This window comes from Kribbella sp. NPDC051936 (assembly GCF_040680955.1).
Classification (GTDB): Bacteria; Actinomycetota; Actinomycetes; order Propionibacteriales; family Kribbellaceae; genus Kribbella.
In genome coordinates, this window is the sequence record NZ_JBFAXS010000010.1 from 110,626 (window position 1) to 327,085 (window position 216,460).

Consider the following 216,460-nt stretch of genomic DNA (forward strand, 5'->3'; position numbering starts at 1 on the left):
CCCCACCACCGGAGCCGAGCAGCGTCACCCCGACAACGAGCGCCGTCAGATCCCGCTCCCGCACGACCGTGCTCATGCGCCGATCCTGCCACCGGCGGACCTGCAGCACTCAGCAAACGCGCGAAATCGGCCCTGCGGATCACCGACTGAGCGTGCCGGGCCGATGGACCGCGAGGTTGGTGAGTGCGGGACGTCCGGTGGAACCCCGGCCCGCCGCGGAGGGGTCAGCACGGCGGGCCGAGGGTCAGAGGACGAGCGCCTCCGCGCGGCGCTCGACAGGGCTGAACGTGACGTCCAGCCCGAAGCAGGACGGCCCGAACACGGCCAGCGCCTCGGGGGTGCGCATCAACTCCGGCGTGGAGATGCCGACCACGGTGACGCGCTGGCCGTAGCGCAGGCCTTCGGTGGTGATCGGCTCCGCGGTGTCCGCCTCCAGCACGCAGACCAGGTCCGGCACCGTGCACACCACCTCGCCGTCGACGTCGGCAACCAGATTCTCGTTCTGGAAGCGCAGCTCGAGCCGCGACGCTCCGTCGTACGAGGTGAAGCGGGCCCGTCCGCGCGCGAAGCCCTCGACGGTACGGCGCTCGACGTCGACGACCTTCCCGCGGAACAGCACCCGCAGGTGGTTGTAGAGCGTCGGGGCAAGTGCTGCTCTCACAGCCTCGATCGGGTCTTCGTGCGCCGCCCGCGCCTCCCGGACCGCCCGGCCGATCGACAGCCCGAGCGAAAGCGTCCGCGGTACGGCGGTCCGCTTCACCTCGGCGCCCGTCATCGAGTACTCCGCGATGTGCGCGACGCCGCCGAGCCGGATGGTGATGCCGCGCGCCAGCCACTCCATCTGCCGGTTGTCATGGCCGGTGTCGATCACCACGGTCTCGTCGTGCTCCCCGGCGATCGCCATCGGCGAGCCCGGGACGCCGTACACCGAGAACGTCTCCATCTGCAGCTCGGGGAACGCGCGCCCCATCCCGTCCGCGTCGACCACCGGCAACCCGGTGCGGGCGGCGACCAGCAACGGGATCATCGAGTTGATGCCGCCGCACTCGATCGGCATCGTCGCGTCGGCGCGCCGGCCCAGGTGCTTCTCCAGCGCGCGCAGCGCACCGACCGGTTCGCTGCCGCGCGGGATCTTCTCGACGATGACGGTCGGCGCGCCCATCTGCGCGGTCGGGATCACGAACGCGTCGTCGGCCAGCTCGTCCGGGTCGAGAACGGTGATCGGGCCGTGCTCGCGGATCGCCTGCTCGACGAGCAGCCGCCCGATCAGCGGGTCGCCGCCACCGCCGGTCCCGAGGATCGCCGCCCCACGGGCGAGATCCCGCAGGTGCTCGACACCCAGCTGCCAGCTCATACCGCCTCCAGCGCGCGGATCGGGTCGAGGTCGTAGCCGAAGTACCGCGGACCGACCAGCTCGATGCCCTCCGGGGAGTGCCAGCGTTCGTCGGCCGGGGCCGCGAGCACGCTGACCCGGTGGCCGTAGCGCAGCGCCTCGGTGGTGATCGGCTCGCCGGACTCGGTGTCCAGCACGATGATCAGGTCCGGCGTCGTCGCCATCGCCGTACCGTCGAGCTCCGCGACCAGGTGCTCGTTCTGGAAGCGCAGCACCAGCAGCCGGCCGTGCGAGGCGTCCAGTCCGTCGACGGCCGCGTCACCGCGCGCGAAGCCGGTCGTCGTACGGCGTTGCACGTCGACGACCTTGCCCACGTGCAGGAGCCGGCCGCCCAGCTCGTCCACCACCGCCGCGACCGGATCGGTGTGGGCCCGCTGTGCCTGCTCGATCGCGCGCCCGATCGTCACGCACTTGCTCAGCGTGCCGGCGACGAACGAACCACGGACGTCCGCGCCGGTCATCGCGTACAGCGACACGATCGCGGAGCAGCCCATGTCGACGGTCGCCGAGCGGGCCAGCCGTTCGGCCCACTCGTTGCTGATCGTGTCGAAGACGCCGCGGTTGCCTTTCTCGTCCACGATCGACATCGGCGTCGCCTCGATACCGGCCAGCGTCGGCAGCACCATCTGCAGCTCGGGGAATGCGCGGCCCATCCCGTCGCCGTCGACCAGCGGCAGCCCGAGCTGCGCGGCCGCGATCACCGGGACGGTCGAGTTGACCCCGCCGGCCTCGATACAGGCCAGGTGGGTCGGCGTCTTCCCGACGTACTTCGCCAGGGTCTGCACGGCGACCGAGATCTGGTCCGCCGACGGCAGCTTCTCCACCATCACCGTCGGCGCGCCCATCATCGCCACCGGCAGCACGCAGGCGTCGTCGGGAAGGTCGCCGACGGCAACGATCTCCACAGGCCCGTGCTCCCGCAACGCCTGCTGTGCCAGCAACCGCCCGATGTGCGGATCCCCGCCCCCGCCGGTGCCGAGCACGGCAGCGCCCCGGGCCAACGCGCCCAGATCCTCGGCCCGCAGCTTCATCGCCACCACTCCACTCCGGATCCCAGGCCCGTCACAATCACGGATCCGGCCGCGCGTCCCGCGGGAGTGCTCGGGCACCGCTCGATGGTGATGGCCTGCAGATCCGCCCTCATCGGGTCTCCCCCAGACGGAGGTCGCCGACCGCCTTGCAGCGGATGCGGGTGGCGTTGCCGGGCAGGTACGGGATCGGGACCTCGTCGAAGTCGACGATCCGCACCGCTGCCGGGTCGGCGCCCGCCGCGATCGCGCGGTCGACCGCCTCCTGCCGCGCCTCGTCCACCACGGCGTCCCGGCGGCCCGGGTCGATCGCGTACACCCGGTCGACCTCGCCGCCGACCTGCGCGATCGCGGCGCCGATCGCGTTCGCGACCGCGAAGTTGTCCGGCCGGTGCACGGCGAGGCTGCCCGGCAGGTCGTCCGGGAGCAGGATCGAGCCGCCGCCGACCGCCACCACCGGCAACGGGTCCGGCGACGTCCGCATCCGCTCGACCGCGTCCGCGATGTCCGCCGCGACCCGGGCGAGCGCGGCCTTCACCAGCGTCGGGTCGAGATCGGCGACCGCGCTCGGATCCCCGACCTCGGCGCGCCCGGCCGCCACCGCGATGTCCGTCGCGGTCACCGTCCGGCCGCCGAAGACCAGCGCCTCCTCGGTCAGCCGGTACCCGACCGATCGCGGTCCGACCGTCACCTGGTCGCCGCCGTCGGCCACCAAGCTGCCGCCGCCGATCCCGATGCTGAGCACGTCGGGCATCCGGAAGTTGGTCCGGACGCCGGCCACGTCGACCTCGGTCGTCGCCTCCCGCGGGAAGCCGTGCGTCAGGACACCCACGTCACTCGTCGTACCGCCGACGTCGACGACCGCGCACGTGTCGAGACCGGACAGCAGCGCGGCGCCGCGCATCGAGTTGGTCGGCCCGGACGCGAACGTGGCCACCGGGTACCGGCGGGCGAAGTCGACGTCCATCAGCGTGCCGTCGTTCTGGCTCAGGTACAGCGGTGCGGAGATGCCGTGACCCGCGACGGCGCTGGCCAGTCCATCGACGATCGAAGCGGCCAGCTCGCGCAGCGCCGCGTTGATGATGGTCGCGTTCTCCCGCTCCAGCAGCCCGATCCGGCCGATCTCGTGCGACAGCGAGATCGCCACGTCGTCGCCGAGCTCGGACCGCAGGATCTCGGCCGCGCGCAGCTCGAACTCGTTGCTGACCGGCGAGAACACCGACGAGATCGCCACCGACCGGACGCCGTGGTTCACCATGTCGCCCGCGTGCCGGCGCAGCTCGTCCGCGTCCAGCTCGGCGATGTGCCGGCCGTCGAACTCGTGACCGCCGTGCGCCAGGTAGCTGCGGCCGCTGATCGCCTCGACCAGCCGCTCGGGCCAGTCGACCAGCGGCGGCAGCGATGCGGTGGCGGGCAGCCCGAGCCGCAGCGCCGCGGTCGGCGCCAGCCGCCTGGCTTCGACCAGCGCGTTGATGAAGTGGGTCGTGCCGATCATCACGGCCTGCACCTGTGCGGGGTCGAAGGATCGCTCCGCCTGCAGCCGGTCCAGCGTGTCGATGATGCCGGCGGTCACGTCCGCACTCGTCGCGGACTTGTTGGCCGCCAGCACGGTGGTGCCGTCCAGCAGCACGGCGTCGGTGTTGGTGCCACCGACATCGATACCGATGCGCATCTGCGATTCCTCTCAGCTTGTCGCGGGTACGGCGGTGGCGGTGGCGGGCTCGCTGTCCATCGTGCGGCTGGTGCCGACGCCGCGGATCAGGCCGAGCTTGCCGGCGACGACGTACGCCAGGAAGCCGACCACGAGCGAGTTGATGCTCGGCAGGCCCCACGCGACGTATTTGCCGATCAGCGCGGCGCCGATCCAGATCACGATCGTGGCCGGCACCCAGGTCGGCGCGGTCGCGGGCAGCGCGCCGCTCGCCCGGGACGCGTCCAGGTCGGGGCGCCAGCGCTTCACCACGAAGTACTCCGCGACCATGATCCCGGCGATCGGCGGGAACGCGACGCCGAGCAGGATCAGGAAGTCGGTGAACTTGTCCAGGATCCCGCCGGCCGCGAGTACGCTGCCGAGCACGCCGACCACCAGCGTGACGGCGGCCCGGTTGACGTGCCGGCCGAAGACGGTGCCGATGAAGTTCACGACACCGAGGCCGGAGCTGTAGAGGTTCCAGTCGTTGATCTTGATCGTGCCGAGGATGATCACCAGCGTGCCGACCCAGCCGACCGACGAGGTGACGATGGTGACCACGTTCGCCGAGCCGATCGCGTGCGCCAGCAGGACGCCGACCAGACCGATCACGTACTCGCCGAGGGTGATGCCGAGCACGGTCTGCTTCACCACGTCGCCGACCGTCCGGTTGTAGCGGGTCATGTCCGGCGTGATCACCGCTCCGACGATGAATCCGCCGGCGACCAGCGTCGTACCCTCCAGCAGACTCAGGTGCGGACCGGCCGGTGCGGCGTTGACCAGCGAGCCGAGGCTGTGGTCGGACAGTTCGCTGATGATCGACCAGCCGACCAGCAGCAGGAAGGCCGGGACGGTCACGTACGCGACCCAGGCCATCGAGTGGAAGCCCCGCAGCACGACGAGCGTCACCGCGAGACCGAACACGAGCGACCAGCCCCACGTCGGCAGGACGCCGATCAGCTGGCTCAGCCCGGCCGCGGACACCGCGGACTGGATCCCGAACCAGCCGATCAGGCTGATCCCGATCGCCAGCCCGATCAGCGACGAGCCGGCCTGGCCGAAGCCGGTCCAGCGCGCGATCACCGACGTCTGCAGGCCCTCGCGGGTGCCGATCACGCCGATCAGGATCGCCACCAGCTCGAGGATCACCGCGCCGAGCGTGAGCGCCCAGAACGCGTCCCAGAAACTCATGCCGAACCCGAGCGTCGCGCCGAGCAGGAACTGGCTGAGCGCCGAGATCTGCCCGAAGCGCTGGGTCGCGACCGACCACCAGGAGTACCGCGCATGCTCGGGGACCCGGGCGAGCGCGTAGTCGTCCGCACCTACAGATGTACCGCCCATCGAAACCTCCAGCCCTGGGATTTCACCGAACGTACGACGGGCATCCCTGGTACTCACCGTGGAGAATGCACACCCCGTGGGCGCTGACTGTGCAACCGGCCCACCTCGCTACCCTTGTCGCGATGGCCGGTCGCATGCTGCGGTTGCTCGGCGTACTCACAGTAGTCGCCGGCGTCTTCGCCATGCACGGCTTGACCTCTCACCACGACCCGATGACGGCGATACCCGGGCCGGCCATGACGCACACCGCATCGCCGGTGCTGGACGCTGACCTGGTTGCGGTCCACGTCTCTCCGGCAGACGAGGAGCATGGCATGGGCGGGGCCTGCATGGCTGTGCTCACCGGGCTGGTGCTGCTGCTCGCGCTGCTGCTGGGTCTGCGGAGCCTGCTGGCCTGGCGGGTGATTCGCACGCCCTTCGCGGTGGCGCGGCACGTGGTGGGTGAACGGTTCTCGCTCCGGCTGACGCCGTCGTCGTTGGGTGTACTGCGCATATAGGCCGACGTGCGCCTACTTCCGCCGTACCCACTCTGTCTCGACGAACCAAGGAATGTGATGACGCACGTCTACCGCACCACCGCGGCCTCGGCCGCCCTCCTCACCGCAGTCTTCGGCCTGGCCGGCTGCGGCGAGCCGATCCCGGCGACCAGCCCGAGCAGCGCCCCGGCGACCGCGTTCAACGACGCGGATGTCGCGTTCGCGACGCAGATGATCCCGCACCACCAGCAGGCCGTGTCGATGGCCGACCTGGCGTTGCGGAAGGCCACGACCGCGGAGGTCAAGACCCTCGCGACCGCGATCAAGGCCGCCCAGTCACCGGAGATCGAGCAACTGTCCGGGTGGCTGAAGGGCTGGGGCAAGCCGGTGCCGACGCCGGGCGAGCATGCAGGTCACACGATGACCGGCATGATGAGCCCTCAGGAGATGGACGACCTCGACCGAGCGACCGGCAGCAGGTTCGACCGTCTGTGGGTCGACATGATGATCAAGCACCACCAAGGCGCGATCACGATGGCCGAGACCGAACAGACCACCGGCCAGGACGGCGCGTCGATCGCCCTCGCCAAGAAGATCCAAACCACCCAGACCACGGAAATCGCCACCATGCAGCGGCTACTGGGACGGCTCCCCGCCGCCTGACGCACCGGCCCGGCTGGTTGGACTGAGACAGGGGGCCCGGGTCGCCGAGCGTGGTCCGGCCCCTTGATCAGGTCGGTTGCCAGTTGACCTGCAGGCCGTCCCGGTGGGCGATCTGCTCGATGCGGTGTGCCACGCGGGCGCTCTGCTGCTCGAGGTCGGCGGGGTCGTCGGCGTGCAGGAGCAGGACGAGTTGGCCGGGCGTGGAGCGGATCGTCCAGGTTGCGGTGCCGAGGTCGATGACGAGCTCGGTCGCCGCCGCGGACAGCACCGTCAGCCCGCCCGGGCCGTGCGACAGGTGACTGGTCAGCTGGGTCAGGTACCGCTCGGCGCGCTCGGTGTCGAGGTGTGCTTCGAGGGCAGGCATCGGCAGCTCCTTTTTCGAGACAGTGTGTCTCGATGATAGGCAGGTCGTCCGGATAGAATCACGGCATGCCGAAGTTGTGGAACGACAGCATCGCCAGCCATCGGGAGGCGGTGCGGACGGCGGTGCTCGATGCGACCGCCGCCCTGGTCGCCGAGCGCGGGCTGACCGGGGTGACGATGGCCGAGGTCGCCCAGCGGTCCGCGATCGGGCGCGCGACGCTCTACAAGTACTTCGCGGACGTCGACGCGATCCTGACCGCCTGGCACCAGCGCCAGGTTGCGGACCATCTCCGGCAACTGGACGAGACCTGGGAGCGGACCCACCGCATCGAGGACGTACTGGAGGCGTATGCGTTCATCTGCCACGAGCACCCGCCGTCCGAGCCCGCCGCCTCGCTCCACCGTTCGGCGCACGTCAATCACGCGCGCGAGCACCTCGTCAGCTTCATCGCCGAGCGGCTCGGTGCCGTGCGCGACGACGTACCGCCGAAGGAGCTGGCGACGTACTGCGTTCATGCACTGCAAGCAGCAGGCGCCGTACCGTCGAAAGCGGCGGTACGACGCCTGGTGCGTGTCACCGTGGACGGGCTACGCGGCCAGCTTCGTGGGTGAGAGGTCGAGGCGGCGGAGCAACTGCGCGTTGAGGGCGACGACGATGGTGGAGATCGACATCAGCAGCGCACCGGCGGCCGGCGACACGACGACTCCCGCGAAGGCGAGCACGCCCGCGGCGAGCGGCACGGTGATCACGTTGTAGCCGGTGGCCCAGACCAGGTTCTGCCACATCTTGCGGTAGCTGGCCCGCGACAGCTCGATCACCGAAAGCACCGCCCGCGGGTCGTCGGCGGCGAGCACGACACCGGCGGACTCGATCGCGACATCGGTACCGGCGCCGATCGCGATCCCGACCTCGGCGCGCGCCAGGGCCGGGGCGTCGTTCACCCCGTCACCGACCATCGCCACCTTCAGCCCACGCGCCTGCAGCTCGGCGACCTTGGCGTCCTTGTCCTGCGGCAGGACCTCGGCGAACACCTCGTCGATGCCGAGCTCCTTCGCGACCGCCTCGGCGACCTGGTGCGCGTCGCCGGTGATCATCGCGACCTTCACACCGCGCCGGTGCAGCGCGGCGACCGCCTGCCGGGACTCCTCCCGGACCTCGTCCTCGAGCGCGATCGCGCCGAGCACCTCGCCGTCGCGGACCACGTGCAGCACCGCGGCCCCGCGGTCCTTCCAGCCCGCGACCTCGGACTCCAGCCCGTCCGGCTCGGCCAGGCCGTTCTCCCGCAGGTACGCCGGTCCGCCGACGGCGACCTCGGATCCGTCCACCACGGCCTGGACGCCGCGCCCGGTCAGCGACCGGAAGTCCGTGGCAACGAGCTTTCCGTTGTCTCCGGAAACTCCTGCGGCTCCCCCACCGGCTCGCGCGCCGGCGGCCTGGGCCGCGTGCGCCCTGACGATCGCCTTGGCCAGCGGGTGCTCGCTGTCGGCCTCGACCGCGGCGGCCAGCGCCAGCAACTCGTCCTGCGAGACCGTCTCGACGGTGGCCACGCCGGTGACGGCCGGCTCGCCCTTCGTCAACGTGCCGGTCTTGTCGAACAGCACCGCGTCGATCGTCCGCATCCGCTCCAGCGCCAACCGGTTCTTCACCAGGACGCCGGCCTTCGCGGCACGCTCCGTCGAGATCGCGATCACCAGCGGGATGGCCAGCCCGAGGGCGTGCGGGCAGGCGATCACCAGCACGGTCACGGTTCGGGTGACGGCCTCGTTGAGCTCGCCCAGCAACGTCCAGACCAGGAACGTGATCACACCGGCGATCGACGCGAAGTAGAAGAGGAACGCCGCGGCACGGTCGGCGAGAGCCTGCGCGCGCGACGACGAGGCCTGCGCCTCGGCGACCAGCCGCTGGATGCCGGCCAGCGCGGTGTCGTCGCCGACCGCGGTGATCTCGACCCGCAGAGCGTTGTCGGTGGCAACGGTTCCGGCGACGACCGCGTCACCGACGGCGCGCGACACCGGCCGCGACTCCCCGGTGATCATCGACTCGTCGACCTCGGCCTGACCCTCGACCACGGTTCCGTCCGCCGGTACGCGTCCACCGGAGCGCACCAGGACGACGTCGCCGGCCTGCAGCTCGTGCAGCGACACTTCGACGACCCCGTCGTCGGTCACCTTCTCGGCCGAGTCCGGGAGCAGCGCGGCCAACGCGTCCAGCGCACCGGAGGCCGCGCCGAGAGCACGCATCTCCAGCCAGTGCCCGAGCAGCATGATCACGATCAGCAGCGCGAGCTCCCACCAGAAGTCCAGGTCGAAGCCGCCGAGCTTCAGCGTGGTCACCCAGGAGGCGACGAACGCGACCGTGATCGCCATCGAGATCAGCAGCATCATCCCGGGCTGCCGCGACCTCAGCTCGCTCCAGCCGCCGGTGAGGAACGGGCGCCCGCCGTACACGAAGATCACCGTGCCGAGCACCGGCGCGATCAGCCCCGACCCGGGGAAGTCCGGCGGCATGTAGCCGAGCAGGTCGGCGAACATCTCGCTGAAGAACACCACCGGCACAGCCAGCGCGAGACTGATCCAGAACCGGTCCTTGAACTGCGCCGCATGATCCCCGTGCCCTGCATGACCCCCGTGCCCGCCGTGCGCCGCCTGCCCGCCGTGCATCTCGTGCCCAGCGTGCTCATCGTGCTCATCGTGCTCATCGTGCCCAGCGTGCTCATCGTGCTCTGTGTGAGCTGTGTGAGCGGTGTGCTCGGCGTGCCCGGTGTGGTCGTGGTGCTCGTTCATCGTGCCCTCTCCGTCCTCGATGCCGACCAACATACCCCCATGGGGTATCAGACAGCAACCGGGCACCCGCATGCGCTATTCCCGCCGGCGCACAAGAAGTTCGCCCCGCCACCCACCGAAGCCGGGTGACGGGGCGAGGACGGGACTCCTACAGCGGATCGATGTCGGTCAGGCTCTCGGGCGTCAGCTCGACCCACCGGGTGATCCCGATCTCCCGCAGGAAGGGCACATCGTGGCTCGCGATGACCAACGCTCCGTTGTACGACGCCAGCGCATCTCGCAGCTGCCCCACGCTGGACAGGTCCAGGTTGTTCGTCGGCTCGTCCAGCATCAGCAACTGCGGCGGCGGCTCCGCCAGCAACAACGCCGCCAGCGTCGCCCGGAACCGCTCACCACCGGACAACGTCCGGACCAACTGATCCGCCGCCCGGCCACGGAACAGGAACCGCGCCAGCCGCGCCCGCCGCGCCTGGTTCTCCGTGCTCGGCGCCAGCAGCGCGAGGTTGTCCACGATCGACAGGTCGTCGCGGAGCAGATCGAGCCGCTGCGGCAGGTACCGGAACGGAACCGCCGGCAACTCCCCCGTCACGATCGACTGCAGCAGCGTCGTCTTCCCGGCGCCGTTCGGCCCGGTCAGCGCGATCCGCTCCGGACCGCGGATCTCCAGGTCGACGTGCGCCCCGGTCCGCAGGACGTGGTCCTCCAGCCGCAGCACGACACGGCCCGCGGGCACGGCGGTCTTCGGCAGGTCGACCCGGATGGTGTCGTCGTCGTGGACCTTCTCCTCCGCGTCGGCCAGTGCCTCCTGCGCCGACTCGAGCCGCTCGGACTGCTTCCCGAGATGCTTGCCGGCCGACACCTGCGCAGCCCGCTTCAGCCCACCGGCGACGATCTTCGGGATGCCGCCCTGCTCGAAGGCGCGTTGCCCCCGGGCGCGGCGCTGGTCCATCTTCATCCGCGCCTCGACCAGATCCTTCTTCTGCTTCCGTACGTCGGCCTCCGCCGCGCGCAGCATCCGCTCGGCGGCTTCCTGCTCGACGGCGACGGCCTCCTCGTAGGCGGTCAGGTTCCCGCCGTACCAGGTGACCTCGCCCTTCCGCAGGTCGCCGATCTGGTCGACGCGGTCCAGCAACTCCCGGTCGTGGCTGACGATCAGCAACGCTCCGCGGAACTGGTCGACGGCGTCGTACAGGTGCCGCCGCGCCCGCAGGTCGAGGTTGTTGGTCGGCTCGTCCAGCAGCAGGACGTCGGGACGCCGCAGCAACTCGGCCGCGAGCCCGAGCAGGATGGTCTCGCCGCCGGACAACTCGCCGACGCTGCGGTCGAGGCCGATCGCACCGAGGCCGAGCTTGCCGAGCAGCGCCTCCGCGCGCTCGTCGACGTCCCACTCGTCGCCGACGGCCGCGAAGTTCTCCTCGGAGGCGTCACCCGACTCGATCGCGGTGATCGCGCGCCGGACGGCGTCGATGCCGAGGGCCTGGTCGACCCGCAACGACGTGTCGAGGGTCAGGTCCTGCGGCAGGTACCCGAGCTCGCCGCTGACGCGGATCGCCCCGCGCTGCGGGGTGAGCCGGCCGGCGATCAGCCGGAGCAGCGTCGACTTGCCGGCGCCGTTGCGGCCGACCAGGCCGGAACGGACCGGCCCGGCGACGAACGTCAGGCCGTCGAACAGCACCTCGCCGTCGGGCCAGGCGAAGAAAAGATCGGTACAGGACAGGGAAAAACTCATGAGCGTTGCACTCCCAACGAGGTCTCGGACGAGACCGCGCACCGGAACAGGTGGCGATCGATCGACTGAAGAAAGACCTCGGAGTTACAACGCGGACCCCTGACGCCGGGAATGGGACGCCTGCCAGGATACGGGCGGCCGGCCGCCGCGATCAACCGTTTTCGTGAAGCTTGCGCCGGGCAACGATCAGCAGGTCGACGGCGGCGACCACCGCGAGCGCGGCGAACGCGACCACCCACCCGGTCGGCAGCTCGAAGACGGCGGCGAGGACGGTCGCCGCGAGCCACAGGCACAGGCCGAAGGCCGCCAGCACGATGCGCAGCGTCAACGCGCTGCGCGGCGGCGGCGGCGGCTCGCCGGTCATGGCGCCTTGCGCAACCAGGTCTCGACGCCAGCGATGTGGGCGGTCATCCAGGCGCGGGCGGCCTCGGCGTCGCGGATCTCGATCGCGTCCAGGATCGCGGCGTGTTCGGCCAGCGTGCGTTCGACCGCGCCGGCCTGGGTGACGCCGCGCCAGATCCGGGCCCGCTGGGTCGCGCCGGAGATGCCGTCCAGCAGCGAGCAGACCACCTGGTTGCCGGTCGCCTCGGCGATCCCACGATGGAACTGCAGGTCGTTCGCCACCAGTTCCTCGACCGAGGCGTCCGGCGCCAGATCGCTGGTCAGCAGTCGCAGCTCGGTGACCTGCTCCGCGGTGATCCGGGTCGCGGCCAGCGCGGCGACACCGGGCTCGAGCAACCGCCGTACCTCGAAGAACTGCAGCACCGAGTCGTCGCGGTGCAGGTCGACCATGAAGTTCAGCGCGTCCAGCAGGTGCGCCGAGTCGAGACTCGTCACGTACGTGCCGTCGCCGTGCCGGACGTCCAGCACGTTGACGAGCGTCAGTGCCTTCACCGCTTCCCGCAGCGAGTTCCGCGACAGCCCCAGCCGGGCGGCGAGATCCGCCTCCTTCGGCAGCCGGTCGCCGGGTCCCAGTTCCCCCGAGGTGATCATCCCCTTGATCTTGACGATCGCCTCATCCGTCAACGCCATTTCGTCAGTATGCCCTCGCAGGGGGCGGTTCACCCGGTTCCGGCGGCCGGCCTGGCTACCATCCCGGCATGAGCGCGACGCCCGGTTACTCCGGCAAGCCGCTGGCTGCCAAGCTCGGGATCAAGGCGGAGCACCTGGTCCTGCTCGACAACGCGCCGGCCGGTTTCGTCCTCGACGGGCTCCCGGCCGGTACGTCGGTCGCGCGCCGGCCCACCCGGACGTCGTACGACGTCGTGCTGATGTTCTGCCCCGACCGGGCCCGGCTCACCCGGCGCCTCCCAGTGCTGCTCGAGCGGACCGTGACCGCGGGGATGATCTGGGCGGCGTGGCCGAAGCGCTCGTCCGGCGTTCCCACCGACCTGGACGAGAACGGGATCCGCGAGCTCGCACTCCCGCTCGGCGTCGTCGACGTGAAGGTCTGCGCGATCGACAGCACCTGGTCCGGGCTGAAGCTGGTCCGGCGGCTCGCGAACCGATGAAGGCCAATCATCCCCAACTGGACTGATTTCGCACGTGACGTTGACCACACTTCTGCGCGGTCCTGATCGTCACGGGTCGCGAGTGGACAACCGCATACAGTGGCCGGCCACGCTCAGCCCACCCTACCCGGGACAGCTCGGACGAACGCCGGAAAGCCACCTCTGCAAGGCGTCCCGCAACCGCGGCCGTCACTCTCCGCTCCGGCCGGACGTGAGCGGACGGCGTGTGGCCTGAAACACCTTTGTCAGCAGTGTTTCAGGCGTCGGCAGATCCGCTCGCCGGGGCCCGACCACTCGACACACTGGTCCGGTGGTCCCCGGCTGTGGAAGTGGTCCGGGTGCTATTAGCCTTTGCTTGGGGCACCACCCATAACATCAGCATGACCAACCCGTGGTACCGGACCCGAAATCGGAAGAGGCGAACTGCCAAGTGGCCACCGAGCCATCAGACACCAATCCCCTAGCAGCCTTCGGTGCGAACGAATGGCTGGTCGACGAGTTGTACGAGAAGTACCTGCAGGACCCGAAGTCGGTGGATCCGGCGTGGTTGGACTTCTTCAAGACGTACAAGCCAGGTGACGCGACGCCGGTGACGACCACCCCGGCCGACGCTCCCCGGCCGGACGCGGTGTCCGACAACAAGACCCCTGAGGCGCCGAGCCGCGGCACCGCTGCCGCAGCGCCCGCCTCGAGCGCTCCCGCCGCGACGACCGCCGCGAAGCAGCCCTCCGCGCCGACGCCGGCCGCTGCCCAGGCCGCACCCCAGCAGCAGCCCGCGGCCAAGCAAGCTCCGGCCCAGTCCGGCGCCCCGACCGGAGGCAAGGTGAACCAGCCGCCCAAGGCCCAGCCCAAGCCCGCTCCCGCGACCAGCTCGGACGCCGAGCGGCTGATCCTGCGCGGAGCCCCGGCGCGGACCGCTCAGAACATGGAGACCAGCCTCACGGTCCCCACGGCGACGAGCGTGCGGCAGGTGCCGGTCAAGCTGCTGATCGACAACCGCATCGTCATCAACAACCACCTCAAGCGCGCCCGCGGCGGCAAGGTGTCCTTCACGCACCTGATCGGCTGGGCGCTGGTCAAGGCCCTGAAGACGCTGCCGGACATGAACGCGTCGTACGACGAGACCGACGGCAAGCCGACCCTGGTGCACCCGGCGCACATCAACCTCGGCCTGGCCATCGACATGCAGAAGCCGGACGGCACCCGGCAGCTGCTGGTGCCGTCGATCAAGGCCGCCGAGGAGATGACCTTCGCGGACTTCTGGATGGCCTACGAGGACATCGTCCGCCGGGCCCGGGACAACAAGCTCGCGCTGCCGGACTTCCAGGGCACCACGATCAGCCTGACCAACCCGGGCACGATCGGCACCCAGCACTCGGTGCCGCGGCTGATGACCGGCCAGGGCTGCATCATCGGCGTCGGCGCGATGGAGTACCCGCCGGAGTACCAGGGCGCCGCCGACGAGACGATGGCCAAGCTCGCGGTCAGCAAGGTGATGACGCTGACCTCGACGTACGACCACCGGATCATCCAGGGCGCCCAGTCGGGTGAGTTCCTGCGCCGGCTGCACCAGCTGCTGCTCGGCGGCGAGGGCTTCTACGACGAGATCTTCCAGTCGCTGCGGATCCCCTACGAGCCGATCCGCTGGGCCGCCGACCTCCCGCACAGCCACGAGGAGGACATCAGCAAGCAGGCCCGGATCCTCGAGCTGATCCACGCGTTCCGGGTGCGCGGCCACATCATGGCCGACACCGACCCGCTGGAGTACAAGCAGCGCAGCCACCCGGACCTGGACGTCGCCACCCACGGCCTGACGCTGTGGGACCTGGACCGCGAGTTCGCCACCGGCTCGTTCGGCGGCGGCGACCGGCGGTTCATGAAGCTGCGCGAGATCCTCGGCATCCTCCGCGACTCGTACTGCCGGACCACCGGTATCGAGTACATGCACATCCAGGACCCCGAGCAGCGCAAGTGGATCCAGGAGCGGGTCGAGCGCCCGCACACCAAGCCGCCGCGCGAGGAGCAGCTGCGGATCCTGGCCAAGCTGAACGAGGCCGAGGCGTTCGAGACCTTCCTGCAGACCAAGTACGTCGGTCAGCGCCGGTTCTCGCTCGAGGGCGCGGAGACCACGATCCCGCTGCTCGACGAGCTCTGCGAGGAGGCGGCCGGCGCCGGGCTGGACGAGGTCGCGATCGGGATGGCGCACCGCGGCCGGCTGAACGTGCTGGCGAACATCGTCGGCAAGTCGTACGGCCAGATCTTCCGCGAGTTCGAGGGCAACATCGACCCGCGGACCGTGCAGGGCTCCGGCGACGTCAAGTACCACCTGGGCGCGGAGGGCGAGTTCGTCTCCGAGTTCGGCGACAAGATCAAGGTCTCGGTGGCGGCGAACCCGTCGCACCTGGAGACCGTCGACCCGGTGCTCGAGGGCATCGTCCGGGCCAAGCAGGACATCCTGGACCGCGGCGCCGCGTTCCCGGTACTGCCGGTGCTCGTCCACGGTGACGCGGCCTTCGCCGGCCAGGGCGTGGTGGCGGAGACGCTGAACCTGTCCCAGCTGCGCGGCTACCGCACCGGCGGCACGATCCACGTGATCGTGAACAACCAGGTCGGCTTCACCACCTCGCCGGCCTCGTCCCGCTCCTCGATGTACTCCACCGACGTCGCGCGGATGGTGCAGGCGCCGATCTTCCACGTCAACGGCGACGACCCCGAGGCCTGCATCCGGGTCGCGGACCTGGCCTTCGAGTACCGCCAGGCGTTCAACAAGGACGTCGTCATCGACCTGGTCTGCTACCGCCGCCGCGGTCACAACGAGGGTGACGACCCGAGCTTCACCCAGCCGCTGATGTACGACCTGATCGAGCAGAAGCGCTCGGTCCGCAAGCTCTACACCGAGGCCCTGATCGGTCGTGGCGACATCACGATCGAAGAGGCCGAGCAGGCGATGCAGGACTTCCAGCAGCGCTTGGAGCGGGTGTTCGCCGAGGTCCGGGACGCGAAGAACGAGCCCGACACGCCGGCGCCGTACGTCACCGTCCCGGTGTACCCGGACAAGCCGGAGGGCCCGGACGCGACCGCGATCAGCATCGAGACGCTGAAGAAGATCGCTGACGCGTACACCACGCTGCCGGAAGGCTTCACCGTGCACCCGAAGGTGCAGCCGCAGCTGCAGCGCCGGGCGCACGCGATCACCGAGGGCCCGCTCGACTGGGCCAGCGCGGAGATCACCGCTTTCGGCTCGCTGCTGCTCGACGGGCGCCCAGTCCGGCTGGCCGGTCAGGACAGCCGCCGCGGCACGTTCGTGCAGCGGTTCGCCGCCGTCATCGACCGGGTCAACGGGCAGGACCACGTCCCGCTGCAGCACCTGGACGAGGAGAACCAGGGCAACTTCTACGTCTACGACTCGCTGCTCAGCGAGTACGCCGCGCTCGGCTTCGAGTACGGGTACTCCGTGGCGCGGCCGGAGGCACTGGTGCTCTGGGAGGCGCAGTTCGGCGACTTCGTGAACGGCGCCCAGTCGGTCATCGACGAGTACATCTCGTCCGGTGAGGCGAAGTGGGGCCAGAAGTCCGGCGTCGTACTGCTGCTGCCGCACGGCTACGAGGGCCAGGGCCCGGACCACACCTCGGCCCGGATCGAGCGGTTCCTGCAGCTGTGCGCCGAGGACGCGATGACCGTCGCGCAGCCGTCGACCCCGGCGTCGTACTTCCACCTGCTCCGCCGGCACACGCTCGGCGAGGAGCACGTCCCGATGATCGTCTTCACGCCGAAGCAGCTGCTGCGGCGCAAGGAGGCGGTGTCGCGGCCGGAGGAGCTGACCCACGGCACCTTCCGGCCGGTCATCGGCGACGCCGAGGCCGAGGCGAACGCGGGTGCCGTCGAGCGGGTCATCCTGGCCTCGGGCCGGATCGTGTACGACCTGCTCGCCGAGCGGAAGAAGGTCGAGCCGGACAAGATCAGCACCGCGATCCTCCGGGTCGAGCAGCTCTACCCGCTGCCCGCGGAGGAGGTCGTCGCCGAGCTCGCGAAGTACCCGAACGCGACCGAGATCCGCTGGGTGCAGGACGAGCCGGCGAACCAGGGTCCGTGGCCGTTCATGGCGCTGAACCTGACCGAGCACCTGGGCGGCAAGCCGTTCTACCGGGTGTCCCGGCCGGCCATGTCCGCCCCGGCGGTCGGCTCGCACGGTGTCCACGGCACCGAGCAGGCGACGCTGCTGAAGCAGGCGTTCAGCTGACGTGTACTTCACCGACCGCGGGATCGAGGAGCTCGAGAAGCGCCGGGGCGAGGAAGAGGTCTCCCTCGCCTTCGTCGCCGAGCGACTGCGTGAGTTCGTCGACCTGAACCCGGAGTTCGAGACACCGATCGAGCGCTTCGCCACCTGGCTCGCCCGCCTGGACGACGAGGACGACTAGGACAGGGCCTAACCTGAGTGGATGCCCTTCGCCACGCACCCCGTACGCCGGGTCGCGGCGGCGGAGGGCATTCGCGCGTCCGGCCGCTGGCCGCACACCATTCCGGCCGTCCGCCAGCTACTGACCGACGGCTTGGACCTCGACCCCGGCGTCACGTTCCTGGTCGGCGAGAACGGCGCCGGCAAGTCCACGCTGGTCGAGGCCATCGCCGTCGCCTTCGGCCTGTCACCCGAGGGCGGCTCCACCGGCGCCCGCCTCAGCACCCGCGCCACGGAGTCGTCCCTCGCCGACGACCTCCAGGTCACCCGCGGCGTCGGCGCCAGGCGGGCGGGTTTCTTCCTGCGCGCCGAGACGATGCACGGCTTCTACACGTACCTGGAGCAGAACCCGAAGACCTCCGGCCCACCGGACCCGGTCTTCCATGAGCTGAGCCACGGCGAGAGCTTCCTGACCCTCATCAACGACCGCTTCACCCGGCAGGGCTTCTACTGCCTCGACGAGCCCGAGTCCGCCCTCTCGTTCTCCAGCAGCCTGGCCGTGGTCGGCGTACTGCAACGCCTGGCCGAGTCCGGCTCGCAAGTGTTGTGCGCGACGCATTCACCCGTGATCGCAGCCTTGCCGGGCGCCACCATCCTCGAGGTGGGCGAGTGGGGCATCCGGCGTACGACGTGGTCCGACCTGGAGCTCGTACAGAACTGGAAGGCGTACCTGCAAGCGCCGGAGCGCTACCTGCGGCACGTGCTTTAGGCGATGGATAACCAGACAGGGCCTAGTCCGTGTGCGGCGGCCGGGTGCGACGTGGTGGGTCGGGGGCCAGGGTGCCGTCGGGGGCGATGTGTTCGAAGATCTGGTCGACCAGGTTCAGGACGTGCGGGTCGTCGACGGTGTAGATGTGCCGACGGCCCTCGCGGCGGGCGGTGATGATGCCCGCCAGGCGGAGCTTGCCGAGGTGCTGGCTGGCGGTGGCGATACTGACGCCGACCCGGTCCGCCAGGGTGCCGACGTCGTACTCCCCTTGGGCGGCCAGCGACACCAGGTGCAGCCGGACCGGAGCGGAGAGCATGGCGAAGGTGCCCGCGGCGGATTCGAGCTGCGCCTTCGTCGGTTCAGGGTTCGTCATCGCGCTGTCATTGTGACCGCTGGAGCGGTCTGCGGGCAGTCCGGCGTGCCGTGGTGACGACGGTCTCATACTTTCGCAATTGCGAAAGTATCGAAACTACGGCAAGCTGGAACCATGTTCCGAGCCGTCCGCCCTGTGCTGTTGCTGCTCGCGGTGGCGATCCCCGCGGTCGTCCTGCGGCTCACCGGCACCCATCCCCCGGCATTGGCCTCGATGCTGATCTTCGGTCTCGCCGTGGTCGCCGCCTCGTTCGTGCTGGCCTGGGCCGCAGAGGCGGCGGAGATGGACATCTCGGGCGGTCTGGCGATCGCTCTGCTCGCGGTCATCGCGGTCCTCCCGGAGTACGCGGTGGACCTGTACTTCGCGCACACCGCGGGCACCAACCCGGACTACGTGCAGTACGCCGCCGCCAACATGACCGGGTCGAACCGGTTGCTGCTCGGCCTCGGCTGGTCCAGCGTCGTCCTGATCAGCCTGTACGTCGCTTCGCGGCGCAGCGGGCGCTCGGTCAAGGCTCTCGTCCTCGAGACCGGGTACCGGCGTGAGCTGGGCTTCCTCGCGGTCGCCGGTGTGGTCGCGTTCGTGATCCCGGTGACCGGTGAGATCCATCTGGTGCTCGGGCTGCTGCTGCTCGCTTTCTTCGCCTACTACCTGTTCCGGGCGGCGACGTCGGAGCACGACGACGAGCCGGACCTGATCGGGCCGGCGGCGACGATCGGCGCGCTGCCCACGACCACGCGACGGATCGTGGTGGCGAGCATGTTCGTGGTGTCGGCCGGGATGATCCTCGCCGCGGCCGAGCCGTTCGCGGATTCGCTGGTCGCGGGCGGGCAGGCGCTCGGCATCGACCAGTTCCTGCTGGTCCAGTGGCTGGCGCCGCTGGCGTCCGAGGCGCCGGAGTTCATCGTCGCGCTGCTGTTCGCGTGGCGCGGCAAGGGCGCCGCGGCGCTGGGGCTGCTGATCTCCGCCAAGGTGAACCAGTGGACGCTGCTGATCGGGAGCCTGCCGATCGCGTACGGACTCGGTGGCGGCGGCGTCGCGCTGCACCTCGACGGGCGGCAGATCGAGGAGTTCCTGCTGACCGCCACGCAGACCCTGCTCGGCATCGCGATCCTGCTGAGCCTGCGCTTCCCCCGCTGGGCGGCGTGGACGTTGCTCGGGCTGTTCGCGGTCCAGTTCGCCGTACCCGGTCAGAGCGGGCGCTACGTGATCAGCGCGGTCTACCTGGTGCTCGCGATCGGCGCGGCCGTCCACAACCGGGATCACCTGGTGCGGACGATCATGGCCCCGTTCCGCAGCACCGAAGAGCTCGCCGCGGCCGAGCGCGCCGACGAACTCGTCAAGGTCTGAGCCTGCTTTGTTAGCGTGCACCGGTGGAACCACTGGAGCACGTGCCCTGGCCGCCTGAGCCGATCAAGACCGAGCGGCTCGTGCTTCGTGAGGCCGAAACGCGCGACCGTACGGCGTTCATCGAGCTGCTCGCCTCACCCGAGGTCAACGCGTACGTCGGCGGTCCTCGGCCGCGTGACGAGCTCGAGCGCGAGCTGCCTGAGACACCCGGGCGGTGGCCCGGGAGCTTCGTGGCCGAGCTCGACGGGGCGATGATCGGTCAGGTTCTGCTCAGGAGAGCAACCGGGCATCGCCGGCCGTCGGCCATCGACAAGGCGGATCTCGGCTACCTGTTCCTGCCGCGGGCCTGGGGATTCGGGTACGCCGCCGAGGCCTGCGCGGCTGCGCTCGGCTGGTTCGACGGCGTCCTTCCCGGTGAGCAGGTCGTGCTCACCACCCAGAGCGCGAACGTCAGCTCCCTGCGCCTCGCCGCGAAGCTCGGGTTCGCCGAGCTGGAGCGGTTCGAGGCGTGGGGCGCCGAGCAGTGGCTCGGCCTACGCGTCAGTGCCGTCGCAAGAAGCTGAGCCTGCTCTTGACGCCGTCCCGTGGCCCGGGCCATCTGAGGGGTCAACCCCTCCGTTGGTCGGTTGACGCCTCGCATTCCGGGAGGACAACCGGCCAGCTCAGGGGTCAACCCCTCAATTGGTCCGGCCCAGCTCATGCGCGGGTCGACGCGTCGGGAACCGATCGCTATCTGGAGCCGCAGGACGGCTGTCGTCGATGTGGATCACGGGGGCTCGATGCTTCGGGGACTACGTGGTGGCCGTGGTTATCGGCCGCTGTCCATCATGCGGATCGTCCGGAGGAGCGATGCTTATTCAGCGGGTGCTGTCGGCTGCCACGCAGTTGGAGCCATGGATGGTTCTAGGCGATGACGGCCCGGCGGTACCGGTCGAGCGGTGTCTGGCGTATCTGACCGATATCGAACGATCCTCGAACACGGTGAAGACCTAGTTCCCGGACATCGGCAGGCCGCGCGGATCGCGGTATGGCTGGGGTGCTCTTCTCGGTGCGCCGTAGGACGACCGCAAACCGCAGATTGGTGGACGCCCCGGCGATGAGGACCAGGCACGGAGTGCGTTCTCGCCTTCCTCAGCTGTCAATGCCAGCGCCATCGACGACTGGGACGAAGCCGTCGGGCCAGACCTGATAGGCGACCGGGAAGTCGCGCCGCCAGCCCACGTTGTCGGTGAACGTGACCTCGGTGAAGTCGTTGCCGGTGATCACGTTGCGCCTCCCTTGGCCCCGGGAGTCTTCCTTCAGACCAGTCCCGCCCCACACGCAGCCGTTCATGCGTCCGACGAACCTGCAGTCGATGAGGTCGGCGTCATAGCCGAAGTGGCCCTCCCATCGGCAGTTGACGAACGTGCAGTTCTCGAAGTGGCCTGCACCGGTGTCGAAACCGCCGAGGATCTTGAACCGGACGCGTTCGAAGGTGCAGTCCCGGTAGACGGCCGGTCTGTTCGCGAACGAGCCTTGGGCCGCAACGCCGTACTCGTTCAACACGGGCCGGACGCGCTGTCGGAAGTGGCAGTTGTCAAACTCGGACCACTCGACCACAAGACTGATGTCATTGAGCCACAGTTCGACCCCTGAAACGGCCGCCTGGAAGAAGTGCACGCCGCGAAGCCCACCACGGGGTGCGATCGCGTCCAGATCGATCGACGTCACCGGTCCCGAGACAAGCATGTCGGCCGGCGCGACGTCCCGGGCCTGACCGGGCGGTGACTGTCCGCGCCACCACCCTGGGTTGCTGTTCATGGAGACATCATCTCGGCATCTCATCGACAGCGCGCCATCTCTTGGCGCTCCCGTCCGCCCTGCCCCGGAGATCCTGTCGCCGTGATCGCGTGGTGTGCCGTGGCAGACCACCTGGCCGAAGCCCTCGACGTCCAGGGTCACGAGATGTGGGAGGTCGGCCAGCAGCGCGACGTACTCGGATGGCAGTTGCTGTGCGAAGGCTGGTAGTGGCGGCTGGAGAGAGACGTTGTAACCTTGCGCGCAGCTTTGAGCTGGGTCTGCCGGTCCGAGTCCGACGGGGCCCATCAATGTGGATCCTCTACTGCTGGTGTGGGGCGCTATCTGGGGAGGCTCGGGTGCCTGAGCGGTTTGTGGGTCGGTTGGCTACGGCCGGAGTCCTGTGTGTCGCGCTGGTTGCCTGTTCCGGTGAGGAGCGGGCAGAGCCGACGCCAACGCCGCAGTCGACTGTTTCTGGCTCGGCTGCGGACAAAGCCGCTGTGGCGCAGGCGTTCTCCTCCTATCGTCAGGCCCTGCTGGCGAAGGACGGCAAGATGGTGGCGGCTTCGCTGACGGCGGAGAGCCTCGAGTATTTCGCAGCGATCAGGAAGCTGGCCTTGACCGCACCAGAGACGTATCTCAGGCGAGCCAGGATGAGCGACCAACTGGCCGTGATCTTCCTGCGGACGACGGTCCCGAATGAGAGTATCCGGAGTTGGTCGACGACTCAGTTGGCTACTCATGCGGTGCGGCGAGGGCAACTCGATGCCGCGGCCGTGGAGCGTTTGTCCGCGGGTACGATCGAGGTCTCCGGCGACATCGGCACAATATCTATGAAGCTGGACGGCAAGGAGAGCCCGCTCTCCTTCACCTTCTACCGAGAAGGCGGACGGTGGAAATTCCGCTTGATACCGCTGCTGGAGGCAGCCGAAAGCGCCCTCCGGGCTCGCGTTCAGGAGCAACACATCACCGAACGCCGCATGGTTGACGAGTCCCTGGCTGCGACCCTGTCCCCCGAAGATATCCGCGCCGCATGGCTCCCGGTCGGCTGACACCTTCGAACGCCGTACTGACTATTGGTCCGGCCAGGACTGTGGCAGTGGCAGACCGCGGTAGCCGTTGGGCAGCGCCTGGGTTGCCCGGCCCAGCCGTTGCTGGGCCCACACCGCGACGGCCAGTGGCCCTGAGGGGTTGACCCCTCAGATGGCCGGTTGGCGCCTCGCATGCCGGGATGACAACCGGCCAGCTCAGGGGTCAACCCCTCAATTGGTCCGGCTCAGCTCATGCCCGGGGCGACGCGTCAGGAACCGATCGTTTCGGGAGAGGCGCTAGCTGGCCTGTTGCTCGGTGATGATCGTGGGGCGGCTGCGGCGTTCCTGAGGGCCGGGGCGGCCGCGGCGGCGGCCGGAGAGGAACTTCTCGCCGGCGGCGGTGCCGGTGAACTTCGTCCGGCGGGCCCATTCCCGGCATTCGTCGATCACCGGGCACGACGTCAGGCAGAGCGCCTGCGCCTTGCGCTGCTCCCACTGGCTGGCGTTCTCGTCGTACGACGGCGCCTGTCCGACACACGCGGCCTTCGTCATCCAGTTGTCGGCCGGGTCAACGATCACCGTCAAAGTAGGCCTCATGGGCTCCCCTGCTCCTCATCGATCGGGCGGATCGGTAGGAACAGATTGACCCCGGCGCATTGCCTCGGTGCGACGCGAATGTTTCAGCCGTGAAACGTCATCCGCTTTTGGTGTCACAACGGTGCCGGTGGCACTAACGGCGTACCAGCCGGATCTCGTGAAGGTCGAAGTAGGGGTCGTGTTTGCCGGTGCCGTCCGGCTCGAAGCCGTGGCGCTGGTAGAACGTGCGGGCCTGCTGGTTGCCCTCGAAGACCCAGAGGAACGCCGGCTGCTTGCCCACGGCAACGTCGAGCAGCCGGCCGCCGAGGCCGGTCCGCCAGTACGCCCGGCGGGTGTAGATCGCCTCCAGCTCGAACGGCACCGGCGCGTCGTCGTCGCGCCCCGGACCGGTACCGATGAAACCGACCACGCGCTCCTCGACCGGCGCGGCAGGATCCGGGTTGAGGGCGATCCAGCGATCGGCGCCGTCAGCCAGTCTCGTCGACCAGCGCTCGATCCGGCGTTCGATGTCCGAGGTGCGCTCGAGCAGCAGATCGGCCGGCACGAGACCGGCGTACGCCTCCCGCCAGCACAACAGATGGCACCACGCGCCGGCCTCGGCGTCGTCGACCGTGGCCGGCCTGATCTCGGGTTGCACTCAGACAGTAAAGACGATCTTGCCGAACACGTCGCCCGCGTTCATCTTCTCGAAGCCGGTGCGCGCCTCGGCGAGCGGCAGGACCGAGTCGATGTGCGGGGCGATCCCGGCGTTCGCCATGAACTGCACCAGCTCGGCCAGCTCGGTCCGGGTCCCCATCGTCGAGCCCTGCACCCGCAGTTGCAGGAAGAAGATCCGGTTCAGCTCGGCCGACTTCGGCGCCTGACCGCTCGTCGCGCCCGAGATCACCAGCGTGCCGCCCTGCTTCAGCGACTTCAGCGAGTGCGACCAGGTGGCCTGCCCGACCGTCTCCATCACGGCGTCGACCCGCTCCGGCAGCCGCGCCCCGGACTCGAACGCGTCGTGCGCGCCGATCTCCAGCGCCTTCGCCCGCTTGGCCTCGTCCCGGCTGGTCGCCCAGACCCGGATCCCCGCGGCTCGCGCCAGCGTGATCAGCGCGGTCGCGACACCACCGCCGGCGCCCTGCACGAGCGCCGTGTCGCCGGGCTTCAGACCCGACTGCGTGAACAGCATCCGGTACGCCGTCAGCCACGCCGTCGGCAGGCACGCGGCCTGCTCGAAACTCATCCCGGCCGGCTTGGGTACGACGTTGCGCGCAGGTACGGCGACCTTCTGCGCGAGGGTTCCCTGGTACCGCTCACTCAGCAGCGACCGCTTCGGGTCGAGCGTCTCGTCGCCCTTCCACGCCGGGTCCGAGACCACCGCGTGGACGACAACCTCGTTCCCGTCCGGGTCCACCCCCGCCGCGTCACATCCCAGGATCATCGGCAGACTCTGCTCAGCCAGCCCGACCCCCTTCAGCGACCACAGGTCGTGATGGTTGAGCGCGGTCGCCCGTACGTCGATCGTCACCCACCCCTCAGGCACGGTCGGCTCAGGCCGCTCCCCCACCTCCAAGGCGGCAACGGGATTCTCGGCATCGAACTTGGCGGCATAAGCAGCAAGCATGCGAACCACCTTAGGCGCTGGTCCCCCCACCGTCAGTGTCCGACCTCACCACCCCGCCCCCACCGCATTTGCCTGGCTGGCCAGGGAGCTTGGGGGTTTGTCACCCATAACCAGGGTGACAAACCCCCAACGGCGCTGGTGGACCAGGGAAATTGGGTCAGGCCGGGCGGGCTACGCCGTCGGTGTGGGCGGCGGAGGCGACTGCTGCGGCTACGGCGGGGGCTACTCGGGGGTCGAAGGGGGACGGGATGATGTAGTCGGGGCGTACGTCTTCCGGGGAGATCAGGGCCGCCAGGGCGTCGGCGGCGGCGAGTTTCATGCCTTCGGTGATGCGGGACGCGTTGGCGTCGAAGGCGCCGCGGAAGATGCCGGGGAAGGCCAGGACGTTGTTGATCTGGTTGGGGAAGTCGGAGCGGCCGGTGGCGACGACGGCGGCGTGCCGGTGGGCGATGTCGGGGTGGACCTCGGGGTTCGGGTTCGCCAGGGCGAAGATCATCGCGTCGTCGGCCATTTGAGCGACGGCCTCCTCGGGGACCGTGCCGCCGGACACGCCGAGGAAGAGGTCCGCGCCGACGAGCGCGTCGACCAGCCGGCCGGACAGGCCGCCGGTGTTGGTGTCCCGGGCGAGCGACAGCTTCACCGGGTTCAGGTCGGCACGGTCCTCGTGCAGGACACCCTTGCTGTCCACGACCGCGAGATCGCCGACGCCCGCCTGCAGCAGGATCCGCGCACACGCGACCCCGGCCGCACCCGCACCCGAGATCACCACCCGGATGTCCGAGATCGACTTCCCCGTGACCCGCAAGGCGTTGCGCAGCGCCGCGAGGACGACGACCGCCGTACCGTGCTGGTCGTCGTGGAAGACCGGGATGTCGAGCCGCTCCTTCAGCCGGCGCTCGATCTCGAAGCAGCGCGGCGCGGAGATGTCCTCGAGGTTGATCCCGCCGAACGTCGGCGCCATCCGCGCGACCGTCTCGACGAACTCGTCCACGTCGGTGCAGTCCAGCGCGATCGGCACCGAGTCGACGCCGCCGAACTCCTTGAACAGCAGGGCCTTGCCCTCCATCACCGGCAGCGACGCGGCCGGGCCGATGTCGCCGAGGCCGAGGACGGCGGTGCCGTCGGTGACGACCGCGACGACGTTGGACTTCCAGGTGTACCGCCGGACCAGCGACGGGTCTTCGGCGATCGCGGTGCAGACCCGGGCGACGCCGGGGGTGTACGCCTTCGAGAGGTCGTCGGCGTCGCGGACGTGGACCGAGGACGTGACTTCGATCTTTCCGCCGCGATGCAGTTCGAAGACCGCGTCCGCGGCGAACTGGTCGTGGGGAACGGACGGCTCAACAGGTTGGGCGACCATGCGGGGACCCTTCAAGGAATCTCGAGCGGAACTTGTGATGGTGGGCGTTCGATGAGGGTGCGTCGAACGGCGCCGTTGCCAGGGGGTCACCCGTCGGCAACGAGTAAACCACACGCCTCACTGGTCTGCTGTGAGAGGCCCCACATCCTCCCGACGTGTGCCAGGATGCGGGGATTCACAACCCCTGTCGAGGAGATTTCGCGATGAACATCGTCCCCACTCTCCGCAAGCGCCGGGCGCAGGCCGTCGCCTCGGTCGCCGTGCTCGCGCTCACACTGGCCGCCTGTGGCGGCGGCTCGGACGGCGGCGGAGGTTCCGAGGACAAGGCCAAGGCGGCCGGCATCACGCTGGTCAAGCCCGGCAAGCTGACCGTCTGCACGCACCTGCCGTACAAGCCCTTCCAGTACAAGGACGGCACCAAGGTCGTCGGCTTCGACGTGGACCTGCTCGACCTGGTCGCCAAGGACTTGGGCCTGGAGCAGGACGTCGTCAACATCGAGTGGGCCCAGGTCACCTCGGGCGCCGCGTTCCAGGCGAAGAAGTGCGACATGGGCATGGGCGCGATGACGATCACCAAGGAGCGCCAGGCCGCGATCAGCATCACCGAGCCGTACATGGACGCCACCCAGGTGCTGATGACCAAGAAGGACTCCGGCATCAAGTCGCTGGCGGACCTGCGGGGCAAGAAGCTCGGGGCACAGGCCGACACCACCGGGAAGAAGTACGCCGACGACAACGCGGCGGCCAACGGGTACACGGTGATCCCGTTCAACGACCTCGCGCTGCAGGAGAACAACGTGAAGTCCGGCCGGGTCGACGCCGCGATCAACGACAACGGCGTGCTGTACGACTTCGTCAAGGAGAACCCGGACATGGCGGTCGTCGCCGAGTTCAACACCGGCGAGCAGTACGGGTTCGGCGCGCTCAAGGACGGCAGCGGCCCGAAGCTGGTGACCAAGTTCAACGAACTGCTGACCAAGGCCAAGTCGGACGGCAAGTACAACGAGATCTACAAGAAGTGGTTCGGGGTTGAGCCGACGAAGTGAGCACATCGACGCAAGACGTTGAGCGGAAGGGGCTGAGCCCGCGGCAGCGGGCCCAGCGCTCCCGCTGGATCCAGTACGCCGTGCTCGTCGTCCTGGTCCTGGTCGCCGCGTTCAGCGCGAACTGGGGCCAGATCGTCAGCGTGTTCTTCAAGCCCGAGTTCATCAAGTCGACGTTCCAGGACGGCGTCCTCCAGGCGCTGGTGAAGACGCTCGAGTACACTGCCGGCGCGTTCGTGATCGGGCTCGCGGGCGGCACGCTGCTGGCGCTGATGAAGCTCAGTCAGGTCGGCCCGTACCGATGGATCGCGACGGCGTACATCGAGTTCTTCCGCGGGCTGCCGGCGATCGTGGTGTTCATCGCGTTCAGCCTGCTGCCACTGGCGTTCCCGGGGATGACGATCCCCTGGGACCCGTACGGCGTGGTGTGGCTGGCGCTCGGCATCGTGGCCTCGGCGTACATGGCCGAGGTGATCCGGGCCGGCATCCAGGCGGTCCCCAAGGGACAGGTCGAGGCGGCCCGGTCGCTCGGCATGCCGGCCGGGCTGGCGATGCGCAAGATCGTGCTGCCGCAGGCATTCCGGATCGTGCTCCCGCCGCTGACCAACGACCTGATCCTGCTGGTCAAGGACTCCTCGCTGGTGTTCATGATCGGCGTCGCCGCGGACGGGTACGAGCTGACCGGCTTCGGGCGCGACCTGGCCAACACGTACTCGAACCTGACGCCGATCGTGGTCTGCGGGTTCTGCTACCTGCTCATCACCCTGCCGCTGGGCATCCTGGCCCGCCGGCTCGAGGCACGGACGGCGAGGACGCGCTAAATGGCACTGGTAGAGATCAAGAACCTCCACAAGTCCTTCGGCAGCAACCACGTCCTGCGCGGGATCGACTTCACCGTCGAGCAGGGCGAGGTGGTGTGCGTGATCGGCCCGTCCGGGTCCGGCAAGTCCACGCTGCTGCGCTGCGTGAACCTGCTGGAGACCCCGCAGGAAGGGCAGGTGATCGTCCGCGGCGAGGACATCACCGATCCGGACTGTCACCTGGACGCGGCCCGGCAGCAGATCGGCATGGTGTTCCAGCAGTTCAACCTGTTCCCGCACCTGTCCGCGCTGGACAACTGCACCGTTGCCCAGCGCACCGTTCTGAAGCGGTCCGCGGAGGAGGCCGGCAAGGTCGCCCGCGCGAACCTGGAGCGGGTCGGGCTGAGCGAGAAGATCGACGCGTACCCGGCGCAGCTGTCCGGCGGCCAGCAGCAGCGGGTCGCGATCGCCCGCGCGCTGTCGATGGACCCGGCGCTGATGCTGTTCGACGAGCCGACGTCGGCGCTCGACCCCGAGCTCGTCGGCGACGTGCTCACGGTGATGCGCAAACTCGCGCTCGACGGGATGACGATGCTCGTCGTCACCCACGAGATGGCGTTCGCGCGCGAGGTGGCGGACCGGGTCGTGTTCATGGACGGCGGCGTGATCGTCGAGCAGGGCCCGCCCGCCGACGTGATCGGCGACCCCAAGGAGGAGCGGACCCGCACGTTCCTGCGCCGGGTGCTCGACCCGACGCACGTCGAGCCGACCCAGTAGCCGCCGTACCGCTGCAGTACAACCGCCGTACGTCGTGACGCTGTGTGTCCGGGTGGTCGACGGACCGCAGCGGAACGACGGTGCCCAAGCTACGAATAGGTCTCTGTTCGGGGTTCCTCCGTGCGCTGTCCGCAGGTCGCTGTGTCAAGATGCGGACACATGGCACCGGGCCGACCGGTGCCCGGTTTTGGAGGACTAGATGTCTGTCCTGCGGAGGGCGCTGGTGCTGTCCGGCGTCCTGGTTCTCGCGGCCGCCGGGTGCGGCTCGAACTCTCTCGGAGGTGGCTCGTCCACCTCTCCCACGACGAGCGCCCCCTCCAGCGCCCCGTCGAGCGGTGGACCGGACCTCAGCGGCTCGTTGCCGGCCAAGATCAAGTCGGCCGGCAAGATCGTCGTCGGCGTCGACGCCAGCTACCCGCCGAACGAGTTCCTGCAGGGCGGCAAGACCGTGGTCGGGATGGACGTCGACCTGTTCAACGCCGTCGCGCAGAAGTTCGGCGTCACGGTCGAGTGGCAGCCCGCCGGGTTCGACACCATCATCACCGGTGTCCAGGGCGGCAAGTACGACGTCGGCGTCTCGTCGTTCACGATCAACGACAAGCGCAAGCAGCAGGTCAACATGGTCAGCTACTTCAACGCCGGCACCCTGTGGGCGACCGCGAAGGGCAACCCGAAGGGCATCAAGGCCGACGACGCGTGCGGCAAGACCGTCGCGGTGCAGAAGGGTACGACGCAGCTCGAGGACGACATGCCGAAGCGGCAGGCCGCGTGCAAGGCGGCCGGCAAGCCCGAGATCAAGCTGGTCGTCCGCGAGAAGCAGGACCAGGCGACCGCGGACCTGGTGGCCGGCAAGGCGGACGCGATGCTCGCCGACTCCCCGGTCGTGCTGTACGCGATCAAGCAGACCAACGGCCAGCTCGAGCAGCTCGGCGACATCTACGACGCCGCGCCGTACGGCTATGTGGTCCCGAAGAGCGAGACCGCGTTCGCGCAGGCCATCACCGAGGCGCTGAAGTCGCTCGACAGCGAGGGCACGTACAAGAGCACGCTGCAGAAGTGGAACAACGACTCGGGCGCGATCACCGACTTCGCCGTCAACCCGTGAGCTGACCGTCATGAGTACCGAAACTGAAGCCCGGCCGCAGGATGCTCCCGAGCGGCCGGGCGCGATCGACGCGGTACCGGTCCGGCATCCGGGCCGCTGGGTCGCGATCGCGGTGATCGCGGTGCTGGTCGCGATGCTGGTGCACCTGCTGGTCACCAACAAGGCGTTCGACTGGAGTTTCGTCTTCGAGGCGATGAACCAGCAGCCGGTGATCAACGGGTTCCTCAAGGGCACCCTGCTGGTCACCGCGCTGTCGATGATCGTCGGGGTCGGCGGCGGTGTGGTGCTGGCCGTGATGCGGCTGAGCGACAACCCGATCCTGTCCGGCGTGGCCTGGGTGTTCACCTGGTTCTTCCGGAGCATCCCGCGGTACATCCTGCTGTTCACGATGGGCACGCTGGGGATCTTGTTCCCGCAGGGCATCCAGTTCGGGATCCCGTTCGACTGGAAGATCATCGACTGGCTCGGGATGTCCGGCGACTGGCGGTTCTTCAGCCTGGACGCCAACCAGGTGTTCACCGGGATCGTTGCCGGTGTCATCGGTCTCGGGTTGTCCGAGGCGGCCTACATGGCCGAGATCGCCCGGGCCGGCATCCTCAGCGTCGACAGGGGCCAGGCCGAGGCCGCGGAGGCGCTCGGGATGAGCAACGGCAAGGTGATGCGCCGGGTGGTGCTGCCGCAGGCGATGCGGGTGATCGTGCCGCCGACGGGCAACGAGACCATCGCGATGCTGAAGGACACCTCGCTGCTGCTCGCGGTCCCGGTGATCGGCGAGCTGTTCTACCAGCTGCAGTCGATCGGCAGCACGTTCTACAAGACATTCCCGATCGCGGTCGCCGCGACGCTGTTCTACCTGGCCGCGACCAGCGTGCTGATGGTCGGGCAGTATTTCCTCGAGCGGCACTTCGGTCGCGGATTCGGGACCGGCAAGGCACCGCGAGCCGCGCGGCCGGCCGGGGCAGGAGGCGCCTGATGCCACTGGTGCACGCGGTCAACGTGACCAAGTCCTTCCACCACAACGAGGTCCTGAAAGGCATCGATCTGGATGTCGATCGCGGGCAGGTGGTGTGTCTGCTCGGCCCGTCCGGCTCCGGCAAGACGACCTTCCTGCGCTGCATCAACCAGCTCGAGACGATCGACGGCGGCCGGATCTGGGTCGACGACGAGCTGATGGGGTACACCGACCGCGACGGGAAGCTGTACCGCCTGAAGAACAAGGAGATCGCGGCCCAGCGGCGGGAGATCGGGATGGTCTTCCAGCGGTTCAACCTGTTCCCGCACAAGACCGCGCTGCAGAACATCGTCGAGGCGCCCACGCAGGTCAAGGGCGAATCGAAGAAGACGGCCCGCGAGCGGGCGATGAAACTGCTCGACCGGGTCGGTCTCGCGGACCGGTGCGACGCCTACCCGTCCCAGCTGTCGGGCGGCCAGCAGCAGCGGGTCGCGATCGCCCGGGCGCTGGCGATGCAGCCGAAGCTGATGCTGTTCGACGAGCCGACGTCGGCGCTCGACCCCGAGCTGGTCGGTGAGGTGCTCGCGGTGATGCGGGAGCTCGCCCTGGACGGGATGACGATGATCGTGGTGACCCACGAGATGTCGTTCGCCCGCGACGTCGCCGACACGGTCGTGTTCATGGACGGCGGCGTCGTGGTCGAGGCCGGCCCGCCCAAGGACGTGATCGGGAACCCGCAGCACTCCCGCACGCAGGCCTTCCTGTCCCGGCTGCGGTCGGAGCACGACCACCCGTAGCAGAATTTTCTCGCCCCGGTCGGCCCCGCCCGCCGTGCATCGAACGCGTTGAGGTTGGATGATGTACGGCGTGGGAGGTCGATCCGAGGGAGACGATGTGAGCAGCACGGGACGAGCCGCCGAGGTCCGCCTGAGTATCCCGGCGGACGGCGCCTACATCGCGGTGCCCCGGTCGGTGGTCGGCAACCTCGCGGCCCGCAACGACTTCACGCTGGACGCGATCGACGACCTGCGGATCGCCGTCGACGAGGCCTGCTCGCTGCTGCTGCCGCAGTCGGCCGACGGGGTGCTGGAGTGCGTGTTCGAGATCGCGCCGCCGCAGCTGACGGTGCGGACCAGCGCCGTCGTACCGAACGGCTGGCACCCGGACACCACCTCGTTCGGCTGGACCGTGCTGACCGCCCTGGTGGAGTCGGCCGCCGCCGAGACCGTCGAGGGCCGGCTGACCATCACCGTGACGGCCACCGCGACCGCGACGGAGACCGCGTGACAGACGAGCACCTGGGCGAGTCCCAGGACTCCCCTGATCTGCGTACCCGGACCGCCGCACTGTTCCAGCAGATGGCGTCCGGCCGTCGCGATCCGGCGTCCGCAGCAGCCCGCGAGGGTCTGGTCGCGCTGCACATGCCGCTGGTGGAGCACCTGGCGCGCCGGTTCCGCAACCGCGGCGAGCCGTACGACGACCTCGTCCAGGTGGCCACGATCGGCCTGATCAAGGCGATCGACCGGTTCGACTCCGACCGCGGCGTCGAGTTCTCGACGTACGCGACGCCGACGATCCTGGGCGAGATCAAGCGCTACTTCCGGGACAAGGGCTGGGCGATCCGGGTGCCGCGGCGGCTGCAGGAGCTGCGGCTGTCGCTGACCGCGGCGACCGCCGAGCTGACGCAGGAGCTCGGCCGGGCCCCGACGGTGGCGGAGTTGTCGGAGCGCCTGGGGCTGTCGCCGGATCTGGTGATCGAGGGCCTGGAGTCCGCGAACGCTTACAACACGCTGTCCCTGGACGCTCCCGATCAGAACGAGACCGACGCGACGACGGTCCTGGACGGCCTCGGCGGCGAGGACGAGGCGCTGGAGAGCGTGGAGTACCGGGAGTCGCTGAAGCCGCTGCTGGCACAGTTGGACACCCGGGAGAAGCGGATCCTCACGCTGCGGTTCTTCCGCGGGATGACGCAGTCGCAGATCGCCGAGGAGATCGGGATCTCGCAGATGCACGTCTCCCGGCTGCTCGCCCGGACCCTCACCGAACTCCGCACCGGCCTGCTGAGGGAATAGTCAGAGGACCGGGTGGTCGTTGGACCCGCCACCGGTCAGGGCGTCGGTGGAGACCTTCTGGAAAACGCAGACCAGGACCGTGAGGGCCAGGACGGCGAGCGCGCCGGCGATCGCCTTGGCGCCGCCGTTCCAGACGCTGTACGCGATCAGGAGCTGGATCAGCTGCGTGAACACCGTCGGCCCGCGGCTCCACCGTGCCGCCCGCCAGAGACCGCGCACGGCGACCAGAACGAGCGCCACGCCGTACACCAGGAAGAAGCCGGCAGTGGTCAGTCCGAGCACCAGCCGGGAGCTGTGAATCGTCAAGGCTTCGGCAATTCCGAGAACGATGAGCACGAGCCCTTCCACAGCGACCACTGCCGCGGCTAATTTGAGCGGTCTCGGGACTGCGGCAGCTGGGGAGTCGGTCGGCACTTCGCCAGCTTAGTGCCCGGTGTCCGGGTGGGTCCGTGAACCTCGGCCCTACAGGGATTTGAGGTTGTGCGTAACCAAAAGAAGGTTGCAGCGGTTACTTGCAGTGAACGGGTGCTTGCGGAAGGGCCGCTCCGTCCGATTACCGGATGGAGAGAACCGCCGTGTGCCAGTTCGAAGTGTTAAGGAAGCGTTGTGATCGGATCGACAACTCCATAACCCTTGTTTCGATCCCCCAAGATTGGGAACATGGTCTCGTTCGTGAAAGCGTTCACAACAAGACGCGGCACCGACCCCCGTGCGTCACGAACCGACGAGTACAGCACCGCTGATTGGGCACAGACCTACCCGTCAGCCTACGTCAACTACTGAGAGAGATGGGATCCGCCATGGATTGGCGCCACCGGGCCGTATGCCTCGACGAGGACCCGGAACTGTTCTTCCCCATCGGCAACACCGGGCCCGCGATCATGCAGATCGAGGAGGCCAAGCAGGTGTGCCGACGCTGCGACGTGCGTGAGCAGTGCCTCGCATGGGCGCTGGAAGCCGGCCAGGACCACGGTGTCTGGGGCGGCCTGAGCGAGGACGAGCGCCGCGCGCTGAAGCGCCGCAACGCCCGTCAACGCATCCGGACCGCCTGAGCAAAGTCCTCCTTCGAGGCCCCGCGGAAAGTACCGCGGGGCCTTTGTGTTTCCCGGCCGTCAGTCCTTCACCGGGATGTCCAGGGTGACCTGGGTGCCGGGACGGCCGTCGTGGCGGTTGCCGAACTCCAGGGTGCCGTCGAGTTCACCGAGAACCAGCGTGCGGACGATGGACAGGCCCAGATTGCCGGACAGTTCGGAGTCGAAGTTCGTCGGCAGGCCCTTGCCGTCGTCGATCACGTCGATGTGCAGCCGGCCGACCGAGCGCTCGGCGGTGAGCTCGATCGTCCCGCTCGTCTCGGCTCCGTCGCGGGCGCCGAAGGCGTGCTCGACCGAGTTCTGCATCAGTTCGGTCAGCACCATCGCCAGCGGGGTCGCGATCTCCGAGTCGAGGACGCCGAACGATCCGCTGCGCCGGGTCTCCACGGCGGTCGCGACCGTCGACACGTCCGCGACCATCGCGCCGACCCGGTCGGCGACGTCGTCGAAGTCCACGTGCTCGTCGAACGACTCCGACAGCGTCTCGTGCACGATCGCGATCGACCCGACCCGCCGGACCGCCTCGGCGAGCGCGGCCTGCCCTTCCGGGACGGTGATCCTCCGGGCCTGCATCCGGAGTAACGCCGCGACCGTCTGCAAGTTGTTCTTGACGCGATGATGAATCTCCCGGATGGTCGCCTCCTTGGTGACCAGCTCCCGCTCCCGGCTCCGCAGCTCCGTGACGTCGCGGAGCAGGATCAGCGCCCCGACGTGCTGTCCGTCGGCCCGCAGCGGGATCGCGCGCAGGAACAGCGTGGCGTCGGAGTTCTCGATCTCGATCTCCTTGGCCGCGCGCCCGGTGACCACCGACGCGAGCACGTCGTCGACCTTGTGCCCGGACTGCAGCAGCTCGGCGGTCACGTCCTTGAGCCGCGAGCCGACCAGGTCGGTGACGAGTCCCATCCGGCGGTACGCGGACAACGCATTGGGGCTCGCGAACGTCACCATCGCGTGCCGATCGACCCGGATGCAGCCGTCACCGACGCGTGGCGTGGTGGACAGCAGCCGTTCCCCGCCGTACGGGAAGATGCCGTCGGTGATCATCCGGGCCAGGTCCGTCGCGCTCTGCAGGTACGCGATCTCCAGCCGGGACGGCGTCCGGACACCGAGCAGGTTGGTGTTCCGCGCGATCACCGCGATCACCCGGGAGCCGCGGCGGACCGGGATCGTCTCGACCCGGACCGGTACGTCGTCGCGCCATTCCGGATCGCCCTCGCGGCAGATCCGGCCGCCGTCGTACGCCTGGTCCAGCAGGTGCCGGCGGCCGCGCGGGATGAAGCTGCCGACGATGTCGTCGAGGTACGCCGTGGGGCCGGTCGTCGGCCGCATTTGCGCCCCGGCCCAGAACCCCAGCCCTTCGGTGTCGGGCAACCAGAGCACCAGGTCGGCGAACGACAGGTCGGCCAGCATCTGCCAGTCCGAGACGAGCAGCTGCAGGCGGTCCAGGTCGGCCTGGTCGAGCGTGGTGTGGTTGCGCGCCACATCGGTCAAAGACGGCACGTTCCGATGCTACCGAGGGCTTGTACCAGCTCCCGGGGTGGTCCGCTCGACAAGTGGGCGTGTGCGGGTGTTGATTGATCAGCTACAGATGAAAGGATGCTCGGGTGGAGTCGACGTACTGGCAGGACGTGATGGCCGCGGACTACGCGGTACCGCACGACCGTACGCTGACCGAACTCACCGAGGAGCTCGTCCGCGGGCTGGCCAGCACCAACCCGCAGGTCCGGGACGCGCTCGCCTACCCGACGCTCGCCACCTGGCTCGAGCGCGGGGTGTACGACGACCTGCTGCCGGGCTTCGGTGACGGCCTCTGCGCCGGACTGAACTACGGCCTGGGTGAGGACGGCACCGACACGGTCTTCCGGCGCTCGTTCACCGCGCTGACGCTGGCGGAGGTGATCCACCGCGACAACGCCGAGTTCCTGGTGCACGACGAGGTGGTGATGCGCTGGGGCGACCGGCTGGCGACCTGGCTGCTGCGCGAGCGCGACCTGCGCGGGTACGTCGAGGACTGCGGCTGGGCGCACGCCGTCGCGCACGGCGCCGACGCGATCGGCGCGCTGGCCAGGTCCCGGCACTGCGACACCGGCGTCCTGCGGGCGCTGCTCGACGTCCTCGCGGACCGGATCGTCAAGGACACGCCGTACCGCTGGGTGCACGAGGAGCACGACCGGGTCGCGCATGCGGTGATGACGGTCCTGCACCGGAACATGCTGACCAGCGACGAGCTCGAGCGCTGGCTGAAGCCGATCGCGGCGACCGCGGCCCAGCAGCCGTTGATGCACGAGACGCTGCCCGAGTGGCCGACGCCGAACGTGTTCAACGCCCGCGGCGTCCTGCACGTCCTGCTCAGCCAACTCGCGATCGGGGTGAAGGGCTTCCCGATCCCGGGCGACGACGAGCTGTTCGGCCGCCCGATCGAGGCCAGGGCGGATCTGCTGCTGATGCTGACCGAGGCGGTGCAGGCCTCCCAGCCGTACATCTACCGCCCGGCTACGAATCCGTCCTAGCCCGCTACCGTGGCCGTCGCGACCACCGCCCGGTGGTCGGTCCCCTGGATCGGGTACGTCGAGAACTGGCCGGGCTGGAACTGTCGCGACACCACGACGTGGTCGATCTGCGTCCGCAGCAGCGCGGGCTGGTCGGCCGGCCAGGTGCCGCGCAAACCGCCGCCGACGGTCGGCCCGACGCTGCGGCAGTAGCCGCCCAGCGCCTGCCGGAAGTCCGCGTGGTCGAGGGTCGCGTTGAAGTCGCCCGCGACGACCGTCGGCGGGTCCTGCGCGCACCACCGGCGGACGGTCTGCAGATCCTTCTTCCAGGTCGTCACCGCGTCCGGCAACGGCGGGTACCCGTGGTAGGCGATCAGCCGGATCGGGCCGAGGTCGCCGCCGGTGACGACGACGTTGCCGAAAGTGGTGGCGCCCTCCGACCCGAACGTGACGGCGCCGAGTGACGACGCCACCAGCACGCTCGTCGCGCTCTCGACCGCGCTGCTCGGCTGGGCCGTGAACCCCTTGTACTGCTGGTCCTGCAGCTGCGCCCGGATCTCCTCCCGGACATCGACCTGCGCCTCCGGCAACGACACCAGGTCCGGCTTGTGGTCCCGGATCAGCTGCGCCACGTCCGCCGCGCGGGCCCCGCCGCCGAGCACGTTGGCGACCATGATCGTCAGCACCCGGGCCCCGGCCGGCGCCGGACGCGCGTCCGACAGGCGGCGCGGCGCGGTCAGCCCGGCACCGACCAGCGCCAGGACGGCGACCAGGGCGGCGGCGATCCGCCACCCCCGCCGTACGAGCATCAGCAGCGACAGCACCAGCACGACGACGAGGCCTTGCGGACGGAACGCGGCGAGCTGGGCGAACGGCGTCACCTCGTCGAGCCCGAACAGCTCCGGATACAGCGGCACGGCAACGACGACGAGGAACAGTACGGACAGCACGACGCGCCGTACGAACCATGCCTTTTCGTTATCCATGCACCAACCTGATGGTCTAGTGGCCGGTCCGGCCGAACGGTAGCGTGCTCGGTTGCGCCTGTCGTGTCCCGAGGAGGTTGCAGTGTCCCGATTGTCCGCGGTCAGACCCGCGTACTGGATCTCCGGCGTACTTCTGGCGGCAGCGGTCGTCCTACCGCTGCTCGTACCGACGTACGCCAAGCCCGACCCGCACCTGTGGGGTTTCCCCTTCTTCTACTGGTACCAGCTGATGTGGGTGTTCCTGTCCGCGATCCTGGTCAGCATCAGCTACCGGCTGATCCGCACCGAGGAGCGCAAGCGGCGGGCGGCCCAGGGGCTTGGTGACCCTGAGACCGCGGACGGCGCCGGCGCGAAGGAGGGGGACCAGTGAACACCGATGTCAACTGGGTGCAGCTGATCATCGTCATCCTGATCTTCGGCGCCGTCACGGTGATGGGCTTCATGGCGTCCCGGTGGCGCAGCGCCGGCCACCTCGACAATCTCGACGAGTGGGGGCTGGGCGGGCGCGGCTTCGGCACGTTCATCACCTGGTTCCTGCTCGGTGGCGACCTCTACACGGCGTACACGTTCATCGCCGTGCCCGCCGCCATGTACGCGACCGGCGCGATCAGCGGCTTCTTCGCGGTGCCGTACACGATCGTGGCTTACCCGATCGTGTTCGTCTTCATGGCCCGGCTGTGGTCGGTCTCGCACCGGCACGGGTTCGTCACCCCGGCCGACTTCGTCGGCGGCCGCTACGGCAGCAAGGCGCTGTCGCTGGCCGTGGCCGTCACGGGCATCCTGGCCACAATGCCGTACATCGCGCTGCAGCTGGTCGGTATGCAGGCGGTGTTCGAGACGATGGGCCTCGGCGGCAACAACACGCTCGCCAAGGACCTGCCGCTGCTGATCGCCTTCGCGGTGCTGGCGGCGTACACGTACTCCTCCGGTCTGCGGGCGCCGGCGATGATCGCGTTCGTCAAGGACATCCTGATCTATCTGGTGATCCTGGTCGCGATCTTCTACCTGCCGCACGTGCTCGGCGGCTGGGACTCGATCTTCGGTGCGGCGCAGGAGAAGCTGGCCAAGCCGAACCCGACGACCGGCAAGCCGACCGGGGTGTTCATCCCGGGTGATGCGGGCTACGTGTCCTACTGGACGCTGGCGCTCGGCTCCGCGATGGCGCTGTTCATGTACCCGCACTCGGTGACGGCGGTGCTGTCGACCAAGACCCGCAACGTCGTACGGCGTAACGCCACGCTGCTCCCGGCGTACTCGCTGCTGCTGGGCCTGCTCGCCCTGCTCGGCTTCATGGCGATCAAGGCGAACGTGAACATCAAGGGCCTGGACGGCCTGGCGAACCCGCAGCTGGCGATCCCGCGGCTGTTCGACCAGGAGTTCCCGGCCTGGTTCGCGGGGATCGCGTTCGCGGCGATCGCGGTCGGCGCGTTGGTGCCGGCGGCAATCATGTCGATCGCGGCGGCCAACCTGTTCACCCGCAACATCTACCGCGACTTCATCAAGCCGTCGGCGACCCCCGCGCAGGAGGCGAAGGTCTCCAAGCTGGCGTCGCTGCTGGTGAAGGTCGGCGCGCTGGTGTTCGTGCTCGGGATGGACAAGACGGTCGCGCTGAACCTGCAGCTGCTCGGCGGTATCTGGATCCTGCAGACGTTCCCCGCGATCGTGGTCGGTCTGTACACCCGCTGGTTCCACCGATACGCGCTGCTGGCCGGTTGGGCGGTCGCGATGCTGTACGGCACGATCACGGCGTACAACGTGGTGAACCCGGCGACGAAGAAGCACTTCGGCGGTTCGCTGGCGAACATCCCGGGCACCACCACCCCGGCGTACATCGCGCTGATCGCGTTCGTGCTGAACGTGGTCGTCGTGGTCGTGCTGACGGTCATCTTCCGGGCCGTGAAGGTGCCGGACGGCAAGGACAGCACACACTCGAGCGACTTCACCGCGGACCGCGGCGACCCGGGGGTGCACGACCTGCCGGACATCATCGACGAGGGCGGAGCGGCCACCGCGAAGTCCTGAGTCCCTCTGAAATCTGCTGAGGGCGGCCCGGGTTTCCGGGCCGCCCTCACCGTTTGCAGTTAAGTCGACACGCTGCGGGGTCAGCTTGCCCGGTTTCGGGCCGCTGATTCGGCAGAATCGCACCGTGCTGCTGGTCCTCCTCGTCATGGTGCTCGCTGCCGGGGCGGCGCTCGCGACCGGCGGACGGTTCGGCCGGCTGGCCGCGAACACGTTGACCGGTGTGCACTGGCTGGCCGCGGCGGCGATCGGCCAGCTGCTCGGATCCCTGTTCGGCGGGACGGCGTACCCGGTCGGACTGCTCGGGTCCGCGGTCTGTATCGCGGTCTTCCTGCGGATGAACCTGCGGCATCCGGGCGTCGGCCTGCTGGCGCTGGGATTCTTCGGCAACGCGGTCGTCGTCGCGCTGAACGGCGCGATGCCGGTGTCGCTGGCCGCGTTGGCGCGCGCCGGCGTCGGCGACGCGGTGCTGACCGATCCGCGGCACGAGGTGTCCGACGCCGCGACCCGGCTGCCCTGGCTCGGCGACGTCGTACCTGTCGCGCTTCCCGGTCTGGGTCAGGCGGTCAGCCCTGGCGACGTCCTGATCGCGGCCGGCGCCGGCCTGCTGCTGTACGCCGGGATGGGCGCCTCGGGCCGGGTCCCCGCCACGACCGCGCCGGTCTGGGACGACCTGGAGCCGTGTGCCGGCACACCCGCGCTGCTGCGCCTGTCGCCTCGGGCGAGTCAGGAGCTCTCAGAACCGGCTGTGCTCTCAGAACCGGAAGCCACGCCCGACGATCCGGCGCAGTGACTCGACCACCACCGGGTCGTACTCCGCGCCGATGCCCAGCCCGATCGACTCCATCGCCTTGTCCGGCGACTGCCCCGAGCCCTCGCCGACGAGCTGTTCGTAGGCCAGGGCAACATTCACGATCCCGCTCTCGACCGGGATCCCCGGGTTGTTCGCCCGCCCGTGCCGGTACGGATCGTTGGAGTGCCGGACGATCTCCGCGACATGATCCAGCACGCCGGACCGCTCGATCACCGACGCCCCGATCTCCGCCGCCCGCTGCCGCTCCTCCCGCGTCCGCAGCAACGAAGCCCCACCCGGACTCGGATCCGCCAGCGCCAACTGCCCCACCCCCGACAGCAAGGCGGCGTACTCCAACGCTTCCATCCGCGCCGGCGTCAACCCGAGATCATTCCCGATCGCCACCGCCAACGCCGCCGTCCGCGCATTCTGCCCCGGACTGCTGAACCCGGCGATCTCCGTACTCCGAGCCATCGACCGCACCGTCGTCCGGTAGGTCCGCTGCGCGGAAGCAAACCGCCGAAAGGCAAACTGCGTCAACAAGAGCGGCACCACGACCAGCGGCACCGCCCACAGCCCGATCAACGACGTGCCGGCGGCGAGCAACATGCCGCTGATTCCCATCGCCAGCCCGATCCGCGTCATGACGATCAACTCGTCGCGCAGCGCCGCGGGAAACGGCCGGTTGAACTTCTCCGTGTCCTGGCCGGCACCGACCAGAGCATCCAGCACGCCGGCCGACAGCACGCTCAGCAGCATCGCTCCGGTCAGCGCGATCGCATGGGTCCAGGACCCGTTCCACGCCAGGTCGTCCGGAATGACCAGGGTGAAGGTGATCGCCGCACAGGCGACCGAGAGCACTCGCCGACTCGAGATCACCAGGTCCCACGGCAGCCCGGCCACGGCCCGCGGGAACAACCCGGCCAGTGTGGCGACGCCGGTGACGGCGACGATCTGAGCCACCTCCGGGGGAACGCCGAGCGCCGGGCCGCGCAACATGACGTAGCCGAGCGCGGCGCTGGTCGCAATCGGTGCGCGGTTGCGGATGCTGTCGACCCGGAACTGCACCATCTCACCGATGGCGATCAGCAGACCGAAGACGATTGCGAACGGCCACTCGCTCAGCCCGCGCCGCGCCGTGAGGAACAGCGCGACCAGACCGACCACGCACCCCGCGAAGACCAGCACCATCCCACTGCCCATGCGACGCTGGGCATCGAGTTCTCCCGGCTCGATGATCATGCCGGTCCGGCCGCGGAGCCGGTGGCGCCACCGCTGCTGCCCAGGCTCAGGTCGTCGTGGTCGATGGCCTGGACAGTGCCGTCCGGTGCCGGCTGGTCGGCTGCCGCTGCCTTCCAGCCCTGACTCCGGATCACCGCGACGAAGGCGTCGACCAGGTCCGGATCGAAATGCGTCGTCTTGTCCTGGACGAGGATCGCCAGCGTCTCGTCGATGCTGCGCGCCGGCCGGTACGACCGGGTCGACGTCAGGCAGTCGAACGCGTCGACGATCCCGATTATCCGTGCGAAGTACGGAATATTGGCACCGCTCAGTCCGGCCGGGTAGCCCGTGCCGTCGTACTTCTCGTGATGATGCAGGACCGCTGACTTGACCTCTTCGAGGAACGGGATGTTCCCGATCAGCTCGACACCGCGCGCCGGATGCAACCGGATCGCGTCCATCTCGGCGTCGTCGAGCTTGCCGGGCTTACGGATGATGCTCGTCGGGACGCCCACCTTCCCGACGTCGTGCAGCAGACCGGCATGCTCGAGCGCCTGCTGGCGGTCTTCCGGCAGCCGCAGATACCGGCCGAGCATGCCCACGCCGGTACTGACCCGCTCGGAGTGGCCGCGGGTGTAGAGATCCTTCGTCTCGATGACCTGGATGAAGGCACGCATGGCCGCAGCTTGCGCAGCACGCTCCGCCTGGTACTGCGACATCGCCCAGCGGACGACGATCAGCGGCCCGAGGACGAGCAAACAGGCCACGATGTTGAGGCCCCCGATCCAGGTCACGGCGAGAAGCACACCGAGGGCGCTGTAGCCGAGCATCGGCAAGAACGTGGGGAGAATCACCGATCGCAGGAAGTGCAGGACCGGGACCTGGCCCTCGAGCCAGAGGATCAGGCTCACCAGCAGTGCGTTGGTCACCTGGTGGCCGATCGTCCCGACAACGGCAGCCAGGACGGTCGCAGGGATGTGTTCCAGAACCTCGGATCCGACCGGACCGCCGACCGCCGCGTAGGCGAGGCCGCCGCCGGCCGCGGACAGCACTCGATGCGACGGATTGAAGATTCGCTTCACCAGCGGCGATGGCTGTCGCAGCTGAGCAGCATAAGCAAACACCGAAACAGCGACCGCGTACCACGGCCCGGCGATCACGTAGACCGCCACGAGCGTGACAGAGTCAAGCGTGGCAGGATGATTGGGAAGAATTCTGAACCGAAGCGCTCCGCCGATCAGCATCAGCAGGCACAGTGCAAGCGTCGGGAAGCCGAAGGAGATCTTCGTGAGGGCTGTCACCAGCACCGCCAAGGCGCAAACGGCGACTGCGGCGACCGTCGCCCGTAGCAGTGAAGGTCTCACTAGGCCACCTCAAGCCTTCCACTACGCCATAGCTCACCAGTCCCAGGTGTCGCCGGTCATCATACGTCACCTCCGATCAGCGGCTAGCGTCTTACGCCCCCGGGGGATCCGGGCAGCGTAGGGGGGCAGACAGCACTTCGCTGACTCTCTCAATTTTGCTCATCAGGCCTGCGCCGAAACACTGTAAGCCCAAACGTGACCCGCCGGACGAAGTGAGGATCCCGGCGTGATATGAGAGACTGTGACTCTTTGCAGTTGTTTCAAGGAGGCTTAGGAAATGGGAAAGACCGGCCGGAAGCGTCGCGCACGCAAGAAGAAGGGCGCGAACCACGGCAAGCGCCCGAACGCCTGACCCCAGGCGGCTACAGACAGCGAGGACCTCGGAGAAATCCGGGGTCTTTGCGATTTGGTCACAGCTCTACAGCAGACCACCTATAACAGAGGTTTGTATTCGGAGAGTTCCCGACCGCATACTGAATGCTATTTTTCAAACGATCGTTCGACATTCGAGCGCCCGCCGCCAAGGGCTGTGGACAACGGCCGACGGCCGTCGGCGGATCCCTCTAGAGTTGGCTCCGGAAGTTTCCGGTACTGACCGATATCGGGCCTGGATCCGAAGGAGGGTGGGGAGATGAGCGAGTCGGCGGCGCCGACGCTGAGCGAGCTCCTCCGTACTTTCCGTACCCGGACCGGCCTCACCCAGGCCGCCCTCGCCGAGAAGGCGGGCCTCAGCGAACAAGCCATCAGCGTCCTTGAGCGCGGCACCCGCACCCGCCCCCGCACGGACACCGTCCGCGCCCTGACCACGGCCCTCGCCCTCACACCCGCTGAAGCCGACCAGTTCCTCTCCGTTGCCCGCGGCAAGAGCAAGGAACGTCCACCGGCAACGAAAACGGATCCGTCGGCCGAGCTTCCGCAGACACCGTGGCAACTCCCCCCGAGCGCGCCCGACTTCACCGGCCGGAGCGCCCAAGTCGACGCCATCCTGTCGGCATTGCGCGATCCGATCGGGACCGGTGCCACAACAGTCGGACTCGTCGCAGTCACCGGTATGGGCGGGATCGGCAAAACGACGCTGGCCGTCCATGCCGCGCACAAACTGGCTGACAACTATCCGGACGGCCACCTCTACCTGAATCTCCGCGGCTACGGCCCTGGTTCGCCGATGACCGCTTCCGACGCGCAGCGTCACCTACTGCGCTCGCTCGGTTCCGACGCCCGCTCGGTCCCTGACAACGTGGACGAAGCGGCTGCACTGTTGCGCTCCCGGCTGGCCGGCCGGCGCGTGCTCCTCCTGCTCGACAACGCTGCTGATGTCGCCCAGATCCTGCCGCTGCTGCCCGGCAGCGCAGGCTCGGCGGCAATCGTCACCAGCCGGGGTTCGATGGTGCATCTGCCCGGGGCACGCCAGATCCTCCTCGATGCGTTGTCACACTCCGAATCGGTCGAGCTGCTGGCTGAAGTCATCGGTCAGGCCAGGGTTGCCGCTGAGCCGGAGGCAACCCAGTTCCTGGCCATCTGTTCGGGCCGCTTGCCGCTGGCGATTCGACTGATCGGCGGGCGGCTCGCGACCCGTCCCGGCTGGCCGATCCAGCACTTCGTCGATCTGTTGCAGGACGAGGAACGACGGCTGGACAGTCTCGGTTCGGACGAGACCGGCGTACGGGCCAGCATCGCCAGTTCCGTGCGCTTCCTCGAGGAGAGCGACCGCGACCTCGACCGCCAGGCCGCCACCGCCCTGCCGCTGTTGACGATTCCCGACGGATCCGACCTGCTGACCCCTGTGGCGGCTGCCCTGCTGGAGGTTCCGCTGCGGCGAGCGAGCGCGATCGTCGAGCGTCTCGTCGACCTGAATCTGCTCGAGTCCGTCAGTCCGTCCAGCTACCGATTCCATGATCTGATCCGCGCCTACGGCCGAGAGGTCGCCGAACAGACACTCACGGCCGCTGAGCGCGATGCTGCCCTGGTCCGCATTCTCCACTTCTACACGGAACTCGGCTGGGTTGCTCATCGCTTCACCCACCCGACCAGCCCGCGGCTGGCGCTGGCGACCGTTCCGACCAGCGCCCACGTTCCGTCGCTCCGCGACCGGGAGCAAGCCTTGCGCTGGATCGACGCCGAGCAACGGAACTTGATGGATCGCGTCCGCCAGGCCAGACATTCGCCCTTGGCGGATTCGGTGCTGCTGCCCGAGCTCGCGCTCGCCCTGTTCGGTTATCTCGAGTCACGCAGACGATGGCAGGAGATGCGCGAACTGCACACGGACGCGGTCAGACTCGCACAAGGACACGGGCGACCGGAGACAGCCGCCTGGCTTCAGCACGACAGCGCCATTCCGGACGCGGAGAACGGTGCGATCGATCGTGCGATCGACCCAATTCTCGCGGCGCTGGAGATGTTCCGCGCACTCGACGCGCCCTCCGGCCAGGCACGATGCTGCTCGTCTCTCGCCTACCTGCTCGGCACCGAGGGAAGGATCGAGGAGGCGCTGGAGTACGGCGAGGCGGCGCTCGCCTTGAGCCGCACCATCCAGGACCAGACGCTCGAGGGCGTTTCGCTGACCGCTGTGGGCGGACTCTACGATCGCCTCGGCGACTTCGAGCGTGCGGACCGAGCCTTTGCCGACGCGATCTCACTGGCCCAAGCGGCGAACGACACTCGGGCTGTCTTCAAGCGCTACCTCAACGCGGCCTTCACGCACCTGCAGGTCGAGCGCTACCAGGACGCGGTTCCGTTGGCCCTGAACAGTCTCGCGATCGTGCAGCGGACCGGCGACTCGACCTTCCAAGGCGAAAGTCGGCATCTGCTCGCGATTGCCTACGCGGCGATCGGAGATTACGCCGAAGGCGCCCGGCAAATCGAAGCCGGATTGCTCGTTGCGCGCGCATCGCAGGATGCCGAACGGGAAGGGCGGCTGTACCTCGAGCTGGCACGAATCAATGCCGCGCGCGGTGATCACGCCGCCGCCGACCAGCAGCTGAACACTGCCCTGACGTTGCTGCGTAATGCGCCCGAGGTCTACCGGAGCTACGCCCGCGAGCTGCTCGACAAGCTCCACCGCGGGGAAATCAACAAATACGAATTCGCCGCCTACTCGATCTGACCGGATCAATCCGTCGTGGTGATCGTTGTTTCGACCTGGATTTGGGTCAGGCGGAGGAGGATTTTCTGGCGGAGGGCGTCGGGGGCGTGGTCGGAGCCGCAGGAGCGGTGGACCAGTTTCTTGACGCAGCGTTCCAGGTCGTACTCGTCGAGGCAGGGGGCGCACTCTTCGAGGTGCTGGCGGATCTCGTCGGAACTGGCGTCCTCGAGTTCGTTGTCGATGAAGACGTAAACCCGTTGCAGGATCTCTCCGCAGTCGACGTCGTGGGGCTCGCCGCAGCTCACGACTCCTCCTTCTCCGCAGCTCGGTCGGTGCTCGCGCCGGCCGCGTCCGTGCCGGTTTCCGCCGGGATCAGACCGCGGTCCCGGGCGTAGTCGCCGAGCAGGTCACGCAGCTGGCGCCGGCCGCGGTGCAGCCGCGACATGACGGTGCCGACCGGTGTGCCCATGATCTCGGCGATCTCCTTGTAGGCAAAGCCCTCGACATCGGCCAGGTACACGGCCAGCCGGAAGTCCTCCGGGATGGCCTGCAGAGCCGACTTGATGTCGGAGTCGGGCAGGTGCTCGAGCGCGACGGCCTCGGCCGACTTCAGGCCGCCGGGAGTGTGCGACTCGGCGGCGGTGAGCTGCCAGTCCTCGATCTCCTCGGTCGGCGACTGGGTCGGCTGGCGCTGCCGCTTCCGGTAACCGTTGATGAACGTGTTCGTCAGGATCCGGTACAGCCACGCCTTCAGGTTGGTGCCCGGCGTGAACTGGTGGAACGAGCTGTACGCCTTCGCGAAAGTGTCCTGCACCAGGTCTTCGGCGTCCGACGGATTACGGGTCATCCGCATCGCCGCGGCGTACATCTGGTCCAGGAAGGGCAGCGCTTCACGCTCGAACCGCGCGGTGCGCTGCTCGGGCGTCTCGGTCGTGGTGGGAGTCGGCATCGGGATCGAGAATACCGGGGTCTTCCCAGTACTCCGCGCGGGAGCCTCTCTCGTCGCCATCATGTCCACCACAACACGCCCGGCCGCGGGGGCATTCCCGGCGTCGGACCGGCTCAGCCGGAGACCTCGCGGATCACCCATTCGAACACGGCTTCGACCAGCACGTCGTACGCCTCCTGCTGGTCCAGCTCGGCCCGTTTCGGCACCTTGAACGAGTGGTCGGCGTCCGGGACCACGGCCATCTCGGTCAGCGGCGGGAACTCCTCCGGGGTGCCGAACGGGTCCCGCTCCCCCTGCACGACGAGCGTCGGCAGCCCGGCGGACTGGAGCTCGGCGACCCGCGACTTCTCCGGTTTCCCCGGCGCGTGCAGCGGAAAGGCCAGTGCGAGGACGCCGGAGGCGCCGAGGTTGCCGGCGGTCCGGCAGGCGACCCGCGCGCCGGCGCTCCGGCCGCCGATCACCAGCGGCGTCCGGACCCGCAGCTGGCCGATGATCGCGATCCAGGCCTCGTCGAGGAGCTTCGGCGCCGGTGCCAGCTTGCGGCCCGCGCGGCGCCAGGGCTGCTCGATCAGGAACACGTTGATGTCCTGCTTAGGCAGCCGGGCGGCCAGCGCGACCAGGTCCCCCGACTCGATCCCGGCCCCGGCGCCGTGACCCAGAGCCAGCGTCGCCACCGGCCGCCGGGCGCGGTGCGCCACGATCCGGGCCTCACCGTGCGGCGTCCCCACAATCCGTTCGTCGGTCACCCGCCCCATCCTGTCACCCGGAGCGGGGAACCACTGGGCGCGAAACCCGGAAGAAGGGCTCAGAAGAGCGTGGTCGGGCTGTCCTGCGGGTCCTCACCGTCGGGCGGCAGCGGGTCGAGGAGGTGGCGGCCGTTGTTCTTCACCGAGCCGACGGCCTTCGAGACGGCGTACGCCTCCAGCCGGCCGGGGGCCGCCGGGACAAGCAGCTTCAGCAGGTCGTCGGTGTCCGAGGACAGCGGGTCGAGCCACGCGTCGTACCGCTCGCGCTCGACCAGGAGCGGCATCCGGTCGTGGATCCGGCCGAGGTCGTCGGTCGCCGAGGTGGTGAGCACCGTGCAGGTCCACAGCCACGCGTCGTCGGACTCCGGGTCCTCGACCGACTTGTCGCGCCAGATCTCGTACAGCCCGGCCATCGAGAGGACGCTGCCGTCCGGCGGGTGGATGAAGTACGGCTGCTTGACCGGCTTGCCGTTCACTTTCTCCTCGGCGGTGTACCACTCGTAGTACCCGTCGGCGGGCAGGATGCAGCGGCGGGTGGCGAACGCCTTCTTGAAGGCCGGCTTCTCCGCGACGGTCTCCATCCGGGCGTTGATCAGCCGGTTCCCGATCGAGGTGTCCTTGGCCCAGGACGGCACCAGTCCCCACTTGACCGTGGTCAGCTTGCGGACTGTCTCGTGGGGCTGATCGCGGTTCTTCCGCTCGACCACCGCGATCACCTGGTTGGTCGGCGCGACGTTGTAGTTCTCGCCGAGCTCCTCGACCGACTCCCGGACGTTCCCCGCCTGGATCTCGAACTCCTCGACGAGGTCCGACGGGGCCCGGCTGGACGCATACCTACCGCACATGCCCCCAGACTAGCGATGTCGCCGGGCCGTTCTCAGTCTGGCGACAGCGTTGCCCCGTGCCGACTGAGACGATGCGTGGACAGTGCGTGACGGCGGCAGGGTGTAATGAAACGCTCGGCCGAGACATATGAAGGTGTGAAGCAGATGGCGGAGGTTGATCGAACAGCGTTCGAAGACCTGTACAGGGACCATTACTGGGCCCTCCTAAGGTTTGCCGTTCGCCGTACTCCTGACGAGGAGCGTGCCCGCGACCTCGTCGCTGAGACCTTCGCCATCGCTTGGCGGCGCCGGGACTCGCTGCCGCCGTCCCATGCGCTGCCGTGGCTGTACAAGATCGCCGGCAACGTATTGGCCAACGAACGACGCCGCGACCAACGGACGGCAGCGGCGTACCGCACACTAGGCGGCTATTCCTTAACCGACTATCAGGCCGACACGGCCGAGCGAACCGAGTGGACGCACGCTCTCGAAGAGGTCCTGCAGGCACTCCGCAGACTCAGCGGCGACGACCAGCGCGTGCTGACGCTGCACGCGTGGGAAGGACTGATCGGGCGCGATCTCGGCATCGCCTTGGGCTGCTCGGCGGCGACCGCATCCGTCCGTCTGCACCGCGCACGCCGCAGGCTGGACGCTGCAGTGCGCGGTCGAGGATCGAGAAGCGACCAGACATCGGCTCTCAGAGGTGCTACGGGAGAACAGTCATGAACTCGACAAACAAGATCGACCTACTCCGTCGGGCTGATCCGGCATCCAACGTGACGGATCGCCAGTTGGACGAGCGAGCCCGCCAAGACCTCGAGCAGATCCTGCGCAATGCCCCGGCCGAGGCACTTCCCAGCCGTCAGCGCGTCGGCCGCCGGACGCTCCTCGTGGGCGTTGCCGCAGCAACTGCAGGCGCCATGGCCCTTGTCGTCACTGATCCGTTCAGTGCGACTCAGCCTGCCGTTGCGGCGACGCCACCGATGCTCGACCGGGTCCTCGGACCTGGCCAACCGGCAACAGCCATGCTGAAGCGCTTGGCTATCAGGGCAGTGTCAAGCGCTGACTCTTCAGGCGATGGATCTGGGCCGCATATTGTTCGATCCGAGTCATGGGAACTCTCAACCCGGATCGATGGCAAGCAGGTCCGCTCGGCGGTGGTGCCCGAACTCACTGAGCTGAACTGGAACGCGGACCGCTCAGGTCACCTCACGGTTCGAACCGGCCAGCCCTACTTTCCAAACGCAGACTACCGATCCGCCTGGAAATCTGAGGGCTCGCCCGGCAAGCAAGGAACTATCGTCAGCGAGGAAATCTGGCCCGCCGGAGGGTATACTCCGATGTTCCCGAACCTGCCACTACCGACCGACGAACGCCGGTTATTGTCGATCCTCAAGACGGGCCACCCAATCGATCAGCTCGGCGCCGGCGAGCTCGTCGTTGCGATCAACGACGTTTACAACGAGAGTCAGCCCGGTGCTGCGGTGCGCGCGAGCCTGCTTAGACTACTTGCCGCCAGCTCGGAGGTCATCTACCTGGGCCGAGCTACCGACAGGGCAGGAAGGCCTGCGGAATGCTTCGCAGTCGACAGCACTCACACCGGCCTTCCGCAGCGGCAAGTGGCGATGTTCAGCCCGACAACGGGATCCCTCTTGGCGAGCGAGCAGATTCTCACCAAGGACGCGGGTCAACTCGGCATCACGACACCGTCAGTAATCGGTTACCGGCTCAATCTCGCCGTCAGCTGAATGCTGATTTATTCAAGAGTCGTTGCGGTACTTACGGACTGCAATGCCATTGGCTCATTCGGTCGTTATAGGAGTTGCCTACGTATGAACTGACAGAGCCCTCAGGCTCGTACCACATATTAGGAACCCCTCCATTGACGGCGTCATAGGCAAAAACCGTGCAGTCAGTGTCTGTATTTACCCAGCTCGAGGTTTGATTGTCGAATCCCCAGTTGGCCGCATTTCCAACTGACGTCGCTCCAGTGAATTGCAGTCTCCTTCCGCCCCAATTGATGTCAGTGTAGAAGCAATAATAGTCCTTGACAGTGATGCCGGACGGACAGCCGTGCACGTCAAGAGTGCTGTAGTCACCAAGCGGCTCGACTCCGGCATGGCGTGCGGCATCGCGCCGCACGTTGCTCCCTAAGCCTTTCGGCGCCGTGCGCTCTCCTGGGCTGGGCCAGACGACGACGGTGCCAGTCGCCTCCCAGACCATGGCGTTGTCACTGACCTGTACGCCCCCAGGCTGAAGTTTCAGCAACTGGCGCATCTCACCAGCCAACGGCCCTGAAGGACCATCGGGTGCGGCGCTCGCCGAGAGTGGCACTGCTGCTCCAGCTAGAAGCATCCCCACGGCACCGAAGAGCGCGATCTTCGCGCGCGCCATGTGTAGTTTCCTCATTTGTATCCCCTAGCGAGTGAATGGGCGGTTCCCGCTACTCCCCCGAGGCGAGTGACTACGTAACGTACCGGTCAAACAATTTCACCTCAACGGCCTGGACCGGAAAAGAATTGCAACTTGCTGCAACAAGCTGCTCTGGACCCAAAGGTCACGTGTCGCGGACAATCCGAGCAAGATGATGCGAGGATGACCGTCAGATCGCAGCACCAGGCTTGAATCAGGAGTCCGCGACGCGCTCCACACATCCGTGCGCGACAGCAGGCGTTCCAGGCCTGGGCGGGTCAGTGTCGCCTCGTTCGACGTCGCCTTAGGTGACCGCGCTGGTCCTCGTGGCGAGCGCGACCGTGGCTTGGCTGGCGCTCTGACGACCGACCGGGTCGCCCTGCAATGGCCCAAAGTCTCGTCCACTCACACAGCCAGGCCGCTCCAGCCTGATCATGCGCACGGCCGGCGGACGACGGCAACCGCCGGAATTCGGGGAGGTCGCGTTCAACTCAAGCAGAACTGATTCGGTAAAGCCCCGACTTGACCGTGGTCAGTTTGCGGATGGTCTCGTCGGGCTGCCCTCAGCCTAGGCCGCACGACCGACATTGAGCTGGGTCGCCACGGCCGAGGAGCCGTCGACGGCGACCTGCCCGTCCGCGACCGCGTCCGCCCACGCGAGACGGCCCGCGAGCAGCTCGTCGGCGACCTTCTGTGACACGGTGACCACCGCCTCGGGAGCCTCGTCCGGTACGACGGTTGCGCGCCAGGACTCGAACCGCAGCCGGCAGTTGCTGCCCTCGACATGCAGCTCGACCACACCGTCGACCCCGCCGGCCGCCCGGCGCAGGATCTCGGCCAGCGGCAGCAGGTACCAGTGGTGGCGCACAGCGTCGGTCGAAAGGTGCTCGGCCAGCAGCGGACTCCCCCATGCGGCCAGCGCCATCACCACCGGTACGAGTTCCCTGCCGCGGTCGGTCAGGTCGTAGACCCGGACAGGCGCCGACGGCGCGAACGTCCGCCGCTCCACGACTCCGTCCGCCTCCAGCTCCTTCAACCGCGCCGCGAGGACGTCGGTGCTGATCCCCGGGAGGTCGGCGTGCAGATCGGTGTACCGCCGTGGACCGAAGGCGAGCTCGCGGACGATCAGCAGCGTCCACCGCTCGCCGACCACGTCCAGGGACCGGGCAGCGGCGTCGTACTGCGCATAGCTTCGGCGAGGCATGTGGACAGCCTAGCTTGGACCCGCCAAGTATGTACTTGGAAGAACCAAGTAGCATGCCGTCGGCAGACGACGAAGGGTGGGGCGATGGAGTTTCGGCAGTCCAGCAAGCTGACCGGCGTGTGTTACGAGATCCGCGGGCCGGTGGTCGAGCAGGCCGACGCCCTGGAGGCCGCCGGGCACAGCATCCTGCGGCTGAACATCGGCAACCCGGCGCCGTTCGGCTTCGCGGCCCCCGAGGCGGTGCTCGCCGACCTGGTCGCGCGGCTCCCGACCGCGCACGGGTACACCGATGCCCGCGGCATCGTGTCCGCGCGGCAGGCGCTGGCGACGTACTACTCCCAGCGCGGCTACACCGACGTCGACGAGCAGGCGGTCTACCTCGGCAACGGGGTCTCCGAGCTGGCCGGGATGGCGATCCAGGCGCTGGTCGACACCGGCGACGAGGTGCTCATCCCCAGCCCGGACTACCCGCTGTGGACCGCCGTGACGCGGTTCGCGGGCGGGACGCCGGTGCACTATGTGTGCGACGAGTCCGCCGAGTGGCAGCCCGATCTCGCCGATCTGGAGGCGAAGATCACCGACCGCACCAAGGCGATCGTGGTGATCAACCCGAACAACCCGACCGGCGCGGTCTACTCGCCCGAGGTTCTCGCCGGGATCGCCGAACTGGCCCGCCGGCACTCGCTGATGGTGTTCAGCGACGAGATCTACGACCGGATCGTGTACGACGGCGCCACCCACCACCACTTCGGCGCGCTCGCACCGGACGTCCTGACCCTGACCTTCGGCGGCCTGTCGAAGAGCCACCGGATCGCCGGCTTCCGGGCCGGCTGGCTGGTCGTCTCCGGTCCACGCGCGGCGGCCCGCAACTACCTCGAGGGCCTGACCATGCTGGCCGGGATGCGGCTGTGCCCGAACGCGCTCGCCCAGCACGTCATCGAGGCCGCGCTGACCGACCACACGCTGGACGAGCTGATCCGCCCCGGCGGCCGGCTCGAGGCCCAGCGCACGACGGCCTGGGAGACGCTGAACGAACTTCCCGGGGTGTCCTGCGTCAAACCGAAGGGCGGGCTGTACGCCTTCCCGCGGATCGACCCGCAGGTGCACCCGATCCACGACGACGAGAAGTTCGTGCTCGACCTGTTGCTGCGGGAGAAGATCCACATCGTCCAGGGCACCGGCTTCAACTGGCCGCGGCCGGACCACGTCCGGATCGTCACGCTTCCCGAGGCGGGCGACCTGGAGGTGGCGATCCGCCGGATCGGCCGGTTCCTGGACAGCTACCAGCAGTAACGAAGGAGGAGGCAACGTGCGAGTCGCGGTGCTGTGTGGCGGCGAGAGTTCGGAACGGGACGTCTCGCGGTCGTCCGGCTGGGCAGTGGCTCAGGCGCTCGCCGGTCGCGGTCATGACGTGGTGCTGATCGATCCGGCCGCGGAGCAGCCGATCCTGGCCGACCCCGTGCCGGCCGGCGATTCCGTCGTACCGGTGCCCAAGGAGCCTCCGGCGCCGGCGGACCGCGCTGTGCTGCGACGCCGGATGTACGCCGCACTCACGGGTGGACCGGAGCAACTGCGCAGCGCCGACAAGGTGTTCATCGCTTTGCACGGCGGCTGGGGTGAGGACGGGCACGTGCAGGCGTTGCTGGAGCTGGCGGGCATCCCGTTCACGGGTGCGGGTCACGACGTCTGTGCCGTTGCCTGGCACAAGGGTCGTTGTCAGGCGGTGCTCGAGGCCGCCGGGATCCCGGTCCCGGCGCGGGTGCTGTACAACGCGTCGGAGCAGCGCGAGCCGCCGGTCGGAGTCAAACAGCTGCTGGCGAGCGGACCGGTCGTGGTCAAGCCAGTTGCCGACGGCTCCAGTGTGGCCGTGCGCAAGGTCGACACGCTGGATGCCGTGCGGGCCGACGGCGAGCTGATCGTCGAGCCGTTCCTCGGAGGCCGGGAGTTCACCGTCGCCGTGATCGGTGGGACAGCGCTGCCCGTGGTGGAGATCGAGCTGACCACGGAGGTCTTCGACTACGCGGCGAAGTACCAGCCGGGCGCCGTGCGCGAGGTCTGTCCTGCGGAGATCGCGGTGGACTTCGCCGAGCAGCTGCAGGACCTCGCGGTCCGTGCGCATCAGGCCCTCGGGTTCGGTACGACGTACTCCCGGGTCGACTTCCGCTGCGACGACGCCGGTACGCCGTACTGCCTCGAGGTGAACGCGCTGCCCGGCCTCACCCGGGGCAGCCTGGTCCCGGTCGCCGCGAAGGGCGCCGGACTGACCTACGGCGAGCTCGTGGAAAGGTTGCTCAAGGCATGAGGCGGCGGATCGCCCACCCCGTGTCAGGCGATCCGCCGCCGGATTGATGCGCCCGGCCGCCCCCCTGTAGGCGTCCGGACGCAGGTCTCAGGTTCTGGCCAGCTCGTCGAGCACTCTCCCGGCCATCGCGTCGCTACCCGGCAGGCCCTCGATCCAGATCCGGGCCAGCTGGGGTACTTCGGTGTCCAGCCGCCACTGCGTGATCAGGGCTCGTACCGTCGCGACCTGGTCCGGCAGGTTCGGCTCGCGGCCGACGAGCGCCGCCGCGCGGTGTGAGCCGACGCGGCCCAGTACGTCACCGCCGCAGAACACGATCCGCAGGCATTCCGCGACGTCGACGAGGCGGAGTTCGCGGTCGAACGGCGTCGTGCCCGGCGGATTGAGCGGTTCGACAACCACCAGTGCGTGGGTTTGCGGTACGGAAGTTCCACGGAATTCCGCCTCTCGGTAGAGCTCGCCGAGCCGGGACCGCAGGTGCGCCAGGCTGGACAGCCCGGTCAGCGGGTCCTCGCACGACAGCGAGTGCAGGTAGACAAGGGAGGCCTCGGCCCAGCTGGAACTGAGTGCGCGTACCGCGGCGAAAGCCGGCTCGCCCCCGGCGATCGAGCGGTACAACGCACTCAGCCCATCAAGTGCCTCCACCAGCGAGACTCCATCGGCCGCGAGGCGGCGTCCGGTCTCGTCCGATGCAGGCACGACATCGGCACCGTCGTGCAGCGCCTCGGCGATCGCGAGATAGGCGCTGTAATCGGTACCAGCTGTGCCGTGCGGTTCCCTCCGCCCGCACGGTGCTTCCCCCGAACTTGTGGTGGACGACGCTTCCGGCTCGGTCCGGGCGGGCGACCCCGCCAGGTTCAGGGACTTGGCCGGACGCAGGTCGAACCGTCTGCGGATGTCCGCGAACAGCGACATGGCCCTCCTCGAAAAACAGCCCCGTCAGTCTCCCGACCGGTCGGCCGGAAGCGTCGTACGCCGATGAGACAGCGCCGGTCGCGGTTCATGACGCGGATTTCCAGAACTTTTTTCGGCGTAACTTCCGGGCCGGTGATCTCGTCAGGAAAGAGGCACCGTTCCGCGTCAGAGATGATGCGTTCCGCCGTCACACGTGGGAGCCTTGTCCTCGGCAACCAAAAGTGACGCACGGTCACGTTGCCGAACAGAGAGTCGTCGGAGAACCCACGGGGGAGCTGAATGGAGACGCCGGACGCACCGAGCGACGCCGAGCTGATCGCGCGCGTCCGCAACGGCGACCTGGAAGCGTACGGCGAGCTGTATGCGCGGCACCACCACGCCGCCGAGCGAATGGCCCGCCAGCTGGTCCCGGCCAACGACGCCGACGACCTCGCCAGTGACGCGTTCGCGAAGGTCCTGGACGCGCTGCGCGGCGGCGGCGGGCCGGACGTCTCGTTCCGCGCGTACCTGCTGACGACGGTCCGGCGGGTGCACGTCGACCGGATCCGCTCCGGCAAGAAGGTGCAGACCACCGACGACATCGCGTCGTACGAGCGGGAGCCGGAGACCTTCGACGACCCGACCGTCACCGGGTTCGAGAGCGGCGCGGCGGCCAAGGCGTTCGCCAGCCTCCCGGAGCGCTGGCAGGCGGTGCTGTGGCACACCGAGGTCGAGGGTGAGAAGCCGGCCGCGATCGCTCCCCTGCTCGGCCTGACCGCGAACGGCGTGTCCGCGCTGGCCTACCGGGCCCGGGAAGGCCTGCGGCAGGCGTACCTGCAGCAGCACCTGGCCGACGTCGGCGGGGACCGTTGCCGCTGGACGACCGAGCGCCTCGGCGCGTACGTCCGCGGCGGCCTGACCAAGCGCGAGAACCGGAACGTCCGCGAGCACCTCGACGAGTGTGCGAAGTGCACCGCGGTGTACCTCGAGCTGGTCGAGGTCAACAGCGCGCTGCCGGCGCTGCTCGCCCCGGCCCTGCTGGGCGCTGCGGGCCTCGGCTACCTGGCCGCCGCCTCGGGCGCCAAGGTCGGGCTGGTCGGCTTCTTCGTCACCGGCTGGAAGAAGGCCACCGAGAACAGCACCCGGACCGCGGTCGGCGCCGGCGCCGTGGTGGTCGTCGCCGTCGCGGCCGCACTCGCGGCGATGGCGCTGACCGGCAACGACACTCCCCCGGCCGCCATCAACCAGCCGGCCCCGACCCAGGCGACCCAGCCACCCGGCCAGAACCCGACGATCCCGCCGAAGCCGACGGCGAAACCACCGTCGGCCAAGCCGCCGGCGTCCAGGCCGACGCAGGCTCCCACGAGCGCGCCGACGACGGCCCCGACCACGACACCGACCACCGCGCCGACCCAGCCCAGCGCGACTCCGACCGCGACTACGCCGGTCCCGACGCCGCCTCCGACCACTCCCACGCCGCCGAAGCCGACACCCACCACTCCGGTGCTCGACGAAGGACTGGTGACGATCAGCATCCCGCAGGGCGGCGGCAGCCCGGTGCTGCAGGAAACCCCGGCGGCGACCCCGCGGTCGGCGCGCGCCGACGCGTCCGGGATCCGGTTCGTGATCACGATCAAGACGCCGGCCGGAAACGCCGATCCGGTGGTGGTCGGCCTCGAGTACGGCGCCGAGCTCGAGTGGCCGCTGGGCGCCAACCCGCCGGGCTGGGTCTGCAACCAGGCGTCCGGCTCGTGCACGGCGAACGACCCCGCCGCTCCGAAGCCGCTGGCGGTCACGTTCGACGCGCCGACCGGTGGTTCGAACGCGGACCGGACGTTCACCGTCTCGGCGAAGACCGGCCGGCTGTACGACGACGACTCGGCGACGGTGCAGGCCAAGCCCAGCACCGACGAGAACCTGCTGAAGATCCTCGACGGCCGCGCCGACCCGGACGTCCACCACCGGATCCTGACCGTTGCCCCGCGCACCGGCCGGTCGAAGGTGACGCTGAAGCTGAGCTACGGCAGCGCCCTCGAATGGCCGATCGCCGAGAAGCCGGCCGGCTGGACCTGCTCGCAGAAGACCGCGACGTGTACGGCGCTGAACCCGGCGCGACCCGCTGCGCTGCCGGCGGACTTCGACGTACCGGACAAGTCGTCCGACGCGGCACGGACGTTCACGGTGGCCGCGACGGCCGATCTGGTCAGCGACACCGACTCCGAGGTGCTGCCCGCGCTGCAACAGGACGAGTCGCTGCTGCAGATCCTGACGCCGACGCCGCACGAGGACCCGAACCCGTTCGTCTACAACCGGTTCCTGAAGGTGAACGGCGCGCAGGGCCGCAAGGTGACCCTCGACATCGCGTGGGGACGCAACCTGACCTTCCTGCCGTCGTTCGACCTCGGCTGGACCTGTGAGCGGACCAGTGACATCCGTCGCGCCACCTGTACGACGAACAGTTACAAGAAGCCGCTGAACTCCGAGTGGAACGCGTGGCTGCCCGGCAACGGCTCCAGCAACGCCTTCATCGTCCACGCTCGCGTCGGCGGTCGCGAGGACACCGACACGGCTCAGATCCCGCCGTCGACGACACGGCGGTGAAATCCGGTTGCCGGGTCGCATATCCTGGTCCTGTTCGCGTCGAGGGAACCGAGTAGCGCCGTACCCCACGTCCGAGAGAGTCGCCGGTAGCTGTGAAGGCGATGCGTGGAGCGGTGGCGAAGACACTCCTGAGCGACTGTTGTGCAAGAGGCCGGGCCGTTGTCACCTGACAGGGCTCGGTGAAGGTGTGGTGGCACCGCGAGATTCCCCTTCGCCCACACCTCCGGGGTTCGGATGAAGACCTGGAGGTGAAAACAGCGATGCGAATTCTCAGCCATGAGATCCCCTCAGCAGTGGGCCAGACCGTCACGGTGGCCGGCTGGGTGCACCGAAGACGACGGCTCGCCGCCGTCAGTTTCCTGATCCTGCGCGACCGGTCCGGCCTCAGCCAGATCGTCGTCAGGTCCGAGGAAACCCAGACACAGCTGGACGAGCTCGGTGAGGAGACCGTGGTCCAGGTGACCGGTACGGTCGCCGCCAACCCGCAGGCTCCCGGCGGTGCGGAGATCGTCGACCCGGTGATCGAGCCGCTGACCGAGCCGGCCGCGACACCGCCGATCGAGCTGTGGCGTCCGGCGGTCGGGGCAGGGCTGCCCGTCGTCCTCGACAACGCACCGGTCGCGCTGCGGCATCCGGCGGTGCGGGCCGGGTGGGAAGTGGCGGCCGCCGCGATCCACGGGTTCCGCTCCGCGCTGGACGGGCAGGGCTTCACGGAGATCCAGACGCCGAAGATCGTCGGCGCGGCCACCGAGTCGGGCGCGAACGTGTTCGAGCTGGACTACTTCGGCCGGCCGGCGTACCTGGCGCAGTCGCCGCAGTTCTACAAGCAGACGATGGTCGGCGTGTTCGAGCGGGTCTTCGAGGTCGGTCCGGTGTTCCGGGCCGAGCCGCACGACACCGTCCGGCACCTCGCCGAATACGTCTCGCTGGACGCGGAGTTCGGGTTCGTTACCGACCACCGCGACGTCCTCGCCGTCCTGCGTTCCGTGATCTCGGAGATGTTGTCGGCGGTGGGTTCGCGGGCGGGCGGCGCGCTGGAGCGGCTCGGCGTGACGGTGCCGGAGATCCCGGTCGACGTACCGGTCGTGCACTTCAGCGAGGCGCTGAAGATCGCCGGCGCGGACCCGGACGAGCCGGACCTGGCACCCGCGGACGAGCGTGCGGTCGGCGAGTGGGCGTTGCGCGAACACGGCAGCGACTTCGTCGCGGTCGAGGGCTACCCGATGGTGAAGCGCCCGTTCTACACGCATCCGCAGCCGTCGGACCCGCGCTGGTCGAACTCGTTCGACCTGCTGTTCCGCGGGGTCGAGTTGGTCACCGGAGGCCAGCGTCTGCACCGGTACTCCGACTACGTGGCGGCCCTGGCAGCGCAGGGTGAGTCGGCGGACGCCCCGGCGTACAGCTCGTACCTGCAGGCGTTCAAGCACGGGATGCCGCCGCACGGCGGGTTCGCGATCGGGCTGGAGCGGTTCGTGGCCCGGCTGACCGGGGCGGAGAACGTCCGTGAGGTCACGCTGTTCCCGCGCGACCTGCACCGGTTGACCCCCTGATGGACACCACCGCGTCAGTTGTCGCCGAGCTGAATGTTGCCCTGGGCACCAGTTATCGGGTCGTGCGGCAACTCACCGGTGGGCTGCAGTCGACGGCGTACGAGCTGACCGACGGCGTCGTACTCAAGTGGACCGGCAATCCGGCCTGGGCACCCCGGGTACAGAAAGCCGCCGAGCTCGTCCGCCGGGCACGTGCCGTCGGCTATCCCACGCCCGCGTGGCTGGCCGTCGGCACGACCGCGGCCGGATCGCCGTACCAGTTGCAGGAGTTCGTGCCGGGCACGGCGCCGACGCTGGATGCTGCCCTCGCGCAGCAGGTGATCGAGATCTGCGAACTCCAGCGCAACCTGCTCCCCGAGGACCACGAGGTCACCTGGTCAGGCTGGTCCCACGGCGTCGTCTTCGACGGCTGGGACGGGGTGTGGGAACGCGTGGCCGAGTACGACGACGAGGCCACGGAGTTGCTGCGACGCTACGGCGCGTTGTGCGCGCCGTACCGGGACGAGGAGTTGGCGCACCACGACTTCGTGCACGGCGACCTGAACATGGGCAACCTCCTGGCGGCCGACGGCCGGATCACCGGCATCATCGACATCGAGGCCGCCGGCGGCGGAGCACGCGCCTACGACCTGGTATCCCTGGCCTCCTCCGCCGCCCGCGACGGCGCCGCGGACGGCGTCGACGAGCTGTTCCTGGAAGCAGCACTACGAGCCAACGGCCGCGCCACGACCGCCGTCTGCGCAGCCGCAGCGTTCGCCAGCGTCGCAGAGTTCGTCCACGACCGCCCGACGTACGCCTAGGAGATGGTCAACCACGGCGGCCGCCGAGTCCTGGAACTACTTGGCGCCTAGGCATCTGCAGCTGGACAGTACGTATACACGTACTACACCGGGCCGGGAGCGTGGCGACCGGCCAGATCTCGCGGCAGTGGCCACATACGTACTGTCGAGCTGCAGAGGACAGGTCTAGTTGACGACCGTCACCGGGGTAGAACCGCTGGGCTGACTGACGTTGCTGACATTGTCGGTGCTAACAGCAACAACCCGGTAGGCACCATTCGCCGGCTGACCGGTCCAGGTCACCTGGTAGTTGGCGGCTGTCGTGGAGCCGATAAGGGTCCAGTTGGCGCTCGTGCATGTTCCGGAGTAGCCGGCGCAGTAGTAGTACGCCACAGACTTCACGCCGGATCCACCAACGTCGGTGGGATTGCTGGAGAGCGTCGCGCCACTGCTGACGGCGACGGTGACGTTGAAACTTGTGGACGGTGCGGTCGAGGTGAGACCAGACGACGATGCGGTGAGTGTGATGCCGAGTGCGGCCGGGTTGATGACCACCGCGTTGAAGGTGGCCTTGCCGGTGGCGTCAGTGTTCGCGGACGCACCGGAGATCTCTCCCACCGACGGTGCGAGCGTGATGGTTACCCCCGAAGCGGCCACGGGATTGCCGACCTGGTCCTGGACCTGGACGGTGATCGCGGGTGTCAGCGGCGTACCGACGTACCCGCTGGACGGCCCTTGGACGAAGGCGAGCTTGCTCGCAGCACCTGATGTGAGGGTGATCGCAGAGCTCGGAGAGTCCGGGGTGGTGTCACTCGAGGTCGAGACCTTGAAGGTGCTGGCCTGGTACGTGCCCACGGGGGCGTTGGTGAGGCCCGCCAGCTTGACCGAACCGCTGGCGCCCTTCGCGAGAGAGCAGCCGCTGCCCAGGGTGACCGTGATGACATCGGAGCCGCTGGGCGGGCCGTCGGCGGCAGAGCTCGATGCTGTACAGCCGGCGCCGAAGGTGCTGCCCAGCGTCACTGCAGGGGCGCCCGGCTCGCTGAAGGCTCCGGGGAAGGTGACCGTGATCGTGCTGCCGCTGGTCAGCGCGCCGCTGCCGTTGCTGGCCTTGAACCCGATCGTCCAGTCAGCGGTCGCTCCACCGACGAGAGACTGGCTGGTGAAACTGACAGTGCTGACGCTTGACGCTGCGAAGGCGGCAGGACCGGCCAGCAGGCCGACACCGACCAGCAGTGCTACGCAACCCGCTGTCCACAGACGTTTGATGCTCATCAGGAGAGTCCGTTCACTGTCGGTCGGGAGACGGTCGGCGGGGTGGTGTCCACGGTGAGCGCTGTTGCGGTGCTCGAAGCGCCGGCGTTGCCGGCGGCGTCCGTGGCGACGGCGACGACGCGGTAGGTTCCGTCGGCCGCGAACGGCGCGCTCTTGGTGACGGCGAAGTTGGTGGCCGCCGAGGCGGACGATCCGAGCGCGGTCCAGTTCGTCGCGGTGCAACTCCCGGTCGCGCCGGTGCAGCGGTAGTACGCGACCGAGGCGACGCCGGAGAAGTCATCGGTGGCCGAGTCCGTCAGGGTGACGGCCGTGTTGCCGACGAAGTTTCCGAACGATCCGGCTGCCGTGGCGACGGGCGCGGACGCCGTCGGTGCCATGGCGTCGTACGCCACCGTGTTGTCCGTGCCGGTCGATGCCGTGTTGCCTGCGCCTCCGGAGTCGTACGCGCTGTTGGCCGCGATCGACACCGTCACCAAGCTGCTGCTGGTCAATCCGCTGACGGCCAGGTTGTACGTCGGACCGTTGCCGCTCACCACGACCGTCGCGGTCGCGGGGCTGACGGTGACGTCCGCGCTGGTGAAGTCGGTGACCGCCTCGCTGAAGACCGCGGTGAAGTTGACGGGCGACGAAGCGGCCGGATCGGCTTGGCCGGCGGCCTGGTCGACCGTCACGGACGGGCGGGAGTTGTGCACCGCCACGTTGGCGCTCGAGGCCGATGCGGTCCAGCTGGCGGAGAGCGCGGTGACGATGTAGTGGTACGTCCCGTCCGCGACGCTCAAGTCATCGCACGATGTGGCGGTCGTCGGCGACGCTTGGGTCGTACCGCAGGCGGCTGTCGTCGTACCGTCGCTGTTCAGGACCCGGGTCACGACGTAACCGGTCGCACGGGCCGAGGCAGTCCAGGCGAGGTTGACCGTACCGCCGCCGGGTGGTGCCGTGGCGGTGACGGTGCCAGGCGGAGCGAGCGTGCCGGTCAATGCGGTGCCCGCGCCGGAGCCGGCTCCGGTCCAGAACGCCCATGCGGTACCGGCGCCGGTCATCGCGAGGACGACGAGACCGAGTACCAGGAGCACGCGTCGAGTCATGATCCACTCCCCGCGCCTGAGTAAGCGAGTGTGATGGTGGCGCCCTTGCAGCCGTCTTGGTTTATTGGGGTGTTGAGCATTGTGACGGTCGGCCAGGAGGATTGTGATGCGGTGAGGGTGGACAGTGCTCGGCTGGTGTTGCCGGGGACTGTTAGTGGGTAGGTGCCGGTGTACTGGCTGACCTTGTAGTCGGTCGGGGTGCACGGCTGGTTGTGGGTGGTTGCGTAGGGCGTGCGGGTGACCGCTTGGACGGTGACGGTCAGGTTCGTCACGGAGATGGGTTTCTTGTTCAGGTTGGTGAGTGTCAGGTCGAGCGGGCGTGAGATGCCGGGTGCGAGGGTGCCGGACAGGTTGCCGCTGATCGCGAAAGGCTTGCCCGTGGTGGCCAGGACCAGTTGGACGGTCGCATAGGCGTACTGGGTGACGCCGGCCGGGTTCTTGCCGGAGGCGACCAGGTAGAGCGTGAAGGTGCCGTCGTCGGCGGTCGCGGGCGTGGTGACCTGGAGCGTCGAGGAGTTGCCGGTCGTCGGGTTCGGCGTGAAGGTCGCCGTCGCCCCGGACGGCAGGCCGCCGGCGGTCTCGAAGGTGACTGCGCCGGGGAAGTTCGTGCGGGTCAGTTGCGCGGTGAACACCGCGGTGGACCCGGGCGCCAGGGTGACGGAGGCCGGGGTCACGGTCAACGCGATGGCGCTGGACAGCGGGGCGTTGACGGTGAGGCCTGCGGTGATGGTGCCGCTGACCTTCGTGCCGGCGCCCTGCACGGTGAGCGTGGCCGATCCGGTCGGCGTATTCGCTGTGGTGTTCACGGTCAGCGTCGTGCTCTCCGTACCGCCGGACGTGAGTGTCACCGAGGCCGGGCTGAAGGACGCTGACGCGTTCGCGGGTACGCCGGTGGCGCTGAGCGCGACCGCGCCGGTGTAGCCGCCGGTCGAGGTCACGCTGATCGTGTACGTCGCGGCCTGGCCGCGCGTCACCGACTGGCTGGTCGGTGTGATGCCCAGCGTGATGCCGGGCTTGGCCGGCTGCGCGGCGTACGCCAGGCCGGCTGCGGCCAGCAGCAGGCACACGCCGGCGATCACGAACCTGATCAACCGGTGGCGGGCCTTTCGCGTGCCTTGCATCTCACTCCCCCAAGAACTGGTGCGGTCCCGGCCCGGACGAGGCATGCGCCCCGCCCAGGCCTGGGAAACCACGGTGACGTACTAGTTGCTGGCGTAGGCCAGGTTGACCGTCGCGCCCTTGCAGCCGTCCTGGTTGGTGGCCTTGTTGTTGAACTTGATCGTCGCGCCGCTGAACGGCACGGTGGCGCCCGCGGCGACGTCCTGGCCCACGGTCATGACCGGGCTGGCCAGCGTGTAGTCAGAGGCGTCACAGGTGCCGGTCGCGGTCACCGAGGCGATGCTCACGGTCACAGTGTTGACGTACGCGCTGTTGGACGCGTTGTTCGTGACGGTGCCGCTGATGGTCTGGGCGCTGTCACCGGGGTACATGTTCGAGATCGTGCTGGTCTGCGCGATCGCGAGGTTGCTCGCGCCGGCCGACGTGCTGCCGGAGCCGCTGCCGGACCCGGTGGTGCTCCAGTAGGCGAACGCCGTACCGGCGCCGATGGCGACGATCGCGGTGCCGGCGATGAGGATCTTCTTCTTGCGGTGCATGGCGGTTTCCCTTCCCCCGGGCCCCGAGTGGGCCGTCTGCCCGAAAGGCTGCCAGCGACAGAACCGCCGGTCTGTCGGCTGAACGGTCAGACTTTGTCGGCCGATTGGTGGTATTCCAGTGCCGTGACTTACGAGACTGAGCAGGCCGTTCTGGCCGCGATCGACGAGGACCGGATCATCGGCGAACTGCGGGAGCTGGTGCGGATTCCGAGTGTGGACGGGACCGTGGCAGAGGTCGACGTCCAGGCATGGTGTGCCGGGCGGCTGGCGGAGCTGGGGCTCACCGTCGACCACTGGCGGTTCGAGCTGCCGGAGCTGACGGCGGATCCGCGGTTCCCGGGTATGGAGGTCGAGCGGTCCGAGGCCTGGGGCTGCGTCGGCGTCCTGGGCGGCGACCGTACGCCGGGGCTGATTCTCAACGGGCATGTCGACGTGGTACCGGGTGAGGTGTTCGACGCGCGGATCGAGGACGGCGTGATGTGGGGGCGCGGGACCTGTGACATGAAGGGCGGTGTCGCCGCGGTGCTCGGTGCGGTGGCGGCCGTCGTTGCCGCGGGCATCACGCTGCGCAAGCCGCTCGCGGTGCACACCGTGATCGGCGAGGAGGACGGTGGCGTCGGCGCGTTCGCGACGCTGCGCCGCGGTCATCTCGGCGAGGCGTGCCTGATCGCTGAGCCGACCGCCGGGACGGTCATCCCGGCCAACGCGGGCTCGCTGACCTTCCGGCTGGAGGTGCCCGGGCTCGCCACGCACGGCTCGACCCGGAGCCGCGGGGTGAGCGCGATCGAGAAGTTCACCGTGATCCAGACCGCGCTGCAGGAGCTCGAACGCGAGCGCAACCGGGACCCGCACCCGCTGCTCGCCCACCTCGACCTCGCCAACCCGCTGTCCGTCGGCACCGTCGCGGCCGGCGACTGGGCGAGCACCGTGCCCGATCGCCTGGTCGCCGAGGGCCGGTACGGCGTACGTCTCGGTGAGGCCGTTGCGGACGCGCGGACCGCCTTCGAGGACGCGGTCGCGGAGGCGTGCGCAAAGGACGAGTGGCTGCGCGACCATCCGGTCACGGTCAGCTGGCCGGGCGGCGAGTTCGCGTCGGGTCTGCTGCCTGAGGGCGACCCGCTGCTCGCGGACACGGTCGCAGCAGTGTCTGACGCAGGCGGAGCGGTCCCCGCGGTCAAGGGAGCGCCGTACGGGTCCGATCTCCGGCAGTACGCCACAGCGGGCATCCCCACGCTCCAGTACGGGCCGGGTGACGTCCGGTACGCCCATGCGGCCGACGAGCACGTGGTGCTGGCCGACGTACTGCACGCCGCCCGTACGTATGCCCTGCTGGCTGTCCGTCGCTGCGGTTGATACAAATCCACCATGGTGCCGCTGCGGGGACGCTCTGAGGAGCTCGGCAAGCTCCTGGATGCTCTGCGAGCGGCCGCGAACGGGCAGGCCTCGCTGGCGATCGTCAGTGGCGAGCCCGGGATTGGCAAGTCAGCGCTCCTGGCAGCCGCTGTGGAGCAGGCCGAGCGGCAGGGCTTCCTGATCGCCAGTGCGGTCGCACACCAGACCGACAACATCAGTCCGCTCGCCTCGCTCGCGCCTGCGCTTAGGGCCGGCCCAGAGCCGCTGATCGACACCGACCAGTTCCTGGAGCTGGCCGCGCTCAACACCCAGCCGCTCTGGCTCGCCGAGCGGCTGGCTGACCTGATCGGTCGACGTCTCGCCGGTGTGCGCGCCCTGATCGTGCTGGACGACGCCCAGTGGTCGGATCCGCTGACAGCTTTCGTACTGCGGGTGGTCGTCGCCCGTCTTCCCGCCGCGAATCTCCTCTGGTTGCTCGCCACCCGCCCGAGCCCCGGCGGTCCGGCCGACCAGCTCGTCGAGGCCGTGAACGTCCCGGTGCACGCCATCCCGCTCGCACCCCTGACCGCGGACGCGATCCAGGATCTTGCCGCGGACCGTCTGAACCACGCGGTCGACCGGTCGCTCGCGGTGCAGCTGGCCGGCGTCCAGGGCATCCCGTTCCTGGCCGAGCAGCTCATCGCGGGTCTGTACCTGAGCGACAGCGACCTGTCCGCCGGCCTCGTCGAGGGTGTACGCCGTCGCACCGGGGAGCTGTCCGAAGCGGCCCGGGACCTGGTCCGTACGGCTGCTGTCTTCGGCAGCGAGTTCCGCCTGGAAGACGTCGCCGTACTGATGGCCGCGCCGGTCGCCAGGCTTGCTGCGCCGTTGGAGGAGACGATCCAGGCCGGTCTGCTCACGGATGCAGGGTCCGTGCTGCGCTTCCGGCACGAGCTCCTGCGCTCCGCGGCGCTGGCCGACGTACCGCCGTCTGCGCAGCGAGCGCTGCACGGCGCGATCGCGAACCAGCTGATGTCCGCCGGGCGCGGTGCGGCCGCTGCGGCACCGCATGTCCTCGCAGTAGCCCAGTCCGGCGACACGACGGCTGTCGCGACGCTGCGCGAAGCGGCGCGGGACCTGCTGGCGACCATGTCGACCACCGCCGCGGAGGTGATCCAGGAGGCGTTCGACCTGACCCGCGTCGACGACCCGCTGCGCGCTGAGGTCGGTGTGGACGTGGTGGGTGTCCTGCTGGCCGCGTGGCAGTACGACCGGGCCAAGGCGTTCGCCGACGACCTGCTCAGCGGTACCGCGCTCTACCACGGGCCGATCACGCCGGACCTGCAGGCGACGATCCGGTTGCACCTGGCGCCGTACCAGTGGGCCAGTCAGCGTCTGGACGTGAAGGAGCTCAGCACACCGGGCGCGTCACCGCATCTGGCCGAACGGCTCGCCGCCTTCCGCGCACTGGCCGGCCAACAAACACCCTCCGTGCAAGACCCGGTCGCACAGGCGCTCGTTCAGGTCACTGCTGCCGAGCAAGCCCAAGCCGACGGCAGGTACGCCGAGGCCCGTGACCTGTACGCCGGTGCACGGCAAGCGGACACCGGTCTGGGGAGTCTGCCGACCACGCTGGTCGAAGTCGGCGAGCTCTACTGCCGTGCTGAAACCGACGAGCTCCCCAGCGCACTGGACCGCGTCCGAGAGCTCATGACCGTCGGCGACTCGTGGGCGGGGCCGCAACTGGCGGTGCTGCGCGCGCGGCTCGAGTACGCGGCCGGCAACCTGCAGCAAGCGGAAGAAGCAGCCAACTCCGGTCTGCGGTGGATGGACCAGCTGCAAGTGAGCGGTCTGGCCACGGCAGCGGAACAGGTACTCGCACTGGTCGCCCTGCTCCGCGGTCACCTCACTCAGGCCCGGAAGCTGGCCGGCAGCGACCCGACGATCAGTGCCCTGCTGGCCATCGCGGACGGCGACGCCAAGGCGGTCAGCCGGCTGGCAGCGACGCCACAGGACTTCCCTGAGCGCATCGGCGTTTTGCTGCAAGCCAATCTCGCCGACGAGCTGTCAGAGTCAGCCGCCGGCCGTGGTGCCCGTGCTGTCGTGGCTGCCGGCAACGACGTGGAGCAGCTCGCCGCGGCTGTCGAGATCGTCCGTACGGCGCAGCGGCCGTTGCTGCTCGCTCAAGCCGAGGAGCGCTACGGGCGAGCCGCGCTGGAAGCGGGTGATCGCAAGACCGGCGTACCGGCTCTGGAGCGGGCGCTGGACAGTCTGACGGCTCTTGGCGCCACAGCACCAGCTGGGCGCATCCAGGCGGTGCTGCAGGCAGCCGGGGTACGACGAAGGCGCTGGACCGCCGTACCGCCACGGGCTCAACAGGGCTGGGAGGCACTCACGCCCATGGAGCGACGGGTCGCTCTGCTCGTGGCTGAGGGGCACACGAACCGGTCGGCGGCCGAGGAACTGGTGGTGTCGGCCAGCACCGTCGGGACCCACCTGCGGGCGGTGTTCGGCAAGCTCGGCGTGAACTCGCGGGTCCAGCTCACCCGGCTGGTGCTGGAGCGGTTCGCCCCTCCCCCGAACGCATGAGATTTGGGTGCACGGCCCGCTCTCAGCAGGCCGGCCGGCGCTGACAGGTTCACCTGTTCGCTCGATCCGTCGGAGCGGCCTCCAGAGGTTTCCTTCTACCAAGCAACCGAAGAAGGAGATCGAGGAAGATGACTGACAAGACCCCCACCGTCGTCCTGGTTCACGGTGCGTTCGCGGAGAACGCCAGCTGGTCCGGTGTGATCGCCGAACTCACCGGCCGCGGCATCCCGGCGATCGCGGTCGCCAACGAGCTGCGCGGCCCCGCCCTCGACGGCAGCCGGGTCGCCGCCCAGGTCCGGGAGATCGACGGCCCGGTCGTCCTGGTCGGGCACTCGTACGGCGGTGCGGTCATCACCGCGGCCGCCGACCAGGCCGACAACGTCGCCGCGCTGGTGTACGTCGCCGCGTTCCTCCCGGAGGAGGGCGAGAGCCTGCAGGACCTGCTCGGCAGCTTCCCCGCGAACGACTTCGCGTCCGGACTGGTCCCGCACCAGCTGCCCACCGGCGACGGCGGCGAGGAGACCTGGCTGAGCATCGACCGGTCGAAGTTCCGGGCGCTGTTCGCGGCCGACGTCGAGGACGCCGAGCTGCTCGGCCGCACGCAGCGGCCGATCGCCGCGGCGGCGTTCGACGAGAAGTCCGGCGCGGCGAGCTGGAAGCGGCTCCCGGTCTACGATCTGGTCGCCACCGGTGACGAGGCGATCCACCCGGAGGGCCAGCGCACGATGGCCGCCCGCGCCAAGGCCACCACGATCGAGGTCGACGGCTCGCACGCGGTCGCCGTCTCGCAGCCGAAGGCCGTCGCCGACTTCATCGCGAGCGCCGTCGAGGCGGGTGCGAACCGATGAAGCCCAGGCACCTGGCGACGGTCGCCGCCGCGGCCGTCCTCACCCTCGCCGGTGTGACCACGGCGAGCGCTCAGACCGAACACAAGCCGAAGCCCACCATCGTCCTGCTCCATGGCGCCTTCGCCGACGGGGCCAGCTGGTCCGGGGTGACCAGCCGGCTGCAGCGGGACGGGTACACCGTGGTCGCCCCCGCCGTACCGCTGCGGGGAATCGCGTCGGACACGGCGTACCTGAAGGGCGTGCTCGACACCGTCTCCGGCCCGAAGGTGCTCGTCGGCCACTCGTACGGCGGTGCGCTGGTGAGCCAGCTCGCCGGAAGTCCCGGCGTGAAGTCGCTGGTGTACGTCGCCGCGTTCGTCCCGCAGGCGGGTGAGACGCTCGGGGCGCTGAACTCGCAGTACCCGGGCAGCGAGATCGGGCCGGACACGACGAACGCGATCAGCTACCCCGGAGGGGTGGATCTGGTGATGAAGCCGGAGTCGTTCCGCCGGGTGTTCGCCGCCGACCTCCCCGCGCGGCAGGCCGCCGTACTCGGGGCGTCGCAGCGCCCGGTCAACGCCGCGGTCTTCGACGAGAAGATCCCCACCGGCGCTCCGGCCGCGCTGCCGAAGTACGCCGTGATCCCGACCGGGGACCACGCGATCGCGCCGGCCGCCGAGCGCTTCATGGCCGACCGCGCCCACGCCACCACGGTGGAGGTCGCCGGAGCGTCCCACTTGGTCGCCCTGTCCCAGCCGGGCACCGTGACCCGTGTGATCGAGCAGGCCGCCCGCTGAGAACTGAAGGCCGGACCGCAGCACGCGGTCCGGCCTTCGGAACGCTCTCAGTCCTCCAGGGCCTGGTAGAGCGTGGTCCAGAAGTCATTCATGAGCTGCACCGAGGACGGCACAGTCGTACCGACCTGGGTAAGGAGGATGCCGACGACCTGGTTGACCGGGTCGGCGTACGTCGACGTACCGGCGCCGCCGTCCCAGCCGAACTGCCCGATCGGCGCATAGTCGCCCCGGTAGGTGCGCACGGCCATCCCGAAGCCCCAGCCGCCCTGCTGGCCCTGACCGAACGAGATGTGCACGTTGTCCCGCGCCAGGGTCTCCCGAGCAGCGAGTTGCTCGGCGGTGAGGCTGTTGCTGGTCATCAGCTGCACCGCCGGGCGGGACAGGATCCGCTCGCCCTGGTGGACGCCGTGGTTCAGCAGCATCCGGAAGTAGGCGTGGTAGTCGTCGGCGGTCGAGTTCAGGCCTCCGCCACCGCCCTGGAACGCCGGCGGAGCGCTGTGCCGGCCGCCCTCGGCCTCGTCCCACACCTGGAACTCGCCGGTCGCGGGGTCCGGTGCGTACAGCGGTGGCAGCCGGTGGATCTGGTCGGCGGGCACCGAGAACCCGGTGTCCTTCATGCCCAGCGGCCCGAAGACCCGCGCGCGCAGGAACTCGTCGTACGACTGACCGGCGACCCGGGCGACGAGCACGCCGACCAGGTCGCTGCTGATCTGGTACTGCCAGCGCTCGCCCGGCTGGTACATCAGCGGGAGGGTGCCGAGGCGCCGCATCCACTCGTCCGGCTCCGGCATCGGCACCGGGCCGTTCGGCGTGATGCCCTGCTCGAACAGGGCGCCCATGATCGGCGTACCGATCATCGTCATGTCCATGCCGAGCCCGAACGTCGAGGTCAGCACGTCCCGGACGGTGATCGGCCGCTTGGCGGGCACGGTGTCGTCGACCTGGCTGTCGATCCGCTTCAGCACCTGCCGGCCGGCCAGCTCGGGCAGCCACTCCTCGACGGTGTCGTCGAGCCGCAGCCGGCACTCGTCGAGCAGCACCATCGCGGCGGCGATCGAGACCGGCTTCGACGTCGAGGCCATCCGGAAGATGGTGTCCCGCTGCATCGGCGCACCGCCCTCGTGACGCATCGTGCCGAGCGTCTCGACGTGCGGTTCACCGTCGCCGCGACTGACCAGGGCGACGACGCCGGGGATCTTCCCGGAGTCGACGTGCCGGGCCAGCACGTCGTGCAGCCGGCGCAGCCCGGTCTCGGTGAAGCCGGACGGAGTGGTTGACATAGCGGTGTTTCCCTTCGATCGGACAGAGAGTCGGAAAGCGAGCTGTCAGAGGCTGCGGGCGACGATGTCGCCGACGCTGGTGGTCGCGTGGATGGTCAGGTCCGCTTCGCCGCTGTTCTTGAGCGCGTTGTCGATCCGGCCGGTGGCGGTGCCGGCGTCCAGCGCGGCCGAGACTCCGGCCGCGGCGCCGATCTCGATCTCGCCGACGTCGGTGCGCAGGACGAGGTCACCGCGGACGGCCTCGGCGATCCGGATGTCGCCCTTGCTGGTCCGGATCTCCGCGGGCCCGTTCAGCCGGCCGATGGAGACGTCGCTCGCCGAGGAAACGATGCGGGCGCTCGCGACATCCTGGAGGTGGATCTCTCCCTGTGCGCCCTCGACGACGACGTCACCGAGCGGTCCGGTCGCCCGGAGCTCGACGCTGGCCGTCTTCACCTCGGCCCGGGAACCGGCCGGCAGCTGGACGGTCACCGCGACGGCGCCGGACGGCCCGAAGTACTGGTTCTTCGCGACGACCTCGACCCGCAGCACGCCGTCGGCGTACTCGACCTTGGTCGCCTCGGCCGCCTTCACGTCGCGGCTCTTCGCGGCGTTGGCCGGCTGCACCTCGACCGCGGTCTCGGCCTGGTCGGCGGCGACGAACGTGATGCTTCCGGCGGGGATGTTCAGCACGGCGGAGATCGGCTCGGGGGTGGTGAACGTAGACATTGTGGTGCCTTCCTGGTTGTGAACTCTGTTGTTGCCCCAACTCTCGAGGAGCGTCCTGACACCGGACCGCCGCCGCACTGACACGGCTGCGCCCGCGGTGTCGGGACAGGTGTCAGCAGCCGAGCCGGTCGGCGATGACGTCCAGTACGTCGCGCAGGTCGCGGTCCATCCGCGTCCGCAGCCCGATGTCGGCGATCCCGTCGGCGAACCCCGGATGCTCGGGTACGACGCGGTGTACCCGGTGGGTCACGAGCGCTCCGGCAGGGCAGGCAGTGACGGCGTAGACCCCGCCGTACCAGCTCTGCACTGCCAGCGTCGAGCCGCGGCTGTCGGCCTGGATCTCGACCGGCTCGACAGGACCCGCCAGCTCGGCGCGGTAGGTGCCCGCCGCTTCACCGGCGACGACCGTCATGGCACCGCGGCGGGCGGCCGACGCTCTGGCCAGGACGAGCAGGTTGTCGTTGCCGACCCGGCCTTCGCGTACGGCGAGGAGCAGTCCGGCGACTGCGGCGACCGGCGCGGCGACGGTTCCCTGCACGACCCATGGCTTCGTGTCCATGGCCCGAGCTTCGGTGCGGCTCGGCCGCACGGACAATCCGCGGAACGCCTCCCGGGACAGGCCGGCTGCCGGCTGTCACGCCCTGACCTGCGAGTTCACCGGCGGCCCGGGGCTGTGCCGACGGTGTCCCGGGACGGGACGGGACACTCAGGAGACGAGACCCGCCCGCGCCTCAGGCACCAGATACTCGAGGCCGTGTGCCGTGGCGAGCTCCAACGCCTCCTGGAAGTACCGTGCCGCGCTGTCGCGGTCGCCGACCGCCCCGCATGCCCTGGCGTACGGGAGGTGGGCCCGGACGAGTCGATCGGGTTCACCGGCCTCCTCGAGAATCCGCACAGCGTCGCTCTGCCTGGCTTCAGCGTCCTCGGCGCGGCCAAGGTGAAGCAGGGCGATCGCCACGTCCGTGAGGCTGTTCGCCTCGAAGAGCGCATGCCCGGTCGCCTGGCTGATCGCAACGGCCTGCTCCGCGTAGTCGAGCGCGCCCTGCGCATCGCCCAGGCCCAGGGCTGCCCGACCCAGCACGTCCAGGCACATCCTTGCCGTCTGGCGATCAGCGGTCTCGAGTACGTCGGCTGCGACCTCACGTGCCGCTTCGTACTTCCCGAGCCGCACGAGCGCGTGGCTGAGCGTGCAGCGTATGCGTCCCCGGACGGCCGACTCGTCAGCCGGCAGCATGGCGACTGCCTGTTCCAGAAGCTCTACGGCGCCGGCTGTGTCGTCGTACTCGTGCAGCTCCCCTAGCTGGAAGAGGGCCATCGCCTCACCGACGCCATCGCCTTCAGCGGCCATCAGCGCGCGGGCGGTCCGCAGTTCGCGGTCGGCGTCGGTCAACCGGCCCATGCGCATCTGCAGCACGCCCTGCAAGTAGTGGTGCGAGGCAAGCACCCGGCGATCACCCAGCCGTTCGGCCGCGGGCAGACTGGCCACCAACGCCTCGTACAACTGCGCAGAGCCACCACGGCGCGTATGAGCGATCGTGGCGAGCTGCCCGAGGCCCACGGCTACCAAGTCGATCCGCAGCTGTGCAGCGAGCGCGAGCGTCGAGGTGAGGTTGTCCCACTCGGTATCCATCCACCTGACGCCGCTGTCGTGGCTGGACAGATCAGGCAGCGCAGGCGGCGGCTGTGACACGGTGACCGGCAGCGGAAACAGGACCAGGATCAGCTGCTTCACGGCCAGCAGGCCGCTCAGGTAATAGTCGCCCAAACGCGTGATCGCCGGCACCGGATCGGCCGTCGGGTCGTCGGCGCGGGCCACCTGCCGCAACAGGTCGTGCATCCGGTACCGGCCCGCCGCGGGCTCTTGGACGAGGTGGACGTCGACCAGGTCCTCCAGCAGCGACCGCGCGTTCGGCAGCGGGATTCCGGCCAGCGCGGCCGCGCCGTACGCGTCGATGTCCTCACCTGGTACCAGTCCGAGCAGTCGGAACATCCGCCGCTGCGCGGGGTCAAGCTGCCGCAGCGACATCTCGAAGACCTCCGACACCGTGAGGTCGCCGTCGCGCAGGCGCTCCACCAGGGTGTCGAGAGTCCACGCGGGCCGGTGCCGGAGCCGCGCGGCTGCGACCCGGATCGCGAGCGGCAGGTTGCCGCACCGCCGCAGCACCTCGGCCACGTCACCGGGCCGGGTGCCACCGGCGGACTCGACGAAGAGCTGGGCCGCCTCCTCGCCGGGCAGGACGTCGAGCGAGATCGGCTGGACGCCGTCGAGCTCGACCATGCGCCGCCGGCTGGTGACGACGACGAAGCTCCGGCCGGCGCCGGGCAGCAGGTGACCGACCTGCTCGGCATCGGCGGCGTTGTCGAGCAGCACGATCGCGCGCCGCGTGGCCAGCTCCGACCGCCAGAGCGCGGCCCGCTCGGCGAGCCCGTCGGGAATCCGGGCAGGCGGCAGTCCGAGGGCGCCCAGAAGGACCCGCAACGCCTCCACGGGGTCGAGACGCTCTCGCCCAGGCGTGAAGCCGTGAAGATCCAGATACAGCTGCCCGTCCGCGAAGTCCGGGGTCAGCAGGTGTGCGGCATGGACGGCGAGCGCGGTCTTGCCCACTCCACCCATGCCGTCGATCGCCACGAGCGACGTACTGCGGGCCGCGTCGACGAGCAGGGCCAACTCGGCGCGGCGACCGGTGAAGGCGGAGACATCGTGCGGCAAGTCGTTGCGGACCTGCAGCGCGACGGCTTGCTTCGTCTGTGGCGCGTCCTTGGCGCGTTCCCACACCTCACGCAGCGGTCTGGGGTCGCGGCCGGCCACCTTGCAGAGCGCGACGACTGTCGGCCACGGCGGGACGGCCTGGCCGGCGAAGTACCGCGACAGCGAAGAGCTGCTGGCGTTGATGTCACGAGCGAGCTCACGCAGGCTGCGACCGGTGAGGTCGCGCAGCTGTCCCAGCTGCCCCGCCAACTCGTCACGCACGCCCGCTGGCCCTCCTCCCGTTCCAGCGAGCGATTCTAGAACCCGACGTCAGAGCAGCCGGTCGAGGGCCGCGTGGCCGATCGGGCCCCAGTGGGTTTTGCCGCCGGGGATGCCCTTCTCGCCGTTGATACCCATCGCGATCAGGAACAGCGCCCGCGTCACGGCCCAGCCGCGTGCCCGCCGTACCGTCGCCTCGTCGGTGCCGTACGCCGCGAGGAAGCGCTCGGGCTCAGGGAGCAGGATCCAGGCGGCGGCGACGTCGTTCGCCGGGTCGCCGACGCCGAGCTCCTCGAAGTCCACCACGCCGGCGAGCATGCCGTCGGCAACGACCACGTTCGCCGGGTGCAGGTCGCCGTGCAGCCACACCGGCGCCCGGTCCCACCGCGGCGCGGCGAGCGCGTCCTCCCAGACCGCGCGGATCTCGTCGACGCGCCCGACGGACGCCTGGACCTCGTCGAAGCCCGGGCTCGCCGGTAGCGTCGATCGCTCACTGACCGGCGCGTCGGCCGGTGCCCCGGTGTGCAGCGCGTGCAGGAACCCGGCCAGTACGTCGGCCGCCGCCGGATCGCTGATCGGTGCGTGGTCCGCGGGTTCCCCGTGCACCCAGGTGGTGACCAGCCAGGTCCGCGGGAAGCGGTCCGACGGAGCGCCGAGATGCCGCGGGACCGGAATCGGCAACGGCAGCTGGTCGGCGAGGTCAGGCAGCCACCGGTGTTCTCTGTGGAGCACCTGGGGGGCGCCGGCGTGCCGGGGCAGCCTCACGGCCAGGTCGTCGCCCAGGCGCCACATCTGGTTGCCCCAGCCGCCGATGACCTCCTTGAGCGGCAGATCCGCGAGATCCGGGTATTGCTCGCCCAACAGGGTCCGCACCAGCTCTTCGTCCATGGAGCGTCAGACGCGTCACACCGCTGGCTGGTTGGGAATAGGTCCACAAAGCGGTCAGTTGCGGACAGTTATGCGCATTGATGTGTGGTCCGACGTCGTCTGCCCGTGGTGCTACATCGGGAAGCGGCGGCTCGAGCAGGCCCTCGCCGAGAGCGGCGACACCGCGGAGATCGTCTGGCACAGCTTCCAGCTCGACCCCTCGTCGACGAACGACGACCCGCGGGACCTGGCGACCCGGTTGGGTGAGAAGTACGGCCGCGGCCGCGAGTGGGGTCTCCAGGCGAACGCCCACGTCACCGAGGTGGCGGCTGAGGTCGGACTGGAGTACCACCTCGACCAGGCGAAGCCGGTCAACACCGTCGACGCGCACCGCCTCCTGCACCTGGCTCACGACCTCGGTGCGTCCGGTGAGGTTCCCGCTGACACGCAGGGCCGCCTCAAGGAGCGTCTGCTCAAGGCCTACTTCACCGACGGCCTCCCGGTCGGTGACCACGCCACGCTGACCGAGCTGGCCACAGAGGTCGGCCTCCCCGCCGACCGTGTGCGTGAGGTCCTCGCCGGTACGACGTACACCGAGGAGGTCGCGGCGGACCAGGCGCAGGCCCTGGCGTACGGCGCCAACGGCGTACCGTTCTTCGTCATCGACGAGAAGTACGGCGTGAGCGGCGCCCACCCCGTCGAGGTCTTCAAGGAAGCACTCAGCCGGGCCCGCGGGCCGGTCACCCTCATCACCGCCCCGGCTGCCGGCGACGACGCGACTTGCGGCCCGGACGGCTGCGCGCTCTGACAGTTGGGTACCGGGAGTTACACAACTCCCGTATATGTCTTGGTGTATGAAGGAGGCATGACTGTCGTGCGCGCACTGGCCAGGCCGTTGCTGTCCATGATTTTCGTCGTCCAGGGTGCGAACTCGATCCGCAACCCCGAGCCGCTCGTGCCCAAGGCCCAGCCGGTGACGGACCGGCTCGTGCCGATGGTGAAGAAGGTCGCCCCGCCGCAGGTCAGCGACCGGATCCCGGAGACCACGGTCAACCTGGTCCGGCTGAACGGGGCCGTGCAAGTGGTCGGCGGCCTCGCGCTCGCGACCGGCAAGGGCCGGCGGCTCGGCGCGGCCACGCTCGCGGCCACGCTGCTGCCGGTGACCGTCGCCGGGCACCCGTTCTGGCAGATGAAGGACAAGGAGTCCCGGCAGGCGCAGCGGATCCAGTTCATGAAGAACCTGGGTCTGCTGGGCGGTCTGCTGCTCGCCGCGGTCGACACCGAGGGCAAGCCCGGCGTGGCGTGGCGGGCGAGCCACGGCGCGAAGGCTGCGAAGCGAGAGACCAAGCGCGGCGCCAAGGCCGCCAAGCGGGAGGCGAAGGACCTGGCCCGCGAGGCCAAGCACGCCGCGAAACTCGCGAAGGCGGAGCTGCATCTCGGCTGACGCTCCCGGCACGGCCGGCGCGGGCCGATGCCCTAGGCTCGGAGCTGGACGGACGAGCCGAAGGAGTGGCATGACGGAGCAGCAGGGCTGGGCGGCGCCGCGGGCGGCGGGAGCAGTGACGGGCACGGTCACGGTGCCCGGATCGAAGTCGATCAGCAACCGTGCGCTCGTCCTCGCCGCGATCGCGGACGGCCCGTCACACCTGACCGGTCTGCTCGCGGCCCGCGACACCGCCCTGATGCGGTCCGCCCTGGTCTCCCTCGGCGTCGCCATCACAGAAAAGCACAGCACCGACAGCGGTACGACGGTGACCGTCACCCCGGGCTCGCTCAAGGGCCCGGCGACCGTGGACTGCGGCCTGGCCGGCACCGTGATGCGGTTCGTTCCGCCGGTGGCCGCGCTGGCCGACGGGCTGGTCGCCTTCGACGGCGACCCGTACGCACGAGAGCGGCCGATGGGCGTCATCCTGGACGCGCTGCGCAGCCTCGGCGTACAGATCGACGACGGCGGCACCGGCCGGATGCCCTACACCGTGTCGGGCATCGGTTCGGTGCGGGGCGGCAAGGTGACGCTGGACGCCTCCGGGTCGAGCCAGTTCGTGTCCGCTCTGCTGTTGGCCGGCGCACGGTACGACGAGGGCGTCGACATCCGCCACGACGGCAAGCCGGTGCCCTCGCAGCCGCACCTGGACATGTCGGTGGCGATGCTGCGCGAGCGCGGCGTCCAGGTCGACGACGCGGAGCCGAACCGGTGGGTGGTTGCTCCCGGCCCCATTCACGCGCTGGACACGGCGATCGAGCCGGACCTGTCGAACGCGGCGCCGTTCCTGGCCGCCGCCGTTGTCACCGGCGGCTCGGTCACGGTGACCGGCTGGCCGGCGGAGACCACCCAGCCCGGTGGTCAGCTGCCGGAGATCTTCACCCGCTTCGGCGCCTCGGTCACCCGGACCGAGGACGGGCTCACGGTCCGCGGAACGGGCCGCGTGCAGGGCTGTGACCTCGACCTGAGCGAGGTCGGCGAGCTGTCCCCGGTGATTGCCGCGGTGGCCGCGTTCGCCGACGGGCCGTCGTACCTGCGCGGCATCGCGCACCTGCGCAACCACGAGACCGACCGGCTGGCGGCGCTCGAGACCGAGTTCAACGCGCTCGGCGGCGACGTCACGCAGCTCGAGGACGGTCTGGTGATCCGGCCGAAGCCCTTGCGCGGCGGGCTCTTCCACACCTACGCCGACCACCGGATGGCGCACGCCGCCGCCGTCGTCGGCCTGCTCGTCGACGACCTGCTGATCGAGAACATCGGCACCACGGCGAAGACCCTGCCCGAGTTCCCCCAGCTCTGGTCGGAGCTCGCCGGCTGATGTCGCGGTACGACGAGGAGGCCCGGTACGACCGGCCCAAGCGCCGCACACGGCCGCGGACCAAGGACCGCCCCTCGTACGACGACGCGGCCGAAGGCTTCGTCATCACCCGGGACCGCGGCCGGTACACCTGCTGGGTCGACGACCGCCAGGTGACCGCGATGAAGGCCCGGCAGCTCGGCCGTACCGGCGTGATCGTCGGTGACCGGGTGAAGCTCGACGGCGACGCCAGCGGCGACGAAGGCACCCTCGCGCGGATCGTCGAGGTGCTCCCCCGGACGACGCTGCTGCGCCGCTCGGCCGATGACGACGACCCGGTCGAGCGCCCGCTGGTGGCGAACGCCGACCAGCTCGTGATCGTCGTCGCGGTCGCCAACCCGGAGCCCCGGACCGGACTCATCGACCGGTTCCTGGTCGCCGCGTTCGAGGCCGGCATGCGGCCGCTGCTCTGCCTCACCAAGACCGACCTGGCCGATCCGGACCCGTTGCTCTCGATCTACCGGCCGCTCGGCGTCGAGTCGGTCGCCACGCACCAGGGCGGCGACCTGACAAAGCTCCGCGAGCAGCTCGGCGGCCGGACCAGCGTCCTGGTCGGCCACTCCGGCGTCGGCAAGTCCACTCTCGTCAACGGCATCATCCCCGGTGCCGCCCGAGCGGTCGGCATCGTCAACGAGGTCACCGGCCGCGGGCGCCATACGTCGACGAACACGGTCGTACTCCGGCTGCCGGACGGCGGCTGGCTGATCGACACGCCTGGCATCCGTTCGTTCGGCCTGGCTCACGTGGACCCGGACAAGTTGATCCACGCCTTCCCGGACCTGGCAGAGCTGGCCGCGGACTGCCCGCGCGGCTGCACCCACGCCGCCGACGCCCCTGACTGCGCACTGGACGAAGCCGTCGCGGACGGCCGCGCCGACGCCGACCGGGTCGCGTCGTTCCGCCGTCTGCTGGCCAGCCGCGCGACGACCAGCTACTGACGGCGTATCGCCCGCTACTTGGGGAGCTGTCCTTCCCACACCGCCCGGGCGCCGGCGTCCCCCGTGCGGATGGTCTGCCAGATGACCAGTACGCCGACCACGACCACGGCGGCCTGCGTCAGCAACTCGAGCGGGCGGCTCGTGCCCGTCCGGCCGTCGCGTTCGCGCAGCAGCAGGAAGGCGGCCACGGCAACGACCGCGAAGATCAGGCAGTACCAGAACAGCAGGTTCCCGCGCTTCTCGTGCAGCGCGACCAGCTTCGCGAGCGTCGGTACGGCGGTCACGAACGCCTCGCCGCTTTTCTTCGCCACGTACGCGCAGACGACCGTCCCGACGCCGAGCACCAGCGCCGGCCAGCGCAGCACCCGGCGCCACCGCGGCACGACGGCGAACACGATCCCGGTGAGCGCGGCCACCGGCAGCAGCACCACGGTCAGATGGATCACGAGCACGTGCAGCGGCAGGTCACCGAACCGCTCGAACATTGACGCCTCCCGGCGGTCGTCAGGACGTGGTCAGACACTAATGGCACGTTCAACGACCGCATTCGGTTCAATCGGCGCCGCAACCGATCCGCAACGTTCCCCGGTCGGCCGAAGCGTTCACCTGCCGTTCAGGCTAGCCTTCCGGCATGCCTTCGCACACGGATGACCTGCGGCTCGCCCACATCCTGGCCGACGACGCGGACTCGACCACGATGGACCGCTACAAGGCGCTCGACCTGCACGTGGCCACCAAGCCCGACCTCACCCCGGTGAGCGAGTCGGACAAGAAGGTCGAGGACGTGATGCGCAAGACGCTCGCCCGGGCGCGGCCGCGGGACGCGTTCGTGGGCGAGGAGGACGGCACCAGCGGCTGGGGTGTGCGGCGCTGGGTGGTCGACCCGATCGACGGCACCAAGAACTACATCCGCGGCGTGCCGGTCTGGGCCACGCTGATCAGCCTGATGATCGAGGACCAGGTCGTCGTCGGCGTCGTCTCCGCGCCGGCGCTCGGCAAGCGCTGGTGGGCGTCGTACGGCGACGGCGCCTGGACCGGCCGCGCGCTGCACTCGTCGCAGCCCTGCCGGGTCAGCGACGTCAGCCGGATCGAGGACGCGTCGCTGTCGTACGCCTCGCTCAAGGGCTGGGAGAAGCTCGGCAAGAAGAACCAGTGGGCCGACCTGATGGACTCCTGCTGGCGGACCCGCGCGTACGGCGACTTCTGGTCGTACATGCTGGTCGCCGAAGGCGCGGTCGACATCGCCGCCGAGCCGGAGCTCAATCTGTACGACATGGCCGCGCTCGCGATCATCGTCGACGAGGCCGGCGGCACGTTCACGTCCGTCGACGGCGTGCCCGGCCCGAACGGCCCGAACGCCGTCGCCACCAACGGCCGCCTGCACGACGAGGTCCTCAAGCGCCTCGAGTGATCCGCCGCTGCAGGAATTCAGCCTCGACCGCATTGCTGGTGAACGCCAGCGCCTCCTCGTACGCCGCCCGCGCGTCATGGATCCGCCCGCACCGCCACAGCAACTCGCCCCGCGTCGACGCCAGATACGGGTACGTCGCCAGCGCCGGATCGTCCGGCAGCTGCGCGAGCGCGGCCTCGGGCCCCGCGACATAGCTGATCGCCACCACCCGGTTCAGCGCCACCACCGGGGACGGCCAGCGCTCGAGCAGGACGTCGTACAGCCCGAGAATCTCCGACCAGTCCGTGTCCTCCCACCGTGCGGCCTCCGCGTGCACGGCCGCGATCGCGGCCATCAGCCCGAACCGCCCGGCCGGTCGCAGCGCCTCGGGCACCAGCCGTAGTCCCTCGTCGATGAGCTCTCGGTCCCACAGCGAGCGGTCCTGGTCCTCCATCAACGCCAAACGGCCGTCGGCCACCCGCGCGGCCTCCCGTGCCTGCGTGAGCAACAGCAGCGCCAGCAGCCCGGCGGCCTCCGAGCTGTCCGGCAGCAGCAGACGGATCATCCGGGCGAGGTCGAGGCCCCGGCGACCCAGATCGGTTCTGGTGAGGCCGTCGCCGTCAGCGGCCGTGTGGCCGGCGGCGTACACGAGGTGGACCACGTCGAGGACCGCGTCGATGCGCTCGGGAAGGTCCGGCGCCTTCGGGATCCGGTACGGGATGCCCGACCGCGAGATCTTCTGCTTCGCCCGGGTGATGCGGGCCTGCATCGTGGTCTCCTTCACCAGGAACGCCTTGGCGATCTCGGCCGACGACAGCCCGCACACCAGGCGCAGCGTCAGCGCGATCTGTGCCTCCTGGGCGAGTGCCGGGTGACAGCAGGTGAACACCAGCCGCAGGCGATCGTCGGGAAAGGTGCCGTCCTGGACGTCGTCCTCGGGCATCAGCAAGGGCAGCTTGCGCCGGGCCACGTCGGCCCGCCGCCGCAGCTCCAGCGCCCGGCGGGTGGCGACCGTCGTCAGCCAAGCACCCGGCCGCCGCGGCACGCCCTGGTCCCGCCAGTGCACCAGGGCCTTAAGGTACGCGTCCTGGACGCAGTCCTCCGCCAGGTCCAGGTCCGCGGCGACCCGCGCGGTCGCGGCGAGCACGGCGGCCCACTCGGTCGAGTGGGCCGCCGCGACGGCCTCTGCAACTGACGGCGCGGCCGGATCAGCCACCGTTCACCAGTGGACGGACCTCGACACCGCCCATCGGCGACGGGACCTGCTTGGCGATCGCGAGCGCCTCGTCCAGGTCGGCCGCCTCGATGACGTAGTACCCGCCCAGCACTTCCTTGGTCTCGGCGAAGACGCCGTCGGTGACGACGTGTCCGCCGTTGCCGTCGGAGCGGATCGAGGTCGCGGTGGTGCTCGAGTCGAGCTGGCCGCCGCCGCGCAGCGCGGCCCCGTTGGCCTCCGCGAACGCCAGGTGGTTCTTGTGGTTCTGCTCCGCCACCGACGGGTCGGCCGCGGCCCACTTCGCCTCGTCGTCGTAGATCATCACCAGGTACTTGCCCATCACGGGTCACCTTTCTCGTCGTGCTCCGGTTCCAGCATTCACCATCCCGATGCGTGACCCGGCCCGGAATCGACAACCGCCCCGGACGGGTTTCCCGACCACGTATGGTGGCCGGTATGCCCTTGACGTACCCCATCGCGGAGCAGACGCTCGACAACGGCCTGCGGGTCGTCGTCAGCTCGGACCGCGCCGTCCCCATCGTCGCCGTCAACCTCTGGTACGACGTCGGGTCGCGCCACGAACCGCCGGGCCTGACCGGGTTCGCGCACCTGTTCGAGCACCTGATGTTCCAGGGGTCGCGCAACGTCGCCTCCGGTCAGCACTTCAGCCTGCTGGAGACCGCCGGCGCCAGCCTGAACGCGAGCACCTTCTTCGACCGGACCAACTACTTCGAGTCGCTGCCCAGCGGCGGCCTGGATCTCGCGCTCTGGCTCGAGGCGGACCGGATGGGTTACCTGCTCGACGCGGTCAACCAGGAGAACCTGGACAACCAGCGCGACGTCGTCAAGGAGGAGAAGCGGCAGTCGTACGACAACCGCCCGTACGGCGACTCGTACGAGCGACTCGTCCGGCTCGCGTTCCCCGAAGGCCACCCGTACGCGCACATGACGATCGGCTCGATGGCCGACCTGGACGCGGCCTCGGTGGAGGACGTGCACGCGTTCTTCCGGAAGTACTACGGCCCGAACAACGCGGTCCTGACGATCGTCGGCGACGTGTCCGAGGACGACGCGTTCGACGCCGCCAAGCGGTACTTCGGCCACCTGCCCGCGATCCCCGCGCCGCCGCCCGCGCCGGACGGGACGATCGGCCCGATGACCGGCGTCCAGCGCGACGACGTGGTGTCCGACGTACCGTCCGACCTGGTCACGATGATGTTCCGGCTGCCCGTCGACGGGACGCCCGAGCTGGACGCCGCCGGGCTCGCGCTCGACATCCTCGCCGCGGGGCAGAGCGGCCGGCTGAACCGGCGGCTGGTCCGCGACGAGCAGATCGCGCAGTCGGTGTCCGGCGGCGCGCTGCCGCTGATCGGCGGTGTGTCGTTCGGGACCCTGACCGGGATCGCGTCCGACGGCGTCGACCTGCAGCAGGTCGAGGACGCGCTGCTCGAGGAGATCGAGAAGCTGGCCGCCGACGGCGTCACCGCGGACGAGCTGGCCACGGTGCAGGCCCAGGCCGAGCGGGACTGGCTCGAGCAGCTGGCCACCTGCGCCGGCCGCGCCGACGAGATCTCGCACCACGCACTGCTGTTCGGTGACGCGAACCGGATCAACACCCGGATCGACCAGATCCAGGCCGTGACCGTCGAGCAGGTCCAGGCCGCCGCCCGGAAGTGGATCCGCGCCACGGGCCGCGTCCAGGTGACCTACCGCCGCCAAGAGTCCGCACCGGAGTCGGGAGCGCAGGAATGAACCAGGTTCTGACCACCCCGCCGGCCGTCGGCGCCCCGCGTCCGTGGAAGTTCCCGGAGGCGGTCACCACCCGGATCGGCACCGGTACGCCGGTGCACGTCTACGACCGCCCGGGGCAGTACGTCGCCACCGTCCGGGTCACGATCGCGATGCCGCTGATCGCCGAACCGCGGGAGCTGGAAGGCGTCGCGACGATCATGTCGCGGACCCTCGACGAGGGCACCGAGCTGCATTCGGCCAACGAGTTCGCCGCCGCGCTGGAGCGGCACGGAGCGGCGTACGGCGTGGACGTCAGCTCGGACGCGCTGCACGTCGAGATCTCGGTGCCGGTATCGCATCTCGCCCCGGCGGTGCGGCTGCTGGCCGAGGCGATCACCCGGCCGGCGTTCAACCAGGCCGACGTCGGGCGGCACGTGACGATCCGGCTCGGCGAGATCAACCAGGAGCGGGCCAACGCCGGGTACCGGGCGCGCGAGGCGTTCGCGGCGTACCTGTTCGACCCGTCGACGCGGCGGTCCCGGCCGACCGCGGGCCGGCCGGACACGATCAGGCCGCTGACGAACGTCGAGGTCGCCGACTTCTACCGCAGGAACATCGGCCCGGAGCGGGCGGAGATCCTGTTCGCCGGTGACGCGACCGGCGTGGACGTGGCCGGCATCATCGACGAGGCGTTCGGCGGCTGGACCTCCTCGGCCGGTACGGCGCTGGAGACGCCGGAGCCGATCTACCTCCCGGGCAACCGGGTCGTGCTCGTCGACCGGCCGGGCTCGGTGCAGAGCCAGCTGCTGATCGGCTGCGCCGGCCCCGACCGGCGGGACCCGGCGTGGGGTGCGGCCGCGGTCGCGAACCACGTGGTCGGCGGAACCATCACGTCCCGCGTGGACACCGTGCTCCGCGAGGAGAAGGGGTACACGTACGGGACCCGGACCAGCTTCGCGGCGCCTCGCAAGGGCGGGACGTTCAGCCTCGGCGGCGCGGTCCGGACCGAGGTGACCGGCGCCGCGATCGGGGACGCGCTGCGGATCCTGCTGGAGGCGCGCGACGGGCTCACCGAGCAGGAGGTGCAGGAGGCGAAGGACAGCCTGATCCGCACCGCCCCGCTGCGCTACGAGCAGGCCGACTCGGTGGCCCAGCAGGTCGGCAGCAACATCGCGAACGGCGTGCCGATCGACTTCGCCGACACCTACCTGACGAACATCGCGGCCACCACCGCCGTCGAGGCGACCGAGGCCTACCGGCGGTACGTCGGGAGCGACGGTCTGCTCGTGGTCGTCGTCGGCGAAGCCAAGGACGTGCGCCCGCAGCTCGACGGTCTCGATCTCGGTGAACTGATCGAGGTGAGCTGACTGCGCCGCCCCCGGCCCCGCCGGGGGCAGCTCAGCTCAGCTGCTGATGTAGTTGGACAGCTGCTCCTTCTCGAACTCGAGCTCGCCGATCCGTGACTTGACCACGTCACCGATGCTGACCAGCCCCGCAAGGTTGCCGTCGACAACGACCGGGACGTGCCGGATCCGGCGGTCCGTCATCAGCCGCATGAGGTTGTCGATCAGGTCGTCCGGCGTACAGGTGTGCACCTCCGACGTCATGATCGCGCTGACCCGGACGTCGCCCGCGTCCGGCGTACCGTTCCAGAGCCGGACGATGTCGCGCTCGGACACGATGCCCGCCACGGACGATCCGTCCGGACTGACCACCACCGCGCCGATGTTGCGGTCGGCCAGCAGTGCGAGCAACTCGGTGACAGTGGCTTCTGGGGAGATGGTGACGACCTCGTTGCCTTTGCCGCGCAGTACGTCGTTGATCTTCACGGAGCCTCCTGCAGATCGAGGACCAATACCCAAAGGTAGCGAACTCCGGCCCGGAGCGGCAGGCCCTCGCCTGTCACAACCGGTGACAACGAAAGACAACCGAAAACTGGTTGCTCTTGGCATCGACCCGCGGCCGGTCGGGCCGTCTCCCGCGCTCAGCAGCGTTTAGGTGTTTGAACGCTCAAAAGGACCTTGGTCCCTGGCCAAGACCCTGTCTCGTTACATAGCGTTACCGCATGCGGTGCTCACGGGGGATGTGGGGCTCCGGGGGGTAGACCGAATCGCGAGGGCGGTAGGGAGGGAGACCGCCCTCGTGATCGGTCCATGGGAGGCGTCAGGACGGGTCGTCCCGGAGCAGATCGATCGCCGCCTGCCGGTCCTTGACGCGGAGCTTGCGCAGCACCGACGAGACGTGCACCCGGACCGTCGTCGGGGACAGGAACAACCGCTTGGCGACCTCGTCCGTGGTCAGTCCCTCGGCGAGCAGGGCCATCACCTCCCATTCGCGGGAGCTCAGCAGGCTCGCGGGCCGCGAGCGGCGCCCGAGCCGCCGTCTGCCCGGCTCCCGGAACTCGTCCAGGATGCGGGCCACCAGCGACCGCGGGATCGCGGCCTCACCGGACAGCACCCCGCGCAGCGCGGCCGGCAGCCGGTCCGGGTCGGTGTCCTTGAGCAGGTAGCCGGAAGCGCCGGCGCGCAGCGAGTCGAACAGGTCACTGTCGTCGCGCGAGACGGTGAGCATCACGATCGCGATCGCCGGCAGCAGCCGGGCGATCTCCGCGGCGGCGCGGATCCCGCCGCCGGGCATGTGGATGTCGAGCAGGACGACGTCCGGCCGGTGCTCCTGGGTGAGCCGGACGGCCTCGGGCCCGGTGCCCGCCTCGGCGCAGACCTCGAACCCGCCCGCCTCCAGCGCGTGCCGGATGTGCGCCCGGAGCTGCGGGTGGTCGTCGGCCATCACCACCCGGCGCGGATCCGCGGTCATCGGCCCGTCACCATCTGATCTTCACCGTCGTCCCCTCGCCCGGCCGTGAGTCGATTTCGAAGGTTCCCGGCAGCGCCTCCGCGCGTTCCCGCATGCTGACCAGTCCGAACCCCGCGTGCCGGGCGACCGCGTCGAAGCCCGGCCCGTTGTCGGAGACGACCAGGTGGCTCCCCTCGGAGTCACGCCCCAGCTCGACCCTGACACGTTCCACCCTGCCATGCCGGACCGCGTTCAGGACGGCTTCCCGGGCGATTCGCACCAGCGCGTGCCGTTGCGGGCGGTCGACAACGATCGACTCGTCCAGCTCGAGATCGAGCCCCACGCCGTACCGCTGGGCCAACTGCTCGACCGCCCGGTGCAGCACGAGACCGAGCGGCTCGTCGTCCGATCGGCCGAGCGCCTCGAGCATCTGCCGCGCCTCGTCCATCGCGCGTTCGCTGGCGCCGAGGATCCGGTCGACCCGCGAGCGATCGGTGGCCGCGAACCCCGAGATCTCGGAGCGGATGTAGCCGAGCTCCTGCAGTACGCCGTCGTGCATCTCGCGGGCGACCCGTCGCCGGTCCTCGACGACCGCGGTTTCCGCCTGCAGGGCCCAGTGCCGGCTGATCTCCCGGCCCGCCGCGATGAGCAGCAGCAGGTACGAGCCGGTCCGCAGCAGGCTGCCGGAGTACAGCAGGTCGGCGCGTTCCGGTGGGAAGAGCAGGTAGCTCAAACGCGCGAATGCCCCCAGCGCGCAGGCGGGACCGAGCCACCGCAGCAGTACGTCGTCTCGGCTGCGCGCCTGCACCGTGAACGCCACCGCGGCCACCGCGAAGCACACGAGCGTGAGGATCTGCGGGATCAGCAACGCGTTGCTGGTGGCATCGGCCGACAGCGAATCCTTCCGCCAGTACACGACGGCACCGACCACGAGCATCGCGACGACGGCGGGCGCCAGCGCCCAGTGCCGCCAGCCGTGCCGGCGCGCGAGGCGGTCCGGGACGAGCGCTGCTGCCGCGATCAGAAGGGTGCCGACGATCCGCAAGGCCGGCGGTAGCCAGTTGCCGAACGCACCGGCCGGATTGTTCTTGACGAGCGTGACGCAGAGCAGCGCGTTCGCCGTACCGAGGACGACCAGTCCCTGCAGCAGCAGGAGATCCTGTCGCGTGTAGGTCCGCAGGAAGCGCCCGTACACCAGGAACGCGAGCAGCAGCGCGACGCATGCGTTGACGGTCTCGAGCACAAGATGCGCCGCCGCGCTCTGCTCGCCGAACTCCTGCTCCCAGCGCCCCACCCCGACAGCCGCGGCCATCCCGAGCACCAGGATCCCCAGCGCAACGCTCCCCCGCATCCCCCAGACCCGGCCTCTCACAACCACCGACCGTACGCCGAACCGGCACGGTCCGGAAACACCGAACTCGGTGGCACAGTTGTCGCAGGAGGTGGCTGATGGAGGTGCTGGAGCCGAACCGGGTCGTCGAACGGGCCGCTCGGGACTGTCTCGGAATCCGGGTGGTGACGCCGTTCCGCGGCATGCTGGGCAAGCGCGACGAACTGCTCGACGAGCTGATCGCCTGGCTGGACGACCGGACGATCGACGATGCCGGCCCGTTCTTCCTTCGCCTGCACGTGATCGACATGAGCGGACCGATGGACCTGGAGGTCGGCGTGGTGACACCGGCGCCCCTGCGCGGCGACGCACGGGTGCGGGCCGGCACGCTGCCCGCCGGGCGCTACGCGACGCTGACCTACCGCAACCACTCGCTGCGGGCCAACCGAGCGCTGCTCGACTGGGCCGCCGCCGAAGGGCTCGTCCTCGACCGGCACGAGAGCGCGGCCGGCGACGTCTTCGGCTGCCGGTACGAGGCGTACCGGACCGACTCGCGGACCGAACCGCGCAAGACGAAGTGGGCGGTCGAACTCGGTATTCGCCTCGCTGACTGACGCGCACGGCCCGTAGGATCTGCGGGTTCGCGCGTCGGTCGAGGGGGCTTCGGTGGGGTTTCGGCAGGATCTGGCCGTACTGCGGCATCGCGACGTGCGGATTTTCGTGTCGGCGCGGTTCGTCTCGATCCTCGGGTCGGCGATCGCGCCGGTGGCGCTGGTGTTCGCCGTCCTGGACGTGTCGCACTCGGCCGGCGCGGTCGGTACCGTCCTGGCGGCGCGGAGTATCCCGAACATCGTGTTCCTGCTGATCGGTGGCGTGATCGCAGACCGGCTGCCCCGGCACCTGGTCCTGGTCGCGGCCAACACGATCAGCGGCCTCACCCAGGGACTCGCCGCGACGCTCGTCCTCACCGGGCACGCGACGATCTGGCAGTTGGCGGCGATCGAGGCGGTGAACGGGGTGGCGGCGGCGTTCGTGATGCCGGCGATGACCGGGATCCTGCCGTCGATCGTGGACCGCGCCGAACTCCCGCAGGCGAACGCGATCTCGGGATTCGCGCGCTCCGCGGCAATGATCGGCGGCGGCGCGGTCGCGGGTGTGATCGTCGGCCTGACCGGCCCCGGCGTCGGACTCGCGGTCGACGGCGTCACCTTCCTGATCGGCGCGCTGTTGCTGCTCCGGCTGCGGATCCCACGGATCACGCGGCAGGCGAGCTCGCTCGTGACCGATCTGCGCGAAGGCTGGCACGAGTTCGTCTCCCGGCAGTGGGTCTGGGTGATCGTGCTCGCGTTCGCGTTGCTCAACCTGATCTACACGGCCTGCTACCAGGTCCTCGGACCGGTGATCGCGGACCGCACGTTCGGCCGGGCCGGCTGGGGTGTCGTGAGTGCCTGCTTCGGCGCCGGACTCGTTGCCAGCGGCATCATCATGCTCCGGCTCAAACCCCGCCGCCCGCTGCGCATCGGGATGCTCGGCATGCTGCTCACCGTCCCGGTGATGCTGTGCCTGGCGCTGCTGCCGCAACTGTGGGCGATGGCGATCGCGGCCTTCGTCCTCGGCGTCGGCTTCGACATCTTCGGGATCAGCTGGGAGACCGCGCTCGGCCAGCACGTACCCATCGACAAGCTGTCGCGCGTGTCGTCGTACGACATGCTCGGCTCGTTCATCGCCGGTCCCGTCGGCCAGCTCACCGTCGGGTACGTCGCGGTGGCGATCAGCGCGAAGGCCGTCGAACTGTACGGCGCCGCGCTCTTCGTCCTGATCACCGTCGTCACGCTGGTGGTCCCGTCGGTCTGGAACCTGCGTAGGCTGGACGTGTGAGCTCAATCGTTCCGGGACCACAGAAGAAGATCGGCGAGGAGATCGACGCGGCCCGCTCCGGCGCGAAACCGTTGAACGCGGGCGACCTCAACGCGTCGGCACCCCGTGTCGAGGAGCTGACCGGACTCGACGAGTGGCCCGAGACTCTGCGCGCCGCGGTCGAGGCGGAGTACGCCCGCGTCACCGCGCTGGAATCCAACCGCCGCAAGACCGCCGACAGCGCTGTGGGCGAGCTTGTCGCCGCTCTCGACACCCTCCTGTCCGAGATCACCGACCACCTCCAAGCCGGCAAGCCCCGCCTCTTCGGCAAGACAACTCCGCCCGAGCCGTCACCTGAGGCCGCGGCCCTCCTCGGCATCCCGTCCGACGACCTCACCCCACCGCCACACCGCACCGCCGTACGCACCCTGAAACAGCTCCGCACCCAACTGAAGGACCTGGCAGCAACCCCCGACCACTCCCGCCTCACCCGCCTGACGACCTTCACCATCCGCCTTGCCATGGTCCTGGACGCCGCCCCAGACTCCGCCCCCGCACTGGCCCCCATAGCCCTCTCCCGCTACACCCAGGGCCTCCCCGACCCCCAGTGGACCGCCACTTTCCCCGAAAAACTCACCACCTGGCAGAACATCCGCCACACCCTCACCACCCCCTGAAACCCACCGCCTCGAAAGAACACCGCGCCACGGCGCCAGTCCTACCGGCCGGCCCGGCCCGCGGACCACGGCACCTGGCGAGCATCTACTGCCGGCGTCGCCTCCCACGACGTGCTGCGCCCCCACGAACCCGCGCCGCGGCGGCAGCCTCGACGACTCCGCCGGCGAGCGCAGTACGTGGCGAGCATCTGGGTGTTGGCATCGGCTGCTCTGGCGTCGCGCCGACGCCAACGGACTCCGCTCCGCAGCGGCACTTTTGCTGGCCACCTTCGGTGCGTGCGCAGCACATGCACAGCATCTGATGCCGGCGTTGGCGGCACTGGTTGTTCCGCGGACGCCCCTGGGCCGCCTACAAGGCAGGCTGCGCCCTCTCCTGCCTCTCGGACCACACCGGCCTCCCCACCCACGTGCCCGCGGCCGGGGGCTGTCGTGTTTGAGCTAGCCGGTCAGCGCGAAGTCGGCGGCCTGCTGAAGGGCTGCCTCGTCAGCTCGCCACTTCGAATGGTGGGGGCTGGACAGGTCTGGATCGCCGTCGGCCGGCGGGGCGGTCGGCGGGGTGGGGATGGGCGGGGACGGGTGCCCGACGGCGCGTCGGCGGTAGCCGTGGTGGCGTCTAAGTGGTGTTTCTGCCCAGGCTGGGCGGGTGACGTGGACGACGCCGTCGAGGATGGTGATCTGCCAGCGGCCCCTGTGCAGGTCGACGTGGTGGCGGCGGCACAGCAGGGCCAGATTGTCGACCTTGGTGTCGCCGCCGTCGATCCAGGAGATCAGGTGATGGGCGTCGCACATGACCGGCGGGGCTCCGCAGACCACACAGCCGCGGTCGCGGGCGTCCAGGGCGCGGCGCATCGCCCCGGTGACGAGCCGCACGCGGCGCCCGACGTCGAGCGGTTCGGAGTTCGAGCCGAGCACCAGCGGGATGATGTTCGCGTCACAGGCCAGCCGCCGGATCGTGGCCGCGGACAGCCCGCCGCTGTAGACGGTGCGCCCGATCGCGTCCGCGGTCGCGGCCTTCAGGTCTTCGAAGTCGATCGTGACCGTGATGGTCGCCCTCGCACCATACCCAGCCACCCGACCACCCGTGCCCTCGGCGCCCGCAGTACCCGCACCGCCGACTGTGCCCTCGGCGCCCGCAGTACCCGCACCGCCGACTGTGCCCTCGGCGCCCGCAGTACCCGCACCGCCGACTGTGCCCTCGGCGCCCGCAGTACCCGCACCGCCGACTGTGCCCTCGGCGCCCGCGGCACCACCTGTACCCGGGCTGCTCGCGGCACCACCTGTACCCGCGGCGCCCTCGGTGCCCGTGGCGGGGCCGGCGGTGGGGCCCGTGGTGGGGGCGGTGGTGTCCCAGACGGCGGCGGCGATGCTCAAGGCATCCGACAGCGCGTCGGCCTGGCGCTTGTCGCGCGCGCGGGGGTCGTGTTCGCCGTCGACGGTCTTGTGCGGGCGGGCACCGGCATGGACGACGGCGCGCAGCAGTTCGGCGTTCTCGTTGGCCAGGAAGCCCTTGAACTTCACCCCGTTGTCGGCAGCCGACAGCGTCAGGGACTCCCGTTCATACGCCTTCAGCTCCTCGGGCTCGGGGCCGTCGGAGTCCAGCAGGTCGGCGATCTCCTTGGCGGCCGTGCGCAGTTCGCCCGGCGACAGGTGACCGGCCAGCCCGACCAACTGCTCCGCGGCCGCGTCCAGATGCTCCACCGGCACCCGCGACCGAACCCGCTCCAGCGGAGACACGATCGCGGCCGCCTGCGCCGGACGCAGCAACCACCCACCACCCACGCCAGCTTCAGCCCCGCCCTCAACCGCGCCGGTGCCGTCGGCAGTGGCGTCGGATCCACCGTCGTCGGATCGGCTGTCGTCGGATCGGTTGCCGTCGGGGGCGTCGGTGGGTGCGGAGGAGGCGGTGCGGTCGAGGGCGGTTGCCACGGCCGGGTAGTGCGGGGCGGTCTGGGCGAGGCGGAGGGTGCGGCGGGCGGCCGGTGGGTCCAGGCGGTAGCGGAAGCGCAGGAGTTCGGCGGTGTCGCGGGCGCCGAGCTCCTGCGCGTACCCGGTGGATTCGATGGCGGCGATCACGCTCAGCCGGTAGGCCTCCAGGCGGGCGAGCTCGGCTTCGAGCGTGTCGAGAGTGGACAGCAGTTCGCCGCCACTCATCGACCACGCCGGCCGTTCGCCCAGAAGTTCCATACCCCCGACCCTAGACGGTGCCACCGACAATTTCCGAGCCGGAATCCCCTTATTTTGTGGGCTATTCGTGGGCCCACACCAGCAAACACCACGCGCCACGGCTCCGCGTCCTCGGCAATGTACGACAGCACGCGGCGACGTCTTCTTGGCCCGGCACCAGCAGAGCATCTGATGGTGGCGTCGGCTGCAGGGGTGTCATACGGCCGCCGACGCACACCGCTACAGGGTGACTGTCGGCCTCGCCCCGGCGTGCGCGAGAGTGGTGAGGTCGCGGAGATGTTGCTCTGGGCAATCTCCTGGGAGCGCCCGCCCCCGCCACACGGCCTCCGCGTCGAGCTCGATGACACAGCAGTAGCGCGCCCGAAAGCGCTCACCGCGGTGGGTCACGCACCAGTGCGCTGGCCAACGGACCTATGTGTAACACCAGCACGATCCGCGCCCACCGGCCAGGCCGGCCAACGACAGCGCTGCGAAGCGGTGTTCTCTCGCCGACGCTCATCCCGCCAGCGGCCCGCCGCCATGCGCGCACGCGCCGGAAGGGCTGCGGAGCAGTGGCGTCCTTGGCGTCGGCCGCCACACCACAGCAGCCGACACCGACCCACACAAACAGCTGAAAGGACCCGCTTCGCGACGACAGTCCATCAGCCGCCTCCGGCGCCGCGCGCAGTTCGCGGCGAACGTCAGGGGCAATCGACGCCAGCCGCTGTGGCGGTGCGGTGGTGGCGTCGCGGTGCGGTGGTAGCGCGGCAGATGAGAAGCGCTGGGCTCGCCGTTGCACCGCGACGCGCAACGCGCGCCCACCAGCCAACCCAGCCCCACAACCGACCCCGTCGCCTCCGCCCGTTTCCAGCGTCAGGCCAGCATCCCGCCGACACCGTCGCCGAGTCGTGGCGATTGGCGCACACCCCGATCGCCGAGTCGTGGATCCTGGTCGTCCTAGCCAGCCAAACCCCACGACTCGGCGCACCGCGCATGCTTCGCCGCATAGCTCAGGCGGGAAGGACAGTCACCCGCGCGGCGGGGCGCCCATGTTCAACGGCCGCGCCAGCAAGCTGCACACCACGTTCCGCGCCAAACAACAGCCGCCGCGAACCAGCGTCCCCTTCGCGCCACAGCAGCCGACACCAACACCTCAACCGCCCAACACCCGCCCCGCACCCCGGCGAAGCCGGCCCAAGACAGCCGCCGCGAAGCGGCGTCCTTCCGCTCCACAGCAGCCGACGCCAACACGTCAACCGCTCAACACCTGCCACGCACCCCGGCGAAGCCGGCCAAAAGACAGCCGCCGCGAAGCGGCGTCCTCTTCGCGCCACAGCAGCCGACACCAACACCTCAACCGCTCAACACCTGCCCCGCACCCCGGCGGAGCCGGGCCAAAGACAGCCGCCGCGAAGCGGTGTCCTTCGGCCGGTGTCCGGTTAGCCCTTGATGGCTCCGCCGAGGGCGAAGGCGCCGCCTAGTTTGCGGCTGAGGAGGAGGTAGAGGAGGAGGACGGGGGTGGTGTAGATGAGCGAGTACGCCGCCAGCTGGCCGTAGTTCGGTTCGCCGTACTGGCCGAAGAACGTGAAGATGCTGACCGACGCCGGCAGCCGTTCGGGCGACAGCAGCAGCATGAACGGGACGAAGAAGTTCCCCCACATGCCGATGAAGGTGAAGATCAGCACGACCGCGATCCCCGGCCACATCAGCGGCAGCACGATCGCCCACAGCGCGCGCATGTTGCCGGCGCCGTCGACCCACGCAGCTTCCTCCAGAGACAGCGGTACGCCGTCCATGAACGTCTTCGTCAGCCAGATCGCGAAGGGCAACGCCGAAGTCGCCATGAACATGATCGTGCCGCCGAGCGTGTCCACCAGGTTCAGCTGCACGAAGAGCCCGTAAACAGGCACCATCACCGCAGTGATCGGCAACCCCGTGCAGAACAGAACCGTCAGCAGGAAGGGCCGGTTGAAGCGCGTCTTGAACCGCGACAGCGGGTACGCCGCCAGCACCGCGCACACCATCGTCAGCAGCGCGGCCCCGCCGCACAGCACGACGCCGTTGAGCACCGGGCGGTACGTCGTGTTGGTGTTCAGCACCGCCTTGAAGTTCCCGAGCGTCGGGTGCGTCGGGAACTCGACCCGCAGCCCCGCGGTCCGGTTGATCGACGCGAACAGCACCCACAGCAGCGGGAGCACGAACAGCACACCAATGGCCAGCAGGATCAGGTTCGACGTCACCTTGCTGAGACGGTCGCGCGCAATCACGCTGCCTCCGAGTTGAGTCCACGCAGGTAGATCAGCGAGAAGATCGCGCCGATCGCCAGCATCACCAGCGCGATCGCCGTACCGTAGCCGATCTGCGAGAAGCTGAACGCCTGCTCGTACATGTACAGCGGCAACGTCTGGCTCTTGGTGCCCGGGCCGCCGCGGGTCATCGCGTAGATAAGGCCGAACACGCTCAGCGTCTGCAGCGTGATCAGCATCAGGTTGGTCATGATCGCGCGGGTGATCATCGGCAGCGTCACGAACGCCAGCCGCCGCCAGCCGCCCGCGCCGTCCATCTCGGCGGACTCCTCGATCTCCTTGGGGATCTCGCTCAGCGCGGCCGAGTACACCAGCATCGAGAACGCCGTACCGCGCCAGATGTTGGCCAGCGACACCGCGATGATCGGCGCCGCGTACAACCAGTCCTGCCCGGGCAGGCCGACCGCGTGCAGCATCACGTTGAGGGTGCCCTCGTCGTTGAAGAACGCGCTCAGCAGGTACGCCGCGACCACCTCGGGCAGCACCCAGGCGCCGATCACCGCGGTGCCGACGAAGTTGCGGATCACCTTGGTGGACTTGCGCATCAGCAGCGCGAGCCCGAGGCCGAGCGTGTTCTGCCCGATGATCGCCGAGATCAGCGTGAACACCAGCGTCAGCCAGATCGCGTTCGTGAACGCGCCGCTGCCGAACGCCTTGCGGAAGTTGTCCAGCCCGACGAACTTGACGTTCGCGGCGCCGGTCCCGGTGAGCGCCATGTTCGTGAACGCGGCGTACACGCAGTAGATGATCGGACCGGCCAGGAAGACCAGCATCAGTCCGATGGCCGGCGACAGCGGCAGCATCTTGAGCAACTTGGCGGCTCGCGGCTTCCCGCTCCCCCCGGACGTCTTGCCGGAGGGAGTGGGAGCCGAGGCCGTCGGTGCGACAGTCGTCGTCACAGGGGAGATTCCTTCGCCCGGGCTACTGGCCCGAAGTCGTCTTGTCCTTGCCGACGATGCCTTCGACCGCTTCGTCGTAGTTCTTCGCGGCCTTGTCGATCGAGGACTGTCCGGTCATCACCGCCTCCATCGCGGTGATGATCTCGTTGGAGACCTTCGGGTACTCCGCGTACGCCGGGCGGTAGACGGTGACGGAGACCAAGTCGGTGAAGAACTGCGTGCTCTTCGAGGAGCTCTTGTAGGTGGCGTCGGAGGCGACGTCCTTGCGGACCGCGATCTGCGCGCCCTCGGTCGCGTACTTGGCCGCGTTCTTCTGGGTCTGCAGGGTCTTGATCAGGTTCCAGGCCGCGTCCGGGTTCTTCGACTTGGCCGGGATCGCCCAGGTCCAGCCGCCGGAGAGGCTGACCTTGCCCTTGCCGCTGCCGTCCTGGGTCGGCATCGCGGTCTGGCCGAGCACCTCGGACCACTGCGGCCACGGCTTCGCACCGGTCTTCTGCCAGTTGCCGTAGATCCAGGAGCCGTCCAGCGCGATCGCCAGTTTCCCGCCGGGCAGCAGTTCGGTGCCGACCTTGCTGCCCATGTTCGGGTCGAGCGCCTGCTTCGGCGACGGGCCGAGGCCCTCGGTGTAGACCGTCTTGATGAAGTTCAGCGAGTCCTTGAAGCCCTGGCTGCCGACGACCCACTTCTGCTGGTCGTTGTTGTACAGCGAGTCCTTCGTGCCGTACAGCAGCATCTCGAAGCCCTGCATCGCGGAGGCTTCACCCATCGGCTTGCCGGAGTACACGTTCATCGGGATCACGCCGGGGACCTTCTGCTTGATGGTCCGGGCGGCGCTGAGAACGTCGTCCCAGCTCTTCGGCTGCCAGTCGGCGGGCAGGCCGGCCTTGGCGAAGATCTGCTTGTTGTACCAGAGCGCCCGGGTGTCCGTGCCGTCCGGTACGCCGTAGGTCTTGCCGTCGAGCGCCTTCGCCGCGCCCTTGGCGGTGTCCTCGAACTGGCCCCACTGGTCCCACTTGTTGATGTAGTCGTCCAGCGGCTTCAGGTAGCCCGCGGTGATGTCGGAGTTGATCAGGAAGGTGTCCTCGTAGACCACGTCCGGCGCGGTGTTCGGCGACCGCATCATCAGCTGCAGCTTGGTGTAGTAGTCGTTCTCCGAGGCGACGATCGGCAGGATCTCGACCGTCGAGCCGGGGTTCGCGGCCTCGTACTCGGACTTCACGCCGGTGAGGAAGTTCTTCATCACCACGCCCGGACCCCACTGCTGGTACGCGATCTTGATGTGCGCGGGGCCGGAGCTCTGCGCACCGCCGGCGTCCGGCTGCTTGGTCGTCGACCCCTGGCTGCAGGCCGTGACCGCCAGCAGCAGCGCGCTCGTGACGGCTGCCAGCTTGAAACGTTTCCTAGACATCATCAGGTCCACCTTCGGGCAATCGTTGTCATCCCGGTACCACGACCCAAACCTGCGGGCTTTCCCGCGACCGTAGGAGTCCTGAACGGCCGAAGTCAATGCTTGACAGACAACGTTGTCGCCCCAAACGCACGGCACCACGGAGACCGGGACGTAACGATCCGGTCACCGCGGTGTCATACCCCTACTTTGTCAGGCTGCGACCGCCGGCGCCTCGTGGCGAGCGGGTACGGCGCGTCCCCGGGCACGGACCGAGCCGACCCCGCACAGCAGCAGCCCGGCGAGCAGCCAGCACCCCAGTACGGCGAGTGGCCGCGCGGCCCCGGCGCCGTCGAAGAAGCTCACCGAGCGCAACGCCGTACCGGCCGCGCCGGGCGGCAGGAGCTGCCCGAGCGTGCCCCATCCGGTCGGCAGCATCTCGGGCGCGCTGGTCATCCCGGACAGCGGATTGCCGAGCAGCATCATCACGGCGCCGCCGAGCGCGAGCCCCGCCGTACCGAGCAGCCACTCGAGGCCGAGCAGAGTGAGGCTGATCGCCGCGATCGACAGCGCGATCACGCCCGCATTGCCCAGGTAGCTGCCTTCGAACGAGCCGAGCCAGTACTGCAGTACGGCGGCCAGCGCGAGACCGCCGGTGACCGCGAAGGTGATCGCCCCGATCATCCGCTTCGCCCCGGACCGCACCAGCTGGGTGAGGGCGCCGGCCGCGATGATCCCGCCGAGCACGAGCGGCAACGCACCGGCCGCCAGTCCGGCGCCACGCGGGTCGTCCTTCGGCAGCGGCACGATGTCGGTCACCTTCGCGGGGTTCTCCGGCGACATCCGGGCGGACAGCTGGGTCAGCACCTGCGCGACGGCAGGTCCGCCCGCGGACGCGGTCAGTACTTCGGGCTGCGCCGCGTCCAGCACGATCGCGCCGTACGCCTCCCGGTCCTCGATCCGCTGCACCGCCGCCTGCCGGTCCGGTACGGCGGTGATCTCGAAACCGTCGGGCACCGCCTGGCCGAGCGCGGTCTCGATCTGCTGGACCGCCGGCGCCGGACCGGACACCGCGAGCGGGACGTTGCGCGGCTCGGAGCGCGCGGCCGGCCACGCGAAGGCGATCAGGAACACGGTGAGGACCGCGGTCAGCAGCGTGATGACGGCGATCAGGGGCGGCCGGCGACGGTCGGCCGCGTGCGCCTCAGTGGTCATGGCGGGTACTCCCTCGGGCAATAAAACCGAATGATCGTTCTTTATGACTTCGAGCCTGGCAACAGCCCACCGACTTGTCAAGAACGGACATTCGTTTTATGTTGCGGACGTGCCCAAGGTCACCGAGGAACACCGGCTGGCGCGCCGCGCGCAGATCGTCGCGGCGGCCCGCACCTGCGTGATCGAGGAGGGCTTCCACAAGACGACGATGGCCGACGTGATCCGCGAGTCCGGGCTGTCCGCGGGCGCCGTGTACGGCTACTTCAAGAGCAAGGAAGAGATCGTCGCGGCGATCGCCGAGGACGCGCTCAGCACGATCGACGAGCTGTTCCAGAAGATCCTGGCGACGGAGCAGGCCGTCACACCGCTGATGGCTCTCGAAGCGGCGATCAACCACGTCGTGGCGGTCGCCGAACGCCCGGGCGGCGACGTCACCCGGGTCGCGATCCAGGCCTGGGCCGAGGCCTTACGGAACCCGGCGATCATGGCCACTGCCTGCGACAAGTACACCGTGCTCCGCAGGAACTTCGAGGCGGTCGCCCGCCGGGCCCAGGCCGACGGCACCGTCGACCCCGACGTCGCACCCGAGTACATCGCCCAGGTTCTGCTCGCCCTGATCCCCGGTTTCGTCCTGCAGCGGCTGATCATCGGTGATGTGACGCCCAGCACTTACCTCGCCGGAGCACGAGCCTTGTTCCGTTCCTAGGGTGGACTTTCGTCCACCCCTGTCGTCGGTTCAGCACCATGGGGCGCGGCGCCGTCGCTCCGTAGCGTCGACGGCATGAAGAAGAGGACGCAGGAAGCAGTCGACGGGGCCGGATACTCGGTCGTCCTGCAGGATGTACGACGGGTCTACGGCCGTGGCGGGAACACCGTCACCGCCCTCGACGGGATCTCGATGAAATTCGCCCCCGGCACCTTCACCGCGGTGATGGGCCCGTCCGGGTCGGGCAAGAGCACCTTCCTGCACTGTGCCGCCGGGCTCGACCGGCCGACGTCCGGCAGCGTGTACATCGACGGACAGCCGCTCGCGGGCCTGAGCGAGCGCAGGCTGACCGAGCTGCGGCGGGAGCGGATCGGGTTCGTGTTCCAGTCCTTCAACCTGCTGCCCGCGCTGACGGTCTGGCAGAACGTCTGCCTGCCGCAGGAGCTCGACGGGCGCCGGCCGAACAAGGCCGCCGTACGGCAGGTTCTGGACCGCGTAGGCCTCGGCGACCGGCACAAGCACCGCCCGGGCGAACTGTCCGGCGGCCAGCAGCAGCGGGTCGCGATCGCCCGCGCGCTCGTTGCCCGGCCCGCGGTGATCTTCGCCGACGAGCCGACCGGCGCGCTCGACACCCAGACCGCTGCCGACGTCCTCGAACTGCTTCGCGAGCCCGTGCGTTCCCAGGGCCAGACGGTCGTGATGGTCACGCACGACCCGGTCGCCGCGTCGTACGCCGACCAGGTGGTCTTCCTCGCCGACGGCGCGCTGGCGGGCAGCCTGACCTCGCCCACCGCCGAAGCGGTCGCCGACCGGATGACTCACCTGGGCGCGCGATCCAACCTGCAGGCGGTGGCGGGATGATGCGCCTCGCCGTCCGCACCTTGCGGCACCGCAAGAGCGGATTCATCGCGACGTTCGTCGCGGTCGTCTTCGGTACCGCGATCGTGATGGCGTGCGGCGGCCTGATGGAAACCGGCATCCGCTCCAACGTCGAGCCCGACCGGCTGGCCGCGGCCTCCCTGGTCGTCACCGGCAACCAGTCCCACCACCGCCCCGGCGTCGAGGACCCCACTCCCCTGTCAGAACGCGTCGGCGTCCCCGTCGACCTGCTCCCCAAGATCCGTTCCACCGAAGGCGTCACCTCCGCCGTGGGCGACTACACCGTCACCGCCGTCAACGGCTCGTCCGGACCTGTGGTTGCCGAGGGCCACAACTGGTCGAGCGCTGCGCTCGCGCCGTACCACCTCGGCACCGGGCACGCGCCGCGATCCGGTCAGGTAGTGGTCTCGTCGGGGAAAGTGGGCGAGCACCTGACGCTCTTGATCAACGGTGAGCCGAAGACCTTCACGATCAGCGGCATCGCCCCGCAGGCCTCCGGCCACGCCTTCTTCGCCGACCGGGACGCCGCGAGCTTCGTCCGCAACCCGTCCCGCTTCGCGGACGTCGGCGTACTGGTTGCCCCCGGCACCGACCTCGACGAGGTGAAGCACAAGCTGCAGGAGGTGGACGGAAACCTGACCGTCCGCGCCGGCGTCGACCGCGGCCTGGCCGAGCACCCCGACGCCGAGTCCCGCCGTACGGCGTTGATCGCGGTCGCCGGCTCGTTCGGCGGTATCGCGACGATGACGATGATGTTCGTGGTCGCGTCCACGCTGGCGCTCGCCGCTCAGCACCGCGAGCGTGAGTTCGCGCTGCTCCGCGGCATCGGTACGACGCCCGGTCAGGTGCGGCGGATGATCCTCGGCGAGGCTTTGATGGTGTCGCTGCCGGCTGTCGTCCTGGGATGCGTGCCAGGGATCTTCCTCGGCCGCTTCCTCTTCGACCAGCTCAGCTCGCACGGTGTCGCGTCGCCGGTGATCGAGTTCGCCCAGGGCTGGATCCCGTTCGCGGCCGGCGCCGGCGCGGCGGTTCTCGCGGCGATCGGCGCCGCGCTGATCGCCGCGCGCAAGTCGGCGAAGATCAAGCCGGTCGAGGCGCTCGTCGAGGCGTCGTTGCAGCGCAAGTGGTTCAGCTGGGTGCGATTGCTGTTCGGCCTGCTGTTCCTGGGCGGCGGCCTCGCGCTCCTGATCGTGACCGCGACCGTGATGACCGGCCCGCTTGCCGCGTCGACCGCCGGACCGTCGATCCTGTGCTGGGCGATCGGTGTCGCGCTGCTCGGCCCGTTCTGGACCAAGCTGGTGCTGGGCATCTGGCGCTGGCCGGTCCAGGCACTGACCCGGGTGAGCGGCCGGCTCGCGATCCGCAACCTGTCCGCGCGCACGGTGGCATTGTCCGCCGCCGCGATGCCGGTGATGCTTGCCGTCGGCATCTCGACCGCCAACCTGTACATGCAGACCACGCAGGTCCACGCTTCCTCCGAGGCGTTCACGCGGGACTTGCGAGCCGACGCCGTACTGGTCTCGGACGCGGGCCTCTCGCCGAGGCTGGTCTCCGAGGTGCGAGCGGTCCCCGGCGTGGCGAGCGCGTCGGCGTTCGTCCGGAGCATGGGCGCGGTCGACGACCCGCGGAAGGCTCCGTTCGACGAGGACGGCGCGCCGGTGATCGGCGTGGACGCGCAGGGCGCGAACGGTACGGCGCCGGTGCGGCTGACGAGCGGATCGCTCGCCGGGCTGAGTGGGTCGACCGCGGCGATCCCGGAGTACATGGCCAGCAAGACCGGTCGCGGCATCGGCTCCGAGATCACGATGACCTTGGGCGACGGGATCACTGTGAAGCTGCGGGTGGTCGCGACGTTCGCGGCCGAGCGTGGATACGAGTCGATCATCCTGCCCGCGTCCCTGGTTTCCGCCCACACGACCGACGGTCTGACCAAGCAGGTCCTGGTCCGCGCCGAGCCCGGTGCCGACGTACGACCGGCTCTGGCCAAGCTCGCCACCACCCACCCGGGTGTCCAGGTCGCCGACCGCAGCACGCTCGTCGCCTCGAACGTCGAGGACCTGCAGACGCAGGCGTGGATCAACTACATGCTGGTCGGCATGCTGATCGCGTACACCGCGGTCTCGGTCGTCAACACGCTGGTGTCCACCACGCTGCGCCGCCGCCGCGAGTTCGCCCTGCAACGGCTGACCGGCTCCACCCGCTTCCAGGTGCTCCGCATGCTGACCACCGAAAGCACGCTGGTCACCCTCACGGGCATCACGCTGGGCACCGCCGTCGCGCTCGCCTGCCTCCTGCCGTTCTCCGCGAAGGTCGCGAACGATGCCCTCCCCACAGGCCCGTTCTGGATCTACCTGGTAATCATCGGAGCAGCCGCCGCACTCACCTTCGCCTCCACCCTCATCCCCGCAACAGCAACCCTCCGCCACGCCCCAACTCAACCCACCCACAACGACTGAACCTTGGACATCTCCTGGTAGGTGTGGACAGCGCATGACCTGTCCACACCCACCGCCGGGTGTTCAAGGTCGGGCCGCACCTGGCGGGCTGACCGCACGCTTCGGCGCCCTCGGCATTCATCCCGTGCCAGGGCGATGAGCTCGGCACGTCAACAGCAGCGGTATGGGATCACCCGGCAGACGCCACAGCCCGGCGGCGTCCTGCAGCATCGACGGGCTCCGCCGGCGTAGGTCCACGGGGAGTTCGTCGAGGCGGTCGATGTGCAGGCCGGCGCTCGTCAGTGCGTTCACCAATCCGCTGACCGTCCAGGGCCAGGTGCTCTGCACGTGTTCCGGCACGTCCTGCCCGGTGTAGCTGGTCGTCACCTCACGATCGACGGCGCCGGTGCGGAAGTACGACGTACGGACCCGAAGCTCCTCGTCCACCATCGCCTGCAGCGGATGGAATTCCGCGAGGAAGACGGTCCCACCGGGGCGCAGCATCCGCGCCACCACCCGCGCGAACTCGCCCAGATCGGGCAGCCACACCAGCACCCCGTACGTCGCCACCACCACGTCGTACGACGCCGGCTCCAGTACGTCGGGCACGTCGTACACGTCCGCCTGGACGAACCGCGCCGGCAAACCGACCTCGTCGGCCAACTGTCGCGCCGCGTCGATCGCCTCGGCGGAGAAGTCCACCCCGGTGACGTCGGCGCCCAGCCGTGCCCACGACAACGTGTCCAGCCCGAAGTGACACATGAGGTGCAGCAGTCGCCGTCCGCGGACGTCGCCCACCGCCTCGACCTCGTACGGCCGCAGCGAACTGCCGCCCGCCCGGAACCCGGCGACGTCGTAGAACCCGGACGACACGTGCGCGGCGGCGCGCAGGTCCCAGGCCACCCGGTTTCGCTCGACCCGCGCCCGATCGTCCACAGACCGACGATAGGTCCTGGACCGCCCGGCACGCGCCGGGTTGTGCGCTATCGGGCAGGCGTCGGCTCGGCGACCGGCTGCAGGGCGATCGTGGTGGCCTGGATGATGCCGGCGTTGTCGCGGATCCAGCCGGACAGGACGACCTGCAGGTCCTCCAGATCGCGCTCCTCCAAGATCACGCCCGGCACCGGGACGCTCGCGCCCAGCTCGGCCAGCACCGGCCGCAGATGCTGGTCGGCCAGCAGTTTGTGGCTCGGCGCGGCCGACACCGTCACCGGGACGACCACGGAGCCCGCCAGCGCCGAAGGACGCAGCACGTCGAGGAAGCTCTTCAGCAGGCCGGTGTAACTGCCCTTGTAGACCGGTGTCGCGACGACGATGACCGACGCCGACGACACCAGCTCGATCGCGGTCTCCAGCGCGGACTGCGTTTCCGCGCCTGCCTGGTCGCCCTGGAAGATCGCCGGCGCCAGCGTCACCAGGTCGATCAGCTCGTCGATCCGGTACGGCGTCCCGAGCTCGGAGGCGAGCAGCTCCGCGACGGACGCCGCCGCGGCCGCGGTGCGTGATCCGGCGCGCGGGTTGCCCACCACCGTGACCACCGACTGGGGCCAGACCGGTGGTTCCGGCGCGACCTTCGACTCGAACGCGACTGACGGCATCTGACCCATCTCCCGGAACCTCGGCGGCAACTGTGCAGCAACAGTCTCGAGAGTAGTCAAAGTCGAGCCGTCTACTGGACTTTCTCACTATCCGAACGCCTGGTCCGAAGCTGCACCACGACGAACCACCCGACCGCCGCCACCGCGGCCACGATCACCAGCTTCTGGAACACGCCGACCGACGACTCCACCAGATGCCACCGCTCGCCGAGCTGATACCCGGCCAGGATCAGCAACGAGTTCCACACCAGGCTGCCGATCGCGGTCAGCGGCAGGAACAGCGCGACCCGCATCCGCTCCACGCCGGCGGGCACCGAGATCAAGCTGCGCACCACCGGAACCAGCCGCCCGATCAGCACCGCTTTGGCGCCGTGCCGGACGAACCACTCCTCGGCCTTGTCGACGTCGCGCACCTTCACCAGCGGCAGCTTCCCGGCTAGCGCCCGCATCCGGTCGCGGCCCAGCACCGCGCCCACGCCGTACAGCGCGAGCGCGCCGATCACCGACCCGAGCGTGGTGCAGACGATCGCGGCGACCAGCCCGAAGTCGCCGCGCGCCGCCGCGAACCCGGCCAGCGGCAGGATCACCTCGCTCGGCAACGGCGGGAACAGGTTCTCCAGCGCGACCGCGACCCCCGCTCCGGCCGGACCCAGCCGCTCCATGAGATCGATCGCCCACCCGGCCACCCCACCGGTCGGTTCCTGCGTCGCCTGCAGCGCGGCCATCATCACCTGATTCGTCGTCGTCAGCATGCGGACGACGCTAGATCCGTGGACCCTGTCCACACACTGGAGCCAGCCGCCGTCTTCCGGTCTGGTCATCCACCGTACCGACCGGGGGAAAACCCCCGGTTGTGCGAGGCTTTCCCCAGTACACACGCCGCCAGGAGGGTCCATGACAGTCGAGCACGCTCCGCGCATCAGCACGCATCCGAGCCGCGAGGAGCTCGGCCGCGCTGCCGCGACCGCCGCCGCCGGGGAGATCCTGAGGGCGATCGCGGCCGACGGACGGGCCCGGATCATGCTCGCCGCCGCCCCCAGCCAGATCGCGACCCTGACCGCGCTCGCCGCCGAACCGGGCCTCGACTGGAGCCGGGTCGAGTGCTTCCACATGGACGAGTACGTCGGGCTGGATCCCGCCGCGCCGCAGTCGTTCCGGAACTGGCTGCGCCGGAACTTCCTCGACAAGGTGCCGCAGGCAACGTTTCGCCCGCTGGATCCCGAGGACGGGCCGGACGCCTACGCGAAGCTGATGGGCGACGAGCCGTTCGACCTCGTCCTGTTCGGCCTCGGCGTCAACGGGCATCTGGCGTTCAACGACCCGCCCGCCGACTTCAGCGCCGCCGAGGCGGTCCGGCTGGTCGCACTGGACGAGACCAGCCGCAAGCAGCAGGTCGACGAGGGCAATTTCCCCGGCATGGACGACGTACCGACCCACGCGATCACCGTCACCATCCCCCGGCTGCTGAACGCCCGCGCGCTGATCGGATCCGTCCCCGGAGCCGTCAAGCGCCAAGCCGTCCACGACACCCTCACGCAGCCGATCAGCCCGGACCACCCCGGTACGGCGCTGCGCACCCACCCCGGCGTACGGCTCTTCCTCGACAGCGAATCAGCCGACGCCGAGGTGTAGCCCGCCGGACGCATCCACGACCTGCCCGGTGATCCATCGTGCCGCGGGTGAGGCGAGGAACGCGACCACCTCGGCGACATCGTCACCACCGCCCAGCCGGCCGAGCGCCGTCTGGGCGACGATCAACTCCGTCAGCCCCGGCGCCTCGAAGAACGCCCCGTTCGCCTCGGTCCGGGTCGCACCGGGCGCGACGGCATTGACCGTGATCCCTCGCGCACCCAACTGCTGCGCCAACGTGCGCGTCATCGTCTCGAGCGCACCCTTGGTCATCGCGAACGACGTCTGCGCCGGGTTCGCCATCCGGGTCGCGACCGACGAGATCGACACGATCCGGCCCGCGTCCGACAGCACCGGCAGCAAGCGCTGGATCAGGAAGTACGGCGCGCGCACGTTCACTGCCATCAACCGGTCGAAAGCCGCCTCCGTGTCCGTACCGATCGGACCCGCGGGCGATGCCGCCGCGTTGTTCACGAGCACGTCCAACCGCCGGCCTGCCAGCCCCACGGTCAACTGATCGACGACGGCGTCGGTATCCCCCGGCACACCTAGCTCGGCGCCGATCACGAACCCGCGCCCGCCGATCCGCTCCAGCGTCTCCTCCGCACCGGCCTTGTCCTGGTGGTAGTGCACAGCCACCTCGGCTCCCGCCGCGGCCAGCCGCTCAGCGATCGCTCGCCCGATGCCGCGCGAGGCCCCGGTCACCAACGCCACCCTGTCCTTCATGTTAGAAACTATCATGTTGTTAGTATCTACCACATGAGCTTGAGGGACCGCCAGCGTGCCGACACCCGGCAACGCATCCAGCGGCAGGCGCTGCGCCTGTTCACCGACCGCGGGTACGACGCGACCACGGTGAACGACGTCGCCGACGCGGCCGGCGTCTCGGCGATGACGGTCTACCGGAACTTCCCCACCAAGGAAGACCTGGTCCTGTACGACGACTTCGACCAGTTGACCGCGGCCACGATCGCGGAGCTCCCGGCCACCGGTTCACTCACCGACCGCATCGGCCGCACTGTCGTGACCATCCTCGACCTGGTGGCCACCACCGAGCACGACCTGCTGCTCGCACGCCTCCGGCTGATGATCTCGACCCCGGCGCTCCAGGCCCGTCACCTGGACAGCCAGTTCCGCCTGCAGGAAGCGTTCGTGAACGCGATCGGTCCCAGCCAGGAGTACGGCGCCCGCGCGGCCGCGAGCGCCGTACTCGGAGTGACTCACACCGCCTTGCTGCGCTGGGCCGCCGACGACGGCGAGCCCGACCTGGCGGACCTGTTCCGGGAGGCGTTCACCGCCACCTTCGGTCACGCTCCCTGAGCTGTCAGGTCATCTCGGGCACCCGTAAGTGCGCGATGGCGAGCTCGAACTCGCGGACGTCCAGGACTTCCGCGCCGGCGTCCTTGGAGGTCGAGGCACGCATCGAGGCGGCGGCCTCCCGGTTACTGTTCATCGCCTCCTGACTGTCGTACGTCACCGAGGACACCCCATGGCCCGAGGCCCGATCGACGAGCAGGCTCGCGCTGCAGAACCCGGCCAGGTCCTCGAGCCGCGGCAGTGACGCCAGCTTGTAGACGTCGATCGCCCGGTCCATCGTCGCGGGGTCGATCTTCACCCAGGTCGCCCGGACGCACGCGCCGGCGGACGAACGGTGGTCACGGTGCAGTACGGCGATCTCCCACTCCTGCACCTGCGGACCGGACCCGCCCATGGTCTCCGCGATCCGCTCGCGGACCGGCCGGAGCGCTTCGTCGGAGGCCCGCATCGCCTCCTCCGACTGCCAGGCACTGGTCGCGATGCATCGGCCGGACTCCCGGTCGACGATCATTGACAGGCCGATACAGCCGTCCAGGTCGAGCAGCATCGGCATCACTTCGTCGCGCACCTGCGCGATGCCGGCATCGACCGACGCCGGCGCGGCATTGATCGTGGTGGAACGCGCGTACACGATCCACCCCCCTTACGCTCAGGGCAGCGCCCCGGCGGCGCCGCCGGACACTTCTCACCCTCCTCCCCGGGCGACGACCTGGCAATCCCTTGGACCTGGGCCACACAGGGCCTAGTGTTCGGCGACGTCGAAGACGTTGCCCTCCGGGTCGGCGAGCGTGAGCCAGTGCGTGCCGTACTCGTTGTGCTCGTCGACGCGTTTGGCGCCCAGGCCGACGAGGCGGTCGACCTCGGCGGCCCAGTCGGTCGCGGCCAGGTCGACGTGCAGGCGGTTCTTGCCGTTGCGCGGCTCCGGGACCTGGAGGAACATCAGCGTCGGCCCGGGCGCCTCCCGGTTCACGGTCGCGAAGAATTCGTTGCCGTCCGCATCGACATCGGTCGAGAAGACACCGGCCCAGAAGCCGGCCAGCGCGGCGGCGTCGGCACAGTCGAAGGCGATGCTCTCAAGAGAAATGGACATGCTCAGCCTTTCAGTACTGGGATCCGCTGGATCGGCCAGCAGACCTCGGTTCGGTAGTCGGCAGGATCGGGGACGTCCCCCGGGCCGATGGGATACAGCTCACGGATCGGGCCGGGCGCGATCTCGCAGTACTCCGCGACGTGGCTGCCGAGCGCGCCGTACGTCCGGTCGAAGTCGGTCATGTGACCGGCGTGCACGGCGATCGCGAAGTACCCGCCCGGGAGGTCGACGAGGTCCACCCCGTCGGCCGGCGGCTGGTCGAGCGCGACCGGCAGGAACGCGGTCACCTGGCCGGCGTCCTCGGTGAAGAACTCGTCGGAGTACGTCGCTCCCGGCGTCGCCCGGATGTCGGCGCCGACGGCGTCGAGCCGGCCGAAGGCGAACTCGCACCACGGCCCGATCTCCTCCCGCACCACGTGCCCGGACACGCCGTAGGCACGGAACGGCGGGATGAACCGGTACTGCACGTCGAGGATCGGTCGACCGGGCGTGAGCAGCTGACGCAGTGACATGACGACCTCGCGGGTGTGCGCGAGCTCCTGCTCCATCCGCTCGAGATGAGCACGCAGCGTCTCCTCGCGCGCCGGCCCGTCGGACGCCTCGACCACCGCCCGGACATCCGGGAGCGGCATCCGCAGCTCCCGCAGCCGCCGGATCAGCAGCGCGGTGTCGACCTGGTCCGTCCCGTAGCGCCGGTAGCCCGACGACGCGTCGATCGTGACCGGGGCGAGCAGGCCGATGTCGTGGTAGTGGTGCAGGGTCTTCACACTCAGATGCGTCAGGCGGGAGAACTCCCCCACCGTCACCGTCGCCGTCATGCCCCAAGCTTCCACCCTCCGGTTACAGGAGGGTCAAATGGAACTGCCCACCTGGAAGATCTCCAGGTGGGCAGTGTCCGGATCGCTCAGGTCAGCCGCGGTAGCGGCCGATGACCTTGGTGAAGTCCCAGGGGTTCTGGGAGATGCCGGAGCAGCTGTCGGCGCTGCCGCCTGTGCACGGGCGGTCGCGGTTGACCGACCAGAACGTGAAGCGGGCCAGGTGGTGCTCGGACGCGTACGACAGCATCGACTCGAAGTCGGACAGGTTGACGCGCTCCCCCGCGACGTCGGTGATGCCGTTCATCGAGGAGATGCCGATCTTGCGGTACGCCGCGTCGTCGCTCAGCCCGTACGCCGCCTTCACCTGGTTCTTCAGCCCGTCGGCCGCCTGCCGGGTCAGCGTGCCCATGTTGGTCGACCCGCCGCCGAAGTCGAACGGCATGATCACCCAGCCGTCCAGGTTCAGCCCGGACGCCGCGCCGCGCCGGATCAGGTCCTGACCGTTGCCGTCCGGCCCGGACGTCGTGGTCCCGAAGGTCAGGTACGTCGCGATCCCCGGGTTGTTCTGCTCGACGATCTTCAGCGCGTCGACGACCTTCTGCCGGACGGCGGCCTGGGAGAACTCCTGGTCCTCGATGTCCACGTCGATCGCCTTCAGCGACAGCGCGTTGATCACCTTCTGGTACGCCGCCGCCAGCTCGCTCGCCGTACCGCAGCTCTGTCCCAGCTTGTTGCCGGACCAGCCGCCGACCGAGACCACCACGTCGCCGCCGTTGGAGCGGATCGTGTTGAGCGCCTGCTGGTCGACGCCGCCGGTCAGCGGTCGTGAACCGTCCCACTGCGGGTTGCAGTAGCCGTTCGACAGGATGAAGGCCATCGTGAACCACTTCACGCCGGACGCGTTCATCACGGTCGCCGGGTTCGGCGGGTCACCCCAGCCCTGGTAGAGGTACGGCGCGGCCGCCATCGGCGCACCGCCCGCCGGCGGCGGTCCGTCGTCCGCCGCCGGGACGTTCCACTTCTGGTTCGCCGCACCGGTGCAGCTCCACAGCTGCAGCGGCGTACTGTTCGCGGAGTTGTTGCCGGTGACATCGAGGCACTTGTTCGCCTGCGGGTTCACGAGGTCACGCCCGGACGTGTACGTCCACTGCTGCGCCCCGCTGCCGTTACACGTCCACAGCTGCACCTTGGCGCCGTTCGCCACAGAACCACCGGACACGTCCAGACACTTGCCCAGTGCGCGCAGGGTCCCGTCGCTGGAGCGCGTCCACTGCTGTGCGCTCGTACCGTTGCAGTCGTACAGCTGGACCTGCGTACCGTCGGCGCTGTTCGCCGCGGCGACGTCCATGCACTTGCCGGCCAGACCGGTGACGGCACCGGTGGCTGCCTGAGCCGTGACAGCCGGTGCAGCCAGAGTCAGTCCCAGGACGAGCGTCGCGCCCACTGCGAGTAATCGCTTCATGAGATGGTCCACTTCTGGTTGGCCGCACCCGTGCAGCTCCACAGCTGCAGTGGGGTGCCGTTGGCGGAGGTGTTGTTGGTGACGTCGAGACACTTGTTCGCCTGTGGATTCACCAGGTCATTGCCACTCGTGTAGTTCCATTGCTGCGCCCCGCTGCCGTTACACGTCCACAGCTGCACCTTGGCGCCGTTGGCCACAGAGCCGCCCGAGACGTCCAGGCACTTGCCGAGCGCGCGGAGCGTGCCGTCACCAGGACGGGACCACTGCTGGGCCGTCGTGCCGTTGCAGTCGTACAGCTGCACCGGCGTACCGTCGGCGGAGTTCGCACCGGCGACGTCGACGCACTTGCCGCCCAGGCCGGTGATCTGTCCGCTCGTACCACCGCCGCCGCTCTGCGAGCCCGACCAGGTGAACGTCGCCGACGTCTTGGTCGGCAGCGTGTAGACGAAGGACTGCGAGCCCCAGTTGACCCGCACGGACTGTGAGCTGCCCGTGGTGTTGAAGGCGATCAGCGCCTTGGAGCCGTCGGGGTTCTTCCAGGCCACGTTCTTCACCGAGCTGTTCGCGGTCGAGTCGATCCGCAGCGCACCCGGCTTCACGAACTTCGTCAGGTGGCCCATCGTGTAGTACTCGACCGTCTTGGTGACCTGACCACGCTGGCCGTCGTTGCGGTGCACCGTCACGAGCCCGGTGCAGACGTTGCAGCCGGCGCCGACGTACGGCAGGTGGTCCTCGTCGAGCGCGATACCCCACTTGACCCACGACTTGTCCCAGTTGCGGGTGTAGTCGATCAGGTTGTTCATGTCCTCGACCTGCTGGTTCGCGATCCACGTACCGCCGGAGTGCTCGGTCATGTACGCGTTCACGCCCGGGTACTGGTTGTGCACCTGTGTCTGCAGGTTCACGTCACCGCCGTACCCGTGCCAGGCGATCCCGCCGAAGTTCGGATGGTTGCGCAGCGCGGCGTCGGCGATCGGGACCGAACCGAGGTCGTTGTAGTTGCCCCAGTTGTAGTCGAGGATCAGCACCTTGGTGGTGAGCCCGGCCGCCTGCAGCGCGGGCATCAGGTTGTTCTTGGTGAACTCGAGCAGGCCGGAGCCGTTCCAGTTCATCGATGCGTAGCCGGTGCTGTCGCTGCCGCAGCAGGTCGGCTCGTTCTGCACCGAGATGTAGTCGATGTGGTTGCCCTGCGCCTCGTTCTGCTGCAGGTACTTCACGAAGTACTGCGCGTACATCGGCGCGTACTCCCACTTCAGCCAGCCGCGGTGCACGAAGTCGTTGTTGTCCTTCATCCAGGCCGGCGCGCTCCACGGCGAGCCCATCACCTTCAACGCCGGGTTGAGCTGCCGCGCCTGCTTGGTCAGCGGTACGACGTCGGCGAGGTCGTGCTGGATGCTGAAGTCGTTCAGGTCGCAGCAGGTGTCGTCGTAGGAGTAGTTGAAGCGGGCGAGGTCGGAGGCGCCCATCGGGTTCCGGACGAACGCGAGACCGATCCCGTTCACGGGGTCGAACAGGTCCCGCATCACCTGGTCGCGGGTCGCGGCCGAGATGACGTTGCTGCTGTTCAGCAGCCAGGCGGAGCTGTCCGCGAACGAGGCGCCGCCGCCCTCGAAGGACTGGTACGTGGTGTTCTCGTTGACTGTGACGGTCTGGTTCGCGGTCCCGCCGGCCGGTCCGAAGTTCACCGGTGTCTGCTGCTGCAGACCGCGGGTCACGGTGCGGCCGGCCGAGTCGTTGGTGGTGGTCAGCCAGATGTTGACCTGTTCGCCGGCGGCGACCGAGCCGACGGCGGGTGCAGCGGTTCCGAAGCCGAGTCCGGCGGCGGCCACGCAGAGCGCGGCGACCGCGGCCGGCAAAAGCCGTTTCGCGGGCATGGGGCGGTTCTCCCTTGTTTTAAAGGAGTATGGGGCGGTTCGAGTTGCCGGCGTCTGCCCGCGCCGCAACAGGTGGTCAGCACGAGGTAACCATTCGTGCATATCGGTGTCAACGGCGAAACCGAGACTTTTTTCAGATCTTTTATTTAGTCGCGGGGTTGACGTGGGAGCGTTCTCACGGCACGCTGCGGGCCAGTCATTGCCCTCATTCAGACGCCCCCGAAATGAGGTACTCATGAAGCGTCCCCGCATGCTCGCGTTCCTCGCGATCGGTGCCGCACTCGCCGGCACTGCCCTCCTCCAGCCCGCGGCCACCGGGCACCAGCAGGCCGCCGCCGCCACGACGGCGACGGTCTGGGAGGACACCTTCGACGGCCCGGCCGGCCAGGCCCCCGACCCCGCCAAATGGCGCTACGACATCGGCGGCGGCGGCTGGGGCAACAACGAGATGGAGTACTACACCAACAGCACCCGCAACTCCGCGCTGGACGGCAACGGCAACCTGGTGATCACCGCCCGGCAGGAGAACGGCGGCTACCAGTGCCACTACGGCCCGTGCCAGTACACGTCGGCCCGGCTGCTCACCGCGCAGACCTTCACCCAGACGTACGGGCGGTTCGAGGCCCGCATCAAGATCCCCCGCGGGCAAGGGATCTGGCCCGCGTTCTGGATGCTCGGCGGCGGCAACTGGCCGAACGACGGCGAGATCGACATCATGGAGAACATCGGCAAGGAGCCGGCCACCGTGCACGGCACGATCCACGGCCCGGGCTACTCCGGCGCCGGCGGGATCGGTGCCGCGTACAACCATCCGAACGGCTGGTCGTTCGCCGACGACTTCCACACCTTCGCGGTGGACTGGGCCCCGGACTCGATCACCTGGTACGTCGACGGCGTGCAGTACCAGCGCCGTACGCCGGCCGACCTCGGCGGCAACACCTGGGTCTTCAACCACCCGTTCTTCATGATCCTCAACCTCGCGGTCGGCGGCTACTGGCCGGGCTACCCGGACGGTACGACAGTCTTCCCGCAGACCATGACCGTCGACTACGTCCGCGTCTCCACGCTCGGCAGCTCGGGCGGCGGCGGCTCGCAGATCACCGGCCTGGCCGGAAAGTGCATGGACGTCGCGGCCGCGAACTCCGCCGACGGTACGCCGGTGCAGCTGTACGACTGCAACGGCACGAACGCGCAGAAGTGGACGCGCCCCGGTGACGGCACGATCCGCGCGCTCGGCAAGTGCCTCGACGTCAACGCCGGCTCACTCGCCGACGGAGCCAAGGTCCAGCTCTGGACCTGCAACGGGACCGGCGCGCAGAAATGGACCTACACCTCCGGCCACGACCTGGTGAACCCGCAGGCGAACAAGTGCCTCGATGTCACCGGCAACAACTCCGCCAACAGCACACCCCTCCAGACCTGGACCTGCACCGGCGCAGCCAACCAGAAGTGGACCGTCTGACCCCCGACACACCGCCCGGCTCACGCCCCACCCCGGCGGCCCCATTTCGCGGGTTCACCACGCAAAGTGCCCCTTCACCCCTCGCACACGGCAGGTGAAGGGGCACCGGCGAAGGTGAACCCCTGAAATGGGGGTTGCGGGCCGGCTGTGGGGGTTCTGTGCATCGGGGTCGTGCGACGGGGCGGCCGCTGTCGTACAAGCTCGACAGGAGGTGTCGGTCGCCGCGGTAGTGCACCTGAGCGTGAACCTGCTATTGCGTACGCCGTCTCACGGGTGCACTACCTGTCGCCGTGCACACTTCAGCCGCGTACTGCGCCGCCGTCGCGGAGCAGGCGTACCACGGGGAGGGTCGCGGCGCCTAGCGCGACGGCGTCGCGGCCCAGTTCGCACAGGACGATGGAGACCTGGGCGTAGGGGCGGCGGAGGGCGTGTTTGCCGACCTCCGAGCGCAACTCGTCCAGGCGCTTCTCGCCGAGCAGCAGGCCGGCCCAGCCGCCGAGCACGATGCGCTCGGGGTTCACCAGGTTGACCAGGTTCGCGAAACCCGCGGCCAGGTAGCCGATCGTGTCGTCGACGATCGTTGCCGCGAGCTCCGAATCCGACTCCAGGAGCTCGACGAACGCGGTCTCCTCGTCACCGTCGGCCACACCCCCGGCCTGCCGGTACCGGTCCAGGACGCCTTCCGCGCCGACGTACGTCTCGAGGCATCCCAGCGCGCCGCAGCGGCACTGGCGGCCGCCGTACACGATCGTCATGTGACCCCACTCGCCCGCGCTGCTGCGGGCGCCGCGGTAGCTGGAGCCGCCGGCCACCAGGGCCGAGCCCGCACCGGAGCCGACCAGGGCCACGACCACGTCGGTCGCGCCGCGGCCCGCACCGAACCACATCTCGGCCTGGCCGAGCATGTTCGCGCCGTTGTCCACGTGCACCGGTATGTCGGTGCCCTCGGCAAGCATCGCGGCGAGCGGTACGGCGTCCCAGCCGAGCGTCTGCGCGTCGACGATCGCGTTGTCCTCGACGACACCTGAGACCGCGACCCCGAGGCCGAGGATCTGCTCCGGGCGCACTCCCGAGGACGCGACCACGGCCGAAAGTCCTTCCAGGACGTGCTTCACGACCTCTTCGGGCGTCGGCGAACTGATCGGGTGGTCGGCCCGGGCCAGCACGTTCATGGCCAGGTCGAACAGCTCGACGCGGACCCGGGTCTCCCCCACCTCGGCGCCCACGACGTACCGGAAGGTCGGTGCCACGCGCAACAGCACCCGCGGCCGGCCGCCTTCGGACTCGACCGAACCGGCCTCCTCGACGACGCCTTCGGCGATCAGTTCGGCGACCAGGTTGCTCACGCTGGCCGCACTGAGCGAGGTCCGGCCGGTCAGCTCCTGGCGGCTCAGCGGACCGTCGCGGTAGATGCTGGTGAGGATCACCGAGCGGTTGGACCGGCGCATGTCCCGCACCGTGGTCCGGCGAACTTCCATACCCCAACCTCACGCTGCGGGGCCCCAGGTGGGCCGCTCGTCCCCGAGTTCATCATGCCGTCCCACCCGACGGAAGAGGTGGCTTCTTCCAAGTCGTGAACTAAGTCGCGATTCGTTACCACTCCGTGATTGACGGCCCGTTGCGGTCTCGGCTTTGATCTACGGAACCGCTTCCGAAACCGGTTCCGTCCCATCCAGAGCGCCACCCTTACCGCCCGAGGGGAGTCAGCGTGTCCATCACCATCGCCGATGTCGCGGCCCGTGCCGGCGTCAGCAAGACGACCGTGTCACGCGTCCTCAACGGCAAGGGCGAGCTGGACCTGCGGACCGCCGAGCGGGTCCGGCAGGTGATCGCCGAGCTCGGGTACGTGCCGAGCGCTCGCGCCGTCGGCCTGGCCCGCGGCCGGACCCGGATCGTCGGAATGCTGGTCCCGTCGCTCACCTGGCCCTGGATGGGCGAGGTGCTGCAGGGCGCCGTCGACGTGGTCGAGAGCGAGGGCTACGGCCTGCTGCTGTTCACCTTCAACCGGGGTGAGGAATCCATGCAGCAGTTCGCGTCCCAGGTCTCGGCGCAGTCGTTCGACGGCCTGCTGGTGATCGAGCCCGAGGGCACGCTCACCTACATCGAGCAACTCCATGCGCGCGGCCTGCCGGTGGTCCTGATCGACGACCGCGACAAGCGCCCGCAGTTCCCGTCCGTCGCCACCACGAACTACGCCGGCGGCGAGTCCGCCGCCCGGCACCTGCTGGAGCTCGGTCGCCGCCGGCCGCTGGTGATCACCGGCGTCGAGCGCTTCGGCTGCACCCACGAACGCCTGGACGGTTTCCGCGACACCTATGCGGAGGCCGGCCTCGAGCTCGACCCGAGACTCGTGTTCGAAGGCGACTTCACCTACGAGAGCGGACGCCGCGGCGTCCAGCACGCGCTCGGCGAGCGACTCGAGTTCGACGCGATCTTCGCCCACAACGACCTCTCCGCCGGCGGCGCCGTCCAGGCCGTCCGGGAGACCGGGCGGAACGTGCCGAACGACGTGTCGGTGGTCGGGTTCGACGACATCCCGTACGCCGAACACACCGAACCGCCGCTGACCACGGTGCATCAGCCGATGCGCCAGATGGGTCAAACCGCGGCCCGGATGCTGATGGGGTACTTCGGCGGCACGCCGCTGCCCGAGACCCCGCAGGTGCTGCCGACGACGCTGATCGTCCGCAGCTCAACCGCCCCGAAGAGTCGACCACCGGGGACCGCCCCCGCCCCGAAGAACCGGTCCCACCGGTAGATCTCCGGCGGCGGGGCAGCTGCCCCTGTCCCGCCGCCGGAACCACCCCTCGACACCGAACCGATATGGCGTTCGCTCTTCCGATGAGAGCGTTCTCACGCCAGGATGCACTGGCCCACCGGCTCAGGGTGGGCCATCCGTCAACTGGAACACAGGAGGAACCGATGCGAGCACGACGTAGCGTCGCGCTGGCCCTGGCGGGCCTGCTCGCGGCAGCCACCCTGGCTGCTTGTAGTAGCGGGGACGGGAAGTCAGGCAGCTCTGGAAACGGCGGATCGGGCACGGGCGCGACCGTGCTCAACGTCGGGATGCCGAACGGTCCGCAGACCGAGAACCACAACCCGTTCCTCGGCTCCTCCTCGGGCGCCTCGCTGGGCTACCGCTGGATGATCTTCGAGCCGCTGGTGATGATCAACGGGATCAAGCCGACCGAACCCGGCAAGCCCTGGCTGGCGACCGAGTGGAAGTGGGACGCCAACTACACCAAGCTGTCGCTGACGGTCCGCGACGGCGTGAAGTTCTCCGACGGTCAGCCGATGACCGCCGACGACGTGGCGTACTCGTTCCAGATCCGCAAGGACAACGAGGCGCTGAACTCCGATGCGATCCCGTACGGCACCATCACCGCGTCCGGCAACAAGGTCGACCTGACCTTCAGCCGGTCGCAGTTCACCAACCAGAACAAGATCCTGACCGTGTTCGTGATCCCGAAGCACCAGTGGTCGACGATCAAGGACCCGAGCCAGGACACCCTGAAGAGCCCGATCGGCACCGGTCCGTACACGGTGAAGTCGTTCACCCCGCAGACCACCACGCTGACGCTGCGCGACGCGTACTGGCAGGACCTGCCGAAGGTCAAGGAGCTGCGGTACACCTCGTACAACGACAACAACGCGCAGACCACCGCGCTGGCCAACGGCGCCTCGGAGTGGAGCTTCGTCTTCGTCCCGAACGTGAAGGCCGTCTACCAGGACAAGGACCCGAAGAACCACAAGCTGTGGTTCCCGGCGAACCTCGGAATCCACGGCCTGTGGATCAACACCACCCGCAAGCCGTTCGACAACCCGGCCCTGCGGCGCGCGATGAACCTGGTGATCAACCGCGACGACATCTTCCAGCAGGGCGAGGCCGGGTACTTCTACCCGAAGGTCGAGTCGATGACCGGCATCCCGACCCCGGCCGGTGAGTCCTTCATCGCGCCGGAGTACAAGGACCTCAAGCACAAGGTGGACGTCGAGGCAGCCAAGAAGGAGCTCACCGACGCCGGCTTCAAGCTCGAGGGCGACGCGCTCAAGGACCCGTCCGGCAAGCCGGTGACGATCACGCTGACCGACCCGGCCGGCTGGTCCGACTACATCACCGACCTGGAGATCATCAAGGACAACCTGTCCACGATCGGGATCAAGGCCACCGTCGACAAGGCCAACCAGGACGCCTGGTTCAAGAACATCGACGAGGGCAACTTCGACGCCGCGATGCACTGGACCAACGGCGGCGCGACGCCGTACGACATCTACCAGAACATCATGGACGGCAAGATCCTGAAGCCGGTCGGCAAGGGCGGCGTGAGCGGCAACTACGGCCGGTTCAACAGCCCGGAGGCGACCAAGGCGCTGGAGGAGTACGCCAACGCCGCGGACGACGCGACCCGCACCACCGCGCTGAACACGCTGCAGAAGATCATGGTCGAGCAGATGCCGATCATCCCCACCTCGGCGTCCAACGTCGGCGGTCTCTACAGCACCAAGAACTGGGTCGGCTGGCCCGACGAGCAGAACCAGTACGGGCCGGCGCAGCCGACCCAGCAGAACGCTCTGCAGATCATCCTGAACCTGAAGCCGGCCGGCAGCCAGTAACAGCGGTGCACGGCGCCAGGCCCACGGGCCTGGCGCCGTCGCCTTGAGGAGAGACTGATGACGGTCACCGAGACCGAGGTTGTTCTGGAGGCCGAGGGCCTCACCAAGCATTTCCCGGTACGGCGGGGAATCCGTGATCTGCTGTCCCGCGAGCACAAGGCCGTGCACGCCGTCGACGACGTCCGGCTGACGCTGCGCCGAGGCCGGGTGACCGCGCTGGTCGGCGAGTCCGGGTCGGGCAAGTCGACCGTCGCGCGGCTGCTGGCCCAGTTGTACGGGCGCACCTCCGGTGAGATCCGGCTGCACGGCGAGCCGATCACCGTGCACGGCGGCCGCAAGTTCCGCGCCTACGCGCGCCGCGTACAGATGATCTTCCAGGACCCGTTCGCGTCCCTGAACCCGACGCACACGGTCCGGTACCACCTGACCCGGTCGCTGCGGATCCACGGCCGCGAAGGCGATCTCGAGCAGAACCTGCGCGACCTCCTGGCGCAGGTCCAGCTCACTCCTCCGGAGCGCTATCTGGACAAGTTCCCGCACGAACTGTCCGGTGGTCAGCGCCAGCGCGTCTCGATCGCCCGCGCGCTCGGCGCGGACCCCGAGGCGCTCCTCGCCGACGAGCCGGTGTCGATGCTCGACGTGTCGATCCGGCTCGGCGTCCTGAACCTGCTGCGGGACCTGAAGGAACGACTCAACCTCGCCATCCTCTACATCACCCACGACATCGCCTCGGCCCGGTACTTCGCCGACGAGACCCTGGTGATGTACGCCGGCCGCATGGTCGAGGGCGGCGACTCCGAGACCGTCACGCAGAATCCGGCCCACCCGTACACGCGGTTGCTGATCGACAGCGCGCCGGACCCCGATCGGCTCGGGCAGCTCAGCACACCCGAGGACCAGGCCGGCGGCGAGCCGCCGAGCCTGATCGCGCCGCCCAGCGGCTGCCGGTTCAACCCGCGCTGCGTGCACGCGATGCCCAAGTGCTCGACCGATCTGCCGCCCCGCTTCGAACTGCCGGTCGCCGGTCACTGGGCCGCGTGCTGGCTCTACGAAGAAGGGACGGCGAAGTGAAGTTCCTCCTGCAGCGGCTCGCCTTCTACGTCTTCACCGCGTGGGCCGCGCTGACCATCAACTTCTTCATCCCGCGGCTGATCCCGGGCGACCCGGTGACGTCGCTGATCAACAAGTTCCAGGGCCAGATGAGCACCGACGCGATCAACTCGCTCTACGTGCTGTTCGGCCTGGACAAGAACGCGTCGCTGTGGAGTCAGTACGTCGACTACTGGGGCCAGGTGTTCCGCGGCGACCTCGGATTGTCGTTCACGTTCTTCCCGACCCCGGTCTCGGAGATCCTGCGGCAGAGCCTGCCGTGGACGATCGCGCTGGTCGGTATCACCACGTTCGCCAGCTTCATGATCGGTACGTCGCTCGGCGTGCTGGCCGGCTGGCGGCGCGGATCGGTGATGGACGGATTGTTGCCGGTGACGACGTTCCTGTCGTCGATCCCGTACTTCTGGCTCGGTCTGCTGGCGATCACGCTGCTCGCCGGGCCGGACAGCTTCTTCCCGTCGTCGGGCGGCTACGAGCCCGGGCTCGTGCCGGGCTGGAGCGGCGAGTTCATCGGCAGCGCGATCCAGCACAGCCTGCTGCCGGCGATCACGATCCTGATCTCGTCGGTGAGCGGCTGGATCCTGACCATGCGGAACATGATGGTCACGGTGTCCTCCGAGGACTACATCACCGTCGCACACGCCAAGGGCCTGCCCGAGCGCCGGGTGATGGTCAGCTACGCGGCGCGGAACGCCCTGTTGCCGAACGTTTCCGGCTTCGCGCTGTCGCTCGGCTTCATCGTCGGCGGCACGCTGCTGGTGGAGATCGTGTTCTCCTACCCGGGCATCGGCTACAACCTGTTCCAGGCCGTCGGCGCCAAGGACTACCCGCTGATGCAGGGCGTCTTCCTGGTCATCACGTTGTCCGTGCTGGTCGCCAACCTGCTGGCCGACGTCGCCTATCTCCTGCTCGATCCGCGTACCCGGAAGGAGGGCTGACGATGTCCGCACCAGCCACCACCATCACCGCGGTCACGCCCGAAGGCCCTGAGGTCGCGGCGGCGCCCGCGAAACGCCGCCGGCTGCGGTTCGTCGCGAACCCGAAGGCCGCGACCGGCCTGGTCGTGCTCGCGTTCTTCTGCCTGATCGCGATCATCGGCCCGTGGGTCGCGCCGTACGACCCGTCCGCCCGCAGCAGCGACCTGATCCAGGCGCCGTCCGGCAAGCACTGGTTCGGCACCACGCACCTCGGGCAGGACATCTTCAGCCAGGTGCTCGTCGGCACCCGCGGCGTGATGTTCGTCGGCCTGCTGGCCGGCCTCGTCGCGACCGCGCTGTCGATCCTGATCGGCGTCAGCGCGGGCTTCCTCGGCGGCGCCGCGGACGACAGCCTGTCCGCGCTGTCCAACGTTTTCCTGGTGATTCCGGCGCTCCCGTTGATCATCATCGTCGCGTCCACGATCCCGTCGGCCGGCGACCTGATGGTTGCCTTGGTCATCGGTTTCACGTCCTGGGCCTGGGGCGCGCGGGTGCTGCGGGCGCAAACGCTGTCCTTGCGCCGGCGCGACTACGTCGAGGCCGCGCGGGCGACCGGCGAGAGCACCTGGCGGATCATCACCTTCGAGATCATGCCGAACCTGACCGCGATCATCGCCTCCGGTTTCGTCGGCACCGTGATCTTCGCGGTGATGTCCGAGATCACGCTGGCGTTCATCGGCATCTCCACGATCTCGGAGTGGAACTGGGGAACCATCCTGTTCTGGGCGCAGAGCCAGCAGGCGCTTGCCCAGGGTGCCTGGTGGTGGTTCGTCCCGGCCGGTCTGGCGATCGCGGTCCTCGGCACGGCGCTGTCGCTGATCAACTTCGGCATCGACGAGTTCGTCAGCCCCCGGCTGCGCAGCAGCGGCCGCACCCGGGTGAAGACCAAGGACGGCCACTCGGTGCGGATGCGGGTCGGCTTCACGCCGGTGCTGTCGTCGAAACAGGCGCCGGTGACGCCCGTCGTACGCCGCCGTGAGGAGGAGGTCGCGTGAAGACGCCGGTGCTGGAGATCAAGAACTTCCACGTCGACTACGGCCTCGGTGACGAAGCCGTGCAGGCGGTCCGTGACGTCAACCTGACGCTGCACCGCGGCGAGGTCCTCGGCCTGGCCGGCGAGAGCGGCAGCGGGAAGTCGACGCTGGCGTACGGCGTGACGCGGCTGCTGCCGCCGCCCGGCGTGATCAGCGGCGGGTCGGTGGTCTACCACCCGCCGTCTGGCGACCCGTACGACGTGATGGCGCTGACCGACGCGGAACTGCGGAGATTCCGCTGGGCGGAGACGTCGATCGTGTTCCAGGGCGCGATGAACTCGCTGAACCCGGTGCACAAGGTCTCCACCCAGATGCTCGACGTGATCAAGGCGCACGAGCCACAGCTGTCCCCGCAGGCCCGGATCGCCAGGGCTCAGGAAATGCTGAAACTCGTCGGGATTTCCGCGGACCGGATGGACGCGTACCCGCACCAACTGTCCGGCGGTATGCGGCAGCGCGTGATGATCGGGATGGCGCTCGTGCTCGAGCCGCAGGTCGTGATCATGGACGAGCCGACCACCGCGCTGGACGTGGTGATGCAGCGGCAGATCCTCGCGCAGCTGGTCGAGCTGCGCGAGCGGCTCGGGTTCTCGGTGCTGTTCATCACCCACGACCTGTCGCTGCTGGTCGAGTTCTCGGACCGGATCGCGATCATGTACGGCGGGCGCATCGTCGAGGAAGCCCGCTCCAAGGAGCTCTACACCGACAGCCTGCACCCCTACAGCGAAGGCCTGCTGAAGTCTTTCCCCGCCCTGCGCGGCGAACGGCGCGAGCTCTCCGGGATCCCCGGTTCACCACCCGATCTGCGCGGTATGCCGTCGGGCTGCTCGTTCCATCCGCGATGCCCACAAGCGTTCGAGCGCTGCTCGGCGGAGATCCCGGTCCTGGAGATCCCGTCGGCCCGCAAGGACCCCAACCGATCTGTCGCATGCTGGCTCCCCGGCCGCACAGCCTAGAAAGGCAACCATGAACGAGCGAAGCGAGTTCATCATCGAGCACAGCGCATCTCGAGCCTCATCCGCGCCCGGAGCGAAGCGAGGACGTGGATGAGCACTCCTGAGACCCTCGTCGGAGGGTTCCCGTCCGGCTTCCGGTGGGGTGTCGCAACCTCGGCGTACCAGATCGAGGGTGCGGTGAGCGCGGACGGCCGGACGCCGTCGATCTGGGACACGTTCTGCCGGGTTCCGGGAGCGATCGACAACGGCGACACCGGCGACATCGCCTGCGACCACTACCACCGGATGCCGGCGGACGTGGCCCTGATCAAGGACCTCGGCCTCGACACGTACCGCTTCTCGGTGGCTTGGCCCCGGGTCCAGCCGCGCGGCAAGGGCCCGGTGAACGCAGCCGGGATCGGCTTCTACGACCGGCTGGTCGACGAGTTGCTTGCCCAGGGCATCGACCCGTGGGTGACGCTGTACCACTGGGACCTGCCGCAGGAGCTCGAGGACGCGGGCGGCTGGCCGGTGCGCGACACGGCGTACCGGTTCGCCGAGTACGCGATGCTGGTGTTCGACGCGTTGCAGGACCGGGTGACCACCTGGACCACGCTGAACGAGCCGTGGTGCTCGGCGATGCTCGGCTACGCGTACGGCCTGCACGCCCCGGGCCGGCGGGAGTACCCGGCCGCCATCGCCGCGGTCCACCACCTGCTGCTCGGCCACGGGCTCGCGACCCAGCAGATGCGCGCGGCCGCACCGCGCAAGCTCGACATCGGGATCACGCTCAACGTCGCGACGGCGTACCCGGCCTCGGACGCCGCACCGGACGTCGACGCGGCGCGACGGGCGGACGGGATGGGCCGGCGGATCTACCTCGACCCGCTCGTCCACGGGCACTACCCGGCCGACGTGGTCGCGGACCTCGCCCGCGAAGGGGTCGAGCTGCCGATCGAGGACGGCGACCTGGAGATCATCGCGGCGCCGATCGACGTGCTCGGCGTGAACTACTACTTCAGCCAGAAGTTCACCGGGTACGCCGAGGACGGCAGCACCGTCGACGGCAACGGCCTTCCGGTGAGCCGCGACGTGCCGCTGGGCCGGCCACGCACCGCGATGGACTGGGAGATCGTCCCCGAGGGATTCACCGACCTGCTGCTCGGCATCGCCCGCGACTATCCCGGCCTGCCGATGGTCATCACCGAGAACGGCTCCGCCTTCGACGACGTGGCCGACGAGAACGGGTACGTCGACGACACCGGCCGGACGGCGTACTTCACGTCCCACCTGGGCGCCGTGGCCGATGCGATCGCGCAGGGCGCCGACATCCGCGGGTACCTGGCCTGGTCGTTGATGGACAACTTCGAATGGGCCTACGGCTACGTCAAGCGCTTCGGCATCGTCCGGGTCGACTACGAAACCCAGACCCGGACGCCGAAACAGAGCGCGCTCCACCTGAAGCAACTCGCCGCACTCCACCGGGTCGGCCGAACGGCGTGACCTGAGATCCCACGGGCCGGCGTCACCGGCCCGTGGAGCGGCGCCTACTCCTTGATCTCGCGGCCGTGGACGGTCAGCGCCCAGATGATCAGGATGTCCATCAGGATCATGATGCCCGACCAGAACGGGTGCGCGGCCAGGAATCCGACGTTCACGATCGCGCTCGCCATCGCCACCAGGACGCCGACGATCCGGGCCCACAGCTGGCCGGCGAACACCGCGATACCGGCGCCCGCGACGATGGCGCCGCCGATGATGTGCACCCAGCCCCAGACCGTGTAGGAGACCTGCACGGTGAGGTGCGACTTGTCGACCTGGAAGTAGCCGTCCTCGAACAGGGCGACGAAACCCTGGAGCACGTGGAAGATGCCGAGCAGCACCATGATCACGCCGGCGAACGCGATCCAGCCGACCCAGGCCGACATCGCCGTGGGCTGGACGTGGTACGGCTTCTCCGGCTCAGCCACGTCGGCGGTTTCGTGCGGTCTCGTGGAATGCGACATGGCAGGTCTCCCCTCGACGGAATCCTCGGCTCCAGCCTTCGCCCCGTCGGCCGCGCGTGCCTCATCCGGCGAGGATGAGGCAGGTCAGGCGGGGAGGTGACAGGTTCCTGAGGGTGAGTGAGACGCCACGGCGATCCGGTGCCGACCAGCCCGGGGCCGGCGGACCACGCAGCGTGGGCCGGCTGGTCTGGTGGTGTTGTGCCTGCGTGACGGCCGGTATCGGGATCCTCTGCATCTTCGCCTGGTGGGGGTGGTCGGCCGCGGTCGTGCTGGTGGCGTTCGGCACGCTGGTGGCGGCCGTCGTCGCGTCGTCGGTCTGGTCGGGCGACGACGTCCAGGGGGCGGGTCGCAAGATCGCCAAGACGACAGGCGCCGGCGCCGTCCTCGGCCCCGCCGTAGCCGGCCTGATCGCAGCCTTCGGCTCCGCCGGCCTCCTGATCGCCCTGATCCTCGCGGTGACAATGCCCTCACTCACAGCCCTCGTACGCGCACGCTGGTTCCCACCAGCCCGGCCGGACGACACAGAGCCCCACGGAGCACTGCCCGACGAGACCCAGCCCGGCGACACATGGCCCGACGAGGCACAGTACGGCGGGCCGAAGCCGAGCGAGACCCAGGCGAGCGACGCACAGCCCGGCGAGACACTGCCGGACGAGACACTGCCCGGCGAGACGCGGCCACACCACGCACAGTCCGGCGGGACGCAGCCCGGCGAGGCGCGGCCGCACGAGGCACAGTCCGGCGAGACCCACGCGAACGACGCGCAGCCCGACGACGCGCAGCCCGGCGACGCGCAGCCGGACGACGCGCAGCCCGGCGAGACTCAGCCGGGTCAGGAGCAGCCCGGCGGGACCCAGGTGAACGACGCGCAGCCGGGCGAGGTGTGGCCGGTGGGGGGTCGGGCGGGGGACGCGCCGCCGTCGGGGGCGGCGGCGGAGCTTGCGCGGCTGGATGACGAGGCGCTTTGTCTGGAGTGGCGTCGGAGCTTCTTCCGGTTGGAGGCTGCTTCGACGGCGGGTGCGCGGCTGGCCGTGGTCCAGGAGCGGCAGCGGTATCTCGACGAGCTGCACCGGCGATCGCCGGACGGGCTGGCTGCCTGGTTCGCCTCGGGTGCGCGAGCCTCCGGCGACCCGCTGCCGTACGTCGACGAGACTCGGCGCCGGATCGAGTGACCCGGCGCCGGCCCTGAACCCTCCAGGTCTAGACCTGCGGACCTTGGGCGCTGCTCCAGGGAGCGTCGCCGACGCCGCCCAGGCGGTCCCGGACGTCGGACCACCGCGCGGTGAGGGCCCACAGCACGACCACGTCCAGCGCGATCATCAGCAGCGACCAGACCGGGTAGGCGCCGAACGAGGCGATCTGCGAGACGGCGTGCAGGCAGACCACCACGATCGCGGCGATCCGCGACCAGCCGGTGGCGGCCAGCAGGCCGCCGCCGACGGCCATCAGGAGCAGGCCGGAGATCAGCAGGACCCACCCCCAGGCGGTCGTGTTCACGACGACGAAGTGCTCCGGTTTCGCGGCCAGCCGGTCATCGGCGAACCACGCGACGAACGCCTGGAAGACGTTCACCAGGCCGATCACCATCAGCATCGCGCCGGCGAACACGACGAACCCGGACAGCGCCATCCCTTTCCGTTCGGCGGCCATCGGCGTCGACTCAGGCCTTCACGTCGCGACCGTGCACGGCCAGTGCCCAGATCACGAAGACGTCGACGGCGATCACCATGATCGCCCAGAACGGGTAGTACGGCATGAAGGTGAAGTTGGCGAATGCGCTCAGCACCGCCAGGATGATGCCGACCACCCGCGCCCAGGTCTGTCCGGCCATCACCGCGAAGCCGGCCAGCGCCACCAGCGCACCGCCGATCAGGTGGATCCAGCCCCAGGCGGTGGCGTCGAACTGGAACAGGTAGTTGCGGGTGGCGACGTAGAACTCGTTCTCGAAGAGCGCCACCAGGCCGGAGAACGCCTGGAAGGATCCGGCCATGATCATCATGACGCCGGCGAACAGGACGAAACCGACCGCCCAGCTGCTGGCCTCGTGTTCCTCGCCCGCGGCGTCGTAGTGCGATGCTGCTGCCCCTTGGGTCACTGTCGTTCACTCCCTGGGTGTGTTGGGTCATCACGGTCCGGAGTCCGGCGGCCACAACGGCCTGTCGGTTCCCCGGCCCGGTAGTCGGACGATGCGCCGGGCCGCGCGGACCTGCATCACCCGCTCCGGACGATCTGGTCCCGAAACGCCGCGACCGAGCGGTGGCCGACGCCTCAGGCCGGGATCAGGCCGGGATCAGGCCGGGATCAGGCCGGGATCAGGCCGGGATCAGGCTGAGCGCCCGGGCACGGCGTACGGCCTCGTTGCGCCGTGACACGGCGAGCTTGCGGAGAATGTTGCGGATGTGGGTGCGCACGGTGTTGACCGACACGTACATCTCCAGCGCGATCTCCTCGGTGGTGAGCAGCTCGGACAGGTGACCGAGCACCTCCATCTCCTTCGGCGTGAGCGGCTCGATGATCGGCTCGGCGTTCGCGTGGCCGGGAGCCGGACCGGTGCGGATCCGGACCGTCCTGGTCCGGGGGCCGAGGACGGGCCGCAGCCAGGGGTTCTGGCCGACCAGCTCCGGGTCGGACTCGAGCAGCTGCCGGACGGCCGGGGCCGCCTCCCAGAACGGCCGGCGCAGTTCCTCCGGCCGGGCCAGGCGGACGGCGTCGGCGACCGCGGTTCGCGCGCGGCCGGACTCCCCGCAGTGCAACTCGTACGCCGCCTCCAGCAGCCGGGCGCCGACCGTGGCCTGCAGCGGCATCTCGTTGCCCTGAGCAAGAATGCGGGAGACCGACGCCGCGACACCGGTCCAGTTCTCGCGCTGCAGATGCGCCTGACCGAGCACGAGGGTGCCGACGGCGTCGGTGCGGTCGTCCAGACGCTCGATCATCCGTGCTGCCTCGTCGGGCCAACCCTGGGCGACCTTCAGCTTGGCCGCTTCGACCTGGAGCGGGCGTGCGGGCCAGCCGATGTCGACGCCGGTCCGGTCGGCGGCCGCCTCGACCAGGGCCATGGCCTCGTCGAGCGCTCCGCGAGCCTCGAGCAGACGCGCCTGCACCACGGCCGCCTGGGCTTGCAGGACGGGTTCGTCGCACCCGTCGAACGACCGCATCGCCGCTCTGACGTGGTCGTCGCCGGCCCGGAGCTCGTGGCGTTCGATGCTCACGCCGGCGAGGGCGATCTCGGTCGCGGCCGGAGGCCATTCCGCCGGCCCCCCTGCGTGCTCGGTGAGGGCCACCGACCGGGCCGCCCAGTCGCGAGCGTCGCGCAGCGCGCCCTCGGCGGAATCGAGCAGCGCGAGGTAGCCGAGGCACGCCGCGGTCAGGTTCTCGTATCCCGGCACCACCGCACCCACCGCGGCGACCAGCGCGGCGCGTGCCCCGGCGATGTCGCCGTCCTGCAGGAGCGCCCGCGCCTTGACGGCCCGGACCAGCAGGGCAAGCTCGGGATGGGCCGCGAGCCTCCGCCGGTCCTGCGTGCCGAGTTTCCGCTCGGCCAGGTCGGCGAGCTGCGCGGTGCGCGGATCGCCGGTCAGCGACGAGCACGCGGTCCGGACGATGTCGGCCGCCAGTTCGACGGCCTGATCGTGGTCCGATTCGGGGACCAGCGACGCACAGGCCTGCTCGAGCTCGCGGGTACACCAGGCGGTGTCACGGTCGGTCAGAGCCAGCGCGGCCCTGACCACCCTGGCGGCCGGATCGCCGACGTCGGGCGGCATCTTCCGCAGGGTCACGTACACCCCGCAGCTGTCGTCACCGAGCAGGACCGCGCCGATGGCGAGACCGTCCACGACGTACGCCGAGGCGTCGGTCCAGGCACCGGCCTCGGAGGCCAGGCCGACGGCGGCCTCGAGCAAGCCTTCCCGGGCGAACCAGTCGGCCGCCTTCTTCAGCAGCTGCTGCCGTTGCCGCGGTGACTCGTAGGCGAGTTCGGCGCGCAGCAGGTCGCGCAGGAAGGGATGGTAGCGGTACCAGCCGGGATGGTCGGGCAGCGGCTCGACGAGCACGTTGCCGGCGGACAGCGCCACGAGGGTCTGCCCGGCCGAAGGCCCGCCGAGCTCTTCGATCAGCCCGGGCTGGAGCACGTCGACGACGCTGGTCCGCAGCAGCAGCGACCGTACTTCGGCCGACTGCGTCCGGAGCATCTCGACCGACAGGTACTGGGCGATGTTGCCGCTGTCGCCGGCGAGATGGGCCACCGCCTCGTCCGGATCGTCGCTCCGCTCCAGGTACATGCTCGCGAAACGCAGGCCGACCGCCCAGCCGCGGGTCCGCCGGGTCAGCGCCGTGACGGAGTCGCTGCGCACGCTGATCCGCGACAGGTGGATCAGGCGGGCCGTCTCCGCCTCGGTGAAGGCGAGATCCGCCATCCGGATCTCGGTGATGATCCCTGCCTGGCGGTAGCGCAGCAGCGGAAGCGCGGGATCGACGCGGGTCAGGATCACCACGTGCAGGCGCTGATCGCTGTGCTGCAGCAGGAAGTCGAGGTCGCTCGACTGCTCGGCGCCGGCGATCTCGTAGCCGTCCAGCACAAGCGTCACCGGGTGCGTCCGCAGGGCCAGCGCCGAAGCGAGCTCGGTGAGCAGCTGGGAGTGGGCGTCCGCGGTGTCGTCACGGGCTCCCGGCAGGACCACGCCCTGCCGGCGAAGGGCTTCGACGACCTCGGCCAGGAACATCGCCGCCGGGACGTCTTGCTCCTCCAGCGTCAGCCAGGCAATGCCCCGCCCGGTCGCTGCCCGCCGGGCCGCAGCCCAGGCGGCAACGAGGGCGGTCTTCCCACTACCGGCCGGAGCGCTGACCAGTGTCAGCGGCAATTCGGCGCCCCGGTCCAAACGCTTGTTGAGGCGCGGCCGGTCGACGTACCGCCGCGGACGTCGCGGGATACCGAACCGAACCGCCGACAAGGGATCGACGGACCCTGCGCCGTCGACCCCAGCGGACTGCTCGGTTCCGTACTTCCCCCCCATGAGCCATACCGTGACCCCGCTGGAGCCCGAGGGCATCACCCGAAGGGGGTAATGCCGGGCGAATGCGCGTAGCATAGGGCGAGACAGGGTTGGTCGTGGGGGCGCGATTCAGACCGAGTGCCTCGTCGCGGGGGCGATGTGATCCGGGGCTACTCAGGACCAGCGCTCGGTACCCGTGCGTTTGTCCGTCGTCCAGATGGAGGGGCCTTCGGTACGGACTGCGTGCGGTCGACAGGGTCGGGGCAATGTCACCTGCTGACGCCGAACAGTTCCTTTTCGATGCCTCCGAGGCGTCGGACGTCCACCTGCTCACTACCAAGCTGGCGCGGCCGCGCGTGCCGTCGACGTACGTCGACCGCCCGCGGATCGCCGGCATGCTCGACGAGGGCACGCGGCGCGCGCTGACGGTGGTGAGCGCGGGCGCCGGCTGGGGAAAGACACTGGCGACGGCGTCATGGGCCGCGGCGCTCCCGGTCCCGGGGTCGGTGGCGTGGCTCTCGCTCGACGAGAGCGACAACCATCCGCGCTCCTTCTGGACCTCGTTCGTGGCCGCAATCCGCAGCGCCACCGAGATCCCCCGCGGGAACCCGCTGGCGGGTCTCGCGCCGGGCCTCGGGGCCAGGGAAGGCAACCATCGCCGGCTCGTCGCCGGGCTGACCGGGCTGCCGGAGCCGGTCGTCGTCGTCCTCGACGACTTCCAGATCGTGCGCGAACCGGCGGTGCTCACCGGGATCGCCGAGCTGCTGCGGCACCCACCCGAGCAGTTGCGACTGGTGCTGCTGTCGAGGGCGGTTCCCGCACTTCCGCTGCGCCGCCTCGAACTCAGGGGCGAGCTGGCCGAGATCCGCTCCCATGACCTCGCCTTCGACGTCCCCGAGGCGCTGGCGCTGTTCGCCGCCGACGGCGTCCCGATCGAGCCGGACGAGGCACGGTTGCTCGTCGACCGGACCGAAGGCTGGCCGGCCGGGCTCCAGCTGGCGGCCTACTTCCTCAAACGCGGAGGACCGGACCGGACCGCGGCGGACTTCGCCGGCAACGACCAGGCGGTGAGCGACTACCTCGTCGAGGAGGTTCTCACCAACCAGCCGCCCGAGCTCCAGCAGTTCCTGCTGCGGACCTCCGTGACCGAACGGCTGACCGGCGGTCTCGCCCAGGCGCTGACCGACGATTCCCGCGGGCAGCGCTTCCTGGAGCTGCTCGAGAGGTCGAACGCGTTCGTGGTCGGGCTGAGCCCGGACCGGCACTGGTACCGGTACCACCCGATGCTCCGGGAGATGCTGCGTCACCAGTTGACGCTCGTCGAGCCGGAGATCGTGCCCGACCTGGAACGGCGGGCCGCCCTCTGGTTCGCGGCGAACGGTCAGCCGATCGAGGCGTTGCGGCACAGCGCGGACGCGGCCGACTGGGCGCTGCTCGGCCGGCTGTTCGTCACCAGGGCCGCCCCGCTGATGGTTTCGTCCGAACGCTCGGCGGTCGCGGCGCAACTGGCCCGCATTCCGGCCGGCCGGCTCACCGAGGCCCCGGCGCTGGCCGTGGCCGCCGCGGCTCTGTGTATGCACGCCGGCCGGGTGCAGGAGATGCGTCCGCACCTGGACCGGGCCCGGGCACAGCTGGACCGGACGAGTCCGGAGGCGCGGATCGGCACCTCGATCGCGATCCATGTGTTCTCGGCCGCCGTCACGCGCTCGCGCGGAGACATCGACGCCCTGGTCGCGGACTCCGCGGCGGCGCTCGGCGAGACGTCCGGACCGGGTGCGTCGCTTCCGGCGGCCGATCAGTACCGCGCGATCGCCTTGAGCAATCTGGGCACCGGCCTGCTGTGGTGCGACGCCTTCGACGAGGCCGAGGCGCGTCTGCAGGAAGGGCTCCGGCTCACCACCGCCCATCGGCTGGACGCCTCCCGGATCAACGTCCTGGCCCATCTGGGGCTCGCCGCCGCCGTCTCCGGCCGGCTGCAACGGGGTTTCGGGTACGCCACCCAGGCCGTCGAACTCGTCGAAGCCCGCGGCTGGGAGCCGCTCCCGCAGGCCGCAACGGCGTACCTGGCGCTGTCGCTCACCCACCTTCGGTGGAACGACCTCGACGAGGCGCAGAGCCAGCTGGCCCGCGGCGCCGAGGCCGCGCGTCCGGAACTGACGGCCAGGTGCGCGGCCGGTCTGGCGCAGGCCCGTCTGTACGCGTCCCTCGGCCGGGTCGAGGCGGCGCGCGAGCAGCTGGCGCGCGTGCGCGGCGAGATCGAGCGGTGGCGGCCACCGGTTCTGCTGCAGCGGTGGTATGCCGTCACCGAGGCCGAGATCGACCTTGCGGCGGACGACCCGACGGCGGCGATCGCCAGGTTCGATGCGCCGACGGGCTATCAGCCGCCCTTCGATCGGGAGCAGACCTGCCTGGCGGAAGCGTTCCTCGCCTGCGGTGACACGCAACGCGCCGAGGCGATCCTCTCGCCGCTGCGAGTCAGCACGAACGATCCCACCGCCGCGGTGGAGGTCTGGCTGCTCACCGCGCTGTTGGCCGACCGGCAGGGTGCGACCGACCGCGCCCTCGGCGCCCTCGGCCGGGCGGTGGACGCCGCACGGCGCGAGGGCGTCCGCCGGCCGTTCCTGTTCGGGCCCACGGATCGGCTGTCGCGGCTGCTGCCGCTGACCGCGCGATGGGATCCCGAGGCCGCCGCCTTCCTGGACGAGCTGATCGCGGGCCTGGGCCTGGTCAAGCCGCCGGGCGCGCTGGTCGCCCCGACGACCGAGCCGCTGACGGACCGTGAGCTGACCGTCCTGAACTACCTGCCGACGATGATGACCAACGCAGAGATCGCGGTGGAGCTGTTCGTGTCGGTGAACACGGTGAAAGCACACCTCAAGCGGATCTTCCAGAAGCTGGGCGTGACCAGACGCCGGGACGCCGTACGGCGCGCCCGCGAGCTCGGCCTGCTGAGCAAGCGGCCCGGCCGATGATGCCGACCGGCCCGGGGTGGGCCGAGATCGTCCGCCGAGGGTGAAGCCTGCTCGGGCCGGCCGCGCCTACCGTCGGCTCACAGGTGGACTGTGCGATCGGCCGGTGGGATCGATCCGCACCCGGCCACCGCCGTCGCTCTTGGTGTCATTCTCTGAGGGGTGGGTGGCGCCAAGAGCCGGCAGCCGCAGGCTGCCGCGTCCCTGGTGATGTGGAGGGTGCCGTGGTCATCCACCGAGTCATTGACCGAGCCGATCGGCGACCTGGCGAAGGGCTGGGAACATGAGCGGGCCGACGCCGTCCCACGGCGCCGGCAGGAACCAGGGCGGCAGTTCCGCCGGCAGCACGATCTGGTCATGGTCGGCCCATCTCGCCACGGCGGCCGGCCTCGGTTGTGCGCTCGTCAGCTGGGACGTGACCACCGTCGTACTCTGCGTGGTTCTGCTCGTGCTGGTGACCGGCGTCATCGCAGCGTCCCTGTGGGCAGAGGACGGACGGCGTGCGGTGCCCCGAATCCTCCGGGTCGCTTTCAGTGGCGGGCTGGCAGCCCCGGCAGCGGTGGCGCTGATCGTCGTGCTCAAGCTCGCCGGCGTCCTGCTGGTGCTGGCACTGGTGGCGACGGCACCTCCGGTCACCTCGTTCTTCAGGGCGCGACGGGAAGCCAAGGGCGACGTTCCGGGCACCCCGCCGGGGTCGCCCGCAGCTCGCATCCCCGCGACGTCGCTCGTCGGCGGGCCCGCGGCCGAGCCGGTCATGGAGCTCGAGTCCCTCGACGACGAGGCGGTGTGTCTCGCCTGGCGGCGAAGCTTCCGCCGGCTGGAGGCAGCCGTCACGGCGGCGGAGCGTCTGGCCGTCGTCGAACAGCGGCAGCGCTATCTCGACGAACTCGACCGGCGCTCCCCGGACGGAGTCGCGGCCTGGCTCGCCGCCGGCGCGCGAGCGTCCGGCAACCCCCTGCCGTACGTCGCCGACCACCGGCGCCGGGCAAGCTGACTACTTCGCGGCGCCCGGAACGGCTTGTCCCGGAACCATCGGCGGGGCCTGGGACACCGACCTGCCCGCACCGACCAGGACCTGTACGACGGCCAGCAACCCGACGACGAGCACGAGCGACCAGAACAGCCGGGACACCGACATGTTGTTGCCCCAGAGCAGTACGACGGCGCCCACAAGGCCGGCCACCACACGCAACCATCCGGCGTTCGGCGCGACCCATCGGCCGGCGTTGCCGACCGGTCCGTCAGCGAGCGAACCACCGATGTTCTCCAGCCCGCCCCGGACCGTGCCGCGGACGGCGGATCCGTACTTGTTGGCACCGGCGAACCAGCCGACGACGATCAGGATCAGGCCCAGCCAGAGCATGACCTGCCGACCTCGGTCCAGGTAGACGAGCAGGGTGTTGTAGAAGACCCGGCTCGCCGGGCCGAACACCGTTCCGGCGAGAGCGTCGCTGAACAGCTGGCGCCCGACGGAGATGGCCAGCGCCAAGAGCAGCGCGTTCGCCGCCAGCGCCGCGCCGATCACCACCGTAGTCCGCGGACGCCGGCGGGAGAGCACGAGCGCGGCCAGATAGAGGCCGGCGACGACCACGATCAGCCACTGCGCCAACGGGTTCGCGAGGGCGTAGATGTTCTTGAGCTGCTTCAGCTGCGGCGCTTCCAGCAAGACGATCTGCTTGTCGATATTGGGGACCGGGATGTTCTGCACGATCGTGAGGCCGCGGTCGACGAGGCGTTGCTTGACCCGCTCGATGACCTCGGAGACGTCGAGGACGACCTGGTCGCCCTGGAGCTGCACGGCCCCCGACTGGTCACCGTTCAGCAGCCGTTGCAGGGATTGCTGGGCTCTGGTGTTGACCGCGGTCCAGAGGTCGGCGAACTCGTCCGAGGCGAGGAACTCCCGGACCTGGCGGTCGATCAGGCTGTTGATCGCGGCGGCCAACGGTCCGACGAGTCGTTGCAGCCGGGGCCGGTCGGTGATCACCCCGGAGAACACGTCGTTGAGGAGTGCCTCGATGTCGACCTGTTGCTGGATCGTGTCGGTCACCTTCGTCGCGATGGCGTTCTGGACCTCGGGCGAGTTCACCAGCGGCCCCACCGTGTTCACGTAGCGTGTGGTGTCGTTGAGGGTCCGCTGCCCCCAATAGGCGATGCCTGCCGGCGTCGTCAGCAAAGCCGCCAGCAGCAGGCAGATCACCACCGCGGCCGATCGGCCCCTCGACGGCCGCTCCGCAGCGGGCGCGGCGGGCGCAGGGGGCTCGGGAGCTGGCACCGTCGGGCCTGGATCGGACATGCTGCGCCTCCTCGACCGTCGTCTGAGGGATCGATCGTCTCCGCAGCAGGCAGCCCGAACCTCACCCTGCGTGGATGAAGCAGCCCAGTGCCCGCGCCGGCAGGGCCTCATCCGCGTGGGGTGAGGTGCCGGTGCGGCGACCGGGACAGCATCCAGATGAGGAGCCACCGGTTCCGGCGGCTCCCGTCGCACGAGAGGGGATCTCGAATGGCTGCGAAACGGGCCCCGGGGGCCATGGCCGGTTTGGTTGTCTTCGCGGGCGTGATGCTCGTGGTCATAGGGCTGGTCAACGTGTTCGAAGGATTCGTCGCGCTGTTCGACGACAAGCGTCTGGCCATCACGCCGGACAAGCTCATCGTCGTGGACGTGACCGGCTGGGGATGGTTCCTGCTGATCTCCGGGCTGCTCCTGCTGGCCGTCGGATGCGGCCTGCTGGCGGCGCAGACGTGGGCCAGGATCACGGCCATCATCGTCGTCGGACTGCACGTGATCCTGCAGATCGTGTCGCTCGGCGCCTACCCGGTGTGGTCACTGCTGATGATCGCGCTGGACACCGCCGTGCTGTACGCGCTCACCGCCGGGTGGAGCGGGGCGCGCGAGCGGATCGAACGGCGCGCCGAGGCCACCTGGAACGGTCAGGAGGGCGAGGTTCCGCAGTCGGCGGCCGAACAGCGCGTACCGCCGATGGGGTGAGCGTCGGCAGGCAGACTCACCCGGTCGCGTGTCCTGCCGGCAATCGAGCACGTCCGTCCGCGGACGTGCTCGATCCCTGTCCGGGACTCACCGCCGGGAGCTCTCGTCGTCGGCGTCCGGCTGCGGGTCCCGCCACTGCGCGCCGGTCTGCCGGACGTACTCCGCGACGGCGTCGTCGAGGGTCGGCAGGAAGTGCGCCGGATCGATCGTCCGGGTGAGCTCGTACCGCTCGATCTTCGCGCGCACCGGGTCCTTCATCTCCGCGAAGACCAGGGACACCCCGCGGGCGTTCAGCCAGGCGTCGAGCTCCTGCAGCATGTCGGAGGCCGTGGTGTCGACGTCGGTGATCGGCTCGGCGGCGATCACGATCCAGCGCAGGCCGGGCCGGTCGCCGGCGATCTCCCGCACCGTGTCGCTGAAGATCCGCGCGTTCGCGAAGATCAGCGGCGCGTCGAACCGGAGGACGACCAGGCCAGGCAGCAGCTGGGCGTGGGGATAGCTGACGGTGTCGTGCAGGCCGGCGATCCCGCCCACCCGGCCGAGCTCGGCCTGGTGCGGCCACCAGGCGCGGCGGAAGACGTTCAGGATGGACAGGGCCACGGCGATGCCGATGCCTGGCAGGACTCCCAGCAGGGCCACACCGAGCAGCGCCACGACGGACAGCAGGAACTCCGTACGACGCTGGTGCCACAGACGGCGCGTACCGCGGATGTCGGCCAGGGACAACGCGGCCGCGATGACGATCGCGCCGAGCGTCGGCTGCGGGACGTACTGCATCAAGGAGGTGGCGAAGACCACGACCACAGTGATCACCGCGGCGCCGACGATGCCGGTCACCTGGGACCGGGAGCCGGCCTGCTCGGCGACGGCGGTGCGGGACCCGCTGGTACTCACCGGGAAGCCCTGGAAGAAGCCGGCCGCGATGTTCGCGACGCCGATACCGACCATCTCCTGGTTACCGCGCACGCGATCGCCCTTGCGCGCGGCGAACGCCGAGGCCGTGGACATCGTGTCGGCCAGCGCGACGACGGCGATCGCGAGCGCCCCGGCGAGCAGCGGCGGCAGATCGTCCCACCCGACCGAGGGGATCGTGAAGGGCGGGAATCCTTGCGGCAGCACGCCGATCGTGTCGACGTCGTGGTCCTGCAGATCGAACGCGTTCACCACGAGGGCGGCCAGGACCACGACGACCAGGACGCTCGGCACCTTGGGCAGCAGCCGGTTCAGGAGCAGGATGCCGATCAGCGAGCCGATCCCGAGGACCGCGGCCGTCGCGTTGGCCTCGCCGTTCGCGAGCCCCGAGAAGAAGTCGCGCGTCTCGGCGATCAGCCCGTCGGCGTCGACCGAGAAACCGAAGAGCTTGTCGAGCTGGCCGACGATGATGGTCAGGGCGAGCCCGTTCAGGTAACCGATCTGGGTCGGCTTGGACAGCAGGTCCGCCACGAACCCGAGCCGGGCCACGCCGGCCACTGTCATCACCACGCCGACCATCACGGCCAGCATGGAGGCGAGCGCGACCGCACGACCCGGGTCCCCGCCGGCCAGCAGCAGCGGCGCGAGCGTCGCCGCGATCATCGGTCCGAGGGACGAGTCCGGGCCGAGCACCAGCACCCTGGAGGGCCCGAACACCGCGTACCCGAGCAGGCAAAGGATCGAGGTGTAGAGACCGGTCACCGGCGGCAGCCCGGCCAGCTCGGCGTACGCCATCCCCTGCGGCACCAGGAGGGCCGACAGGACGAGGCCGGCGACGACATCCTTCGGAAGCCACGCGCGCCGGTACGACGCGGCCACGTCCAGGCCGGGCACGTACTCGCGCCACCGGGACGGCTTCGCGTCGGGTCGAGCGGTGCCTTCGGCCATGGTCGTCGCCCTGCTCGCCTACTCGCCCGCGAACGGATCGGGCGCCGCGCCCTCGGGCGCCTGCTTCTCCAGGGCGGTCTTGATCTCCTGCAGCGCCGCCCGGGCGTCCTTGCCGACCTTCGGATAGCGGGGATCGATCTCGATCAGCGTGTTGGCGATCACGGCGGCCGCGGCGATCCGCGCGTACCACTTGCGGTCGGCGGGGATCACGTACCAGGGCGCCCACTCGGTGCTCGTCCTGGACAGCATCCGCGAGAACGCCCGCTGGTAGGAGTCCCAGTACTCGCGCTCGCGGACGTCGGCCGCGGAGAACTTCCAGTTGTGGTCGCGCAGGTCGATCCGGCGCAGGAAGCGGATCCGCTGTTCCTCGTGGGACAGGTTCAGGAAGAGCTTCACGATCTTGATGCCGTTGGCGCTGAGCATCCGCTCCCACTCGTTGATCTCGTGGTAGCGGCGCTTCCACACCCCCTTCCGGGTGCCGCGCGGGAGCTTCTGCCGGTCGAGGAGTTCCTGGTGCACGCGGACGACGAGCACCTCCTCGTAGTGCGACCGGTTGAAGATCCCGATCTGCCCGCGGGACGGCAGGCGCACCCCGTACCGCCACAGGTAGTCGTGGTCCAGCTCCTCGCTCGAGGGGACCTTGAAGCTGTGCACCGCCACCCCCTGGGGGTTGACCCCGGTCATGACGTGCCGGATCGTGCCGTCCTTCCCCGCGGCGTCCAGCGCCTGCAGGACCACCAGCACACCGTGGGTGTTGTCGGCGTACAGCCGGGACTGGTACTCGGACAGCAGTTCGGTGCCCTGGACCAGCAGTTTGCGGCCGCGCTTCTTCGAACCGATCGTTCCCTTGAAGTCCGGCGCGAAATCCCTGCCCAGCCGCACCTTCTGGCCCGGTTCGACGCGGAACGGCGCGATGAAGTCGGCGATCCGCTGTTCGCGAGATGTCATGGTCTCCCCCTACCTTCAGCCGGCCTGCTGCCGGACGCGAGCCGGAGCGACGGCGTCCTCCGGGCGGAGCCGCACCGGCGTCCGTCGCTTGCGCCGGGTGACCAGCTTGTCCGCCTCGACGGCGATCGGAAGCAGGGCGGCCAGGCCGAAACAGGTGAGCCACTGGCGCGGGCTGAGCTCGACGGTCAGCAGACCGGACTGCAACGTCGGCAGTTCGCTGGCCAGGAACAACAACACGATGGGGATCACCGCGATCGCCGCCGCCTTCACGATCGGCGGGGTCAGACCGCTGGCCGGGGCGCGCCGGTTGACCACCGAGTTGAACGCGGTCCCCACGCCCATCACCACGAAGGTCATCGTCATCGACACCGTGCCCTGTGTCGCACTCGGATCGTCCGGCCCCGCGACCAGCGGCGCCAAGGCGGCCAGGAAGAGCACGAACGCGTAACCGACCCACCGGATCACCGCGTTCCGGTTCGTGATCGGTACGGCGGGGTCGCGCGGCGGACGGCGCATGACCTCGGGATCACCGGGATCGATCGCGATCACCACGACACCGACGGCGGTGGCGAAGAACAGCAGGAACAGCACCATCGACGGCGTCATCGCCACACCGTCGTTGATGTCGAACGCGGTCGCGGCCAGGAAGAGCAGCACGAGCGAGAGCAGTTGCGTCATCTGGTACCGGACGTACGAGACGACCTTGTCGTAGACGCGCCGGCCGATCTCCACCGCGTGCACGAGCGTCCCGAAGTTGTCGTCGGTGAGCACCATCCGCGCGGCCTGTTTGGTGACCTCGCTGCCGCTGCCCATCGCCACCCCGATGTCGGCCTGCTTGAGCGCGGCCGCGTCGTTGACCGCGTCACCGGTCATCGCGACGATCATGCCCTGCTCCTGCATGGCCCGGGCCAGGCGCAGCTTGTCCTGCGGGGTGACCCGCCCGAACACGTGCAGCTCGGGCAGTCGCTGCTTCAGCTGCTCGTCGGTCAGCGCCGCCAGTTCCTGGCCGCTGATCGCGCCCGGCCCCAGGCCCAGCTGCTCGCCGATCGCCTGGGCGGTGACCGCGTGGTCGCCGGTGATCATCCGGACGTCGATGCCGGCCGCGAGCGCCGTACGGACCGCGCTCTTCGCCTCCACCCGGAGCGGGTCGATGATGCCGGCCATCCCGACGAACGACAGCCCGGTGGTCAGCGCCATCGGATCCGCGGTCATCGTCGCCAGCTCGTCGTCGCCGACCAGGCGGGCCGCGAACGCGAGCACCCGCAGGCCCTGCCGCCCCATCCGCAGGTTGGCCTCGTCGATGCCGGGCCGCCCGTCGGCGATCGGGATCTGCGAGCCGCTGAGCGGTCCGCCGACCTGGCTGCAGCGGGCCACCACGACGTCCGGCGCGCCCTTGACCAGCTCGATGACGTGCTCGGCGCCGTCGACGGTCACCCGGTGGAACGTCGCCATGAACTTGTACTCGGAGTCGAACGGGACCTCGGCCAGCCGCGGGTACCGACGCCGGGTCTCCTCCGCGTCGACGCCGAGCTTGGCGGCCAGGACGACCAGCGCCGCCTCGGTCGGGTCGCCGATCACCGAACCGTCGTCGCCGACGACCGCGTCGCTGTCGAGGGCCAGCCCGAGACCGAGCCGCGTGAAGTCGGGAACGGGGACGCCGGCCGCCGACCGGATCGCGCCGCTCATCCGGTAGCCCTGGCCGTCGACGGTGAACCAGGAACCGCCGGCGTACAACGTCGAGACCATCATCTGGTTCAGCGTCAGCGTCCCGGTCTTGTCGGTGTTGATCGCGTTCGTCGCACCGAGGGTCTCGACGTCGGTCAGGTTCTTCACCACGGCCTTCGCGTCGGCCAGCTGCCGGGCGCCGAGCGAGAGCAGGCCCGAGACGAACGCCGGCATGCCGGTCGGGATCGCCGAGATCGCCATCGCGGTCCCGAGCAGCAGCAGGTCCTTGCCCGGTATCCCGCGGATCAGGCCGACCACCACGATGATCGCGACCGCTCCCCAGGCGATGATTCCGAGCACCTTCGTCAGGGAGTCCAGCTCCCGCTGCAGCGGTGACCGCGTCCGCGTCACGGATGTGAGCATCGTCGCGATCCGGCCCATCTGCGTCTGCAGGCCGGTGGCGGTGACCACCACCGTGCCGGTTCCCCGGGTGACCGACGTCCCCTGGAACAGCATGTCGGTCTGGTCGCCCAGGCCGACGTCGGAGCTGTCCAGCGCGTTGGCGTCCTTGGCGATCGGCGCGCTCTCACCGGTCAGCGCAGCCTCCTGCGCCTCCAGCGTTGCCGACTGCACGATGCGTCCGTCCGCGGGCACGATGTCACCGGCCTCGACCTGGACGATGTCGCCCGGAACGACCTCGGTGGCGGGGATCATCGCCGGCTCGCCGTCGCGGACCACCCGCGCCTGCGGGACCTGCAAGGTGGCGAGAGCGTTCACGCTCGCCCGCGCCGTCAACTCCTGGCGGGTGCCGAGACCGACGTTCAGCACGATCAGCAGGGCGACGATGATGCCGGTCGACAGCTCGCCGATCAGCAGGCTGACGACCACGACTCCGATCAGCATGATGTTCATCGGGTCGCGCAACTGCTGGCCCGCGACGGCCCAGACCGAGGGCGGCTTCTCGGCCGGGATCTCGTTGGGGCCGTACGACGAGAGCCGTTGGGCCGCCTCGGTCGCGGACAGCCCCGACCCGGTGTCGGATCCCGCCGCCGCGACCACCGCGTCCGGCGGCAGCGCGTACGGCGCCGTCTCGCCCCCGGTCGCTGAGGGTACTGCCATACCGATCTCACCCACGGTGCTGTCCTCTCCTCGGGGCGACGGGCCGGCCTCAAACCTGTTGCAGAGCGTCGATCCGGTTCGAGCTGATGGCCTTGGCGAAGTCCGCGAAGTCCTGGTCGTTCTGGGTCGCGTAACGTTCGGAGAAGTCGGTGATCGCGTTGTCGAAGCTGTCGTCCTCGCCGAGGTAGGCGGAGATGGCGACCGGGTCGCCGGACCGTGCGTGCGCCCGGGCCAGTGTCCATCCGCACGTGCGGCCGTAGAAGGCGAGTTCCGCGGGCTTCAGCATCTCCACGAGCGCCGAGCCCTTCATGTCGCGCAACTGGCGCCAGTAGTAGTACCGGCCGGGCTCCACTCCTTCGGACCAGCCCAGAAAGATGTCGCTGCTGGCCTGCATCAGGCGTTGCCCGTGCACGACCCGCTCGCCCGACTGCGCGAATTCGCTCTTCGGCAACGGTCCTTCGAGCACCGACTGGGTGGCCTCCTTGACCTGCAGGAACAGCGGATCGTCGCGGTCGCGGCCCTGCAGCAGGACGATGAACGCCCGGGTTCCGACGCTGCCGACACCGACGACCTTGCGGGCCCAGTCGATGACCTCGAAGCGCTCCAGAAGGCGCCGCAGCTCGGGGCGGAGGCTGGCGCGGTAGCCGGTGAACAGATTGATCACGACCTCCTCGAAGTCGGCGGGTTCCCGGCCGTACACCACGTGCAGCTCGCGGGCGGGGACGATCACCGGCGGGGCGCTGACGATCCGGTAGCGGCCGTCGACCTCCTCGCTGAGCTTGGACAGGGCCTGGTCGCTGTTGCGGGAATGTGCCTTCAGCGCGTTCTTCTGGAAGCGCTTCTGGGCCTCCTTCACCTGCTTCTGCGTCATCCCGGTGATGCCCTCGTCCTCGCCGGTCTTCTTCTGCTTGCCCTTCTTGCCATCTTTGCCGGACCCTTTGGCCCGGCCGCTGGCCGCGAAGAACGCGTCCACCGACTCCTTGATCTGGTCCTCGGCCAGGTGCGCGTACCAGACGTCGAGGGTTCGCATCCCGGCGAACTGGGCCATCGCCTCCCGGTAGGAGGTGACACAGCCTTTCGTGATCGCCTGCGCGTCCGGCGTCGAGCAGCCGTTGTTCTGCGCCGCCACCATGAAGCTCGCGGCCAGCCGTTCGACGTCGTACTCGAACGGCCCCGGCAGCGTCTCGTCGAAGTCGTTGATGTCGAACACCAGGTTGCGCTCGGGCGAGGCGAAGACGCCGAAGTTCGACAGATGGGCGTCACCGCACAACTGGACCTGGAGACCGGACGTCGGTGTCGCGGCGAGGTCGACCGCCATGATCTTGGCGGCGCCGCGGTAGAACGTGAACGGCGACGCCATCATCCGGCCGTGCCGGACCGGGACCAGGTCCGCGTCCCGGCGGAGGTTCTGTTCCTCGATGAGCGAGACCGGGTCGGGCCGGTCCGCGGCCGGCCGCCAGCCTGCGTGGCTGTCCGGCGGCACATGCGTGCGAGCCTCGAGTCCCTGGGCCTGCCGCTCCTGCAATGTCAGATGGTGCACCTTGGTGGGCATGGCCGGCCGCCCCTCTCCTCGTCGCCGGTGCGGCTCGCCGGACGAGCCGGACACGCGGCCCTGCGATCCGCGTACGGCGCCGACGATTCAGCACAACCCGCGCCCTCGCATCACCCCTGATGGACGAGCGGGCCAGGCGGCCGTTTCCGGGACGGATTCATCCTGGGTGTGGGATGCCGCCGCGGGCCCCGTGGGTGTGACGTGGTCACCATGAGGCGACGGGTGGCGGCGGTGGTGGCGCTGTTGGCCGGGACGGCGACTGCCGTTCTCGGTGTGATTGTCGCGGTCAAGGAGTTCCCGCGGGGGCTTGCCGTCGTAGCCTGCCTGGTGATCGCGGTCTTGGCCGCCTGGTACGGCGCGCTGCGGCGCGGCGTCGCCCGCGTGGCCGGGCTGTACATCGCCGGGATCGCGGCCGCCGGTGCGATCGTCCTGATCGCGGTGGGCGGCAAGTTCGGCGTCGACCTGCTCGTCCTGGCCGGTGTCCTGCTGACACTGGCCGCGACCCGCGCCGCCTTCCTCGCCCGCGCGGAGCTGCCGCGGGCTGTCGCTCCGCAGCGGGCGGTGCTGTTCTACAACCCGCGTTCCGGCGGCGGCAAGGCGGAGCGGTTCGCGCTCGCCGAGGAAGCGCGCCGCCGCGGCATCGAGCCGATCGAGCTCAAGCCCGGGGAGGACCTCGAGACCCTGGTCCGCGATGCGGTGGCACGGGGGGCCGACGGGCTCGCGATGGCCGGCGGCGACGGCTCGCAGGCGATCGTCGCGGCGATCGCTGCCGAGCACTCGTTGCCGTACGCCTGCGTGCCCGCCGGCACCCGCAACCACTTCGCCCTCGACCTCGGGGTCGACCGGGACGACGTCGTCGGCGCCCTGGACGCATTCGTCGACGGCGGTCAACGGTGGGTCGATCTTGCCGAGGTCAACGGCAGGGTGTTCGTCAACAACGTGTCGCTCGGCCTGTACGCCGAAGCCGTCCAGCGCAGCGGTTACCGGGAGGCCAAGCTCCGCACGCTGCTCGACACCGTGCCGGACGCGCTCGGCGCCGGCGGCAGCGAGCTCGACATGCGCTGGACCGGGCCCGGTGGCGACGGACACCGGGGCGGTGTGGCTGTGCTGGTCTCCAACAACCGCTACCGCCTCGGTCGTGCCGTCGGCTCCGGCACGCGGCCGCGCATCGACGACGGTCTGCTCGGCATCACCGTGCTCGGGGCGCCACCGGAGGCCGGCCACCGGCGTGTCCAGCGCCCGTGGCGCGAGTGGTCGGCGCCGACCTTCGAGATCGAGGCCGATCGCCCCCTCCCGGCGGGTATCGACGGGGAGGCCCTCGTCCTCGACGCACCGCTGCGGTTCCGGATCCGGCCCGGAGTCCTCCAGGTACGGATCGCCCACCAGCACCCCGGATCGTCACCGTCGGCGACAGCTCCCGAGGGTCTGCGCGACGGCCTGGCCGAGCTGGTGCGCATCGCGCTCGGCCGGGACCGGAAACCCGCCGGATGACACCGGCCAGGGACCCTGACGAGGGCGGTCGGCTCTTACGCTCGCTGCGGCGTCTCGAGGCCTACGACCACGCGCTGTTCGGGTCGGTGGCGCGACTGTCCGTACCGGTTCTGGACGAGCCGTTGCGGCGGGTGTCCGATTTCGCGAACTTCTCCAAGCCGTGGTTCCTGACGGCGGGCGCCCTCGCCCTGTTCGGCGGTCCGCGGGGACGGCGGGCGGCGGTGACGGGCCTGAGCGCGGTCGGGGCCGCGTCCTTGCTGGTGAACCAGCCGATGAAGCGGATGGCGAGTGAGCGCACGCGTCCCGACCGCGGCGGCCACGGCGTGCCGGTCGAGCGATGGGTTCCGATGCCGTCCTCCGGGTCGTTCCCGTCCGGACACTCCGCGTCGGCAGCAGCCTTCGCCGTCGCCGTCGGCGGGGTTCTGCCCAGACTCCGGCGGCCCCTGCTGGCCGCGGCGTCGGTCGTCGCCTTCTCGCGGGTGTACACCGGCGTGCACTACCCGAGCGACGTTCTGGCCGGCGTCAGCGTCGGTGCGGTGTTCGGGCGATTGGCCGCCCGGATCGCGCTGCGTCGCCGGTCACGGTCGTCAACGCCGGCCCAGCTGACGATGGGCGGGCCGTCGGGACCGCGGGCCCGGGCCTGAGTCGTCGTGCGCTTGCTCGTGCCGGACGTACCACCCGCCCAACGGGCCGGCCGAGACGCCGTGCAGTACGACGCTCATCAGCACGGTGAGGGCCACGGCCGCGATCGCGGGTTGCACCGACCCGGTCGTCCCCAATTCCTCGATCGCGAGCAAGGCGAACACGACCGACGCCAGGCCGCGGGGCCCGAACCAGCCGAGGAACAGAACCGTACGGCCGTCCAGTCCCTTGCCGACCAGGGACGCAGCGACCGGAACGATGCGCACAACGGTCAGGCTGAGGACGGCGTACGCGAGCAGCGGCAGGTCGAAGTTGTCGATCGCGATCGGAACCAGCGCGGCGCCGAACAGGAACCAGACGACGAACGCCAGGATCTCACCGAGCAGCTCGGGCAGCTCGACGACGTCGTCGGCGGCGGCGGTGCCGTCGGTGCCTTCGGTGTCCAGCAACGCCCCGCCCAGGCCCGCCCGGAAGGCGAGGCCGGCCACGAACGCCGCGATGAATCCGTTGCCGCTCAACGTCAGCGCGATCGCGAAACTGCCGAGCGCGGCCGCGAGTGTGGCGAGTCCGCGGGCTTCGGTACTGGTCCAGCGCCGCCGGAGACCGAAGACCAGGAGCTTGGCGCTCCCCCGCCCGATCACCAGACCGACGACCAGGCCGACCGCCAGCTCCAGCAGCGCACCGCCGTCAGCGAGGAACCCTTCCTTCTCGCCGGGTCCCAGTTGCCCGGCGGCAACAGCCAGCGTGAACGTGACGACAGGGGTGACGATGCCGTCGTTCAGTCCGCTCTCCACGTTCAGCGCACGGCGCAGGCGCATCGGTATCCGCCGGTCGTTGATGACCTGTGCACTCAGCGCGGCATCGGTGGGAGCCAGCGTGGCGCCGACGAAGCCTGCGACCGCCCAGGTGAAGTCGTCGAACAGCCAAGCCGCCAGGAGCGAGCCCAGGACGACCGAGAGCGGTAGACCGATGCCGAGCAGGCGCCCGGGCAGGTAGATGTCTTGCCGCAGCCGGGAGAAGTCGACCCGGGCCGCGTCGGCGAACAGCAGCAAGGCCAGCGTGACCTCCGCGACGAGATGGACCGACGGAGCATCGACCTCCACCGTGAGGTGTTTCCAGTCGTGGCTTCCGATCAGGAATCCGGCGACGGTGAAGAACAGCGGACCGGTGATGTTCGCTCTGGCGAGGAGGTCCGAGGTGACCACCCAGGCCAGGACGAGGAGCGCGAGCACCCCGAACATGGCTTCTGTCATGGCCGCGCCTCCGTCGTGAGAATGCCAGGGTCGCCGCGGCCGGCGCCTCATCCCGGCCGGACGATGCGGTGCGAGCGGGACGGCGGGCATCGTCGGGAGGTGAGGACGTGAGACGGAAAGAGGCACGCGATGACGTACGGCGACATGGACTCGCGACAGTCCGTTCCGAGCGCGGCAGTGGGCGGGCTCGCGTTCGCCGCTTCCGTCATGGTCATGGTCGGTTCGTTCTCGGTGGTCGCCGGACTCGCCGCGATCCTCGACGACGACTACCTGGTGGTCAGCCGGCGGTACGCGTTCGACCTCGACACCGTCGCCTGGGGCTGGATCCACCTGGTCCTGGGGCTGGCGTTCGTCGCCGTCGGCGTCGGTCTGTTCGCCAACAAGTCCTGGGCAGGCATGGTCGCGATCGTCCTGGCCGGGCTGATCGCGATCGACTACTTCTTCTTCATTCCTTTCCAGCCGGTGTGGTCGCTGGTGGTCATCGCGCTCTGCGCATGGGTGATCTGGGCACTGACCCGGGCACGCCAAGAAGAGTCCTGAACCGGCGCTCCGGCCGTCACGGCCGGTGCACGACCGTCCGGTACCGGTGCGGCCAGCGCGGCCGGGCGAGGAGCGCGCTCACCGAGAACTCGCGCAACTGATAGTGCTGTGCGGGCTCGTCCGGGAGCACGTCGACCGCGCCGAAGGTGATGTCCTCGATGCTCAGCCGACGACCTCGACCGAGCGTGTCGTGATAGCCGACCAGCCGGCCGTCCACGCGCAGGAAGGTCTTGCCGCTGGTGTGCCAGTCGAGCCGCAGCTCCGCGAAGCGCGTGCCAGGATTCGCCAGCTGGCCCAGGTCGTGCCGGACCTGGTGCAGCCGGACGCGGACGAGGGCGCGGCAGGTCGTCAGCGGTTCGAGTCCCAGGTCGAACGCGTCCCCGAGCTGGAGGATCCGCAGCGACGAGCTGACCGTCGGCGCGGGGTACTTGATCCGCAGCCGGCAGCTGAGCCCGACGACATCGCAGAGCGGGGTGTCGAGCAGGTAGTGCAGGCTCCGCGCGGGTCCGATCAGCACGGTGCCGTCGGCCGGATCTGCGGTGGGCGAGCCGGGTGCGAGACTGCCGGGCAGACCCTGACAGGTCGGCAGGATCTCGTCGAACTCGTACGACACCGAACGCGGCATGCTGATCTCCTCATCCGGGTTGTTCCGCGGCGACCTCGCCCGCGGGCAGTTCTGCCGACTCAGTTGCCGCCTCTGTTGCCGGCTCAGGTGCCGGCTCAGATCCCGGCTCGGGCGCCGGGACTTCGTCCTGACGCTGACCGCCGGAGATCAAGCCGCTGAGCCACTGGGTGGAGGGGTCGGCGTCCAGCAGCAGGGCCTTGACCAGCAGCGACAGCGGGATGGCGAGGACGGCGCCGACCGGGCCGAGGATCCAGGCCCAGAAGATCAGTGACAGGAAGGTCAGGGTCGTGGACAGGCCGACCGCGTCGCCGACGACCTTCGGCTGGATGATCGACTGGATGATGAAGTTGACGACGCTGTACCCCACGATCACCCACACGAGCGTCGCCCAGCCCTGCCCGAGCAGGCCCAGCAGCGCGGGCGGCAGCACCCCGATGAAGAAGCCGACGTTCGGGATGTAGTTGGTGATGAACGCGAGCAGGCCCCACAGCCAGGGCAGCGGGATGTCCAGCAGGTAAAGGATCCCGACGTCGAAGACGGCGACGATCAGACCGAAGACGGTGGCGACGACCAGGTAGCGCGTCGTGTCGCGGGCGAAGCCGCCCAAGGCGCCCATGACGTCCGGCCGGCTCTGGGCCGCCTCCCGCATCCGATCCGCGAACGGAGCCGCGTCGATGGCCATGAAGAACAGCACGACGATGACGAACCCCAGACCCGAGACGACCCCGAGCAGGCTGGACAGCCAGCCCTGCAGGACGTCGAAGAACTGCCGCAGGTCGATCTTCTGCAGGGCGGCCTGGATCTGGTCGGCGCCCACGCCGCGGTCCGCGAGCCAGCTGCGGACGTCGTCGACGATCTCGGTGAACTTGTCCTCGTAGGTCGGCAGCAGGCTCGCCAGCTTGGCGACCGAGAAGGCCAGCGCGGCGGCCACGCCGAGCAGGATCGCGTTCACGACCACGAGGCCGATCAGCGCGGACAGCCAGCGCTTGACCCCGTGCCGGACGAGCAGCCGGCGCAGCGGGCTCACGGCGATCGTCAGGACGAGCGCGAGGAAGGTGGGACCGATGATGTGCGAGAAACCACGCAGGCCGACGGCCGTCAGTACGGCGCCCGCGGTCCCGGCCAGGACGACGACCCCGCGCGGAAGCGCCCAGCTGGGAGTGGTCGGCTGCGCTGCCGCCCCCACACCCGGATCAACCGCCGGAGTCCGGTCGGCGGCGGACTCGCTGGAGCCTGCGGTCATCGTCGCAACCCCCTCTCGCCGACTCCCCCGGGCTCCGAACATCGCCCAGATCGTGCTGACCAGCATCACCCTCACCGGATGAACCTCCCCGCGGAAACGGACCGGTCATCCGGGCAGGGTGAGGAGTCCGCCGAGGTCCCTGCCGGAGACTTCCCTCGATTCCCGGCACGGTTCTGCGGCCCTGCGGAGGAGGCGGGATGGGCGACGAGTCGACGGTCGACGCCGCCGGTGCGAGCCGGCGGGAACCGCCCGACGCTGCCGGGGCGGTCTACGGTTCCTTGCTCGCGGCGTCGGTCGTGGCCGGGACAGGTCCGGGCCAGCAGCCGCCGCATCCGGGACAGCTGATCGTCCTCCTGCTCGCCACCGGCGTGGTGTTCTGGCTGGCCCATGTCTATGCGCAGCTGGCCGCGGAGCACTCGACCCAGGCCATCCCGCCACTGCTCAGGATCCGCGCGGCCGCGCGGCGGGAGTGGCCGCTCGTGCAGGCCGCCGTACCGCCCGCGGCGGCGGCGGGCATCGGGGCGCTCGTCGGCCTGACGGACTCCGAAGCCGCCTGGCTGGCGCTCGCGGTGGCGGTGGGATCCCAGCTGGGATGGGCGCTGTACGTCGCCGCCAGAGGAGGCGCCACCTGGGCCCGTCTGATCGCGGCGGGGGTGGTCAATCTCTTGCTCGGCCTGGCGATCGTCGTGCTGAAGGCCGCCCTGTCGCACTGAGCGCGGACGTCGTCCGCCACGGGTGACGCGCGGCGGTCGGTGCGGACCTACTGTCGACGCGTTCCCGACGTCCGTCGGGGGTCGAGCAGGAGGATGTGAACGCAGATGACCGAGAACCGCACCATCGCGTCACCGCCGGAGTCGGGCTGGGCGAAGGGCGCCGTCGTCTTCGCCGCCGTGGTCATCGTGGTGATCGGCGCGTTCCACGTGATCACCGGCCTGTCCGCGATCTTGAACGACGAGTACTTCGTCCAGGTCCGGGGCTACGTCTTCGACCTGGACCTGACGGCCTGGGGATGGATCTACCTGATCTTCGGGCTGGCCATGGTCGCGACCGCCGTCGGTCTGTTCCGCCGGGCCGGCTGGGCGGAGTGGGTCGCGCTGTTCCTGGTCATGCTGAGTGCGCTGAACAACTTCTTCTTCATTCCGTACCAGCCGTTCTGGGCGCTGCTGCTGATCGGTCTGGACGTGTGGGTGATCTGGGCGCTGACGCGCTCCCGCGCGGACGCGTAGGTGACGGCCGGACCGCCTCGTCGGCATCCGGCGCAGCGAGGATGAACGATGACCGACCAGACCGCCGGGACGTGGTTCCTCAGTCCGGACGAGCGCGGGAATCCCGGTACGGACATCGACCGGATGGGCGACGTGGACGGGTCCTGGGTGGAGGGCAACCTGGTCCGGCCGCTGATCCACGGCGCGACCTACTTCCGCAGGCTGTACGAGGAGCTGTGCGCGCTGCGGGCCGGTGACCGGGTGTACTTCACCGACTGGCGGGGCGACGCGGACGAGAAGCTGCTGCCCGACGGCCCGACCATCGGCGCCGTGCTGACCGACCTGGCCGGGTCGGGTGTCGAGGTCAGAGGGCTGCTGTGGAGGTCGCACTCGGATCACCTGCGGTTCAGCGCCCGGGAGAACCGGAAGCTGGGGACCAGACTCAACCAGGTCGGCGCCGAGGTCCTCCTCGACCAGCGGGTCCGTTGGCTGGGGTCGCACCACCAGAAGCTGTTCGTCGTCCGGCACGCGGGCCACCCGGAACGCGATCTCGCGTTCGTCGGCGGTATCGACCTGTGCCATCAGCGCCGTGACGACCACGACCACCTGGGCGATCCGCAGCGCGCGCCGATGAACCACAGGTACGGCGATCGCACGCCCTGGCACGACGCGGCGCTGGAGATCCGCGGTCCGGTCGTCGGCGATCTGCTGCGTACGTTCTGCGAGCGCTGGGACGACGGCCATCCGCTCGACCGGCGGACGCCGTACCGGATGATCGTGCAGCGGCTCGCCCGGATGCCGCGGCATCCGAAGCCGCTGCCGGAGTCGTTCCCGGATCCCCCGCCGGCCGGCCCGCACGCCGTCCAGGTGCTGCGGACGTACGGTCACAAGCATCCCGGCTATCCGTTCGCGCCCGAGGGCGAACGCAGCGTCGCTCGCGCGTACGAGAAGGCGTTCGGCCTCGCCCGCGACCTGATCTACGTGGAGGACCAGTACCTGTGGTCCGAGCTCGTCGCGCAGGGGATCCACGACGCCCTGGAGCGGTCACCGGCGCTCCGCGTGATCGTCGTCGTGCCGAGATACCCCGACGCCGACGGCGCCCTCAGCGGGCCGCCGTCCCGGTTCGGCCAGTTGCGTGCCGTGCGCCTGCTGCAGCGGGCCGCGCCCGGACGGGTCGGGGTCTTCGACCTGGAGAACGAGGAGGGCACGCCGATCTACGTCCACTCGAAGATCTGCATCGTCGACGACACATGGTTCACCTGCGGTTCGGACAACTTCAACCGCCGGTCCTGGACCTGCGACAGCGAGCTCACCTGCGCCGTCGTCGACACGACCGGCGCCGACGGGCGGCAACTGGCGCGTAACCTGCGGCTGGAGGTGTGGTCGGAGCACCTCGGCCGGACGCGCGAAAGCCTCGCCGCTCTCGACCCGCCGGCCGCCTTGGACCTGTGGACGCGCACCGCCGCGGCGCTGGACGCCTGGTACGCCGGAGGCTGTCAGGGCGCGCGGCCCGCCGGACAGATCCGCGCGCACCGGACCGAGCCGCTGAGCGGGTTCCAGGCGCTCTGGGCGGAGCCGCTGTACCGCCTGATCTACGACCCGGACGGCCGCCCACATCGGCTGCGCAGGTCGGCGGAGTTCTGACCTGACGGGCCAGGGCCTAGGCATCCGGCCGGGTAGGCAGCAGCCCCATCTCCCATGCTCGTCGGACGGCTTCGTTGCGGCGCGACGCGCCCAGCTTGCGGAGGATGCTCCGGACATGGCTCCGAACCGTGTTCACGGACACGAACATGGTGTCGGCGATCTCCTCCGTGGTCAGCAGCTCGGCGAGGTGCTCGAGCACTTCCTGTTCCTTGCTCGTGAGTGCCGTGGTGATGACCAGGTCGTTCCGGGACGTCCCGCGGCGATCGACGACCCGGTCTCGCCCGCGACGCGACGGTGCACGCAGCCACGCGTGGTGCCGCATCGCGTCACCGGTCGGCTGCAGCAGCTTCCGCAGGACCGGCGGCGCCTCCACGAAGGGCCGGCGCAACAGCTCTGGAGCGGCCAGCCTGAGGGCGCGTTCCAGGCAGAGCCCGCCGCGTGCCGAGTTCCCGGCACGGACCGACTCGGCCGCCTGGACCAGCCAGCCGTCCACCTGGGTCTGGAGGGGTGCGGCACGATCGACGGCCACCGGCGGCTGGGCGGGTGCGCGCTGGCCGGCGTCGACCGCCGCACGCTGCAGCACCAGGAGGGATCCGGCCTGCTCACGACCCGGCGACCGCTCGATCATCCCGACGGCCTCCCCCAGCTGGTGTTGCGTCACCAGGAGCTTCGCCGCGTCGATGATCAGGGCCTGGTCCAGCCAGCCGCCGTGCACACCGAAGTCGGCGCTGGCGGCCCGCAGTTCCGCGGTGGCCAGCTCGACGTCGCCGCTGGCTCGCAGCAGCCTGGCCCGCACCAGCGCGAACGCCGCGGTGACGACCCGGGCGTCGTGGGTCGAGTCGGCGGACTCCTCGGCCCGCTGCACCAGCTCTCCGGCCTCGGCCAGATCGCCCTGGTCGGTGTGCATCCAGGCCTCCGCCACGAGGGTGGCCTGCGGCAGGTCGGGCGAGGTCCCGGCCTCGGCGAGCGCGGTCGCCTGCGCGACGATCTCGCCCGTCCGTCGCAGGCGTCCCCGGATCGCCTCGGCCAGGGCGGCCATACCGAGGAACTCGGTCAGGGCTTCGTGCGCGCCGGTGTCCTCGGCGAGCGCGATGCCGTCGTCGAAGGCCTCGACGGCCGCCGGGAAGTCGCCGCGCTGGAGCAGGATCCGGCCCTTGCATCCGAGGATCAGCAGCCGCGCCTCCGGGTGGAAGACCGCCGGCCTCGACGCCGCCTGAAGCCTGCCTTCAGCGGCCAGGACGACGCCCAGGTCGGCGTCGGTAGCAGCTCCGAGGCTCGCACACACCGCCTGCAGCAGGCTGATGACCAGCTCAGCCGCCTGGCTGCGGATGGACCCATCATCGTCCAGCGAGGTCCGCGCCCGGTCCAGCTCCCGCACGCAACGGCCGACATCGAACTCGGCGAGGCCCAGGATGGCCCTGACGACCGCCGCCTCGGGCCCCTCGAGATCATCGGGAAAGCCCGCGAGCAATACTGTCGCGTGCCGTCGGCGACGCCCGATCAGGAGCGCGGCAGAGTCGGGATCCGCCACCAGATAGCGGGCCGCTTGGGCCCAATCGCCGGCCGTGACGGCATGGTGGACCGCGTCCAGCGGCTGACCGTGCTGGGCGAACCAGGCCGCCGCGGCGCGGTGCAGTGCGGGGACAGCGGCCGGCTGCTCGTACAGCATCTCGGCGCGCAGGAACTCACGGAACAGCGCCTGGTAGCTGTAACCGTCGGCGGTCCGCGGCACGGGCTGGATGAACGAGTTGCCGCGCGCGAGGAACTGCAGCGAGCGGAGGTCGCAACGGGACCCCGTCAGCGCCTCGGCCAGTCCGGGCCGGATCACGTCGACGAGGCTGGTCCGGAGCAGGAACTGCCGCAGCTCGGCCGGTTGCGAGTCGAGCACCTCGGCCATCAGGTAGGCCGCGACGTTGCCGGTGTCGCCGCGGAACTCGCTGATCACCCGCTCGGGGTCGGACTTTCCGGCCAGGTTCATGGCCGCGAACATGAGGCCGACGGGCCAGCCGTCGGTCCGGGTGTGCAGGTCGGCGACCTGCTCCTCGGTCAGGTCCAGGTTGAACTCGCGCATCAGCGCCCTGGTCTCGTCGAGCGTGAACGCCAGGTCGGTCGCCTGGATCTCGGCGATCGCGTCGGCCAACCGGTACTGGTACAGCGGGATGGGCGGGTCGTACCGGGTCAGCAGAACCACCCGGAAGCGTCCGGCGTAGCCGCGAATGAGGCGGTCGAGGCTCTTACCGTACTCCGGCGTGATCATCAGGTCCCCGCAGTCCACGACGAGCACCAGCACCTGCCGGTCGTCGCGACGCAACAACTGGTGGACGGAGTTCAGGACGTCGGCGGGTTCACCGTCGGCGGGCAGCGTGACCCGCCGGATCAGGGCCGGGCCCCGATAGAGCTCCGCCCACGACTCGACCAGGATCGTCTTGCCGAAACCGGCCGGTGCGCTGATCAGGGTCAGCGGCCGCTGGACCGCCAGGTCCAGCCGGTCGACTAGTCGCTGCCTCGGCACCATCCCGGGCATGATCGCCGGGGCTTCGATCGCGGATCCGAGACGACGCTCGAACGGCGCGTCGGGCGACGCGCGGCGACTGCCGCCCGTCCTCGCAGACTGCTCACTCGGCATGATCCCTCCCGGTGACGTGCTGGCGCGCCGAACGGTGGGAGGGACTGCCTGAGGGGTCTTACGTTCTCGACGAAACCACCAATACGCCCATAAAACCAGCGTTTTGCGTCCGATCGCCGCATCTTCGTAACACCGGCCGGCCACTGGCGCGGCGGCACGCGCCCGCCCGGGAGCTCGCGTCGCCCCGGGCAGTTCACCCCACAGGGGTGACGCCGCGGCATCGGACCTTTGCGAGCGTCGAACGCACAGGTGGCGAACGGAGTGGTTTCGATGGGCGAGGCGACGTACGAGGTCCGTGTGGCCGACGCAGTCCCCGAACAGGATCTCCGAGACATGCGCGCGGTGACGGTCGCGATCGACCAGGTGAACACCATCGTCTACAGCATCCCGAGCCAGGCGGCGCTCTACGGCTTGCTCGCGAGGCTCCGGTCCCTGGGCATCGAAGTCATCGAGGTACGGCGCGTGCTCGACCCGGCGTCACCGTCGACGGAGTGGACGGATCTCGACCAACGGAGCGAAGACGATGACACCACGTGAGCACCACGGCCCGTCGTACCAGGTGGTCCTCCAGGGCAACCTGAGGCCCGCCACGCTGGCGTTCTGCGCCGGCCCGCAGGCCGGCCACCGGACAGCGGGCGCGTTCCGGCTGCGGGTGCGCGACGACCAGGGCATCGCCGACCTGGTCGCCCGGCTGCAGGGCGCGGGCCTGGTGATCCTGAGCATCCGCCAGTTGACCCCGGCGGAGGTCGCCGCCGCACCCCGCGCACCGGAGTTCATCCCGCGGGGGTGATGCCGCCACCACGGGCCCACGGCAGTGTGGGCCGCACAGGACGCCGGGGGCGCACGCCCCTTGGGAGGGATGGAGAGCCATGTCGGATGCAGACGTTCACGGACCCATCGACTACGTGCTCCTCGAGTTCACCGGCAACAAGCTGACCGGACGGGCGGCCGAAGAACTGGTGAACCTGGTGGATCGCGGCATCATCCACGTGTACGACGTGATGCTGGTCGGCAAGGACGCCGACGGTTCCCCCTACCTGGTCGACCTGGCCGAGTCCACGGGACCGGCCGGCGGGTTCGCGGACCTCAGCGGCGCCCGGTCGGGAATCCTGGCCGACGACGACCTGGCCGCGGCGGCGGCCGCGATGGACCCGGGCACCTTGGCCGCGCTGATCGTCTACGAGAACACCTGGGCGATCCCGTTCGTCGCGGCGGCGCTGGAGTCGGGCGGCCAGCTGATCGCCGGGGGACGCATCCCGGCCCAGGATGTGATGGAAGTGCTCGACGCCCTGGAAGCGATGGACACCCTGGAACCGTCGAGTTGAGGAGCCTGACATGCCGGGACTGTTACGAGGAATAGCGAGGACCGCCGTCGTTGCGGGCACCGCGTCAGCGGTGCACGGCCGGGTGCAGCGGCGTCAGGATGCGAAGTTCGCCCAGCGTGACGCCGAGACGGCGGCCACCCGCAACCAGGCGTACGAGGAGCAGATGGCGCCACCGCCGCCGGCGCCCGCACCGGCCGCACCGGCCGCATCGGCGACGGAGGACCGGCTGGCGCAGCTCAAGAGCCTGGGCGAACTGAAGCAGTCGGGTGTGCTGACCGACGCCGAGTTCGAGGCGCAGAAGGCGAAGATTCTCGCCGGCTGAAGCCCGCCGCTGGTCGGCGGCCGATCGACAGGAGCGGCACGCATGACCGACGAACCCGGCGCTGTCCCGGCAGGGACGAAGGCGAGCCCGCGACTCAGCATCCTGCTCGCGATGGCGATGTTCGTGCTGGTCGTGGACACCTCGCTGATGAACGTCTCGATCTCCTCGGTGGTCCGGGACCTCGACACGACGGTGAGCGGCGTCCAGTCGGCGATCGCCCTGGAGGCGCTGGTCTCCGCGGCGTTCATCCTGATCGGCAGCAAGGTCGGCGACCTGATCGGCCGCAAGCGCGCGTACCTGCTCGGACTGTGCGGCTACGCGATCGGCGCCTCGGCGATGGCGCTGGCGCAGAGCCTGACCGCGATCATCATCTTCTGGGCTCTGATCGGCGGCATCGGGGCGTCACTGCTGCTGCCCGCCATGCAGTCACTGATCCACGGCAACTTCGAAGGAGCGGCGCAGACCAGGGCGTATGCCTTGGTGGGCGCCGCTGCCGCGCTGGCCGCCGCGGTCGGACCGCTGCTCGGCGGATTCATCACCACATACCTGTCCTGGCGGGTGGCGTTCCTGCTCGAGGTCGTGGTGATCGCGGTCGTGCTGGCCGGCCAGGGCCTCATCCACGACGCGCCGTACACCGGCTCCCGGCGGGTCGACGTCGTCGGCGCCGTGCTGTCGGTCGTGGGGATGGGCGGCATCGTGCTGAGCATCCTGGTCTGGCAGGAGGGCGGCGAGTACGTCGGCCTGATCATGGCCGTCGGCGTCCTCGGACTCGTCTCGTTCGGCTACTGGCTGGTGCGCCGCAAGCGTCGCGGCGAGCCGACGCTCATCGACCCGGTCCTGTTCAGCTCCGCCCCCTTCAAGCTGGGGATCTCCCAGCAGATGCTCCAGCAGATCGCCCTGGGCGGCACCATGATCGTGCTGCCGATCTATCTGCAGATGGTGCTCGAGTACAACGCGATGGCCGCCGGCCTCTCGCTGGCTCCGCTGTCCCTCAGCATGTTCGGGATGGCGATCCTCGCGGAGAAGAAGGCCGGCGGGCGACGTCCGACGGGCATCGTCAGGTGGGGATTCACACTGCTGACCGCGGGCCTGGTGATCCTCCTCCCGATCGTGCCCCGGGCCCAGTCCGGCTGGGCGCTCGCCGGACCGCTGGTGGTCGTCGGAGTGGGTCTGGGACTGCTCGTGTCCCAACTGAACAACTACACGCTGTCTCCGATTTCCCAGGAACGGGTCAGCGAGGCGGCCGGGGTCAACTCGGCGGCCGGCTCGTTCGGCCTGTCCTTCGGGCTGGCGTTCGCCGGCGCCATCATGCTCGCGACCCTGTCGTTCGCGTTCACGAATCTCGCGGAATCCAGCACCGTGCTGCAGCCGGCGCAGCAGCAACAGGTCGCCGACACTCTCGAGCACGACGCCGAGGTGATGAGCAACACCGACCTCGACAAGATGCTCGCTGGTCAGTCTCCCGAGGTTCGTGCGGAGATCGTCGACATCAACACCACCGCACGGCCGCTCGCCCTGCAGGTGGCGCTGGGCATCCCGATCCTCGCCGGAGCCGCCGGGCTGGTGAACTCCTTCCGGATGGCGCGCCTGCAGCCTTCGCCGCCGGCCCAGGACGCCGGCGCGCAGGCCTAGGACCTGATCATTTCCGGCGATCGAGGTTCTGGTTGACCGCGCCGATCAGGACGCGCGCGACCAGACCGACCAGGACCAGGTCACCCAGCATCTGGACCATGGTGGCCACCCGGGCCGGGCCCGAGACGGGCACGATGTCCCCGAAGCCGACGGTCGCGAAGATCGTCACCGTGTAGTACGCGGCATCGAGCCGGCTGAGCCGCTCGGAGAAGCTCGCCGGCTCGATGCGCGCCATCAGGAAGTAGGTGACGGCGAACACCGCGAGGAACAACGGCACCGACGTCGCCAGCGCCCCGATCGCCCGGATCCGGGGGTGGGGCGAACGGGCGATGTCGCGAACTTGCCAGCCCAGCACCAGACCCACGACGGCGAGTCCGGCCACCAGACCGGCCACGGGAACACCGCCGTCGAGGCGCAGGGGCAGCAGGAAGTAGCCGACGACGATCGCCACGGACACCAGGCCGGAACGCAGCAGCGACGCCGCGGCCAGCCGGCGGCGGGCCTTGTGCGGCAGTTGCCTGTAGTCGGTCGCCGCGTCCTTCACGCATCAAGTCAAGCCCGTGCGCGCGACGATTGGTTCATCCGGCGTGGGTGATGCTGCCCGGGCGACCTCCGGTGTTCGGTGGAGGTCGCGGATCCAGCGCCGTGGCACGCGACCCGGCACGACGGAGGGGTGGTGCAACATGAGTGCATCGATGCCGATGGTGCCGGCCCGGGCCGTCATCCGCTCGACCGATTCACCCCGTACCACCCGCGGATCGGCGCCCGTCGTCCGGCGGCTCACGCCCTCCGACCACGCCCGCCTGGGACTCGCCGCACGGACCGCGCTGCCGCCGCGCGAGCAGGCACAACTGGTGCTGCCCTCGCAGCGCCGGGATCCGGTCGCGCTGCTCGAGGAGCAGGCCAGGTCCCGGATTCCGGAGCTCGTGCCGGTCCGGCACGGCCGGATGACGGTGTCGCCCTTCGCCTTCTTGTGCGGCAACGCCGCCGGCATGGCGACCGATCTCGCCGTGGCCCCCGTGTCCGGCCTCGGGGTGCAACTGTGTGGTGACGCCCACCTGGCGAACTTCGGCGTCTTCGGAACGGCCGGACGCCGTCGGCTGCTGTTCGACGTCAACGACTTCGACGAGACCATGGCCGGTCCATGGGAGTGGGACGTCAAGCGCCTCGCCGTGAGTCTCGCGGTCGCGGGCCGGTGCAACGGGTTCGGGCGCAAGGAGCGCCGCAAGTGCGTGCTGGAGGCAGTCCACCGCTACCGCCTCGCCATCGCCGAGTTCGGGACCATGCACGCTCTCGACGTCTGGTACGCCCGCGCGGACGTCGACGACGTCTCCACGATGCTGCGCGCCAAGATGGGCTCGAGCAGGCGCAAGAACAGCGGCCAGGCGCTGCCGAAGGCCCGCGGCAGTGAGAGCCTGAAGTCCTTCGCCAAGCTCATCGAGATGACCGACGACGGGGTCCGGATCAAGGCCGATCCGCCGTTGCTCGTGCCGATCGCCGACTACCTGCCCGATCCCGCCCGCGAGGAGCTCGAGGCCGGGATCAAGGACCTGCTGAACCTGTACCGCCGGTCGCTGCCGACCGAGCGGCGGGTGCTCTTCGACCAGTTCGAGGTCGTCGACCTGGCGCGCACCGTGGTCGGCGTGAGCAGCGTCGGTACGCGGTCCTGGATCGTGCTGCTCCGCGGCCGGGACGACGGCGATCCGCTCCTGCTCCAGGTCAAGGAGGCCGGGCCGTCCGTGCTCAAGGCGAAGGTGCCCACCGCACTCAGGCAGCGGCCCGCGCCCCGCAACGACGGGGAACGGGTGGTGGCCGGGCAACGCCTGATGCAGGTGACCGGCGACATCTTCCTCGGCTGGCGGCGGACCGAGGGCATCGACGGACAGGCCCGCGACTTCTACGTCCGGCAGTTACGGGACATGAAGGGCGCGGCCGTGGTCCACAAGATGGATCCGGCCGGTATGACGATGTACGGCCAGCTGTGCGCCTGGACGCTGGCGCGGGCCCATGCCCGGTCCGGGGACCGGATCGCGTTGGCCACCTACCTGGGCGGCGACGACGCGTTCCCCGAAGCGATGGCCGAGTACGCCGAAGCGTACGCCGACCAGAACGAACGCGACTACCAGGTGTTCATGAACGCGGTCCAGAGCGGTCGGCTCGAGGTCGAGACCGGACTGTAGAGCCGACGTCGGGCGCGACGTCGGCTCGATGGCCGCAGTACCGCAGGATGTCCTTCAGGGCGATGTGCAAGGCGTCGGCTCCGACCACCCGCTCGGCGGGGAACGGCAGGTCCGCGGGAACGGCGACGAGTGCGCGGTCCTGCCAGCCACCGAGCCCGCCGTGGCACCCGACGAGGCCCTCGAACGCGGCGACCTCTTCGGTGCCGGATTCGACCAGGCTGTTGACGTAGATGTCGGGCGCCTCGGGTCGCAGTGCCGCCCGGCGGACGAAAGCTGGGGCGTTGGGTCCGAACGGAGCCAGCGGATCGACGCCGTCCACCCGGCCGTCGTCGAGCCGGTGACTGCCCGCGGCCCCCAGCGCGATCGGTCCGTCGACGGCGTCCAGGACGACGACGAAGCCGACGCCCGGATGCGCGGCCAGTCCCGCCAGCAGCGCCGGATACCGGCGGTCGAGCTGATCCCTGGTCAGCCGCTCCTTGCTGCCGCGCACGTAGACGAGTCCGAGGTTGCCCGACCCGAACACGTGGAACTCCTCGTCGCCCTCGGCCTTGCCCGATCGTTGCCGGTCGCCGGCCTCGACGGCGTCGGCCTCGTCCTGCCCGCGGCGCTGGATGGCCGCGGCGGCGTTGCGCATGGTGCGCCCGCCGACCCCCTTCCCGGTCGCCAGCTCGTCCACCAGGATCCGGGTCCGGCCCCAGCCCTCGACCGGCGCGGACGACACCGCGACGTCCGCTGCGGCCAGGCGGGACACGACGACCGCGAGTTCCTCGCCGTACCTGTCCGCGAAGGGCGTTCCCTGCGCCTGGCCGTGGTCGGACAGGATCACGAAGCGGTATGTCCGCGGTGCCACGGACGCGATCAGCTCGAGCTGGTGCAGGACGCGATCGATCGACTCCAGTGCCTCGAGGCTCTCCGGGCGCAGGATCCCAGCGTGGTGCGCGACCTCGTCGTAGTCCACGTAGTCGACGTAGATCGACCGCGTGCCGCGGAGCATGTGCTGAGCGACGAGTGCGGTGTTGACATCGCGCAGCACCCCGTTGGTGACCGCTCGCAGGGCCGCCGTCGACCAGGAGCGGTGGCAGCGCGGCTGGACCTCCCGCCGGACTCCGCGCCGGGCCTGGAACCGGTCGCGCAGCAGCTCCGAGACCGACCGTGACAGGCCACGGGTCAGACCGCTCGGGCTGGCGACGAACTGGGCGGCGGCGCGCCTGGTGATCTCGCCCCGGCCGGCACGCCGGCTCATGGTCAGTGCCGCCTGCGGCGCGTCACCGGTGAACAGGTTGCCGATACTCACGCCGCCGTCGACGAGCAGTCCGTTCCCGGTGGTCAGGGCGGCCTCGATCACGGCGGCGTCGGCCGGGCGGTTCGCCACCAGGATCCGGTCGCCGGCGCGGTCGTACCAACGGAAGGCGGGGATGCCGTCGATGACACCGTGCAGGATGCCCATCTGACTCGCGGGCGTGGTGGCCGGCAGCTTCGGCGTCCACTCGTACAGCCGATGGCTGCCCGAGCGAAGCCAGCGCGACAGCGTCGGCACCAAACCTGCCGTCACCGCCATCTGCAGGACGGGGAACGGCACACCGTCCACCTGGACGAAGACCACGCCCTGCACCTCGGCGTCGTCCAGCTCGGCCGGGCGGCGACGGCCGGACGCCACCAGCCTCTGGACCAGGCGGTCGTCGGTACCGGCGGTGCTGAGCCAGCCGACGACCGTGCCGACGATGCCGAGGATCCAGGCGGCGAGCAACGCGGACCAGAAGTCGTCGATCCGCACTCCCGGCAGCAGCCACGCGGTGGCGAGAACGATCAACGCCTGCCCGGCGAGTGCCAGCAGCAGGACGCCCGCCCAGCCGAGCCGCACGGCCCCCGCAATGAGCAGCGGCTGCAGCGCGAGCCCCGCGATCCCGAGGACGACGGCGAAACTGAGCGGACCGAGCGGGAGGTCCACATCGAACCCGGGCACGATCGCATCGCACAGCAGGACCGCCAGCGCCGTGGCCACCAGCCACAGCACCGCCGACGCCAGCCAGGAGTACCACCGCCGGTGCCGCGCGCCGTGGGCGAGACGTCCGGCGAGCTCGGATCGCCGGCCCACAGGGGCCGGTGTTGTCTCGGACATGCATCCCATCGCATCGGCTGCGCAGGGTTGTGTCGTCATCCCTGCCGTATGACCACAGGTCGTCGCCGGTCGCGCGCGGCGGCGCCGGCCACCGCGTCGTCACGCGGGGCCGGCGCCGCCGATGCGGTCCGGAGAACCGGCTACTGCGCGAGCATCTCGCGCAGTTCCGCCTCCTGCTCGGCCGACAGGTTCGACTCGATGAGCTCGGGCTTCACCCCGCGCTCGTCGAAGGCCGCCTTCACCTTCTCCTGCACGGCACCGCTCGACATCAGGAACAGTGCCGAGGTCCCGGGGGTGACCTTGTCGCGGGCGGTCTTGATGAAGTCGTCGTCGATGCCGACGTCGCTCATCGATCCCGCCAGTGCGCCGGTCGCGGCGCCGATGGCGGCGCCGAACAGCGGAACGAAGAAGATCAGCCCGAAGAGCATGCCCCAGAACATGCCGCCCAGCGCCCCGGCACCGGCCAGGTTGTGCAACTGCCGGGTCTTGGGCTTCTTCTTGTCCGGCTGCCACGACACAGTCGCCGCGTCGTGCACCTCGATGAGCTGCTGTTTGGCCAGTGACTCCAACGTTCCGACGGCTTGATCGGCTCCTGTCGGGCTGTCGAACTTCCACACCGTCAGTGTCGCCATCGTGCGCTCCCTTAAGTCGGTCTGTACGTCATCTGCAGCCTCGACCGACGACAAGCCCGTCGCCTCATCCCCACTGGGTGAACGGCACCTGGGCCGGCCCGTGCGGATCGGCGAATCATCCGCCCCGAGTGATGCGGCCCGGCCGCTCCGTGGCCAAAGTCTGGGCAACGCCGCCCGACAGGAGGGTCCGACGCATGACCGTGCCACCTTCGTCGCCAGCCGCCGACCGAGCTCCGCGCGTCAACGCAGCCCGCCTCTGGGCGGGCGGAGCGGCCACCGCTGTCGTTGCGGGCCTCGTCGCGATCGTCGGCATCCTGCTCGCCCGTGGTGTCTTCGACCTCGAGGTGCTCGCTCCCAAGGGCGATGGCGTCTGGGGTGATGCGGATACCTGGACGTACGCCGCCGTGTCCGCCGGTGCTGCCCTCGTGGCGACCGGCCTCGTGCACCTGTTGATCCTGTCGACGCCCCGTCCGCTCCGTTTCTTCAAGTGGGTCGTCATGCTCGCCACGCTGGCCGCCGTGCTCGCACCCTTCGCGGCCGAACGCTCCTGGGAGACTGTGGCCACCGCGCTGATCAATCTGGCCATCGGCATCACCATCGGTGCCCTGGTGACCGGCACCGCCCGGAGCGCGACCACCGTCGTACAGCACAGGCCGCCACCGGCCGGCCCGGTCCCCTATCCGCAGTAGCCGTCTGCACCCGTCTGGCCGGCCTCAGTGGGTGGCGGTCCCGGCGACTATCTGCTCGGCGACCACGCGCAGTTTCACGTTGCCGTCCTGGGACAGCCTGGTGAGGAACGCGAACGCGCGGTCGTCGGACAGGTGGTACCGCTCCATGATGATCCCGACCGCGTTGCCGATCAGGCCCCGGGTGCGCACGGCGTCCTGCAGGTTGTGGATCTCCCGGGCATACCCGATCGCCATCGCGGCCTGGTGCTGGAAGAGCACACCGAGTGCGCCGAGGTCGCTGAAAGCGCCGGCCGTGTGCGCGTACAGGTTCAGCGCACCGCGCGACTTCGGCGCGTCGAAGAGCCGGATGCCCGCCTGGGCCTGGATCCCGGCGGCGACGGCGGTCGCGGCGTACCGCGGGAAGCGTGGATCGTCGGCGAGGTACGGCGAGACGACGTGCACCGCGTCGGCCGCGGCGTCGTAGCACGGTCCTTCCTGCAGCTCGTACTGCGCCGCGTCGACGCCCCACAGCAGGTCGGCGGTGGGTGCGACAGTCTCCAGCCGACCGTCGAGGTGCAGGATCGTGATGCTGGCGTGGTCCACCTCGTCGAGCACTTCGACGGCCGCCGCGGTGATGCGCTCGAGTGTATGGTCGAGGTCACCGGGCGTGAGCGCCTTCGACAGCCGCTCTGCCTGTTCCAGCAGCCGTTGCGTGTCCATTCGGGTCCGGTACCCAGCCCATGCGACGGCGATGCCGCAGAATCGTCGCATGAGTCTTCCCGTGATCCCCGCACCCACGACGACGACCACCAGCGACGAAACCTTCACCCTGAGTGGCGAATCCCGTGTCGCCGTACGCTCACCGGAGCTCGCCGGGCCGGCCGCGCTGTTCGTCCGGGAGGTCCGGCTCGACACCGGGCTCACGCTCGTCCCGCCGGTCATCCGTGACGCGGCCACGGTCCCGCCGGACGCGACCCCGGCAGCCGTCACCGTGCTGATCAGCGACGAGGGCCTCGGCGACATCCCGTCCGCGGCCGGAGTTCGCGCGGACGGGAACGACGTGGACGAGCGCCACGGGCTGGAGATCACGAGCGAGGGCGTCCGCGTGTGGGGCCCGACTCCCGAAGCCGTCCACCGCGGCCTCACCTCACTGCGTCAGCTCATCACCGCCCACCTGCAGGACGGTACGGCGGTACTCCCGGCGGTCCGGATCGTCGACGGACCGCGGTTCGCCTGGCGCGGGCTGTCGCTCGACGTGGTGCGGACGTTCCACGCGCCGGCCGAGGTACGGCGGGTCATCGACATGCTCGCGCTGTACAAGCTCAACGTGCTGCACCTCCATCTCACCGACGACCAGGGCTGGCGGGTCGAGGTACCGTCGCGGCCCGAGTTGACGCGGGTGGGCGCTGCGGGCGCGATCGGCGACCGTCCGGGCGGGTACTACCGCACCCACGAGCTGGCCGAGCTGGTGGCGTACGCGGCCGACCGGTACGTGACCGTCGTCCCCGAGATCGACATGCCGGGGCACACGTCGGCGGTGTTCACGGCGTACCCGGAGCTGGCCCCGGCCGAGCTGCGCACGATTGATCTCGGCAACGGCAACGCGATTCCGCTGAACGCGCTCGAGCCCGGTCGCCCCGAGACCTGGGCGTTCGTCGAGGACGTGCTGGACGCGGTCGTCCCGCAGTTCCCGCAGAGCGCGTACGTGCACATCGGCGGCGACGAGGCGTGGGGCATGGCGGACGAGGACCACGCCGCGTTCGTCGACAAGGCCGCCGCGCTGGTGCGGGCGCGCGGCAAGCGCGTCGTCGGGTGGCAGGAGATCGCCCGGGCGAACCTGGGTCCGGACGACGTCGCGCAGTACTGGATCAGCATCGACCTCGACGCGGCGGACGCCGGGAACGGGCCGGTTCCGCCGGCGGACCTGCTGCCGATCCTCGTCGAACACCTGCGGAAGGCGAAGGGCGACGCCCCGAAGGCACTCGCCGCCGGCGCGCGCCTGATCGCCTCGCCGACCACCTGGTTGTACTTCGACCGGCCGCACGGCGACGCGTCGTCCGACCCGGAACAGGAGGAGGCGCGCAAGCGGCTCGGGCTGGAGTTCTACGGCCCGGCCACCCTCCGCGACGGGATCGACTGGGACCCGGTCGAGGACACCCCCGGCGTGACGTCGACCGACCAGCTGGCCGGTATCGAGGCCGCGATGTGGTGCGAAACCATCACCGGCCCCGACGACCTCGAACTGATGCTCCTCCCCCGCCTCCCCGGCGCCGCCGAGAAGGGATGGTCGCACCAGACCCCCACTGACTGGCCGATGTACGCCGCGCGCTTGGCTGAGCAGTCTCCCGCCTGGCGCACCCGCGGCTGGACCTGGCTGAAGTCGACCGAGGTCGACTGGAAGTAGGTGCAGGGGGCGGTCTTCGCAGACCGCTCCCTGCACATCGTGGTCAGCAGGTCGCGGTTGGTGCGGCCCAGTCGGCGCGGTCGTTGTAGCCGCCGTCGCCGGCGTCGCCGACGAGGAGGTCCAGGACGCGGACACCGGTGAGGTCGACGTCGAACTGCTTCGGGGTGAAGCGGTCGACAGTGCCGCTGTCGAACAGGACCTTGCCGTCACCGACGACCTGGAACGTCGACGTACCGCCGTCCGGTCCGACGTTGCTCACCACGTCGTCGATGCCGACGGTGCCGGTGAGCCGCGCGCACGACTTGCCCAGGTAGTACCGGATCAGCGACGGCGACGCCACACCGATGCCGGTCGCGTACGTCGTACCGGTGAGCTTGATCGGGTTCCCGCCGCCGACACTCTCGTCGATCGTCGGTGACATCCAGCCGCTGGTCGCGGTGATCCACTGATGATGCGACAGCGGCACGGTCCCGCTCGGCGGCGCCGGCGCGACGACCACCGGCGACAGCACAGTCGTCTGCTGCTGCGTGCCATACCCGATTGCCTGGTACGTCGTGGTCGCCGTCAGGCTCGCGGTACCGGGCGCGGCCCCGGCCGGCAGCGTCACGGTGAACCCGAACGTCGCCTGCTGGCCGCCCTCGATCAGAGCAGGTGCCTTCGACAACGGCTTCACCGACCACCCGGTGCCGCCGGCAACTGTCACGGCGGGGGTGAACACCGGCATCAGCCCATCATTGCGGACGGCAACTTGCACGGTGAGTTCGTCGCCACCCGCGACCACCGGCGCGGCACCCTCGGGCTGCGCGTCCGTGCCGACCTTGGTCACCTGCGGGATGCCCGCCGTCACGTGCGGGACCCCGGGGACGCCACGGGCCGCCGAGACGCGGAACAGCGCAGTACCGTGCGCCGGGATCGCCGCGCTGATCACGCCGCCGCTTTCGGTCACCTTGTCGGTCCATGCGTTCTTGAGCGTGAATCGGTCACCGCTGAGACCGACCGCCGACGCGGTGGTGGTGATGGTCTTCGCGCTGTCGCCCCGGTTCAGCAGGACCACGGCCCGGCTGCCGTCGGCGAGCCGCTTCACCCAGGTCTCCGTCGTACCGGCCGCGCCGGCCCGCACCGCCTGCACAGCGGCCTTGTCCTGGTTGATCGCGACCACCTCCGGGTCGGTCAGCATCCCGATCGTCGTCGCGCTCAGCTTGCGCACGTCGCTGCCGACCACCAGCGGCGCGGCGGCCACCGCCCACAGCGTGAGCTGCGTTCGGAACTCCTCGTCGCTCATCCCGAGCTCGGGCGCCAGGTAGTCCGGGTCGCTGAACGCGCCCGGCTTCACGACCTCCGGGTGCCGGGCGTTCGCGTCGTAGTTCCGCAGGACGTCCTTGAACTTGATGTCGCCCTGGAACCCGACGTCGGTGTAGGTCCGCCACGACTGCGCGATCGTCGGCGCGTACGACCAGGAGTTGATCGACTGCTGGGACTCCGGGTAGTTGCCCCAGTCCGGCGACGTCACCGGGTTGCACAGGTTGAAGATCATCGGCCGGTGGCCGGCGTTGTTCCGCAGCGCCTGGGCGAACTCGGTGTAGGCCGTCTTGGGGTCCAGGTTCGCCGCGATACCGCACAGGTAGTCGACCTTGACCGCGTCGAAACCCCAGGCGGCGAACTGGTCCGCGTCGCGCTGGTAGTACCCGCCGCTGCCGAGACCGCACTTGCCCGGGATGTACGGGCCGGCGTCGGTGTAGATGCCGGCCTTCAGGCCCTTGCTGTGGATGTAGTCGACCAGCGGCTTCAGGCCGTTCGGGAACTTGGCCGGGTTCGGCACCAGGTCGCCGGCTGCACTGCGGGACTGGTCGGCCTGCCAGCCGCCGTCCAGCCACACGATGTCGTACCCGGCCTTCGCCAGTCCGCGGCTCACCAGCGAGTCCGCGACCGACTTGATCGTGTCCTCGGTGAAGTCGCCGCCGAGGCCGTAGTACGTGTTCCAGCCCATGTAGGGCGTCGGGCTGAGGACCGGAGCTGTGGCCTGAGCCGCCACAGCTCCGGTCGTGGCCGCGAGCGCGCCGGCCAGCAACGCCGCCGCGGTCACCCCACCCAGGAGTCGTCTGAGCATCTTCGTTTTCCTTTGCTGCCGTTTGAGCGGATGGTCAGTCGATCGACTCGACGACCAGGCAGTGCGAATCGGCGGAGCCGTCGACGACGACCCCGACCTGCAGCAGGTAGCTGCCCAGGTAGGTGTGATCGCCCACCCGGTAGTTCTTGGCCGGATCCAGCCCGGCCAGCGGCACCCGCCGCGGCCGGGTCGGCAGTGTGCCGCGCACGTTGCCGTCACCGGTCTCCCACAGGAACACCACGGACTTCCGCGGTCCGACGTACTGCACACCGGAGCCCAGTCCGGAGACCTTGCTCTCGGCAATCAATTCCCGGAAGCCCTTGTACTGCTCGATGTGCCGCGCCGCCGTCTTCAGCTGCTCGTCGTTCCAGCGCGACAGGTCCGCGCCGATCCCGAGCACCCCGGCCATCGCCACGTGGAACCGGAAATCGAGCGATCGCTGCCGGCCGTCGTGCGTACCTTCCGCATCGGTCACCCACGAGCTCATCAGGTGCGGCGCGAACCCGGTGCGGAAACCCTGCTGGATCTTCAGCCGATCCAGCGGCGCCGTGTTGTCGGACGGCCAGAGCGTGTCGACGCGCGCCGCCATGCCCAGGTCCACCCTCGCTCCCCCGCCTGCGCAGCCTTCCACGGACACATCGGGGTGCCGGGCCCGCAGCCGATCCAGAATGGCGTAGAGATTCCTCACCGCCAGTCCGTCGACGTCGCGCCGCACATCCCCGGTGTCGAGCCGCGGCCGATTCGCATCCCATTTCAGATACGAGATGTCGTACGACGACAGCAGCCGATCCAACGTGCTCCAGATGAACTCGGCAACATCGTCCCGGCTGAGATCGAGCAGCAACTGGTTGCGGACCAGCACCGGCTCGCGGCCGGACGTCCGGAGGATCCACTCGGGATGCTCCTGCGCCGGCTGCGACGTCGGGCTGACCGACTCAGGCTCGATCCACAGACCGAAATCGAGCCCCAACCCGTGCAGGTCGGCGATGAAACCGTCGAGCCCACGAGGGAACTTGGCCGCGTCGACCTCCCAGTCGCCCAGCCCGCCGGTGTCGTCGGACCGCCCGACGAACCACCCGTCGTCCACCACGAACGTCTCGACGCCGATCCCCGCCGCCCGCCGCGCCAGCTCGAGCTGATGCTCGGCACGCAGGTCGAACTCGGTCGCGAACCACGAGTTGTACAGGACCTTCGGAACACGTTTTCGCGACCCGGCCCGCGCGTACTCGTGGAACGTTCGAGCCAGGCCGTCAGGACCCTCGGCGCTACAAGCCCCGACAGCCTTCGGCGACTCCCAGATCTCGCCCGGACCCAGCCGCGTACCAAGGCTCGAAGCACTCCGGCCTGCCTGAATGCGGAGAAGGCCGGTGGTGTCGACGTCGGCGGACATCTCCCAGGACCCGGACCACGCCAACTGGACGCCGTACGCCACGTCCCCGTCCGTCGCGAGGAACGGCGAATACGAATGCCCCGTGATCCCCTGCGCGCTCCCGATGGTGAACCGTCCGCGCGGCAGGGTCACGGACGCCTGCTGGAACTCGCTGTTCCACTCGCCCCACAAGTACTTGACCGTGTTCCCCACGGGCACCACGAACCCGGCGGAGTCGTGCCGATGCAGCGTGAGCTCTTCGGTCCCGTCGTTGCGCACGGAAACCCACCGCTCCACCACGTCGCCGACCATCCGGTAGTGCAATACGACCCCCAGCCCGCGCACCTCGTCGACGAACTCCAGACCCAGTTCCTCCCCCACCCCCACCTCGCCCGCCGGCCCCACACCGTCCTCCCCAGGACCATTTGAGGGGTGAACCGCTCGCATTGCCGGTTCCCCCGGCTGCATGCGATCGGTGAACCGGCCTGGGCGGGGGTTAACCCCTGAAATGGCCGTGGGGGCGTGGGGCAGATGGGCGGGGCGGGTGGCGTGGATCGGGTGGGTGAAGGTTGGGCGGAGTTCGTCGCAACCGTCCGGTCCGCTGACCACCAGGTCGACCGGGGCGGTGTAGCGGACGCCCCGTACGGCGTACTCCAGCGGCTCGACATCGGCTCGCGGTACGAAGTGCTCGGTCCCGACCACCTCGACCGGCGCCGGACCAGGTCCCCAGGCGACCAGCTGCGCCCACTGCCCGTGCTCCGGCACACCGACGACGTACGACGTCGTCGTGCCGCGCAGCCACCAGGTCCTCACTTGACGGCCCCGATCGCCAGACCGCCGACGAAGTGTTTCTGGAAGCGGAGGAAGACCGCGACCGTCGGTACGGCGGCGATCACGGTGCCCGCCGCGATCACGTTCCACGACGACACGAACAGCCCTTGGAGGCCGAGCAGCGCCGGCGTGACCGGCATCTTGTCGCCGGAGCGGATCACGGTGATCGACCACAACAGGTCGTTGAAGATCCACGTGAACGACAGCGCGCCGAGCGCCGCCAGCGCCGGCCGGGTCAGCGGCAGGATCACCGCCGAGTAGATCTTCCCCGGCCCGGCTCCGTCGATGGTCGCCGCTTCCTGGATCTCGCGCGGCAGGTCGCGCATGAATCCGTGCAGGACGAACGTGTAGAAGCCCAGCCCGAACCCGACGTGCACCGCGATCAGTGCGATGAGCGTGTCGTAGTAGCCGATCAGCTCGACGAAGCGCGAGATCGGGATCAGCAGGATCTGCGGCGGCAGCAGGTTGCCCATCAACATCAGCAACAGGATCGTCCGCCGGAACGGAATGCTGTAGCGCGCGAGCCCGTACGCCGCCACCGAGGCGAGCCCGAGACTCAGCAGGACGGCCGGGATCGTCACCAGCAGGCTGTTGATCAGCGCGCGGAACTCGTCCGCGTCCTCCCACGCCGACTTGTACGTCGAGAACGTGAACGAGTGCGGCAGCGAGCCGAGCCCGTTCGCCGCGACGTCGTCGAACGAACGGAACGAGATCACCACCACCCACAGGATCGGCGCGACCCACAGGAACGAGATCAGCCCCATCGCGACGTGGTAGCCGGTACGCCGTATCACGTTTCCTCCCGGAAGGCGCGGATCAGGTAGCCGAGGATGACGGCGAGGGCGAGCAGGAAGATCACGACCGCCAGCGCGGAGGCGTACCCGAGCTGGGTGGACTGGAACGCGGTCGAGTACATGTAGGTGCTGAGCAGTTCGGACGAGTGGTACGGACCGCCCTTCGTCATCGACCAGACGATGTCGAAGGATCGCAGCGAGTCGATCACGATCACCGACAGCACGACCGAGTTCACGCCCTTGAGCTGCGGGATCGTGACGTAGCGCGTGCGCTGCCAGGCGGACGCGCCGTCGACCTTCGCGGCCTCGTACAGCGCCGGGTCGACGGCCTTCAGGCCGGCCAGGTACAGCACCATCACGTACCCGATCTGGCGCCACAGGGCCGGCACGATGACGGCGTACAACGCGGTGTCCGGGTCGGCCAGCCACGGGCGGACGAAGTTGCCCAGGCCGACGGTACGGAAAACGGTGTCGACGAGACCGTCCGGCTGGTAGAACACCCGCCAGATCAGCGCGGTCACGACCAGGCTGAAGACCACCGGGGTGAACAGCGCCGCCCGGTAGATCCCGACGCCGCGCCGCTCGCGCTGCAGGAGCAACGCCATCCCGAAGCCGCCCGCGACGCTCAGCCCGCCGAACAGCACCAGCCAGATCGCCGTGTTCTTCAACGCGGTCCGGAAAATCGGATCGGAAACCATGTCGGAGAAGTTTCCGAACCCGACGAACCGCGGCGCCGACAACCCGTCCCAACTGGTCAAGGCCAGCCAGAACCCCTGCAGCGCGGGCCAGAACACCCAAACGGCCTCAACCGCAAACGGCACCAGGACAAACGCCAGGATCAAGGGTGCGACGCGTCGCGAACCGCCGCGGGACGGTCGGCGGGGAACGGGTGTTGCTCTCCCACCGGTACGGCGAGGGGGTGATTCGGTCTCGCTCACTATGGACGTCACCTGAGTTGTCGCGGGGTAGCCCCTTTCTCCAGGGTGGGGACGAACCGCGACTGCCTCCCTTCGAGGACAGGGAACTGTCGGTCCCGACTGATTGGATAGATGGCGTGTCCCGGTTCCGGCTCTACCCGACTCCCGCGCAGGAAGCTGCATTGCTTGAACATTGCAAGCATGCGCGGTATGTCTGGAACTTGGCTCTTGAACAGTGGTCGATGTGGACCCGCGGGCAGAGGCCGACGCCAGGCTTTGCTGCGCAGTGCCGTCAGTTGACTGAGGCGCGAGCCGCGTTCGACTGGCTGAGGGCCGGGTCGCAGACCGTTCAACAGCAGGCATTGCGCGACTTCCAGCAGGCGGTGAAGAACTTCTTCGGCGGAACCCACCGGCGTCCGAGCTGGCGCAAAGCCGGCCACCGCGAAGGGTTCCGCATCGTTGGTCTCCAGGCTTCTCGGGTAGCCAAAAGGAACCGGAAGTGGGCCGAGGTCAACGTGCCCAAAGTTGGCTGGGTCCGGCTGCGGCTGTCGCGCGCCGTCCCGGACGCGAAGTCGTACCGCATCACCCGCGATCGGGCCCACCGCTGGCACATCGCCTTCACAGCGATCCCGCAGCCGATCCCCGCACCCGGTACAGGCGAGGTCGTCGGCGTGGACCGCGGCATCACCGTCTCCGCAGCACTGAGCACCGGCGAACTCCTGACCTGCCCGGGCCTCTCGGACCGCGAGCGGGATCGACTCAAGCGACTGCAGCGCCGACTCGCACGCTGTCGTCGCGGCTCCAACCGTCGCAGGCGGACGAAGGACGCGATCGCCAAGTTGCACGCTCGTGCCCGCGACCGCCGCAAGGACTGGGTCGAGAAGATCAGCACCGACCTCGCCCGACGCTTCGACCTCATCCGCGTGGAAGACCTGCGCGTCATGCAGATGACCCGTCGCCCCAAACCCATCCCCGACCACGATCGGCCAGGTGCGTATCTGCCGAACCGGCGGCGCGCAAAGGCGGGCCTGTCTCGAGGCATCTTGGCCAACGGATGGGGCGAAATGGTCGTCCGCCTGCAGCACAAAGCCATTGGACGAGTCGAGAAAGTCAAATCTGCGTACACGTCGCAGACCTGCAGCGCCTGTGGGTATTGCGCGCCGGAGAACCGCAAGAGCCAAGCGATCTTCCGGTGTGTTGCCTGCGGACATCTTGCCAACGCCGACGTGAACGCGGCAGTCAACATCGCGGCCGGACGGGCCGTCAGCGCACGCCAAGAGACGCCACCACGGGTCTCGCCGAAGCGTGAACCTCAACACGCTACCTCCGCGTAGTAGTTGGAATCCCCGCCCTGCGTGCGGGGAGGACGTCAAGCCTTGAAGACCTTCTCTGCCGCGGCCTGCCAGTCCTTCAGGATCTGGTCGATCTGGTCCGGCTTGTCGAGGAACTTGGTGAGGGCGGCGTCGGCGGTCGGCTGCAGCGCGTCACTCGAGTCGCGGTTGAAGAACTGGGTGATCTCGGCGGCGCCTTCGATCATCGCCTTGCCCTTCTTCACCAGCGGGGTGTCGGCGGCCTTCCCGTCCGGGTTCGCCGGGATGACCGTGCCGGAGGAGTTCTGGACGTAGATCTCCTGCGCCTCGGCCGTCGCCAGCCAGGTCAGGAACTTCTTCGTGCCGTCGACGTCCTTCACCTTCTTGGAGGCGAAGTACCCGTCCGTCGGCGCCTCCTCGGCCACCCGCACGGCCGGATCGATGATCGGGAACTGGAAGAAGTCGATGTCGTCGAGCGCGTCCTTCGGCGCCGAGTCCGCGAAGAACGTCCCGATCAGGAACATCCCGGTCTTGCCCGCGAGCAGCGCCGACGTCGCCTCCTGGAACGGGAACGACTTGCCCTTCGGGTCGAAGTACGGCAGCACCTCACGCCACTTGGTGAAGACCGCCTTCACCTTCGGGTCGGTGAAGTTCCCCTCGCCGGCCAGCAGCTGCCGGTGGAACGGCGCGCCGTTGATCCGGATGTTCAGGTAGTCGAACCACGCCGACGCGACCCACGGGGTGTCGCCGAGCCCGATACCGATCGGCGGCACGCCCTTGCTCTGGATGGTCTTGCACACCGCGACGAACTCGTCCCAGGTCTTCGGCGGCGTCACGCCCCACTTGGCGAAGTTCGACTTGCGGTAGAAAATGCCCCACCAGTAGTAGCTGGTCGGCACGAAGATCTTCTGCCCGGCGCTGCTCGTGGACAGCGTCTGCATCGCCTTGGAGTAGTTGCCCATCGAGTCCCACACGCTCGAGACGTCGAGCAGCAGGTCCTTCTTCGCGTACGAATCCGCAACCGAACCGGCGTACCAGGTGTAGACGTCCGGCGGGTTCGCCGAGGTCAGGTACGTCGGCAGCTGGGTCCGGAAGATCTCCGCGGCGACCGTGTTGAGCTTGACCTGCGAACCGCCGGTCTTGTTGTACGCGGCAACGAGTTTCTCCATCGCGGCCTTGGCCTGCTCACTCGAGAGGTTCGACTGCAGTGCGACCTCACCGGTGGCGGCACTGCCGCTGCCCGGACTCTTCGACGACGTCGCGCACCCGGGGACCAGGGTGGCCGCCCCGAGCAGCCCGAGCCCCTTGAGGAATGTGCGTCGATCCGCTGCCAGACCCGTCATGCCCTAACTCCTGAGATCTGCCCGGCCGGCGATGCCAGTCGGGTGAGTGGTGTGTTGCGGACGATCTTGCGGCGGCGCGTCGCAGGTGTCAATATTAATTCGTAAATTACGAGCAAATCGCTTGACGCGACACGGGCGTCACGATCAACTGATGCCTCGTTCATCGTTGGAAGCGGCCTGCCTCCGTGCTTGGGTAGGAGCGGATCGAAGGAGGCGCTGGTGCGGCTGGCTGGGCGGGTGATCGTGGTGACCGGAGCCGCGTCGGGGATCGGCGCGGCCTGTGCCGAACGGGCGCTGACCGAGGGCGCGCAGGTGGTGCAGGTCGACGTACACCCCTGCAAGGACGTGCCTGGCAAGGCGATCAGCGTGATCGGTGACGTGTCGTCGCCGGACACCTGGGCGGAGGTCCGGTCCCGCGGGCGCGACGAGCTCGGCCCGATCGACGGATTGGTCAGCAACGCGGTCGTCGTCGACGTGAAGCCGGCCCACGAACTGCCGCCGCCGTCCTGGCAGCGGCAGCTCGACGTCAACCTGACCGCCGCGTTCCTCGGCTTCCAGGCCCTGTACGACGACCTTGTCGCGGGCGCCGGCTCCGTCGTACTGGTGTCGTCGGTGCACGCCCTGGCCGGCCTGCCCGGGCATCCGGCGTACGCCGCGACGAAGGGCGCGCTGGTCGCGCTCGGACGGCAGCTCGCCGTCGAGTACGGCCGGTCGATCCGCGTGAACAGCGTGCTTCCGGGCCCGGTCGTCACCGCGATGTGGGACCGGGTCGACACCGAAGGGCGCGAGCAGAGCGCCCAGGCGACGGCACTCAAGCGGCTCGGGCAGCCTGACGAGGTGGCCCAGGCGGTGGCGTTCCTGCTGTCGCACGAGGCGTCGTTCGTCACCGCGACCAGCCTGGTGGTCGACGGCGGATGGTCCGCCGTGAAGGACTCGGCGTGAGGGAGAGCAGGGTGACGGGGATTCAGCGTGGGGTACCGCGGGGACTGCACGGGCAGATCGTGGAGGTGATGGCGCAACGCATCCTGTCCGGGCAGATCCCGGAGGGAGCGACCATCAACGTCACCGAACTGCAGTCCGACCTCGGCGTCAGCCTCACCGCGGTCCGCGAGGCCTTGAAGGTGCTGACCGCCAAAGGCCTGGTGGACGCACGGCAGAAGCGCGGGACGTTCGTCCGGCCGCGCTCGGACTGGAACCTGCTCGACGCGGACATGATCCGCTGGCACTTCAGCGACGCGGACGCCCGGCCCGAGCTGCTCGAGGAACTGCACGAGGTGCGCGGCATCGTCGAGCCGGCCGCCGCCCGGCTGGCCGCGCTGCGCTCGGACGACACCCACCTCACCGCGCTCGACGAGGCACTGGCGGCGATGGAGTCGGCGACCGACGACCTCGCCGCCGTGACCGCGGACCTCGCCTTCCACCGGGCGCTGCTCGCCGCGACCGGTAACGAACTGCTGACCAAGATGGAAGTGATCATGGAGACCGGGCTCGCCGACCGCGACCGGCTGGTGCACAAGGTGAAGCCTTCGGACGACCCGGTGCCCAGCCACCGGCGGGTGGTGGACGCGGTCCGCGCCCACGACCCCGAGGGCGCCGAGCTCGCGATGCGGGAACTGCTCGCGAAGGCGGCCGAGGACCTCACCGAGGTCCGTGGTTCGACCCGTGCCCGGCGGCGCCGGTGAAGATCGAACGCATCGAGACGTTCCTCGTCCCGCCGCGCTGGCTGTTCTGCCGGATCGAGACCAGCGACGGCGTCGTCGGGTGGGGTGAACCGGTCGTCGAAGGACGCGCCGAGGTCGTCCGCGCCGCGATCGACGTCCTGGCCGAGTACCTGATCGGCAAGGACCCGCTGCAGATCGAGCGGCATTGGCAGGTGCTGACCAAGGGCGGCTTCTACCGCGGCGGCCCAGTGCTGAGCAGTGCCGTGGCGGGACTGGACCACGCACTCTGGGACATCGCCGGCAAGGTGTACGGCGCGCCCGTCGCGGCGCTCCTCGGTGGGCGGGTCCGGGACCGGGTCCGCGTCTACGCATGGGTCGGCGGGGACGAGCCGTCCGCCATCGCCGAGTCGGTCGCCGAGCAGGTGGCGGCCGGGATGACGGCGGTCAAGATGAACGCCAGCGGGCAGATCCAGGCGTCCCCGTCCGTTGCCGAGGTCAACGACATCGTCACCCGGCTGGCCGCTGCTCGCTCGGTTCTCGGTGACTCCCGGGACGTCGCGATCGATCTGCACGGACGGGTCGGCGTGGCCGCGGCGCGGCGGATCCTGCACGCGGTCGAGGACCTGCAGCCGCTGTTCGTCGAGGAGCCGGTGCTTCCGGAGCAGATGGCGCATCTGGCCGAGGTCGTCACGACGTCGACGGTGCCCGTCGCCCTGGGAGAACGGCTGTACCACCGGGCCGACTTCATGGCGCCGCTGAACGCCGGCGTCGCCGTCGTGCAGCCCGACGTCTCGCACGCGGGCGGGATCTCCGAGCTGCGCCGCATCGCCGTCCTCGCGGATGCGCACGGGGCCCTGCTGGCGCCGCATTGCCCGCTCGGCCCGATCTCGCTGGCGGCGTCCCTGCAGGTCTCGTTCGCGACCCCGAACTTCCTGATCCAGGAGCAGAGCAGGGGCATCCATTACAACGTGACGAGCGACCTCACGTCGTACGTCGTGGATCCGGCGCCGTTCACCTGGGTCAACGGCCACGCGGAGTGGAATCCCCTGCCCGGCTTGGGAATCACGGTCGACGAAAACGCCGTCCGCGCCGCGGACCGGATCGGTCACACGTGGCGCAACCCGTTGTGGACCCACGACGACGGATCGTTCGCCGAATGGTGACCGAGCAGGGCGCCGGCCGCCTGGTCACGGTCGACGCCCAGGACGGCGGCAGATGGACCTCCCTGCACCTCGCGGGACGCGAATGGCTGTGGGCAGGTCCGGGTCTGATCACCGGCTCCCGGGCAGGTCTGGCCACCTTCATCGACGCCGGCGGGCTCGACGAATGCTTCCCGACCGTTCGCGGCGAACCTGATCACGGCGGCCTGTGGAACCAGCCGTGGGACGGGTCGGTGGTGTACGACGGCGCGATCCTGACCCGCACCGTCACCTCCGGCACCGACACGGTCGCCGTCGACTACCACCTCGAGGCGGCTCCGGGTTACCGGTTCATCTGGGCCGCTCACGCATTGCTCGACTGTGCCGAAGGTGCCGTCATCTCCCCTGTGCCCGGGACCGAGTGCAGGCTGTACCCCGAGTCCGCCCCTCTCCTTCCCTGGGCCTGGCCGGCCGATGCGCCGTGGGTGACGGCCGTCTGGCCGACTCCTCTCGACCTCGACACGTACGGCGCTACGGACGGCACCGCCGTCGGCGCCGTCCTGCTGGACTGCCCGGCGGTCTCGGTCCAGGATCGCGGCGCCGAGCTCAGCCTGACCTTGAGTTGCCCGGGACAACCAGTCTCCACCGCGCTGTGGCGCAACCAGGGCGGCTTCCCGAACGACGCGCCGTACCGGAGTCTCGGCGTCGAGCCGATGCTGGGCCGCGTGTTCGACCTGGCGACCGCCGGTCCGGACGACGCTGCGGTCGTCCCCGCGAGTGGTGAACTGACCTGGCGGCTGACCGCGTCCGCCAGGCCAGTGTGATGTCACCCCAGCGGCAGATCGAGGACGGCGTCGGGCACCGAGGTGCTGTTGGCGGTGCGGATGCTGTTCAGCTCGGTGGCGGTCAGGGCCCGTTTGTAGATGCGGACCTCGTCCATCGAGCCGTCGAAGTGGTGTGCTCCGTCGAGGCGCTGCCCGACGTACATCTTGAACGGACGCCCGGGGCTGACCGAGCCGGTCGGCGCCGTGACGCTCGCGGCCTGGGTGCCGTCGACCCAGATCGAGAGCGTGCCGGCCTTGCGTTGCAGAGCGACGTGATGCCAGGCGTTGTCGTTGTAGGCCTTCGTCGTCTGTACGGCGGCCGTGGCGCCGCCGGTCGTGATCAGGCCGCGGATACGACTGTCCGCGGGTTCGGCGCGGAGCCAGAACTGGGAGAACTCGTTGATCCCGTACGCCCACAAGATCGCCTGATTGGCCGTGCTCGCGCCGTACTTGATCCACGCCATCGCCGTGAAATCACCCGCGTTCGTGGCCAGGGACTCGGCGAACGGCAGCTGGATCGCGTCGTCGACCCCATCCAGATCTCGCGCTTGGCCGAACTTGCCGGTCACTGCCGTCGTTCCACCGCGCAGGTAGCTGGCGTTGCCGTAGCCCGAGACGTCCGGGGTGGTCGGGCCGAGGGGCGCGTCGGGGTGGCCGATGTCGTTCTCGGTGAAGCGTGCGAAGCGGATCTGGTCGCGCGCGTCGACCGAGCCGCCCTCGTAGAGCAGGCCGATTTCGCCGGTGTCGAGGATCGCCAGGTCGGAGTAGCCGGACCAGTAGCTGGTGATCCTGGTGCCTTCGGCAACGGTCTGCCAGGTCTTGCCCTCGTCGAAACTGGACCGGATCGTCATGTACCGGCGTCGGTCCGGATCGGCCGGAGCGGCGAACAGGATGCGGTTGTACTTGTCGCCTCGGTCGACCGCCTTGAGGCGCTGCAGCGAGCCTTGGACGACTGGCGTCGTCAGGCCGGCGATCGTGGTGAACGGCGCGGAGAACGTCTGACCGCCGTCGTTGCTCACCGCGGCCATCCGGCTCGCTCCCGACGTCCCGGCGTTGTTGCGCGCACCGGCGTACACCCCGCCGTCGACCTTCTCGACGACGCTGATCTCCTGCGGCGTGGCGTCCGACCGCAGATCCGTCGCGCCTTTGTGCCAGGTCACGCCGTGGTCGTCGCTGTACACGAGCTGGCCGGCGTTCTGCCCGGCGCCGTTGTCGTAGTTGGTGCCGGCGACAAGGCGGCCGGCGTGGGCGCCGCGGGTCAGCTGGATGCCGTGCACCGGGCCGGTCGCGTACCAGCCCCAGGCCGGGTCGTCGATCTGGTCGCCGATGTTCCGCGCCGTACTCCACGTCTTCCCGTCGTCGTCGCTGACCTGGACGTACGGCGTGCGCGGGCGGCTCGTCGTACCGGGGTCCATCGTGCTCAGCAGCACGATCCGGCCGGTCTCGTAGTCGACGATCGGGGCCGGATTGCCCCGCGTGGCGACCGCGTTCGGGTCGGTGTCGGTGCCGGACAGGACGGTCTGGGTCGCCGACCAGGTGCGGCCGTCGTCCTCGGACCGGCGCATCACCAGGTCGATCTCCTGGGAGTCCGCGCACCACGCGCGGCGGGCCTCGGCGAACGCGAGCAGCGTCCCGGCCTTGGTCTTCACGATCGCGGGGATGCGGTAGCAGCCGTAGCCGGCGTCCCCTTTGTCGAACAGCACGGTCTGGGTCACGGCGGCTTGGGCGGCGGGCGGTGCCGGGACGATGAGCGCGGCCAGCGCGAGCGCCGTTACGAGGGCTTTGAACCTAGGCATGAGCGGATGCCTCCTGAAAGTAAACAACGGGGCGGTTGTTCACTTCGAAATTTAGCCACACATTCGGCGTCCACGCCAGAGCTCATGGGACGTCCTATGTCCACGCTGATCACATAGGTTGGAGAACATGGACCTGCTGGGAGAACTCCGGAGCCGGAAACTGCTCGCGATCGTCCGCGCCGACGGGGCGGAGACCGCACTCGCCTGCGTCCAGACCCTCGTCGAGGCCGGCGTCACCGCGCTCGAGGTCTCGCTCACCACACCGGGCGGGGTCGAGGCGATCGCCCGCGCACGATCGCAGTACGACCCGGACATCCTGATCGGCGCCGGCACCGTCGTCACCGCGGCGCAGGCCGACGAGGTCGCCGCCGCGCGGGCCGACTTCACCGTCACGCCGGCGATCACCCGCGGCGCGCACCGCTCGGTCGAGCTCGGCCTGCCGCTGCTGTGCGGCGCGCTGACTCCCACCGAGGTCGTCGCCGCGCTGGACCTCGGCGCCACCGCGGTCAAGATCTTCCCGGCCAAGGTGTACGGCCCCGGCTACTTCTCCGAGCTCCGGGCTCCCCTTCCCGACGCGCCTCTGATCGCCGTCGGCGGCGTGGACGCACAGTCCGCGCCGAAGTATCTGGCGGCCGGCGCGCTCGCGGTCGGTGTCGGCTCCCCCCTGCTCGGCGACGCGGGCACCGGCGGCTCACTGTCAGAGCTGGCGATCCGCGCCGCCAGATTCCGCACCGAACTCAACCTCTGACCCCCGACCCATTCGCCTGGCAGACCAGCCAATTTGCCTGGTTGACCAGGGAGATGCTGGGTTCTGCACCCTGAATACCGGTGTACAACCCGGCATTTGGCTGGTGGACCAGGCAAATGTGACGGGTGCGGAAGCGGACCGGCCTTCGGGATGTCGCGGAGTAGTGAACGGAGTAGTGGAATGACTAACTTGCTGACCATCGGCGAGACGATGGTCTCGGTACGGACCGCGCGCCCGATGCGGCTCGGCGGCGACGCGCATCTGTCGATCGCCGGCTCCGAGAGCAACGTGGCGATCGGCGTCGCGCGCCTCGGGCACGACGTCACCTGGCTGAGCGCCGTGGGCAACGACGAGCCGGGGCGGCTGATCCAGCGCACCCTCCGCGCCGAGAACGTCGGCACCCGGATCCGGTTCTCCGACGAGGCGTTCACCGGCTTCATCGCATTTGACCAGCCGTCGCACGACATCACCCGCGTCAGCTACCACCGCCGCGGCTCGGCCGCCTCCACACTGACCGCCGACGAAACCACGGCCGCCGTCGCCGAACTGGCGCCGACCCTCCTGCACGTCACCGGCATCACGCCGGCCCTCTCTTCCTCGGCGCGAGCCGCGACCCTCGCCGCCGTACGCGCAACGAACGCAAGGGTCTCGTTGGACGTGAACTACCGCGCCCGGCTGTGGTCCCGCGCTTCAGCAGCCAGCGCGCTGCGGGAACTTCTCCCCGACGTCCACACCGTCTTCGCCTCGGACGACGAACTCGACCTCCTCACGGACGCCGACGACCCGGTCGCCGACCTGCTCAACACCGTCGAAACCGTCGTCGTGACAGCCGGCGGCAAGGGCGCCTGGTCGCACACCGCCGACGGCACCATCCACGCTCCCGCACTTCCGGTGACCGTCGTCGACAGCATCGGCGCCGGCGACGCCTTCGTCTCCGGCTACCTGTCGGCGACCCTCGACAACCTCTCCCCCGAGGAGCGTCTCACCCGCGCCACCACCTCCGGCGCCTTCTGCGTCACGGCGTACGGCGACTGGGAATCCCTCCCCACCCGCGAAGACCTGACCCTCCTGACGCACACCCAGGGCACCGCCCTCCGCTGACCCGCACCACCCGCCCGCCACGACCAGGGATCAGCCAGGCGGAGACCAGAACTGGTGGGCTGAGACAGGTAATAACAGGTCCCCATCCACCATTTCTTGTCTCCGGTTCGCCGCCTCGGGGTCAGGTGTCGTCTTCTACCGGGAAGAGGATCGGGCTGAGGAGGTACCGGGATCTGCCGGGTGCGGCCTCGTTGGACAACGCCGGGAGGATCGCCGCGCGCATTCCCTCGATGAGCTGGTGGAGTTCGGCCTCGGTCAGCCAGATCCCGTGCTGGCGGTACCCGACGAGGTCCGCGACCGGATCGGCTCCCTCACGATCGACGTACGCGTTGAACTCCGCGCGCCGGCCCGTCGACGATGGGCCGATTACCAGGACGCCGGCCACGTGGACCAGGCCGCGCTCTCGGCGATCCTCGATTGGTTGCCGTAGACAACACCGCTCCCCACCGCGGCGGTGGGGAGCGGTTCGCTGCTCAGGACAGCAGTGCCGGGTCCGATTCGAGTTCTCGCTCGGGCTCCAGCGGGAGGACGATCTTGAAGACCGTGTGGCCGGGCTCGGACTCGACGCGCAGGTCGCCGTGGTGCTTCTTGACGACGATGCGCCAGGAGATGTCGAGGCCCAGGCCGGTGCCTTCGCCGATCGGCTTCGTGGTGAAGAACGGCTCGAAGATGCGGCGCCGGATCTCCTCCGGGATCCCCGGTCCGGTGTCGCCGATCTCGACGACCGCGTACGCGCCGTCGCGACGGGTGCGCAGCGTCAGCGTCCCGGATCCGCCCATCGCGCTCACCGCGTTGTCGATGATGTTGGTCCACACCTGGTTGAGCTCCGCGGCGTACGCCGGGATCGCGGGCAACTCGGGGTCGAAGTCCTTGACCACCTCGTAGCCCTGCAGCTTGCCCGACATCATCACCAGCGTCGACTTCAGCAACTCGCGCAGATCGACGGTCTGGTACGGCGCGCGGTCGATCTGCGAGTACTGCTTGGCGGCGCCGACCAGCGTCGAGATCCGGGTGACCGAGTCGTCGATCTCGTTCATCAGCGACTCGGTGTCGATCGTGTACATCAACCAGCGCACCGCGCCCTCGAGGTACTTCGGCCCGACCACCTCGAGCACGTTCTCCATCCACGGCACGTCCAGCCCGGCGGACGCCAGCACCGGCGCCACGTCCCAGCTCGCCTGCACGTCGTGGTCGTCGAGCCAGTCCGTCAGCGTGTCCTCGCGGTCGGACAACTCCAGCGGCGGGATGTCCTTGTCCTTGGTCTTGTCCAGCCGCTCGACCGCGTCGTCCTGGAGCGCGACGATCTGGTGCAGCTTGGTCGCGTCCAGGGTGCCGTCGGCAAGCATCGCGAGCTTCGACCGCATCCCGGACACGCGCTGCCGCAGGGTCGCGGCCGCCCGGACCGCGGCGGCGGCCGGGTTGTTCAGCTCGTGCGTCAGACCGGCCGACAGCGAGCCGAGGGCGAGCAACCGCTCCCGCTCACCGAGCGTCTCGTTGGTCCGCCGCATGCCCATCACGAAGCCCTCGATCAGGTGCACCGCCATCGGGAACCAGGTGTTCATCATCGTCGCCATGCTCTCGGCGCTGATGACGAAGAACTCCGACGGCTCGGTGACCAGCATCGTCGCGGTGTACGACTTGTGGTCGGCGGCACCGAAGAACGCGTTGAACGCGCCGGCGTACACACCACGCTGCCGGGTCCGGTTGATCTCCACCAGCTCGCCGTGCGACCGCTTGCACAGGCGAAGCTCACCCGAGAGCAGGACGTAGCAGCAGGTCGCCTCGTCGCCCTCGTTGAAGACGGTCCCGTCGTGCACGTCCTCGACGTGCCCCGCGTCGGACAGCCACTGGAGCTGCTCCTCGGTGAGGCTCTCGAAGAGGAACAGCGTGCGCAGCTCGTCGGGCGTCAGCCGCTTCACCGCTTGGTCGGTCATCAGAGCATCTCCAGGTATCGGTGCACCAGTGTCACGGCCATCGCACCGTCACCGACGGCCGAGGCGACGCGCTTGACCGACTCGGCCCGCACGTCACCCGCGGCGAACACGCCGGGCATGCTCGTCTCCAGGTGGTACGGCTCCCGCTCCAGCGGCCAGCCCGGAGGTCTGCCGGGCAGGTCCGGTCCGGTGAGCACGAATCCTCGGTCGTCGCGGAGCAGGTCACCGGGCAGCCAGTCCGTCCGCGGCGCCGCGCCGATGAACACGAACATCCATTCCGTGTCCACCTCGCGCTTCTCCCCGGTCTCGCTGTTCAGCAAGGTGAGGTGTTCCAGGTGCTCCGAGCCCATACAGGAAACGACCTGCGTGCAGGTGTGCACCTCGATGTTGTCGATCTGATCGATCTGGTCGATCAGGTACGACGACATCGTCGCGGTGAGCGATGGTCCTCGTACCAGCATATGCACACGCTTGGCATGCCTGGAGAAATAGACCGCGGCCTGACCCGCGGAGTTCGCCCCGCCGATGATGTACACCTCGGCGCCGGCGCACGCCGGACCCTCGGTGGTCGCCGAGCCGTAGTAGATGCCGCGGCCGCACAGGTCGTCGACGCCGGGGGCCTGGAGCGTCCGGTACGAGACGCCGGTCGCCAGGATCACCGAGTGCGCCGAGATCTCGCTCCCGTCGGCGAACCGCAGCCGGCGCGCGTTGCCGAGCGTCTCGAGCCCCACGACCTGCCGGGTCGTCAGCAGCTCGGCGCCGAATCGGACCGCCTGCCGCCGGGCTCGGTCGGTCAACTGCGCACCGGACACCCCGTCCGGGAAGCCGAGGTAGTTCTCGATGCGGCTCGACTGGCCGGCCTGACCACCGGTCGCCAGCTGCTCGACCAGCACGGTCCGCAGGCCCTCGCTGGCGCCGTACACCGCCGCACCGAGCCCGGCGGGACCGCCGCCGACCACGACAAGGTCGTAGAAGTCCTTCGCCGGGGCTGTCGACAGACCGACCTTCTGGGCCAGCTCGGCCTCCGACGGCGCGACCATGACCGTGGCGTCGGGCGTGATCACGACCGGCAGCGTCGTCCCGTCGACGTCGGCGGCGTCGAGCAGCCGCTTAGCCTCGTCGTCGTCGACGTTCAGCCAGCGGTAGGGCACGGCGTTCCGGGCGAGGAAGTCGCGGGCCGCGAACGACGGCGCCGACCAGCGGTGCCCGATCACCCGGGTCTCGTCGCCGGACGGCTCCGGGGTCGACCGCCACAGCTCGAGCATCGCGTCGACCACCGGGTAGAGCTTCTCCTCCGGCGGGTTCCACGGCTTCAGCAGGTAGTGGTCGAGGTCGACCACGTTGATCGCCTGGATCGCGGCGTCGGTGTCGGCGTACGCCGTCAGCAGCACGCGCCGGGCGAGCGGGAACAGGTCCATCGCGGCCTCGAGGAACTCGATGCCGGACATCTGCGGCATCCGGTAGTCGGCCAGCAGCAGCGCGACGGGCTCACCCCGGAGCTTCAGCTCCTTCAGCGCGTCGAGCGCCTGCGCCGGGTTCTCCGCCCGGACGATGCGGTTCTCCTCGCCGTACCGACGGCGGAGGTCACGGGCGATCGACCGGGAAACGCCGGGATCGTCGTCCACGGTGAGGATCACCGAGCGGGTCGTTGACGCTGTCATGACTCCTTCATACCAGCGCAAGCCCACAAACCGGGATCGGTAATCCACAGGCCCGTGCCCGGTTCGCGAGGGGCTGATTCGCGAACCGGGCGCGAGGGGCGGCCTACGGGAGAGCGTCGAGGTACGGCGCGTGGCTGTTCCGGAACTCCCAGTTGTAGTAGTGGTCCCAGTTGATCGACCACGTCATCAGCCCGCGGAACCCTGGCGAAGGACCGCCGCGGAGGCTGTAGCCGCCGCAGTTCTGGCCCTTCACCAAGCAGTCGAGCGCCGTGTGCACGGCTGCCGGGGCGGTGTAGCCGTTGCCCGCGCTGACCGCTGCCGGGAGCCCGAAACCGATCTGGTCGTCGCGCAGCCCGGGGAACGTCTGGCCGGTGTTCGCCACCGGGAAGCCCGCCTTGACCATGTCGGTCATCGCGATGTGGAAGTCGGCACCGCTCGAGTCGGCACCGCCCATTGTGTGGTACTGGTTGTCCAGCCCCATCACGGGACCGGAGTTGTAGTCCTGGACGTGCAGCACGGTCAGCGAGTCCCGCAGCGCGTGGATGACGGGCAGGTACGATCCGGTCCGGTTGTCGCCGCCGCTGGAGCCGCCGTAGAACTGGTAGCCGACCTGGACGAAGAACGTCTCCGGGGCCATCGTCAGCACGAAGCCCGCGCCGTACTTCGCCTTCAGCGTCTTCAGCGCCGAGATCAGGTTCACGATCACCGGAGTGGTCGGGTTGCGGAAGTCGGTGTCACCGGCGTTCAGATAGAGCGAGTGCCCTTCGAAGTCGATGTCGAGCCCGTCCAGGCCCCAGCGGTCGATGATCGCGCTGACCGAGCTGACGAACGCGTCGCGGGCCGCGGCGGTGGTCAGCTGGACCTGCCCGTTCGCACCGCCGATGGAGATCAGGACCTTCTTCCCGGCGGCCTGCTTGGCCTTGATGGCTGCCGCGAAGTCCGCGTCGCTCTCCACGTTCGGGCACTCCCCGACCGGACACCTGTTGAACCTGACGTCACCAGAGGTCACCGACGTCGGCTCGCCGAACGCCAGATTGATGATGTCCCACTCCTCCGGCACATCAGCCATCCGCACGTACCCGGACCCGTTGGCGAAGCTCGCATGCAGGTAGCCGATGAGCGCGTGCTTCGCCAGACCGGTGCTCGTACAGCCGGCCGTCCTGCCAGTCACAGCTGCTGACTTGGCCGACTCGCCAGCGCTGTTGTACGCCGTTACCGCGTACGAGTGACTGCTGCATGTCTGGAGTCCGCTGACGGTGGCTGTGGTTCCTGTGACGGTCTGCACGACTGACGCGCCTTCGTAGACGCGGTAGCCGGTGACAGTGCCCGTGGCAGCCGACCAGCTCAGCGAGACGGACGAGGTGGTCGAGTTGGTGACGGCCGGCGTACCGGGGGTGCTCGGCGCACCCGGCGTACCGCCCGGACCGTCCAGGGCGAAGTCGTCGGCCTGGTACGCCGGCTGGCCGTACCAGCCGTGCACGTAGATCTGCGCGGACGTCTGACTCGCACCAGTCGTGAACGATAGGCTCAGCTGGGTGAAGCTGGCGGCGGACGGCGTCCAAGTGGACGAGCCGCCCGTCACACCCAGGTACACGTACGAGCCCCGCACCCAGGCCGACAGCGTGTACGCCGTGTTGGGCTGCACCGCCACGGTCTGGCTGCACTGCGCGTAGTCCGAGCTCGTGACGGCACCGTTCAGCGCATAGCCGCCGCTGCGGACCGGAGTACTCACGACTGAACCACCCGAGCAGTTCCAGCCGCCCAGGGAACCGGACTCGAAGCCCGGGTTCGACAAAATGTTGGCGGCCTGCGCCGGGATCGTGATGCCGGCCAGCAGGACTCCCAGAACCACGGCAAGCCATCGCATAGCCATTTAGTAGAGACGTTCCATAATCGTGGGTCAATGCGTCGCGGAGGCGGATACCCGACGGTGTCGGGAACCGGCCTAGGGTGACGGGGTGAGCGACTTCGACTGGGGCAAGGGCAGCTACGAACCGACCGCCGCGGACCTGTTGCCCGCGGCCCGGGAGCTGGTCACGGCAGCACGGATCCAGCCCGGCGAGCACGTGGTCGACGTCGGCGCGGGCACCGGCAACGTCGCCCTGCTCGCGGCCGGCCTCGGCGCCCGCGTGACCGCGGTCGAACCGGCCGCCCGCCTCCGCGAGGTGATCGCCGAAACCGCGCTCGACCGCGACCTGACCGTCGTCGACGGCACGGCCGCCTCGATCCCGATGCCCGATGCGTCGGCCGACGCGATCCTGTCCAACTTCGCGGTCATCTTCGCGCCGGACCCGGCCGCCGCGGTGGCCGAGCTCGCCCGGGTCGCGAGGCCGACGGGCCGGATCCTCCTGACCAGCTGGCAACCCGGCGTCCTCAGCAAGCTCGTCGGCGTCGTCATCGCCGCGCTCCGCGAGGTCACCGGCAGCGTCGACATGGGCACGCCGTTCAACTGGCACGACCCGAACGCCCTGTCCGACCTGCTCGCACCCCACGGCTTCACCGTCTCCAGCAGGACACTCGAGCTCGACGTGGTGACCTCGTCCCCCGCCGAGTACTGGGAAACCCGGATCGCCACCCATCCCCTCGGCATCGAGACCCTCCCGGTTCTCGAGAAGGCCGGTCGGCTGGACGACGTACGCACCCGCGTCCTGACCATGCTCGACGAGAACTGGACGACGTCGACCGGTGAGGTGCGGCTGAAGGCGCAGTACCTGCTGGCAACCGCGGTGCGCTGACTGGCAGGTTTTCGCCAGCGGCTAGTTGAAGCCAAAACCGTGTGGTCGGGGCTGTCGATTGGCAGGCTCTTCGGCGTCCGAGCTCGGGGGCGGGCGGCCGGGGCTACAGCCACGGCCAGGACTACATGCCGTGGAGGCATCACGTGAACCATCCCAACCTGCGTCGGCGCGCCGCTCTGCTTGCAGGCGCCGCGCTGATCACCACCGCCTTGGTGGCTCCACCAGGCTCCGCGACGCCCGGAACGGACGCGCCGGCCGCCAGCCGTTTCACCTTCGCGCCCGGGCGGTACGTCGTGACGCTGGCCGACAAGCCGCTGGCGACGTACCAAGGCGGCGTGACCGGGCTGAAGGCCACCAAGCCGGCAGCCGGTCGCAAGGTCGAGGTCAACAGCACCAGCGGAAAGGCGTACCGCGCCTACCTGACCGGCAAGCACGCGCAGGTCGCGGCCGCGGTCGGCGCGAAGGTGGACCAGAACTACTCGACCACGCTGAACGGCTTCGCCGCCTCGCTGACCTCGAAGCAGGTCAACCAGCTCACCAAGACCGCCGGTGTGGTGTCCGTTGTCCCCGACCAGCTGCACGTCGCCCTGGATGACCGCAACCCGACCGACTTCCTCAAGCTGTCCGGCCAGACCGGCGTCTGGAACAAGCTCGGCGGCAAGGCGACCGCGGGCCAGGGGGTCGTCGTCGGCGTGGTCGACACCGGCATCTGGCCGGAGAGCGCGTCCCTGTCCGGCCCCAAGCTCGGCACCGAGGCGCCGACCAGCACCGACCCGTACCGCCCGTACCTGTCCGGCTCGACGACCGTGATGGAGAAGGCCGACGGAGGCACCTTCACCGGCAGCTGCGAGACCGGCGACGACTTCACCGCCGACCTGTGCAACACCAAGCTGATCAGCGCGAAGTACTTCGGTGAGGGCTGGCTCAGCCTGGTTCCGCCGGAGCGCCGCGCCGACTACGTGTCGCCGCGCGACGGTGAGGGCCACGGGACGCACACCGCGACCACCGCGGCCGGCCGCGCCGACGTGGACGTCCAACTGGGCGGCCGTGACCTCGGCACCGTCACCGGCGTCGCCCCCGCCGCCAAGATCGCTGTGTACAAGGCGCTCTGGTCCGGCAAGACCGCACAGGACACGGGCGGTTTCACGTCCGACATCGTCGCCGCCATCGACCAGGCGGTCGCGGACGGCGTGGACGTCATCAACTACTCGGTCGGTTCGACGATCGAGTCCCCTGCCACCGACCCGATCCAGCTGGCGTTCCTGTCCGCCGCATCGGCCGGCGTCTTCGTCTCCGCGGCCGGCGGCAACTCCGGTCCGGACGCGTCGACCCTCGACAACACGTCTCCGTGGGTGACCACGGTCGGAGCCACCACCGTCGCCCCGTGGAACGGGACTGTCGTGCTGGGCAACGGCCAGAAGTACTCCGGCGTCAGCACGACCGTCTCGTCGCCGACCGGCAGCAAGCCGTTCGTCAGCGGAGTTGCGGTCAAGAAGGACGGTGTGAGCGACGCGGACGCACTGATCTGTCTGGCGAACACCCTCGACCCGGCCAAGACCGCCGGCAAGATCGTCGCCTGCGACCGCGGTATCAGCGCCCGCGTGGACAAGTCAGCCGAGGTGCAGCGCGCCGGTGGCGTCGGAATGGTGCTGCTCAACCTGTTCGACCAGGACGTCGTCGGCGACTCCCACGTCGTACCGACTGTGCACCTCAACACCCCCGGGGCGCTGTCGGTGAGGTCGTACGCCACGCAGGCCGGCGCCACCGCTGAGCTCGTCCCTGGCAACCAGACCAGCACGACGACGCCGTACCCGCAGATGGCCGACTTCTCGTCGCGTGGTCCTTCACTGCAGAGCAACGGCAACCTGTTGAAGCCTGACCTGGCCGCACCGGGCGTGAACGTGCTGGCCGCGGTAGCGCCGCCCACCAACGGCGGACAGAGCTACGCGTTCCTCTCGGGTACGTCGATGGCCGCCCCGCACGTGGCGGGTCTGGCAGCGCTCTACCTGTCGAAGCACCCGGACTGGTCGCCCATGGCGGTCAAGTCCGCGCTGATGACGACCGCTGGAAACGTGCTGACCTCGACCGGCGCTGTCAACACCAACCCGTTCGACGCCGGCGCCGGTGAGGTACAGCCGTCGAAGATGCTGGACCCGGGCCTCGTCTACGACTCGGGTGACACGGACTGGCTCGGCTACTTGGAAGGCACTGGTGTCAAGACCGGCACCGGCGTACCTGCCATCAACCCGAGCAACTACAACGCCCCGTCGATCGCGGTCGGCCAGCTGCTGGGTACGCAGACCATCACCCGCCGGGTGACCGCTGTGACCCCGGGTCTGTACCACGCGACCGTGTCCGTGCCGGGAATGAAGGCTGTGGTGACGCCGTCGATCCTGAACTTCACCAAGGCCGGCGAGACCAAGACGTTCACGGTGAAGCTCACCCTGGACAGCGGCGACTCCGGTACCTCGGCCAACGGCTGGCTGACCTGGCAGGGCGCAGGCAAGACCGTCCGGAGCCCGATCGTCGTCGTACCGACGTCCGTCCTCGCTCCGACCGCTGTGTCCGGCTCCGGCGCGTCCGGCTCCGCGTCGTTCACCGCCACCGTCGGCAAGGCCGGCGTACCGATCCGCTCGTACGGCGTCGTGTCGGCTCCGCTGGTGCCCGGTGCGGTACCGGCCGGTGCCGCGGACGCTGATCTGCCCGACTACCCGGTGACTGCGACCTCACAGACCAAGGCGGTGCAGTGGAACATCAAGACCGTGGATCCGGCCGGCAGCATCTGGCTGGTCCTCTACAAGGTCGTTAACGGCCAGATGCAGCTGCTGTCGTTCGTCGGTGACGGCTCCAACCAGGCGTCCGCCAGTGTGCCTGCACCGACGCCGGGCGTGTGGGGCGTGCTCGCGATCACCCTGTCCAACCCGCCGGGCGCGAGCACGACGGAGTACACCATGCAGACGAACGTCGTGACCGCCTCGTCCGGCAGCTCGCTCAAGGTGACGCCTCCGGTGGCACCGGCCGCGTTCAAGCCGTTCCAGGTGACGGCCTCGTGGTCCGGCCTGCCGACCGACAGGCGCTCCACCGGCTTCGTCGAGTTCCCGAACCGGGCCGGGACGGTGGTGACGATCAACTAGGTCCAGCTGCTTCAGATCCAGCGCCGGCGGGCGGCCTGAACGCCCGCCTGGAACCGGGTCTGCGCGCCGAGAGCATCCATCAGCGCGCGGACCCGGCGCTGGGTCGTCCGGGGGCTGATCCGCAACCGCCGGCTGATCATGTCGTCGGTGGCTCCACCGGCCAGCAGCATCAGGATGTCCCGGTCCGGGGCCCGCAGCTCCGTGACGTCACCGTTGGCCTCCAGCTCCGGCATCGGGACGGCCAGGCCCCACAACATCTCGAACATCGCGATCAGACCGTCGAGCAGACCCGACGACCTGATCAGCAGGTGCGACTCCGCGGGCGCCCGCTTCGTCAGCGCCACCAGTGCCATGTTGTCGTCGCCGAGCACCATCTTCATCGGCATCTGCGGCAGCACCCGGCTGACCTCACCGGCGGCCCGCAGCTCCGGCAGCAGCGCCATCACCTCGTCGGACTCGAACACCTCGAACCCGTAGATCGCCCGGTACACCAGGCCGTCGGCCAGCCGGTCCAGCTCGAGCTTCTGCTGCGCCGCGGGCGGCGCCGAGTACGGCGGGCGGTCCAGCGCCCGGACCTGGACCCGGCAACTGCACTGCATCTCCTCGTAGGCCCGGAGCAGCGTCAACCCGTCCTCGATCAGCTCGACCTGGTTCCCGTCCAGCACCGGCTTCCCACGAGCCTCCCGCAACTCGTCGGCCACCAGCCGCAACCGAGCGACCTGAGCGTCCAGTTCGTCCAGCGGATCCACCACTGCACCGTCCGCCACCCGCATCACCCCTCAACGACCCAACCCAAACCACCTCACACTAAACCGCGTCAAGTAAGTGCGGACACGATGTCTCACGGGCCGCAGTCCAGACAGGGCCACGGACGGCCGCACCGCGAACAGCGACCGTCAGGAGCCGGCGCAGGCAGCCAGACCGCCCGCTCCGGCGCCTCGGGAGGCGGTGCGGCGGGACGGACCGGCGGCGGGTCGAGCCAGTGCAGACAGGTGTCGCCGTCGTCGGCGTGAACCGCCAGCAGGGACTCGATGCCGTCCCAGGTCGAGGTGCTCGACCAGCGGCCGAGCCACCTGAGCGCGACCGCACCATCGGACCACTCCGCGCCTTCCGCGACCATCCGGGGGCCAGGGGCGGCGGGGCGGACCAGACGGAAGAGGCGAGCCTGTCGCTGCAGCGTGTTCACCTGCCCAGGTTCGCCCAGAACGCAGTGCACACAACAGGTGTGGGCTGTGGGCTGTGGGAACAGCCCACAGCCCACATGCCCTTGTTTTCCACGGTTTTTGTCGGCGAGGGCTTGTAACTTCTCCGGCACGCACCACATGAGCTCGAAGCGCGAACGGGGTGATCCTGTGACCGAGACATCCACCGAGACATCCACCGAGACATCGATCGAGACATCGTTCGGTCCGCTGCTGCGGCAGTGCAGGCAGGCGGCCGGGCTGAGCCTGCGCCAACTGGCAGCACGTGTCGGCTACGACCACAGCTACCTGTCACAGGTGGAGCGCGGGCAGCGGCCGGGCTCTGCGGACCTGGCGCGACTCTGCGACCAGGAGCTCGGCACCGGCGCCCGGCTGTCCTCCACCTTCGAGCGAAAGCCCGCCCGCGCGGCTCAGCTCCGGCCGGAGGCCGACCCGTTGGAGACTGCCTGGCGCGGACTGGCCGCGACGCTCGGCGCCGGCGGCCCGAGGCCCGGCGATCATCGCAGCGTGCCACCGGCTTCGCTGCTCCCTGACCTGGTGCGGCAACTCCGCGGCGCCGCCCAGGCGGAGGCAGCCGAGCTGGGAATGCTGATCGCCGAGACGCTGACCAGGCTGGACGAGCGAAGCACCGCGAGGCGGTGGTGGTGGGCTGCCCGTGCGACTGCGGACAGCCTCGGCGACGGCCCGCTACCGGCAGTGGCGCGCGCCAGGGAGGCGATCATCGGCCTGGCCGAGCGGCGTCCGTTGACGGAGTTGCTGCAGCTCGCGGACGAGTCGGTCGCGCTTGATCGACAAGCACCGGGCGCGGCCGGCTGCGCGCCACTGACAGCGCGAGCCCTGGTGCTCGCCGAGCTCGGCCGGACTCACGAGGCCCAGCAAGCGCTCCAGGAGCTCATCGGCGCCGGTGACGAGGTCCTGCGCGCAACACCACAAGCACAGCCGTACGAGTTGCATTGGGCCGAAGGACGCGTCTGCACCGCGCTGGGGTATGGCGTGGCGGGCTGCGTCCTGCTCGAGCGCGCCAGAGAGCTCTGTCCGGAGAGCTGGATCGGTGAGCGCGCACGTCTCGACCTGAGCCTGGCCGAGTGCCTTGTCGTCGCCGGCGAGGTCGCCGCAGGCCTGGCCACGGCGCTCCGCGTCCTGGTCGAGCTGCCCGACGAGTGGCACGACACCTTGGTGTACGACGCCGCCGACCGGGTGCTGCGCGTCGTACAGGCAGAGCCCGGTGCGGCCGAGCTACGACGGCTGCTGGCGCGGCCAGTGCACCGGAGTGGCCGAAGTGTGGGCATCGGTTCGAGCCAGAGGTGACAGCGGGAGTAGCGTGCGGCGAGTGACAGGTGAACAGCGGACAACGGTAATGACAGACGCGTGGGACTTCGCGGTCGAGCTGCGCCCCGATCCGGCCAGTGCGGAGGCTCGGGCGGCCGTCCTGGCCAACCCGGCGTTCGGACAGTCGTTCACCGACCACATGGTCGTGGCCAACTGGTCGCTGGACCGCGGCTGGCACGACGCGAAGGTCACGGCGTACGCACCGCTGTCGCTCAGCCCGGCGGCTGCTGTCTTCCACTACTCGCAGGAGATCTTCGAGGGCCTCAAGGCGTACCGGCACGCGGACGGCTCGGTGTGGGCGTTCCGCCCGGACCGAAACGCCAGGCGGTTCACCGCGAGCGCGGAGCGGCTGGCGCTGCCGCAGGTGCCGGAGGACGAGTTCATCGCGGCCCTGCGCGCACTGGTGACCGTCGACGAGGCCTGGGTACCGTCCGCCGACGACGGCGAGACCAGTCTGTATCTCCGGCCGTACATGATCGCCACCGAGGCCGTCCTCAGCGTCCGGCCCGCGCACGAGGTGCTGTTCGGCGTCATCGCCTCCCCCGCCGGCCCGTACTTCGACACCGGCCCCAAGCCGGTCTCCATCTGGCTCACGACCTCGACCGTCCGCGCCACCCCGGGCGGGACCGGCGCGGCCAAGTGCGGCGGCAACTACGCCGCCAGCCTGGCCGGACAGGCCGAAGCGATGGCAAACGGCTGCGATCAGGTCGCGTTCGTCGAGGCGGTCGAGCACAAGTGGCTCGAAGAGATGGGCAGCATGAACATGTTCTTCGTCTATGCCGACGGCCACATCGCGACCCCGGAGCTGTCCGGCTCGATCCTCGAAGGCGTCACCCGCGCCTCGGTCCTCGAGCTCGCCGCCGATCTCGGCCACCCCGTCGAGGAGCGCCGGATCGCCGCCGACGAGTGGCGCGACGGCGTCCGCAGCGGCGAGATCACCGAGGTCTTCGCCTCCGGCACCGCCGCGGTCATCACCCCGATCGGCCGCGTCGCCTGGCCCGACGGCGACCTGACCATCGGCGACCACTCGGTGAACCACGGCGTCGGGCCGGTCACCACCAAGATCCGCAGCACGCTGCTCGACCTGCAGTACGGCCGGATCCCCGACACCCGCAAGTGGCTCACCCGCCTGACCTGATGCCGATTGTCCCGGGCCCTCTAAGGTTGACGTCATGGCCGAGTCCAAGGGCAAGTCTCCGGCGATCGAGCTGGAGGTCGGGGAACGGACGGTCCGGGTGTCCAACCCGGACCGGGTGTACTTCCCGGCGCACGGCGAGACCAAGCTCGACCTGGTGAAGTACTACCTGTCGGTCGGGGACGGGATCGTCAACGCGCTGCGGGAGCGGCCGTGCATGCTGCACCGGTTCCCGGAGGGGGTGTCGGGCGAGAAGGTGCACCAGAAGCGGCTGCCGCACGGTGCGCCGCCGTGGATGGAGACGGTCCGGGTCACGTTCCCGCGGTACAACCGGACCGCCGACGAGCTGTGCGTGACCGAGATCGCCCACGTCGCCTGGGCCGTGCAGATGTCGACGGTCGAGTTCCACCCGTGGAACTCGCGGCGCGCCGACACCGAGAAGCCGGACGAGTGGCGCATCGATCTCGACCCGATGCCCGACTGCCCGTTCGACCGGGTCCGCCGGGTCGCGCACACCGTCCACGAAGTACTCGACGAGCTCGGCGCGGTCGGCTACCCGAAGACGTCCGGCGGCAGCGGCATCCACATCTACGTCCGCGTCGAGCCGGCGTACGGCTTCTCCGACGTACGGCGGGCCGCGCTCGCGTTCGCGCGAGAAGTCGAGCGGCGGGCGCCGGACGACGTGACGACCACGTGGTGGCGCAAGGACCGCGACCCGAAGAAGCTGTTCGTCGACTACAACCAGAACGCCCGCGACCACACGATCGCCTCGGCGTACTCGGTCCGCGGCAACCCCGAAGGCACGGTCTCGACCCCGATCCGCTGGGACGAGATCGACGACGTGAACCCGAAGGACTTCACGATCCGGACGGTCCCGCAGCGGTACGCCGAGCTCGGCGACCTGCACGCCACGATCGACGACGACGTCTACTCGCTCGACACCTTGATGGAGTGGGCCGAGCGCGACGAGCGCGAAGGCGCCGAGGCCCCGCCGGAGGACTAGAAGCGGGCCTCGGACCTGGGCCACTCAGAGTGCCGGACACGGATCCCCACGCCATCACAATCGCGGCGCGTCCGACCGTCACCCGCGGCGCGGCCGAGGCTTCGGCCGATTGTGATGGCCTGGAGCTTCGTGACCTCACCTGGTCGACCGTGTGGCGTCCGACCGTGCGGCTCGCCGCGAGGCGACCGGGTGCCTGTTCCGCGGTCCGCACGAGACCCGGCTGCGGTTCTCCCCCCAACACCCCGGCGACCCACCCGCACGCCGTCGACATCACCTCGACGGAAGCGTTCGCGAACTACCACGCCCAGGCGGGCGACGAGATCCTGATCCGCGCACAGGGGTGCCTCGCCTAGGATCCTTCGGGTGCAGACCTTGGACGCAGCCGCTGCCTACGACCGTGCCGTCGCGTTGGCGACGCGGGGGCGGCGGCAGCTGCTGGGGATCACCGGGGCGCCGGCGGCGGGCAAGTCGACGTACGCCGAGCAGCTCGCCGCGAAGCTGACGGCCGACGGTCACCGGGTCGCGCTCGTCCCGATGGACGGCTACCACCTCGCGCAGTCGGTGCTGGAAGACCTCGGGCTCGCGGACGTCAAAGGCGCACCGCACACCTTCGACGGCTTCGGCTTCGTCGCCCTGTTGCGGCGGCTCAAGGAGTCACCGGACGAGCAGATCTGGGCGCCGCGTTTCGACCGTGGCATCGAGGACTCGATCGCCGCGAGCATCGGGATCGCGCCCGAGGTCACGCTGGTCCTGACCGAGGGCAACTACCTGCTGCTCGACGAGCCGCCCTGGTCGGCCGTAAGCCGCCTGCTCGACGAGTGCTGGTACGTCGAGGTACCCGAGGAGCTCCGCCACGCGCGACTCGAGGCCAGGCACCGCGCCTTCGGCCGATCTGCCGAGGAAGCGCACGAGCGGACATTCGGCTCGGACGAACGCAACGCCCAGCTGATCGCCGCGACCGCACCAGCGGCCGACGCGATCATCCGACCCGGTCGATGAACGCGGCGACGCCGTCCAGGTAGAGCTGCAACCCGAAGTCGAAGTCGGCTTCGTTGTCCTCCTCGAAGCTCCCGACCTCGTCGAACACCCCGGCCTCGACGGTGCGCGCCACCGCCGGGTACACCCGCGGATCCGCGACCCGCCGCAGCGTCGAGCCGAACCGCTGGAAGGCGTCCGGGTTCTCCGCGTAGCCGGCCGCCAGGTCGAAGGCCATCCGGATCTCTCCCTGCACGTAGGTGATGAGACCCATCACCACGCCGACCTTGGCCTCCTCCGGCAGACCGGTGTCCTTCAGCACGCCGAGCGCGGAGTCGAACCAGGCGAGGTTGTTCGGACCGGCCGGCGGGCCGGAGATCGGCACCTTCGCGTACCAGGAGTGCCGGCGGATCGCGGACAGCACACCGTCCGCCCAGAACGTCAGCCCGGTCCGCCAGTCGATCCCCTCGGGCATCGGTTCCGGACGCTCGAGGGCGGCGTCGGACATCATCACGAGCAGGTCGTCCTTGCTCTTCACGTGCCGGTACAGCGCCATCGTCGAATTGCCGAGCCGCTCCGCGACCCGCGCCATCGAGAGCGCCGCCAGACCTTCGGCGTCCGCGAGCGCGATCGCCGCCGTGACGATGTCGTCGAGCGTCAGCGAGGGCTTCGGCCCGCGCCGCGGCGTCTCCCGGAGCCGCCACATCAGCGCGACGTCGGCCGGCAACTCATCGTTGTCCACCGGGTCAGTTTAGGGCTTGCCAACCGATACTGCGTACCTGCTACGCTATTTAGCGTATCTAATACGCAGTAAGGAGGGGACCATGATCGTCGAGGCGACCGGCCTGCGGAAGTCGTACGGCGCGACCGACGTGCTGACCGGGGTGGATCTGAGCGTCGCGGAGGGGTCGGTGCTCGCCCTGCTGGGCCCGAACGGCGCCGGCAAGACCACCACGGTGCGGATCCTGACCACGCTGACCCGCCCGGATTCCGGTACGGCGACGATCGCGGGGTACGACGTACTGCGCGAGCCGGCCCGCGTGCGCGGCGTGATCAGCCTGACCGGGCAGTACGCCGCGGTCGACGAGAACCAGACCGGCCGGGAGAACCTGGTGATGGTCGGCCGGCTGATGCACCTCGGCCGGCGGACCGCGCAGCGGCGGACGGCCGAGCTGCTCGACCAGTTCGGCCTGACCGACGCGATGGACCGGCGCGTGAAGACGTACTCCGGCGGCATGCGGCGCAAGCTCGACCTGGCGATGAGCCTGATCGCGCGGCCGCGGGTGATCTTCCTGGACGAGCCGACGACCGGACTCGATCCGGCCAGCCGCTCGGCGATGTGGGACGCGATCGTCGAGCTGGTCCACGACGGCACGACGATCCTGCTCACCACGCAGTACCTGGAGGAGGCCGACCGGCTCGCCGACCGGATCGTGCTGCTCGACCACGGCCGCATCGTCGCCGGCGGTACTGCGGACGCGCTGAAGACGCAGATCGGCGGCGAGCGGATCTCGGTGTGGTTCGCCGACGAGGTGCAGGTCGTGAAAGCCGCCGGCGTACTGGAAGGCGTGGCCGACCAGCTGATGCTGAACATCCCGTCGGACGGTACGGCGGCGCATCTGCACCACGTGCTCGACGTACTGCGCGACAACGGGTTGGAGCCGGAGCGGGTGTCGTCCCACCGGCCCACGCTCGACGACGTGTTCCTCGCACTGACCGCCTGAGGGGTTTGCCGATGTCACACCAAGGAGTCGTCGCCGCCTGCTCGGACGCGGTGACCATGATCGACCGCAGCGTGCGGCTGGCACGGCGCAACGTCGACACGCTGTTCGTGTCGCTGCTGCTGCCGTTGCTGATGATGGCGCTGTTCGTCTACGTGTTCGGCGGCGCGATCAACACCGGCACGGAGTACGTGAACTACGTCGTCCCGGGGATCCTGCTGCTCACCACCGGGTACGGCGCCGCGTCGACCGCGATGGTGGTCGCCGACGACATGCACAACGGGATGATCGACCGGCTGCGGTCGCTGCCCATCCACAGCTTCGCCGTGCTGACCGGTCATGTCGTCGCGAGCGTCGCGCGCAACGCCACCTCGACCGCGATCGTCGTCCTGGCCTCGCTGGCGATGGGGTTCCGCCCCGTCGGCGGCGTGCTGGACTGGCTGGCCGCGATCGGGCTGCTGTTGCTGTACGTCGTCGCGTTGTCCTGGCTGGCGGCGGCGCTCGGCGTGATCGCCAGGTCCGTCGAGTCGGCCAGCACGCTCAGCTTCTTCATGCTGTTCCTGCCCTACCTGAGCAGCGCGTTCGTCCGGCCGGAGTCGATGCCGTCGTGGTTGCGGCCGGTGAGCGAGCACCAGCCGATCACGCCGGTGATCGAGACCGTCCGGAGCCTGCTGATCGGGACGCCGATGGCGAACAACGGATGGACCGCACTTGCCTGGTGTTGTGGTCTACTCCTGTTCTCCTTCGTGCTGGCCACTTCGCTGTATCGGCGGCACAACAACCGCTGAACGCAGGTCTGCTGCCGTTCGGCGACGGATGTGGCACGGAACGACCAGGCGTGACCCCTTGGTGGGGTTACCGTCGAGGTCCCCCCCAACGTGTGGTGGTCCCACTCCCCCCGGGACCCACACGGACAAGCGCCCCGGTCATCGACCGGGGCGCTTCGTTTTTCTTTTCTGCCGGTGTCGAATCCGGCGCCTTTGGTTCGACGTATCAGTGAGAGCGACCAAAGGAGAGGGTCAGAATGAACATCACCACCGACATCCGGACCATGATCGTCACCATGCTGGCCGAGGGCAGCCCGGTCTGGTACGTGGCAGGCATGGTCAACATGCGCAGCCACGATGTGTACGTGATCGGTTGCGAGGCCGGCTACCCCGACAAGGCCAAACTGCGCCGCGCCGTCTGGGCCGCCCGCAACCGCGTACCGCAAGCCGCCTGACCCCTGTCAGGTCGCTCGAACCGCTGCTACCCCAACGCCTGGGGAAGCAGCGGTTTCGTCATGTTTAGGGTTGGTGCGTGGACGAGGTCAGCGTTGTGGACTATCACACGGCCGGTGAGCCGTTCCGGATCGTGACGTCGGTCGAGATCCCGGGCGACTCCGTCGCCGACCGCCGGGTCACGGCGCAGTCGTCCGAGGCGATCGACGCCGTACGGCAGCTGCTGGTGAACGAGCCGCGCGGCCATGCCGACATGTACGGCGGGTTCGTCGTTCCGGGTGACGACGACGGCGCCGACTTCGGAGTGGTGTTCTGGCACAAGGACGGCTACTCGACGGCCTGCGGGCACGGGACGATCGCGCTGGCGACCTGGGCCGTCGATACCGGTCTGGTCCAGCCGGGTGATGTCGTCATCGACGTACCGTCCGGACGGGTGACGGCCCACGTCAGCGACTCCGGCGTTGCCTTCCGCAACGTTCCGTCGTACGTCCTGCGGCGTGACGTGCCGGTGTCGACCTCCCGCGGGGAGGTGCTGGCGGACATCAGCTACGGCGGCGCCTTCTACGCGTCGGTCCCCGCGTCGTCGGTCGGCCTGTCCGTCGCGCCGTCGTCGTACGCCGACCTGATCGCGATCGGCCGCGCGATCAAGTGGGCGCTCGACCCGGTCGCCGTACACCCGACGGATCCGCGCCTCAGCGGTCTGTACGGCACGATCCTGTACGACGATCTCGGCGACCTCGAGGACGGCCCGCACCAGCGCAACCTGGCCGTCTTCGCCGACGGCGAGGCGGACCGCTCCCCCTGCGGCTCCGGTACGTCGGCACGCCTGGCCCTGCTGTACGACGAAGGTCGTCTCGGACCGGGGCAGACGCTTCGCCACGACTCGATCGTCGGGACGACGTTCCTCGGCCGCGTCGTCGCGCAGACGCCGGACGGTGTCGTCACCGAGGTGGCCGGGGCGGCCTACCGGACCGGCACGGCGACGTTCAGCCTGGACCCGCGCGACCCGCTGGGCACAGGATTCACCCTCCGCTGATCTCAGATTGCGACCGTCGCCGGCGGCCGCGGCCGATAAGTTGGTCCCCATGATCTTCATCACCGCGAAGTTCCGTGTGAAGCCCGAGCACGCCGCCGACTGGCCGTCGATCGCCGCCGACTTCACGGCGGCGACCCGCGCCGAGCCCGGCTGCCTGTGGTTCGACTGGTCCCGCTCCGTCGACGACGCGAACGAGTACGTCCTGGTCGAGGCCTTCGCCGACGACGAGGCCGCCACCCACCACGTCACCTCGGACCACTTCAAGGCGGCCCAGGAGCACCTCCCGCCGCACCTGGTGGAGACGCCCCGCATCGTCAACTTCAAACTCCCCCAGGACGACTGGTCAGAGCTCGGCGAACTCGCCGTCAAGTAAGTCAGGTCACCGTCGAGAGGGCGGTGGCGATCACTGCCGCCGTCTGTTCCGGCGCCTCGTCCGGCAGCAGGAACACCGCGCCAGGGATGGTCACCAGCGTCACGTCGGCCGCCGCATCGAGGGTGGCGCGCTCGGCGCCGGTGAGCCCACCATCGCCCTTCTCCGCGTGGACGACCCACACCGCGCTGCCCGACGCGGCCAACTGGGCGGCGTAGTCACGGTCGGCGGCGATGTAGTCGAGGTACGGGCCGCTCACCCGGACCGAATCGCCGGCCCTGTTCTGCTTGAGATCCTCGATGAGATCCCGCTTGTGCGGCTCAGGGATCTTGGCAAACCTCGCCACCAGCGGCAGCAGCCGGAGCAGGACGGCCATCGGCCAGCTCCCTACCCGCTGCGATGCCCGGACGACGGCGCGGAAGAACCTGGCCTCGTCCTCGGTCGTCAAGCTGATGCCGAGCAGGACGACCGGGCCGTGGAAGTGACCGGCCAGGAGCATCTCCAGAGCAACGGTGGCGCCGTGCGAGAAGCCCACCAGCACGTCGCACCTTTGTTCCTTGGCCAGCGTTCCCGCCGTACGGGCCAGTGCCGGCACGGACACGTCGCCGGTCAGCGGGGCCCCTGCCATACCTGGCATGGTGGTCGCCACCAGGCGAACCCCGGACAGCGCCTGATCAGCCATCACCAGGTCGAACGAGCGGGCAGCGTTGGCTCCACCCGGCAGGAGCAGGACCGCTCGGTCCGCATCGTCGGGGCCTACGGTCAGAATCTCCCAGGCTTCCCTCATGGCTACCACCCCTGACCTCAGGGTAGGTCTGGCTGGCAGGTCCTACTACTCACCGGCAGTTTCAGGCGCAGCAGCGCGCCGCTGCTGCGCGGTACGACTTCAGCTGTACCGCCATGAGCCTCGGCGACCTGCCGGACGATGGCCAGGCCCAGCCCGGACCCGGGATGCGCGCGGGCAGCTGGTGACCGATAGAAGCGGTCGAAGACGAACTCGAGGTCACTGTCGGGGATGCCCGGACCGGTGTCCGCGACGTCGAGAGTGCCCTCCTTGACGCTGATCCGCACCTGGCCACCGGACGGGCTCCACTTCACAGCGTTGTCCACCAGGTTCGCGACGGCGCGTTCCAAGGCATCAGGGTCTCCATGGACAAGGGTGGGCGCGCAGGTCAGCTCGAACTCGATCTGCGCCGCCCGCCGCGTCGCGCGCGCCGCAACGCGCTCGGCGACCAGGTCCAGGCGGACATCTTCGGTATGGAAAGCGGGCTGGCCGTAGCGCGCCAGATCGACCAGGTCGTTGATCAGCGTTCTGAGTCCGCTCGCCTGGTCGAGCGCTTCAGCGGCGAGTTGCGGGGCCTGTTCGTCGTACAGGTCTTCGGCCAGCAGTTCGAGGTTCACGGTCAAGCTCGTCAGTGGTGTACGCAGTTCGTGCGAGGCATCGGCCACCAGGCGGCGCTGGGCGCCGACGGACTCGTCCAGCGCAGCGGTCATCCCGGCGAACGCGGAGCCGAGCCGCCCGATCTCGTCCTGACCGTCGGCCGGGATCGGGATCGCCAGATCGCCGGTCGTGCGAATCAGCTCGACGGTCTCGGTCAGCCGCCGGACAGGCCGGAGGACGCGACGAGCAGCGAGACGTGCGGCAACAGCGGCCAGGAGTCCGGCGGCCACGGTGGACGCCGCGAGCAGCCAGGCGAGTCGGCGCAGAGTGGGGGCAGGATCCGACTGCGGTATCGCTGTGCGCACCAGCGCGCCGGATGCGCCTGGGAATCTGGCGGTGTAGATGCGGTAGGCGACGTCGTTGTAGACCGCGTTGCGGAAGTACGCAGCGGCGGTTCCGTTGGCGACGGCGACGTCGCGGTCTGTGAGGTCGACGAATTGGGCCGACGGCCCGGCCGTGACCGGGTCCGGCACGATCTGCAGCTGGGTGCTCCCGATTCCCAGCGGGACGGCCGGAAAGGCCCCCTCGTTCGACGTACCCCGGAACTTCTCCTTGATGGCTTTCGCGACGTCCGGCGCCTGGCCGGCCGCCGTCACGAGCGAGCTGTCGATCTGGCCGCGGAGGCCGTGTTCCACGGATGGGTACAGAACCACCGAGACGAGTACCAGTGCGGCTACGACGATGGAGCCTCCGGCGATGGCCAGCCGGGTACGCAGGTTCACGGCTCCTCGCGCAGGACATACCCCAGGCCGCGCACCGTCTGGATCAATCTGCTGCCGCCGTCTGCCTCAAGTTTGCTTCGCAGGTAGCTGATGTAGACCCAGAGCGCATTCGACTCCGGCCCGAAGTCGTAGCCCCACACGGACTCGAAGATCTGGGTCCGGCTCAGCACCCGGCGGGGATTGCGCAAGAACAACTCGAGCAGGGACAGCTCCGTCTTGGTGAGCTCCAGGCGCCGGCCCGCGCGGGTGGCCTGGCGGCCGCTCAGGTCCAGGTCGACGTCGGTGAAGTGCAGCACCTCGGCTCTGGCGCCGCTGCGCCGCAGCAGTGCTCGAAGCCGGGCCCGCAGCTCCTCCAATGCGAACGGCTTGGCCAGGTAGTCGTCCGCCCCCGCGTCGAGCCCGGCGACCCGGTCGGTGACCAGGTCCCGGGCCGTGAGCATCAGGATCGGCGTGTCGTACCCGCCCGAACGCAGCGTCCGGCAGACCTCGAGCCCGTTCGGCTCGGGCATCAGGACATCGAGCACCACTGCGTCCGGGCGGAACACGCCGTGCTCGGCGAGGGCAGACGTCCCATCGGCGACCGACGCGACGTCGTAACCGTCCCGGCCCAACGCATGCTCCAACGACCGCCGCACGGCCGGGTCGTCGTCCACGACAAGTATCCGCATGGTCGTCCATCCTCGCCGTCAATCATGAAGATTTCATGAGCTGAGCGACGCCGACTGTCAGCCGTTGTCCAGCGACTTCTTCAGATCCCCCAACGCGGAGTTCAACTGCTCGGCGCTGACCCCGAGCGAGGCGGCCAGGTCGCGGAAGGACTTGGAGGTCGGAACGATCCCGCCGGGCGCCGATACCAGAGCAACCAGGGTGGTCTTCGCCTGCGCTCGACTGATGCCGAGTGCTGCCGCCAACCGGGCGGCCGCGGCGTCACTCGCGAACGGCGAGGTGCGCGGATCGTCCTTCTTGTGCTTGCCGCCCTTCTTGTCCTTGCCGTCCTTCGTGTGCTCGCCCGCCTTCTTGTGCTCGCCGTGCTTGTCTCCCGGACGCGGGCGCCCGGGGTTCAGGAACAACGGCGCCACGGCGGCCTTGACCCGCGCGACCGGCAACCTCAGGTTCGCCGCGACCGCCGCGGCGAACGCATCCAGCGTGACCTTGGTCGAGCCACCCAGCGACATCTTGGCCGCGACGAGCGCGGCTTCGAGCCGATCGGCCGTCACCCCGAGCTGCGCCGCGATCTTGGCGATGTCGGTGTTCTTGGCCGGCTTCGCTCTCCCGTCCGACTTGACCGCGGCACCCGACTTCGCCGCGCCGGGTTTCGGGTCCGCCATCGCCGCCGGCGCCATACCGGTCGTGGCCAGCGCCGCAACGGTCACCGTCGCCACGAGCAGATGTGCACGTTTCATCATCCTGATCCCTTTCGTCCCGCGCCGGACAGTCCCCGGCGCCCTGGACGACACACAACCGCCCCGCCCTCAGCCGCACTTTCAGCGAGCTTTAGAGCTCCCTTAGAAACCTCCACGGTGCCGAGGCCTGGCTGCGAGTGCGGCGCGAAGGCCCGGACCTGACGGTCCGGGCCTTCTTCCGTAGCGGGGGCAGGATTTGAACCTGCGACCTCTGGGTTATGAGTAGGCCTGCCCCCGTCTCACGCCGCTTCAGCAGTCCAGGCATCCCACCGCGGACGCCGGAGGCGTCGACTGATCCGTCTCAGGTGTCCCGATCGGTCCCGAGCTGCTCAACGCGTTTGGGTACGGATCTCCGAGCGGACGCCGCGATCGCACTCGGTGTCGTCCCGGTGGGCATGGCCTGGATCTCGCACCTCGATGCGGGCCCCTTCCAGTGGAAGTACGCCGTACAAGACCTGACCCCCGAGTTGTCCCGCGCCCTGAGTGCGGAGTTCACCCCCAGCGGGTGAGGAACTGACGCTCCGGACCTGCTGCAATGCGAACCGTAAACGCCTGTCGGATGCGCAGGTGAGGCCCCGACCTGGGTGAGCCGGGCGGCGCGAGTGCTCATCACTGGGAGGAAAAGGCCGTGGATGCGATAACGAATGACTTCGGGGAAGTTCTCCTGTGGAGCTTCTGGTTCTTCATCTGGATCGCCGCACTGATGGTGTGGTTCCGGTGCCTGTGGGACCTGTTCGGCGACCGCTCGCTCAGCGGTTGGGCCAAGGCCGGCTGGGCGATCCTGCTGATCCTCGTGCCGTGGCTGGGGGCACTGATCTACCTCATCGCTCGGGGCCGGAGCATGACCGAGCGGCAGCGGACGGCGGCTGCACAGATGCAGGCCGAGCAGGAGAAGTACATCCAGCAGGTTGCCAGCACGTCCAAGTCGAAGAGCCCGACCGACGAGATTGCCAGCGCCAAGGAACTGCTCGACTCCGGCACGATCACGCAAGAGGAGTACGAGTCCCTCAAGGCCAAGGCCCTCGCCTGACCACAACGGAAACAGCCCCTGACCGCGTCTCCGCAGGTCAGGGGCTGGTTGGTGCTGGTGGCGGTGCAGGGTTCGAGCGATCAACGATGAGTCTGGAGGCGGTCCGTTTCGAGAGTCTCATGCTCGTCCTCAGTCTGCTGCTGAAAGACCGGCCGGTCGCGCATCTCGCGAAGAATTCTGACGTCCTCTGCACGGAGGTTTCGCAGGCCGCCCAGAACCATTGCGATATCGGGTGCCAGATCTGGTTCCGCGACAGCAACCCCGAATGCCGCACCCATCGCCTCGAGCAGCTCCATCCCACATCGGCGCTGGGTACGGATCGGGGTACGGATCACATGATTGAGCCTGATCGAGCACCCGACGACAACCCGCCGAACCAGCCGGCGACAGCATCGTGGGTAGGCCGCTGACAGAGGAAGACTGCTGGTCAAGCCCCAAAGGACAAAGCGAAGGCCCGGACCTGATGGTCCGGGCCTTCTTCCGTAGCGGGGGCAGGATTTGAACCTGCGACCTCTGGGTTATGAGCCCAGCGAGCTACCGAGCTGCTCCACCCCGCGTCGTTGTGTCTTTAGTTTAGAGGATCTGGGCCGAGCAACCAAATCGGCCCCCGGCGCGGCTCCGGACCGGCGAAAACCCGTGTCTGTCGGGCACGTCCCGGCGTACCGTCCGAGTATGTCCCAACACGTCATCCGCCCGTTCGAGGAGGCTGATCTGCCGGCGGCGGCGGGCTTGCTCGCCGAGCGGCATCAGGAGCATCGCAAGCGTCACCCGCTGCTTCCCGCCGACTACGAGGACGAACAGCTGGCGCTCGTCGAAGTGACGGCCGCATGGGAGAGCGAGGGCGCGTCAGGCGCCGTCATGGTCGAGCACGGCGAACTGACCGGCTACCTGCTCGCCGCACCGAAGCACTCACCGGTCTGGGGCCCGAACATCTGGGTGGAGGCCGCCGGTCACGCCGTCCGTGAGCCGGAACACATCCGCGACCTGTACGGCGCCGCCGCTGCCCAGTGGGTCGACGACGGCCGCACCGCGCACTACGTCCTGGTGCCCGACGACGCCGAGCTGATCGACGCGTGGTTCCGGCTGGCGTTCGGTTCCCAGCATGCGCACGCTGTGCGCCCAGTCCCCGAGTCTCCCCTCGCACCGCCGCCGGATCTCACCGTACGGCGTGCCGTCCGCGCGGACATCCCGGTACTCGCGGAGCTCGACCTCGCGCTGCCGCGTCATCAGGGCCTGTCGCCGGTGTTCTCGTCCGGCGAGATGCCGACGCTGGAGGAGGCGGTGGCGGACTGGGAGGAGTCGATCGACGACCAGGACTACGCGACCTTCGTTGCCTCGTACAACGGTGAGGTCATCGGCTCGTCGGTCGGATGTTCGCTGGACAAGTCGAGTTCGCACAACGGTCTGGCGAAGCCCGACAACGCCGGCTTCCTCGGATTCGCGGCCGTCCTGCCCGCGGCGCGCGGGCTCGGGGCCGGGCGCGCGCTCGGCGAGGCCGTACTGCAGTGGTCGGCGGAGACCGGGTACACGTCGGTCGTGACGGACTGGCGGGTGACGAACCTGTTGTCGTCGCGGACGTGGCCGCGGCTCGGGTTCCGGCAGACGTTCCACCGGCTGCATCGCCTGATCGGGTACTGACGCCGGGTTTGTCCACAGATCCGGATTCGCCCGTCCGGACGCGGTGCGATCGCTGCATCTTCTTGGTCACGAACGGCGTCTCGCAGCAGGCGAGGCGCCGCCGATTCCAGGAGGCAGCCATGTCGCGTTCATCGCTTCGTTCCCGAGCCGTGCCGTCCGCCCGTCGTATCGTGACCGGGAGCGCGGTCGTCCTGGCCGCGCTCGCGCTCTCGACGACCGCCCCCGCCTCGGCCACCGGGTTCGCGCCTTCGTCGACGCACACAGCAACTCATCCATCGACCGAGCAAAGGGCTGGCACCTTGGACGGCTTCGTGATCGAGAACCTCCCCGACGGCCTCGGCACGCCGAGCGACTTCGAGTACGAGTGGGACGACGTGTCGTTCCACAGCCGGGTCTGGGAGACCGGACCGGATCCGGAGGGCGCGTTCAAGGTCGACCTGACCGTGAAGACCCTCCGCGGCGAGCGGCTGACCGACCTCGAAGCCGTGAAGGACTTCCTCGTCGAGTACGAGGAGAAGGAGCCGGGCGACTGGCAGCTCGTCCCGGTCAAGGTCGGTGGGTACGACGGTCTCCTCGCCGGCGACGAGGTGTTCTACTTCATCGAGCCCGGCGTCGCGGCGGAAGTGACGATCGATCACGAGCGTTTCACCGACGAGGATCTGGTCGACACCGCCGCCGGGTTCCACCCGGAGCCGACGACGTGATGCCGTAGGCAACCAAGCCGGGGCAGACGAACGGGCGGCGACCCCGACTGCTGTCGGTGTCGCCGCCCCTGGAAGCCCGTGCGCTCAGCCTGTCGGTGAGCTCGGTGGGCTAGTTGGCGTCGGAGATGCGGGTGGACTCGACGGACCACCGGACGGCGTGGCCGACGGCGTCGGCGTGGGCGTTCCCGCCGCGGCTGCGGCAGCCCTGTCGAGCGCCGCCTTCATCTGGTTCAGGTTGGTCTGGTAGCCGGCGAGGTCGCCCTTCGTCAGGGCTGCCTGCGCTCGTGTCCAGGCAGCCTGTGCGTCGGCGATGGCCTGCTTGACCGTCTGGTTCGGCTGTTGTGCAGGCGGTTTCTCGGTTCCTGGTGGCAGCTCACCGGTGTCGACGTTGGTCTTGAAGACCTTATTGAGGGCTTCTTGCAGCGTTCCGCCGTAGGCCACGCCGTCACCGAACGACACCAGCACGTACCGCAGGACGGGGTAAGTGCCCGCTCCGCTGGTCCGCACCGAGTACACCGGCTGGACGTAGAGCAGACCACCGCCGAGCGGCAGCGTCAGCAGGTTGCCGTACTGCGCTCTTGCGCCGCTGTTCGGCTGGTTGATCGGCAGCAGCGCCTGTCTGATGCCTTCGTCGGTCTGGAACTTGTTGTAGACCTGCCCCGGACCAGGTATCTGCAGGTTCCCCGGCAATCGCAGCACCCGGAACTTGCCGTAGTCCGGCGAGGTCGCCTCGGCATCGACGGCAACGAATGCTGTGAGGTTCTCCCGTTCACCGTTCGGTACGTACACCGACGTCAGTGAGAACTTCGGCTCGGTCTGACCGGGCATCCGCAACGAGAGGTAGAAGGGAGGCTGGCTGATATGCGTCGCCGAGTCACTGCCGGACGAGACCGCGGTCGGGTCGTCCGGGACGCGCCACAGGTCGCTGTTCTGGTACCACGTGCCGGCGTCCTCGACGTGGTACTTCGCGAGCAGGTCGCGCTGGACCTTGAACATGTCCTCCGGGTAGCGCAGGTGCGACATCAGGTCGGGCGAGATGTCCGAGCGCGGCTTCACCGTGCCGGGGAACGCCTTCATCCAGGTCTTCAGCACCGGGTCGCTCTCGTTCCAGGCGTACAGCTCGACCGAGCCGTCGTAGGCGTTCACGACCGCCTTGACCGAGTTGCGGATGTAGTTGATCTTCTCGCTCGGCTGCTGCGCGATCGTCCCGCGGCCGGTCGTGGTGTCCCGGGTGCTGACGTCCAGGTCGACCTTCTGGGAGTACGGGTAGTTGTCCGACGTGGTGTAGCCGTCGACGATCCAGACCACCTGGCCGTCGACGATCGCCGGGTACGGGTCACCGTCCGGCGTCAGCCACGGCGCCGCCTTCTCCACCCGCTCGCGCGGGCTGCGGTCGTAGAGGATCTTCGACTCGGGGTTCACCCGGCTGGACAGCAGGATGTTCGCGTCCCGGAACTTCGTTGCGTAGAGCAACCGGTTGGCGAACGACCCGATCGGGACGCCGCCCTTGCCCTCGTAGGTGTTCAGGGTCGGGTCGCCGCCGGACTTGCCCTCCGGCGTGTCGAGCTCGACCGGCTGACCGCCTTCCGGAGCGCCGACGATCGAGTAGTCCGGGGACTGCTCGCCGAAGTAGATCCGCGGCTCGTACTTCCCGAGGTCGCCGGTCGGCGGCAGGTCCTTCTCGGTCCACACGGGGATGCCGCCCTGCGACTGGTTGCCGTTCGCGGCGACGACTCCGTAGCCGTGCGTGTAGACGGTGTGGTCGTTGTTCCAGTTGCGCTGACCGCCCGGCAGCCGGTCGACCTGGACCTCGCGGACCGCGATGACGGTGTCGTTGACCTTGCCCTTGACCTTGTACCGGTCGACGTCCAGATCGGTCGGGAACGAGTAGAACCCGCGGACCTGCTGGAGCTGCTCGAAGGTCGGACCGATCACGGTCGGGTCGATCAGCCGGATACCGGGCAGCACCTCGGCATCGGCCGCCAACTCCTCCGGCTTGGCCGTCGTCTCCGCCCGGTACTCGGTGACGTCCGCGCCCTCGAGGCCGTAAGCCTGACGCGTGGCCTCGATGTTCTTCGTGATGTACGGCGCTTCCTTCACCGGCTCGCTCGGTCGCACCCGCAGCTGCTGGAGCGCGGCCGGCCAGAGCGCGCCGAGCAGGATCGCCGACAGGATCAGCACCACCGTGCCGACGCCGGGAAGCAGCCAGGTCCGGCGGACCACGTTGGCGAAGAACAGTCCCGCGCACAGGACCGCGATGACGGCCAGGATCTCTTTGCTGGGCAGGATGGCGTTGTCGCCGGTGTAGGAGACACCGGTGAAGAGCTTGGCGTCAGAGGTCGTCAGACCGTACCGGTCCAGCCAGTAGCTGAAGGCCTTCAGCAGGACGAGCAGCCCGAGCAGCACGGAGAACTGCACCTGCGCCGCGCCCGACGCCTTCTGGCCCTTGGCGGACGGACGGAAGCCGCCGTAGAGGTAGTGGGTGATGATCGCGGCGACCAGCGACAGCAGGACGATCGAGTAGCCGAAGCCGAGCAGCACGCGCAGCCACGGGTAGTCGAAGACGAAGAACGCGATGTCCTTGTTGAAGTGCTTGTCGGTGACGCCGAAGGGGGTCCGGTTGCGCCAGGCCAGGAAGACCTTCCACTCCCCCGACGCTGCCGAGCCGCCGAAGATCAGCATCAGGGTCGCGATCACTCCGACCGCGATCTTCCCGTGCTGCTGCAGCAGGTCGCCGTACCGTTCGAAACCCGGGCTCGGCGACGGCGCGAGCGCCACCCGCGGGCGGGTGCGGAACGCGACGATGATGTTCGCGACGACGGCCGCGGCCATCAGCAGACCGACGACCACGAACAGCAGCACCCGGGTGCCCAGCACGGTGCTGAAGACCGACCCGAGGTCCACCGACCGGTACCAGAGCCGCTGGGTCCAGACATCGGTGAACACGCTGAAGAGGATCAGCAGGACGATCAGTGTGGCGATCGTCGGCAGCAGGGCACGGGGGCGCCCGCCGCTGCGCCGTGGTCTCCGGGCGGCGGGCTCCTCCGGCATGTCGTAGACGCCGTCGCTCATGGTTTCTCCTCGTCGTCGCTCATGCCGTCGACCCCAGGACCTTCACCCGACCGGCTGCCGACCGAAGGTTCGAATGTCAAAGACAGTACTTCGCACAGCGTGGGGACCAAGTCGACGCCGGTGAGCACCGCGCTGTCCTCGTCGTGGGCGCGCAGCCGGACGGCGCCGAACCGGTCGCCCTCACGCAGCACCGCGGCGACCATCCGGACCTCGTGCCGGCGCGGATCGCTCCCGGCCAGCCGGGCCAGTTCGGCGTCCGACTCGACGCTGGACAGCCCGGACTCGGCCGCCGCCGGCAGCACGATCCGCTCGATCGCCAACGCACAGCCGGCGACACCGTCCGGCCACTCGATCCGGCCGAGGGTGTCGGCGAGATGCTCGTCCTCCACCCCGCCGGGCAGCTCGCCCTGCGCGACCGGAGTCAGCGGCTGGGACGCGTCCTCGGCACCGAGCTCGGCGGCGAGCTGCGGCTCCGCGCGGAGCAGTTCCGCGGTCGGGACCAGCGCGAACAACTGCGCCGGCTGGTCCCAGCCCGCGCTGCTCACGTGCTTCTCGATCTCGATCACCGCGCGGCTCAGCGCGTCGGACGGCAGCATGCCTACGGAATCCATGCCGGCAGCTCTCCCCTTCGGTTCGCCGGTTCGTACAAACGACTCATTGGCTGCACGACGGGACCTCGCCCTTCCCGTCGGCGACCGCTTTCAGGGCGCTGATCGCGTCGTTCAGCGTGCTGATCTTCACCAGCTGGATGCCCTTCACGTCCGCGTGCAGCGCGGCCGCACAGTTCGGCGCCGGGACCAGGAAGACCGTCGCGCCGTCGTTGCGGGCGCCGGCGATCTTCTGCTGGATACCGCCGATCGCGCCGACCTGGCCGAGCGCGTCGATCGTGCCGGTTCCGGCGACGTGCTTGCCGTTCAGCAGCGCACCCGGCGTCAGCTTGTCGTAGATGGCCAGGGCGAACGCGGTGCCCGCGCTCGGACCGCCGATATCCTGCCCGAGGTTGACCGTCACCTTCACCTGCGAGTCGACACCGATCGTGATCCCGACCATCGGGCGGGTCTCGTCGCCCGGGGTCGCGGCCGTCTTCAGCTGGACGGTCTGCTCGGCGGTGCCGCGGCGGATCAGGAAGACGACGTTCTCGCCCACCTTGTGCTTGCGGACGAACTCGCCGACCTGCGGGACCTGCGTCACCGGCTGACCGTCGACGGCCAGCACGATGTCGCCCGGCTTCAGCTTTCCTTCGGCCGGAGACTTCTCCGCGACCGTCGACACCTTCGTGTGGAACGGTACGTTCGCCGCCTGCAATGCCGCGGCGACCGCGCTGTCCTGCGAGCCGGTCATCTCGGCGGTGTTCTGCTGCTCGACCTCGTCGGCGCTCTGGTCCGGCGGATAAATGATGTCGCGCGGGAACAGGTCGTGGTGCGGGTCGAGCCAGTTCCGCATCGCCTGCGGCAGGGTCAACTGACGGTCCGGAGAGGTCACGGACACCGTGGTCAGATCGAGCTGCCCCGATGTCGGGAACGTCTTGTGACCGCTGATCTCGATGACCGGCTTGTTCTTCGACGCCCCCAGCGTGTCCTTGACCGGACCGGGGCTGAACGAGACGAACGGCACCGGGAAGGCGGTGACCAGCCCCAGCGAGACGACGAGCACGACGATCGAGGTGACCAATGTGGCGGTACGACGTGTCACGAACCCTGCCCTGCGATCTTGGAGCCGGAGCCACGGACCTCGGAAGAGACCGGCTGATGGATACGACGACCGAGGCCGCGACGACGTTCCGGAGTGGCCCGCGGGCCGGGCGCGGCGAGCGCGGCGTTGAAGCGACGGAAGTCCTCGACCGAGGCGAAGGCACCGCCGGACCGGCGCGGCTCACGGCTGCGCCAGCCACGCCAGGCGGCCCAGCACATCGCCAGCAGCGTGGCGGTCAGCGGAAACGCCAGCCACGCCAAAACCTTCATCCGGCCACCTTCATGCGCCCAGCGTACGGGTCAGTGAGCGCCGACCCACTCGCTGCCACCGTCGCTGAAGCTCTGGTGTTTCCAAATCGGGACCTCGGCCTTGAGGTCGTCGATGAGTCGCCGGCACGCGGCGAACGCCACATCGCGGTGCGACGCGGCCACCGCCACGATCACCGCGGCGTCCCCGATCACCAGGTCCCCCGTGCGGTGCACGGCGGCCAGCGCGGTCACCGCCGGGTCGTCGCAAACACGCTGCGCGACCTTCCGCAGGTGCTCCAGCGCGTCCGGGTGGGCCTCGTAGCTCAGGCGGTCGACCGGCTTGTCCTGGTCGTGGTTGCGCACTGTGCCGATGAAAAGCGCAGTTCCGCCCGCCGTCGGATCCGCGACCGCGGCCAGCACCTCGTCGCTGGACAGCGCACTGTCGCGGATGTCCAGCAGCCTGATCGCGTCGCTCATCCGTTCCTCATTCCCGCCGTGTCCCCACACACCATTCCATTCCCCCGCCGCAATTCTCCCTCCCGCCCGCCGATTCCCGGACACCACCTCCCGTTCGGGGCCGTTCGGAGACTGCGGTGCGTGGTCCGGCGTGCACCGGGAGAGACTGTTGCCTTCCTCACCTACCCGCCATCCGCCGGCCGGCCCGGGTTCGCGGCTCTGCCTGCGGCGAACAGAGGCGGCGATGCGTTCGCCGGACGAGGAACTGGTCGCCGGAACCAGTACGTTGGAGTAGTACGCCCCACCCGCACAGGAAGGCCCTCCGATGAGCGACGAACCGGACAACCCGTTCAAGGGAACGCCGTTCGAGGCCATGTTCCAGCAGTTCTCCGGTGCGGCCGGCGCGGGCGGCACCCCGGACCTGAACGCGATCTTCGCCCAGGTCCAGCAGTTGCTGAGCGGTTCCACCGACGGCAAGCCGGTGAACTGGGACCTGGCCAAGGACATCGCCCGCAAGACCGTCTCCACCGCCGGGGACCGGTCGATGACGTCCACCGACGGCGACCGGGTCGCGGACGCGGTCCGGCTCGCCGAGCACTGGCTCGACGACGCCACCACGCTGCCCGAGGTGTCCGCCACCTCCGCGGCCTGGAGCCGCGCGGAGTGGGTCGAGAACACGCTCCCGGTCTGGCAGACGATCGTCGACCCGGTCGCGGAACACGTCGCCGGCGCGATGGGCAACGCCCTGCCCGCCGAGGCGCAGCAGTTCGCCGGCCCGATGGCCGGGATGCTGCGGCAGCTCGGCGGTTCCGTCTTCGGAGCGCAGGTCGGCCAGGGGCTGGGAGAGCTCGCCGGCGAGGTCGTCAGCTCGTCCGACATCGGGCTGCCGCTGGGCCCGACCGGCCAGGCGATCCTGCTGCCCGACAACATCGCCAAGTTCGCCGAGGGGCTCGGGCTGACCGACGAGGACGTCCGGCTGTACCTCGCGTTGCGTGAGGTCGCCCACCAGCGGCTGTACGCCGGGGTGCCGTGGCTCCGTCAGCACCTGCTCGCCGCAGTCGCCGACTACGCGGCCGGGATCGAGGTCGACACCGGCAAGATCGAGCGCGCGATGGCCGACATCGACCCGCAGAACCCGGAGGCGATGCAGGAGGCGCTCGCCGGCGGCCTGTTCGAGCCCGAGGACTCGGAGCAGCAGAAGGCAGCCCTCGTCCGGCTCGAGACCACGCTGGCCCTGGTCGAAGGCTGGGTCGACGACGTCGTACGGGAAGCCACCAAGGACCGGATGCCCGCCGCGGTCCAGCTTGCCGAGACGGTTCGGCGCCGCCGCGCCGCCGGCGGTCCGGCCGAGCAGACGTTCGCGACCCTCGTCGGTCTGCAGCTGCGCCCACGCCGCCTCCGCGACGCCGCGAACCTCTGGGCCGCCGTCCGCGACGCCCGCGGCGTCGAAGGCCGTGACAACCTCTGGTCCCACCCGGACCTGATGCCGAGCACCGGCGACCTGGACGACCCCATCGGCTTCGCCCAGCACGCAGGCGAACTCTCCGACATCGACATCAGCGACTTCCTCGACGCCGAGACTCCCGAGCCGCCGACCGAGGACGACGGCGACAACCCCGCCAAGTAGCTGCGGCGTTCTCCACACCCCGCCTGAGTGTGTCCAGGCGGGGATGTGGAGACTTGCGGAATGCTTCATGCCGACGCAGTCGAGGTCTTGAAGAGGTGGCACGCGCCCGACGCCGAGCAAGAGAAGCTGCGGGCGCACTATCTGCACCACCTCTCGACCCATCCGGACGGGATGTGGCGCAGCTGCCGCCCGGAGCACGTGACGGCCAGCGCGCTGGTTGTCGATGCTGCAGGCCAAAACACCCTGCTGACGCTGCACAAAACAGTCGGCCGCTGGCTCCAACTAGGCGGCCACTGCGAACCCGGCGACACCACCCTGACCGGCGCCGCCCTCCGCGAAGCAACTGAGGAATCCGGGCTCTCATCCCTCACAGTCAGCCGCGAACCCCTCCAACTCTCCCGCCACCTACTGGAAGCAGGCGGCTGCGCCGGCGCCTACCACCTCGACGTCCAGTTCCTGGTCACCGCGACATCCACGGAATACGTCGTCAGCGAGGAATCCCACGCCCTCGCTTGGTTCCCCCTCGACGCCCTCCCGCCGGACACAGACAACTCCGTCCAGGAACTGGCCTCCCGCGCACAACATCACCTCGCACAGCACTGACCACGCGTCCGCCGAGCTCCTGGACCGACAGGATCCGCGGCTTCGTCAACTGGTGAGGCGAGGAGCGCAGACGATGATCGGCCTCGCGGATCTCAACCACACTCCCCCTTTCACTGGATCGCCCTGCGCCCGCGGGTCCGAGCACAGCTGTCCCCGGCGATCCCCCGTTCCCTCCTTTGTGGCCCTGCAGCGCGGCTCCCGGCCTCCGGCCCGACATGACTGTTCCCCCTGTAGCTCGCATGATCCGGGGTGCTGTCACCGGGCCGGAGGCATCGGTAGACCGCCGCGGGCGAAACGGTCAGCTGACCCGCGGGTCCGCCATCAACACCACGCGATTGGCTGCGGGATCGAACGCGAGCACCGGATGCCCGTTGTCGCCCTCGGCCGTCATGACCACCGGCTTGCCAAGCCTGCGACCCACAGCGGCGAAGAACCCGCACAGGATGTCCACTCTTTCCTGGCCCTGCAGCTCGCGAAGGTCGACATCGAAGTCGATCTCTTCGGCCGACATCGGACGGAAGATCGCCAGCACATCCGGGACCGGCCAGACCCGCAGATCGACAGTGTCCGCATCGGCCGGACGCATCAGCACCTCCGCCGCGGACGGCAGTGGCCCAGCGACGCCGCCTACCGAGTACTCCCACGCCCATCCGCTCGAGCGGATCAGATCGAACACCGCCTGCCAGTCCTCGACCGAGGTCCCCGCCACGGACACGTCCGGCAGAGCACCCATCAGGTCAGGGTCGAAGAAGTTCCTGACGTCGTCCCACAGCAGATCCGGCATCCCGCCATGCTGCCCGCCATCACCCCGCGAACGCAGCCAGATTTCCTTGACGAACCCCATAGAAGCACCGCCGCGTCCCCCGTCGCCCTGCGATCCCGCTGCGTGGCAGAACCACCCGCTCGTCCAGCGCTTCCAACAGTTCCCGCCGTACGACAACTCCCAGGCCTGCCCGTCGTACTGCACCCCCGTGCACCCGTTCGCGCTGTGCCCGCAGGTGCGAGCACAGCTCCCCAGCAATCCCCCGTATCCCCCATCGCCCTGCGATCCCGCTGCGTGGCAGAACCAACCGCTCGTGCAGCGCTTCCAGCTGTTCCCGCCGTACGACAACTCCCAGGCCTGCCCGTCGTACTCCCCCGCCGCTACCGCGTCCCACCGTCGCCCGCACACCCCATGCGGTGGGTCGCGCTGTGCCCGAGGGTGCGAGCACAGCTCTCCCAGCAATCCCCGTGTACCCACTGCCCTGCGATCCCGCTCCGTGCCCGAGTCACCTGCTCGTGCAGGGCTTCCAGCTGTCCTCGCCGTACGACATCTCCTAGGGCATGCCCGTCGTACGGCCTGTCGACGTCGGGTGAAGACTGACCCTCTATCGGCGGCTGAAAATGAACCCCCTGCGTGACCCTGTGAAGGGTGATGACAGTGGAGGACTGGGCT

200 protein-coding genes and 1 tRNA gene (1 of these 201 cut by a window edge) are annotated in these 216,460 nt (G+C 69.4%); 102 read left to right on the forward strand and 99 right to left on the reverse strand.

Features of this window, described 5'->3' with window-relative positions:
• The 5 genes from AB0L64_RS33300 to AB0L64_RS33320 form a co-directional block, all read right to left on the reverse strand.
• Positions 1 to 76: the start of a DUF917 domain-containing protein gene (locus AB0L64_RS33300; RefSeq protein ID WP_363716674.1), read on the reverse strand. The gene continues 995 nt to the left of window position 1, outside the view; 76 of the gene's 1,071 nt are visible here — the first part of the coding sequence; it begins with the start codon at positions 74 to 76; its stop codon lies beyond the left edge, outside the window.
• A 168-nt stretch (positions 77 to 244) separates the two neighbouring features.
• Positions 245 to 1,354: a DUF917 domain-containing protein gene (locus AB0L64_RS33305; protein ID WP_363716676.1), complete on the reverse strand. Its 1,110-nt coding sequence runs from the start codon at positions 1,352 to 1,354 to the stop codon at positions 245 to 247.
• A complete protein-coding gene (locus AB0L64_RS33310) occupies positions 1,351 to 2,424 on the reverse strand; it encodes a DUF917 domain-containing protein (RefSeq protein WP_363716678.1) in 1,074 nt (357 codons plus the stop codon). Before AB0L64_RS33310 ends, AB0L64_RS33305 begins: the two co-directional genes overlap by 4 nt.
• A gap of 109 nt (positions 2,425 to 2,533) precedes the next feature.
• Positions 2,534 to 4,093, reverse strand: a complete 1,560-nt coding sequence (locus tag AB0L64_RS33315) for a hydantoinase/oxoprolinase family protein (RefSeq protein ID WP_363716680.1) — start codon at positions 4,091 to 4,093, stop codon at positions 2,534 to 2,536.
• 12 nt (positions 4,094 to 4,105) lie between these two features.
• Positions 4,106 to 5,452: a cytosine permease gene (locus AB0L64_RS33320; protein ID WP_363716682.1), complete on the reverse strand. Its 1,347-nt coding sequence runs from the start codon at positions 5,450 to 5,452 to the stop codon at positions 4,106 to 4,108.
• A 122-nt stretch (positions 5,453 to 5,574) separates the two neighbouring features.
• On the opposite strand from AB0L64_RS33320, the gene AB0L64_RS33325 reads away from it, so the two are divergent.
• Complete coding sequence (locus AB0L64_RS33325) at positions 5,575 to 5,949, forward strand: hypothetical protein (RefSeq protein WP_363716684.1); 375 nt, start codon at positions 5,575 to 5,577, stop codon at positions 5,947 to 5,949.
• Between the two features lie 57 nt (positions 5,950 to 6,006).
• Positions 6,007 to 6,591, forward strand: coding sequence for a DUF305 domain-containing protein (locus tag AB0L64_RS33330; RefSeq protein ID WP_363716686.1), 585 nt, complete (start codon positions 6,007 to 6,009; stop codon positions 6,589 to 6,591).
• Positions 6,592 to 6,658: 67 nt separating this feature from the next.
• On the opposite strand, the gene AB0L64_RS33335 is transcribed toward AB0L64_RS33330, so the two are convergent.
• The gene (locus AB0L64_RS33335) at positions 6,659 to 6,955 is read right to left on the reverse strand and encodes a DUF2218 domain-containing protein (protein ID WP_363716688.1); all 297 of its coding nucleotides are present in this window, start codon (positions 6,953 to 6,955) and stop codon (positions 6,659 to 6,661) included.
• Positions 6,956 to 7,020: 65 nt separating this feature from the next.
• Between AB0L64_RS33335 and AB0L64_RS33340 the strand changes: the two genes are divergently transcribed.
• Positions 7,021 to 7,566, forward strand: a complete 546-nt coding sequence (locus AB0L64_RS33340; RefSeq protein WP_363716690.1) for a helix-turn-helix domain-containing protein — start codon at positions 7,021 to 7,023, stop codon at positions 7,564 to 7,566.
• Here the strand turns inward: AB0L64_RS33340 and AB0L64_RS33345 are convergent.
• Positions 7,543 to 9,615 (reverse strand): heavy metal translocating P-type ATPase, encoded by a 2,073-nt coding sequence (locus AB0L64_RS33345; RefSeq protein WP_363716692.1) that lies wholly within the window; start codon positions 9,613 to 9,615, stop codon positions 7,543 to 7,545. The genes AB0L64_RS33340 and AB0L64_RS33345 overlap by 24 nt on opposite strands.
• Before the next feature lie 12 nt (positions 9,616 to 9,627).
• On the opposite strand from AB0L64_RS33345, the gene AB0L64_RS33350 reads away from it, so the two are divergent.
• Complete coding sequence (locus AB0L64_RS33350; protein ID WP_363716694.1) at positions 9,628 to 9,867, forward strand: hypothetical protein; 240 nt, start codon at positions 9,628 to 9,630, stop codon at positions 9,865 to 9,867.
• Between the two features lie 19 nt (positions 9,868 to 9,886).
• On the opposite strand, the gene AB0L64_RS33355 is transcribed toward AB0L64_RS33350, so the two are convergent.
• The 3 genes from AB0L64_RS33355 to AB0L64_RS33365 form a co-directional block, all read right to left on the reverse strand.
• Positions 9,887 to 11,467, reverse strand: coding sequence for an ATP-binding cassette domain-containing protein (locus tag AB0L64_RS33355; protein WP_363716696.1), 1,581 nt, complete (start codon positions 11,465 to 11,467; stop codon positions 9,887 to 9,889).
• Positions 11,468 to 11,618: 151 nt separating this feature from the next.
• Positions 11,619 to 11,831: a DUF6343 family protein gene (locus tag AB0L64_RS33360; RefSeq protein WP_363716698.1), complete on the reverse strand. Its 213-nt coding sequence runs from the start codon at positions 11,829 to 11,831 to the stop codon at positions 11,619 to 11,621.
• On the reverse strand, positions 11,828 to 12,499 hold the full coding sequence (locus tag AB0L64_RS33365) for a FadR/GntR family transcriptional regulator (protein ID WP_355698868.1): 672 nt from the start codon (positions 12,497 to 12,499) through the stop codon (positions 11,828 to 11,830). Before AB0L64_RS33365 ends, AB0L64_RS33360 begins: the two co-directional genes overlap by 4 nt.
• Positions 12,500 to 12,567: 68 nt before the next feature.
• Between AB0L64_RS33365 and AB0L64_RS33370 the strand changes: the two genes are divergently transcribed.
• The 4 genes from AB0L64_RS33370 (at position 12,568) to AB0L64_RS33385 (ending at position 18,143) form a co-directional block, all read left to right on the forward strand.
• Positions 12,568 to 12,978 (forward strand): DUF3052 domain-containing protein, encoded by a 411-nt coding sequence (locus AB0L64_RS33370; RefSeq protein ID WP_363716701.1) that lies wholly within the window; start codon positions 12,568 to 12,570, stop codon positions 12,976 to 12,978.
• Between the two features lie 430 nt (positions 12,979 to 13,408).
• Positions 13,409 to 17,218, forward strand: a complete 3,810-nt coding sequence (locus AB0L64_RS33375; protein ID WP_363716703.1) for a multifunctional oxoglutarate decarboxylase/oxoglutarate dehydrogenase thiamine pyrophosphate-binding subunit/dihydrolipoyllysine-residue succinyltransferase subunit — start codon at positions 13,409 to 13,411, stop codon at positions 17,216 to 17,218.
• Position 17,219: 1 nt separating this feature from the next.
• Positions 17,220 to 17,396, forward strand: a complete 177-nt coding sequence (locus tag AB0L64_RS33380) for a DUF6104 family protein (RefSeq protein ID WP_355476126.1) — start codon at positions 17,220 to 17,222, stop codon at positions 17,394 to 17,396.
• 21 nt (positions 17,397 to 17,417) lie between these two features.
• Positions 17,418 to 18,143, forward strand: a complete 726-nt coding sequence (locus AB0L64_RS33385; protein ID WP_363716706.1) for an AAA family ATPase — start codon at positions 17,418 to 17,420, stop codon at positions 18,141 to 18,143.
• Positions 18,144 to 18,165: 22 nt separating this feature from the next.
• Here the strand turns inward: AB0L64_RS33385 and AB0L64_RS33390 are convergent, their stop codons facing one another.
• On the reverse strand, positions 18,166 to 18,516 hold the full coding sequence (locus tag AB0L64_RS33390) for a metalloregulator ArsR/SmtB family transcription factor (RefSeq protein ID WP_359925220.1): 351 nt from the start codon (positions 18,514 to 18,516) through the stop codon (positions 18,166 to 18,168).
• 114 nt (positions 18,517 to 18,630) lie between these two features.
• Here AB0L64_RS33390 and AB0L64_RS33395 point away from each other — a divergent pair, with 114 nt between their 5' ends.
• Both AB0L64_RS33395 and AB0L64_RS33400 read left to right on the forward strand, forming a co-directional pair.
• The gene (locus AB0L64_RS33395; RefSeq protein WP_363716708.1) at positions 18,631 to 19,866 is read left to right on the forward strand and encodes a sodium:proton exchanger; all 1,236 of its coding nucleotides are present in this window, start codon (positions 18,631 to 18,633) and stop codon (positions 19,864 to 19,866) included.
• A 23-nt stretch (positions 19,867 to 19,889) separates the two neighbouring features.
• Positions 19,890 to 20,429 carry a GNAT family protein gene (locus AB0L64_RS33400; protein WP_363716710.1) on the forward strand — a complete coding sequence of 180 codons (540 nt, stop codon included), beginning with the start codon at positions 19,890 to 19,892 and terminating at the stop codon, positions 20,427 to 20,429.
• 568 nt (positions 20,430 to 20,997) lie between these two features.
• Here AB0L64_RS33400 and AB0L64_RS33405 read toward each other — a convergent pair.
• Positions 20,998 to 21,666 carry a hypothetical protein gene (locus tag AB0L64_RS33405; RefSeq protein WP_363716713.1) on the reverse strand — a complete coding sequence of 223 codons (669 nt, stop codon included), beginning with the start codon at positions 21,664 to 21,666 and terminating at the stop codon, positions 20,998 to 21,000.
• Between the two features lie 335 nt (positions 21,667 to 22,001).
• On the opposite strand from AB0L64_RS33405, the gene AB0L64_RS33410 reads away from it, so the two are divergent.
• Positions 22,002 to 22,694 (forward strand): hypothetical protein, encoded by a 693-nt coding sequence (locus AB0L64_RS33410; protein ID WP_363716715.1) that lies wholly within the window; start codon positions 22,002 to 22,004, stop codon positions 22,692 to 22,694.
• A gap of 276 nt (positions 22,695 to 22,970) precedes the next feature.
• Here the strand turns inward: AB0L64_RS33410 and AB0L64_RS33415 are convergent, their stop codons facing one another.
• The 4 genes from AB0L64_RS33415 to AB0L64_RS33430 form a co-directional block, all read right to left on the reverse strand.
• A complete protein-coding gene (locus AB0L64_RS33415) occupies positions 22,971 to 23,270 on the reverse strand; it encodes a WhiB family transcriptional regulator (protein WP_363716717.1) in 300 nt (99 codons plus the stop codon).
• Between the two features lie 133 nt (positions 23,271 to 23,403).
• Positions 23,404 to 23,907 (reverse strand): GNAT family N-acetyltransferase, encoded by a 504-nt coding sequence (locus AB0L64_RS33420; RefSeq protein ID WP_363716719.1) that lies wholly within the window; start codon positions 23,905 to 23,907, stop codon positions 23,404 to 23,406.
• On the reverse strand, positions 23,908 to 24,876 hold the full coding sequence (locus tag AB0L64_RS33425; RefSeq protein ID WP_363716721.1) for a zinc-binding dehydrogenase: 969 nt from the start codon (positions 24,874 to 24,876) through the stop codon (positions 23,908 to 23,910).
• A gap of 157 nt (positions 24,877 to 25,033) precedes the next feature.
• Entirely contained in the window at positions 25,034 to 26,236 is a 1,203-nt protein-coding gene (locus AB0L64_RS33430) for an NADP-dependent malic enzyme (protein ID WP_363716723.1), read from the reverse strand.
• A gap of 203 nt (positions 26,237 to 26,439) precedes the next feature.
• Between AB0L64_RS33430 and AB0L64_RS33435 the strand changes: the two genes are divergently transcribed.
• From AB0L64_RS33435 to AB0L64_RS33470, 8 genes are all read left to right on the forward strand, one after another.
• Positions 26,440 to 27,282 (forward strand): transporter substrate-binding domain-containing protein, encoded by an 843-nt coding sequence (locus AB0L64_RS33435; protein ID WP_363716725.1) that lies wholly within the window; start codon positions 26,440 to 26,442, stop codon positions 27,280 to 27,282.
• Positions 27,279 to 28,100 (forward strand): amino acid ABC transporter permease, encoded by an 822-nt coding sequence (locus AB0L64_RS33440; RefSeq protein ID WP_359925240.1) that lies wholly within the window; start codon positions 27,279 to 27,281, stop codon positions 28,098 to 28,100. Before AB0L64_RS33435 ends, AB0L64_RS33440 begins: the two co-directional genes overlap by 4 nt.
• Positions 28,101 to 28,856: an amino acid ABC transporter ATP-binding protein gene (locus tag AB0L64_RS33445; RefSeq protein ID WP_363716728.1), complete on the forward strand. Its 756-nt coding sequence runs from the start codon at positions 28,101 to 28,103 to the stop codon at positions 28,854 to 28,856. It begins immediately after the preceding gene.
• A gap of 199 nt (positions 28,857 to 29,055) precedes the next feature.
• Positions 29,056 to 29,961 (forward strand): ABC transporter substrate-binding protein, encoded by a 906-nt coding sequence (locus AB0L64_RS33450; protein WP_363716730.1) that lies wholly within the window; start codon positions 29,056 to 29,058, stop codon positions 29,959 to 29,961.
• A 10-nt stretch (positions 29,962 to 29,971) separates the two neighbouring features.
• Positions 29,972 to 30,934, forward strand: a complete 963-nt coding sequence (locus AB0L64_RS33455; protein ID WP_363716732.1) for an amino acid ABC transporter permease — start codon at positions 29,972 to 29,974, stop codon at positions 30,932 to 30,934.
• Positions 30,934 to 31,710 (forward strand): amino acid ABC transporter ATP-binding protein, encoded by a 777-nt coding sequence (locus AB0L64_RS33460; protein WP_363716734.1) that lies wholly within the window; start codon positions 30,934 to 30,936, stop codon positions 31,708 to 31,710. The genes AB0L64_RS33455 and AB0L64_RS33460 overlap by 1 nt, the downstream gene beginning before the upstream one ends.
• Positions 31,711 to 31,807: 97 nt before the next feature.
• A complete protein-coding gene (locus AB0L64_RS33465) occupies positions 31,808 to 32,200 on the forward strand; it encodes an anti-sigma regulatory factor (RefSeq protein WP_363716736.1) in 393 nt (130 codons plus the stop codon).
• Positions 32,197 to 32,985 carry an RNA polymerase sigma factor SigF gene (locus tag AB0L64_RS33470; protein WP_363716738.1) on the forward strand — a complete coding sequence of 263 codons (789 nt, stop codon included), beginning with the start codon at positions 32,197 to 32,199 and terminating at the stop codon, positions 32,983 to 32,985. Before AB0L64_RS33465 ends, AB0L64_RS33470 begins: the two co-directional genes overlap by 4 nt.
• Here AB0L64_RS33470 and AB0L64_RS33475 read toward each other — a convergent pair whose 3' ends face one another.
• The gene (locus AB0L64_RS33475) at positions 32,986 to 33,321 is read right to left on the reverse strand and encodes a hypothetical protein (RefSeq protein WP_363716741.1); all 336 of its coding nucleotides are present in this window, start codon (positions 33,319 to 33,321) and stop codon (positions 32,986 to 32,988) included. It abuts the gene before it with no gap.
• Positions 33,322 to 33,785: 464 nt separating this feature from the next.
• Here AB0L64_RS33475 and AB0L64_RS33480 point away from each other — a divergent pair, with 464 nt between their 5' ends.
• Positions 33,786 to 34,037 carry a WhiB family transcriptional regulator gene (locus AB0L64_RS33480; protein WP_130383822.1) on the forward strand — a complete coding sequence of 84 codons (252 nt, stop codon included), beginning with the start codon at positions 33,786 to 33,788 and terminating at the stop codon, positions 34,035 to 34,037.
• 60 nt (positions 34,038 to 34,097) lie between these two features.
• On the opposite strand, the gene AB0L64_RS33485 is transcribed toward AB0L64_RS33480, so the two are convergent.
• The gene (locus tag AB0L64_RS33485; protein ID WP_363716743.1) at positions 34,098 to 35,576 is read right to left on the reverse strand and encodes a histidine kinase N-terminal domain-containing protein; all 1,479 of its coding nucleotides are present in this window, start codon (positions 35,574 to 35,576) and stop codon (positions 34,098 to 34,100) included.
• Between the two features lie 104 nt (positions 35,577 to 35,680).
• Between AB0L64_RS33485 and AB0L64_RS33490 the strand changes: the two genes are divergently transcribed.
• Positions 35,681 to 36,586: a DUF2785 domain-containing protein gene (locus tag AB0L64_RS33490; protein ID WP_359925260.1), complete on the forward strand. Its 906-nt coding sequence runs from the start codon at positions 35,681 to 35,683 to the stop codon at positions 36,584 to 36,586.
• On the opposite strand, the gene AB0L64_RS33495 is transcribed toward AB0L64_RS33490, so the two are convergent.
• A complete protein-coding gene (locus AB0L64_RS33495; protein WP_363716746.1) occupies positions 36,583 to 37,551 on the reverse strand; it encodes an endonuclease/exonuclease/phosphatase family protein in 969 nt (322 codons plus the stop codon). The genes AB0L64_RS33490 and AB0L64_RS33495 overlap by 4 nt on opposite strands.
• Before the next feature lie 82 nt (positions 37,552 to 37,633).
• Between AB0L64_RS33495 and AB0L64_RS33500 the strand changes: the two genes are divergently transcribed.
• The 3 genes from AB0L64_RS33500 to AB0L64_RS33510 all read left to right on the forward strand — a co-directional run bounded on the left by AB0L64_RS33500 (position 37,634) and on the right by AB0L64_RS33510 (position 40,363).
• Positions 37,634 to 37,921: a DUF3311 domain-containing protein gene (locus AB0L64_RS33500; RefSeq protein ID WP_363716748.1), complete on the forward strand. Its 288-nt coding sequence runs from the start codon at positions 37,634 to 37,636 to the stop codon at positions 37,919 to 37,921.
• Entirely contained in the window at positions 37,918 to 39,573 is a 1,656-nt protein-coding gene (gene mctP / locus AB0L64_RS33505; RefSeq protein ID WP_363716750.1) for a monocarboxylate uptake permease MctP, read from the forward strand. The genes AB0L64_RS33500 and mctP overlap by 4 nt, the downstream gene beginning before the upstream one ends.
• Before the next feature lie 124 nt (positions 39,574 to 39,697).
• Positions 39,698 to 40,363, forward strand: a complete 666-nt coding sequence (locus AB0L64_RS33510; RefSeq protein WP_363716752.1) for a DUF5317 domain-containing protein — start codon at positions 39,698 to 39,700, stop codon at positions 40,361 to 40,363.
• Here AB0L64_RS33510 and AB0L64_RS33515 read toward each other — a convergent pair.
• On the reverse strand, positions 40,325 to 41,605 hold the full coding sequence (locus AB0L64_RS33515; RefSeq protein ID WP_363716754.1) for an HD domain-containing phosphohydrolase: 1,281 nt from the start codon (positions 41,603 to 41,605) through the stop codon (positions 40,325 to 40,327). The genes AB0L64_RS33510 and AB0L64_RS33515 overlap by 39 nt on opposite strands.
• Entirely contained in the window at positions 41,602 to 42,948 is a 1,347-nt protein-coding gene (locus AB0L64_RS33520) for an HD-GYP domain-containing protein (protein ID WP_363716756.1), read from the reverse strand. The genes AB0L64_RS33515 and AB0L64_RS33520 overlap by 4 nt, the downstream gene beginning before the upstream one ends.
• A gap of 631 nt (positions 42,949 to 43,579) precedes the next feature.
• Between AB0L64_RS33520 and AB0L64_RS33525 the strand changes: the two genes are divergently transcribed.
• Complete coding sequence (locus AB0L64_RS33525; RefSeq protein ID WP_363716758.1) at positions 43,580 to 46,051, forward strand: helix-turn-helix domain-containing protein; 2,472 nt, start codon at positions 43,580 to 43,582, stop codon at positions 46,049 to 46,051.
• A gap of 5 nt (positions 46,052 to 46,056) precedes the next feature.
• Here AB0L64_RS33525 and rsrA read toward each other — a convergent pair whose 3' ends face one another.
• The 4 genes from rsrA to AB0L64_RS33545 form a co-directional block, all read right to left on the reverse strand.
• Positions 46,057 to 46,335: a mycothiol system anti-sigma-R factor gene (rsrA, locus tag AB0L64_RS33530; RefSeq protein WP_355476190.1), complete on the reverse strand. Its 279-nt coding sequence runs from the start codon at positions 46,333 to 46,335 to the stop codon at positions 46,057 to 46,059.
• Positions 46,332 to 46,979, reverse strand: coding sequence for a sigma-70 family RNA polymerase sigma factor (locus AB0L64_RS33535; RefSeq protein ID WP_355476192.1), 648 nt, complete (start codon positions 46,977 to 46,979; stop codon positions 46,332 to 46,334). The genes rsrA and AB0L64_RS33535 overlap by 4 nt, the downstream gene beginning before the upstream one ends.
• A gap of 113 nt (positions 46,980 to 47,092) precedes the next feature.
• Positions 47,093 to 47,734 (reverse strand): alpha/beta family hydrolase, encoded by a 642-nt coding sequence (locus AB0L64_RS33540; protein WP_363716760.1) that lies wholly within the window; start codon positions 47,732 to 47,734, stop codon positions 47,093 to 47,095.
• A 50-nt stretch (positions 47,735 to 47,784) separates the two neighbouring features.
• Complete coding sequence (locus tag AB0L64_RS33545) at positions 47,785 to 48,570, reverse strand: SOS response-associated peptidase (protein ID WP_363716762.1); 786 nt, start codon at positions 48,568 to 48,570, stop codon at positions 47,785 to 47,787.
• Between the two features lie 144 nt (positions 48,571 to 48,714).
• Between AB0L64_RS33545 and AB0L64_RS33550 the strand changes: the two genes are divergently transcribed.
• Positions 48,715 to 49,275, forward strand: a complete 561-nt coding sequence (locus AB0L64_RS33550; protein ID WP_363716765.1) for a sigma-70 family RNA polymerase sigma factor — start codon at positions 48,715 to 48,717, stop codon at positions 49,273 to 49,275.
• Positions 49,272 to 50,297, forward strand: a complete 1,026-nt coding sequence (locus AB0L64_RS33555) for a CU044_5270 family protein (protein WP_363716767.1) — start codon at positions 49,272 to 49,274, stop codon at positions 50,295 to 50,297. Before AB0L64_RS33550 ends, AB0L64_RS33555 begins: the two co-directional genes overlap by 4 nt.
• Positions 50,298 to 50,328: 31 nt before the next feature.
• Here AB0L64_RS33555 and AB0L64_RS33560 read toward each other — a convergent pair whose 3' ends face one another.
• A complete protein-coding gene (locus AB0L64_RS33560; protein ID WP_363716769.1) occupies positions 50,329 to 50,943 on the reverse strand; it encodes a peptidase inhibitor family I36 protein in 615 nt (204 codons plus the stop codon).
• Positions 50,944 to 51,529: 586 nt separating this feature from the next.
• On the reverse strand, positions 51,530 to 52,165 hold the full coding sequence (locus AB0L64_RS33565) for a helix-turn-helix domain-containing protein (RefSeq protein ID WP_363716770.1): 636 nt from the start codon (positions 52,163 to 52,165) through the stop codon (positions 51,530 to 51,532).
• An 84-nt stretch (positions 52,166 to 52,249) separates the two neighbouring features.
• Between AB0L64_RS33565 and AB0L64_RS33570 the strand changes: the two genes are divergently transcribed.
• Both AB0L64_RS33570 and AB0L64_RS33575 read left to right on the forward strand, forming a co-directional pair.
• Positions 52,250 to 53,458, forward strand: a complete 1,209-nt coding sequence (locus AB0L64_RS33570) for a pyridoxal phosphate-dependent aminotransferase (protein ID WP_363716772.1) — start codon at positions 52,250 to 52,252, stop codon at positions 53,456 to 53,458.
• 16 nt (positions 53,459 to 53,474) lie between these two features.
• Positions 53,475 to 54,467, forward strand: coding sequence for an ATP-grasp domain-containing protein (locus AB0L64_RS33575; RefSeq protein WP_363716774.1), 993 nt, complete (start codon positions 53,475 to 53,477; stop codon positions 54,465 to 54,467).
• An 87-nt stretch (positions 54,468 to 54,554) separates the two neighbouring features.
• On the opposite strand, the gene AB0L64_RS33580 is transcribed toward AB0L64_RS33575, so the two are convergent.
• The gene (locus AB0L64_RS33580; protein WP_363716776.1) at positions 54,555 to 55,379 is read right to left on the reverse strand and encodes a hypothetical protein; all 825 of its coding nucleotides are present in this window, start codon (positions 55,377 to 55,379) and stop codon (positions 54,555 to 54,557) included.
• A 279-nt stretch (positions 55,380 to 55,658) separates the two neighbouring features.
• On the opposite strand from AB0L64_RS33580, the gene AB0L64_RS33585 reads away from it, so the two are divergent.
• The 3 genes from AB0L64_RS33585 (at position 55,659) to AB0L64_RS33595 (ending at position 60,309) form a co-directional block, all read left to right on the forward strand.
• A complete protein-coding gene (locus AB0L64_RS33585; RefSeq protein WP_363716778.1) occupies positions 55,659 to 57,959 on the forward strand; it encodes a sigma-70 family RNA polymerase sigma factor in 2,301 nt (766 codons plus the stop codon).
• A gap of 260 nt (positions 57,960 to 58,219) precedes the next feature.
• The gene (gene aspS / locus AB0L64_RS33590) at positions 58,220 to 59,509 is read left to right on the forward strand and encodes an aspartate--tRNA(Asn) ligase (RefSeq protein ID WP_363716780.1); all 1,290 of its coding nucleotides are present in this window, start codon (positions 58,220 to 58,222) and stop codon (positions 59,507 to 59,509) included.
• On the forward strand, positions 59,509 to 60,309 hold the full coding sequence (locus AB0L64_RS33595; RefSeq protein ID WP_363716782.1) for an aminoglycoside phosphotransferase family protein: 801 nt from the start codon (positions 59,509 to 59,511) through the stop codon (positions 60,307 to 60,309). The genes aspS and AB0L64_RS33595 overlap by 1 nt, the downstream gene beginning before the upstream one ends.
• 165 nt (positions 60,310 to 60,474) lie before the next feature.
• Here AB0L64_RS33595 and AB0L64_RS33600 read toward each other — a convergent pair whose 3' ends face one another.
• The 4 genes from AB0L64_RS33600 to AB0L64_RS33615 form a co-directional block, all read right to left on the reverse strand.
• On the reverse strand, positions 60,475 to 61,560 hold the full coding sequence (locus AB0L64_RS33600) for a hypothetical protein (RefSeq protein WP_363716784.1): 1,086 nt from the start codon (positions 61,558 to 61,560) through the stop codon (positions 60,475 to 60,477).
• On the reverse strand, positions 61,560 to 62,645 hold the full coding sequence (locus tag AB0L64_RS33605; RefSeq protein WP_363716786.1) for a hypothetical protein: 1,086 nt from the start codon (positions 62,643 to 62,645) through the stop codon (positions 61,560 to 61,562). The genes AB0L64_RS33600 and AB0L64_RS33605 overlap by 1 nt, the downstream gene beginning before the upstream one ends.
• Positions 62,642 to 63,766 (reverse strand): hypothetical protein, encoded by a 1,125-nt coding sequence (locus tag AB0L64_RS33610; RefSeq protein ID WP_363716788.1) that lies wholly within the window; start codon positions 63,764 to 63,766, stop codon positions 62,642 to 62,644. Before AB0L64_RS33610 ends, AB0L64_RS33605 begins: the two co-directional genes overlap by 4 nt.
• Positions 63,767 to 63,847: 81 nt before the next feature.
• The gene (locus AB0L64_RS33615; RefSeq protein WP_363716790.1) at positions 63,848 to 64,300 is read right to left on the reverse strand and encodes a hypothetical protein; all 453 of its coding nucleotides are present in this window, start codon (positions 64,298 to 64,300) and stop codon (positions 63,848 to 63,850) included.
• Between the two features lie 123 nt (positions 64,301 to 64,423).
• Between AB0L64_RS33615 and AB0L64_RS33620 the strand changes: the two genes are divergently transcribed.
• The 4 genes from AB0L64_RS33620 (at position 64,424) to AB0L64_RS33635 (ending at position 69,845) form a co-directional block, all read left to right on the forward strand.
• Positions 64,424 to 65,653, forward strand: a complete 1,230-nt coding sequence (locus AB0L64_RS33620) for a M20/M25/M40 family metallo-hydrolase (protein ID WP_363716792.1) — start codon at positions 64,424 to 64,426, stop codon at positions 65,651 to 65,653.
• A 12-nt stretch (positions 65,654 to 65,665) separates the two neighbouring features.
• The gene (locus tag AB0L64_RS33625) at positions 65,666 to 68,221 is read left to right on the forward strand and encodes an AAA family ATPase (RefSeq protein ID WP_363716795.1); all 2,556 of its coding nucleotides are present in this window, start codon (positions 65,666 to 65,668) and stop codon (positions 68,219 to 68,221) included.
• A 128-nt stretch (positions 68,222 to 68,349) separates the two neighbouring features.
• Positions 68,350 to 69,069 carry an alpha/beta hydrolase gene (locus AB0L64_RS33630; RefSeq protein WP_363716797.1) on the forward strand — a complete coding sequence of 240 codons (720 nt, stop codon included), beginning with the start codon at positions 68,350 to 68,352 and terminating at the stop codon, positions 69,067 to 69,069.
• The gene (locus AB0L64_RS33635; RefSeq protein ID WP_363716799.1) at positions 69,066 to 69,845 is read left to right on the forward strand and encodes an alpha/beta hydrolase; all 780 of its coding nucleotides are present in this window, start codon (positions 69,066 to 69,068) and stop codon (positions 69,843 to 69,845) included. The genes AB0L64_RS33630 and AB0L64_RS33635 overlap by 4 nt, the downstream gene beginning before the upstream one ends.
• Positions 69,846 to 69,892: 47 nt before the next feature.
• Here the strand turns inward: AB0L64_RS33635 and AB0L64_RS33640 are convergent, their stop codons facing one another.
• The 5 genes from AB0L64_RS33640 to AB0L64_RS33660 all read right to left on the reverse strand — a co-directional run bounded on the left by AB0L64_RS33640 (position 69,893) and on the right by AB0L64_RS33660 (position 75,674).
• Positions 69,893 to 71,125 (reverse strand): serine hydrolase domain-containing protein, encoded by a 1,233-nt coding sequence (locus AB0L64_RS33640; protein ID WP_363716801.1) that lies wholly within the window; start codon positions 71,123 to 71,125, stop codon positions 69,893 to 69,895.
• A 45-nt stretch (positions 71,126 to 71,170) separates the two neighbouring features.
• A complete protein-coding gene (locus AB0L64_RS33645) occupies positions 71,171 to 71,833 on the reverse strand; it encodes a DUF4097 family beta strand repeat-containing protein (RefSeq protein WP_363716803.1) in 663 nt (220 codons plus the stop codon).
• 112 nt (positions 71,834 to 71,945) lie between these two features.
• Positions 71,946 to 72,392: a hypothetical protein gene (locus AB0L64_RS33650; RefSeq protein WP_363716805.1), complete on the reverse strand. Its 447-nt coding sequence runs from the start codon at positions 72,390 to 72,392 to the stop codon at positions 71,946 to 71,948.
• 147 nt (positions 72,393 to 72,539) lie between these two features.
• A complete protein-coding gene (locus tag AB0L64_RS33655) occupies positions 72,540 to 74,804 on the reverse strand; it encodes a tetratricopeptide repeat protein (RefSeq protein WP_363716807.1) in 2,265 nt (754 codons plus the stop codon).
• A gap of 48 nt (positions 74,805 to 74,852) precedes the next feature.
• Positions 74,853 to 75,674 (reverse strand): aminoglycoside phosphotransferase family protein, encoded by an 822-nt coding sequence (locus tag AB0L64_RS33660; protein WP_363716809.1) that lies wholly within the window; start codon positions 75,672 to 75,674, stop codon positions 74,853 to 74,855.
• Positions 75,675 to 75,759: 85 nt separating this feature from the next.
• On the opposite strand from AB0L64_RS33660, the gene AB0L64_RS33665 reads away from it, so the two are divergent.
• From AB0L64_RS33665 to rsgA, 4 genes are all read left to right on the forward strand, one after another.
• Complete coding sequence (locus AB0L64_RS33665) at positions 75,760 to 76,476, forward strand: DsbA family oxidoreductase (protein WP_363716811.1); 717 nt, start codon at positions 75,760 to 75,762, stop codon at positions 76,474 to 76,476.
• A gap of 57 nt (positions 76,477 to 76,533) precedes the next feature.
• Entirely contained in the window at positions 76,534 to 77,112 is a 579-nt protein-coding gene (locus tag AB0L64_RS33670; RefSeq protein ID WP_363716813.1) for a DoxX family protein, read from the forward strand.
• 70 nt (positions 77,113 to 77,182) lie between these two features.
• A complete protein-coding gene (gene aroA, locus AB0L64_RS33675) occupies positions 77,183 to 78,469 on the forward strand; it encodes a 3-phosphoshikimate 1-carboxyvinyltransferase (protein WP_363716815.1) in 1,287 nt (428 codons plus the stop codon).
• A complete protein-coding gene (gene rsgA, locus AB0L64_RS33680; protein WP_363716817.1) occupies positions 78,469 to 79,446 on the forward strand; it encodes a ribosome small subunit-dependent GTPase A in 978 nt (325 codons plus the stop codon). Before aroA ends, rsgA begins: the two co-directional genes overlap by 1 nt.
• Positions 79,447 to 79,460: 14 nt before the next feature.
• Here rsgA and AB0L64_RS33685 read toward each other — a convergent pair whose 3' ends face one another.
• Positions 79,461 to 79,931, reverse strand: coding sequence for a DUF2231 domain-containing protein (locus AB0L64_RS33685; RefSeq protein ID WP_363716819.1), 471 nt, complete (start codon positions 79,929 to 79,931; stop codon positions 79,461 to 79,463).
• Between the two features lie 146 nt (positions 79,932 to 80,077).
• Between AB0L64_RS33685 and hisN the strand changes: the two genes are divergently transcribed.
• The gene (hisN, locus tag AB0L64_RS33690; protein ID WP_355698758.1) at positions 80,078 to 80,857 is read left to right on the forward strand and encodes a histidinol-phosphatase; all 780 of its coding nucleotides are present in this window, start codon (positions 80,078 to 80,080) and stop codon (positions 80,855 to 80,857) included.
• Here hisN and AB0L64_RS33695 read toward each other — a convergent pair.
• Positions 80,841 to 82,052 carry a DUF6596 domain-containing protein gene (locus AB0L64_RS33695; protein ID WP_363716822.1) on the reverse strand — a complete coding sequence of 404 codons (1,212 nt, stop codon included), beginning with the start codon at positions 82,050 to 82,052 and terminating at the stop codon, positions 80,841 to 80,843. The genes hisN and AB0L64_RS33695 overlap by 17 nt on opposite strands.
• Entirely contained in the window at positions 82,045 to 82,392 is a 348-nt protein-coding gene (locus tag AB0L64_RS33700; RefSeq protein ID WP_363716824.1) for a YciI family protein, read from the reverse strand. Before AB0L64_RS33700 ends, AB0L64_RS33695 begins: the two co-directional genes overlap by 8 nt.
• 116 nt (positions 82,393 to 82,508) lie before the next feature.
• Here AB0L64_RS33700 and AB0L64_RS33705 point away from each other — a divergent pair, with 116 nt between their 5' ends.
• Positions 82,509 to 83,804 carry a pitrilysin family protein gene (locus AB0L64_RS33705; protein ID WP_363716826.1) on the forward strand — a complete coding sequence of 432 codons (1,296 nt, stop codon included), beginning with the start codon at positions 82,509 to 82,511 and terminating at the stop codon, positions 83,802 to 83,804.
• Positions 83,801 to 85,150 carry a pitrilysin family protein gene (locus AB0L64_RS33710; RefSeq protein ID WP_363716828.1) on the forward strand — a complete coding sequence of 450 codons (1,350 nt, stop codon included), beginning with the start codon at positions 83,801 to 83,803 and terminating at the stop codon, positions 85,148 to 85,150. The genes AB0L64_RS33705 and AB0L64_RS33710 overlap by 4 nt, the downstream gene beginning before the upstream one ends.
• Before the next feature lie 36 nt (positions 85,151 to 85,186).
• Here AB0L64_RS33710 and AB0L64_RS33715 read toward each other — a convergent pair whose 3' ends face one another.
• The 3 genes from AB0L64_RS33715 to AB0L64_RS33725 form a co-directional block, all read right to left on the reverse strand.
• Entirely contained in the window at positions 85,187 to 85,612 is a 426-nt protein-coding gene (locus tag AB0L64_RS33715) for a CBS domain-containing protein (RefSeq protein WP_355698750.1), read from the reverse strand.
• Between the two features lie 334 nt (positions 85,613 to 85,946).
• The gene (locus tag AB0L64_RS33720; protein ID WP_359925365.1) at positions 85,947 to 86,597 is read right to left on the reverse strand and encodes a response regulator transcription factor; all 651 of its coding nucleotides are present in this window, start codon (positions 86,595 to 86,597) and stop codon (positions 85,947 to 85,949) included.
• A 7-nt stretch (positions 86,598 to 86,604) separates the two neighbouring features.
• Positions 86,605 to 87,927, reverse strand: coding sequence for a sensor histidine kinase (locus tag AB0L64_RS33725; protein ID WP_363716831.1), 1,323 nt, complete (start codon positions 87,925 to 87,927; stop codon positions 86,605 to 86,607).
• Between the two features lie 98 nt (positions 87,928 to 88,025).
• On the opposite strand from AB0L64_RS33725, the gene AB0L64_RS33730 reads away from it, so the two are divergent.
• The 3 genes from AB0L64_RS33730 to AB0L64_RS33740 are packed head-to-tail and all read left to right on the forward strand — an operon-like array spanning position 88,026 to position 90,440.
• Positions 88,026 to 88,520 (forward strand): GyrI-like domain-containing protein, encoded by a 495-nt coding sequence (locus AB0L64_RS33730; protein ID WP_363716833.1) that lies wholly within the window; start codon positions 88,026 to 88,028, stop codon positions 88,518 to 88,520.
• 52 nt (positions 88,521 to 88,572) lie between these two features.
• Entirely contained in the window at positions 88,573 to 89,784 is a 1,212-nt protein-coding gene (locus AB0L64_RS33735) for an MFS transporter (protein WP_363716835.1), read from the forward strand.
• Positions 89,781 to 90,440, forward strand: coding sequence for a hypothetical protein (locus tag AB0L64_RS33740; RefSeq protein WP_363716837.1), 660 nt, complete (start codon positions 89,781 to 89,783; stop codon positions 90,438 to 90,440). Before AB0L64_RS33735 ends, AB0L64_RS33740 begins: the two co-directional genes overlap by 4 nt.
• A gap of 438 nt (positions 90,441 to 90,878) precedes the next feature.
• Here AB0L64_RS33740 and AB0L64_RS33745 read toward each other — a convergent pair whose 3' ends face one another.
• The 5 genes from AB0L64_RS33745 to AB0L64_RS33765 form a co-directional block, all read right to left on the reverse strand.
• The gene (locus AB0L64_RS33745; RefSeq protein WP_363716839.1) at positions 90,879 to 92,624 is read right to left on the reverse strand and encodes a DUF222 domain-containing protein; all 1,746 of its coding nucleotides are present in this window, start codon (positions 92,622 to 92,624) and stop codon (positions 90,879 to 90,881) included.
• Positions 92,625 to 94,042: 1,418 nt separating this feature from the next.
• A complete protein-coding gene (locus AB0L64_RS33750) occupies positions 94,043 to 94,870 on the reverse strand; it encodes a carbohydrate ABC transporter permease (RefSeq protein ID WP_363716841.1) in 828 nt (275 codons plus the stop codon).
• Entirely contained in the window at positions 94,867 to 95,808 is a 942-nt protein-coding gene (locus tag AB0L64_RS33755) for a sugar ABC transporter permease (protein ID WP_355698733.1), read from the reverse strand. Before AB0L64_RS33755 ends, AB0L64_RS33750 begins: the two co-directional genes overlap by 4 nt.
• Before the next feature lie 22 nt (positions 95,809 to 95,830).
• Positions 95,831 to 97,216, reverse strand: a complete 1,386-nt coding sequence (locus AB0L64_RS33760) for an extracellular solute-binding protein (RefSeq protein ID WP_363716844.1) — start codon at positions 97,214 to 97,216, stop codon at positions 95,831 to 95,833.
• A gap of 192 nt (positions 97,217 to 97,408) precedes the next feature.
• Positions 97,409 to 98,410 (reverse strand): hypothetical protein, encoded by a 1,002-nt coding sequence (locus AB0L64_RS33765; RefSeq protein WP_363716846.1) that lies wholly within the window; start codon positions 98,408 to 98,410, stop codon positions 97,409 to 97,411.
• A 109-nt stretch (positions 98,411 to 98,519) separates the two neighbouring features.
• Between AB0L64_RS33765 and AB0L64_RS33770 the strand changes: the two genes are divergently transcribed.
• From AB0L64_RS33770 to AB0L64_RS33780, 3 genes are all read left to right on the forward strand, one after another.
• Positions 98,520 to 99,116 carry a TetR/AcrR family transcriptional regulator gene (locus AB0L64_RS33770; protein ID WP_355698727.1) on the forward strand — a complete coding sequence of 199 codons (597 nt, stop codon included), beginning with the start codon at positions 98,520 to 98,522 and terminating at the stop codon, positions 99,114 to 99,116.
• A gap of 75 nt (positions 99,117 to 99,191) precedes the next feature.
• Complete coding sequence (locus AB0L64_RS33775; RefSeq protein ID WP_363716848.1) at positions 99,192 to 99,977, forward strand: ABC transporter ATP-binding protein; 786 nt, start codon at positions 99,192 to 99,194, stop codon at positions 99,975 to 99,977.
• A complete protein-coding gene (locus tag AB0L64_RS33780; RefSeq protein ID WP_363716850.1) occupies positions 99,974 to 102,451 on the forward strand; it encodes an ABC transporter permease in 2,478 nt (825 codons plus the stop codon). Before AB0L64_RS33775 ends, AB0L64_RS33780 begins: the two co-directional genes overlap by 4 nt.
• A gap of 117 nt (positions 102,452 to 102,568) precedes the next feature.
• On the opposite strand, the gene AB0L64_RS33785 is transcribed toward AB0L64_RS33780, so the two are convergent.
• The 3 genes from AB0L64_RS33785 to AB0L64_RS33795 all read right to left on the reverse strand — a co-directional run bounded on the left by AB0L64_RS33785 (position 102,569) and on the right by AB0L64_RS33795 (position 104,780).
• A complete protein-coding gene (locus AB0L64_RS33785; RefSeq protein WP_363716853.1) occupies positions 102,569 to 103,366 on the reverse strand; it encodes a class I SAM-dependent methyltransferase in 798 nt (265 codons plus the stop codon).
• A gap of 47 nt (positions 103,367 to 103,413) precedes the next feature.
• Entirely contained in the window at positions 103,414 to 104,028 is a 615-nt protein-coding gene (locus tag AB0L64_RS33790) for an NAD(P)H-dependent oxidoreductase (protein WP_363716855.1), read from the reverse strand.
• A 71-nt stretch (positions 104,029 to 104,099) separates the two neighbouring features.
• A complete protein-coding gene (locus AB0L64_RS33795; RefSeq protein WP_363716857.1) occupies positions 104,100 to 104,780 on the reverse strand; it encodes a DedA family protein in 681 nt (226 codons plus the stop codon).
• 142 nt (positions 104,781 to 104,922) lie between these two features.
• On the opposite strand from AB0L64_RS33795, the gene AB0L64_RS33800 reads away from it, so the two are divergent.
• Entirely contained in the window at positions 104,923 to 105,660 is a 738-nt protein-coding gene (locus AB0L64_RS33800) for a 6-phosphogluconolactonase (protein ID WP_363716860.1), read from the forward strand.
• Here the strand turns inward: AB0L64_RS33800 and AB0L64_RS33805 are convergent.
• The gene (locus tag AB0L64_RS33805; RefSeq protein WP_363716862.1) at positions 105,640 to 106,383 is read right to left on the reverse strand and encodes an SDR family oxidoreductase; all 744 of its coding nucleotides are present in this window, start codon (positions 106,381 to 106,383) and stop codon (positions 105,640 to 105,642) included. The genes AB0L64_RS33800 and AB0L64_RS33805 overlap by 21 nt on opposite strands.
• Before the next feature lie 33 nt (positions 106,384 to 106,416).
• Here AB0L64_RS33805 and AB0L64_RS33810 point away from each other — a divergent pair, with 33 nt between their 5' ends.
• On the forward strand, positions 106,417 to 106,977 hold the full coding sequence (locus tag AB0L64_RS33810) for a TetR family transcriptional regulator (RefSeq protein WP_363716863.1): 561 nt from the start codon (positions 106,417 to 106,419) through the stop codon (positions 106,975 to 106,977).
• A gap of 4 nt (positions 106,978 to 106,981) precedes the next feature.
• On the opposite strand, the gene AB0L64_RS33815 is transcribed toward AB0L64_RS33810, so the two are convergent.
• The 5 genes from AB0L64_RS33815 to AB0L64_RS33835 form a co-directional block, all read right to left on the reverse strand.
• Positions 106,982 to 107,605: a hypothetical protein gene (locus tag AB0L64_RS33815; protein WP_359925419.1), complete on the reverse strand. Its 624-nt coding sequence runs from the start codon at positions 107,603 to 107,605 to the stop codon at positions 106,982 to 106,984.
• 111 nt (positions 107,606 to 107,716) lie between these two features.
• Positions 107,717 to 108,064 (reverse strand): VOC family protein, encoded by a 348-nt coding sequence (locus tag AB0L64_RS33820; protein WP_363716865.1) that lies wholly within the window; start codon positions 108,062 to 108,064, stop codon positions 107,717 to 107,719.
• 2 nt (positions 108,065 to 108,066) lie between these two features.
• Positions 108,067 to 108,882 carry a MerR family transcriptional regulator gene (locus tag AB0L64_RS33825; protein WP_363716867.1) on the reverse strand — a complete coding sequence of 272 codons (816 nt, stop codon included), beginning with the start codon at positions 108,880 to 108,882 and terminating at the stop codon, positions 108,067 to 108,069.
• Positions 108,883 to 108,973: 91 nt separating this feature from the next.
• Complete coding sequence (locus AB0L64_RS33830; protein ID WP_363716869.1) at positions 108,974 to 110,344, reverse strand: ricin-type beta-trefoil lectin domain protein; 1,371 nt, start codon at positions 110,342 to 110,344, stop codon at positions 108,974 to 108,976.
• Positions 110,341 to 112,218 (reverse strand): ricin-type beta-trefoil lectin domain protein, encoded by a 1,878-nt coding sequence (locus tag AB0L64_RS33835; protein WP_363716870.1) that lies wholly within the window; start codon positions 112,216 to 112,218, stop codon positions 110,341 to 110,343. Before AB0L64_RS33835 ends, AB0L64_RS33830 begins: the two co-directional genes overlap by 4 nt.
• A gap of 235 nt (positions 112,219 to 112,453) precedes the next feature.
• On the opposite strand from AB0L64_RS33835, the gene AB0L64_RS33840 reads away from it, so the two are divergent.
• Positions 112,454 to 113,680, forward strand: coding sequence for a family 16 glycosylhydrolase (locus AB0L64_RS33840; protein ID WP_363716872.1), 1,227 nt, complete (start codon positions 112,454 to 112,456; stop codon positions 113,678 to 113,680).
• Positions 113,681 to 113,979: 299 nt separating this feature from the next.
• Here the strand turns inward: AB0L64_RS33840 and AB0L64_RS33845 are convergent, their stop codons facing one another.
• On the reverse strand, positions 113,980 to 115,158 hold the full coding sequence (locus tag AB0L64_RS33845; RefSeq protein WP_363716874.1) for an ROK family transcriptional regulator: 1,179 nt from the start codon (positions 115,156 to 115,158) through the stop codon (positions 113,980 to 113,982).
• 230 nt (positions 115,159 to 115,388) lie between these two features.
• On the opposite strand from AB0L64_RS33845, the gene AB0L64_RS33850 reads away from it, so the two are divergent.
• The 7 genes from AB0L64_RS33850 (at position 115,389) to AB0L64_RS33880 (ending at position 123,853) form a co-directional block, all read left to right on the forward strand.
• Positions 115,389 to 116,438, forward strand: a complete 1,050-nt coding sequence (locus AB0L64_RS33850) for a LacI family DNA-binding transcriptional regulator (RefSeq protein ID WP_363716876.1) — start codon at positions 115,389 to 115,391, stop codon at positions 116,436 to 116,438.
• Positions 116,439 to 116,602: 164 nt separating this feature from the next.
• Complete coding sequence (locus AB0L64_RS33855) at positions 116,603 to 118,294, forward strand: ABC transporter substrate-binding protein (protein WP_363716878.1); 1,692 nt, start codon at positions 116,603 to 116,605, stop codon at positions 118,292 to 118,294.
• A 57-nt stretch (positions 118,295 to 118,351) separates the two neighbouring features.
• Positions 118,352 to 119,365: an ABC transporter ATP-binding protein gene (locus AB0L64_RS33860; RefSeq protein WP_363716880.1), complete on the forward strand. Its 1,014-nt coding sequence runs from the start codon at positions 118,352 to 118,354 to the stop codon at positions 119,363 to 119,365.
• On the forward strand, positions 119,362 to 120,342 hold the full coding sequence (locus tag AB0L64_RS33865; RefSeq protein WP_359925446.1) for an ABC transporter permease: 981 nt from the start codon (positions 119,362 to 119,364) through the stop codon (positions 120,340 to 120,342). Before AB0L64_RS33860 ends, AB0L64_RS33865 begins: the two co-directional genes overlap by 4 nt.
• A gap of 2 nt (positions 120,343 to 120,344) precedes the next feature.
• Entirely contained in the window at positions 120,345 to 121,376 is a 1,032-nt protein-coding gene (locus AB0L64_RS33870; RefSeq protein WP_363716882.1) for an ABC transporter permease, read from the forward strand.
• Complete coding sequence (locus AB0L64_RS33875) at positions 121,373 to 122,371, forward strand: ABC transporter ATP-binding protein (protein ID WP_363716884.1); 999 nt, start codon at positions 121,373 to 121,375, stop codon at positions 122,369 to 122,371. The genes AB0L64_RS33870 and AB0L64_RS33875 overlap by 4 nt, the downstream gene beginning before the upstream one ends.
• Positions 122,372 to 122,461: 90 nt before the next feature.
• Positions 122,462 to 123,853 (forward strand): GH1 family beta-glucosidase, encoded by a 1,392-nt coding sequence (locus AB0L64_RS33880; RefSeq protein ID WP_363716888.1) that lies wholly within the window; start codon positions 122,462 to 122,464, stop codon positions 123,851 to 123,853.
• A 44-nt stretch (positions 123,854 to 123,897) separates the two neighbouring features.
• Here AB0L64_RS33880 and AB0L64_RS33885 read toward each other — a convergent pair whose 3' ends face one another.
• Positions 123,898 to 124,356, reverse strand: a complete 459-nt coding sequence (locus tag AB0L64_RS33885; RefSeq protein ID WP_363716890.1) for a hypothetical protein — start codon at positions 124,354 to 124,356, stop codon at positions 123,898 to 123,900.
• Positions 124,357 to 124,562: 206 nt separating this feature from the next.
• Between AB0L64_RS33885 and AB0L64_RS33890 the strand changes: the two genes are divergently transcribed.
• A complete protein-coding gene (locus AB0L64_RS33890; RefSeq protein ID WP_363716892.1) occupies positions 124,563 to 125,528 on the forward strand; it encodes a hypothetical protein in 966 nt (321 codons plus the stop codon).
• Positions 125,529 to 125,556: 28 nt separating this feature from the next.
• On the opposite strand, the gene AB0L64_RS33895 is transcribed toward AB0L64_RS33890, so the two are convergent.
• The 3 genes from AB0L64_RS33895 to AB0L64_RS33905 form a co-directional block, all read right to left on the reverse strand.
• Positions 125,557 to 126,006, reverse strand: coding sequence for a hypothetical protein (locus AB0L64_RS33895; protein ID WP_363716894.1), 450 nt, complete (start codon positions 126,004 to 126,006; stop codon positions 125,557 to 125,559).
• A gap of 10 nt (positions 126,007 to 126,016) precedes the next feature.
• Positions 126,017 to 126,451, reverse strand: coding sequence for a hypothetical protein (locus AB0L64_RS33900; RefSeq protein WP_363716896.1), 435 nt, complete (start codon positions 126,449 to 126,451; stop codon positions 126,017 to 126,019).
• A 217-nt stretch (positions 126,452 to 126,668) separates the two neighbouring features.
• Positions 126,669 to 129,365, reverse strand: a complete 2,697-nt coding sequence (locus AB0L64_RS33905) for a LuxR C-terminal-related transcriptional regulator (RefSeq protein WP_363716898.1) — start codon at positions 129,363 to 129,365, stop codon at positions 126,669 to 126,671.
• Between the two features lie 245 nt (positions 129,366 to 129,610).
• Between AB0L64_RS33905 and AB0L64_RS33910 the strand changes: the two genes are divergently transcribed.
• The gene (locus AB0L64_RS33910; RefSeq protein ID WP_363716900.1) at positions 129,611 to 132,316 is read left to right on the forward strand and encodes a LuxR C-terminal-related transcriptional regulator; all 2,706 of its coding nucleotides are present in this window, start codon (positions 129,611 to 129,613) and stop codon (positions 132,314 to 132,316) included.
• A gap of 280 nt (positions 132,317 to 132,596) precedes the next feature.
• Entirely contained in the window at positions 132,597 to 133,307 is a 711-nt protein-coding gene (locus tag AB0L64_RS33915; protein ID WP_363716902.1) for a hypothetical protein, read from the forward strand.
• Here the strand turns inward: AB0L64_RS33915 and AB0L64_RS33920 are convergent, their stop codons facing one another.
• Positions 133,308 to 134,606: a hypothetical protein gene (locus tag AB0L64_RS33920; protein ID WP_363716904.1), complete on the reverse strand. Its 1,299-nt coding sequence runs from the start codon at positions 134,604 to 134,606 to the stop codon at positions 133,308 to 133,310.
• Positions 134,607 to 134,813: 207 nt separating this feature from the next.
• Between AB0L64_RS33920 and AB0L64_RS33925 the strand changes: the two genes are divergently transcribed.
• Entirely contained in the window at positions 134,814 to 135,299 is a 486-nt protein-coding gene (locus AB0L64_RS33925; protein ID WP_363716906.1) for a hypothetical protein, read from the forward strand.
• Positions 135,300 to 135,386: 87 nt separating this feature from the next.
• Here AB0L64_RS33925 and sulP read toward each other — a convergent pair whose 3' ends face one another.
• Genes sulP through AB0L64_RS33945 form a run of 4 tightly spaced genes read right to left on the reverse strand, consistent with a single transcriptional unit; the run spans position 135,387 to position 142,443 of the window.
• Entirely contained in the window at positions 135,387 to 137,159 is a 1,773-nt protein-coding gene (sulP, locus tag AB0L64_RS33930) for a sulfate permease (RefSeq protein ID WP_363716908.1), read from the reverse strand.
• Positions 137,160 to 137,177: 18 nt separating this feature from the next.
• Positions 137,178 to 138,107, reverse strand: coding sequence for a PPK2 family polyphosphate kinase (locus tag AB0L64_RS33935; protein ID WP_363716910.1), 930 nt, complete (start codon positions 138,105 to 138,107; stop codon positions 137,178 to 137,180).
• A 15-nt stretch (positions 138,108 to 138,122) separates the two neighbouring features.
• Positions 138,123 to 140,891, reverse strand: coding sequence for a cation-translocating P-type ATPase (locus tag AB0L64_RS33940; protein WP_363716912.1), 2,769 nt, complete (start codon positions 140,889 to 140,891; stop codon positions 138,123 to 138,125).
• A gap of 49 nt (positions 140,892 to 140,940) precedes the next feature.
• Complete coding sequence (locus tag AB0L64_RS33945) at positions 140,941 to 142,443, reverse strand: DUF2252 domain-containing protein (RefSeq protein WP_363716914.1); 1,503 nt, start codon at positions 142,441 to 142,443, stop codon at positions 140,941 to 140,943.
• 210 nt (positions 142,444 to 142,653) lie between these two features.
• On the opposite strand from AB0L64_RS33945, the gene AB0L64_RS33950 reads away from it, so the two are divergent.
• Positions 142,654 to 143,934, forward strand: a complete 1,281-nt coding sequence (locus AB0L64_RS33950; RefSeq protein ID WP_363716916.1) for a diacylglycerol kinase family protein — start codon at positions 142,654 to 142,656, stop codon at positions 143,932 to 143,934.
• Positions 143,931 to 144,578, forward strand: a complete 648-nt coding sequence (locus tag AB0L64_RS33955; RefSeq protein ID WP_363716919.1) for a phosphatase PAP2 family protein — start codon at positions 143,931 to 143,933, stop codon at positions 144,576 to 144,578. The genes AB0L64_RS33950 and AB0L64_RS33955 overlap by 4 nt, the downstream gene beginning before the upstream one ends.
• Here AB0L64_RS33955 and AB0L64_RS33960 read toward each other — a convergent pair.
• Complete coding sequence (locus tag AB0L64_RS33960; protein WP_363716921.1) at positions 144,522 to 145,829, reverse strand: cation:proton antiporter; 1,308 nt, start codon at positions 145,827 to 145,829, stop codon at positions 144,522 to 144,524. The genes AB0L64_RS33955 and AB0L64_RS33960 overlap by 57 nt on opposite strands.
• 129 nt (positions 145,830 to 145,958) lie before the next feature.
• Between AB0L64_RS33960 and AB0L64_RS33965 the strand changes: the two genes are divergently transcribed.
• On the forward strand, positions 145,959 to 146,369 hold the full coding sequence (locus AB0L64_RS33965) for a hypothetical protein (RefSeq protein WP_363716923.1): 411 nt from the start codon (positions 145,959 to 145,961) through the stop codon (positions 146,367 to 146,369).
• A gap of 16 nt (positions 146,370 to 146,385) precedes the next feature.
• Here AB0L64_RS33965 and AB0L64_RS33970 read toward each other — a convergent pair whose 3' ends face one another.
• Together AB0L64_RS33970 and AB0L64_RS33975 are read right to left on the reverse strand one after the other, a co-directional pair.
• A complete protein-coding gene (locus AB0L64_RS33970) occupies positions 146,386 to 146,994 on the reverse strand; it encodes a hypothetical protein (RefSeq protein WP_363716925.1) in 609 nt (202 codons plus the stop codon).
• Between the two features lie 10 nt (positions 146,995 to 147,004).
• Positions 147,005 to 148,237 (reverse strand): AI-2E family transporter, encoded by a 1,233-nt coding sequence (locus tag AB0L64_RS33975; RefSeq protein ID WP_363716927.1) that lies wholly within the window; start codon positions 148,235 to 148,237, stop codon positions 147,005 to 147,007.
• A 197-nt stretch (positions 148,238 to 148,434) separates the two neighbouring features.
• Between AB0L64_RS33975 and AB0L64_RS33980 the strand changes: the two genes are divergently transcribed.
• From AB0L64_RS33980 to AB0L64_RS33990, 3 genes are all read left to right on the forward strand, one after another.
• Positions 148,435 to 148,950, forward strand: a complete 516-nt coding sequence (locus AB0L64_RS33980; protein WP_363716929.1) for a hypothetical protein — start codon at positions 148,435 to 148,437, stop codon at positions 148,948 to 148,950.
• Positions 148,951 to 149,055: 105 nt separating this feature from the next.
• Entirely contained in the window at positions 149,056 to 149,463 is a 408-nt protein-coding gene (locus AB0L64_RS33985; RefSeq protein ID WP_363716932.1) for a hypothetical protein, read from the forward strand.
• A gap of 48 nt (positions 149,464 to 149,511) precedes the next feature.
• Complete coding sequence (locus tag AB0L64_RS33990; protein WP_363716934.1) at positions 149,512 to 151,086, forward strand: phospholipase D-like domain-containing protein; 1,575 nt, start codon at positions 149,512 to 149,514, stop codon at positions 151,084 to 151,086.
• A gap of 16 nt (positions 151,087 to 151,102) precedes the next feature.
• On the opposite strand, the gene AB0L64_RS33995 is transcribed toward AB0L64_RS33990, so the two are convergent.
• Positions 151,103 to 153,712: a LuxR C-terminal-related transcriptional regulator gene (locus AB0L64_RS33995; protein WP_363716936.1), complete on the reverse strand. Its 2,610-nt coding sequence runs from the start codon at positions 153,710 to 153,712 to the stop codon at positions 151,103 to 151,105.
• A gap of 270 nt (positions 153,713 to 153,982) precedes the next feature.
• On the opposite strand from AB0L64_RS33995, the gene AB0L64_RS34000 reads away from it, so the two are divergent.
• From AB0L64_RS34000 to AB0L64_RS34020, 5 genes are all read left to right on the forward strand, one after another.
• Positions 153,983 to 154,249 carry a hypothetical protein gene (locus AB0L64_RS34000; RefSeq protein ID WP_359925523.1) on the forward strand — a complete coding sequence of 89 codons (267 nt, stop codon included), beginning with the start codon at positions 153,983 to 153,985 and terminating at the stop codon, positions 154,247 to 154,249.
• On the forward strand, positions 154,236 to 154,502 hold the full coding sequence (locus AB0L64_RS34005) for a hypothetical protein (RefSeq protein WP_363716938.1): 267 nt from the start codon (positions 154,236 to 154,238) through the stop codon (positions 154,500 to 154,502). The genes AB0L64_RS34000 and AB0L64_RS34005 overlap by 14 nt, the downstream gene beginning before the upstream one ends.
• Positions 154,503 to 154,581: 79 nt before the next feature.
• The gene (locus AB0L64_RS34010) at positions 154,582 to 155,037 is read left to right on the forward strand and encodes a DUF6325 family protein (RefSeq protein ID WP_363716940.1); all 456 of its coding nucleotides are present in this window, start codon (positions 154,582 to 154,584) and stop codon (positions 155,035 to 155,037) included.
• A gap of 10 nt (positions 155,038 to 155,047) precedes the next feature.
• Entirely contained in the window at positions 155,048 to 155,359 is a 312-nt protein-coding gene (locus tag AB0L64_RS34015) for an SHOCT domain-containing protein (protein ID WP_363716942.1), read from the forward strand.
• A 42-nt stretch (positions 155,360 to 155,401) separates the two neighbouring features.
• The gene (locus AB0L64_RS34020; protein WP_363716944.1) at positions 155,402 to 156,991 is read left to right on the forward strand and encodes an MFS transporter; all 1,590 of its coding nucleotides are present in this window, start codon (positions 155,402 to 155,404) and stop codon (positions 156,989 to 156,991) included.
• Positions 156,992 to 156,998: 7 nt separating this feature from the next.
• On the opposite strand, the gene AB0L64_RS34025 is transcribed toward AB0L64_RS34020, so the two are convergent.
• The gene (locus AB0L64_RS34025) at positions 156,999 to 157,535 is read right to left on the reverse strand and encodes a potassium channel family protein (protein WP_363716946.1); all 537 of its coding nucleotides are present in this window, start codon (positions 157,533 to 157,535) and stop codon (positions 156,999 to 157,001) included.
• A 139-nt stretch (positions 157,536 to 157,674) separates the two neighbouring features.
• Here AB0L64_RS34025 and AB0L64_RS34030 point away from each other — a divergent pair, with 139 nt between their 5' ends.
• Positions 157,675 to 159,171, forward strand: coding sequence for a DUF2252 domain-containing protein (locus tag AB0L64_RS34030; protein WP_363716948.1), 1,497 nt, complete (start codon positions 157,675 to 157,677; stop codon positions 159,169 to 159,171).
• Here the strand turns inward: AB0L64_RS34030 and AB0L64_RS34035 are convergent.
• Together AB0L64_RS34035 and AB0L64_RS34040 are read right to left on the reverse strand one after the other, a co-directional pair.
• Positions 159,122 to 161,290, reverse strand: a complete 2,169-nt coding sequence (locus AB0L64_RS34035) for a phage holin family protein (protein WP_363716950.1) — start codon at positions 161,288 to 161,290, stop codon at positions 159,122 to 159,124. The two genes, AB0L64_RS34030 and AB0L64_RS34035, sit on opposite strands and share 50 nt — an antisense overlap.
• A gap of 140 nt (positions 161,291 to 161,430) precedes the next feature.
• On the reverse strand, positions 161,431 to 161,922 hold the full coding sequence (locus tag AB0L64_RS34040) for a DUF1269 domain-containing protein (RefSeq protein ID WP_355698630.1): 492 nt from the start codon (positions 161,920 to 161,922) through the stop codon (positions 161,431 to 161,433).
• Positions 161,923 to 162,116: 194 nt separating this feature from the next.
• Here AB0L64_RS34040 and AB0L64_RS34045 point away from each other — a divergent pair, with 194 nt between their 5' ends.
• Complete coding sequence (locus AB0L64_RS34045; protein WP_363716953.1) at positions 162,117 to 162,611, forward strand: DUF6069 family protein; 495 nt, start codon at positions 162,117 to 162,119, stop codon at positions 162,609 to 162,611.
• A 24-nt stretch (positions 162,612 to 162,635) separates the two neighbouring features.
• On the opposite strand, the gene AB0L64_RS34050 is transcribed toward AB0L64_RS34045, so the two are convergent.
• On the reverse strand, positions 162,636 to 163,310 hold the full coding sequence (locus AB0L64_RS34050; protein ID WP_363716955.1) for a GAF and ANTAR domain-containing protein: 675 nt from the start codon (positions 163,308 to 163,310) through the stop codon (positions 162,636 to 162,638).
• Positions 163,311 to 163,359: 49 nt separating this feature from the next.
• Here AB0L64_RS34050 and AB0L64_RS34055 point away from each other — a divergent pair, with 49 nt between their 5' ends.
• A complete protein-coding gene (locus AB0L64_RS34055; RefSeq protein ID WP_363716957.1) occupies positions 163,360 to 164,994 on the forward strand; it encodes a family 20 glycosylhydrolase in 1,635 nt (544 codons plus the stop codon).
• Between the two features lie 43 nt (positions 164,995 to 165,037).
• On the opposite strand, the gene AB0L64_RS34060 is transcribed toward AB0L64_RS34055, so the two are convergent.
• From AB0L64_RS34060 to AB0L64_RS34075, 4 genes are read right to left on the reverse strand one after another with little or no spacing between them, the layout of a single operon-like run.
• Complete coding sequence (locus AB0L64_RS34060; RefSeq protein WP_363716959.1) at positions 165,038 to 167,101, reverse strand: NPCBM/NEW2 domain-containing protein; 2,064 nt, start codon at positions 167,099 to 167,101, stop codon at positions 165,038 to 165,040.
• Positions 167,102 to 167,135: 34 nt separating this feature from the next.
• On the reverse strand, positions 167,136 to 169,283 hold the full coding sequence (locus AB0L64_RS34065) for an alpha-galactosidase (protein WP_363716961.1): 2,148 nt from the start codon (positions 169,281 to 169,283) through the stop codon (positions 167,136 to 167,138).
• Entirely contained in the window at positions 169,280 to 170,095 is an 816-nt protein-coding gene (locus tag AB0L64_RS34070) for a carbohydrate ABC transporter permease (RefSeq protein WP_363716963.1), read from the reverse strand. Before AB0L64_RS34070 ends, AB0L64_RS34065 begins: the two co-directional genes overlap by 4 nt.
• On the reverse strand, positions 170,092 to 170,916 hold the full coding sequence (locus AB0L64_RS34075; RefSeq protein WP_363716965.1) for a sugar ABC transporter permease: 825 nt from the start codon (positions 170,914 to 170,916) through the stop codon (positions 170,092 to 170,094). The genes AB0L64_RS34070 and AB0L64_RS34075 overlap by 4 nt, the downstream gene beginning before the upstream one ends.
• 233 nt (positions 170,917 to 171,149) lie before the next feature.
• On the opposite strand from AB0L64_RS34075, the gene AB0L64_RS34080 reads away from it, so the two are divergent.
• On the forward strand, positions 171,150 to 172,346 hold the full coding sequence (locus tag AB0L64_RS34080; protein ID WP_363716967.1) for a transposase: 1,197 nt from the start codon (positions 171,150 to 171,152) through the stop codon (positions 172,344 to 172,346).
• Between the two features lie 35 nt (positions 172,347 to 172,381).
• On the opposite strand, the gene AB0L64_RS34085 is transcribed toward AB0L64_RS34080, so the two are convergent.
• The gene (locus AB0L64_RS34085; protein WP_363716969.1) at positions 172,382 to 173,665 is read right to left on the reverse strand and encodes a substrate-binding domain-containing protein; all 1,284 of its coding nucleotides are present in this window, start codon (positions 173,663 to 173,665) and stop codon (positions 172,382 to 172,384) included.
• Positions 173,666 to 173,884: 219 nt separating this feature from the next.
• Between AB0L64_RS34085 and AB0L64_RS34090 the strand changes: the two genes are divergently transcribed.
• The 4 genes from AB0L64_RS34090 to AB0L64_RS34105 are packed head-to-tail and all read left to right on the forward strand — an operon-like array spanning position 173,885 to position 177,289.
• Complete coding sequence (locus tag AB0L64_RS34090) at positions 173,885 to 174,607, forward strand: SDR family oxidoreductase (protein WP_363716971.1); 723 nt, start codon at positions 173,885 to 173,887, stop codon at positions 174,605 to 174,607.
• An 11-nt stretch (positions 174,608 to 174,618) separates the two neighbouring features.
• A complete protein-coding gene (locus tag AB0L64_RS34095; protein WP_363716973.1) occupies positions 174,619 to 175,347 on the forward strand; it encodes a FadR/GntR family transcriptional regulator in 729 nt (242 codons plus the stop codon).
• A complete protein-coding gene (gene dgoD / locus AB0L64_RS34100; protein WP_363716975.1) occupies positions 175,344 to 176,489 on the forward strand; it encodes a galactonate dehydratase in 1,146 nt (381 codons plus the stop codon). Before AB0L64_RS34095 ends, dgoD begins: the two co-directional genes overlap by 4 nt.
• The gene (locus tag AB0L64_RS34105; protein ID WP_363716978.1) at positions 176,483 to 177,289 is read left to right on the forward strand and encodes a hypothetical protein; all 807 of its coding nucleotides are present in this window, start codon (positions 176,483 to 176,485) and stop codon (positions 177,287 to 177,289) included. The genes dgoD and AB0L64_RS34105 overlap by 7 nt, the downstream gene beginning before the upstream one ends.
• Before the next feature lie 2 nt (positions 177,290 to 177,291).
• Here AB0L64_RS34105 and AB0L64_RS34110 read toward each other — a convergent pair whose 3' ends face one another.
• Positions 177,292 to 179,085: a sialidase family protein gene (locus AB0L64_RS34110; RefSeq protein ID WP_363716979.1), complete on the reverse strand. Its 1,794-nt coding sequence runs from the start codon at positions 179,083 to 179,085 to the stop codon at positions 177,292 to 177,294.
• Positions 179,086 to 179,212: 127 nt separating this feature from the next.
• Between AB0L64_RS34110 and AB0L64_RS34115 the strand changes: the two genes are divergently transcribed.
• Together AB0L64_RS34115 and AB0L64_RS34120 are read left to right on the forward strand one after the other, a co-directional pair.
• Positions 179,213 to 179,833, forward strand: coding sequence for a bifunctional 4-hydroxy-2-oxoglutarate aldolase/2-dehydro-3-deoxy-phosphogluconate aldolase (locus tag AB0L64_RS34115; RefSeq protein ID WP_363716981.1), 621 nt, complete (start codon positions 179,213 to 179,215; stop codon positions 179,831 to 179,833).
• Between the two features lie 180 nt (positions 179,834 to 180,013).
• Positions 180,014 to 180,934, forward strand: a complete 921-nt coding sequence (locus AB0L64_RS34120) for a sugar kinase (protein ID WP_363716983.1) — start codon at positions 180,014 to 180,016, stop codon at positions 180,932 to 180,934.
• 121 nt (positions 180,935 to 181,055) lie between these two features.
• On the opposite strand, the gene AB0L64_RS34125 is transcribed toward AB0L64_RS34120, so the two are convergent.
• The 4 genes from AB0L64_RS34125 to AB0L64_RS34140 all read right to left on the reverse strand — a co-directional run bounded on the left by AB0L64_RS34125 (position 181,056) and on the right by AB0L64_RS34140 (position 186,396).
• Positions 181,056 to 181,319: a hypothetical protein gene (locus tag AB0L64_RS34125; RefSeq protein WP_363716985.1), complete on the reverse strand. Its 264-nt coding sequence runs from the start codon at positions 181,317 to 181,319 to the stop codon at positions 181,056 to 181,058.
• An 88-nt stretch (positions 181,320 to 181,407) separates the two neighbouring features.
• A complete protein-coding gene (locus tag AB0L64_RS34130) occupies positions 181,408 to 182,868 on the reverse strand; it encodes an ATP-binding protein (RefSeq protein WP_363716987.1) in 1,461 nt (486 codons plus the stop codon).
• Positions 182,868 to 184,529 (reverse strand): FAD-dependent oxidoreductase, encoded by a 1,662-nt coding sequence (locus AB0L64_RS34135; RefSeq protein ID WP_355698599.1) that lies wholly within the window; start codon positions 184,527 to 184,529, stop codon positions 182,868 to 182,870. The genes AB0L64_RS34130 and AB0L64_RS34135 overlap by 1 nt, the downstream gene beginning before the upstream one ends.
• 103 nt (positions 184,530 to 184,632) lie before the next feature.
• The gene (locus AB0L64_RS34140; protein WP_363716989.1) at positions 184,633 to 186,396 is read right to left on the reverse strand and encodes a glycoside hydrolase family 18 protein; all 1,764 of its coding nucleotides are present in this window, start codon (positions 186,394 to 186,396) and stop codon (positions 184,633 to 184,635) included.
• A 91-nt stretch (positions 186,397 to 186,487) separates the two neighbouring features.
• On the opposite strand from AB0L64_RS34140, the gene AB0L64_RS34145 reads away from it, so the two are divergent.
• Complete coding sequence (locus AB0L64_RS34145) at positions 186,488 to 187,264, forward strand: class I SAM-dependent methyltransferase (protein ID WP_363716991.1); 777 nt, start codon at positions 186,488 to 186,490, stop codon at positions 187,262 to 187,264.
• Between the two features lie 143 nt (positions 187,265 to 187,407).
• Positions 187,408 to 190,398 carry a S8 family peptidase gene (locus tag AB0L64_RS34150; RefSeq protein WP_363716993.1) on the forward strand — a complete coding sequence of 997 codons (2,991 nt, stop codon included), beginning with the start codon at positions 187,408 to 187,410 and terminating at the stop codon, positions 190,396 to 190,398.
• A gap of 11 nt (positions 190,399 to 190,409) precedes the next feature.
• Here the strand turns inward: AB0L64_RS34150 and AB0L64_RS34155 are convergent, their stop codons facing one another.
• Positions 190,410 to 191,165, reverse strand: a complete 756-nt coding sequence (locus AB0L64_RS34155) for a hypothetical protein (protein ID WP_363716995.1) — start codon at positions 191,163 to 191,165, stop codon at positions 190,410 to 190,412.
• A gap of 74 nt (positions 191,166 to 191,239) precedes the next feature.
• Complete coding sequence (locus tag AB0L64_RS34160; protein ID WP_355698589.1) at positions 191,240 to 191,584, reverse strand: hypothetical protein; 345 nt, start codon at positions 191,582 to 191,584, stop codon at positions 191,240 to 191,242.
• A 166-nt stretch (positions 191,585 to 191,750) separates the two neighbouring features.
• Between AB0L64_RS34160 and AB0L64_RS34165 the strand changes: the two genes are divergently transcribed.
• From AB0L64_RS34165 to AB0L64_RS34180, 4 genes are all read left to right on the forward strand, one after another.
• On the forward strand, positions 191,751 to 192,908 hold the full coding sequence (locus AB0L64_RS34165; RefSeq protein WP_363716998.1) for a helix-turn-helix transcriptional regulator: 1,158 nt from the start codon (positions 191,751 to 191,753) through the stop codon (positions 192,906 to 192,908).
• A gap of 49 nt (positions 192,909 to 192,957) precedes the next feature.
• A complete protein-coding gene (locus tag AB0L64_RS34170) occupies positions 192,958 to 194,067 on the forward strand; it encodes a branched-chain amino acid aminotransferase (RefSeq protein WP_363717000.1) in 1,110 nt (369 codons plus the stop codon).
• A 34-nt stretch (positions 194,068 to 194,101) separates the two neighbouring features.
• Positions 194,102 to 195,067 (forward strand): non-homologous end-joining DNA ligase, encoded by a 966-nt coding sequence (ligD, locus tag AB0L64_RS34175; protein ID WP_363717003.1) that lies wholly within the window; start codon positions 194,102 to 194,104, stop codon positions 195,065 to 195,067.
• 363 nt (positions 195,068 to 195,430) lie between these two features.
• Positions 195,431 to 196,066 (forward strand): nucleoside/nucleotide kinase family protein, encoded by a 636-nt coding sequence (locus tag AB0L64_RS34180; RefSeq protein ID WP_363717006.1) that lies wholly within the window; start codon positions 195,431 to 195,433, stop codon positions 196,064 to 196,066.
• Here AB0L64_RS34180 and AB0L64_RS34185 read toward each other — a convergent pair.
• Positions 196,047 to 196,784 (reverse strand): TetR/AcrR family transcriptional regulator, encoded by a 738-nt coding sequence (locus AB0L64_RS34185; RefSeq protein WP_363717008.1) that lies wholly within the window; start codon positions 196,782 to 196,784, stop codon positions 196,047 to 196,049. The genes AB0L64_RS34180 and AB0L64_RS34185 overlap by 20 nt on opposite strands.
• Before the next feature lie 82 nt (positions 196,785 to 196,866).
• Between AB0L64_RS34185 and AB0L64_RS34190 the strand changes: the two genes are divergently transcribed.
• The 5 genes from AB0L64_RS34190 (at position 196,867) to AB0L64_RS34210 (ending at position 200,392) form a co-directional block, all read left to right on the forward strand.
• On the forward strand, positions 196,867 to 197,766 hold the full coding sequence (locus AB0L64_RS34190; protein ID WP_363717010.1) for an ATP-binding cassette domain-containing protein: 900 nt from the start codon (positions 196,867 to 196,869) through the stop codon (positions 197,764 to 197,766).
• 11 nt (positions 197,767 to 197,777) lie between these two features.
• Positions 197,778 to 198,551, forward strand: a complete 774-nt coding sequence (locus AB0L64_RS34195; protein WP_363717012.1) for an ABC transporter permease — start codon at positions 197,778 to 197,780, stop codon at positions 198,549 to 198,551.
• A gap of 236 nt (positions 198,552 to 198,787) precedes the next feature.
• Positions 198,788 to 198,985, forward strand: a complete 198-nt coding sequence (locus AB0L64_RS34200; RefSeq protein ID WP_355698571.1) for a hypothetical protein — start codon at positions 198,788 to 198,790, stop codon at positions 198,983 to 198,985.
• A 77-nt stretch (positions 198,986 to 199,062) separates the two neighbouring features.
• Positions 199,063 to 200,019 (forward strand): proline racemase family protein, encoded by a 957-nt coding sequence (locus AB0L64_RS34205; RefSeq protein WP_363717015.1) that lies wholly within the window; start codon positions 199,063 to 199,065, stop codon positions 200,017 to 200,019.
• Positions 200,020 to 200,068: 49 nt separating this feature from the next.
• The gene (locus AB0L64_RS34210; RefSeq protein WP_363717017.1) at positions 200,069 to 200,392 is read left to right on the forward strand and encodes a putative quinol monooxygenase; all 324 of its coding nucleotides are present in this window, start codon (positions 200,069 to 200,071) and stop codon (positions 200,390 to 200,392) included.
• A 1-nt stretch (position 200,393) separates the two neighbouring features.
• Here the strand turns inward: AB0L64_RS34210 and AB0L64_RS34215 are convergent, their stop codons facing one another.
• From AB0L64_RS34215 to AB0L64_RS34230, 4 genes are read right to left on the reverse strand one after another with little or no spacing between them, the layout of a single operon-like run.
• Entirely contained in the window at positions 200,394 to 201,176 is a 783-nt protein-coding gene (locus AB0L64_RS34215; protein WP_363717019.1) for an alpha/beta hydrolase, read from the reverse strand.
• 17 nt (positions 201,177 to 201,193) lie between these two features.
• The gene (locus tag AB0L64_RS34220) at positions 201,194 to 202,552 is read right to left on the reverse strand and encodes a HAMP domain-containing sensor histidine kinase (RefSeq protein ID WP_363717021.1); all 1,359 of its coding nucleotides are present in this window, start codon (positions 202,550 to 202,552) and stop codon (positions 201,194 to 201,196) included.
• Positions 202,549 to 203,220 (reverse strand): response regulator transcription factor, encoded by a 672-nt coding sequence (locus AB0L64_RS34225; RefSeq protein ID WP_359925632.1) that lies wholly within the window; start codon positions 203,218 to 203,220, stop codon positions 202,549 to 202,551. The genes AB0L64_RS34220 and AB0L64_RS34225 overlap by 4 nt, the downstream gene beginning before the upstream one ends.
• A gap of 57 nt (positions 203,221 to 203,277) precedes the next feature.
• Positions 203,278 to 203,958 (reverse strand): hypothetical protein, encoded by a 681-nt coding sequence (locus AB0L64_RS34230; RefSeq protein ID WP_363717024.1) that lies wholly within the window; start codon positions 203,956 to 203,958, stop codon positions 203,278 to 203,280.
• 335 nt (positions 203,959 to 204,293) lie between these two features.
• Between AB0L64_RS34230 and AB0L64_RS34235 the strand changes: the two genes are divergently transcribed.
• The 3 genes from AB0L64_RS34235 to AB0L64_RS34245 all read left to right on the forward strand — a co-directional run bounded on the left by AB0L64_RS34235 (position 204,294) and on the right by AB0L64_RS34245 (position 205,395).
• Positions 204,294 to 204,464 (forward strand): hypothetical protein, encoded by a 171-nt coding sequence (locus AB0L64_RS34235; protein WP_363717026.1) that lies wholly within the window; start codon positions 204,294 to 204,296, stop codon positions 204,462 to 204,464.
• A 119-nt stretch (positions 204,465 to 204,583) separates the two neighbouring features.
• Positions 204,584 to 204,985 carry an SHOCT domain-containing protein gene (locus AB0L64_RS34240; protein WP_363717028.1) on the forward strand — a complete coding sequence of 134 codons (402 nt, stop codon included), beginning with the start codon at positions 204,584 to 204,586 and terminating at the stop codon, positions 204,983 to 204,985.
• An 86-nt stretch (positions 204,986 to 205,071) separates the two neighbouring features.
• Complete coding sequence (locus AB0L64_RS34245; protein ID WP_363717030.1) at positions 205,072 to 205,395, forward strand: hypothetical protein; 324 nt, start codon at positions 205,072 to 205,074, stop codon at positions 205,393 to 205,395.
• A gap of 73 nt (positions 205,396 to 205,468) precedes the next feature.
• Here the strand turns inward: AB0L64_RS34245 and AB0L64_RS34250 are convergent.
• Positions 205,469 to 205,542: transfer RNA gene (locus tag AB0L64_RS34250), tRNA-Met, on the reverse strand.
• A gap of 115 nt (positions 205,543 to 205,657) precedes the next feature.
• Between AB0L64_RS34250 and AB0L64_RS34255 the strand changes: the two genes are divergently transcribed.
• A complete protein-coding gene (locus tag AB0L64_RS34255) occupies positions 205,658 to 206,623 on the forward strand; it encodes a GNAT family N-acetyltransferase (protein ID WP_363717032.1) in 966 nt (321 codons plus the stop codon).
• A gap of 170 nt (positions 206,624 to 206,793) precedes the next feature.
• Positions 206,794 to 207,327, forward strand: a complete 534-nt coding sequence (locus AB0L64_RS34260) for a hypothetical protein (RefSeq protein WP_363717034.1) — start codon at positions 206,794 to 206,796, stop codon at positions 207,325 to 207,327.
• Between the two features lie 84 nt (positions 207,328 to 207,411).
• Here AB0L64_RS34260 and AB0L64_RS34265 read toward each other — a convergent pair whose 3' ends face one another.
• Genes AB0L64_RS34265 through AB0L64_RS34285 form a run of 5 tightly spaced genes read right to left on the reverse strand, consistent with a single transcriptional unit; the run spans position 207,412 to position 212,816 of the window.
• Positions 207,412 to 210,399, reverse strand: coding sequence for a UPF0182 family protein (locus tag AB0L64_RS34265; RefSeq protein ID WP_363717036.1), 2,988 nt, complete (start codon positions 210,397 to 210,399; stop codon positions 207,412 to 207,414).
• Positions 210,396 to 211,010 carry a PPA1309 family protein gene (locus AB0L64_RS34270; RefSeq protein ID WP_359925651.1) on the reverse strand — a complete coding sequence of 205 codons (615 nt, stop codon included), beginning with the start codon at positions 211,008 to 211,010 and terminating at the stop codon, positions 210,396 to 210,398. Before AB0L64_RS34270 ends, AB0L64_RS34265 begins: the two co-directional genes overlap by 4 nt.
• A gap of 43 nt (positions 211,011 to 211,053) precedes the next feature.
• Complete coding sequence (locus tag AB0L64_RS34275) at positions 211,054 to 212,091, reverse strand: PDZ domain-containing protein (RefSeq protein WP_363717039.1); 1,038 nt, start codon at positions 212,089 to 212,091, stop codon at positions 211,054 to 211,056.
• On the reverse strand, positions 212,088 to 212,360 hold the full coding sequence (locus AB0L64_RS34280) for a hypothetical protein (RefSeq protein ID WP_359925655.1): 273 nt from the start codon (positions 212,358 to 212,360) through the stop codon (positions 212,088 to 212,090). The genes AB0L64_RS34275 and AB0L64_RS34280 overlap by 4 nt, the downstream gene beginning before the upstream one ends.
• Positions 212,361 to 212,390: 30 nt before the next feature.
• Positions 212,391 to 212,816: a molybdenum cofactor biosynthesis protein MoaE gene (locus AB0L64_RS34285; RefSeq protein ID WP_363717041.1), complete on the reverse strand. Its 426-nt coding sequence runs from the start codon at positions 212,814 to 212,816 to the stop codon at positions 212,391 to 212,393.
• A 304-nt stretch (positions 212,817 to 213,120) separates the two neighbouring features.
• On the opposite strand from AB0L64_RS34285, the gene AB0L64_RS34290 reads away from it, so the two are divergent.
• On the forward strand, positions 213,121 to 214,422 hold the full coding sequence (locus AB0L64_RS34290) for a zinc-dependent metalloprotease (protein WP_359925660.1): 1,302 nt from the start codon (positions 213,121 to 213,123) through the stop codon (positions 214,420 to 214,422).
• Positions 214,423 to 214,482: 60 nt separating this feature from the next.
• Positions 214,483 to 215,025 (forward strand): NUDIX domain-containing protein, encoded by a 543-nt coding sequence (locus AB0L64_RS34295; protein ID WP_363717044.1) that lies wholly within the window; start codon positions 214,483 to 214,485, stop codon positions 215,023 to 215,025.
• Positions 215,026 to 215,323: 298 nt separating this feature from the next.
• Here AB0L64_RS34295 and AB0L64_RS34300 read toward each other — a convergent pair whose 3' ends face one another.
• A complete protein-coding gene (locus AB0L64_RS34300) occupies positions 215,324 to 215,869 on the reverse strand; it encodes a hypothetical protein (protein WP_363717046.1) in 546 nt (181 codons plus the stop codon).
• Positions 215,870 to 216,460 lie beyond the last annotated feature (591 nt).

What these genes read in the sequence shown, in the direction of transcription:
- AB0L64_RS33495 (WP_363716746.1), bottom strand. Translation starts at nt 37,551, where the DNA reads ATGGATAACGAAAAGGCATGGTTCGTACGGCGCGTCGTGCTGTCCGTA.
- AB0L64_RS33340 (WP_363716690.1), top strand. Translation starts at nt 7,021, where the DNA reads ATGCCGAAGTTGTGGAACGACAGCATCGCCAGCCATCGGGAGGCGGTG.
- AB0L64_RS34295 (WP_363717044.1), top strand. Translation starts at nt 214,483, where the DNA reads ATGCTTCATGCCGACGCAGTCGAGGTCTTGAAGAGGTGGCACGCGCCC.
- AB0L64_RS33365 (WP_355698868.1), bottom strand. Translation starts at nt 12,499, where the DNA reads ATGGCGTTGACGGATGAGGCGATCGTCAAGATCAAGGGGATGATCACC.
- AB0L64_RS34280 (WP_359925655.1), bottom strand. Translation starts at nt 212,360, where the DNA reads ATGAAGGTTTTGGCGTGGCTGGCGTTTCCGCTGACCGCCACGCTGCTG.
- AB0L64_RS33625 (WP_363716795.1), top strand. Translation starts at nt 65,666, where the DNA reads ATGGTGCCGCTGCGGGGACGCTCTGAGGAGCTCGGCAAGCTCCTGGAT.
- AB0L64_RS33580 (WP_363716776.1), bottom strand. Translation starts at nt 55,379, where the DNA reads ATGTCGCTGTTCGCGGACATCCGCAGACGGTTCGACCTGCGTCCGGCC.
- AB0L64_RS33570 (WP_363716772.1), top strand. Translation starts at nt 52,250, where the DNA reads ATGGAGTTTCGGCAGTCCAGCAAGCTGACCGGCGTGTGTTACGAGATC.
- AB0L64_RS33955 (WP_363716919.1), top strand. Translation starts at nt 143,931, where the DNA reads ATGACACCGGCCAGGGACCCTGACGAGGGCGGTCGGCTCTTACGCTCG.
- AB0L64_RS33920 (WP_363716904.1), bottom strand. Translation starts at nt 134,606, where the DNA reads ATGTCCGATCCAGGCCCGACGGTGCCAGCTCCCGAGCCCCCTGCGCCC.
- AB0L64_RS33460 (WP_363716734.1), top strand. Translation starts at nt 30,934, where the DNA reads ATGCCACTGGTGCACGCGGTCAACGTGACCAAGTCCTTCCACCACAAC.
- AB0L64_RS33610 (WP_363716788.1), bottom strand. Translation starts at nt 63,766, where the DNA reads ATGCAAGGCACGCGAAAGGCCCGCCACCGGTTGATCAGGTTCGTGATC.
- AB0L64_RS33565 (WP_363716770.1), bottom strand. Translation starts at nt 52,165, where the DNA reads ATGCCTCGCCGAAGCTATGCGCAGTACGACGCCGCTGCCCGGTCCCTG.
- AB0L64_RS33840 (WP_363716872.1), top strand. Translation starts at nt 112,454, where the DNA reads ATGAAGCGTCCCCGCATGCTCGCGTTCCTCGCGATCGGTGCCGCACTC.
- AB0L64_RS33710 (WP_363716828.1), top strand. Translation starts at nt 83,801, where the DNA reads ATGAACCAGGTTCTGACCACCCCGCCGGCCGTCGGCGCCCCGCGTCCG.
- AB0L64_RS34300 (WP_363717046.1), bottom strand. Translation starts at nt 215,869, where the DNA reads ATGGGGTTCGTCAAGGAAATCTGGCTGCGTTCGCGGGGTGATGGCGGG.
- AB0L64_RS34255 (WP_363717032.1), top strand. Translation starts at nt 205,658, where the DNA reads ATGTCCCAACACGTCATCCGCCCGTTCGAGGAGGCTGATCTGCCGGCG.
- AB0L64_RS33910 (WP_363716900.1), top strand. Translation starts at nt 129,611, where the DNA reads ATGTCACCTGCTGACGCCGAACAGTTCCTTTTCGATGCCTCCGAGGCG.
- AB0L64_RS34195 (WP_363717012.1), top strand. Translation starts at nt 197,778, where the DNA reads ATGTCACACCAAGGAGTCGTCGCCGCCTGCTCGGACGCGGTGACCATG.
- AB0L64_RS34030 (WP_363716948.1), top strand. Translation starts at nt 157,675, where the DNA reads ATGAGTGCATCGATGCCGATGGTGCCGGCCCGGGCCGTCATCCGCTCG.
- AB0L64_RS33965 (WP_363716923.1), top strand. Translation starts at nt 145,959, where the DNA reads ATGACGTACGGCGACATGGACTCGCGACAGTCCGTTCCGAGCGCGGCA.
- AB0L64_RS34010 (WP_363716940.1), top strand. Translation starts at nt 154,582, where the DNA reads ATGTCGGATGCAGACGTTCACGGACCCATCGACTACGTGCTCCTCGAG.
- AB0L64_RS33845 (WP_363716874.1), bottom strand. Translation starts at nt 115,158, where the DNA reads ATGGAAGTTCGCCGGACCACGGTGCGGGACATGCGCCGGTCCAACCGC.
- hisN (WP_355698758.1), top strand. Translation starts at nt 80,078, where the DNA reads ATGCCTTCGCACACGGATGACCTGCGGCTCGCCCACATCCTGGCCGAC.
- AB0L64_RS33560 (WP_363716769.1), bottom strand. Translation starts at nt 50,943, where the DNA reads ATGGCGCGCGCGAAGATCGCGCTCTTCGGTGCCGTGGGGATGCTTCTA.
- AB0L64_RS34130 (WP_363716987.1), bottom strand. Translation starts at nt 182,868, where the DNA reads ATGACCGACCAAGCGGTGAAGCGGCTGACGCCCGACGAGCTGCGCACG.
- AB0L64_RS33670 (WP_363716813.1), top strand. Translation starts at nt 76,534, where the DNA reads ATGACTGTCGTGCGCGCACTGGCCAGGCCGTTGCTGTCCATGATTTTC.
- AB0L64_RS33355 (WP_363716696.1), bottom strand. Translation starts at nt 11,467, where the DNA reads ATGAGTTTTTCCCTGTCCTGTACCGATCTTTTCTTCGCCTGGCCCGAC.
- AB0L64_RS34035 (WP_363716950.1), bottom strand. Translation starts at nt 161,290, where the DNA reads ATGTCCGAGACAACACCGGCCCCTGTGGGCCGGCGATCCGAGCTCGCC.
- AB0L64_RS33595 (WP_363716782.1), top strand. Translation starts at nt 59,509, where the DNA reads ATGGACACCACCGCGTCAGTTGTCGCCGAGCTGAATGTTGCCCTGGGC.
- AB0L64_RS33310 (WP_363716678.1), bottom strand. Translation starts at nt 2,424, where the DNA reads ATGAAGCTGCGGGCCGAGGATCTGGGCGCGTTGGCCCGGGGCGCTGCC.
- AB0L64_RS33650 (WP_363716805.1), bottom strand. Translation starts at nt 72,392, where the DNA reads ATGGACACGAAGCCATGGGTCGTGCAGGGAACCGTCGCCGCGCCGGTC.
- AB0L64_RS34270 (WP_359925651.1), bottom strand. Translation starts at nt 211,010, where the DNA reads ATGGATTCCGTAGGCATGCTGCCGTCCGACGCGCTGAGCCGCGCGGTG.
- AB0L64_RS34265 (WP_363717036.1), bottom strand. Translation starts at nt 210,399, where the DNA reads ATGAGCGACGGCGTCTACGACATGCCGGAGGAGCCCGCCGCCCGGAGA.
- AB0L64_RS34230 (WP_363717024.1), bottom strand. Translation starts at nt 203,958, where the DNA reads ATGATGAAACGTGCACATCTGCTCGTGGCGACGGTGACCGTTGCGGCG.
- AB0L64_RS33600 (WP_363716784.1), bottom strand. Translation starts at nt 61,560, where the DNA reads ATGAGCATCAAACGTCTGTGGACAGCGGGTTGCGTAGCACTGCTGGTC.
- AB0L64_RS33970 (WP_363716925.1), bottom strand. Translation starts at nt 146,994, where the DNA reads ATGCCGCGTTCGGTGTCGTACGAGTTCGACGAGATCCTGCCGACCTGT.
- AB0L64_RS33885 (WP_363716890.1), bottom strand. Translation starts at nt 124,356, where the DNA reads ATGTCGCATTCCACGAGACCGCACGAAACCGCCGACGTGGCTGAGCCG.
- AB0L64_RS33335 (WP_363716688.1), bottom strand. Translation starts at nt 6,955, where the DNA reads ATGCCTGCCCTCGAAGCACACCTCGACACCGAGCGCGCCGAGCGGTAC.
- AB0L64_RS33995 (WP_363716936.1), bottom strand. Translation starts at nt 153,712, where the DNA reads ATGCCGAGTGAGCAGTCTGCGAGGACGGGCGGCAGTCGCCGCGCGTCG.
- AB0L64_RS34115 (WP_363716981.1), top strand. Translation starts at nt 179,213, where the DNA reads ATGGACCTGCTGGGAGAACTCCGGAGCCGGAAACTGCTCGCGATCGTC.
- AB0L64_RS33775 (WP_363716848.1), top strand. Translation starts at nt 99,192, where the DNA reads ATGAAGAAGAGGACGCAGGAAGCAGTCGACGGGGCCGGATACTCGGTC.
- AB0L64_RS33450 (WP_363716730.1), top strand. Translation starts at nt 29,056, where the DNA reads ATGTCTGTCCTGCGGAGGGCGCTGGTGCTGTCCGGCGTCCTGGTTCTC.
- AB0L64_RS33425 (WP_363716721.1), bottom strand. Translation starts at nt 24,876, where the DNA reads ATGCTTGCTGCTTATGCCGCCAAGTTCGATGCCGAGAATCCCGTTGCC.
- AB0L64_RS33435 (WP_363716725.1), top strand. Translation starts at nt 26,440, where the DNA reads ATGAACATCGTCCCCACTCTCCGCAAGCGCCGGGCGCAGGCCGTCGCC.
- AB0L64_RS33905 (WP_363716898.1), bottom strand. Translation starts at nt 129,365, where the DNA reads ATGGGGGGGAAGTACGGAACCGAGCAGTCCGCTGGGGTCGACGGCGCA.
- AB0L64_RS33345 (WP_363716692.1), bottom strand. Translation starts at nt 9,615, where the DNA reads ATGCACGGCGGGCAGGCGGCGCACGGCGGGCACGGGGGTCATGCAGGG.
- AB0L64_RS33325 (WP_363716684.1), top strand. Translation starts at nt 5,575, where the DNA reads ATGGCCGGTCGCATGCTGCGGTTGCTCGGCGTACTCACAGTAGTCGCC.
- AB0L64_RS34245 (WP_363717030.1), top strand. Translation starts at nt 205,072, where the DNA reads ATGAGTCTGGAGGCGGTCCGTTTCGAGAGTCTCATGCTCGTCCTCAGT.
- AB0L64_RS33975 (WP_363716927.1), bottom strand. Translation starts at nt 148,237, where the DNA reads ATGACCGCAGGCTCCAGCGAGTCCGCCGCCGACCGGACTCCGGCGGTT.
- AB0L64_RS33980 (WP_363716929.1), top strand. Translation starts at nt 148,435, where the DNA reads ATGGGCGACGAGTCGACGGTCGACGCCGCCGGTGCGAGCCGGCGGGAA.
- AB0L64_RS33605 (WP_363716786.1), bottom strand. Translation starts at nt 62,645, where the DNA reads ATGACTCGACGCGTGCTCCTGGTACTCGGTCTCGTCGTCCTCGCGATG.
- AB0L64_RS33725 (WP_363716831.1), bottom strand. Translation starts at nt 87,927, where the DNA reads ATGCGGGGGAGCGTTGCGCTGGGGATCCTGGTGCTCGGGATGGCCGCG.
- AB0L64_RS33390 (WP_359925220.1), bottom strand. Translation starts at nt 18,516, where the DNA reads ATGACGAACCCTGAACCGACGAAGGCGCAGCTCGAATCCGCCGCGGGC.
- AB0L64_RS34200 (WP_355698571.1), top strand. Translation starts at nt 198,788, where the DNA reads ATGAACATCACCACCGACATCCGGACCATGATCGTCACCATGCTGGCC.
- AB0L64_RS33360 (WP_363716698.1), bottom strand. Translation starts at nt 11,831, where the DNA reads ATGACCGGCGAGCCGCCGCCGCCGCCGCGCAGCGCGTTGACGCTGCGC.
- AB0L64_RS33820 (WP_363716865.1), bottom strand. Translation starts at nt 108,064, where the DNA reads ATGTCCATTTCTCTTGAGAGCATCGCCTTCGACTGTGCCGACGCCGCC.
- AB0L64_RS34060 (WP_363716959.1), bottom strand. Translation starts at nt 167,101, where the DNA reads ATGCTCAGACGACTCCTGGGTGGGGTGACCGCGGCGGCGTTGCTGGCC.
- AB0L64_RS34285 (WP_363717041.1), bottom strand. Translation starts at nt 212,816, where the DNA reads ATGAGCGACGCGATCAGGCTGCTGGACATCCGCGACAGTGCGCTGTCC.
- AB0L64_RS33990 (WP_363716934.1), top strand. Translation starts at nt 149,512, where the DNA reads ATGACCGACCAGACCGCCGGGACGTGGTTCCTCAGTCCGGACGAGCGC.
- AB0L64_RS33665 (WP_363716811.1), top strand. Translation starts at nt 75,760, where the DNA reads ATGCGCATTGATGTGTGGTCCGACGTCGTCTGCCCGTGGTGCTACATC.
- AB0L64_RS34040 (WP_355698630.1), bottom strand. Translation starts at nt 161,922, where the DNA reads ATGGCGACACTGACGGTGTGGAAGTTCGACAGCCCGACAGGAGCCGAT.
- AB0L64_RS33545 (WP_363716762.1), bottom strand. Translation starts at nt 48,570, where the DNA reads ATGTGCGGTAGGTATGCGTCCAGCCGGGCCCCGTCGGACCTCGTCGAG.
- AB0L64_RS33790 (WP_363716855.1), bottom strand. Translation starts at nt 104,028, where the DNA reads ATGCCGTCAGTCGCGTTCGAGTCGAAGGTCGCGCCGGAACCACCGGTC.
- AB0L64_RS33550 (WP_363716765.1), top strand. Translation starts at nt 48,715, where the DNA reads ATGGCGGAGGTTGATCGAACAGCGTTCGAAGACCTGTACAGGGACCAT.
- AB0L64_RS33700 (WP_363716824.1), bottom strand. Translation starts at nt 82,392, where the DNA reads ATGGGCAAGTACCTGGTGATGATCTACGACGACGAGGCGAAGTGGGCC.
- AB0L64_RS34000 (WP_359925523.1), top strand. Translation starts at nt 153,983, where the DNA reads ATGGGCGAGGCGACGTACGAGGTCCGTGTGGCCGACGCAGTCCCCGAA.
- AB0L64_RS34140 (WP_363716989.1), bottom strand. Translation starts at nt 186,396, where the DNA reads ATGCGATGGCTTGCCGTGGTTCTGGGAGTCCTGCTGGCCGGCATCACG.
- AB0L64_RS34190 (WP_363717010.1), top strand. Translation starts at nt 196,867, where the DNA reads ATGATCGTCGAGGCGACCGGCCTGCGGAAGTCGTACGGCGCGACCGAC.
- AB0L64_RS33860 (WP_363716880.1), top strand. Translation starts at nt 118,352, where the DNA reads ATGACGGTCACCGAGACCGAGGTTGTTCTGGAGGCCGAGGGCCTCACC.
- AB0L64_RS34050 (WP_363716955.1), bottom strand. Translation starts at nt 163,310, where the DNA reads ATGGACACGCAACGGCTGCTGGAACAGGCAGAGCGGCTGTCGAAGGCG.
- AB0L64_RS33730 (WP_363716833.1), top strand. Translation starts at nt 88,026, where the DNA reads ATGGAGGTGCTGGAGCCGAACCGGGTCGTCGAACGGGCCGCTCGGGAC.
- AB0L64_RS33925 (WP_363716906.1), top strand. Translation starts at nt 134,814, where the DNA reads ATGGCTGCGAAACGGGCCCCGGGGGCCATGGCCGGTTTGGTTGTCTTC.
- AB0L64_RS33395 (WP_363716708.1), top strand. Translation starts at nt 18,631, where the DNA reads ATGTTCCGAGCCGTCCGCCCTGTGCTGTTGCTGCTCGCGGTGGCGATC.
- AB0L64_RS33745 (WP_363716839.1), bottom strand. Translation starts at nt 92,624, where the DNA reads ATGGAACTTCTGGGCGAACGGCCGGCGTGGTCGATGAGTGGCGGCGAA.
- aroA (WP_363716815.1), top strand. Translation starts at nt 77,183, where the DNA reads ATGACGGAGCAGCAGGGCTGGGCGGCGCCGCGGGCGGCGGGAGCAGTG.
- AB0L64_RS33445 (WP_363716728.1), top strand. Translation starts at nt 28,101, where the DNA reads ATGGCACTGGTAGAGATCAAGAACCTCCACAAGTCCTTCGGCAGCAAC.
- AB0L64_RS33515 (WP_363716754.1), bottom strand. Translation starts at nt 41,605, where the DNA reads ATGATCATCGAGCCGGGAGAACTCGATGCCCAGCGTCGCATGGGCAGT.
- AB0L64_RS33370 (WP_363716701.1), top strand. Translation starts at nt 12,568, where the DNA reads ATGAGCGCGACGCCCGGTTACTCCGGCAAGCCGCTGGCTGCCAAGCTC.
- AB0L64_RS33645 (WP_363716803.1), bottom strand. Translation starts at nt 71,833, where the DNA reads ATGTCTACGTTCACCACCCCCGAGCCGATCTCCGCCGTGCTGAACATC.
- AB0L64_RS34020 (WP_363716944.1), top strand. Translation starts at nt 155,402, where the DNA reads ATGACCGACGAACCCGGCGCTGTCCCGGCAGGGACGAAGGCGAGCCCG.
- AB0L64_RS33950 (WP_363716916.1), top strand. Translation starts at nt 142,654, where the DNA reads ATGAGGCGACGGGTGGCGGCGGTGGTGGCGCTGTTGGCCGGGACGGCG.
- AB0L64_RS33685 (WP_363716819.1), bottom strand. Translation starts at nt 79,931, where the DNA reads ATGTTCGAGCGGTTCGGTGACCTGCCGCTGCACGTGCTCGTGATCCAT.
- AB0L64_RS33315 (WP_363716680.1), bottom strand. Translation starts at nt 4,093, where the DNA reads ATGCGCATCGGTATCGATGTCGGTGGCACCAACACCGACGCCGTGCTG.
- AB0L64_RS33455 (WP_363716732.1), top strand. Translation starts at nt 29,972, where the DNA reads ATGAGTACCGAAACTGAAGCCCGGCCGCAGGATGCTCCCGAGCGGCCG.
- AB0L64_RS33880 (WP_363716888.1), top strand. Translation starts at nt 122,462, where the DNA reads ATGAGCACTCCTGAGACCCTCGTCGGAGGGTTCCCGTCCGGCTTCCGG.
- AB0L64_RS33330 (WP_363716686.1), top strand. Translation starts at nt 6,007, where the DNA reads ATGACGCACGTCTACCGCACCACCGCGGCCTCGGCCGCCCTCCTCACC.
- AB0L64_RS33985 (WP_363716932.1), top strand. Translation starts at nt 149,056, where the DNA reads ATGACCGAGAACCGCACCATCGCGTCACCGCCGGAGTCGGGCTGGGCG.
- AB0L64_RS34225 (WP_359925632.1), bottom strand. Translation starts at nt 203,220, where the DNA reads ATGCGGATACTTGTCGTGGACGACGACCCGGCCGTGCGGCGGTCGTTG.
- AB0L64_RS33305 (WP_363716676.1), bottom strand. Translation starts at nt 1,354, where the DNA reads ATGAGCTGGCAGCTGGGTGTCGAGCACCTGCGGGATCTCGCCCGTGGG.
- AB0L64_RS34210 (WP_363717017.1), top strand. Translation starts at nt 200,069, where the DNA reads ATGATCTTCATCACCGCGAAGTTCCGTGTGAAGCCCGAGCACGCCGCC.
- AB0L64_RS33915 (WP_363716902.1), top strand. Translation starts at nt 132,597, where the DNA reads ATGAGCGGGCCGACGCCGTCCCACGGCGCCGGCAGGAACCAGGGCGGC.
- AB0L64_RS33430 (WP_363716723.1), bottom strand. Translation starts at nt 26,236, where the DNA reads ATGGTCGCCCAACCTGTTGAGCCGTCCGTTCCCCACGACCAGTTCGCC.
- AB0L64_RS33940 (WP_363716912.1), bottom strand. Translation starts at nt 140,891, where the DNA reads ATGGCAGTACCCTCAGCGACCGGGGGCGAGACGGCGCCGTACGCGCTG.
- AB0L64_RS34055 (WP_363716957.1), top strand. Translation starts at nt 163,360, where the DNA reads ATGAGTCTTCCCGTGATCCCCGCACCCACGACGACGACCACCAGCGAC.
- AB0L64_RS34215 (WP_363717019.1), bottom strand. Translation starts at nt 201,176, where the DNA reads ATGAGGGAAGCCTGGGAGATTCTGACCGTAGGCCCCGACGATGCGGAC.
- AB0L64_RS33720 (WP_359925365.1), bottom strand. Translation starts at nt 86,597, where the DNA reads ATGACCGCGGATCCGCGCCGGGTGGTGATGGCCGACGACCACCCGCAG.
- AB0L64_RS34105 (WP_363716978.1), top strand. Translation starts at nt 176,483, where the DNA reads ATGGTGACCGAGCAGGGCGCCGGCCGCCTGGTCACGGTCGACGCCCAG.
- AB0L64_RS33705 (WP_363716826.1), top strand. Translation starts at nt 82,509, where the DNA reads ATGCCCTTGACGTACCCCATCGCGGAGCAGACGCTCGACAACGGCCTG.
- AB0L64_RS33780 (WP_363716850.1), top strand. Translation starts at nt 99,974, where the DNA reads ATGATGCGCCTCGCCGTCCGCACCTTGCGGCACCGCAAGAGCGGATTC.
- AB0L64_RS33855 (WP_363716878.1), top strand. Translation starts at nt 116,603, where the DNA reads ATGCGAGCACGACGTAGCGTCGCGCTGGCCCTGGCGGGCCTGCTCGCG.
- AB0L64_RS33640 (WP_363716801.1), bottom strand. Translation starts at nt 71,125, where the DNA reads ATGTCAACCACTCCGTCCGGCTTCACCGAGACCGGGCTGCGCCGGCTG.
- AB0L64_RS33810 (WP_363716863.1), top strand. Translation starts at nt 106,417, where the DNA reads ATGAGCTTGAGGGACCGCCAGCGTGCCGACACCCGGCAACGCATCCAG.
- AB0L64_RS33555 (WP_363716767.1), top strand. Translation starts at nt 49,272, where the DNA reads ATGAACTCGACAAACAAGATCGACCTACTCCGTCGGGCTGATCCGGCA.
- AB0L64_RS33945 (WP_363716914.1), bottom strand. Translation starts at nt 142,443, where the DNA reads ATGCCCACCAAGGTGCACCATCTGACATTGCAGGAGCGGCAGGCCCAG.
- AB0L64_RS33870 (WP_363716882.1), top strand. Translation starts at nt 120,345, where the DNA reads ATGTCCGCACCAGCCACCACCATCACCGCGGTCACGCCCGAAGGCCCT.
- AB0L64_RS33935 (WP_363716910.1), bottom strand. Translation starts at nt 138,107, where the DNA reads ATGACATCTCGCGAACAGCGGATCGCCGACTTCATCGCGCCGTTCCGC.
- AB0L64_RS34170 (WP_363717000.1), top strand. Translation starts at nt 192,958, where the DNA reads ATGACAGACGCGTGGGACTTCGCGGTCGAGCTGCGCCCCGATCCGGCC.
- AB0L64_RS33760 (WP_363716844.1), bottom strand. Translation starts at nt 97,216, where the DNA reads ATGTCTAGGAAACGTTTCAAGCTGGCAGCCGTCACGAGCGCGCTGCTG.
- AB0L64_RS33405 (WP_363716713.1), bottom strand. Translation starts at nt 21,666, where the DNA reads ATGAACAGCAACCCAGGGTGGTGGCGCGGACAGTCACCGCCCGGTCAG.
- sulP (WP_363716908.1), bottom strand. Translation starts at nt 137,159, where the DNA reads ATGGCCGAAGGCACCGCTCGACCCGACGCGAAGCCGTCCCGGTGGCGC.
- AB0L64_RS33835 (WP_363716870.1), bottom strand. Translation starts at nt 112,218, where the DNA reads ATGCCCGCGAAACGGCTTTTGCCGGCCGCGGTCGCCGCGCTCTGCGTG.
- ligD (WP_363717003.1), top strand. Translation starts at nt 194,102, where the DNA reads ATGGCCGAGTCCAAGGGCAAGTCTCCGGCGATCGAGCTGGAGGTCGGG.
- AB0L64_RS33480 (WP_130383822.1), top strand. Translation starts at nt 33,786, where the DNA reads ATGGATTGGCGCCACCGGGCCGTATGCCTCGACGAGGACCCGGAACTG.
- AB0L64_RS34290 (WP_359925660.1), top strand. Translation starts at nt 213,121, where the DNA reads ATGAGCGACGAACCGGACAACCCGTTCAAGGGAACGCCGTTCGAGGCC.
- AB0L64_RS33615 (WP_363716790.1), bottom strand. Translation starts at nt 64,300, where the DNA reads ATGCACCGCAAGAAGAAGATCCTCATCGCCGGCACCGCGATCGTCGCC.
- rsgA (WP_363716817.1), top strand. Translation starts at nt 78,469, where the DNA reads ATGTCGCGGTACGACGAGGAGGCCCGGTACGACCGGCCCAAGCGCCGC.
- AB0L64_RS33800 (WP_363716860.1), top strand. Translation starts at nt 104,923, where the DNA reads ATGACAGTCGAGCACGCTCCGCGCATCAGCACGCATCCGAGCCGCGAG.
- AB0L64_RS34005 (WP_363716938.1), top strand. Translation starts at nt 154,236, where the DNA reads ATGACACCACGTGAGCACCACGGCCCGTCGTACCAGGTGGTCCTCCAG.
- AB0L64_RS33585 (WP_363716778.1), top strand. Translation starts at nt 55,659, where the DNA reads ATGGAGACGCCGGACGCACCGAGCGACGCCGAGCTGATCGCGCGCGTC.
- AB0L64_RS33765 (WP_363716846.1), bottom strand. Translation starts at nt 98,410, where the DNA reads ATGACCACTGAGGCGCACGCGGCCGACCGTCGCCGGCCGCCCCTGATC.
- AB0L64_RS33830 (WP_363716869.1), bottom strand. Translation starts at nt 110,344, where the DNA reads ATGAAGCGATTACTCGCAGTGGGCGCGACGCTCGTCCTGGGACTGACT.
- AB0L64_RS33825 (WP_363716867.1), bottom strand. Translation starts at nt 108,882, where the DNA reads ATGACGGCGACGGTGACGGTGGGGGAGTTCTCCCGCCTGACGCATCTG.
- AB0L64_RS33535 (WP_355476192.1), bottom strand. Translation starts at nt 46,979, where the DNA reads ATGCCGACTCCCACCACGACCGAGACGCCCGAGCAGCGCACCGCGCGG.
- AB0L64_RS33805 (WP_363716862.1), bottom strand. Translation starts at nt 106,383, where the DNA reads ATGAAGGACAGGGTGGCGTTGGTGACCGGGGCCTCGCGCGGCATCGGG.
- AB0L64_RS33415 (WP_363716717.1), bottom strand. Translation starts at nt 23,270, where the DNA reads ATGAGGCCTACTTTGACGGTGATCGTTGACCCGGCCGACAACTGGATG.
- AB0L64_RS33540 (WP_363716760.1), bottom strand. Translation starts at nt 47,734, where the DNA reads ATGGGGCGGGTGACCGACGAACGGATTGTGGGGACGCCGCACGGTGAG.
- AB0L64_RS33385 (WP_363716706.1), top strand. Translation starts at nt 17,418, where the DNA reads ATGCCCTTCGCCACGCACCCCGTACGCCGGGTCGCGGCGGCGGAGGGC.
- AB0L64_RS33525 (WP_363716758.1), top strand. Translation starts at nt 43,580, where the DNA reads ATGAGCGAGTCGGCGGCGCCGACGCTGAGCGAGCTCCTCCGTACTTTC.
- AB0L64_RS34120 (WP_363716983.1), top strand. Translation starts at nt 180,014, where the DNA reads ATGACTAACTTGCTGACCATCGGCGAGACGATGGTCTCGGTACGGACC.
- AB0L64_RS33630 (WP_363716797.1), top strand. Translation starts at nt 68,350, where the DNA reads ATGACTGACAAGACCCCCACCGTCGTCCTGGTTCACGGTGCGTTCGCG.
- AB0L64_RS33895 (WP_363716894.1), bottom strand. Translation starts at nt 126,006, where the DNA reads ATGGCCGCCGAACGGAAAGGGATGGCGCTGTCCGGGTTCGTCGTGTTC.
- aspS (WP_363716780.1), top strand. Translation starts at nt 58,220, where the DNA reads ATGCGAATTCTCAGCCATGAGATCCCCTCAGCAGTGGGCCAGACCGTC.
- AB0L64_RS34015 (WP_363716942.1), top strand. Translation starts at nt 155,048, where the DNA reads ATGCCGGGACTGTTACGAGGAATAGCGAGGACCGCCGTCGTTGCGGGC.
- AB0L64_RS33320 (WP_363716682.1), bottom strand. Translation starts at nt 5,452, where the DNA reads ATGGGCGGTACATCTGTAGGTGCGGACGACTACGCGCTCGCCCGGGTC.
- AB0L64_RS33795 (WP_363716857.1), bottom strand. Translation starts at nt 104,780, where the DNA reads ATGCTGACGACGACGAATCAGGTGATGATGGCCGCGCTGCAGGCGACG.
- AB0L64_RS34085 (WP_363716969.1), bottom strand. Translation starts at nt 173,665, where the DNA reads ATGACGGGTCTGGCAGCGGATCGACGCACATTCCTCAAGGGGCTCGGG.
- AB0L64_RS33635 (WP_363716799.1), top strand. Translation starts at nt 69,066, where the DNA reads ATGAAGCCCAGGCACCTGGCGACGGTCGCCGCCGCGGCCGTCCTCACC.
- AB0L64_RS33960 (WP_363716921.1), bottom strand. Translation starts at nt 145,829, where the DNA reads ATGACAGAAGCCATGTTCGGGGTGCTCGCGCTCCTCGTCCTGGCCTGG.
- AB0L64_RS34135 (WP_355698599.1), bottom strand. Translation starts at nt 184,529, where the DNA reads ATGACAGCGTCAACGACCCGCTCGGTGATCCTCACCGTGGACGACGAT.
- AB0L64_RS34110 (WP_363716979.1), bottom strand. Translation starts at nt 179,085, where the DNA reads ATGCCTAGGTTCAAAGCCCTCGTAACGGCGCTCGCGCTGGCCGCGCTC.
- AB0L64_RS34045 (WP_363716953.1), top strand. Translation starts at nt 162,117, where the DNA reads ATGACCGTGCCACCTTCGTCGCCAGCCGCCGACCGAGCTCCGCGCGTC.